We start from the raw sequence: 230,686 nt of genomic DNA on the forward strand, positions 1-230,686 counted from the left end.
CCCATCGAGAATTGCTGGTCAAAAATCAAAGGGATATTGCGGACGATAGGAGCAAGAACTTATCGAGCCTTGGATGAAGCGATTACACTAGCCTACCAACAAGTGTCCTCTCAGGACCTTCTTAATTGGTTTACTCACTGCTGTTACTGTACTTCATCTATTTGAGAAACGCTATAATAACACGAAAAATAATATGTTATTCGACAGCAATTTGAGAGCCTGTGAGACTGATAACGGTAGTATAACAACTTACAAGACACCAGCGTTACAGATTTCGAGCGCTTGGGAAAGGTGTTTCAATCTGTATCGTAAACAGCCGTTTGTGTAACCTGTTTTAATCATTGTCTTAGGATATATAAATTTTAGTTTTGACTAAGATGACGAGACAACATGATTACTGGAAACTCAATCACCAATTATGACCCTTGTAGCTCTGCCTAGAATTACAGTGTAAAAGGCCACCATGCTTCTCAGCCAGAATCTTGTAGGCGTCGCACAATTAAAAATTCCGTTTACAGACAAACTCAAGCTTAAAACTCTTCCCTTTAATCAGTTATTCGGGAATATTAGTTTACTGAATAGTTGTATCAGTTTCAGGTGTTATTTATTTTGGCAAATGTAATGTTAGTGCTTCGCTTCTACCTACCACTGAAAAGCGATCAATATTCCCGATTCTATCCATAATATCGCCAATCAGGTTCACCAGGTTTTTCTCTGTCTAATATAAAACCACCCTTCCTTCCCTTTTAGAGAAGGAGTTGGGGGTTAGGTTATTCCGATATACTTCACGTACTTGAGAAACACAATACTAGTAAAATGATAAAGCGAAGTACCTCAAAGATGCTTCGCTTTTGAGCGCAACTTGGTATTAATTGAAGCATTCAGGAGATATGAAGTCTTCGCGAATCCAGCCACGAGCGCCACTTTCGGGAAAACCAACGTAATACCAAGAAGAACCTTGGCTATCCTCGACGATAAATAAATCTTGAGGGGTACCACGGGGGTATCGTAATATGTGAACGCGATCACCCACAAGTCCATAGCCTTTCTGCTGAGAGTTTGTGCTAGCGTCGGAACGCAAATTGATCCGTGACCCTGGGGTTTCACCAGTCAGTGTTCCCATGCAATAAGACATTTCACTCTCAGGAATTTCTGACTGTGCAGAAGCCGGCGCTACTGACAGCATCAAAGTAGCTAGAAGCCCGGTGAAGGCAACTACTCGAGTATTGACTAAAACATTCTTAACTATTCTCATGTTTTCCTTGAACTAACTATTTAAGACATTTGTATGTTTGTAGCTTCTTCACTATAGCTGTTGCTTTATATAAGTCAATGCATTTTTCTGAAAGTTACTCAGATGAAACAACAGGGTTTTATGCAAAATCCTCAATATTAATTTTTGTAATAAAATACCTGATGATAAATATTTATGAATTGACCTCTTGAACGGAGCGCTAGACAAAGCGTTAAGCTCTTGTTAGGTGAACGTAGCTTGCACGCAATCCTTACAACCCATACTATAAAAGGAATACCAGCGAAAAATTCCCGCTCTAAAAAGGTGGGGTTTCTGTTAGAAATCAGTGCGAGAAATTAATAATAGTGATTACGGTAAGAGGTTGCTATAAGGAACTCCGACACCAACACTTCTGCCAGCAACTCTGGGACAGGGCACCAGATAGCTTCGTCAGGGGCAGCCATCCTCTGAAGCACTTCAAGAGCAGCTAAGCAATCACTCTTTGCTCTGTATCCCCCATTGAGAGGTTGCCATCGGTAACCCTCATAATTTAGGCTCCATTGCCCCACAAACTTTGAATACCACTCTATCAGGCAGGCGCTGTTGCGTTGCTTCAGGTCTAGCGCTGGCAGCCTGTGCAGCTTGTAGTTATGCCTCAATATGTAGTAGTCAAATCCAAAGTCATAAGCTACTAAATACTTACCCCTCAAGGCGTCTGCGATTTGAGGCCAAACTTTAGGCAGTGTTGGTGCATCCTTCACCATCTCATCAGTAATGCCGTGAATGGCTATGACTTCATCAGGGATGAAGATCTTCGGTTTGACGAGGGTATCAACGAGAGGGGTGCCGGCCTTATCAATGATGGCAATCTCCACTATCTCAGCCTTATCCAAATCAAAGCCCGTTGTCTCAGTCTCTAAAATCACGAAATCCTTTTCCAGCATCTTTTTAGCCCAACGGATAGCGACAACTTGGTCTATCTCGATGAAGCCGCCGTTGTCATACCACTCTCTGAATTCTGCTATGCGCTCTGGGTTTTCGAGGGGCTTAGGTGTACACTTGCGTCGAGGCTTCACGCTCTCAGAATTCTCAAGGTCATAAAGATTGAGTATATATTCGGAAGTTTGGATAAACGCAACAGGACTTTTTGCCAATAGTCCCAGCGTAGCCAGTTGTTTCTTGGTTTTAAGATTATCGGGCGGTGAGTTATCTTCATCCCACCAGGAATACTTAGGCAATGTGTCGTTACTACTCTCAACCTGCTGCCGATTCATGACCAATGGCCCCTCGTTGATACTTCTCTTCTTCGGCATCCCGCCGGTGTTGTTACTGAGCTGAAATCGCGCTTATTTGGGCTTAATCAGTGTTTGCGATTTTTCTTGACTTTTGTATATTCTCAGATACTTTCGGATATTCTATCCCTAGACTTTTTGCGGCGATTTGGGGAGACAAACGGCAGAGGTTGTGGTTACTCTTCCAAAAAATCTGTTTTTTGTGGTTGTAAGTTGCGTCGGCACACCCAACCCAAACTTTTCACCCTAAATTGGGATATGCAAAATTTCTGCTGCTTCGATACCTCTGCCGGCACCCCAAATCTATATAAAAAATAAAGGGGTTTGCGTCTTGCGGGATGTATAGGGATAGAGGTAACTATGTCAGAGTAAAAAGATAATTTTATAATTTTTTAATGATTTTCTTTGCTAAATATTTGCTAAACTTACTACAAACTTGATAAATAAAAACTTGCTTTAAATAGGTTTAGATTCTCCCACACGGTAGCAAGAAAATAATATCTAATGAATAAGAAGCCATTTTCTCATAGCAATAATTACAAAAAATTTACAGAGTTTTGGGTAGCTTTCTTTTTGGTAGGCTGTTTGCTCATAGTAGGAAGCTTATTGGCAATTCTACCTACAATCCCTAAAGTAGTCGCTGCACAAGAAGAAGTCATTTGGCATTGTTCTGCATTTGGGCAGGGCCACCATTATATTGTAGATCAACTCGTAAAAAAAGGTGGAGCAAGTTTTGACCTTGCTATTTATCAAGTTGATAAAAGTCGTCCTTTAAATAAAGACTATTTGGGGCCAGCACCGATAGATTATTTAGAAACGGTGACTCTCGTAGCCAGCCTCGATAATAATACTGCACTAGTAGCAACAGGCCAAAATAGTAAAGGAGTTGTACAGGTTGAAGCATTTGGTAGAACACCTGCTTTCCGTGTCAAGAATAGTACGACGGAGGCTCCTGCAATTGGGCGTTGTGATAGATTTTGGGAAATGGCTAGCAGTCAAACAAGGAAAAAAATTAGAGAGTGTTTAGTAGCAGTTGCTCGTGAACAGGAAGGTAATATTGCAGAAGCCCAACGTTCTAAGTGCTTGTTTATTGATCAGTAAAATATCGATTGAAAAAGCAGCTTTCTACTATAAAAGTTTCGAGCTAAAAAACTATTTTAGATAGTTTTTCCATAGGCTGAAATATTATTTGTTATTTACAAATTGTTTTTGCTAGTAGTTTTTTTTTGCAGAGTTAGCCTACAAAATCTTGGTCAGTTAGGACTTGCAAGTGCCGCCTGATAAATCGCCGCTTGCAGAACGTTGACCCGTCTGGCCGGTTCTTAGAAATGTACGGGGGATTGTCCACACTCAGCGGCGGATGGCCGGCCTGTAATGAGGGGTGCCGATTCAGACTGCTGACTGCTCTGATCAGAGCATCGACTCCGGTGGGCTAGTATAGGCACAGGTATTGAGGGATTTCTCGCGGGATGGCTAAGAGCAAGTTCTGCCCCGAAACGGTCGAGGTGATAATTGACGCTATCCGCGCAACAGGTGGCGACAAGGCCGGCTGGGAAGCAGTGGGGATATCCGAGTGGACTTTCTATAATTGGTGCAAAACCCGTCCTCAGTTTTCCCAGGAAGTCACCCGATGCCTCACTGGGTCTGTGATCGGATTCTAGGCAAGAAGCTGGAAGTCTTTGAGGTACTGCAAGTGTTGCTGGCTGAGGGAGTAGCAACGCCGGCACAAGTGGACATTGTCAGGGACGGATTGAGCGAGTTGACTGAGAAGGTGAGAACGAGTGGCCAGCCCTTGACTTAAAGGCATTAAAAAGGGGTACCGGCGAACACCCCGAAATCGCTGAAATGATAGTTTTGAAAATTGTCTTTTTGCCCTTCAAAGCTATGGGCAGTAAAAAGCTATGGGCTGGCTGAAAATCGCTTTCAATCCTTAAAAAAAACTTGGAAGTTGCTACTAATTAAGAAAGACATTTGGTGAGGGGATACTTGTACCCTCCCCTTTAAGAACTTGGATGTCATAGTTAGATAAATATGTGTTTGGAGAAAGAGCGGCAAATTGAACTTGTGCAATTGCCCCAGTACCATCCCGGTCAAAGGAGAGTGCCCCAGTTGATTGGTTGTAGATAATGCGATGACTTGAATTAGTTGCGGCAGTGCCAACGATAAATTGTGAGGGATGCAGAGTTCCAGGGATTACTCCTGATGTAGTGATTAATAATGATGGAGTGAATATGCCGCCACCGAATCCAGTAGATGAAAGCGCAATTTTATCTCCTTCGTACCATTTAAAGTCAGTAATGGTATCCATACCTTGAGTCGCAGAGTCAAAGGAAAAGTAATCTGCCCCGGTTCCGCCAATCAATACATCAATACCAACACCACCTTTTATCCTGTCATTCCCTGCGTTACCCCAAAGGTAGTTGTTGCCGGGAGTACCGACAATATAGTTGTTGAGTTCGTTGCCGTAACCGTAATAAGCACTACCTACAAGGTGAAGGTTTTCGACATTTGCGCTTAGGGTATAGCTGGCATTATAAGAGTAGACAATATCTGTGCCGGCACCAATATCTTCAACAACCACATCAGTAGTATCGTTTACATCGTATCTGTCACTACCTAAGCCGCCTGTCATCGTATCAATGCCGGCAGCGCCCCAAAGGTAGTTATTCTGGGCATTACCCCATATTCTGTTATTCAGTGCATTGCCATAGCCATAGTAAGCACTGCCACCGAGAAACAGGTTTTCGACGTTCGTACCTAAGGTGTAGTTGATAGAGGTGAAAACAGAGTCTATATCGTCACCGACACCTTCAATAACCACATCGTTGATGTTATCTATATAGTATCTATCACTACCGGAGCCACCTTCCATTATGTCAATGCCTGCACCTCCATCGAGGGTATCATTGCCGGCTAATCCATAGATGCTATCGTTGCCGGTATCCCCCAAAAGGTTGTTATTCTGGGCATTTCCCCATATTCTATTATTCAATGTGTTGCCATAGCCCTTGCCAGCGTTGCCTTGAAGATAAAGATTTTCTACATTTTCGTTTAGGGTATGGTCATGATAAGAGTAGACAATATCTGTGCCAGCACCAACCTCTTCAATAATCTTACCGCCGTAACCAAGCATATTGGAGTAATTTGTTACATCGTATCTGTCATTACCTAAGCCGCCTGACATCGTATCGCTGCCCCCCCAGCCGCCCCAAAGGTAATTATCCTGGGCATTACCCCCTATTCTGTTATTAAGTTCGTTGCCATGTCCATAGTATGCACTGCCTAGAATGTAAAGATCTTCTATATTGGCGCTTAGGGTATAGCTAGCATAAGAGTAGACAATATCATCGCCTATAACTCGGTCTTCAATAACTACATCCCTGGTGTTTTCTAAAGAGTAAGTGTCATTACCGAAGTCGCCTACCATCGTATCAATGCCGACACCGCCCCAGAGGTAGTTGCCGTTGTCATCACCGTCAATATAGTTGTTGAGTTCGTTACCATAGCCGTAGCTCCTAACGTAAAGAGAAGTACCAATAAGATCAAGATTTTCTACGTTTGCACCTAAAGTGTAACTTTTAAGACTGTAGACGCTATCTGTGCCGGCACCTACCCCTTCAATAATCACATCACTGGTTATATCGTATAGAAGGTAAAGGTCATTCTGTAATCCGCCTACTAACGTATCAATGCCGATTCCTCCATTGAGGGTGTCATTGCCGGCTAAACCATAGATACTATCGTTGCCGCTTGTATTTGGATCAGTAAGTCTAGGCAGATTGTCATTCCATGATGTCCCAATGATTGTAGCCATATCAATTACTCCAAATTAGTGTTGTCGAGTTAACTAAAAAGCATCCATTACACTGCTCTTTATCTCAATTGAAACTATGGGCTGGTATCCTAGCAATGAATGATAGTAGCTTGTATTTACCTATGCGATATTCGCTTTTTAAATTTCAAAAAATAGAATAATGATGGAAGAGAGGCAATCCTACACTATTCATTTACAGTATTAGAAAACATAGAGGCTTACATCCTCTATTACTTAAGCTAATAAAGCTATGAAAAATTTAGTTTTTTGCCCGGTTAACAGATTTAAAAAAGCTTGTGAAGGAAATTTTTTGCTTTACGGACAGGCTCAGCGATATCATAAACGAAGATTGTCATTTAGTCAATTGGCCCGAGAACCTGGCCAGCACTCGTATTTAGTTGCTGATAGGAATTGTACAAAGTAATGCGATTACACGGCAGATGCAAACCATTGCTAGCAGAGGGATTAGCGTGAAGATACCAGCTCGTCGTCTCAATCGAGCTAGGCCCCAAAGTTGCCTGCACGAGATGAATGGGGCAGCCTTTATTCATTGCGTGGGATGCGTGAGAGTGCCTGAGCCAATGGGCGAGACTTTCCCTTCAATTCCAGGGTGTTTGCCGGCAGCCGAGACAATCTGTGCAAAGGGGCAGTGCGGAGATGGCCTCCCTTCTGAGACAAAAACACCGGCATCTCGGCTCCCCTGCCTGAGCGCTTTAGGCGTTATTAGCTGAGGGAGTTGCCACGTCGGCACAGGTGGACATTGCGAGGGATAGGCTGAACTCGCTTACGGAGAAGATGAGAACGAGCGGCCAACCCTCGATATGAAAGTATAAAAAATAGGGTGCTGATAAAGGTTTAGATAGCAGGTTTATGCTGAGACGCTCCACACTTTTTTGCGATTGTCAAGCTCAGTTTTTACTGGCTGTTTTCTGATTCTAAGCTGAGCTAGTTCAATCTAGGTAAATCAAAAATATTAGACACAAGAAATTTCAATTTGCGTTGACACTTGCAATCTCATTTTTATTTAATTCAAGGAAAAGTATTTATGAAAGAGATTGAAGAAAATAGCCCCAGCTTCTTTTAGCCAACTGCCTACCAAGTCCGCTATCTCTAGCGCTTGTCTTATTGTCATGTAGCTCAGCTCTTTCTCTTCACGGGCGTTAAGTTCTGCCTTTACTTTTGCAGCTATCTCGGATTCTAGAAAGCTGCTTAGGCGCACGGTGGAGCAGTAGTTCCAAACGGTTATGGGTTGCGTGTCATAGCTGAGCCAAAATGCGTAGCGAACAGCCCGCAATCTCTCTCCTTTTACTACCTCAAACCCGTCCGCTTCCAGTTCCTTTCGATGATGCTTGATGGCATTATTTCATCGCGCTCACCGGCACTTCGTAATATCTGGCGACATCTTCCGTTCGCGCCACGCTGCCAATATATTCGCCGGCCTGATACCTATTGACCATTTCCTCATTGCTCATTTTGCCGTTCCAGCCGGCGACAACCATTAAGATTGCCTTTACCTTGTTGAGGGTTTCTTTGGAGATCTGCTCTGTAACGTTTTCCATGCGATGGTTGCGATACGATGGTGACTCAACCAGTACAAGAGGAGTGTTGGTGAACAGTTCTACTCCTTAACTTTGTGAAAGAAAGTAGTGCTGGGTGAATCTTTACAAGTATACGGAGCTGGCATACTATTTTGGGTTGATCGAAACTTTCTTTTCTATTCTATTAGTGTCCTAACCTTAAAACGTAGTGCTATAAAATTGTAGATTTTGAATTGAAGTGAAATAAAAAAAGCCTGTTACTAATTGAAGTAACAAGCTTTTGACTCGTTTTGAGATCTTACGAATTAAGATTGCCTGTTTTTACCAAACTGAAAAGCTCAAAAATTTCGCCTTTACTGGGGGCTTTTGGTCTCAGTGTTTTCAGTTTCTTTGTCAACTTCCTTGTCGGCTTCCGGGGTTGTTGTGTCCGCGCTGCTGGCTCCCGGCGTTGTTGTTTCCGTGTCGCTGGCTGCCGGCTCAGATGTTGCTGAAGCAAGGGTTGCTTTATTGGTAACTGTGTTAACACCTTTGACTTCCTTCGCCAAAGTGTCGATCTGGCTCAATTGCGCTTCAGTCTCAACCGTGCCGGTGATTGTGACAGCACCCTCATCACTAGCAGCAACAGTTAGCTGACTGGAAGGAAGGTTAGTTTCGAGGGTATTGCGAACTTTACTTTCAATGTCGTCTTCGCTGATATCTTGCGGGTTTCCAACCGCTTCATTCCGCTGATCCCGTGCTCGTTCGTCTGAGGATATTTGAGCTTGACGGGTTTCGCTCGCCGCGTCTTTTGTCGTCTCACGAGCGCTTTCTGCATCCGGAGCTATGGTAGCGGTTTCATTCGTGGAATTGGGAGCGTCAGAGCTTGTCTTAGAAGTGTCTTGGCAAGCAGCAGCACCTAGGACTAAAGCACCGCTTAGGAGAAATGGAATAAACTTTTTCATTGTGTACTTTTTTTCTTGGAACTGCCTAAGGCATCTGTGAGTTAAAGAAATCTTACACTTTATTTCTTTTTATGACAAGTAGTTAATAAAATGATGCAATTTCTGGAAATCAAGCAATCTTTATTCCCATGAAAATTTGGAGCTTTTAGAATATTAATTCTAGAAGCTCCAAGATGGGATTTTAAAAATTTGCCCCTCAATTAGCAACAGCCAGTCAGGCTTATCATGATGCTAAATTTAAGGCGATCAATGCCCCAGATTTTTCGCATCGCGGTCATAAACCGTTTCAGGGAAAGGTACGCCAGGAGCGCCGGTTGTGGCGTAGGTCGCATCACCCGTGTTGGTAGGAGTGGGGGCATCGTACACACCCCAATCCTGAATGCCGCGATGGTTGAGAATTGTGTCAGCGTGGCGAACCTCTTCTTCAGATCCATTCACCATCACCAAATAATCACCGCGTGCCACCCGATCGCCATAAACTTTAGCGCGCTCTTCAGGAATGCCTAAACCAACTAAAGCACCAATCAAACTGCCGGCTGTTGCACCCAGGGCAGTACCGGCCAAGGTGGTGGCAATTGCAGTGGCTTCAGCACCGGCTAGCATGATCGGCCCAATGCCGGGAATTGCTAGGGCACCCAAACCGACTAGCAAACCAGTAAGTCCGCCTAGTGCGCCGCCTGTCAGTGCGCCGGTTGTTGCGCCTTCGTCAGCCTTATTGCCTACGCGATCTTTCACATCAACGCCGGCGATATCTCCCTCGCGATCAGCATCTCGTGCGATCACGGAAACTTTATTCATCGCAAAACCAGCATCGCGCAAGTCGTGGAGCGCTCTTTCGGTTTCTGCGCGGCTAGAAAAAACACCGACTGCCCGTTGATGCCGGCCAGCACCTCTGTCGGTGCTACCCGCGGGTGCGTCATAGATGCCCCAATCTTGAATTCCACCACGGCTGAGGATCGTTTCTGCCGCATGGATTTGCTCGTCTGTACCTTCTACGAGCACTAAATAATCGCCCTTAGAGACGCGCTCATTGTAGCCTTTAGCACGATCTTCGGGAACTCCCAACCCGACCAGTGCGCCCACCAGACCGCCGGCAGCAGCACCAATCGCACCGCCGATCAAAGTGTCCCCTAAAATAGAGGCCAGAGCGCCTCCTGCCATAATAGGGCCAATTCCCGGAATCGTCAGCGCAGTCAGACTTCCGATTAAACCGATCAAACCTCCTGTCGCAGCACCGGCTACAGCACCGGCTTTCGCGCCCTCGCCCGCTTCTTTACCCGGACGATCACTCATTCCAACGCCGCCTACGTCCTTGCGTCCGTCACTATCCTGGGCAACGACGGAGACTTTATGCATGGGGAAGCCAGAAGTTCTCAGTTCATTGAGTGCCGCCTCGGCGTCACGGTAGTGGGAAAACACACCCACTGCACGTTTGTGTTGACCTATTGCCATTTTTCCTTCCTCCATTATCTGCAATCTGAGCGGGCAGGCATGACACGGTTTACCAGCCTGTCCCACTTATTTACACACTTTTTGTCTAGCGTATTCATCAGCCGCTAGGGATAACGTCACTCTCTATCAAGAGATAGAGAAGTAATCAGTCAAAGCGGAATTAATTTTCTTTCTCTTTTTCTTTCTCTTCTCCTTTCTCTTCATCTGTATCCTGATCTTTTTCGTTGCTATCTCCAGGAACTGCGGATTTTACAGTGGCTTTAACATCCACAGTTTTAACCCCTTTAATTTCCTTGGCTAAAGGTTCGATTCTAGCTAGCTGTTCTGGTGTGGGAACCACTCCGGATATCACCACCGCTCCCTCATCGGCTTTAACCGCTAGAGAACTTGCCGGTAAATTCACTTCCAATTTGCTGCGAATTTCGCTTTCTAAATCGTCATCTGCTCTTTCTAATGGGTTGCCGGCAACATTGTTGCGTTCCTCTCTGGCACGGATATCAGCATTGGCTTGTGCTCTGCGAACTTCGCTGACGCCATCCTTCTGATTTTCTTTAGCAGTTTCAGCATCTGGAGCTTTGGGGTTCGTCTCTGTAGTGGTATCGGGAGCATTAGAACTTGTTTTAGCTACGTCACTGCAAGCGCCGGCACTTAAAACTAATAGACTGCTGAGTAATAAAGTTGTTAGCTTTTTCATTTTCCTTCTCCTTAATGTATTGGTAAAACTTGTTGGTGACTAAGGTTAGTTACATCCCCATCCAAGCATCTGATGGCACATCACTTATTTGTTTTCTTTGAGCGTCGTAGATGATCAAGTCTTCAATCTGCCGCTGAGTCAGAATTTTTTCAGCGATGGCAATCTCTTTGTCTGAGCCTTCTACCATCACCAAATAGGCTCCGCGTGAGACGCGTTCGTAATAACTTTTTGCTTGAGCTTCGGGAATGCCCAAACCGACAAAAGCCCCCATAAAACTCCCCGCCGCCGTACCAATTGCACTCCCCGCCAGCGTGGTTGCCAGGGCAGTTGCTTCCGCACCCGCTAACATAATCGGCCCAACGCCGGGAATGGCGAGTATGCCCAACCCGACCAGTAAGCCAGCTACTGTTCCCAAAGCCCCACCAGTCAACGCACCTGTCGCAGTGTTTTCTTCCGCTTGATTGCCACTTTCGGCGCTTTTAACCAGGTTGGCAATCTCCCTATCTTCCTCAGTATTTCTGGAAATTACAGAAATCTTTTCTATAGGAAAGCCGGCTGCTTTTAGTTCCGTAAGTGACGCCACAGCATCTTCGATTTTGGCAAATATGCCGACAGCGCGTTTGGTTAGAGAGGAACCCATTTGCTTTTTTAGGTAGTTGAAACAGTGAATAAAAAATCAGTTTTATACATTTATATTAAGCTGAACTTGCTTAAGAGTTCATCACTCTTTAGGTGTAAGTTAAGGCTCTGTCGGTAGAGGGATAAAATAGCAAAAATGACATCTTCATTGCATTGTTACTAGCAGAATGTCATGGGTTATAGGGGGTGACTCAGTTAACCTCTGGCTGTTTAAGCCACGCAAAGCAGCGCGATCTCCTCTCGTGCAGCCGGGTGCGCTTTAGCGGTGTTAGAGACAAGAGTTGAAGGGAATTGAGTGCCGCAGTTGATCCCGGCACGGTATTCAAGTCATTGCCTCTGTTAAAGCCGGCGAAGGGCAAGAAAATCTTACGTTGATTTAAATTCTTAATAATAAATTCTAGATGTTACTGCCAATTGCCTACTAAGATGTCGGGTGCCTATTTCCTTGGTTGAAACGCAGGGTTATCATCCATCAGCTTTAATTGGACTTGGCGGAGTGCTGCTGCTTTGGCAGTTTTAGGATTTCCTTTTAACTGTTTATACAACTCCTCGGCTAACTGAGCAGTGAAATTGTCGTTCACTAGCCATAAGGAAGCAATGATACTGCGTGCGCCGGCTTTCACAGCAACTCCCGCAACTGCCAAAGTCGCTCGTTTATCTCCCTTGGCGGTTTCACAGCCAGAAATAATCAGCAACTCACGTTGGTTAGAAGTTCTTTGCTCGCTTATTCACAAGCTGTTATCTAAATCTTTAACTTTGAGATCTTTGTCCCAAACATCGATAGAGGTTTGATTTGAATCAGAACTAAATTTACCCTGCGTTTCTATATGAAGCACAGAGATAGAACCTGATTGAAATGTGGTTGGTAAAGTGACATCAATAAAATCTCTCTTGAGAAGAATCTGAGTTTAAGTAGGAAATTATTCTTGAATTTTATTAAGTTCACTTTTTACATAGGGAATGGGCGGCGAATCTTTCCCCTCAAATTTTTGTTTTTCACTAATGCCGGCAGCTAAAACCTTTAACTTTTTCGGTAAGAAAGAGCTTCCTAGTTTTGGCAAGCTTTATATCGGCACCCTCTGAGGTTAAGGGTGGGTAACCCCTTATCTCTCCTGAGTAAGCCGACAAAACAGCCGGTGATTGCAACACCCGTGGTGTGATCACCAAAATCTATACAAAATATAAAACACCTTTAGGCTTGAGACTATACAACTTTGCCCACTGGATTTCGTCCACCTGTCGAGATTGACTAAAAATTTCTATCTTAAGGGGGATTCATAAATTTTTCAGAAAGCTCTATGGTTGAGATCGGTTGTTTACGCGTCGATCACCAATCGCACCGCAGTTGCCTGAAGGCTTGAAATGTCTGTGCTGCCGGCAGTTACTTCCGATTGTGATTGCCGGCCAAGCTGTAGCGCATTTCAGGATCTGTTGAGACTTTGCCAGGAAATAAGAAAACAATAGAGGAAAGCGAGTGTTTAGCCCTTTGTCGGTCAGAGTAAAAAATTAGCTGTTAATATGGGGTAAAATTTTGCTCATTCTTGCCTGTCCCTTTTCATTCTCAAATATTTGTGCCGGCCTGACTTGACAAACCTGTGGAGAAAGCTCTCACAAAAAAGTTTAATTCAAATTGTTAATAATCTAAAATCAGATAAAAAACTTGTTAGTCATTAAGTTTGAATTAAAAACTTTCAAGAATAAAAGCATTTTTTATTAGTGCTTATACATTGCATTCAGGCTATTTTGAAGTTTATTGTACTGACAAGTTCGGTTAATCATCCGTGGTTTTTCGTTTCTAATCGTTAGAGAAACAAAAGTCGAAGTAATGTTCTATACCAATACCGTTGATTGGTATATCTTCAGGAATACATTTAAACTTAAGCAATCTTGTTTTAGAAAAAAGTTTAGCTTGTAGACCTTAAAGAATTAGCACAAACGCAATACCTGAAGAGCTGAAACACTTTTTCTGGTTTGGACAAGCCGCATCCAAGCGAGGTTGTATTGTCAATTACAAGCTAACTTTACACAATCTTAATTCTTCAGGTATAAACTGATGCATTTTTTTAGGAATGAATTACATAAAGTGGCGTTTATTTTTGTTCCGTATTTATAGCAACCTCATCCTTTAGGCAGAAGAAGGTCATAAACTAAAATGATATTGTTTTGGTTAATCAGAGCAATCCAAAACAAAAGCTTAAAGTGAAGTTTTCCAGTCTGCAAAAGACAGCAATTTGTACTTCATTATAAGCTAAGCGAACGCTTCCTTCAAACTCATTTTTTTTGTAACGTTCTGGTGAAAACGTTCCCAGTGATGTTTGATAGCTAACTGCTTTTGACACTTCTAAAAAACAGCATCGAACGACTAAATATCTGAGGCTACTTATGTCCCTGTACGAAGGTAAAATAACTAACGATCTCAGCAATGTTGTATCTCTAGCCGAATCTGCTCAAAAACTCGCTTCATCGCCGAGTTCCCAAGCTTCAGACAACGGCGTTCACAGCTCCGAAGACTCCCTTCCACAGGTGCCCGATCTCGTCTGCTTATGTCATTTGCGCTGGGATTTTGTCTACCAACGGCCTCAACATCTGTTGAGCCGGTGTGCAAAAACGCGGCGCGTATTCTTGATCGAAGAGCCAATGTTCGTTTCTGAACCGGAAGGACGGTTGGATGTCAGCCAGCGCGAGAGTGGAGTGTGGGTGATTGTTCCACATTTGCCAGAAGGCATGGGTGAAGAGGCGGTAAATACCCTTCAACAAAAACTCATTGACGAGCTGTTTGCAGAACACAGCATTGATCAGTACATTTTGTGGTACTACACGCCAATGGCGATGGCGTACACGCGGCATCTCAAGCCCTTGGCAGTTGTCTATGATTGCATGGATGAACTTTCGGCCTTCAAAGGAGCGCCACCGGCACTGAAAGAGCGCGAAGCTGAACTGTTCAAACGTGCAGACTTAGTATTCACCGGCGGGCATAGCCTTTACGAAGTGAAGCGCAACCAGCACCCCAACGCCCACCCATTTCCCAGCAGCATCGAAGCAGCGCACTTTGCACAAGCGAGAAACCTATCAGAAGATCCGGCAGATCAGGCAAATATCCCCCACCCGCGCCTCGGTTTCTATGGGGTGATAGATGAACGGATGAATCTTGAACTGCTTGCTGGCATTGCCGAAGCGCGTCCTGACTGGCATCTGGTGATTATTGGGCCGATTGTCAAAATCGATCCCGCCGTCTTGCCGCGTCACGCAAACATTCACTATCTGGGCGGCAAATCTTATCAAGAATTGCCATTGTATCTTGCCGGCTGGGATGTCGCGTTGCTGCCATTTGCGCTCAACGAGTCAACGCGCTTTATTAGCCCCACCAAAACCCCAGAATACCTCGCTGCCGGCAAGCCGGTGGTGTCAACCTCTATCCGTGATGTGGTGCGTCCCTATGGGGAGCAAAACTTGGTGGCGATCGCAGATACCTCTGCCGAGTTTGTTACCGCAGCGGAAGCAGCGCTGAATCAGAATGCCGGTGAATCAGCGCAATGGCTGAGTGAGGTGGATGTCTTCCTCTCTCAAACGTCTTGGGATCGCACTTGGGGGCAGATGTTGCAACTGATTGAGTCTGTCATTAGCGATCGCATGGCATCGGCAGACGGTTTAGTAGGTTCAAAGGAAAATCGCAACACTGCCGCCTCCGTTCATCACGGATAGCAGACAGTCAAGTTTGACCCCTTCGATTTAACGTTCCACCGGCAGCGACTATTCCCGGCTGCGTCGGGAGCGATTTGTTCAACAATTTCCTGCTTTGAAGCGGCCTTTTCATCCTTTGAGAGAAAGTGAGAAAAGTGAGTGACCGCCTGATTAAATACAAAAAGTGAGGTACTTCAATGTTCGATTATTTGATTGTGGGCGCAGGTTTTTCAGGAAGCGTGCTCGCCGACCGGCTAGCGCGTGAATGCAACAAAAAGGTTCTGATCGTTGACACGCGCAACCATATCGGCGGCAATGCCTATGATTGCTATGACGAATCTGGCCTTCTCATCCACAAATACGGCCCGCATATCTTTCACACCAACTCCCGCGAAGTCTTCGAGTACCTCTCGCAATTCACCGAATGGCGGCGCTACGAGCACCGCGTTATTGCCAGCGTTGATGGGCAACTCGTTCCAATCCCGATTAACCTCGACACTATCAATAAACTCTACGGTTTGAAACTGACTTCCTTCGAGGTCGAAGAGTTTTTCAAGTCGGTTGCTGAGCAAAAAGAATACATCCGCACTTCAGAAGATGTCGTTGTCAGCAAAGTCGGACGGGAACTGTACGAGAAGTTTTTCCGCAACTACACCCGCAAACAATGGGGACTCGACCCATCCGAACTCGATAAGTCAGTGACGGCCCGCGTTCCTACCCGCACCAACCGCGATGATCGCTATTTCACAGACACCTATCAAGCGATGCCGCTGCACGGCTATACCCGGATGTTTGAGCGGATGCTGACGCACCCCAACATCAAGATCATGCTCAATACCGACTACCGCGAGATTCAGAACATTATTCCGTATCGGGAAATGATCTATTCCGGGCCGGTCGATGAATTCTTCAATTATCGCTTTGGGAAATTACCCTATCGCTCCTTAGAATTCAAGCACGAAACCCACAATATGCCGAAGTATCAACCCGAGGCAGTGGTTAACTATCCCAACGAACATCTTTACACCCGCATTACCGAGTTCAAGTACCTGACCGGACAAGAACATTCTAAAACAAGCATTGTTTACGAATTTCCCCGTGCAGAAGGCGACCCTTACTACCCCGTGCCGCGCCCAGAGAATGCCGAAGTTTACAAGAAATACAAGGCGCTGGCTGACGCGACCCCAGGCGTGCATTTTGTAGGCCGGCTCGCAACTTACAAGTATTACAACATGGATCAAGTGGTGGCTCAGGCGCTGACGATCTACAAACAAATTAGCACCCAGCCACAAGAAGCCGGTGTCACAGAGGTAGTCCAGAAGAAAATGGCTCCCGACATCACCCTGCCGCCGGCATTAGAAACCCCAGGACTTGCGCTTTCAAAATTAGAATCTCTAGGAGGCAACGGTAATGGTAAAGCCACTTCCTAACCCGCGCCTTGAAATGTGGGGCGGAGTGGAATGCACCGTTAACCGTGTACGCGACCAGTATTTTGACCAGTTGGAGCGAAACGGCCACGCAACGCGCCTAGAAGACCTCGATTTGTTTGCAGAGCTGGGCGTGTCTGCCCTTCGTTACCCGGTGATCTGGGAACGAACAGCCCCTAATAATGTCGAGGATGCCGACTGGTCATGGGCGGATGAGCGACTCGGACGCCTGCGGGAACTGGGCATTCGCCCGATTGTGGGACTGGTTCACCACGGCAGTGGGCCTCCCCATACCAGCCTGATCGATCCGGCGTTTCCGGAGTTGCTGGGCCGGTTCGCCGGCGCAGTGGCAAAGCGCTATCCGTGGGTAGAAAGTTACACGCCGATCAATGAACCCTTGACAACGGCACGTTTCAGCGGACTGTACGGCCATTGGTATCCGCATGGCTGTGATGATGCGACGTTCCTACAGGCTTTGATCGTAGAGTGCCGCGCCACTGTGCTGTCAATGCAGGCAATCCGGCAAGTAAACCCCACGGCACAGCTGGTTCAAACTGAGGACTTATGTAAGGTTTTCAGTACGCCCCTGTTGGCGTATCAGGCGGAGCTGGAAAATCATCGCCGATGGCTGAGCTTCGATCTGCTGTGCGGTCGTGTCAACCGTGACCATCCCCTTTGGAAATATATACTCAAGGCCGGCATCCCTGAGGCTGAACTTGATTTCTTCCTTGAGCAGCCTTGTCCGCCCGATATTTTGGGTATTAACCATTACCTGACGAGCGATCGCTTCCTGGATGAGCGCCTGGAACGCTATCCAACGAGCACGCATGGAGGCAATGGCCGGCACAGGTACGCAGATGTGGAAGCCGTGCGTGTCTGTACCGAAGGGATAGCAGGGCCGCGCCGGCTACTGACAGAGGCGTGGGAGCGCTACCATCTGCCAATGGCTGTAACCGAAGTCCATCACGGCTGCACGCGAGAGGAGCAACTGCGCTGGTTTTATGAAGTCTGGGGGGCTGCAGAAAGTCTGCGGCAGGAGGGAGTAGACGTGCGGGCGATCACAGCTTGGTCGCTCCTCGGTTCCTACGACTGGAATACCCTGGTGACTCGCCTCAGCGGTCACTATGAGCCAGGAGTGTTCGATCTGCGTTCCCCCCATCCCCGCCCAACCGCACTTGCCCGAATGCTGCGCGAGTTCTCTACCGGGGGCAAATATGAACACCCTCTGCTTGAGATACCGGGTTGGTGGCATAGAACCCAGCGGCTGCTCTATCCGGCAGTGAGTTGTGACGTTGAAAGCAAGCCCAATTTTGTGGAAGTTCAACTACCCAGCACAAATTCATCCACGCCGCGCCCCCTAGCGATTATTGGAGCTAGAGGAACCTTAGGAAATGCCTTTGCTCGCCTGTGCGAACTGCGAGGCATTCCCTACCACCTTTTAACTCGTCAGGAAATGGATATTGCTGATCCAGTTTCTGTAGATGGGGCGTTGAGTGAGTTGCAGCCTTGGGCAGTTGTGAATGCTGCCGGTTATGTTCGCGTGGACGATGCGGAACACGAACCTCACAAATGCCTGCGCGAGAACGCTGAAGGGCCGGCAATTTTGGCGGCTGCGGCGCAAAAGCGGGGAGTTGCCTTGCTCACTTTCTCATCGGATCTGGTATTCGATGGAGCCACAATTTCACCATACGTCGAGAGTGATGCGGTTGGCCCGCTCAATGTTTACGGGCGCAGCAAAGCAGAAGCTGAGGTTAGGGTTTTACAGGCGCATCCTTCGTCGCTTGTGATCCGTACCAGTGCCTTCTTTGGGCCGTGGGACGATTATAACTTCGTGACCGTTGCCCTGCGAACGCTCTCTGCTGGGCATCCTTTCATGGCTGCAGAGGATGCGGTGATTTCGCCGACTTACGTCCCAGACTTGGTGAATGCCAGCTTGGATCTGTTAATTGATGGCGAGTATGGGTTGTGGCATTTGGCTAATCCAGATGCGATCGCTTGGGCTGATTTCGCACGGATGGCGGCTAAACTTGGCGGTGTCAGTGCCGGCCACGTTGATGCCCGTCCAGTCCGAGAACTCGGACTTGTCGCGCCCCGCCCCACTTACAGCGCTCTCAGCAGCGAACGCGGCGTGCTGCTTCCGTCTCTGGAAAATGCCTTTTTCCGCTATTTCCACGAGCGCGGGTGATACAAAAATGCAACTCAGCTCAAGAGAATTTCCTAAAACCCATTTTGTAGCGTTCTCTTAGAATAAAGTTCAAAAGATGAAAGTTCAATCAAGTATTTTTATGATTTATAAAAATACTTGGTTAACTCATCTTTGACTTTTTTATTTATATTGAGAAATCAGGCCGGCACTCTGTTTAGTGTGTCTGCTCCTTCGCTCTAACCTAATGGTAGAGCAGAGTTCCATTTAGCTAGTCAGATTACTAAAGGTTACAAAAACACTTTTTATCACAATTTTAAAGCTGATTGCTAGTGATTCACATAGCAGCAGTTTTCTTGTGAAATTTGACCTCTAAAATCAGCCATATTTGATTTTTCTAAAATTGTTCGCTTTTTCTATGGGCGCGTCTTCCATTCACTTTTTTTAATGACTTACCCCCAAAAAACTTATCTCTTTTTAAGAGCAAGCTTTTTAGCCAATACCCCTATCAAATCGTACAAACCTTTAATGAAACAATGTATTCAAAATAACAAATAATTGTAGTATCACATCTTCTTCCTCAAGATAGAGGAGTAACTTTAACAGATCGCTTAAATTATTGGAATGGCAAACCAAATGTATTTTCAGCAAAATCAAGCTTAACCGTACGAGACTTGGCTGTAACCAAACAGAACAGAAGAAACTTAGTTGGTTAGCCTTGCAAGGATAAAACTTAAAAAAGAAGTTTTGACTGTTGGTAATTCTGAGGTTTGCCGACAGCTATGGAGCTTCACAATTTCACTTTAGCCATTCAAAGGAGTCTGTATGAGTCTGGTTATAAAAGCGATCCAATATCCCGAAAAATTGGACAAGAAACGGATCGCCCAGTTTCATCGAGAAATTGAAGCCGTGGTTGCTGCTGGAGGGAATATTATTTTGATCGACTTCAAAAATGTTTCATTTATTAGCAGTCCAGGTTTAATTCCTCTAGTTTCAGCGTTTAGAAAAGTTAAAGTCGCTGGATGCAAATTCTTTGTTTGCTCCATGAACGCCCAAGTCAGAATGTTATTTGAGTTAACGGGTTTGAATCAAGTTTTTGAGACTTTTACTACTAATCGAGATGATTTTTCCAAGCCGGCTTTCTCAAAAAATATCTCATTCAAATCTTCTACGCTCAAAGTGAGTCAGTTAGTCGAAAAATAATCATAGAACCCATTTTGTGAGTTGCTGTCTTTGTACCAATTAAGATAAAGCTTTTAAAAATGAACCTAGAACTGCTCAGGCAAGCTAGGTTTTTATTTGTTAATTGAAACATTTACAGGTTGTCCGGCTATTTCGGGAAGCACCCCACCCATTAAACTGCGGCAAGCCAAGATTCTCTAAAACAATAATCAACGGGGCGGGTTTTCGCATTTATGCTCACAAAGGTTTTTTTGGGGGATATCCATTGCCGGCAGCGTCTCTTCCTTTAGGTGGATTTTTGTCAGCAAGACTACTCATGAAAATCTAAAATATGAGATTCTAGAAGCAGAACAAGCGTTGAAAAATTTATGTAGCTCAACTGACATTCATCAGCAGCCATCTGTCTAAAAAAAAGAACATTACCGAGTATTAAAAATGCCAGAAAGCAAATCAACTATTTTAGTCACCGGCGGTGCCGGCTACATTGGCAGCCATGCGGTACTCGCCCTGCAGCAAGCCGGTTACGATCCGATCGTTCTTGACAATCTGGTGTACGGGCATCGAGAAATTGTTGAAGAGGTATTAAAGGTTAAGTTGATTGTCGGCGATACCAATGATCGTGCTTTACTGGATGACCTTTTTGCGACTCACTCCATTGACGCTGTCATGCATTTCGCCGCCTATATTGCCGTCGGTGAATCCGTTACAGATCCAGGCAAATATTACCGCAATAATGTCAATGGAACGCTGACGCTTTTAGAAGCAATGGTGGCGGCAAATATCAAGCAATTTGTCTTCTCCTCCACTTGTGCGGTTTACGGAATGCCAAAAACTGTTCCGATGGCTGAAGATCACCCTCAAGATCCGATCAGTCCTTACGCAACCAGCAAGCAAATGGTGGAGCGTATCTTAGCAGATTTCGATATAGCTTATGGCTTAAAATCAGTTGCTTTCCGTTATTTTAACGCTGCCGGTGCTGAGGCAAGCGGCTTGCTGGGAGAAGACCACAACCCGGAAACTCATTTAATTCCTTTAGTATTACTAACTGCCTTGGGTAAACGAGAATCTGTCTCCATTTTTGGCACCGACTATCCAACTTCAGACGGCACTTGCATTCGAGATTATATTCATGTGAGTGATTTAGCTCAAGCTCATGTTTTAGGCTTGGAATATTTGCAAAAAGGGGGAGATAGTAACGTATTTAACTTAGGGAATGGCAGCGGGTTTACCGTGAGAGATGTGATAGAATCGGCACGTCTGATAACCGGCAAAGAAATTAAAATCATAGAAAGCGAACGCAGAGCCGGCGATCCTCCTGCCTTGGTGGGAAGTAGCGACAAAGCCCGAAAAACTTTAGGTTGGAATCCCCAATATCCTGACATCAAAGAAATTCTCACTCACGCATGGCAATGGCACCAAAAGCGACATATTAACTAGGGGACAATACTGGGAATTTGGCAATGCAACCTCAAGTTATTTTTGGAAATGCCGGCACGGAAGGTGCCCCTCGCCGGGGTTGGTTTATGGGGCACTTTCTAGACCTTCCTGATGATCCTCGTTCCACTTCCGAACTTGAAGTGAAATGGGCTGTTCATGAAGCGGGAGAAGGGAGAAATCAGTGGGCGACAAATGCTGAAGCAACCACCCTTTCTATCCTAATTCAAGGGCGATTTTCTATTCAATTTCCCGAACAAGAATTTATGCTTTCTCGTGAGGGCGATTATGTTCTGTGGTCTCCTGGAGTGCCTCATACTTGGTTAGCCGAAGAAACTTCGACCATTCTTACCATTAGATGGCCATCAAAGTCAGGGGATAGTGTGGCAACAAGTCGCGCCGGCACAGACCAGTGAATAATGATGAGCTTGGAAATAAAACGGTGGAGCAAAATTATGTATGAGCTTGCTTAATTTTTTCGAGCTATTAAGTTTTACAACAAATTGGCCGGAACCCTAGGCACAAACATGGAATAAAAATCTATTGTCAAGTTAGAGACCGTTATACAAAAACCCGACACGGGAACTCTGACCTAAAGTAGCTAGGATTGATTATCCATGAGTTCGTTTGGTAAATGGCTTGAGAATTGTTACATACAACAGCAGCCTGGTGAAGGCAGTAGCCAGAGTAATTTTGAATTAAGCAAAATGGCCTATCCACGCCCACAGTTACAACGCCCCAATTGGATGTCTCTTAACGGCCCGTGGAAGTTTACTTATGACGACGATGGGCGATTTGTTCAACCTAGTGATATTTCCGAGTGGACGCACACCATTGAGGTGCCGTTTGCGCCGGAAACGACCCGCAGTGGCATCGGCGACACCGGCTTCCACCCAAATTGCTGGTACGAACGCGAATTTGACGTGCCGGCAGGCGGAGGAAGAGTGCTGCTGCAATTTGCCGCAGTAGATTATCGTGCCCGTGTCTGGGTCAACGGTCAATTCATCACAGAACATGAAGGCGGCAACACCCCGTTCACCGCCGACATGACCCACGTTCTGAATGAAAATGGGCCGCAGCGGGTAACAGTCTGGGCGCAAGACGACCCCCAAGACTTAGCCAAACCCCGTGGCAAGCAAGATTGGCAGCTGGAACCCCACAGTATTTGGTATCCGCGTACAACCGGCATCTGGCAAACCGTCTGGGTTGAACGCGTTCCCCCCACGTATATCAGAAACATTCGCTGGACACCGGACTTCGAGCGCTGGGAAATCGGCTTTGAAGCCTTTGTTTCCGGCGAACCGTGCAATGACATCCAACTGAAGGTGAAACTCTCCCTTGGGTGCCAGATGCTCGTTAATGATACCTACGAAGTCATTAACCGGGAAGTTCACCGCCGCATCGCCCTTTCCGACCCAGGCATCGACGACTACCGCAACGAATTGCTTTGGAGTCCGGAAAAGCCTAGCCTGATCGACGCCGAGATTGAGCTTTGGTGTGATGGCCAACTCATGAATGTCGTTAGATCCTATACGGCAATGCGGTGTGTCGCGATCCAGCGTGACCGCTTCATGCTCAACGGGCGTCCCTACTATTTGCGGCTGGTTCTCGACCAAGGCTACTGGCCCGAAAGCTTCATGACCGCGCCCTCAGATGAGGCGTTGCGGCGGGATGTCGAGTTAGTCAAAGCGATGGGATTTAACGGGGTGCGGAAACACCAGAAAATTGAAGACCCCCGCTTTTTATACTGGGCAGACGTGCTCGGTTTGCTCGTTTGGGAAGAAATGCCCAGCGCCTACCGCTTCACCCCGAAAGCCGTGGAACGCATTACGAAGGAATGGGCGGAGGTCATTGAGCGGGATGTCAGCCACCCCTGTATCGTGGTGTGGGTGCCGTTCAATGAATCTTGGGGCGTTCCGAACTTAACAGAAAGTGCAGCGCACCGGAACTATGTGCAAGCGCTGTATCACTTGACCAAAACCCTCGATCCGACGCGCCCGGTAATCGGCAACGATGGCTGGGAAAGTACGGATACAGACATTATTGCGATTCACGATTACGACAACAAACCCCAGCGTTTAGAAAAGCGCTACGGGCCGCAGGTTGACCTGACGAAACTGTTCGACCGGCAGCGTCCCGGCGGGCGCATCCTCACCCTCGACGGCCACCCCCACCAGGGACAGCCGGTGATGCTCACCGAGTTCGGCGGTATTGCCTATGCCGGTCGCGAAGCACCCGAAACCGACAAAGTCTGGGGATATGTACGGGCAGAGGAAATTTCAGAACTGCAATTGCGCTACACAGCGCTGTTGGAAGTGGTGAACAGAATAGAGATGTTCAGCGGATTCTGTTACACGCAGTTAACGGATACGTTTCAGGAAGCCAATGGCTTACTGTATGGCGACCGCACACCCAAATTTCCCATTGAAGCAATCGCAACGGCAACCTTAGGAGGAGAGGAAGAGGACGATGTATTCTGTGGAACGATTAAAGCCGGATGGCCGCAAGCTGACCCTATACAGTCGATTCCCCATTGACCCCGCCATAAAAGCCACCAGCCCCAGCGATGAGCCGGTGCAGGCGAACCCTCACCTGCGCTGGCATCCCTTGCGGGGAGAATGGATAGCCTATGCCAGCCACCGGCAAGGGCGCACGTTTATGCCGCCGCCGGAATACAATCCTTTGGCACCCAGCATCAATCCTGAGTTTCCCACGGAACTACCTCAGGGGAAATATGATGTGGCGGTGTTCGACAACCGCTTTCCCTCTTTGGCGCTGGCGGCGCAAAATCCGCCGGCAAGTATTGTGGAGACGCTGCCGGCAAATGGGGCGTGTGAGGTGGTGGTGTTTACGCAAGATCCGGAAGCCACTTTCGGTTCCCTGCCGCTAGATCACCTGGAACTGCTGTTGCAAGTCTGGGCAGATCGGACACGGGCAATTGGAGAAAATCCTCACATTCAGTATGTGCTGCCCTTCGAGAACCGGGGCGTGGAAATGGGGGTGACGTTGCTGCATCCCCACGGGCAAATCTACGCCTATCCCTTGGTACCGCCGGTGCCGGCAAGGATGCTGGAATGTCAGCAAGCCTATTACCGGCAACACCAACGAGGTGTGCTGGAAGATTTGATTCAAAAGGAAATTGCGGACAAACAGCGGATTATCTATCTGGATGAACACGCCATCGCTTTCGTGCCGGCGTGTGCGCGTTATCCCTATGAAGTGTGGGTTGCCCCGATCAAGCCGGTTGCGACGTTTGGGGATCTGACGCCACAACAGCGTCAAGCACTCGCCAGAGCTTTAAAGACCGTCACCCTCAAATATGATGGGATGTGGCACCGGCCTTTCCCTTACTTGATGGCGTGGTTTCAAGCGCCGACAGATGGGCAGCCGCATCCCGAAGCACATCTGCACGCAGAGTTCTATCCGCCCTACCGCACAAGTGAACGCCTCAAGTATCTGGCGGGAACTGAACTGGCAGCAGGGCTGTTTGCGAACGATGCTTTGCCAGAGGAAAAAGCCAAAGATTTACAGGCAGTTGTCGTGAATATCGAAACGCCAGTGGCTTTATGATCCGCCTTTAAGAATTGGGAAAAGATCCCCCCACGCCACCCTAGTGGGGGCTTTCAATTCCCCTTAATCAGGTGGCTAGAAAAATTGAAAATGCAGCCGTACAATCGAGAAAGCCTATGAATCGATTCACTGAAGAAGTCTCCACGAAGCTAGCGTTAATCCGCAACGCCCTAAGTGAAACCGAGGCGCAAGGTGTGCGACTGCGCGGCACAGATTGGTTTGCTTGGGCAACTGCCGGCGCATCTAACACGGTATTGCTCACTGCAGAAACCGGCGTGGCGGAAGTGTTGGTGACTGCCGGTGATGCCTGGGTTCTAACCGATGAAATTGAAGCGCAGCGCTTTAAGGATGAAGAACTGCCCAATAATTTCAAGGTGCACGTTAATCCTTGGGCGGATGCGGCTGCCCGTGAGTCTTTCGTGCGCGAAGTCACCCATGACGGGAAAGTTTTAAGCGACCGGCCTATTCCTCATGTCGAGAAGCGATTACCTGCGTCTTTACAACTGCAAAAACAAGTGCTTTTGTCAAGTGAATTGGAGCGGTATCGCGAAGTGGGGCGTAAGGCAAGCGAAGCCATGACAGAAGTGCTGTTAGCCGCTAAGCCGACTTGGACAGAATACCAACTAGCTGGTGCCGGTGCTGAGGCGTTGTGGGCGAGAGGGCTGCATCCAGCGTTGACTTTGGTTGCCGGTGACAGGCGGTTGCCGCTTTACCGGCACGCAACAGCCACAGGCGAATCCCTAGGCCGGCAAGCGATGCTGGTGTTTTGCGCCAGGGGATACGGAGTTTTTGCCAATCTCACCCGATTTGTTTCATTTGGAAAACTTCCAGATAAAGACGCCCAATTGCACCAGCACGTTCGCGAAATTGAATCCCTAGCCTTGGCTGTTTGTCAACCAGAAACGCCCCTCAATCAGGTTTACAAAACTCTGGAACAAGCTTATAACGCGCACGGTTATCCCCAAGCAATTTATCAACATCACCAGGGAGGAACGACTGGATATTTGTCACGAGAAATTGTGGCAAATCCTAATACGGACGATCTGTTAAAAGCAAATATGGCGATGGCTTGGAATCCCAGTTTGCCTGGGGCAAAAATTGAAGATACTTTTGTGATTCTTGAAGGTGGGAAGTTAGAAAATTTAACGTTCGATCCCAATTGGCCAAGTGTTGAAGTTGAAGGAAGGCAGCGCCCGGTGCCGGTGGAGGTTACATAATTCCGATTATGTTGCATTCGAGTTTTTTAATAGCACTATCCGGTTGTGGATGGTGCTATTAAAAAACTTTACGTCACCTCCTATTTTGTCCGTATTTCTGCTCTATCTCGTAAAAACAAGAGAAGCAGAGAAGATCAACAGCAAAGGTTCGTAAAATGGATGAAGTCGTCAAAAAAATAGCGGCCTTGGGTTTACCAGGTATCATCCTGGTGGTAACGATGGCTGCGACAGGTTTGACAGGAGCGGCTGCGATAACAGCAGCTTTGGCATTTCTGGGTGGCCCGGCGGGAATGCTAGGCGGCATTGCTATCCTAGGTTTGACGGGATTGATTGCAGATGCTCTAACAAAAATGGGGCTGGAGGACTTGCTGACAGCGATTTATTGCCAAAGGCGTTTATCTGCGCCACACGGGCAACTATTAGATGAGATTGAGACGTTATCCCTGTTTGATGGCGACATAAAACAAAGGCTCAAGCTGACTGTGACAGATGGCTGCGGCTGTTCGGCAGCGAGCAAAGAAGGCATTTCAGAGATTACCAGGGAGGCTGTCGCCATTTTAGAAGCTGTCCCAGGAATAACACCGGCACATCACAGGGATTTTAATAGTTCCAATCCGATTATGAGGCTCAGGGATGGGACAGCGGTTAGGGCTTGGAAAAACCCCCTGGGCGTTGAGCACATTTTTTTAGGCGCACCCGATGGCAGAATGATTTATGGCGGCTACGTTGGCTGGATTCACAGTGAAGGCTTGAATCAGGCGCTCTCGCAAATGAGACGAGACTTGACATAACCATCCCCTACAATAAAGGATTTTCTTTGCATTTAACTGCCGGCCTTATCGCCTCATCAATTTCCTCTAGTAACGCTGTCACAAACCGCGTCGGCAAAGGCACGTTTGTATAGCCCCAAACTTCTGTTTAAAAGGTAATCGTTGCAGTGTTTTTTATTAGCAAAACAGTATTATGAATTTTCAAGAAATATTTGGTCAAGAACCGACAATAGAAGCCAGTGCGCCCGGACGCGTTAATTTACTCGGAGAACATACTGACTACAATGATGGATTCGTCTTGCCAACGACGATTCCTCAACGCACGACGGTACAGTTAGGTTTGAGTGGGGATAAACAGCACCACTTCTACTCGGAAAATTTAGACGAACGGGTAACAATTTCACAAAGTGATCCCACCCCGTCTGGGTTCGCCAGTTATGTATTTGGCTGCATCCGGCTATTAGAAAAAGAAGGCTATACCATCCCGGCTGTGAACGTGTACGTCAATTCATTCGTGCCGATGGGTTGCGGTTTGTCTAGTAGTGCGGCTTTGGAAGTGGCGATGCTGCGAGCACTGCGTGAACTTTTAAATCTGCCTCTCGATGATGTGCGGCTAGCGCAAATCGGACAGCAAGTGGAAATTCAGTATGCCGGTTTAAACTGCGGCATTATGGATCAAATGGCATCAAGTTTAGCCAGCACTGATTCCATGCTATTTTTGGACACGCGCACTTTAGAACGGCGAGTGTTGCCTTTTCCTGCCGGCGCAGAAATCCTCGTCATAGATAGTGGCGTGCATCACGAACTCGCCGCAGGAAGCGGTTACAATCAGCGTCGGGCTGAATGTGAAGAAGCAGCGCACCTGCTAGGCGTAAAAGCCCTTAGAGATATTACCGATCCGCAAGTTACAGAGTCCTTACCCGAATTGCTAGCCCAGCGGGCGCGTCATGTCATTACTGAAGATAACCGTGTGCTAGAGGCTGTGGAAGGGGTATCAGCCCAGCGATTTGGAGAGTTAATGAATGCTTCCCATACCAGCCAGCGCGATGATTACGAAGTTTCAGTGCCGGCAGTCGATAGCCTAGCGGCAATTTTACAAGAAACCCCCGGCGTCTTTGGTGCACGCCTCACAGGTGGCGGTTTTGGGGGTGCCTGCGTCGCTTTAGTGGAGACGGGTAAAGGTGCAGAGATCGCTAAAAATGTGTTGGAACATTATAATAGTGCCGGTCACACAGGACGCGTATTAGTTTGCCCAGAATTGTAACCCCATCAAACCAAAAAAACCCTGGCAAAAACCAACAAACCATCCCAAAACATCCCTAACACCCAACCCCAACTAATCGCCAACATCTGCGTTTATCTGCGGACGTAGGTGGAACTTGAATGACGAACGCAGCACATTCAAGTTTCACCTACGAAATCTGCGGTTAAAAAAAAGATCCCTTGCATCCAGACAAAAAACATCAGGGACACCCACAATGAGTGTCCCTGCATAACTCAAAAAACCTGTCAGATTAATTAATAGCGAAACACTGCCGCTAACGGAGCTTCAGCCGGCACTTTTTCAGGTTCCACTGCATAAACAGTTCCACCGTTCAAGATGGGTTGAATCGCTGCAGAATTCAATAAATCGTCATCGCCGACTTCTGCCTCTTGATGGATCTCAATAATATTCGTATCGGGATTAAACGTTCCCCACTGCTGAACACCCACCGCCACAAATAATTCCTCAACTCGCCCGTAATAAGCAGCCGACACCGCTTCTTCGACATCAGTGGAAGTTTTTTCAGTAATAGCCGCCAGTTCCTGATAGCGTTCCATTGCCTCTTGCTGTGCTTGCAAGAACACGGGTTCTACTATCGGCAAAGCTTGCTCGTGCAACTCTTCTGGTTTCAAGTGTTCAGGATTGCCGGTGATGCCTTCCGCAACGAGATGGGGGTAATTATTCGCCTCACGGTAAATCCGGAATAGATACTCAACGCCGGCTAAGACTAAAGGCGCTTTCTTATTTTTCAAAAATTCGTACAGGGCATGATCAACGATGTGAAAATATTGCAGGATATCCTGTTGGCTCTTATCCTGATCTGGGCTGCCTTGACCGTGAAAACTTCCCGCGTGTTGGAAGGAATTATTCGTGCCGCCTTTAGATGTACTGAGCCGATACTGTCCGTCCTTAGCAGTTGGATCATATTGCAACGCATCATCCATACTCTTCGGTAAGTTTTCTACTTCAACTTCTGTCGCACTGGAGCGCGTGCATTCCAGCAGTCTAACCGCCTGTTGACTCAGCGCTAAGACATAAAATAGTCCATCGCCGGTGAGCAGTGGCATTAAGGGTTTGAGATGGAAATTATCTGCGACAACGACTAATTCGTCAAAACTCAACGGTGAGCGATAGTAGTGGAAAAAATTAGGCCCAATAAAAATTGCCAATCCGTTATTTTGGTTTTCCTAGAAAGTCGCTTCATCAATTTCTTGGAGAGCCGGCTCTAAAACTTTTCTGATTTCTGTTTTCTCAAAGCCATACTCTTCTAATTTATTTTCAGCTTCCCGCACTAAGTTTTTAAAACGTACGGGATTTTGTTGAATTTCTAGCCCAACCCGATAGATGGGCATATAAATTGAAACGCTTACTCCTGTCGGTTGTTCAACTAGACTTTTAAGTTCTTCTACAGACAGTAAAGTCATGGGCTTGACTCCTTTTTAAAGTGCTGTTATCTAATGAAGTGAAATAGATGCAAAAAAGGACTCCAGAGGTATTCAATACGTCTCTTAAGCTTTACTTCGGCAAAAAAAATTGATATTTTCTCTAGTAGCCACTTCTTCGCGTACCGGCACTACCTGATACTATTTTTAAAAGTTTATCTCTGCAATTGAAGCTGCTGCGTCTATCTAAAAAATGACGTTTTATGATAATTCTAATGACTAATAAATATTAAATATTGTAAACTATTCAAACAAAACAAATTTTTACTTTCAATTTTTATTGTATTCATTAATACAACCTAACTTTAATTAATATTATGCCGCTTGGGGGAAGTATCAAGCAGTATAAAGTATTATTTTTTTCCTTAAGCGAAAATCTGCTTTTGCTAGCGCCATGTTTATACATTAAAAGTCAGCTAGGATGCATTATGAGTGAAATAAAAACGATTGTTCTACCCATTGATCGGGAACAGCCGGATGTGGAAAATGGCTCGATCTTCTTTGTGGGAACGGCAACAGTTATCCTTCGTTATGCAGGATTCACAATTCTAACTGACCCGAACTTTCTCCATCAGGGCGACCACATACATTTGGGCTATGGAATTCGCACGACGCGAACCACAAATCCCGCTATAGAAATTGAAGCCTTGCCACCCATCGACTTACTCGTGCTTTCGCATATGCATGAGGATCATTTTGATCGCGTGGCAGAGGAAAAGCTCGATAAAACGATTCCCATTGTTAGCACGCAGCACGCTATCGCTAAGCTGAATAAGAAAGGATTTAATTCAACTTACGCCCTAGAAACTTGGGAAAAAATAACCTTTACAAAAGGTGAAGAAAAACTTTGTATCAGCGCGATGCCGGGTATACATGGCCCGGCTTTTATTTCTGCTGCACTGCCGCCGGTGATGGGGAGTATGCTGGAATTTCAGACATTTGCCGGCAAGACTCGCTTTCGCCTTTACATTACGGGAGATACGCTGATTACGGAACAGTTGAAGGAAATTCCTAAGCGTTACTCTGATATTGATTTGGCCCTACTGCACTTGGGCGGAACAATGGTTTTTGGGGTGTTACTAACGATGGATGGAAAACAAGGCGTAGAAGCGATTCAAATTATCGCACCTCACACTGCTATCCCCATTCACTATAACGATTATACGGTTTTTAAATCGCCCCTTGAGGACTTTATGAAGGCCGTAACTGCAGCCGGCCTTGAAGAACGAGTGAAATACTTAAATCACGGGGACACTTACACATTTAAAGTGCCGACAGCTTAATCGCCACAAAAACAAAAAATACGCTTAAGAGAAAGTATTGTTAACTATCTCTAAGCGCATTAGTGTTTTATGAGACGTCTGGCAAATATCCAGTTATTTTGCCGGCAGAACTGAATTTAAGTATCAAATTCATTTGTGGGGCAAGCATCCTGCCGGCTTTATCTCTGCCACTGCAAGAGGTATATAATGGCGAAAATTATCGGCCTGAGTTTCCACTCACCGCACCACCGGCATTCTCCAAAGCATGCTGTGGCGCTTCAAGGATGTCCTCGGCTTTATCTTTCACCGAACCAAAAAACTCTTTGGTGCTCTCAGGAACCGGCTGATCAAGATTCAACCTTTCACGGAGGGTTTCACCCAAGTTTTTACCGTTAGTATTGGGAGGGAGCGGTTTCTGAGGAATGGAATTTCCCGGACGAGAAGCCTTGTCAATTTCGTAAGCATTCCCTTCTGGGGTCAGCGCGCCGGCAGCCAGGGCTTGACTTGCGTTGCCGGTGATAAATGGTGCGCTAAAAAATAGGACGGTTGCTACCAGGAAGGCACTCAAAACTTGACGCAAGCGAAGATTCTTTAACTGGGAAATAACTTTTTGCATTGAATGACTCCTTTTCAATTTTTATGCTGTTAATACAATTTTAACACAATTGCTTTTCTTGTTTTCTAATATTTTATTTTTAGTAATTTTTAATCTAGACTTAACGGGGACAGAATCCTATAAAAAGCGATTTACTTCACTGTTTTGGATAGAATGAAGCATCATTGACCTTCTGCTTTTTTAACTAACCGTTAATATTAATAATTCCAAAAAATGAAAGCTATGCCGGCAAACAGCTTTTATCGCTTTATTTTTTTGCCGGCAAACTTCAATTGTCCTCCTTACAAGCTTGAATCGCTAACATAGCTGCGGCTACAGCTTCCAAGCAGTGATTGAGAGGAGGTTTCTAAATTTGATTTGGCTTGATGAACGCGGCTGCTGCCAGCAAGGCGGCCACTCCCAAGACGCTGCCGGCAATTGCCACTGCCGGATTCAGCCTTATCCAGTCAGATAAGCTGGGGATTGTCAAGTGACCAAAATCTCCCTGCACTCGGTCATAACCGGCCATTGGCTCAAACAAATTGTCCGGCGCATCCTCAGACTTTGGCTCAGGGGTTCGCTGTGCCGGAAAGGCGATGAGTAGCAACAGCAGATCCACCAGCCCAGGTGAAAGCCGTTGCAGCACATCCAGCACTCGACCGACATCTCCCACAATGTAGTCACGGGTTGGATGCTCAGCCACGTGGAGGATCGCATCCGCAACCAATTTGGGGTCGTAGTAGGGTGGGATTCCTGTGGGTTTTACGCCTAACTTGGTGCGAACGTGATTGTAGTAAGGCGTGTTGATCACCGCGGGTTTGACACTCGTGACACTGATGGGGATTTTTTCGTGTTGGAGTTCCACGCGCAGGGATTCGAGGAAGCCTTCCATGCCGTGCTTTGCTGATGAATAAGGGCTTTGCAGCGGCACGGATCGCCGGCCTTCCATTGAGGAAATGTGAATCAATGCGCCCCGACCTTCTCGCTTGAGATGGGGGAGCGCTGCCATTGCCCCGTATACTTGCCCCATCAAGCTAACATCGATGACGCGCTGAAATTCTTCTGGGGTGATTTGGTCAAAGGTAGCAAGGACGCCGGTGGCTGCGAGGTGAACCCAAGTATCGAGCCGGCCATATACTTCTACCGCTTTGTCGGCAATCGCTTGCACCTGAGCAAAGTCTGCCACATCAGCTGTGATCGCCACAGCCACACCGCCGGCATTTTGGATCTCTCGCACCAAGGACTCTAACCCTGATTGGCTGCGAGCCGAAACCACCACTTTTGCCCCTTGTGCGGCGAACTGTAAGGCAGTTTGACGCCCGATGCCGCTGGAGGCTCCAACGACTGCGACAACCTGCTGGTTTATCGGCTTCAGTTGCATTAAATAGAGAGAGCTCCTTGTCTGTTCTTGAACCTGTTTTTCTCGCTCAGGCGATGAGGCATCCCGTCTCGCCTTTGGCAATGGCTGCCGGCCCGATTTTGATAAACTTGAGCCGGCAGCCTGAAGAAGATGCGACGATTTGGGATTTTCCGAAGGTGTTTTTACCCCTCTGGAGTCATGCTCCGAGCCATTTGTAGATGCTCCTGTAGGAGTGGGAGCTTCTGGGCAGCCCAGGCTTTCAAATCTTGAGCCTGTCCTTGTTGAGTTTGGCTCTGGAACAAGGAGACATCCTCGGTGTGAGCGTTGACCATTTCTTGCATATAAGCTGAGTCAAACTCTCTCCCAGAAAGCTTGGACAATCGCTCCACCTTTGCTCGGTTTTCTTCGCCCATATCTGTTGGCAAAGTCAGACCTTTTTGGCGAGCTAATTGCGTCAGTTCTTGCGTCGCTTGGGTGTGATGCTCTACCATCATTTGCCCAAACTCTTTGACTGCGTCAGATGTGGCTTTTTCTGCTGCCAGTTGACCCAGTTGGATTTCTGCTAGGTTATCTTGGGCAGCTTTCATAACGAAATCCTTGTCTGCGGTGCTCAGAGAACTTTGGGAATTTCCTCTAGCGGGATTGTTAGTCCCCCTTGCCGGCGCATTTCTCGTACCTGGAGTGTTACTGCCTTCACCTTGACGCTGCTGCATGGTGCCGGGAGTATTGCTGCCTTCACCTTGACGCTGCTGCATGGTGCCGGGGGTGTTGCTGCCTTCACCTTGACGCTGCTGCATGGTGCCGGGGGTGTTGCTGCCTTCACCTTGACGCTGCTGCATGGTGCCGGGGGTGTTGCTACCTTCACCTTGACGCTGCTGCATGGTGCCGGGGGTGTTGCTGCCTTCACCTTGACGCTGCTGCATGGTGCCGGGGGTGTTCATCTCTCCTGCCGGCCCGTTGGTGTTACTTGGGGTGTTGCTGCCCCCACCCTGACGCATCCTTTCTGGGGTGTTGGTGCCCCCACCCTGCTGTAGCCTACCTGGGGCGTTTGTTTCCCCTGCCGGTGCGGTGATATTTTCTGGGATATTCGTGTCTGTTGCCGGCCCGCTGCTGTTGTTTGGAGTATTCATAGAACCCCCAGTTTCACCCGTGGTGCCTGGAGTATTCTGAGCAATATCTAAACCTTGAGAGACAGATAGGCTAACAGTGCGAGGTGTTACATTCATCTGTGCCAATACCGGCAGACTGATTAAGGAACTCACACTGGCGATTCCCAGAAACCCTGCTAGTTTCTTGAGGCTATTTTTGCGACTCATTGTTTTATCTACCTTTGATTTTTTCAAGTGCTAAATGGCTATGCACCCTGCCTCCGAAGATCGGAATGTTCGGAGGTTTTGAATCGGTCGTTGATTGAATTTTGTCGCTATGAACAGCGGATCTAGAAGCCAGCAATACCGGCAGCCTATTCGCTAAATCGCTCTAACGGTAATGAACGACTTCTTCACGTTGAACGACTGGTTTTGATTTGCGGAATAAATTGGCTAACCCGCCTAAGCCGAGTAAACCGAGTAAACCCCAATTAGATGCACGACTTTTCCGGCGAGTTGTCGCTGCTTCAGTCGCACCATAAGGAGTTGTGGTGGGACTGGGCGAGACGGTGGTGGTTGTTGTGGTTGTGCTGCGGGTGGTACTTGGCGTTGTGGTTGTGCCTAACCCACTTGGCGTTGTGGTTGTGCTACCCGGCGTTATGGTGGTGGTGGTGCTTCTCGGCGTTGTCGTGGTGGTGCTACTGCCGGGACTTGTTGTGCTGCCGGTGCCGGTGCTTCCCGGAGAGGTGGTGGTGCCTAAGCCGCCGGGAGTTGTGGTGGTATCTGTGCCTAAACCGCTTGGCGTTGTGCTGTTGTCAATGCCGCTGCCCGTGCCTAAACCGCTCGGTGTTGTCGTGTCTATATCTGTATCACCGGGAGAAGTGGTGGTGCCTAAGCCGCCGGGAGTTGTGGTGGTATCTGTGCCTAAACCGCTTGGTGTTGTGCTACCGGCTCCTGTATCATCGGGCGTGTCGGTGCCTAAGCCGCCCGGAGTTGTGGTGGTGTCTGTGCCTAAGCCGCTCGGCGTTGTGGTGCTGCCGGTGCCATCTGGACTGGTGGTGGTATCTGTGCCTAAACCGCTCGGTGTCGTCGTGCTGCCGGTGCCGGTGCCATCGAGAGTGCCGGTGTCGGCTCCTGAACCTGTGGGGCTAGTAGAATTGGTGCCTGTGCTTGCGCCGTCAGTGGTGGTGCCCGCTCCTGAGCGTGTGGGGCTTGTGGTGGTTCCTGTTCCTGAGCCACTGCCGGTTCCTAAACCACTGCCGGTTCCTGAACCACTGCCGGTTCCTAAACCACTGCCGGTTCCTGAACCACTGCCGGCTCCTGAACCACTGCCGGCTCCTGAACCACTGCCGGCACCCCCGGCACCCCCACCGCCTGACTGGGCGGAGGAAGGCAAATCTAAAGGCAGACTAGCTACAGCTATAGTAAAAGCACCCGCACAAACAATTTTCAACAAGTTAGAAGGTTTCATAATCTACATTCCTCTGGGCTTTAACATTTTTGACCGTTCTGTCTTTCTCAATCCGCTTTGCCTGTTGAAGTAGCTGCTGCATTTAAGCCAGCTTTTCCAAACATTTTCGACAAGGCTTTTAGGGTGTCACCGGCTTGTAACGGGCGAACTCACGACGAGCCAGGAGAACCGTTCAATCTACAGCCATTTCACTGGCAGTCTGTACGGCCCTCGCTGCAAGTTTGATTATTCCCCCTTACGCTATGACTAATGCCTTACTTTCGCCTACAGCCTCTAGGAGGATTTTGCTGTTCTCAAAATCCGCCCTCCGGTGTATGTATTTTGGTTTTTCCAAAGAATGCTGAGGCTCAGTTAAATCCCCTTCGGGCTTGAGTTTGATAGCTTTTTGTGAAACTGGATTTCTTGAGGCGCTGTTTGTCTTGAGATTTGCCTCACAAATTACTTTTGTCCTTCATCTTCAGCGTTCAATAAGCACTGATGCTCTCGTCGCACTTCTATCGAAGGAAGGAATCCAAGGTTAAGTTAACCTGTAATCAAGATAACTTTTAGTCAGAAAGTCGGCACGCTTGATTTGATGCCGGCGGCACCTGACTGTTAACCGGCAGTGCTGCCCAACCGATTCGCAACTGTCTTGCAAAACAATGAAAAATAAATATATCAAACGGCCAGATTATTTCTCGGCTGCTTTCACAATACACTCAGAGCGCAAAATTATAAAACCTTCTTGATTAAAAACAGAACAACGCTCGGCGATGCGGGACAAAGCCGGCACTGCTCCTTGCTGCAATCTGTTGCTGGCATCAATTGCTACAGGATACTGCCGTCGCCAGCGATTTGCTGTGATATATTCTGGCGTAAATGCGGAGTTATCGAGCAGCCAAAAATCTACTTTGTACTTTTGAATGAGCTGTTGTGCCGGCGCTAAATTCTGGCTGTACTGAGCCTCAATTAATTCCAGCGTTCGTTCTCGAAATTGGCGATAATAGCCGGCATGGTAGGGAATCGCATATTCCCGCCCGACTAAAATGGAGCGCCCAGCAAAAGAGGGGATGTTACTGGCTTCTTCCGCAATTGATGCGATCAGGGTGTCTTTGGGTTGTTGTTGAAAAAACTGATATAAAGCCCTAGCTTGTCCCACCGTATAATCACTTTTTGGGAAGGTTTTAACCAAGCTGGGATAAATTAAAATTATCACGCTGATTACGCAAGAAATTAAGCCTAATAATAAAGAGACTTTTGATTTTTTGTTATTTAAAATAGAATTTTTGAGGGTTTGTAAAACTGCCTCTAAAAGGATAATTAAGGTAATACCGGCGGCAATTGCTAAGACAATTCGCAGGCTATGTTGAGTGTAACGGCTGGGGAGATGAAGTTTGAATAAAACAGCATGAGCCGCCAAAAACATGGCAAGGGAAGCCAAAAGAATTTGAGGTAAAACGGTGACGCCGGCACGCAATTCTTTGAGTAAAGGAAAGCGAGACGGATAGCGCAGCAAAACTGGCAGCAAAACCGCACTCCAGATGGGAATCGGCAAGCGGGATGGCAAGATGCCGCTACCTCGCCCATCCAGCCAAAAGTTTAAAGGATCGTCGTGAAAAAAAGGTGTGCGCCCTTTGGGTAAGAATTCAGGCAGTATTCTTGCTTCTGCTGGGGTGATTACAGGGCCATATTCACTAGCACTTAAAGCGTAAGGCAACATAATCAAAAAAGCAATGGCTAATCCAACTGCACAAAACCAATATTCTTTGCGATCTTGAAGGAGTTGAATACGTCCTTTTGAAAAGTGAATAAGTTGCAGAATTAAGAGACCTGCACAGATGAATACATACTGGGGATAAAATAATCCTAAAAGGGAAATAGCGATGCCGGTGCCTATGAATGATCGGCGTAGTAAATAATATAAGAATCCTACAAATAGGGGATAAACAAAGGCTCTTGGGGTTGCGGAAATTAAGTCATCTTTCATCCACAAGCTTTGATTGAGCAGCAATGAGGAAAGAAAGCTGGCTGCCGGTATAGGCAAAATTTGCAGGGTACAGGCGAAACAGTAGCCGATGGTGATTAATCCTAGTACCATTGGCAGGAGTTTATGCAGCAGCATGGGTTCGATACCGGCTGCGTTTATCAGTTGATAAAGGGTGGTATATCCCCAAGGTGCAACTGATTGAAAGTAGTTGGCGATTAAATCATTAGGAAATAGTTCTGGATCGCTAAAGCGTTGCATCCAAAATACGTGCTGTCTGGCATCATCTTGCACGACATAATCGCCGCTAAAGGCTTGTTGCAGTGCGAGAAGTGCGTAAATACATGAAAAGGTTAGGCTTAAGCTGAACCAGAATATGAGTTGAGATCGGGAGGTTTTGGTTTGGGTTAGAAGTTTATGGAGGTGGGTGATGAGCATGGGGGGTTTGTATTTTATTTTTTAACCGCAGATAAATGCAGATGATAGCGCAGCGTGCCGGTAGGTATAGAGGAATGTTTTAAGGTGATATGCAAGGGTTAGATAGGGGTTATTTTTTGAGTTTCCACAGCCAGAAATTTTGGTTGTTTAATATTAATTTTGTTTGGCGCTTTTGCTGGGTTTCGATTCCTTTGATTAAGGTTTGGGAAGGACTGAATACAAATGTATCGCTGAAGCCGGCGGGGATTTTAGGAATTTGAGGTTCAAGGACTAATTGAAGTTTGACTTTTGGATCGAGAAGGTAGCTAAGAGATAGCATCCGGCAGGTAAAACAATCGCCCAGAATAGGGGAATTATCGCTAATCAGAAGTGGGTTAGGCGTTAGATTAACTATTTTGGCAATTTGAGGTAGATATTGGTTTTTGGAGGGGCTTTTGTTCCACCAGAATTGAGATTGAGAACTGAGAGTGCAGGAGAGAATTCCGCTTAATGCTAGGGCAATTAGAATCAAGTGCCAAAATTTTTGTTGCCGGGGGTGTCTAGAGGTGGGGAGTTGACTTGCAAGAAGGTAAGCAACGGCGAGTTGAATACCTAAATAATAAGGGATTAGATATCGAGCGGTGGTAGATCGCAGTCCTCCTAAAATTAAATCGGGTAGGATTAAAGCGAGTGCCGGCACTCCCATTAATATTAGAATAAATAACCAGACTTTTTGGGGGGTATGCCGGCATAAAAAATAAATTGAATAGGCAATTATCAATAATATAGCGATACTGGGAGGGTTTAAGGATTTATAGCCGGTATTTAGATCGAAAAAAATATTGCTTGTGTGAACTAGCAACCGTTGTAATAAAAATCCCCAAGCAACTTTTTGATTTGTCCAAGCAGCGCTAGTCTGAAGCCGGTTTAAATTAGCAACTGTTACCCATAGCCAAGGAGAAAAAGCAAGAATGCCGGCAGATAAAGCGATGAGATAAACTTTAACGGTTTTATTCCAGCTAAAATGTTCAGTTTTTAAGAAATAAATGCCTTGGGCAATTGTTACAAACCAAGCAAAGAGAAAGGTATAAAGATTAAGTGCTAGAGTGGCAGCATAAATACCCCAATGTAGTTTAGTTTGACGCCGTATGGCTCGCAATAGTGCGGCACTTGATACTAAAGTGGTAACCGTCCATAAACTGTACTCTCGTGCTTCTTGTGCGTAGAGAACGTGAAAAGGAGAGACAGCCATGAGTGCAATGGCAATCCAGGCAACTAGGGGCGACTCAAATAATTCTAGGCACAGCCAATAAAGAGCAGGAAATACTAACAAGCTAATTAAGGCCGATAAAGTTCTCGGTGTTGCTAAAGAATGACCCAATTGCTGCACCCAATATCGCGCCATTATATAATAAAGGGGTGGGTGTTGGGGAGATTCTATGGCTAAAGAATTTAGAGTGTCGGCTAAGCCTTTTTCTGGATTGGGTTGTTGATATTTCTGTAGGCTTGCAACGCTAATTACTTCGCCGTTGTAGAGTTTTTGGATTGCTTCAGCTTCGGTGTGTCCGGAAATTCGCAAGGATGTGTAAGTTTCATCAATCCAATAAATTTTTTTATCAATATTGAAAAATCTGAAATAAACTCCAAAAATTACCAAACTTGTAATTAAAAATATTAAACAGGTTTGCTGCAAAGCTCGACTTTGCCCCATTTTTCTATTAATTTCTCGCACCCGCTCAAGATAATTCATTCAATTGTTTTTATTTAGGGTTTCCGGCTTCAATTTTTTTTGCCTAGAATTTCTAGCTTTACTTTTATTTAGCTTTTAAAAGACAGTCTGAACTCAGGACAATTAAGTTTTTTCTGTCGAATACAGAACATTGCTGTAGAAGATTTTCTAAAACCGACTTTCTTTTATCCTTCATTTTTTCAATCGCCTCGTCGGCTGCCGGCTGGTATTGCATTACCCATTTATTTTTTGCTACATAATTTGGTTTATAAGCATTTTTATCTAGCAACCAAAAATCTACACCCGATGTCTGAATGAAATTTTTAACCTCTGCTAAATCTAAGCTGTATTGAGCGCGAATCAAATCGAGTACTCTCTGGCGAAATTGCCGATAGTAACCTAAATGATAGGGAATGGCATATTGATTACCGATCCAAATAGATCGCTGAGCAAATGTGGGTATCCTGTCAATTTCGTCGGCTAAAGATGCAATGACAATGTCTTTGGGTTGTTGTTGAAAAAATTCATAGAGTGCCGGCATTTGACCTGTCTTATACGCAGTCCTGGGAAAGTAAGGAACAAAATTAGGATAAAATAGTAAAATTAAAATTACGGAAAGAAACGGAAAAAGAAACAAAGCGTTTTTTTGAGAATTTGAGGGTTTACCTGTCGCCTTTCTCAACAGCGCATCTAATATTACAGTTATAGCGATGCCGGCTGACATTGCCATCACAATTCGCAAGCTATGCTGAGTATATCGGCTGGGAAGATGAAGTTTAAACAAGACAGCATGAGCGGCAATAAACATCGCCAGGGAAGCTAAGCCGACTTGAGGCAGTAAAAAGATGCCTGTTTTTAGCTGTTTAATTAAAGGAAACTGGACGGGAAATTTTGCCAACACCGGCAGCGATAATCCCACCGCAAACATTACGGGAAAATACTTAAATGGCAACCAACTCCACTCTAAGGGAAAGAAGCCGCTGCGCTGTGCATAGAGCCAAAATTTCCAAGAGTTGGAGAGGAAAAAATCACTTCTTCCTTTGGACGAAAATTCTAGCATTTTCATCGCTTCAGCACTTGTAATAATCGGGCCAAATTCTGAAGTTTTTAAGGCATAAGGTAACATCACGAGCAAAGCCACAGCCAAACCAACCCCACAGAATAAATAATCGCCTTGATCTTGAGAAAAATAAGGATGCCAAATACGAAACTTTGCGTCTTTTCTCCATTTCAGCCATTGCAAAATTAGGATGCCGGCGCAGAGAAACACAGACTGCGGGTAAAATAATCCTAATAAGACGATTGTTACACCTGTCGGCAGCAATGAGCGCCGCAACAAATAGTACAAAAAAGCTGTAAATAATGGGTAGAAAAAAGCCCTTGGCGTGGCAGATGCTAAATCATCTTTCATCCAGAGATTTTGATTGAGCAATAGCGAAGCAACAAATCCAGAAAACGGCACCGGCAGGATTTGCAGCACACAGCTAAAGCAGTAGCCGGTGGTGATTAATCCCAGTACAATGGGTAAAAATTTATTCAGCAGTAGCGGATTAATTCCTAACTGTGCAAATAGCTGATACAAAGCTGTGTAGCCGGCAGGCGCAACTGATTGAAAATAATCTGTTATTAGATCGTTGGGAAATAATTGTGGATCTAGAAACCGCTGCATCCAAAATACGTGCTGCCGCGCATCATCTTGCACAACATACTCACTGCTAAACGCTTGCTGTAGCCCTAAAAATCCATAAAACGTTGCAAAAGTCAAGCTTAAAGAAAACCAAAAAATCCACTGAGATTTTGTAGGCTTAGTGTTTGGGGCGGTGAAAAAATTGTGCAGATGCGCGATTAGCATGGCGAAAAAGAAAACCTTAAGAAGTCAAAGTTGTCAAGTTTTAATTCTTAATTGAATTGACAATACATTCTGCCTGGAGAACAACCAATCCTTGAGTTTGCAAAACGCTGCAGCGCTCCGTCACACCGGCTAAAGCTGGAACCGCACCTTGCTGCACTCTCGCTTTTGCTTCTAAATATGCCGGCTCATACTGTTTAATCCAAATACTGGTATGGGAATCATCATCATCTAAAAAAGCAAAATATTCCGGTTTCAGTGCTTTCGCATCTATGAGCCAAAAATCTATCCCATACTTTTCTATAAAGCTTTGCACTTGCTTAAGATCGGGACTATACTGAGCGCGGATTAAATCGCTCGTGCGCTGCCGAATTTCAGCATAGTAACGAGTATGGTAAGGAATTGCGTATTCCCGTGCTGTTAAGACTGAGCGTTTGGTAAATGTGGGAATATTACTGGTTTCTCCTGTTAAAGACGCGATAGTAATATCTTTGGGTTGTTGTTGAAAAAATTGATAGAGTTCGGGAATTTTTCCCACTTCATAACCGGCTCTAGGAAATTTTTTTAAAGAACTTGGGTAGAGAATGAAGGTAGTCCCTAATAGTACAGTTAAACTCAGTGCTAATAGAGGAGGGAGGAATGGGAAACGATGAAGTGAAAATTTACTCTGCTTTTCTCTCTTCCCTTGTGCCCAAGAAAAAAGAGCATCTAATAAAACCGTAACTGCAATGCCGGCTGAAAGTGCCATTAACATTCGCAGGTTATGTTGCGTATACCGGCTAGGAAGATAAAGCTTAAACAGCAAGGCATGGGAAGCAAAAAACCAAAACGTAGAAACCAGTAAGATTTGGGGTAATATTGCAATGCCTTTCGTAATTTGGGTTGTCAGGGGAAAGCGGGAAGGAAATTTTAACAGAACCGACAATAATAACCCCAAACCGCAAAATATCAGAAAATAACTGTGGGGTAATTTCTGCCATTCTCTTGGAAAAAAGCCGCTGCGATCTCCCCATAACCAAAACTTCGAGAAATGCTCACGGAAAAAATCGCTCCGTCCCTCTTTGGAAAACTCTAACATTGTTCGGGCTTGAGCGCCGGTGACGACAGGGCCAAATTCTGAGGCTTCTAAGACGTAAGGTAACATCATCACCAGCGCCACCCCCAAGCCGGCAGCAACCAACCCAAAATCGCGCCGATTTTTACATAGACGGGGACGCCAGCCTTCCCAACGCACTAACTGCAAGATGAGTACACCGGCTGAAATCAGCACGCATTGCGGGTAAAACAACCCTTGCAGGGCGATCACTGCGAGGCAGGGAAAAACTGATCGCCGCATTAAATAGTATAAAAATGCCAGAAATAGCGGATACAGAAACGCCCTGGGGGTGGCTGAGGCGATGTCATCCTTCATCCAGAGATTTTGATTCAGCAGCAGCGTGGCGATAAACCCAGCCGCCGGCACCGGCAAGATTTCCATCACACAGGCAAAACAGTAGCCGGTGGTGAGCAATACCAGCCCGAATGGCAAGATTTTACTGAAAAATAGGGGATCGACGCCGAGGGTGGCAAACAGCCGGTAGAACGCAGTATATCCAGGGGGCGCAGAGGATTGATAGTAATTGGCAATCCAATCATTCGGGAATAACTGTGGATCGATGAAGCGCTGCATCCAAAATACGTGCTGCACAGCATCGTCTTGCACGACGTACTCGCTGCCAAAGGCTTGCTGTAGCCCCAAAAAGCTGTAAATCACCGCAAAAGTTAGGCTTAACGTCAACCAAAACACTAATGGCGATGATGATTTGCCAAGCGGGGCGCTTAAAAATCTGTGCAAATGCGATATCATATCAATTTTGAATTTTGAATGCGTGGATTTGAAATTGATTAATCAAGCTTATTGAGGTATTCTAAGTTATTTAATTCATGCAAATTTATAACAAATTCAGATGAAAGCAGTCAGACAGACGGATGAAAGGCTCAAATCAGAATAGTATATGGGGTGGTGGAATAAATGTAAGCAGGAGTGGAAGATAAGTCATGGCCGAAGGCAAGATATTGGGTGAAGAAGGAAACCCAACCGCTCAAAATTTAGGAGCGATTTGTCCGGCTTTTTCGCTCGTGCTGCCGGTTTATAACGAAGAATTAGGCATTACGACAACGCTGGATCACCTTCAGGAAACGCTTCAGGGTGTCGGTAGCAAATATGAACTCGTTGTCGTAAACGATGGTTCTACAGACAGAAGCGGCGAAATTTTACGCGCTCGTTCAGATATCCGGCTTGTCGAACACCCGCGAAATCGGGGATATGGTGCCGCACTGAAAACGGGAATTCAACACGCTCAGTACCCCTTAATCGTTATTACAGATGCGGATGGCACTTATCCGAATGAGCGAATTCCCGAATTGGTTGCACTGGCAATGCACGCAGATATGGTTGTCGGCGCGAGAATCGGGGCAAACGTTCAGTATTCCAACATCCGGAAAATTCCTAAGTGGTTCCTTGTTCATTTTGCCCAATGGGTGGTAAGACGTCGGATTCCCGATTTGAATAGTGGGTTGCGAGTTTTTCACAAAAGCGTTGTAGAGCGATTTCTGAATATTTTGCCCGACACATTCAGTTTTACAACCACGATCACCCTGGCAATGTTGACAAACCATTATTTGGTTCATTATGAGCCAATTGATTATCGGTTTCGGGTAGGTAAAAGTAAGATTAAACCTATCCGCGATACGTTAGGGTTTATTCAGCTAATTCTCAGAACCGGCGTCTATTTTGCACCGCTGAGAGTGTTTTTGCCCGTAGCAGGTATATTTTTTGCCGGCTTTCTATTCACACTTTTTCAAGATATCTTTGTTCGGGAAGATTTAACCGAGAGAACCCTCATTCTCTTTGTCGCTGCTACGCAGATCGCGATGTTTTCGCTTCTAGCAGACATGATCGATAAACGTAATATGCGGTTGTGAAATAAGATAAGCAATCTTTGCCTTGCCAGTTTAAATTAAACTTTACCGCGCACCGCTGTTAAATATTGCCCTAAAAAAGGCAAGCCGGCAAGGGCAGGAATGACATAACGCGACGTGCAAAGTAATCCCAGCGCCGCAGCAGTTGGCGCATTAAAATAAGGCTGGTAAAACAAAATCAGCGCCGCGTCACGAGTGCCAACACCGGCAAACGTCAAAGGCAATAAACCAGCCAAAATCGCCAGAGGAGAAAGGGCAAGATTTGCCAGAAAAGGCGTCCAGGCATTGAGGGCAAGGATAAAAAACCAAATTTGTAATAGATGGCAAAACCAGATAAAAATAGAAGTGCCGGTGATTATAGCCAGTTGACGCTTATCGCTCCAAAAATAATCGTGCATTTCTGACCAAGAAAAGCGCATTTTGTCAAGTTTAACCTTAAGCTTTTTAGGAGCAAACCCGCTCAAAATCGTAAAAAATAACTGGGCAAGCCGGCGAGAACTTAGCAGTAGTATGCCTGCAAGCAAGCCGGTAGCAACTCCAGCCGTCATCAGCCAAAACAAAATATCTTTGTGCCGGTAAAACATTAACCCAAACACACACCAAAGCAGCAGCGACAACATATCGCAAGCCTTCTCAAACACCACCAACGACAGTGAAAGGGAACCACTCAAATGTCCCTTATCCCGCATAAAATAAGCCTTCGCTATATCACCCATTTTCGAGGGCAGCACCATATTCAACGTGCTTGCAGCTAGAATTAAACCATTCGCCTCACCAAAACCCAATCTGCTGCCGGTGGGCATCAATTGTTGCAAACGCCATGAAGTCAACATCGTCAGGGGCACCACCATACCCAGACTAATTGCTATCCAAATAACATGACAATTTTGAAAAACTTTAATTAGGTTAAGAAAATCAATTTTAGAATAAATAACCGCCAAAATAATCAGGCTGACAGCCAAAGAAATAATTCGTTTCATTTATGTTTTCTTATCACTTATTTATCACTCATCATTTTATAAAATCAACCGTTAACTCATCTGTATATGCCTAATGGCACGCTGCGCTATCATCTGTATTTATCTGTATTCATCTGCGTGCATCTGTGGTTAAAAATTATTACTCCTCCCTCAACTCAAAATCAACCCGCTCATACATCTCACTTAAAGCAATTGTAAAATCTATCGAAGACAAAGTTAAAACAGCATCCGCCGATTCATAGTAACTCAACAGCCATTTGCCCTCAGAAGTTTTAGAAAATTGTTCAACATGAAACCTATATTGATCAATCAGAATATATTCCTTAAATTCAGGAATCGAGCGATAAAAATCAAATTTCTCACCTCTATCGTAAGTTTTTGTTGACTTAGATAAAACCTCAACAATTACCAGCGGATTCATTACAGTATCCGTGCGACTTTCATGGTATGCCGGCTCCCCTTCAATCACCATAATATCTGGATAAGTGTACAATTTATAATGCGTCATCCACAAACGCACATCGTTCATAAAGACGCGATAATTTTGCCGACGAAAAGCAAAATGTAAATGAGCGCTAAGATTAACTACAATTTGGTTATGATTAGTAGTGCCACCTGTCATGGGTACGATTTCTCCATCTCTATACTCATTTTTATATTCAGCCGCTTCCTCCAGCGCCAAATACTCTTCAGGCGTGTAATAGCGTTTTTCCGTTTGCGCCGGCATCACATCTTCCTCCCAATGTAGTGGAACAATCTCACCGTTCCTGTACTAACTTTTGTATTCAGCCACTTCCTCCAGTGCCAAATACTCTTCAGGCGTGTAATGGCGCTTTGGTGGCAGTTCTTTCATCAAACAATGACACAACTTAGCTCAATCTTCATTCAATCCTTGAAACAGCTTTAAGCGAAGTTGCCAAAATTTTACCTTGAATTAACTCAAACCTAATAGTTTCAGCCGAATTGCTACGAATTTTTTGACCTTGAAACGTGACTTCCTCATTCGCATTAAAAGTTGCGGTTGCAGTTTTTCCATCCGGACTAACTTGAACTTTTAAATTTGAATAGGAACCGTTGTAGTTCTGCATCCTCTGAAATCCCTGTTCCAGATATCGGCGATATTCTTCACGGTTCAAACGAAGGGTTTGAGAACCAGACGCGGCTTGCAGAGTTACTTCAATGGCAATCTTAGGAGACATAAATTTAGTAATCGTCTCAGCATTTCTATTTTTTGTAGCAAGCTTCATTTGCTCCATAATATTGCGAACTTGAGTTTCTGTAATTTTCTGCGTTTGTTGAGTTGCTTGGGCTGTGAAATTCGGGATCGCTTCCTTCGCTGATACTGGGCAAACGAGACATAAACTCAGTGCCAAACCGGCCAACATTGCTTTGCTATAACCGCTCAAATACATAACCTGTTCTCCTTTGCCTTGCTCATTCATGGAATCTAATGTTATCAAATGAATTGTAGCGACAATAGCGCCATACACAGCCGGCACTAACATCTGCAGCTACCGGCAGGCAGCGTTTTTCAAGTCTCCCAGCAATATTATGAATATAATCAACAGCTTTTGGTATGAGAATTTTGCCTATTTCGCCGCAGCGAGATAGACAAATATTCGCTAATGTGACTCAAAACCTCACCGAAATAAAGCCGGCACTCACTAGCGCCCCTGCAAACGCGACTGCACAATACGAGCAAATTCTTCACGTCCGTTCTGAAGATTTGCAGGAACACCATTCGGGTATTGCTGGCCAATCACACCCTGTAAGCGTTCAACCCGGTTGCCTGGGTTTGGGTGAGAACTCAAAAACTCTGGCGATGCTCCCCCACTCCTTGCTGCCTCGAATATCTTCATCACCTCGATCAACCCCCTCGGATCGTAACCGGCTTCACTCATAAACCGCACACCTAGCCGATCACTCTCCAACTCATCCTCGCGTCCATAACGCAAACTCACCATTTGGTTAACAGCCTGCGCGAGCACAGCCCCCTGCCTTCCGCCCCCCTGTTCATCCGTCGTTGCCACACCTACAGCCGTTACCAGTGACCCGCCAAGCTGCTGTTTTGCCAAGTGTTCAGCCCCATGCCGACCTATGACGTGACCGACTTCGTGGGCCAGCACACCCGCCAGTTGAGCTTCCGAATTCATCTTTCTTAGCAACGCAACCGTAACAAAAATCTGCCCCCCAGGCAGCGCAAAGGCATTCACAGTTTTCGGATCAGCCAGTAAATGAAATTCAAACGGATAGCCTGAACCAGACGCTACCGAGTTTTGCACAACCTGCTGTCCCACCTGATCGATATAAGCTTGCAGCTGTTCATCTGGGTAAAGACCACCAAACTGTTGGGCGATTCTCCCTCGTCCCTGAAGCCCAAGCGCCACCTCTTCCCTGGGTGAGAGTTTTACCCGCTGCTTTTCCCCAGTGATCGGATTTTCTACCGTACTCGTGAAATAACTAATCAGCCCAAAAAACGCGACTAAAAGCCCCAACCCCATACGGAACAACACTCGGTTCACTGGTTTTCTCCCATTGGTCGCCAAATTCCTGGTCAGGAGATTACCATGCAGTTACCAAATCTAGCATCTGTCTTAAGGTGACTTTTTGCCGCCGGCATTCCTATTTCAGTGAAGATCGCCCTCAATGTTCTGCTAATTTTTCAGCTTGAGAAAACAAGTCAAAATTCAAAATTAACCTCGAATATTTACAACCGGCGCTCCACTTTTAGCGGTTCACCGGGTGCAAGTTTTTTAACCTCATCCGTGAGGTCTAACCAAGGTTGTAATTGACCTAACTGAAATGTGCGACTCATCACCACATAAATTGAAGTTTGGTCGCACCCAATGCCGGCACCCACCACCTTTTGCCAGGAGTCTGCTTGCAGTTCATCGGTGACAACCCACCGGCAATTTTCCCACCGCAATCGGCGCGTGAAACGGAAGGGCGCATCCTGCTTGCCGGTGATTAACATTTTTTGTAATAACTTGCGAATTAAATTCGGGAAAAACCGCCCAAAACCAAGCATCACCACCCGCAATAAAATTAATTTGGCTGGCGTCATTTGTTGCTGTTTCGCCCACCCCAACTGACCTTGAATCGAAATTTCTTCTTTGTCGATCTGGACTTGATAAGGGCCGATTAAATGACCCACTGCATTTTTAACAGAGTTCCCCTCACGTACTAACAGAGAAAACTGCGTATCAGATGCAACCAACTTGCGATCACGAAACAGTTTAAAGACCCCACCTTTATTAACCGCTAAATACAATTCTGTAGAGACGCGAGAAACCTTATCTGTGCGAGTGATATCGTCCTCAAAAGTGCGGTCAATTAAAAGTTGAGCTTCGGGCAACCAAATGCGAGTGCTGGGGGGGAGAATCGGTGTGGGTCTTTCGGGCACAAAATCCCGCCAAGCGAGTAAATAATTCCAGGTATGGTGACCAATGATGTGATCATCTGAGTGAGAAGCCGCCAAACCGGCATCCAATCCTTGCAAAAAATAATCATTAATTCTGAGGGCATCTGGCAGCCAGCGACCGGCTAATTCAAACCCGTGGGGGAAAAAGTTGTAAGTGTTGCGGCTTGCATATTCACCGCCATAAGATCCATCGGGGTGCATAAAATGGCCGGCTAACTCAACCGCTTTCGTAATTGCTTCTTTCAATCTCACATCCGGTTTTAGCTGGTAAATTTTAGCCAGACAGAAAATCGTCAGGGTATGGTAGCCCGGATCGCAACCCTCGTATTCCTGAAACCAGCCTTCCTTACTTTGCCAATCTAGCACCCGTTCTAAACGTATTGCTTTTGCCCGTTTCCACTTCGAGGTTTTTAATAGCTGAGACAGCAATTCTAGGCACAACACAATTAAAGCTTGGTGATTCGTTAGTTGCCCACTTTCATTGTGATTTGCTAACCAGTCTGCCCGTTTTTCAAAAAATCTTACGGCTTCATCACTGTATAGCCCCATTAGCAAATAACTTTCGATACACGCTAGTAGGGAAAATGCTGCAGCCCCACCGGCTCTTTCATAAGGGAAATAATCATCACAAGACCCATCTGCATGGGCGCTGCGGGCTGCGTAAAGTATGCCAGCTTCTACGAAATCTCGAATCACCGGCTGCTGGTAAAAAGGGTTATTTGGCACATTTGTATCGTAAGCCAAAGCCAAGGGCCAAACAAACTCCTGAGACATTCCACTCGGAAAATCAATAATTTTGTAATGCCAGAAGTTGCGGTCAAAACACCCATAGGTCGGACTGTGGCGATTACGATCTAACAGTGTTAAAATTTTCGGAATTTGTGCCAATGCCTCACGGGCAAATAAATCTCTCATAGTAATTTTAGATTTTAGATTTTAGATTTTAAATTAAGCACACCATAAAACCAAGACTTAATACTTGACAACTTTCTTAATTCTTAATTACTTTCACTCTTCGACTCAGAACTCAGCACTCAGCACTCAAGACTCTATCCCCTAAAATCCCTCCGCCGTAGTCGCAGTTGAATTTCTTCCATCAGTTTACGGTTAGCTGCCAGTAAATCAGCAACTAACCCTAAAATCCATAACTGAAAGCCCATCAAAATTAAAATGCTAGCCAGAATTAAACTGGGAATTCGGGTACGTTCAGTGCCGGCAAAAAAATAAATCAGCCAGCGAATGCCAAGAGTTACACCCATACTAAACGGTACGCTCCCTAAGAATAAGAAAAAGCGGAGCGGTTTGTAGACCATGAAAATCCGCAAGATAGTAAACAGGGAACGCACCACATAGGAAGGAATGCTCTTGACCAAGCGGGAGGATCGTAACACGCCATTGGTGCGAACCGGCACAGAGGTGATAGCCATCCCTTTTTGGCCGGCTTGAATAATGGTTTCTAAGGTATAGGTATATTCATTAAAGACATTTAACTGCATCGCCGCCTCCCGGCTAAAGGCGCGAAAGCCGCTAGGCGCATCGGGGATATTGGTATTGCTAGCAAGGCGCACCACCCAACTGCCCAACTTCTGCAAGAATTTTTTAGCCGGCGAAAAGTGTTTGATTTCTGTAATGGGGCGTGCTCCCACCACAATTTCAGCTTGCCCTAACAGAATAGGCCGGATCAGCTGGGGAATATCCTCCGCACAATACTGATTATCTGCATCCGTGTTGACAATGATATCAGCACCGGCTTTCAGCGAAGCTTCTAGCCCTGCCATAAACGCTTTTGCTAAACCCTGGTTGCAGGAAAGACGAATAATATGTTCAACGCCACACTCCTTCGCCACTTCAAGCGTGCGATCTTGGCTGCCATCATCAACCACCAGCCACTCAATCACATCGATCCCAGGCAGTTGGCGCGGTAAGGCTGCTAGCGTGACGCCTAGGGTGTTTTCCTCGTTGTAGCAAGGAATTTGGATAATCAGTTTCGTCATGGGTTGAGAGGTGCTTGCTGCCCAGATTTTAGCCCCTGCCGGTGACTTCCCACACTAGCCGGTTATGAGTTGCGCCAACTTTATTGTGGGCGGCAACCGATCAGACTCCATTTAATCAGTTAACGCTCCTGCATTCACCAAGCCTCTAAAAAATTCACTCTGAGGCGCATTTACAACCGCAGGATCGCTGCTTCACTGACTTTCTCCGCACCTCAAAACGCACTCTAAAAACATCTTGAGTATGCTTAGCATTTTTAGCTGATGTCTGTGGTATGTTGTCGAAAGTCTTGAGAAAGACAATTGGAATGAACTTAAAAGTTAATTCTAGCGTCTGCTTTTATAGAATCAATGGGGTGCAATTCGTCATGTTAATGTCATCAATAATTTTAACTGTTATTTGGCTTTTAAACCGGCTTCTTCAAAACGTAACCGTTAAATTGCAGAGTGTACTGTCTTGCTTTATACAAAGTCCTGAATTCGACGCTTCTGTACAGATTTCCCTCAAAACAGGTATTAAACCACCCGTAAACCTATCAGATCCCTATTTTCTGTACCTCGGAGCAGCTAATTAAGTGTATGATTCAGGAACAGGCTTTAAATATTGAAATCCCCCAATCCTCACTGGTTCCTTTGGCCTCTCTCCCTTCAACTGAACCTTGGCTGATCTACGCCCTTGGCGGCGGCTGGGGTCATTTAGTTCGCTCGCTGAGTTTCGGTCGAATTGCAGCAATTCACAGGCCCGTGATTATCCTCTGCAACAGTCCTTATGCGGCTCAATTATTGCAATATGAAGCCTCTGATCGTCGGCTTTACGCTGATTTATTGCTTGCAAAGGAACCCGTAAAGATACAAAAACAAGAAGTAGACGAGTATTCAGGATTACTTTCTACTCTTTCTATGTTACCTTTCTCGGAAGATTTACGTTTCACCTTTGAAAATTCAGAATTCTTAGAAACAACTGAACCTTTGCCAATTGTGGAGGGATGTTATCTCCAGGTCATTTCACCCATCGCGTCATCTAGCACTATCAAAAATCAGGTGCGTCAAATGCTGGCGGAGGAGCAGTATGAGTGTGTAATTGTAGATACTTTCCCCAGAGGACTTGGCGGAGAGCTTGCAGAGATATTACCGCTATTAAGCGCCCCGAAAGTTCTAATTCATCGAGACATTAATCCGGATTATGTTGTTGCTAAGAATTTGCCGGATTTCGTTGCAGATAACTTTGATTTAGTAATTGTGCCGGGAGAAGGTGAGGAGATGCCTTTGGCAGAACTTCCCCAGGTTCGACATACTGCGCCGTGGTTGATCCGCAGCGCCGGCGAACTGCCAGATGTCACCCGCGCTAGAACTTTATTGGGTTTAAATCCCATTGACACTAACCCGTTGATAGTGATCTGCGCTGCCGGTCGTGCTGAAGAGTTAAGCTTGTATGGCAACTTGACACGAGTGCTGGCTGAATCGCTGCCTGGAGTGACAGTGCGGTGTTTAGCGCCTGAGTGCCCAGAAAATTGTCCGGCTGAATTGTGGGTGTTTCACTGGCCGGGAATTGAATGTTTGCCGGCAGCGGATGTGGTGGTGGGAGGTGCCGGTTATAACACTTTTTATGAATGTCTTTCTGTGGGTGTTCCTTTGGTAGCGTTTGCTTTTAAACGGCAATACGACCGGCAGGAAATGCGTGTGCTACGGTGGATAGAGAATCAAGCAACTGTGCCGGTGAAGTTGGTTGAAAGTGTGGAGGGTGCACTCTCGGCTGTTTGCGATTTCCTCAATCAGGCTAAGAAATCAATATCCTCAGCTGAAATTCCAAAAGCATACATGAATGGTGCTGCCGGCGCTGTCAAACTGATTGAGCAATTTGTCAGCTATGGCTGATGCCGGTGTCTGCGAATTCTTGATTTTTTATCCATTGCGTCGGGTGTTTCTGCAAGCCATTTACCAGATTGCTATCATTAAAACTTAAAGAGTTTTACGATCAGCGAAAAACCAATCACGCATTTAGGGTTTTATGCCGTTGAAATTTTCTCAGGATATCGAGTCCCTTCTCAAACGGTTATCCGAAAAATCTATCACCCTTGCAGATATTATCATAGAAACAAAGGAACGGGGATTTAGCCTAGTTATCGGCTTACTTGCTTTACCTTTTTTGTTTCCCATGCCGCCGGGATTAACCGCTGTTTTAGGAATAGGCAGCTTACTTTTGGCCGCACAGATGGCCCTAGGCCGGCGCACCCCTTGGCTGCCCAAAAAAGTTGCTCAGTTTCAATTTCCCCACGCATTTGTCCTGCTGCTATTAAAAAATCTCAAGAAAATCACCCGCATTTTGGAAAAATTGACCAAGCGCCGGTTGCCGCGAATCGCAGACAATCCCCGCGTTTGGCAAATTAATGGAATTTGCATTGCTTGGCTAACGCTGTTACTTATGTTGCCAATTCCTTTTACAAACCCGATCCCCACGATTGGAATTTTGCTGTTTGTTGTTGCGACTTTAGAATCGGATGGTTTATTAATTTGTATTAGCTATATCTTGACTCTTTTAATTACTTTCTTGTTTGCGTTCATTATTTATACTCTCTGGCATACGCCCGGTTTCTTGCAAAATCTATTTTAATAATAGTCTTGACAGTAGATGATGTTAGTGCTATATTCTTTTGCTATGACATCTGAAGTCAGCACCTAGCTTAATACGTGGGCTGCTGTCTCAGATGCGGTATGAAAACGGCGGTTCTTGCTCTAGTAAGGTACAGACGCAATCGTCAGAAGCATTACTAGCTATAAGCCTCAAACACCCATTAAGAACCGAACAAATAGCAATTTGTGATCTAGCAAAGTACAGAGGCGCTTGTCCAAAGGGTTACTAGATCTAATCGAGGTTATACCTTCGATGACAAAGAATTGCTACCAAGTAATACCGCACCTGAGACATCAGCTCACACCTAGCACCACCTTAAAAGTGTTCGCTTAGTGTGAGTTGTTCTCATTCTATGGACTTCCATTTAGAAAATTATCCCTATATCCTGAGTGATCCAGAAGTAGCATTCTTCGCTACTTGTGAATTGCGGTTATTGGGAAATAGTTCTCTGTGGCAAGTCTTTTGAGCAAAACTCCGTGGGCGCTAGATGCGTAATTTACCGAGGATGTCATGTTAATAAAACGCGAAAAGGAAGCGTAAACATGGCAAGAATCAGTTCCAAACTAAATAAAACCAAAAAAATGAGTTCCAAGCAAAAGAAAAGCAAAAAGCGGCAACTCATAGAAAAATTTGGTTCCTGCTGTTGCTGGTGCCATAAATTTTTCCCAGAAGCTGAGGTAACACTTGATCACCTGCACCCCAGGAGCAAGGGCGGATCTAACTCTCTTGAAAACTTACAGCTTGCTTGTTTCCGGTGCAACAACTCACGGGGAAACAGTCCTTGCCCTCCCGGCTGGAAACCAGTAACCTGTTGATAACCGGCACCCAAAATTTGTAAAAATATTTCTTAGGCGGGTAGTCATCCTACCCGCCCTTTCCGTGCGATGAATGAACTTAATAAGAAAAGAGATAAAAATGCCAAAACTTCCACAATTTAAAGATGAATCTCTTTTGCGCCTAGCACTGACTCATCGTTCTTATGTTAATGAACACCCTGATGAAAGTGAAAACAACGAACGCCTAGAATTCTTAGGTGATGCTGTGCTGGGTTATTTGGTTGGAGAACTGCTCTATAGGTATTATGATAATATGACCGAAGCACAACTCACCCGTTTACGATCTGCTTTGGTAGACGAAAAGCAGTTAGCGAAATTTGCAAGTCAGCTTGGCATTGGTGAGTTAATGCGGCTCGGTAAAGGCGCAGATAAAGATGGAGGCCGGCAAAACCCCTCTTTGCTTAGCGATACCTTTGAAGCGATTATCGGTGCGTACTTTCTCGATTCTACTATTACTCCGGTTCGTGCTTTTGTAAAGAAGCTATTTATTCCGGTAGCAGATAGCATTGTTTGTCCCCCGTGTGATGCTGATCCTAAGAATCTCGTAGACTCGAAAAATCGGTTTCAGCAATGGGCGCTAGCAAAATTCGGACAAAATCCTGAATATGTAATTATAGATGAAGATGGGCCGGCACACGCAAAAGAATTCACGGCTGAAGTGTATGTTAAGGGCAAAATGTACGGACTAGGCAAGGGCCGGCGCAAGCAAGATGCTGAAAAACGTGCTGCTGAAGTTGCATTAAGAAAGGTTGGTTTGGTGTAATTTTAAAGTAGCTGATTATTGCTGAAGGAAAATAGCAGATTCCTATTTTCTTTAAAAAATTGATAGCGGATTTTTCTTCAGTTTTCCATAATCTAATAATTGCATCGGTTACGTTCTGTTTTAAAACAGCAGATAATAGCGCAGCTTGATCTTAGGCATATATAAATAGATAAATGCCGATAAAGTTAATGCTTAAACGTCTTTGATTGTGGGCTTATAAAATTTTTATTTAAACACAACCGACTTTTTTACTAAATCCGCCGAGAGAAAACTTAACTCTGGCAAATGTCATCAAATCTTTAACCTTTAGAAATGCTGAAGATTTAAAAAAGAATGAGGTTTTTTAAGACTTTCGGGGTGATGATCTAGAGTGGGTGTTTAGACAGGAGGTATCACTAACGTGAGCGCAATCCACAATGAAAAATTAGAGCTTGAATCAAATAGCAATAGGGATTTATACCGGGAAGGTAATGCTTTTCTGGATAGAGGCCGCTACGAAGAAGCGATTGCCAGTTATGACGAAGCTTTAGAACAGGAACCGGCAGACTATTGGGTGTGGTATAACCGGGGCATCGCTTTGGATGAATTAAACCGGCACGAAGAAGCAGCCGCCAGCTTTGGGAAAGCCTTGGAATTGCGCCCGGACGACTACTGGGCAACTTACCAGCGCGGCGAGGCTTATCGGCACGCGCGTTGCTACGAAGACGCCTTCGCCAGCTACAATCGAGCGGTGGAACTGCGCCCCAAAGACTACTGGGCGTGGTATAAACGGGGATGTGTGGCGCTGTATGACTTACACCGGCATGAAGACGCCCTCGCCAGCTTTGAGAAAGCCATTGAAAACCGTTGGTGGGACTACTGGGCGTACTACCGGCGCAGCGAAACCCTACACCAGTTGGAACGCTATGAAGACGCTTTGGCAAGCTACAGCGAAGCGCTGGAAATGAGACCCAATGACGCTGCCGGCTGGTACAATCGCGCTCAATTACTCGACGATTTAGGCCGGCATGAAGACGCCCTCGTCAGCTATGACTGCGCCCTCGATATTAACCCCGAACTTACCGAAGCTTGGTATCTGCGAGGCTTAGGGCTGGGAAGTTTAGGAAGTTACGCAAAAGCCATTGCCAGCTTCGAGAAAGTGCTGGAACTACAACCTAACCACCCAGAAGCTTTGCTCAACCGCGCCATTACGCTTGATGAGTTAGAACACTTTGAAGAGTCCCTTGTCGGCTTCGATCAACTTCTCACGATTCAACCCGACAACCCAGAAGCTTGGTTTAATCGGGGCATTGCCTTGGGCCACTTAAGCCGGCATGAAGAGGCCATTGCCAGTTACGAACACGCTTTAAAATGGCAACCTAACTATCCAGAAGCCTGGAATAACCGGGGCATGGCTTTCGATGAGTTAGGCCGTTACGAAGAAGCCATTGCCAGCTACGATCAAGCCTTAGCACGCCGGCCTGATTACGCCAGAGCACTGAATAACCGAGGCATTGCCCTCGCTAAATTAGACCGTGCCGGCGACGCCATTGCCAGCTACGATCAGGCTTTAAAATGCCCCCCAGACTATCCCGAAGCCTGGACTTGGAACAACCGCGCCCAGGCATTACGGCAGTTAGGTCGCATTGAAGACGCCCTTGCCAGTTACGATCAATCAATGGAGATTGAACCGGAAGAACCGGATACTTGGTACGGTCAAGCTTGCTGCTATGCCTTGCAAGGAAATGTGCAACAGGCAATTGAGAAATTAGAACAAGCAATTCTGATCGATCCCGATCAATACCGGCATCTTGCCGGCAATACTTCAGATTTTGACAGCATTCGGTCTTCAGAACAATTTCAAGCTTTGATTGAAGGAAAAAGTCACCATTGAAATGAGAAATTCTGAATGGGTGAGTGCGTGAATTTTAAAATAGATTCTTTCATTCAAAATTCACCCATTCAAAATTATTTTCCCTTCACTTTGAATTGTGCTTGAGGGTAACACTTTCAGAGTTCAGTTCCCCTTATACTCAATTCAAATTGCACTACTGCCGGGGGTTTAGATGAGCCACAATGAAGAATCTCAAGCCAGGGAAATACAGGGTAGCGTCTTAGAAGACCCCACCCCCACGGCAGCGATGAAGGCCGATGAAAAGCAAGCACCGGCAGCCGGTACAAATGAGTATCTGGATTACTACAAACGCGGTAGCGTCCTCCATAACGCAGGCCGGCTTGAAGACGCTTTGGCTAGCTACGACCAAGCCTTAGAATTACGACCGGATGATTACTGGGCTTGGTATCAGCGGGGCAACGTCCTCGACGACTTAGGCCGGCATAAAGATGCTGTCGTCAGCTACAACAAAGCCCTGGAAGTGCGCCCGGATGACTACTGGGCTTGGTATCATCGCGGCATCGCCTTGCAAGACTTAAAATGCTACGAACAATCTCTCGCTAGCTACGAAAAAGCCTTAGAACTACGACCAAATGACTACTGGGCTTGGTATCAGCGCGGCATCGCCCTAGATGATTTAGGCCGGCTAGAAGATGCCCTCACCTCCTTCGACAAAGCCCTCGACATCAAACCCCATGACTACTGGGCGCAGTACCGTCGAGGGGAAGCGCTGCGTCATGCCGGCCACTATGAAGCCGCAGTTACCAGCTACAATCAAGCTTTAGAAATCAAGCAGGATGATTACTGGGCATGGCATCGGCGAGGTCTAGCCCAGGAACGCTTGGGTCTTATTGAAGACGCCCTTAGCAGTTTTGACAAAGCCCTGGAAACGAAACCGAATGACCCGGAAGCGTGTTATGACAAGGCTTGCTGTTATGCCGGTTTGGGCAATGTTGAGCAGGCGATCAAAAACTTGCGATACGCCATCAATCAAAATCCTGATTTATACAGCAAACTCGCTAAAAAAGACGCAAAATTTAATGCGATTCGCACAGATAATCGGTTTTTGACGTTAATTGCAGGTAACGAGGGTAATGATTGATAGGGGCATGGGGCATGGGGCATTGGGCATTGGGCATGGGAAATTTTCACCCCCTCGCCCCTCCCTAGTCCCTAGTCCCTAGCTACTCCCAATTCTCATATACTGAGAATTAGAAGCTATTCCGTGTACCGCTGTCCTTATGAGTCCCTATCAAGCCTTTCACGCGCTACGCATCCCTAGCGGTCATAATGACGTAATGGCGAGTTATAACAAAAATTTGGAATGCCGGCCCGATGGCTACTGGGCTTTGTATCAGCGCGGGAATGCCCTGCGGCAGACTGGTCTTTATGAGGACGCCCTTGATAGTTACGAAGAAGCCTTAGCCTGCCGGTCGGATGACTACCGCGCGTGGCATCAACGTGGAAACGCACTGGCAGAATTAGGCCGGTATGACGATGCCATTGGCAGCTATGACAAAGCGTTGGCCCTCAAACCGGCACACTACTGGAGTTGGTATCAGCGGGGTCATGCGTTGCGTAATGCAGGCCGGTATTACGACGCCGTTGCCAGCTTCAACAAAGCTTTGGAAATTCGACCAGATGACTACTGGACTTTGTATCATCGGGCAAGCATTTTTCTGTATAACCTGAACCGCTCTCAGGAAGCGCTTGCCGGCTACGATCAAGCTTTGGAACTGCGGCCAAACGACTACTGGAGTTGGTACAGGCGGAGTATTGCTCTATTTGGCCTAAGTCACTATCAAGATGCCATTGCCAGCTATGATCAAGCCTTGGAACTGAGGCCGCGCGACTATTGGGCCACTTACCGGCAGGGCGACGCCTTACTGGGGTTAGGCAGATATGAAGATGCCATTGCCGGCTATGATCGCGCCGTCGAAATTCAACCCGACTACCCAGACGCCTGGGTTTATCGGGGTCTAGCGTTGCAGCTTTCAGGCAGAACTTGCGATGCCATTGCCAGCTACGATCAAGCGCTGGAACTCGATTCTTATGTCTCCGATGCCTGGTATGGCAAGGCTTGCTGTTATGCCTCGCAGGGTGATGTGCGGCAAACAATCGAACACCTGCAAAAAGTGTTTGAGCTTAGTCAGGATGAGTACCGACAGCAAGCCACCGCTGAGCCGGCTTTTGATGCGATTCGCGAGTCGGAGGAGTTTCAGGCATTGCTACAAAATTAATTCTTTAGATAAGTCTGTTGGGTAGAGCAAAGCGAAATTTAATACCGGCAAGCATCTTAGACGTTGGGTTGAGAACCGTCCGTTTCATTGCGCCCAACCTACATCTGTCCCACTCTCCCACTCAGCACTCCCCATTAACACCCCCTGCAAAAGCGTTTGCCGGCAAAGTATTAAATAAACTTTTTGTTTAAGGCGATTTTATAAGTTAATCGACTCAATGTTTTTCAATAACAAGTCTCAATTAGATTTTTTACTTCTTGTAAAATGTTGATTAAAAAAACAACATAATGAGCCAATTTGCGCTATAATAAAAGAGGTTGTAAAACCTTACAAAATGCGGAAATTAGAAGCCCATATAAATCAGTAAATTCACTCGTTTGAGTGAGGGGTATTTACCCATAAAATATAGAGAGTTCCGAGCGAAGACTCAAACAAAGCTCGCTCTCCACAAACTGGAAAGCTAAGTTGTTTTACCAACTTATTTAAACAGATATTCGGTTGATTAAATTCGAGTGAGTATCACAGCAGAAATGCAGAGTCAACGCAGGCATGAGTTATGGATAATAAGCGCTTAATAGATATCATCGAACCCCGCACCCTTAATATCACCCTGTCTGATATTGCTCAGGGGGTGAGGAGACCGATTGAGCAACTTTATTTTCCCCGGCCCAAACCGGAAGATGAAACACCCGAAGATGCCTGGAAATGGGCGGCGCTGTTCCTAATTGTCGTGTCAGGTGAAGGAGGCCGGTTTGGCAGTTATCGTTCCTTGCCATGCTGGTTGGAAGCAGTCAAGGAATTGCTTGCTAATTGTGATAATTGGCGAGTTTTAGAAGAGCTGATTTTGCTCGTAGAAAGTGACTTGGAAACCTACCGCTATTCAGAAATACAGCGAGAGCGGTTGCGGGATTTCTTGGATGAGCAAAAGTATAGGCTGAAAGACTTAAGAGAGCAAAATGCCGGATTAGATAATGCTTGGGAGTGGGCGAAAGGTTGGGTGCCGGTGATCAAGTCTTGTCTGAACGAGGAATCACTAAATATTGCCTTGCAACTCTACAAATCCCAGAAAGCTCAATTTGAAGAGTATCCAGAAGTGCTGGACTGGGTGTTAGAAGTCGGGCGAGAACAGCGGGCGTCTTTGCGGACTTTGTAAGCGTTCTAGTGAGATTTCAGAAGTAAATTGCGAGGCGATAAAAATCTAGGCGAGTAGCAAGCCGATTATAAAATTAGTAAAATTTAAAGTCCGCAGTCGCGGACTTTCTTTTTATAGCCGGGCTTTCAATTCAAAAATTTTATTTATGTAAAATTCTCTATTCGCTAAAATAGTGCCGGCATCAGCATCGTTTCTCAGGCAATTCTGTTGATAATAAAGTCAATTAATTGTGTTTTTAAAGCCTCACGCCCTCAGCTTCGTATTTAAAAGTAAAAGGCACAGCAGTTTTTAAGTCATTCATCTGAATGCATAAATAAAACAATAAGTCAAGGTATCAGATTCCTCCAACCGGCCCACTTAACAGATATGCAGTGAGGCAGTAATTACCAGAGTGGGTAGCGAGGGCAGCTTTTTTCTGCTAAATTTGCATCGTTAAGTCGCTGCCACGATTAATCTAGAAGTAGAAAACCTTCTATTTCAGTGGGAAAATCCCAGCAAACCTAAAAAATTGCTAACAACTTACTAGAATGAAAAGCCGCATCCTTCGGGTTTATGCCGATACATCTGTGTTTTGCGGCATCTGCGACGAGGAATTTGAACAAGCGAGTCGAGCCTTTTTCCGTCAAGTTCAGAGTGGGCGCTTCCGCCTCGTCACCTCCGTAGTTGTGCAAAATGAAATAGAGTCGGCACCGGCAGAGGTTCAGGAACTCTTTGAAAAAATTCTTGGGATCGCAGGAATTGTCAACCTGACTGAAAGCGTTCTGCTACTCCAGCAAGCTTACCTAGATGCAGCAATTGTTACCCCAACCCTAGCCATTGATGCCCTTCATGTTGCAATGGCAACCGTTTCCGAGTGTTCTGCCCTTGTGAGTTGGGACTTTAAGCACATCACCCATTTTAAAAAAATTCGCCTTTATAACGCGATTAATTTATTGGAAGGATACTCTCAAATTGCCATTTACTCACCTTTACAAGTCATTCCTTATGAAGACGAACAAGAAATTTGATTGTGTGGAAATGAAACGCCAAGGCACCGAGCGTATTCTAGATAAAATTAAAGACATGAACCCAGAAGAGCAGCTAGCTTACTGGCAGGAACACACAGAAGCTTTGCGGAAGCGCCAGCAAACTAAACGCCGGGATAACTTAAAAGCCGGTTTGATAGCGGTTGATTCCCCCGCCGTTAGCTTTCCAACCCGAACCAAAACATTCGACTGCGTGCGGATGAAAAGAGCAGGAAATCAAAAAATATTTGAAATAATAAAAGATATGACCCTAGAGGAAGAACTCGCCTACTGGCAAGACGCCACGGAAAAACTGCGCCGGCAGCAACAAGCTGTTCGCCGGCACAACCTGGTTTCAGGCAACTCAATCTAGCAATGGAAAACTTACGCTCTCTTGAAGAAGCCCTTATGCAATACGATCAGCAGCTCACCACTCACCCAGACAACTACAAAGCTTGGAACAACCGAGGCGTTGCCCTAGAAAAATTGGGTCGCTATGAAGATGCGATCGCCAGCTACGACAAAGCCTTAGCCCTTCAACCCGATCTCCCGGAAACTTGGAACAATCGAGGTATTGCACTCGCTGAACTCAACCGTCATCAAGACGCACTGAGATGCTACGACCAAGCTTTAACCCTGCAACCGAATCTATCTCAAGCTTGGAACAATCGCGGCATTTCCCTGCGGAAACTTGGTCGCTACCAAGCAGCCGTTGCTAGTCATGATAAAGCCATCGCGATTCAACCCAACGACTGGCAAGCTTGGAACAATCGCGGCATCGCCTTATATGAATCAGGTCGTTACCGAGACGCACTGATCAGCTACGACAAATCTTTAGTCATTAAACCCAACAATTGCGAAACTTGGACAAACCGAGGCAATGCCTTGGGGAAACTTGGCCGCTATGAAAATGCCATCGACAGCTACGGCGAAGCTTTAACAATCCAACCGGATCAAGCGCTAATTTGGTATAACAAAGCTTGCTGTTACGCACTACAGCGTCAAGTAGATCTAGCTATTGAAAACCTACAAACTGCTATTAATTTAAATTCTGAACGATATATAGAAATGGCGAAGACAGATTCGGATTTTGATAAAATTCGCCGAGATGTAAGGTTTCGAGTTTTACTTCGAGGGCCAGTCAGTTAAATGTTTAATGCCGGCAGCAACGACAGATAAAAAAGAAAGTAAAACTTACAACTTTATGAAGCCTGAGCCTACAACTTAGTCTCTTTCAGTTTTAATTAACTCCTCACACTTCAGAGCCGGCAGCAGGAAGAACAGTAACAATCGGGGATGACATTTCGTCTAATTTTGACAGATCACTTCCTCCCAACTGTACAGCTCAATCTACAGTTGCTTATAAGATACGGATATCTGCTGTTTTGAATGGTAAATCATAATGCTTATGTCTTCTGATGCCGCTAGCATGAAAAGCCTCGAAAAGAGCGACCCTAAATTTTTAGAACTGAACACTCGTCTGACAGAGATCGACGACATCGAATCAGCAGCAGCACTGCTGCACTGGGATCAAGCCACTTATATGCCTGCCGGCGGCGCACCGGCACGAGGTCGCCAACTCGCTACCCTAAGACAAATCGCCCACGAAAAATTTACCGATCCCGTTATTGGGCAACTGCTAGAAGATTTAAAACCCTACGAAGACAGCCTCTCCTACGACTCCAACGAAGCCAGTCTCATCCGGATCGCCCGCCTCAGCTACAACCGATCTGTTTGCGTACCGGCATCCTTCATGGCAGAACTTTCTCAACACCGATCGGCATCCTACGAAGCTTGGGCGAAAGCCAGACCGGCCAACGACTTTACCATTGTTCAGCCTTACCTAGAAAAGACCTTGGATTTAAGCCGCGAATTGGCCGGCTTTTTTCCTGGATACGAGCATATCGCCGACCCACTAATTGACTTTTCAGATGCCGACATGAAAGCATCTACCCTGAGACAGATATTTAGCCGGCTGCGCCAAGAACTCGTGCCAATCGTCGAGCAGATCACCTCCCAACCGGCAGCCGATGATGCCTTCCTGCACCAGCATTTTCCCGAAACCAAGCAACTAGAATTTAGCCGCCGGATCATTGAGCGCATCGGCTACGACTTCAAACGAGGCCGGCAAGACAAAACTCTGCATCCCTTCATGACCCGATTTTCCACCGGCGATGTTCGTATCACCACCCGCGTCTACGAAAACGATCTGGGACAAGGACTATTCAGCAGCATCCACGAAGCCGGTCACGCCATGTATGAACAAGGCATCTCCCGTGAATTTGAAGGCACCCCCCTAGCCAGTGGCGTCTCCTCCGGCGTCCACGAAAGCCAATCTCGCCTGTGGGAAAACCTCGTCGGGCGCAGCCGGGGTTTTTGGGAATGCTTCTATCCCCAACTGCAAGGCGTCTTCCTCAGAGAACTTGGCAATATTTCCATTCACAAATTCTACCGGGCAATTAACAAAGTCGCCCGCTCTCTGATCCGCACCGACGCTGACGAAGTCACCTATAACCTGCACGTCACAATTCGCTTCGATCTAGAATTAGCCATGCTCGAAGGTTCCCTGTCGGTGCGCGACCTCCCCGAAGCCTGGAACGAGCGTTACCGCAGCGATCTCGGCCTCGTCCCTGCCACAGACAGCGAAGGCGTCATGCAAGACGTACATTGGTATAGTGGCGTGATTGGCGGGATGTTTCAAGGCTACACCCTCGGCAACCTGATGAGCGCCCAGTTTTATGAAACAGCCCTCAATATCAATCCAGAAATTCCCGTTGATATTGAGCGAGGCAATTTCACCAGCCTGCATCAGTGGCTTCAAGAAAACATCTATCAGCATGGACGCAAGTACACTGCAGATGAATTGCTAGAACGCGTCACCGGCAGTCCTTTAAGCGTCGAACCCTTCATCCGCTACATTCGGGGCAAATACAGCGAATTGTACCCGATGTAACGGCTGCCAGATTTTAACGCTTTTTATACTCCAGAGGGAGTTTCACTCAGGGCAGCATTTTGTAACTTAGTGGTTGTAAAAGCTATTAATTTCTACAAGCGAGGCTTCATGTCTGATTTGTTACAAATTGTTATCGAAAGTAGTGAAAAAAGCGATCTCCGGCAATTTATCAGTGATATCCGACAACAAGAAAAACGATATTTACTGAGAAATGACATCTTGACGGCCTTCGCAAACTTCTGCATCAATTACCAAAAACCCGAAGAGTTTGCTCATTCTTCCCATTTAGGTAAATTTATTTCCGAAACTCAAGAAATTATCATTGAGGAGGGCAGTATCTGTCTGATCGTGCGCCCCAAAATTGCCTCGCAAGAAATTTACCGGCTCACGGAAGACTTGAAAATTGATCGCCTGACTGCCCAAGAGTTACTGGATGTTCGCGATCTCTTCGTCAACCACTTTCACCCCAATGAGGGAGATGTATTTGAGATTGATTTCGGGCCGTTTTACGATTACTCCCCTACAATTCGCGACCCGAAAAACATTGGTAAAGGAGTGCAATTCCTTAACCGATATTTATCCAGCAAACTCTTTCAAGACCCCAAACAATGGCTGGCGGCGCTGTACGATTTTTTGAGCGTGCACCGCTACAATGGCATTCAACTACTGATTAACGAACGCATTAAAAACCAGCAGCAGCTTTCTGATCGGATCAAGCAAGCGATCAAATTTGTCGGTGCTCGTCCAACGGATGAACCCTACGAGAACTTCCGCTTGGATCTGCAAGTCATGGGTTTTGAACCCGGATGGGGTAACACTGCCGGCAGAGTGCGCGAAACGTTGGAAATACTCGATGAACTGATAGACTCGCCTGACGATGCCGTTCTCGAAGCTTTCATCTCCCGCATTCCGATGATCTTCCGCATCGTTTTGGTGTCTGTGCATGGATGGTTTGGCCAAGAAGGAGTTCTAGGCCGGCCTGACACCGGCGGCCAAGTCGTCTACGTCCTCGACCAAGCCAAAAGCTTAGAAACGCAACTACAAGAGGAACTTTCCCTCGCCGGTTTAGATGCTTTGGGTGTGGAACCCAAAGTGATTATTCTCAGCCGGTTGATTCCCAACAGTGATGGCACCCGCTGCAACCAACGCTTGGAAAAAGTTCACGGAACCGATAACGCTTGGATTTTGCGCGTTCCCTTCCGCGACTTTAATTCCAACATCACCCAGCACTGGATTTCCCGGTTTGAGATTTGGCCTTATCTAGAAACCTACGCTATTGATGCCGAAAAAGAACTGCTGGCAGAATTTCAAGGCCGGCCTGACTTCATCATCGGCAACTACTCTGATGGCAACTTAGTCGCCTTCTTACTAGCACGTCGCCTCAAGGTTACTCAGTGCATTGTTGCCCACGCCCTAGAAAAATCGAAATATTTGTTCAGTAACCTTTACTGGCAAGAATCAGAAAATTCCTATCACTTCTCGTTGCAGTTCACCGTCGATTTAATTGCGATGAACGCTGCTAATTTTGTTATCAGCAGCACCTATCAAGAAATTGTGGGAACGCCAGATAGCGTGGGGCAGTATGAGTCTTACAAGCGCTTCACAATGCCGGATTTATATCACGTTGTTAATGGAATTGAGTTATTCAGTCCCAAATTTAACGTCGTGCCGCCTGGAGTGAATGAGAGCGTATATTTTCCCTACAGCCGGCAAGAAGACCGGCTCAGCAGCGTCCGCGAACGTCTTGAAGACTTGCTTTTCCATCAAGAAGACCCCGCTCACATATTTGGCAGACTCGACGATCCCAGCAAGCGCCCGCTGTTTTCAATGGCACGCCTCGACCGAATTAAAAACCTCACCGGCTTGGCAGAATGCTTTGGAAAGAGTCAGGCGTTGCAAGAGAGATGCAACTTAATTTTGGTTGCCGGTAAATTACACGTTAATGAGTCAACCGATCACGAAGAACTCAGCGAAATGGAGAAGCTTTACCGGCTCATTGACGAATACAATTTGCACGGACGTATTCGCTGGTTGGGAGTGCGTTTACCCAAGAGTGACTCCGGCGAAATTTACCGCGTGATTGCCGATCATGAAGGGATTTTTGTCCAGCCGGCCTTATTTGAAGCTTTTGGGTTAACAATTTTGGAAGCCATGATCTGCGGCGTTCCTACCTTTGGTACTCAATTTGGCGGACCGTTGGAAATCATCAAAGATAAAGTCAACGGATTTTACATCAACCCCACAAACTTAGAAGAAACCGCTGAAAGAATCTTGGACTTTATTGCCAAATGTGACCAAAATCCCAACTACTGGCACCAAATCTCCAAAGCCGGTATCGAGCGGGTTTACAGCACCTATACTTGGAAAATCCACACTACGCGGCTGCTATCTTTAGGCAAAATTTACGGTTTCTGGAACCACACTTCCAAAGAAAACCGCGAGGATATGCTGCGCTATATCGAGTCGCTGTTTTATCTACTCTATAAACCACGCGCCAAACAACTTCTCGAACAACATCAGCAACGCTAAGAGAGGGGCATGGGGCAAGGCTGCGCCAACCTAAAGGTAGGGGCACTGGCTATTTCTTCCCGCTCTGCAACTAGCCCCTAGTCCCTAGCCTCCCAAACTGCGTGCCGCGCCATGTAATTCGGGTGCGGGAGTTTCAGACTCTTTAGCATTCAACTTGCGGTTAAATTCACGAATTCGGCGAGATAAAAGACGAATAATATTGACCGCAATTCCTGGGGTTTCCTCAATTGCATCGTAGAGTTGCTGCTGCGTTAGCATCAGACAGTCACAGGGTTCCAAAGTCGTGACAGAAGCCGAACGAGGTTCAGCATCAAACAACGACATCTCACCAAAACAAGCACCTTGGTCAAGTTGTGCCAGATCCTGCTCTGCAAGGTGAACCCGGACTCGCCCAGAAACGACAATGTAGAGGGAACGCCCCTCTTGCCCTTGAGTAAAAATCGTGTGCTGAGCTGGAAATGAAAGCTCATCCATTACAGAAGCCAACCGGACGAGAAAATCATCCCGTAGCTCTTTAAATATCGGGACTCCCCTGACAAATAATAGGCGGTCAACGCTAGTCAGCATTTAAGTTGTTCATCCTCAGGATTCCGGTTGCCTCTAGAGAAACGATTGATCGGGAACGTTGAATGATGAGGGGAAGAACAGTTTAATTCATCATTCATCCTTCATTAAGTTGCCTCAAATCCGGCTATCCCCGGATAATTGGAAGCGCGGTTCATTTCGCCGGCCTGGTCGAAATACCCCCGCCCCGATGCGGCTTCTGCTGAATTGCTAACACCTAATTCAGCCATCATCTGCTTGACTTGGGCAGCAACGAGGCGATCTGGATCGTCTTGCAGCATTGGTAGCAATTCTACCAATGCGCGTGGCGAAGCAACTCCCAGGTAGGCAAGTACCGACTCGCGCACCAAACCTCTGGGATGGCGCAGACAAGCGAGTGTCTGATCCGCCGTCAGACTCCAACGGGCGGATCTAGCCAGATGGAAACAGCAAGCCAGGGGCCAATCGGAGAGGAAGTGACGTAATTCCAGCAGCCGGCGTAAGCGATCACTAGGGTTCATGGGTTGATAAACCAGGAGTTCTGACAGGTTTTGCAGTTTTTCCCGATCCTCACGCCGGTCTAACACACTCAGCAGCGCTCGTTTAGTCGGAATATCCAAAGTATTATCTAAAATTTCCAGCCCCCGCGCCATATTCGACCGCGAACCCGATTTCAAGTTAAATGAGGCGGCCTGAATGCTCGTGTGGGGGTAAAGAAACTTCATCAGCAAAAATAACCGATCTACCGCATCCGCTTGCAGATCCCGCAGCGCCCGTCGCAACAGTTCTGCTTCCTCACCGGCAACTTGTTCTGCCGGCAGATCCACCAGTGCTGCATAAAGTTGACCGAGGAACCTCAATTCCTGGTCAATCAACGTTTCTACGCCACTACGACCCAAACGATCCAACACCCCTTCAATCCCGGCTTCTTGGGGCATTTTTAGCAGAATGCGGAGAATATTTCGCCGGGTTGTACCCCAAGCCGTCATCAAGTGAGAAGCCAGGGCGTCAAGGGCTTCCCGCGTGCCGATTTGGCCCAGCGCACTCCAAGCGTGCATCCGCACTAAATCAGGCTTGTGAGCATCTTCTGCAAGTACCACAAGCGGGTTAATAATTTCGTTGTCTAATCGAACCAAGGCACGCAGGGCAGCTTCGCGGGTGGATTTATAGTAAAGTCCACGCAGCAGAGAAGGATAATATTCCTCTAAGTGTGTGGAGGCGATCACCTCCAGCAGAGCGCAGCGCACCCGCAACGATTCATCCTGTAGGAGGTTGGGGATATAAAGTCGCAAGCCTTGCAAATAATCGGCCTCGCCCAGCGCCCGACAGCCCATTACCCGTTCCCGTTCTTGTTTATGGGTGAGCATCCGCCGCAGGGCGTTAGTGGCTTCGGCTTTTTGCTCCCGGTTGCCCCGGCGCATGATCAGGGAAGCAGCGGTTCCGCGTACCACGGGGTCTACTTGGGGTTGCAAATAAGGTCTTAAAGCTTGAATATCTGGGGCTTTCTCGGTGAGCCAGACGTAGCGCAGGCCCAAGGCTAGGACTTCTGGCGGCAGGGTATGCTCGATCAGTGCCCGAACTTGGGGGAGGTAGGCAGGACTGGGATGATTGAGCATTGTCTCCAGACTTTGGCGCTGCAAAGCCGGCGGCAGCGTTACCAGCAGTGGCGCGAGAACTTCACCAACATTGTTGGGATCGATTTGGGTGAGGAGTTCAATACAAGAGCGTTTATCGGCTTCTGTACCGGGCTTTTCTAAGGTGTCTACCACGGCACGTTTGAGGACACGCAGATCCACGTCTGTCACCCCCAGCCGGCCCCTCTCAGCACTGGAGACGAGCAAGCCGACATAGCGAGATCGCAGCATCCAAACGACGTACATCCAAGCCACGGCTAAGAGTACAATCTGCCCGACGAAAATCCATCCTTCTAATTGCACAACTGCGGCATCTGTCGCTTTGGGCAGTACAAAGCGACAGAACCAAATCGTTGCAAAAATCAACAAGCCTATGACGCCATCGGATAGCGGCTCAGCAATGCCATTGACAACGGCCTGCACGTCATCCCGATTGGCTTCTGGGATGGGTTGGAATAAGACCGGGCTAACGCCTTCAAATAGGGTGTAGTGTAAGAGTTCTTCAAAAAATTTGAGAATCACCAAACCGGAAAATAGGGGCAACAGGTTTGTAACAGAAGTGATGACGGAACCCAGTCCGATCACAGCTAAACCAGCCGGTAAGATGATAGCGGAGCCAAACACGCCCATGCGTTCAACGAGCCGGCTAGAGATAAACCACTGCATCACCAGTTCAAACATACCTAGGACGCCGTTGAAAACGCCGATGAACGCGGCGATGCCGAGACTTTTATCGCCTAAATCTTGCTGTTCTAACTCGCTGAGGAATTGAAAATCTACCAGGATATTCAGCAGTTCAGCAAGGACAAAAAAGGCGATTACGGGGACGACGTAGTGCTGGATGGGACCGCGTAGCCGTTTGTTGGTGAATTCTGCCTGTTCATCCTCTTCTTCTCTGAGGGGAGAGTCGGGAAATGCTTGCTGGTAAGTTTGACTGAGATAGTACAGGATGCCGGCTCCTAGCACCATCATCAAGCAAGCCATGAGAATGACATTATTTAGCCCGACTAAATTGAGAAAGAAGGGCAGGGAAAAACCACTCACGACATCGGCAAGCAAGATGCCGCTACTGATGATCGGGTAGGTGCGTTTAATTTCCCGAATGTTAAAGAGTTGGTTGGCGGTGATGGAGGTGTTGAGATCGTTGAGGACGTAGATTCCATCCAGCCACAGGCGCATCAGAAAGACGGTGATACCTAGTATCACCGGCAGCCCTAATCCAACCCGAAACAGCAGCAGGGGGGCTGCCATGATCAGGGCAATCAACACAATCACTCGGCGCAGGGGCAGGATGCTTTGCAGCCACGTATACAGTGCGCCTAAAGCAGAACCAATTACGGCACCGGAGATATAAATCCACGGCAGCTGTTCTGCGCCATATTCGTCTAAGAACAGTCCAACTGTGCTGGCTTCTAGCCAGAGAACTCCCACAGAAGTTGCTGTGTAGAAGGCGAACATCAGGAAGGTTCGTTCTGCTTCCTCTGGCCGCAAATTCACCCACTGTAGAAGTATCTGCCCCCATCTTCCCCCAAACCGCTGATCTCTCAGTTCCATGCCCCGTTAATTCCTGTGTTGTAGATATCCGAAGATGGCTTTTGTGCTAGCTGTTCGGTCAGTCGGTCGGGGTTGGTTTTGCGGGTAAATTGTCTGCAATTGAGCCAAAATTGCGCTCTCACACTCGCCCGTACCAGTCAGATGTCTATTGTGCTATCAGTTGTTAGTTTTTTGTCACTGAACTCTGAATGCTTCACCAACCACGAACCGATGAGCTAACTTGCCTTTGGAGGATTCACCGGCATTGCTAGCTTCTGAGGAGGACAAACCGCCTTGTCGCGTTCCCCACTCGCCGGTAGGGGTGCGAGTGGCGCATCTATCTTAGGCAGCGCTATCGTCAAGGCGTAGCGCTGCCCACTTGTCCATCCCGCATTTGAGCCGGTGTCAGCTCTTGCTTATGCGACTGATGTTATTACTTTTTGGGGGAGAGCAACATCATCATACTACGCCCCTCTTTTTTGGGCGCTTGCTGAACTTCGGCGACTTCTTGCAAATCTGTTGCCATCCGCTTCAGTAAGTCTTCTGCCAAGTCTGTATGTTGAATTTCTCGGCCCCGGAACATAATGGTTGCTTTAACCTTATCTCCATCGTGCAGAAAGCGCTTTGCTTGATTGATCCGAACTTGGTAGTCGTGATCTTCAATCTTGTAGCGCATTTTCACTTCTTTGACTTCAGCAGTGTGTTGCTTTTTCTTAGCTTCGCGGGCTTTTTTCTCCTGTTCAAACTTAAACTTGCCGTAGTCCATAATCCGGCAAACGGGTGGATCTGCCTTGTCACTCACAAGCACGAGATCCAGTTCCTTTTCATAAGCTTGACGCAAAGCATCTTGCGGCGTCATGATTCCCAACTGTCCTCCGTCGGTATCAATAACGCGTATCTTGGGAAAGCGAATTCTTTCGTTAATTTGGGGTAAATCGCGATTCGGGCGTCTCTTTTCTATCACAGGCGTTATAAGGTATGAGGTGATGGGAGCTGTTAGTTAAGGGTTTGCGTGGGCTATTGGGTGAGTCAGTAAACGGCCTCAAACTTTTATCAAAAAATGTCATGATTGAGGCATTCATGAAGAAGGCGATTATTATACCGTATTCAATCCATGCACAATGTATGTGAACTTGTAATTGCCATTCTACTCAGTCTGACTGAGTTTCTGTAACTGTGTTAATCTATCTTCGGAAATAGCTTGCCTCAAAAAGCTATAGCCATTGGAAATGCAGACCCAAGGCTATGGCCAAAACCATTAAAATTGAGAAGAAAGTTTGTAAAGTAATTTTGAGTTGAGGCAAGTGTGACTGTTTCCGGGCAATGGCAGCAACGGGTTGGAAGTCAGCGGGACTGGATCTGGCGCGGGTGGCAAACTCGCTATACCTACCTGCGCTCTCCAGGGTTCGAGGGGCAGGGTGAACCGCCAGTCGCTTCGCCTCCCTTAATTCTACTGCATGGGTTTGGGGCATCAATTGGCCACTGGCGAAACAATTTGGCTGACTTGGCTCAGCACCACACGGTTTACGCATTAGATATGCTGGGCTTTGGAGCGTCCCAAAAAGCACCGGCTCAGTACAATGTATCACTGTGGGTTGAGCAAGTCTATGACTTCTGGAAGGCGTTTATTAATGAGCCGGTTGTGTTGGTGGGCAACTCGATAGGCTCTTTGGTTTGTTTGGCGGCGGCGGAGGCTCATCCAGAAATGGTGCGGGGCGTTGTGATGCTCAGTCTGCCTGATCCCTCTATACGAGAGGAGACGATCCCAGCCTGGTTGCGACCGATTATTACAACCGTTGAAGGAGTCGTAGCCTCACCGGCATTGCTGAAAACGATATTTTATTTTGTCAGACGCCCCTCAATTGTTCGCCGTTGGGCCAGCATTGCTTATGCGAATCCGACGGCTGTAACGGAAGAATTGGTGGAAATTTTAGCCGGCCCTGCTCAAGATCGCGGTTCCGCCCAAGCTTTTTGCGCCATTCTCAAAGCAATGGCTAGTTCCAAATTTGGGCCAAGCGTTAAGAAAGTTCTGCAAAACCTAAAAATTCCGATGCTCTTGATTTGGGGACGTGAAGATCGCATGATCCCCCCTGGACTCGCCCGCCAGTTTGGCCAGCATAACACCGGCTTGCAGGTCGTTGAGTTAGAAAATGCCGGCCACTGCCTCCATGATGAATGTCCAGAGCAAGTTAACAAAATGATCTTGGAGTGGCTCAACGAGCAGTGTGCCGGTGCGCCGGTTTTGCCTTCCGCCTCAGCATCTTCTGCCATCTTCAGCCCCTAAAAACAGCCTTTTGTTACCTTCGGGGTAATAATCCGGGTAACTCAGGGATTTGAGCAGATCTCATCTGCGCCCCAAAACATCCATCCCGAAAGAAGTTGACACTCACTGCAAAAAAAGCGCAAAGTAAGCCAGTTACCAACATTTGCGGTACAATGTCTGCCCTTGAGGAACTAGAAATCAGACACTAGAGACTAGAAACTAGGGCTTGAAACCTGGCGAAAAGTCAATCAAAGATTTTGTTTTGACTTTTCGCCGCAAACCGCATCAGACTCACCGACTTTTGTTTTGGCATAACTCAGGAATATGAAACTCAGTATTCTAGCGATCTGCACACTGTTAGCTAGCCTCTGTCTACCCAATCCAGCTTTTGCTGAAAATCCCCAACATCTCAGACGCTTGCTTGATACCAATGTATGTCGCGGTTGTAACCTCAAGGGCGCTGACCTGAGCAAGGCCGATCTCAGCAATGCTGACCTTCGGGGTGCTTTACTGACGGATGCGAACCTACAAGGGGCTAATTTGTCTGGTGCGAAACTTCATCGTGCCCACATGAGTAATATCAACTTAAGCGGCGCTTCTCTGGTGAAGGCTGATCTGAACGGAACTTCTTTGGATGACGCTGACTTAACCAATGCAGACCTCAGACAGGCTCAACTGACTTTTGCGACGTTGGTTCGCGCCAACCTGTTTAAAGCAGATTTGAGGGGAGCTTATTTCGTTCGGGCGAATCTGCGAGATGCAAATCTAACTGATGTAGATTTATCAAGTGTGATTTTAACAAGGGCAACGATGCCGGATGGCAAAGTCAACAAAGAATAGATGAACGGAAAAGGTAAAGGGTAGGGGCTAATGGTTTATGGTTGATGCCATAAACTATTCGCAAGCTTGCAATTAGCAATTTCAGTAAAAAGCAATGCAGACAGCAAAACTAGGCCAAAGATTTTCGCTGTGCTGGGGATTGCTAACCGCCCCAGGCTGCCGGCTGTGCCGGCCTTTAACCCTCGGCTTTGCCGGCATGATGATGATGTGGACGCAAGAAATTGTTGTGCTGCCGGCACAAGCAGCGATTCTGTCGAGTTGGAACTTTAACTCAACGAGCAACCAGCTAGAATTTATGGTGCAGCAAGGGACGCAGCCGAGCGTCTCGGTGTTGAGCCAACCCCCACGCATTGTTTTAGATTTGCCTAATACTGAGTTGGGAGTCAATCCCGGCCAAAAGGCTTATTCAGGCACTGTGCGTCAAATTGAGATATCGCAGATCCAGGGCGGAACGAGCAGAATTGTAATGGAGTTCGATCCCGCAGTTGTTTTAGATCCCGACCAAGTGCAGCTGCAACGGGTATCAGTGCCAATTCAAAGCGGCCCATTCCGAGATCGGTGGGTTTTACGTCCCTTCGTTACGGCACCCACTAGCACAGGCGGTTGGCAAGCTGCTTCCCCTCTGCCACCGGCAACTTATAACACCCCTCAGTCTGCGGCTGTGACTGTTCCGCCTTTAGTACAGACCAATTTCCCGCGTCCAACGGCAGTGGGTGAGTTTGGCCAATCTCTGTCTCCTGCAGCCCAACTGCCGCGCTCGAATCCCCTGGGCAGCCTACCTCTGGCACTTCCCACAGAGACTTCTGCAATTCCTGTACCCTCGGCAACGGTGATGGTGCCTTCTCTGGAAAGGCAATCCCCTGTGGGCATAACAAAAGTTGGTGCGGCTAATCCTGTCCCTGCCGGCCTTCCCAAGCAGCGGAGAAATGAGATTTTGCTGCCGGCTGGCGCTCAACTGTTTGTCCGCTATGCCGGTGACAGAATTTTGAAGTTCCACCCCGATTTAGACCGGCAGGAAGTATTGCTTTTAGATGGGGCGATTTTTGATCGGGCCGGCAACCTAATTGCGCCTGAAGGAACGCCGGTGATTGGACGGTTTGAAAGCAATCGCAGGGGCAGCCGGTTTGTCGCTCAAGCCATTACTCTTTTTGGTCGGAATATCCCCCTAGCGGCCCAATCAGAACGCTACAAGAAACCAAACCTTCTGGAACCGGGTGGCATTATGGAAATCCGTCTGAAGGAAGCTCTGCGCTAGGGGAATTAGGGAGTGGGGAATTTTCAACCTCTCTTCTCCCTAGCCCCTAGTCCCTAGTCTCTAATTCAGGTTTTATTCAAAAACCCTTGAATTTGCCGGATGGCTGCCGGCGCAATGTTAAACAATGCCCAGCTTGCGGCCAGAGCGATAGGGCCAACAACGATAAGCACACGCCAATCAAAGTCCATTTGGGTTTCCCTCTTTTAAAAGATTGTTACACCGTTCTCATTTTTAATATTTTGCGGCGAAAGGGGCGAAATTACTAGACCTTTCCCTTAATTGAGCGCTCAGCTTGTTAAGGCTTGGGATCAAGGGTAAATGAGGAATCGGCAACAAACGTTTAAAAATCCACAATCTCACGTCTTAACTCGGATTAGTGGGGAGAGGTGAATCCAAGATTGCTGCCTTTGCCGGCATGAACCAAAGCCAGTTGCTGATAGCGTTGTGCGTGTTCGATGAGTGCAGCGGCTTCTTCTGGCGAAATCTCTCGCAATCGCTTCGCCGGCACCCCAACCACGAGGGAAAATGGGGGCACATCCTTTGTCACAATTGCGCCGGCTCCAATAATACTGCCGGTTCCCACACGCACGCCGTCCATCACGACAGCACCAATCCCGATCAGGCTACCCCGCTCAATGTAAGCACCGTGAACCACGGCTCGATGACCGATGGTTACGCATTCTTCTAGAATCGTGGGCTGGCCCGGATCTCCGTGTAAAATCGCACCATCTTGAATATTGGTGTTCTCTCCGATTTCAATTTTTTCTACATCTGCTCGCACGACTGCGCCATACCAAATACTCGCGCCGGCAGCCACCAACACTTGACCAATAACTGTGGCATTCGGGGCGACAAAAGCAGCGAGGGAAAGGTCAGCAGGGGGCCAATAGGAGGCCGATATCGGTAAAGGTTGGTTAAAATTGCTCACCATTGTTTGCCGGTTAATCAGAGAATCCCCGTAGAATTTGAGCTGAGGGCGGAATACCCACAGCTATAATAAAAGCACTGAAACTGGCGCATAAATAATATGCTGGTATGCACTTCATGATCAATCCAGGCTTGCAGTACCCTATTTTTGGCTCGGAGATTCAATGCCCCCACTGCCGGCAAACGATTCCGGCACTTACACTAACAGATACTTATTTGTGCCAACGTCATGGTGCATTTGAGGCAAATCCGAAGACGGGGGAATTGATCCATCTTCAATCTGGGCGTCACTGGCGTCGGTGGAACAATGAGTGGTATCGGCAACACACCCATCCGGACGGGATTCGATTTGAAATCCATGAGGCACTTGATCGCCTTTACACCCAGGGGTTCCGCGCCACACGGGTGATTATTGCCCAACGCTATAAAGACTTGATTAGCGCTTATTTGGAGCGCAGTACACCTTGGCGGGGCCAATCAGACTCTCCAAAACCCCGACTTTACGGGTTGCCGGTGGAGTTTAGCCCCGATCCCGCAGAAGAACCTTGCTGGGAAGTGATTAATTTTGAGCTTGACAAAGAGCCGGGGGTGCCGGTTCGCTATCCTTATTTCCGGCTGTTTGAGTAGAGTTGGATTTCGCAAACAGTTTTTGCACCGGCTGCTGAGAATCACTCAAAAAAACCCGCTCGTACAGTTGCAGCGGGTTGAAAAGATTATTTTTGTGCCGGCAGTCAAACACTCACTAATAATCGCCCATATTATTGACAATTAAAGTTTATTATGCATCACGCTTCCATTCGCACTGCGAATATTCACCGGGCGATGGCGTTTTACGAACTGTTAGGCTTTAGTGTTTGTGAGCGCTTTACTGCCGGCATCACCCTCGCCTGCTGGATGGAAGGGTTAGATGGGCGCATAGAATTAATTCAAATTCCCCAACCTAAGCCGGCACCGGACGCCTTTGGGGATGAGAACTATACAGGCTATTATCATTTATCGTTTGACCTGACCCACACAACAGCAGATTTACCCAGCTGGTTGAGTGTCCTAAAAGAACGGTTTACCCAAGCTGCCGGTGAGCAACCCGAACAATTCCAACCTTTAAAAATTCTACTAGAACCCACCCAACAGATGATTGGTGATCGCGTTTATGAAGTTGCTTTTATTGCTGATACGGATGGGTTGCCTTTAGAATTCTTGCGCTGTTTAAAAGCGTAAAAAGTGCGGCGCTCAAAGGAAAATAAATCAAAATAACTTATCGGCAAACCAAAACACAAGAATTTGGGGGACGAACATCTTGATGTTTCCCTGTCACCGGCGCTTTTATTTCAATAGCATTTGAGCCATCCCCAGCCGGCACTCTAGAATCAGCCTCTTTAACCGCTGATAAACCAATTGTTAGACAAAGTACAGTGATTGCCAAAATTCCAAATTTCATCTGATTTCCCTCCAATAATTGCCATATTCAGTTTTCAAAAACGCGCTTTTCTGTCAGAAACAGCAAGTTGTATTCAGTTATTTCCTAATGCCGGTTTTTACCAAACTCATAACACCAGGTTATTGATTAGTGGTAACGCTGCTCAATCCATTCGCGCATTTCAGCATCAGAAGCCACACAAATAGATCGTCCTGTTGTTGGATCGTAAGCGTGCCAGCCGGTTTCACCGTTGCGCTCGGATGTTTTCCAAACTCGCAGTTCATCACCGCTTGTTAACCACACAAAAAGGCGCTGCCAAACTGTTTTAAAGATTAAAGGAAAGCGTGTCGAGGCATTTTTCGAGGCGTTTAAAGATGCCTGAGATACCGCTTCTGGAGTCTGAGAGGTTGTCATAACTAGAACCTCATGTTTGCTTTTGAATTTGTTACCTTTACTTTCTCCTAATAGCGATTGACCTGAGAAGGTACAGATTGGTAGAGTTTAGGTAGTACAGTTGCCACAAGTAGAACTGTTCTAGTAAAACTTAGTAAAACTGTACTACCTAAAGCGGTTTTGCATCGCTTATATTGCTTAACATCCCTCTGCTGTCATTCTGAGGAAGAAACGCACCGTGATTATTCCACTGGAGCGACAATCATCTAAAGCCGTCTATCTGCAAATTCGGGATCGCATCAGCCGGCTTATCAAATCAGGAGTTTTAAAACCCGGAGACAAACTCCCCTCAATTCGGGCGTTAGCTTTAAGTACACAAGTCAACAAATTAACCGTTATTGAAGCTTATAGCGTCCTAGAAGCGGATGGATTAATTCACGCTCGTCAAGGCGCTGGTTATTTCGTTAGTAAGCCTACAATCGCCTGTCCCCAGCCGGCTACAACCTTTGCGCCACCCCAAGATGTGATTGTATCGGAACGGCAGGGGGGGTCGTTTTTCAACGTCATCATGAGTTCACTGGATGCGCGGCACCACTCAGGTACGATTGATTTCAGCAGTGGGTTTCCCCTCGACTCAGGATTGGAGGATTTGCAGCGCATTGCTAGACGCGCAGTTAAGCAAATGGCTGAGGCTTTATTTCACTATGATGTGCCGCAAGGACAGTTAACTTTGCGCCAACAAATTAGTCGGATGCTGGTGCAGCGAGGACTGGAAGTGACGCCAGAGAATTTGATCGTCACAAATGGTTCGCAGCAAGGATTATCTTTGGCAATTAATTACTACGTGAATCCCGGAGACTGGGTGATTGTAGAAAGTCCCACTTATCACGGGGCATTGTCAATTTTGTCTTATAGGGGAGCCAGGGTGATTGGCATTCCGATGACAGCAGAAGGAATGAATTTGGAGTTACTGGAACAGTACCTTTATACGCATCACCCAAAGCTGATTTACACAGTTTCAACAATGCATAATCCTACAGGGGTGACAACGCCCCAATCTCACCGTCAACAATTGTTAAGACTAGCTGAACGTTATGGTTGTGCGATTTTGGAAGATAATGCTTATGAAGGTTTGAATTTCCAGCCGGTGCCGGCACCGATTAAAGCCCTAGATCGACATGATTGTGTGACTTACTTGGGCACTTTTTCCAAAACTTTGATGCCTGGTAGTCGCGTGGGTTACATGGTAGTAACGGGAAAAAATTACCAGCCTTTTGTCGAACGTAAATTGCTGGGTGACTTGCACACCTCAACGGTTTCTCAGGCAATTATTAGTGAATATCTCGCTTCGGGACATTATCGCCGCCGGCTAAGTTATTTGCAAAGCCATCTTTTACAAAGCCGGAATGCGATGTTAAGTGCTTTGGAACACTATTTCCCTTTAGAAGCTTCTTGGACTGTTCCAGATGGCGGGCTGTTTTTGTGGGTACATTTGCCCGATAGTTTACCCATAAAGTCTATCTGTCAGAAAGCGTTTTCTCAAAATGTTTTAGCCACTGATGGTAAGGCTTTTTTCCCAGATGAACAGGGATATCCAGCAATGCGGTTGAATTTTTCTCACACACCAGAAGAGATTGAGCGTGGAATTTCGGTTTTGGGTAAATTGCTGAAGGACGCTTTGGCTGGATAAATCTTGTGTCAGGGCGAAGCATTTGGGACTTTAACTTTTGTTGAAAACCGAAATATCTGTAACCGAATGCTATGTGCTTTGGGCACGCTGCGCTAACACCCCAGGGGAAAATTTATACAAATGATCGTAAATCTATATATCCAAATGTTTTGCGCTACTGTTCGGTTAATGGCATTAGCCGGCACCATAAGCGCACCCATCAATGATAGGAGTGGCACAAAAGAGTAAGAACTGACCCCCTGAAAATCACCACAAGCCTATACTTGTAAGTAGTACAGGCAATCATACTTGAGGGAAGGACATGGCTCCAAATCCCATCATCATGCAGGCAGTCGAACAGATGGGCTACCGCGTCACAGTCGGAGACGTAGCCACCAAAGCCGGCTTAAATATCAATCTGGCTGAACGAGGATTATTAGCCCTTGCGTCCGATGCCGGTGGGCATTTACAAGTTGCAGAAACTGGGGATGTTGTTTATCTGTTTCCCCAAAACTTCCGGACAATTATCCGCAATAAGTATTTACAGATACAGCTGAAGGAATGGTGGGAAAAAATCTGGCGGGTATTGTTTTACCTAATCCGGATATCCTTTGGGATTGTTTTGCTGCTTTCAATCGCCCTAATTTTTCTGAGCATTTTTCTGATTATCACCGCCACAAATCAAGACGGTGACAGCAGAAGCGAAGGCAGCCATTCGGGTGGCGGGATGATTTTCATGCCCAGGTTCTGGTTCGGGCCAGATTGGTTCTGGTTTTTATACTGGGATTATGATAACCCCCGCCGGCAGTATGAACGCCGGCAATCCACTGATGAAGGCAACCAGATGCATTTTCTGGAAGTCGTCTTCTCCTTCCTGTTTGGCGATGGCAATCCTAATGCGGATCTGGAAAAGCGCCGGTGGCAAGCAATTGGGACAATCATTCGTAACAACCGAGGTGCGGTGATTGCCGAACAAATTGCCCCTTATCTAGACGACACCGGCACCGGCTATGCCAACGAATATGAAGAATATATGCTGCCGGTGCTTAGCCGCTTTAATGGCCGGCCTGAAGTTAGCCCTGAAGGTCAATTAGTCTATCATTTCCCAGAGTTGCAAACCACAGCCAAAGAACAACAGACACAGCCGGTGCAAGCTTATTTGCGGGAATGGCTGTGGCGTTTCAGTCAGGCAAGTTCTGGCCAATTAATGCTAGCAATTGGGTTGGGTGCAGTAAATTTTGTGGGTGCGCTTGTTCTGGGTTCTCTATTAGCCAGTGGCACAGCCGCAAAATTAGGGGGCTTCGTTGCCTTCGCAGCGTCAATTTACGGCGTTTTACTTGCATACGGAATCGGGTTTTTGGCAGTTCCTTTAGGCCGTTATTTCTGGATTCAGTGGAAAAACCGCAAAATAGAAGCCCGAAATCAAATCAGGCAAGAACGCGTCGGCATTCTAAATCAACCGGATGCTGAATTGCAGAAAAAACTTGCCTTTGCCCAACAATTTGCTGCACAAAGCATTATTGGACATGAAGACCTTGCTTACACAACAGAAACCGATTTAATCGAGCAAGAAATTGAGCAAACATCCAAACTTGATGCCGAGTGGCAGCGCCGGCTTAACAGCGAGGAATAGGGGCGTTAGGGAAATAGGAAGTGGGAAATTTATCTCACTCCCTATTTCCCTACCCTCTAATTTTTAGGACGCTTAAAAACTAAAAAGCCGTACCCATAAGCCGGCGTATAATTCATGCCAACCATTTCCCAACCTTCCTCTCCAACTTGATTGGCGTATTCATGTAGAGGCTTATTGACGGTTGAATCTCGCGTTTCCTGACTATTCACGCTTTGGGCGCGGAGATCCCCAGCAAAATAGTCAAACCGAACGAAAAGATATTCCCATCTCGGCATAATGCCCCTTTCAATTTCAGACAAAATTCCTTCCCATATAAATATTTTCTTAATTTGTCAGAAAAAAACTCCTAATTTGCTAATCGCAGCCTATCCCAAGCCTAATCAATAGGAGACAGACAAAAACAAGCATTCAGAGGTCGCTACTCTACCTGAATTGTAGCCAGGGTTGCGCCTTGGTAATAATGGGCCAAAATCGACTGGTAGGGAACGCCCCGCCTAGCCATGTTGTAAGCCCCCCACTGACTTAGCCCAATTCCATGACCGAAACCGTAGCCTTGAATCACAAAAGCCGTGGGCACCGGCTTAGAATTCCCTTTACTAGGCTGCTGACCGGCCTGCGGGTTCACCTTAAAACGAGAGCTTCTCAGTCCCAGTGTGTCTCTGAGGGCATCCCCACTCATCGACCGCGTGCCGGCATCCCCAACCACTTTCATCGTAATAATCCGACCTGTGGGCGTGGTACGTTCTGGGGTCATTGACACCACATTGCCGACACCAGAAATCAAGCGACTGAGTTCTGCACGGGAAAAAGTTTTTGTCCACTCATAGCCTGGTGTTCCCCGATCATCATCCGGAACGCCGCGTAAGTAAGGGAGGGGTTGTTCCCACACATCCTCAACGTTTTCCGTGTGTCCCCCAGAGGAAGAATGAAAGGCTGCGAGAATAATTTCCCCATTATGGGTGAGCACTTGGCCGGCTGTGGTATCTACGGCTGCATAGGTGCCTGGAGATTCTGTTTCAACGCCTTTGTAAACCTGCCATCCTTGGTTGTCGCCCACATCGTACAAGCCATTTGTGCCGGCCCCGCGTTCGTGAAGGGCGTAAGAACGGGCGGCGACCGCTTGCGCCTTCAGGGCTTCTAGGGGCCAACCGCCGTCCATTTCGGCACCCAGAACACTGTAGAGATATTTTTCGAGATCGACGTAATTAACCGCTGTGATCCCTTTGCCGGTGGGAACCAAGAGCGTGCGGCCCCGATACCAGCGATCATTAATGTAAATATAACCGTCGCCGGTTGGCTCGATCCAAATCTGACCGGCTTGCCAGCGATTGATGGCGACAAACTTGCCTCGCAGTTCCGCAGAAAAGCCATTCATGCCCGCGAGTTCGCCTAAAACTTGACCCGCACCATTGCGAACAATTGCGTTCGTGGAACTGCCGACTTTAACCTTACTGGCTTCCTCTTCAATGGCCACTCGCATTTCTAGCGCTGCCTGTGCCGGTGCCACCACCATCAACCATATCAGAGCCGAAAGCCACCAGTAATGTCTTCCCCATTTCACCGGCTGCTGAATCCGTGAGAACACAGACATGGAGAAAAATCTAGCACTCATCTGGATAAATTCCCTTCACAGTCAAAAAAAGCAGGAATGACAAGCGTTTCCGCTATTAAACTTCGCCGTCAAAATAAAACTTAAAAGCCATTTGCCAATGTGGCACAATATTAAAGCAATTGATTCACCCTTGGGTAGTATTTCTTGCGCCCCTTTTTAGGGCCGGCTACCCGACAACCAGAGACACCGCACCAGTCGTCGGCACAGATCGCACAAAATGCCGGCAGTGTGCAATTGTGGACAGCGCCGCAAAAACCTTTAATAAAGTGTAATTTGCATTCCGAAATTCAAGTGCTGTGGATACAATAAACCCAACACAGATAAACCAGCAAAATCGGCACAGCCTTTAAATGGGGCATCACCGCAGGGGTGACTATTATGTTTCAGACGGCTACACAAAATCGAGGCGCTACGGGAACAGAGACCAGTCTCGACGTTGAACTGCGTAAAGTTTTTAAAGTATTTAACGGCGAAACGGCTGTACGCGGCGTCGATCTCGATATCCATCGGGGAGAGTTCTTCAGTATTCTTGGCCCTTCTGGCTGTGGTAAAACCACCACACTGCGCCTAATGGCCGGATTTGAGACGCCGTCAGCAGGAGAGGTCATGATTCGGGGCCAATCTATGACCCAAGTTCCACCCTACCGGCGTCCCGTCAATACGGTATTTCAAAGCTATGCCTTATTTAACCACCTGAGTGTTTGGGATAACATTGCCTTCGGACTACGGATTAAACGCTTAGGTAAAGCCGAACTCGAAGATCGGGTGAAAGAAGCGCTCAAGCTTGTCAAAATGGAAGCTTACGCCAGCCGGTATCCCGCTCAGTTATCGGGAGGCCAGCAACAGCGGGTAGCTTTGGCGCGAGCACTGGTAAACCGACCGGCAGTGGTGTTGCTTGATGAACCCCTCGGTGCCTTAGATTTGAAACTGAGGAAGGAAATGCAGGTCGAGTTGTCAAATCTGCATCAAGATTTGGGCCTAACTTTTATTATGGTTACGCACGATCAGGAAGAGGCGCTTTCCTTATCTGACCGCATTGCTGTAATGAATCATGGCCGCATTGAGCAAATTGGCTCCCCCAGCGAAATTTATGAGCGACCCCGCACACCTTTCGTTGCAGATTTTATTGGGGAAACCAATTTATTTAACGGCAGGATTGAAAGTCAGGACGGCTCAACTCTCCAGATTTTGACTGAGAAAAAGCTCAAGATCGTTGTGCAGCAGCCAGAACTTTGGACTCAATCAGGGGCGGGAGAGCCAGTGGTTGTCAGCGTACGACCAGAGAAAATTCAATTAAATTTGTATCCACCAAACGTCCCAACTGACTGCTTTGAGGGCCGGCTGAAACACGTTATGTATATGGGTACTCATGTGCATTATGTGGTGCAGTTAGTGTCAGGAGACACCTTAACCGTTATGCAGCCCAACACGGTCGGGAGTTTGCCGGGTGCTGACACTCCCATCTATGTTTCTTGGTCGCCTACAGATTGTATTGCGCTGCCGGCTTAAAACACTGGAAAGGGTTCTGGGGACATGGAACTCCCTAAAGCCGGAGGCTAGAGAAATTCTGAATTTTGAATTTTAATGCTTGAATTAATGGGTTAAACTCAAGCATTAAAAGTTCAAGAAAAAGGATTTTTACCGATTAAAAATGGATGCAAAAATAGGAAAACTGCAGAGGGAACCCTCAATCAGATAGAGCGAGTTCATGAGAGCGACCAGCAGCTAAATGCTGAATGCTTGAATTTTAGATGAGCCATCAGTCATCTAAAATAGAAGATATCCAATCTGCAATTTAAAATTCGCTGACTGTTCATCGCTTACGATCACTAAAAAACAGTGCCTTCAAAAGATCTACACGCATCTGGGTTCTCCACAACACGACGCCGATTCTTACAAGCATCAACTGCGGCGGTCGTGGGATCGACGCTATCGAGCTGTGGGTGGAGGCTGGCCAACGTGCAATCCTCTCCTGGCCCGATTCCGCCCACCAAAATGTACATCTACACTTGGGCGAACTACACCGATGAAGAGTTGCTCAAGAATTTTTCTGAGCAAACCGGCATCGAAGTGATTGCTGATGTGTTTGAGTCCAATGAAGCAATGCTCGCCAAAATCCAGACCGGCGGTGGGGGTGCCTACAGCATCATCTACCCCTCTGAGTACATGGTGAGAAAGATGATTGAGCTGGATATTTTGCGAGAACTCGATCACTCGCGTTTGGTGGGTATGAACCATCTGTTCCCACGATTTCAAAATCCTGACTACGATCCGGCGAACCGCCACAGCGTGCCGATTAGCTGGGGAACCACCGGCCTGATTTACAATCCAAAAAAGTTGCAAAATCCTCCACAGGATTGGAACTACCTTTGGGATAACCAGCAAGATTTGTCGCGCCGGCTCACCTTGCTTAATGATGTGCGCGAGGTTATGGGTTTCGCCTTAAAAAGCTTAGGCTACTCCTACAATTCCACCAATCCAGAACACATTAAACAGGCGTATGAGAAGTTAGTCGCACTCAAGCCGGCAGTGGCATCGTTTAATTCCGATGCATGGCGCGATCAAATATTAGCCGGTGATTTACTGATGGCAATGTGTTTCTCATCAGATGCCAATGAAGTGATCTTAGAAAACCCGGAATTAAAGTATGTATTGCCAACAAGTGGGTCTTCCATGTGGATAGATACCCTCGTCATCCCCAAATTTGCCCCTAATGTAGAGGGCGCTTATGCTTGGATTAACTTCTTGATGCAGCCGGCGGTGGCTGCAAAAATCTGCGAGCGATTGAGCTTTGCCACGCCTAATCAAGCAGCCGTCAATAAGCTGCCTGAAGAAATTCGTAACAATGTCAGCTTGTTTCCGTCAGAATCAGCCTTAGAAAAGTGTGAAGGTCTCGCGCCGGTGGGAGAAGTGACCGAACTTTATGAACGCTACTGGACGAAATTAACCAGTGGCTAAATCGTTCTTGAGAAAATAGCGAATCGTTCATCATTCATGACAGCGAACACGTCACAATTAGCCAATAACAACTAACAATTAATTCCAGAGGAAATCGGTGTCTGTATCTACTAAAACCTCCCCTCCCGTTCCCCCACAGTCTCAGCCCGATGTCCGCCGGCTGGGGTCAAAATTGTTAGGCCCGGCGGTGTTACTTGGCCCCGCCGGCTTGTGGTTGCTCTTGTTGCTAGTGGTGCCCACCCTAGTAATTTTCGAGCTAAGTTTAGTGCCAAATATCAGACCGGGGGATCTGGTAATTCCTTCGGGGTTGGGCAACTATCTGCGAGTGTTTGAATCCCTTAACCTGCAGGTTATGGCCAGATCCCTATTCTTTGCCATCGGCACCACCTTAATTTGTTTGCTCTTAGGCTTTCCTGTTGCTTATTGGATTGCCTTAATGGCACCCCAGCGATGGCGAAATCTGCTGCTGCTGGGCTTTATTTTGCCCCTGTGGACTTCTTCTCTACTGCGTTCTTACGCTTGGGTCACTATTCTGCGACGCACTGGCGTGCTTAATTTATTCCTCACGAGTTTAGGATTGCCGGCTTTGGATTTACTTAACCGCAGCTCAGCCGTTTTAATTGGCATGAGCTACAGTTATTTACCCTACATGGTTTTGATTCTCTACGCTTCCCTAGAAAAACTTGATCGGCGCTTGCTGGAAGCTTCAGCAGATTTGGGAGCTAATCCGATTGAAACCTTCTGGAAAGTAACCGTCCCCCAAACTTTCCCTGGAATTGCCGCCGGCTCACTGTTGGTTTTCATCAGCAGTTTAGGCGATTTTGTTGATCCAGAATTGCTAGGTGGGGCATCTAGCATGACAGTCGCCCGCTTAATTTACAACCAATTTTTAGGAGCGACTCAAAATTGGGGCTTCGGCTCAGCGCTGAGCATGGTTTTAATTTTTCTCGTCAGTATTGCAATTGCGCTTTTGCTGAAATATGGTGATACTAAGCCCCAAGGATAAAAATACCCTGAATAATCCTTGTTTTTTCAGAAAATTTCTTTGCAGTTGAAATCACTTTTTATTAATGATTTCGGCAATTTCACAAAAGCAGAAATCTAAACTCTAAACTCTAAAATCGGTATGACAGAAACGCTAAGCCATCAACAGGAGGATATACCCGTAGATATGGTGCAATCTAAACCTAAATTTCAGGTTTCTTGGCAGGTCGTTTTTACCCTGCTGATGTTTTTTTTCATGTACTTGCCAATTGTGGTGCTGACTATTTATAGCGTTAACCAGTCTCCCTACAGTGCCGGCTGGGAAGGATTTACCTGGGATTGGTATCTCAAACTCTTCAGTGACAAACGAATTTTAACGGCGCTGCAAAATAGTTTGACGGTAGCTTTCAGCGCGGTTGTCATCTCAGCAATATTTGGCACCCTGTTGGCGGTGGGTTTGGCTCGTTATCGATTTCCTGGTAAAAACTTATTTCTAGGAATCTCTTACCTACCATTAATTATCCCAGATATTGCAATTGCGGTGGCGACCTTGGTATTTCTGGCGGCGCTACAATTTCGTTTAAGTTTGTGGACGATTGTAGCAGCTCATATTGTGTTTTGCTTGGCTTATATTGCTCTTGTGGTTTCCACCCGACTTGCTGATTTAAACCCGCACTTAGAGGAAGCTGCCCTTGATTTAGGGGCGACGCCGGCAGAAGCGTTTATCAAAGTTCTGCTGCCTCAACTCATGCCAGGAATCATCTCGGGTTGTCTCTTAGCGTTTGTCCTCAGCATGGACGACTTTTTAATTGCTAGTTTTACGTCCGGTACAGGTGCAACAACGCTGCCAATGGAAATTTTCAGTCGCATCAGAACCGGCGTTAAACCTGATATCAATGCCCTAAGTGTAATTCTAATTCTGGGATCAGGAACGATTGGATTTATCGGTCAGTATTTAAGTAATCAAGGCGAACAAAAGAAACGCTAAAACAGGTTTTCTCCATAAAAATAGCAGGCTAGAAGCCTGCTTGATGGAATTGATTCTTAGATTAGATTAAGTGCAACTAGAGACACTGTCTAACTTTTTTTTGGACTCAGGACTCAGTATTAGACCAATCTCAGGTTAGAATACTCAGCCATGATGTCATCTGAGGTTAATGTGTCACCGGCAGCTTGAGGCGTCCAGAGAATTTCTACGGCCAACAGTTGTTCGCTGGAGATGCCGCCAATTTGACGCAGTGCTTGACGCAACTCATCTGAACTATTGATCGCCGGCAGTTGTAGCTTACCTTGGGTGGCAACGATAATCGAGACAACAATGTATTCTCCCGGCCCTTCATTGTTCGCCAATTCTCCACCCTTTTGATTTGCCGGCAGGTAGTTTTGAGCCTCTGAAGATCCGCGCAGTTGGTTATTGACGTTGGAAAGCGTTTCTGCGGTAAATTTGCTGCGTTCTGCCAAAGACAGTTGATTGAATTTAGCTTCTGCTGCTTCTAAGCGAGCTTGCTGCGATTCGGCGGCACCATAGAATAAGTATTCAGGATGACGCAATAAAGCGAGTGAGGCTTCTTGCAAAACTTGTGCCCGACCGGCAGCTGTGCCAGTGTCTGCGCGTTCAGCCAGTTCGTCTAGTTCACCTTGCAGAGAACGGGCTTCAGCCAACAGTCCCACTTGCACTCGCGCCACAGACACCGTGGGGTTGTTGTAGTCAAGTTCTTCGACTGAAGTGCCGGCGCGACGGAAGCTTTGCACCAAGAAGTTGGCGATCGCGATAAAAATCAAGATCGTAAAGATACCCCCAAATCCACCGCCGACGCCCCAGAAGGGAAGCAGGAAGGGAAAGCCAAATCCACCACCACCGGGGTAATATCCGCCGCCTCTGGGGTAGTATCCGCCGCCGCCCGGTGGTGCGTAAGTGCGGGGAGAGGAGAAGGTGCGACTGGGGGCACTAAATGAGCCACCGCCAATCCGTCCGCCGGTGCGGGCTGCCAAGGCTCCATCCGCATGAGAGAAGGCTAAGCTAATCACCAGCCCGACCACCAGCAGGGATTTTACAAAGGGTTTGATTAAAGAAAGCAGTTTGTTACGCATAAATATTGTCCCTATTTCATCCGACGATCAAAGCTTTTCTGGCTTTGGGGGTTGCCATACTGACGATTGGTTTTGCCGGTTCTCTAGCTCAATCTGCTTAGCTTGGGTCTTGGCTGGGTGTCAGCAATGGCACACTCCTAATCTATCGCTTTCTCTGATCCCTAGGGAGCCATCTCAGGGCAGATTCCTGGGGTAGATATCCGTACTTTAGGAAGAAAAAGAGTATGAGTTAATCCGCTAAGCCGGTTGCGCTTGAATTCACGGGTGCTGCCGGCGCAGTTTTAAAGAATAGGAGAAGCCGCTTAGCAGTTTCTGCCGGCACTTTTATAAATCAGAGGGTCAGAACTTCTGATTTTCTTTATCATAAATGGCCTATCAGCTTTCTCTAAATTCTATTTTTTTCTGTAAAATGCACCCTGCCGGCAATGGGAAGAATTAAAACTAAAAAATCGAGCTAGCCGCCGCCAACAATCGTGACAATTTCCAGGCGATCACCTGACTGCATTTGTGTTTTCTCCCAAAACTGCCGGTGTAAAATTTCACCGTTATACTCCACCGCCACCAAACGAGGATTCAACCCCATTTGTTCCAATAGTGCCGGCAGGGATATTTGGGGTGAGCAAGTACGATTTTCCCCATTCACTTGCAGGCTAATTTGTTGAGTTTCACTCGTCATTTTTCCAGTTTTAAAAAGCGTTGATCTGTTCCTTGCCATTTTTGCCGGTTTATTTGCCATTGCTTAATCGCAGATTAAAACTTACTTTTAATCATTCACTTAAGCAATTGCGATGAATAAACTTATCCCTCCGCACTTTTTAAAGCTCGCATCGTTTGCAGGCGAGTTAATTGGGACATAAAATACTGAGTCACCAGGGTTGGCTGTTCGGCTTGCATAATTGCGCGTACCACTGCAACGCGATCAGCACCGGCATTGAGCACTTCATTGAGATTATTCATATCAATTCCCCCAATGGCAAACCAGGGAATCGGTGAGTGATTAGTGGCGTAGCGGATGTAATCAAAGCCGGCAGCCGCTTTCCCAGCTTTAGTTGGTGTTTCATAAACCGGCCCGACCCCAATATAATCTGCGCCTTCCTGTATCGCTCGTTGCATTTCCTCTGGATTTGTAGTAGAACGACCGATTAAGCGTTGAGGGCCAAGCATTTGCCGCGCCAGGGCGATTGGCACATCTTGCTGTCCTAAATGAACCCCATCGGCGTCAACGGCTAAAGCCAAGTCCACACGATCATTGACCAGAAAAAGCGCACCGTAGCGCCGGCATAACTTGCACAGCTTTTGGGCATTTCTGAGGCGTTCACCGTCGTCAGCTTTTTTATCCCGATATTGAACCAAAGTTAATCCCCCTTGCAGCGCCGCTTCCACAACAGGAAACAGATGTTCTGAAGGAGAAGTCACTAAATAAAGGTGCGTTCGCAGCAGGAGTTGAAGCCGGTGATAAGCGAGTAGGCTGCTTTCCAGGGTGTAAACGCGATAGCGCATCTGCTTAAAAGTCGCACCCATATCCGGGTGATACAATTTGCCATACTCTTCTATCACTCGCAGCGCTTCTTCCACACGGCAAAAGTTGGCTTGCAACAGCTGCTGGAGACTAGATCGGTGTTCTTCTTGAGGATGGCTTAACTCGGTTCCCAAATCGCCTGGAGTATCTCTTGCTGATCGCAACTCCGGCGTATGCCAGCTTGCCAATTCCTGGCGCAAATGTTTGCACTCCCCAGCAAGTTGGGCACTATTAATACCGAACCGGCACCATTCTTCAACAATTCTCAATCCTTCGCGAGCGCGGTCTAAATTTGCATCTAAAATGCGGCAAAGGGCCGGATGTCCCCCTAGAGACACAAAGCCTTGCGCCTTTTCACTCAAGCTATGTCGATCGCCCATCAAAACACCCCCATGAATTTTCAATGCTAAGAATTATCCGCCTCCATTGCAACCATGCGGCTGCCTTTGGAGACTCAACTCAGACCCCATGACCAGTACAGGGACAATCTAAAATTTTGCCATTGCTCCTGGTTATTTTAATTATTTTTAAGCGATGAGCACCGCCTTGGCAGATCCGACAAAATGGGAGGCAATCATTTTCAGCTTTGCTCAGTAGACCAGACGGGATTTATTCCATCTGTAGATTGTTTTAACTGTCTCATTTGAGCGGGTGCACGTCCATCAAGAATCGGTTAAAGTCTAAACCACCGTTGGAGGAGATCCGTGAGTTTGTTATACTCCCGCAACTGTCAAAGTAGCGCAACCGCCAGCCGGCACCACAGCTTGATGCAGCCAGCCGGTAAGGAGTTAGCCCGCACAGGGTTAGGATTGGCGGCCACAGCCTTACTTTGGTTGTCTCACTCAGTCGCTATTGCTCAAACCCCATCATCGGTTGGGGCGATTCCAGAAGCGCCTCAACTCGACCTATTAATGGCCCAAGCACCCTCGCCCAGCACCGTGCTGTATGTCAATCCCACGTCTGGGAAGGACTCAGCCGGCAGTGGGGCTGAAAGTGCGCCGTTCAAAACCGTCACACAGGCTTTGAGCGCTGCTGCGCCAAACACTGTAATTTTATTAGCACCAGGGACGTATAGCGCTCAAACCGGCGAAACTTTTCCACTGATGCTGAAACCGGGTGTCACGGTTCAGGGCGATCCCCGCAGCCGTGGCCAAAACATTACGATCATCGGTGGCGGTGCCTTCCTCAGCCCCTCGGTAGCCACGCAAAACATTACCATTTTGGCTGCTGATAAAGCTGGGCTAACGGGAGTGACGGTCACCAACCCCAACCCGCGCGGTTATGCCTTGTGGGTGGAATCGAGCAGCCCTCTGGTTGCGGATAATACCTTCACCGGCAGCACCCATGACGGCATTTCTGTAGTGGGGACAAGTGCGCCGGTGATTCGTGGCAATTACTTTAAGCAAAATGGGGCGAACGGAATCACGATCTACGGATCTTCCCAGCCTCAAGTGCAGGATAACGTTTTTGAAAATACGGGATTTGGGGTAAATATTGGCCAGAATGCCGCGCCGGTGTTAACTGGCAACCGGATTATTCGCAACCGATCAGGCGTTTTAGTGCAAGCCAACGCGCGGCCCGTATTGCGGAATAATCAAATTGAAGGCAATGTGCAAGATGGCCTTGTTGCCCTGGCCCAAGCTCAGCCAGACTTGGGAAATGGGGGAGAACGGGGTGAGAATGTATTTCGCAACAACGGTCAATTAGATATCAATGCCAAAGCTTCCAATCAAGTGATCCCAGCCTTTGGCAACCAACTGTCGAGTGATCGTACCAGCGGTCGCATCGATGTAGCCGGCAAGGTGGCCTTAGCCCCAAGGCCGGTTCTTCCTCAACCAAACCGGGCAGCGAGTTTATCGGCGAGAACCAATCCGCAGCCGGCAGCGACGACCCCTCAGCCGGCAGCTACCCCCGCACAACCAAGCGTTGCCAGGAATTCCCGACCTGTGAGACCTGCACCCACTGGTGCCCCTGTTGCTGCGTCTTCCTCGCGCCCCTACAAGCCGGTGAGTGCCTCACAAGCCGCAATTGATATCCCCGTTCCTCCGCCCTCATCAGCCAGCGCCAGCCGAGTTCCGCCTTCTGAAAGCCGGTCAACGCTGCCCATTCTCGCCCCACCGCCTCCCGGTACACAAGCTGCCGCCCCGGTCGTCCTGCCGGTTCCTGGGCCTGATATTCCCTTGGGAGATGGTGCCCCCCCAGCGTCGGCTGCCGGTGGGGGTTCTGCAGCACTGCGCTATCGAGTGATCGTTGAAACCAGTGGTGAACGAGAGCAAGCTCGTGTGAGAGCGCTTGTTCCCGAGGCATTTCGCACCTTCCTTAACGGTCGGGTGGTGATGCAAGCCGGCGTCTTTAGCTCACGAGATAACGCCGATGAAATGATGGAAAAGCTCAAAAGGCAGGGGTTTAAAGCCACGATGGATGAACTTGAGTAAGTTAGCCGTTACTAATCCTCAGTCTTTACCTAATTGATAAAGACTGAGGACAAGAAATTAAGGCGAAATGCTCAGTTTTTTACGGAATAATTTGGTCAACGATCCACTCAAAGGTTGCCATAACTTGCTGGAGTGTCATTTCATCTTGCAAAGTAGACAAGCGCAAACTGGGTAATCTTCTTTCAGTGGGATCGGCTGGGAGAGACAGACCGATGGAACTCAGTTGATTTCTGAGTTCCAGCCATTTTACTTCAGAATTAAAAGGCCGTTGCGAGGCATAATTGCTAGAAGAAATTTCTAGTTGGCCAGAAATATCCACCGTGAACAGTTCAGGGAGCAACATTCCTTTATGCTTTAGCTTGGCCGCAAAGCCGCCGTAGGTGTCGCCGGTGCCCCACTGAACATGGACGTCAGGTTCTTGCTCACGCGCCCATTCATAGATTTTTTTGGCAATCTTCGCCTCATCCCTGCCTTGTCTAGCTGCAAATTCTTGGAAGAATGAAACTTCGTCCCACCGCCTTCTCTCACGAGTTGCACTAGATTTTTTGTGTTGAGCTTCTGCTGTTTGCCCGATGATCCTGGGCACTAAAGTTTTCAAACCGTTCTCGCTTACATATTGTTTGATTTCCACAGCCAGCACTTCTGTGGGGTCCATTTGTTCGTTGAGAAACTCCACTACCCGTTGTAATTCAGCAGAAATGTCATCCGTGACAAAAGCCAAACGAACTTTACCGGCTTGCAAATTGGTTTTGACTTTTTGCCAAAACAATTCTTCATCAGCGTCAGATCCTAAAAATTCTTCAAATATCTGTTCGGGATCGCGACCTTGATCTCGACAGTTCGATTCAAACTGGACAACAATTGACTCAACCGGCCAGTAAACGACGACATTCGCCGCATAGTCGAGCATCTGCCCGATCACTTCTCGCCGGCTGCGACTGTCGTTACTGCTTTTGACTTCTACAAGCGTGGGAATTGCATTCTGATCGAGAAACAAATGATCAAGCGACCACTTTCCATTCCCCTCTTCTTCCGGGATTGCCACCTCTCGTGCGATCAATAGCCATCGTCGGGGAGTCGCCCGATCTATCTGGTCTCCAGCTAAAAGATTGGGATATTTTTCTAGCAGTTCTTGCAGCCGATCTTCTGAGTCATAGGCTTGTTCTGTCATTTCAACAAGCCGATCATCATCCTGAATGAGATAAATACCTCCACCCATTGAAATCCCCCTATGGTTGCTGATTAGCCTGATGCACAACTGCTTTCTTTTGTTTTTTTATGTGAAAGTGAATGAAAACACTCCCCATCTATTCTTTTATTTATACAATACTTTTGATAGTAACAAATCCTTCTATTGTAATCTTTTGGAGAGTTTACACAAACTTTAAAAACCTTTTGAATTTTATCTAGAATTTTAATTTGAGATGGCCCTTAAACGAAATAAAAATTCATAAATTATTGATAATAAAAATTAAAATTAATTAACCGAGAAGCTCCTTTGTTTGGCGCTCACACAATACGCGCTCACTCCCTCTGCGTTGCCAAAAAACCTCCTAAACAAGTCACCTATTCATTCATCAGGCATTGGCCCGTAATCCTGTGCCCATTTTAGCTGTAAAAAAAACTTTGAGGGTCTAACTCAAGGAAGAAAGAAATCCAAACTGCCAGCAAAAAACCAAATCGGCGGACTGAAGATTTTAGATTTTGAAGGCGTAAATTATAGGTTGATCGCTCATTCAAAATCTAAAATCCCCCGATTTCTTATAAAGTGCCGGTAAAGACTCGCTCAGTCGGCCCGGTCATGTACAGCCGGTTATCGGTCGCTGACCATTCAATTTGCAAACAGCCACCGGGAAGTTCTACTGTAGCAGCGCGGTCACACCGGCCTGTTAGAACCCCGGCCACCAGTGCCGCACAAGCGCCGGTGCCACAAGCCAGCGTCACACCGGCACCCCGTTCCCACACCCGCATTTTTAAGTAATCTGATCGCACCACTTGAATAAATTCCGTATTTGTGCGCTTCGGAAAGACCGAGTGATGCTCAAATAGCGGCCCGATTGCTTCCAGGGAAATCGCCGCAACATCATCGACAAACGTAATGCAGTGAGGGTTGCCCATGCTCACACAAGTCACCGACCAAGATTGATCGGCCACTTCCAAAGGCTGGTTGACAACTTTCTCATCAGGTGCAGCTAAAGTTGTAGGAATCTCCGCCGCCAAAAGCCTAGGTTCGCCCATATCCACAGTCACCTGACCATCAGGACGGATTTGGGGAGTAATAACACCGGCTCCTGTGTGGATGCGATAGGAACGAGAAGAAGCGACTTCTCCCCCACCCGCATCGGCTTCCAGATCGGCTAAGAACCGAGCCAAACAGCGAATTCCATTGCCGCACATCTCTGGCTCAGAACCGTCAGAATTAAAAATCCGCATCGTGTAGTCAGTGCCGGCACCTCCAGGCAGGGCGAAAATCGCACCATCCGCACCAATGCCGAAATGACGATCACACAGCTTCACCGCATCTGCCGGCGTCAAACACGGTTCTGACGATGTGCGATTGTCAATCAGAATGAAGTCATTGCCAAGTCCGTGATACTTTGTAAATTCGATTGCCATTGAGTTCTCCGCTTTTAGCTAGCCGCTTTCAGCATCCAACTGTTACTGTACGGCTTTCTGGGGGGCATTGAGGCGATTTTGGAAGTCAGTCAGGGAATTATAGATTGCTTGCGCCCAGCGCTTCATTTCTCCAAACTCATCTGTTGCCGGCTTTGACCAAAATCGGAGACAAACCCACTACCACCCATCAGAGCGAGTAACCAACTGAATGTCTGATCGCCAAGTCTTTAAACTTTTTGTAAATTATCCCCCAGGACGGATTTAATTATGGCTGAGTTCAACACCGGATTGCCCAGCATTCGCCAAGTTCAGAATTTAATTAAAGACAAAAAACAGGTCGAAATTAAAGTCACCACCGGCGATTCGCTAACGGGTCAGATTCGCTGGCAAGATGAGAACTGCGTTTGTTTATTCGATCAGCAGGATCAGCCCACCATTGTTTGGCGGCACGCGATTGTTTATATCAAACCCAAATCTTGAATTGATAAAGGAAAGAAATTCGTTTTCCCTTTTCTCTGTCTTTCTGATCCAATGCCGCACTCAACCATCCCGAAAACTATCGCTGGGTAGAAATTCTTTAAGCGTTTCACTCACAGTCGCTCGGACAATCGGCACCTGCAACACCGGCAAGTGGGGAGATGGGGCAATGATACAGCGTACTTGATTGAGCGAATGGAACCCCCCGCACAACAGCAAGCGATCGCCTGCTTGAAAATTGGTTTCACCATTCGGAAAGCGGATAAACTTACCCTCTCGCCGGATCGCTTGCACCTGCACCCCATGCAGCCGGCGCAGCTCCAGTTCAGAAAGCGCTATCCCCACCACAGGACTGCCATCTGGCACCGTCAACCACTGACAGGACATACTTTCACGCGGGACAGCCACCTCACCTTTCACCAATTGGGCAAAAGCAGCCAGTTCTTCTGGTTCTCCCACCACCAAAAGCCGATCATCGGCTAAAAGTGTAGTCTGCGAGTTTGGATAGTCGATTTCCTCTCCTGATGAGCGGCGAATGGCCATCAAACTAATGCCGGTGAGGTGGCGCAGGTCGGTTTCTTCTAGCGTCATCCCAGCCAGGGGAGAGCCTTCTGGCAGCGAGTACCACTTGCTGTTCATATCCTTGGCCGCCACTTGCAAATCCCGCGACACTTGAGATGCTGAGCGTTCTGGTCGCAGATCCAAGTAGTGACGGCTGCGGATTTGCGCCACTTCTCGCTGAATCACCGGCAGCAGCAACCCCATGCCGGTTAGCAAATGAGCTGACAGCTCCAAACTCGCCTCAAACTCCGGCTGCACAACCTCTCGCGCCCCTAACTGGTACAGCAGTTCGATATCTTTATCTCGGTTGGCCCGAACAACAATATCCAGGTCGGGGGCCAGTTCCAAAGCTCGCTTGAGGCATAGCCGGCTGCTCATCGCGTCAGGCAGCGCAATCGCCATTGCCCGCGCCTGTTCTACCCCAGCCGCTTCTAATACGTGTAAACTTGCCGCATTGCCGTAGACATAGCTAACGCCGGCCTCTCGCATCTGCTGAATTTGACTTTCAGACTGATCGATCACCACCACCGGCAGTCCGTGTTCTTGCACCAGTTTCACAAGATTGCGCCCGACTCGCCCATAGCCTACGATCACGACATGATTTTGCACCGACATTTCAGCGGACACTTCTAAGGGCACATCCGCTTGATTGAAATACTTTTTCAGCACGGGCAGTTCTAATAACTTCGGCACCAGTCCCAGTACGAAGGGTGTCAGCACTAGCGTTACTGCCGTTGTGCCCACAATGAGCAAATAAACTTCACGAGAAACCAGACCTAGCAGTTGCCCTTCACTGGCCAGGACAAAGGAGAATTCCCCGATCTGCGCTAAACCCACGCCGGCAATTAAAGCGGTTTTCAGGGGATAGCCAAACGCCCTGACAATCGGCGTGACAATTAAAAACTTGCCGACAAGTACCAGCGCCACCAGTCCCAAGATCAGCTCTAGATTTTTCCACAAGAATAGTGGGTCGATTAGCATCCCCACCGAGACAAAAAATAGTGCGGCAAAGATATCGCGTAAAGGTTCGACATAAGTTAGGGTTTGGTCGGCGTACTCGACTTCTGAAATCATCAGGCCGGCTACAAACGCTCCCATTTCGATGGAAAACCCCAAACGATCCGTGAGCAGGGCAATCCCCAAGCACAGGGCAACGACTCCCAGCAAAAATAGCTCCCGACTCTCGGTTTTCGCCAAAAATTGCAGCAACGGGGGGACAACCCAGATGCCGGCAGCCACTGCGCCGGCGGCAAATAACGCGAGGCGCAGTAGTGAGCTGGCAACGGTCATGCCAAAGGTTTCTGGTGGCTGATCGAGTGCCGGCAAAACGGCCATCATCAGGCCCAAAGCCAAGTCCTGCACAACTAAAATTCCTAGCATCACCTGGCCGTGGGGCGTGGAGGTTTCGTTGCGTTCCATCAGGCACTTGAGCACCACAGCGGTTGAAGATAAAGAGAGGATCGCGCCTAAGAACACACCCTGTGCCGGTGAAGACACCCAGCCCATGCCTACGGATGCTAAAGCCGTGATCGCAATGGTCAGGGCTATTTGTAGCCCGCCACCCCCCAGACTGATGCGCTTGACTTTGTTAAGTTCGGCCAAGGAAAACTCGACTCCCAAGGCAAACAGTAAAAAGGCCACACCGAACTGAGCTAAGGTTTCGACCTGCACGATTTCTTTAATCAGTCCTAATCCTGCTGGGCCGACGACTATACCGCCCAGCAGATAGCCCAGCAAAACAGGCTGCCGCAAGAGTGACGCAAACAGACCCCCTGCAGCGGCGGCGGCTAGAACTGTGACTAAGTCAACGATCAATCTAAAATCTTCTTGCACAGGTTTATGAGAAAAATTATTAAGGTCTATAAACTTCAGAATATAAAGTTTTTTGGGATTCTGGCTAGAAGTTTAAGTAAAGAGTGAAGAGAAGAATGAAGAATGGGGCCTGGAGGATGGGAAGAGGGGGTGGCGATGAGTTGCATTTCTCGCTCATAGCCCCTACACTCTCCCGGCAGAAAGGGCTGGAAACAGAACCCGCAAAACGCTAGTCTAGTTGCCAATGCTGACTGAATCCCAACGAATGATAAGTACCTTGGATCGAACAAATAATTTCTGGAATAATGGCCTGGGTTCATCCCCAAGCCTTGTGCGAGTTGCTGCCGATGCTGTTTCTTGGGTGCGGCGTCTGGGCGTTACGACAGGTTTGACAGTCGGAATCGCTGCCGGTGCTGTCAGCTGGGCGGTGCCGGCCCTTGCCCTACAAGTCCAGCTAAGTCCAAAAAATCCCCAACTGGGCGATACGATGTCGGTGATGATTCGGTTAGACAAGCCGGCAACGAATAACGCCCGTCCAACCGTAAAAATGAACCAGAAGACCTACCAGACGTTTGCGGTAGGCCCAAATCGGTTTCGGGCTTTGTTGCCCTCGACGCCCTTAGATCGCCCTGGAACTTGGAAAATTGAGGTAGCCGGTGAAGGTCAGGTGCGTAACTTGGCTGTGCAGTTGCGAGATCGCGACTTCCCTACCCAGTCCATTTGGTTGCCACCTGGAAAGGATGGGGATGTTAGCGATTATGAGTTTGATCTTGTAGACGCGTTCAAACAATTACAAACTCCGCAAAAGTTTTGGAAGGGGGCATTTCTGCGGCCTAATGCCGGTGAAATTACTACAATTTATGGAGTTCGCCGTTATTATAATGGTAAATTTGCTGAAGATTATTACCATCGGGGTGTAGACTATGCTGGGGCTTACGGTTCATCAGTCGTAGCACCGGCAGCCGGTCGTGTGGCTTTGGTGGGGCGTGAAGCCGACGGATTTGCGATCCACGGAAACTGCATTGGTATTGACCACGGTCAGGGTGTGACAACTATCTATCTTCACTTGAGCCGCATAAATGTTAAGGAAGGAGATATGGTAAAACCCGGTCAAGTGATCGGTGCTGTCGGAAATTCCGGTGCCTCAACCGGCCCTCACTTACACTGGGGTCTGTATGTAAACGGTTTGTCTGTCGATCCAGTACCCTGGCGATATCAAGGATTTGAATAACTCTTCGATTTTTATGGTTTTAGTCGCATTCGTAGCTGAATTTAGCCCAAGATTATTCCAGGGTTGCCCTGTTAATATAGTGCCGGGGAGCGTAAGAATTTATGAGTATTGAAAGAATTGTTGAGCAGGCACTGCAAGATGGCTATCTGACGCCAGCAATGGAAGCCGAGGTAGGCCGGATTTGTAACACGGCCTCTGAATTGTCGATTGAAGAGTATATGGCTCTTGATCGTCTAATGGGGGCACTGTTAACGGGTGAGGTCGTTGTTTTACCTCGCAAACAATTTATCAATGTGATGGAAGAGTTGGTTCTCTCTGAAGCGATTGCACGAGTTGCGGAAATTGAAGCCACTAGCGAGCAAACTCTGGATGTAGGAGACATCGCTGCCTACGCCTTGAACCGGCTCCCCCCCCTCTATGCCACAACGGAGGAAGGAGCGAATTTTCAGCGATCCCGCGCTAAGGAAGAACTACAAACCCTGATCGCGGCTCAAGTTAACGAAGCGATCTCCCGCAACCTCGATCAACCAGAATTCTTCCCGGAACGCCAAGTTATAGGCAAGTCGTCGGGTAATGAAGTGCTCACTCAAGTCAGTGCTTTGCTACAGACATACGCCCACAACTTTGAACCAAAACCTAGAAATTCTCTTTAAATTTTAGGGTTGCTTATTCTGAAGGATTTTGGAGCGGCCAGTTTGGGATCGACTGACAATCTCAAACAAACAGTCTGAAATCCTTCAATGCTTCTTCGGATGACCACCGGCAGGTATAATACAAGATTTGCTACCAAAATCTTGACGCTTGCTGGAAGGAGAAGCCCCTATGGCTCGAATGTACTACGACGCCGACGCCAATTTAGACCTATTAGCCAATAAAACCATTGCGATCATCGGCTATGGTTCCCAAGGTCATGCTCACGCCCTCAATCTTAAAGATAGCGGCTTAAACGTCATTGTCGGGCTGTATCCGGGCAGTAAGTCAGCCCAGAAGGCAGAGAAAGCCGGTTTGACTGTTCATACTGTGGCCGATGCCGCGAAGGCAGCTGACTTCATCATGATCCTGTTACCAGATGAGGTGCAGAAAACTGTCTACACCAATGAAATTGCGCCGAATTTAACCGAGGGTAAGGTTTTAGCCTTTGCCCACGGCTTTAATATTCATTTTGGCCAAGTTGTGCCACCGGAAGATGTAGATGTGGTGATGGTTGCTCCTAAAGGCCCAGGCCATTTAGTGCGCCGCACCTATGAACAGGGACAAGGTGTGCCCAGCTTATTTGCAGTTTATCAAGATGCGACAGGTCAGGCACGCGATCGTGCAATGGCTTACGCGAAAGGCATCGGTGGTACTCGCGCGGGCATCTTAGAAACCAGTTTCCGGGAAGAAACGGAAACCGACTTATTTGGCGAACAAGTCGTGCTGTGTGGCGGATTGAGTGCTCTGATCAAAGCCGGCTTTGAAACCCTTGTGGCTGCCGGTTATCAGCCGGAATTAGCCTATTTTGAATGTCTGCATGAAGTCAAATTAATTGTTGACTTGGTTGTGGAAGGTGGCTTGGCAAAAATGCGCGATAGCATCTCCAACACAGCGGAGTATGGCGACTACACCCGTGGCCCGCGTATCGTCACCGACCAAACTCGCGCCGAGATGCGAAAAGTTCTGCAAGAAATTCAATCTGGCCAATTTGCCCGTGAGTTCGTGCTAGAAAACCAATCCGGTAAACCTGGATTTACTTCCATGCGCCGGCAAGAAGCCGAACATCCGATTGAGGAAGTGGGCAAAGATTTACGGGCCATGTTTAGCTGGTTAAAACAAGACTAAAAGCCAAAGAAGCGTGTTAGGGGCGGTTGACTTTCCGCCCCTAAATCATTGCTTTCGGGTGCAGCCGAAGCTTGCGAACCAGAGTCAATACAGTTTAATTTTCTATTGATAAAAGCCGCTCAATAGTAATTTAATACATTTCTGATTTTTGGTTTTATATTTTATCCAGTGATCATCTCTAAAAAATAAACATGATGTAAATCACCTTCATGAATTCTAAACAAGCAAAGTTTGTTTTAAGTTTCTCTCATATAATGATTTATCTAAAATTTTTGTAAAATTACAGATAATGTTGAACCATTCATACCTTTATTTAGGTCTTTTTAATGCACCTTTATACCTTCTAATTTATTATTCAAAATAGGCGTTGTATAACAATATTATTACGGATGTGCCTTAACATAGATTCTAGACAAAGGGGACATAAAATTCTCTTCCACCCGCCTTTAGTCTTTTGATATAACGCAATTGAGCGGGCGTCTTCCTGGCAGCTTAAATACTTGACAGCCCTGATAAGCCGTGAACATCGATTCTTTTCTCAAGCCGTTTGAACATTTTGGCGTCGATCTCGGCCTAGATCGAATTCAGCAACTGCTAGTCAACTTAGGCAATCCCCATCACCAAGTCCCTGTAATTCATGTAGGGGGAACGAATGGTAAAGGCTCAGTTTGTGCTTATCTATCAGCAATACTGACAGAAGCCGGCTATCGAGTTGGACGTTACACCTCCCCTCATTTAGTAGATTGGGGCGAACGCATTTGCCTAAATGAACAACCCATCACGCCGGAAGCTTTGCAACAGTTGCTGGTACAAGTGCAAAACGCCGTTCAACCCGATCAACCCTCACCTACTCAATTTGAAGTGATAACGGCAGCAGCTTGGCTTTATTTCGCCCAGCAGCAAGTAGATGTAGCCGTGGTAGAAGTCGGTCTGGGAGGGCGTTTGGATGCAACAAACGTCTGTGATCGCCCCCTCGTCAGTATCATTACTTCCATCAGCTGGGAACACTGGCAGCGCCTCGGCCCTACCTTGGCGGATATTGCCTTTGAGAAAGCCGGCATCCTTAAACCGGGGTGTCCGGCGGTCGTGGGATCGCTGCCTCCCGAAGCTAAAGCTGTGGTCGAAAACCGCATTGCTGAACTCGGCTGTGTGGCAGTGTGGCCGGCACCGGCTGTTAGCAAAACAAGAGAGGGGGAAAGTCAATATTTCGCGGATCTTGGCAACCCAGCACCCCAGCAGCCTGAGTGGGCGACATACCAAGGTATTGAGTATCCGTTACCGATTCCGGGAGATGTTCAGTTCGGGAATTCGGCGCTAGCAATGGCAGCGCTGCAAATTTTGCGGCAGCAGGGATGGCAAATTTCAGATGAGGTGATCGCGGCAGGAATGGCCAAAACAAATTGGCCAGGACGCCTACAGTGGTTAACATGGCGAGATTGCCCGTTATTGATTGATGGTGCCCACAACGGCGATGCTGCGGGCGTTCTGCGTCGGTATGTCGAGACTTTGGAGGTTCAATCGATAACTTGGGTAATGGGAATGCTGTCTACCAAAGATCGCACCGGCATCTTTAACGCACTGCTGCGACCTGGGGATCGATTGTATCTCGTGCCGGTGCCCGATCATGCTTCTGCTGAACCTGAAGAACTCGCCCCCCACGCCCAAATGATTTGCCCCCAGTTGCTAGAGTGCCGATGTTTTAGTGGATGGGAAGCCGGTGTAGAGGCAGCCATGAAAAATATTGACAGTTTAACCATTTTATGTGGCTCCCTGTATCTAATTGGCGATTTCTTAAAAAGCCAACCTTCCAGCCCACAATCTCCCAATTAACCTCTCAGTCGGTTCCAACTTTGTGCGGCATCAGCAACCGCCTGATCCACCGGCTTCTCATCCAGCATTGCCGCCTGCAAATTGTCATAAATAATCTTTTGCAGCTGGTTGCTATCCTTCATTGCGGGGACTAAAACCTCGGCATTTTTCAGTTGATTCGCGCTGATCGCCCGTGCTTTATCCACCGCTGTTGCATTTGCCGGCTGAGTTTGGAAGTAGCTATCTTTGAGTGCCTCTTGGTTAGAAGGCAACACATTGGCAGCTTTGGCAAACGCCAACTGGTTGGCACTATTGGTAACAAATAAGGCAAATTTGAGGGCGTCATCAGGCCGGTTGGTGCCTTTTGGGATCGTTAAGTTCATTACCGCCACATTTTTCTTGCCGGTTGGGCCGGTGATCTCTGGGGCGGGGACGGAAACCTGAGCGATAGTCGGTGCATTTTGGGCAATTGTCTTGAAAAACTGAGGCCCAGAAGACAGCAGGGCAGTCTCACCGGCTTGATAAAGTTCGATCGCCCGTCGGTGTCCCTGGGTAAGGGCCTCTTGTGGTATTAGCTTCTGTTTGTAGAGGTTTACCCAATACTGAAACGCCGCTTTCCCTTCAGGCGTGTTAAATGCAGCTTTGCCTTGGTCGTCTACAAGTTTGACGCCCATCTGTACCAAAGATTCCAGCACTTCTCCTGAATCTTCTGGCACAAAGGTTACAAAAAAGGCGTATTGGCCAGTTTTTTCCTTAATTTGTTTGGCAACCTGCGCCAATTCCGCATAAGTTGCTGGGGGTTTAGAGATGCCGGCTTTCTTAAATAACTCGGTGTTGTAAATGGTGATGCGAGTTGTGAGATACCAGGGAATTCCAAAGCTTTGACCGTTGAACGTGTTGGCTTTCCAAATATTTGGTAAGTATTGCTGACGCACATTTTGTGGCACTTTAGAATCAAGATACATCCAAGCATTGCGTCCTGCCAAAAGGGAAGCAAAGTTGGGGTTGAGGTTGACGACATCAGGCGCAGTCTGTGCTGAAACAGCTGCTAAAATTTTGCTTTCCATCGCCGACCAAGCCACATCCACCCAGCGAACTTTGAGGTTTGGGTTTTCGGCTTCAAAGGAGGCGATCAAGTTGTTGAAATAATCTGTAAACTGTGGCTTAAGCTGCATTGTCCAGAATTCTACTTCCTGCTGTCCTGTGGCAGCCGGTTTGATGCCGGTGCCTCCGTCACTCGGAAGGGGACCACAGCTCATCGCCCAGCTAAGCAAAAAGCCTAGCAGCGCAAAAATACTCAAACGTTTCCAGTTAGCGGTTAAATTTAAAACATTCCGCAAACCTCGGTCGATCCGAAAGGTTACCCACTGTGTCAACTTTGACCTCTGAGTTTTAATCCTGCTCATTTTGCTTGCCTTTGATGTCGGTCACTGAACCGATTTTGCCCAATGTACTAGATTATTGAAACGTGATGGGGAGTGCGAGAACGCAGATCCGCTGCTACGCATTTAATTTTTCTAATGAGATAGAAGAAATAAAGGGAGAAAAGTAGATGGGGCGAGGAATTTAATATTTTTACCCGCTCGCGGACGATACAAATTAGATGTACGTTGACTTAAAGATAGCGGTTGATGAATGGTTCAGACGAGGCAAGCCGGCCTGCCCCAGAGACGACTATACCTGAAATAGCAAAAGGCAAATACCAGTAAATCTATTTTGTGCACCTTAATTTAGTGTTTGTGAGCGATAAAATTCTTGTTTGCTGAATGCAAGGTGACTAGGCACTTTAACCGGATCTTCTAAACACATTGGTGAGGGCCAGTGAGCAAATAGGAAGGTGGGCCGCTAAATCGGAAATCCTAGCAGAGGCAGCTTGTTTGTAAAGTTTCTAACGAACGTGGTGATTCTTGATGAAATTGGGTACGATTTGAGTACCATAAATTCGGTATTATCATCTCGCTCTGGCTAATTTTCAATATCCCATCCACCTTGATACGTGAGCGGACAAAGCCGTGGTTAACTCATTCAAACGTCTATTTTCCAAAAGCAAGCAAGGGGTCGGTATAGAATTGGCTCCTGAACGGATCAATATTGTGCAGCTCCGCAAACAGGGTCAGGGTTACAAAGTGGCCACCTTTGTCTCGGTGCCGGTGCCGGAAGATGTCTTTCAAGAAGGCCAAATTGTTGACTCTCCGACCCTAGCTGCCTTGATCACGGAAACGCTGGCAGAACACAAGATTAAAGCAAGGCAGGTCGCTACGGCAATCCCCGGAAAAGAAGCCGTGATCCGGTTGATTCCGGTGCCGGCAGAACTCAATGACTTAGAGTTAAAGGAATACATGAACTCGGAAGCGGGGCTGTATTTGCCATTCCCACGGGAAGAGGCAGATGTAGACTTCCAAAAATTGCAACCGTTTGTGGATGAAGATGGGATTGAAAAATACCAGGTGCTGTTGGTTGCCACCCGCAAAGAAATTACAGATGTCTATATCGATATCTTCAAGCAGGCTGATTTAAAAATTGATGTTATAGAGGTTACGAGTTTTTCCCTGATCCGAACCATTCGAGAGCAATTGCAGCAGTTTACCCCGCAAGAAGCAGCGGTGCTAGCAGATATCGAGTTTGACACGACTGAAATTGCCATTGTCGTAGATGGCATCCCTCAGTTTTCCCGAACCATTCCAATCGGCACCTTCCAAATTCAAAGTGCGCTGTCCAAGGCGATGAACTTACCGCCTTCGAGAAACACCGACCTGCTAGCGGGGATGACCATTCCTGTTACCCCCGTAGACACCTCAGGACTGGGTACAATGGGAGGTACAAACCCCGGAACTGCAGCTATGCTCAAGATTTTAGGAGAACTCGCGGATGAAATCCGTCGCTCCATTGACTTCTATCTCAACCAGAGCGAAAACTTAGAGGTAGCGCAGCTGCTACTGGCAGGGCCAGGTGCTGCGCTCGGTCAACTAGATGAATTTTTCATGCAACGGCTAAGCCTGCCAACTTCTCAGGTAGATCCAGTGGAAAGTTTATCGTTGGAAATGGATGAAGAAATTACCGACGTGCAACGGCCAGGATTGGGAGTTGTACTGGGTTTAGGACTACGGGAGGTGTAATTTTATGTATAGCCTTGATATTAATTTTCTCAATGACCGGCCTGATTATGTCACCCAAAAAACCAAACGCAAGGGTGGCAAAATTCAGGTTGCGGATAGGACTGCGTTAATTGCGGGAGTGGCGACAGGTGTCTTTTTTCCGGCTTTGGTGATGGGTTTTTGGTTCGTTGCCCAATCGAACAATCAAAAACTGCAGGAGCAATTGACAACATTGGAAGGGCAAGCCGGCCAATTGGCTAGCAAAGATAGCGAGTATAGAGCCATTAGAGCGCAAGCCGATCAAGTGAAGGCAGAGACGGATGGATTGGCGCTGCTTTTTAATACTTCGCTCAAGCCTGTGTCAGCGATTTTACAAGATATTCGAGACCGGGTGCCGGCAAACGTTCAAATTGATAACGTTGAGCAAACTGTAGTAGTAGCACCCCCGGTTCCAGGCGCACCCCCGCCAGCAGCAGCACCCCCGCCACCGGCAGCTGGTGCACCTCCAGCAGCCGGTGCGCCTCCAGCAGCCGGTGCCCCCCCAGCAGCACTGCCACCCGCAGTATCCCCGTGGCAACAGTTCACCCAAAAACTCGTGATCGAGGGCACAGCAAAATCGTTTGACGAAGTGAATGATTTTATGCTAGGTCTCCAGGATTCTAAATTCTTGAATGCGTCAGAAGTTAAGCTCGTTGAATCGACCTTGGCAGACAACCCTCTGCAAACAAGAACTGTCCTGCCTCAGAACAAAAATAAGAAGCCAGATGACCCTTCAAATGAAGGACAACCTCCGGAAATACTACTGCCAAAAGTGGTGGATTACAAAATTGAAGCCGGTGTTAGTAACGCAAATGCTTCCGAGGTGGTTCGTGAGCTAAATCGGAAGGGTGCAATTGGACTGGCAACTCGGATCGAACAACTGCAAAACAAGGAGGTCATTAAACCATGACAGTTAGTGAAGAGTGGGGTCCGGGCGAAGAAGAACAGGAAGCTGGTGGCCTATTTGGCATTAAATTTACGCCAACGATTATTGGCGTTTTGGCCGCCGTTGCCGGTGTGGCAGCAGCAGTTGGTCTGTATATGTACGTGCTGCAACCTGAGTGGACAAAGCAGGAAGAACTTAAAGGCAAGATTAGCGCCAAAGAAAGTGAAATTCAACAGTTAAAAGTTGGTGCGGCAAAAATTGAAGAAGCCAAAGTTGAATTACAAAGAGAAAAACAGCTAAAAGCTGAGGTAGAAGCGTTGTTTGGAGATCAAACAAAGCTAGATACTTTACTGTTGGATATCAACAAAATTGTCAAACAGGGCGGAGCCAGGATTCAACTGTTTAAACCAGATGATGAAATAATCACTCAGACCCTGTATCCAAAAGATAAACCACCCCTTCCAAATCTAGCTCAGTTTAAAGCTGTGCCACTGAGATTGGAGCTAGCGGGGACATTTGCTCAAACACAATCAATTATTCGTAACATTGAGCGGTTAGAGCCACTGCTAGTGATGGGAGCATTCAGCTCGAAAATAGATGAACAAACGATGCGACTTGTGGTAGACGAACAAGGCAAAGTGCGCGGCCTAACTGAACCGGCTCTTGACACCACTTTGAAGATGACGGCTATTGTGCCTAAATCAGCGAAAGAAATTGCCGGCGCAACATCGGCAACCCCACCAGCCAAGTAAACAAGACGAAACAAGCGAAGTTTAAAAGCTCTAGCATCTAGGAGCCAAAACCGGCAACAATCATCGGATGCAATTTCAGACCATTTTTGTGAGTTGAGGAGAGAACGGTGAAACAGGATCGGGGAATCGGCGGCCTCTTGCTCGGAGGAGCAGTGGTATTAATGGGACAAGCGCCAGTGTGGGCGCAAGCTACCCAAGTCACAGGTGTGCAGGTTAGGCAAAGCAATCAGGGAATTGAGGTTTTCTTGGAAACTCGGAGCGGCGAACGCCCTCAGATTTTCACGGTAAGCCGGGGTAACGATCTGGTCGCCGATGTCATCAACACACAGCTTCGCTTACCACAAGGCAATGTTTTTCGTCAAGATAACCCCTATCCTGGCATTGCCTCCGTGGTCGTCACTCAGCTTGATGCCAATAGCGTTCGGGTGATTGTCGCCGGCACGACTGGCACTCCCTCTGGGCAAATTGCTGGTAGAGACAGTCAGGGAATTCTCTTTAGCTTCACGCCGGGAGCCGGCGCAGCAGCAGGACGACCTAGCCAAAATGTGCCACCCCCACCACCGGGTCTGCCCTCTATTAACCCAGGGCCAATGGCTCAAACTCCCCCAGGGCCGGCACCTAATGTTTTGGTTCCCAACCCCGAAGTCACCATTAATGGGGTGCCGGCCACTCCTCCGATGACCAACGTGCCGCCCGCTGCTGCCGGTCCCAGCGCGGCTCCGCCTTTCTTGCCACGGGCAGTTGCACCACCTGTGGGCGATATTGCAGCGGCAACCACTGATTCAGCGGCTTCGACTATCGATTTGGGCAGCAATCAGCGTGTGCCTCGCTTAGTTTTGAAAGACGCGCCGGTTCGCGAGGTGTTGTCACTCTTGGCTAGAGAAGCCGGCTTGAACCTCGCCTTTACTGCAGAAGTCCCAGGTGGGCCGGCTACAGGTCAGCCCGCAGGTCAGCCCGCAGCCCCAGGAGGCCAAGCGGCAGCCGGTGCCGGTATACCGACGATTTCACTGGATATTGAAAATGAGTCGGTGCAAGATATCTTTAACTACGTCCTCCGGCTCAGCGGTTTGCAAGCTAACCGAATTGGACGCACAATTTTCGTCGGCAGCCGGTTGCCCAACGAGCTGAGCGATGTGGTGATTCGTACCTACCGGCTCAACCAAGTGACAGCCCGACAGGCATCTGGCTTTTTGGCGAGTATGGGAGCCGAGAGTGCCGTGACCTCCACTCAAGAAGTGACCCAGGTAACGGCTGTTCCCATCCAAGGAACTGATCAGGCAATTACACGAACGAACACCACAACTCAAACCACCATTGATACCCTCCGGTTTAATCCGCAAGATTCTCAAGCTGTGCTGCGAGGCTTGCAAGTGCTGGTTGATACACGGCTCAATTCCGTCACTTTAGTCGGCCCTCGACGTTTAGTGGAAATGGCGTCCTCTCAATTGGTGCAGCTTGACTTGCGCCGGCGTCAAGTGGCGGTCAATGTCAAAATTATTGATGTTAACCTCTCCTCAGTAGAGAACTTCAACAGCAGTTTTTCTTTTGGAATTGGTGACACTTTCTTTGTCAACGATAACGGGGCTGCAGCCGTCAACTTTGGGGGGATCAACCCACCGCGTGGAGCAACTATCACCGACAGCATAACGAATCCGCCTATTGTTCCCAATCCCCTTAGGGAAGAAGCGCCTTTTTTTGATACACGCGGTACGATTAATGTCCCGTTCACCGGCAATCCTAATGGGGTTTCCCTAGACCCCCGTCCGCCTGTATCGCGAGATCCTCTAGACGTAGGTCTTCGAGATTACACGCCTGCTACAAGGGATGCACAGGGAAATGTTACGGCTGCTGGCTCAGCGACTTTTAGCTTATTTCCTTTTATCCAATACCCCAAAAGGTTTCTATCCCTGCTGCAAGCTCAAGTGGTCAGTGGCAATGCGAAGATACTGACTGACCCGACATTAGTAGTTCAAGAAGGGGAAACCGCTACTGTCAACCTCACTCAAGATGTAATCAGCAACATCGAGATCGAGAGAGAAGCCTCTGAAGGTCTAACAACAAGCACAACGACAGCAGAACTTGCGAAGGCCGGTTTAATTCTCGGTATCAGAATTGACCGCATTGACGATAACGGTTTTATCACGTTAAACGTCACGCCCAAGGTAACATCCGTTGGGGCGCAACAAGAGTTTGAAGACACCACCATTTCTTTACTGGCGGAACGCTCTCTTAGTTCGGGAGCGATTCGGTTGCGAGATGGCCAGACTTTAATCCTCTCCGGTATTATTCAAGAACAAGACCGGGTTACCGCTACAAAAATCCCCCTCTTGGGCGATCTGCCAATTATCGGTGCTTTATTTAGAAGTACTGAGAGAGACAATGAACGGGCTGAGGTGATTGTGGTGCTGACACCGCAGATTATGGATGACTCTGAACTCTCGCCGTTTGGCTATGGCTACACTCCAGGCCCAGATGTGCGTCCGCTGATTCAACGGCAGATGCTCCCTGAGGGCAATTCTCGGTAAATACAGGTTCAAGAGAGAAACGTATTCTCTCTTTATAGTTTTGTGCCCCTGTTTCAACTAAAACAGGGGTTTTTGCTTTTTTGAGCAAGACGAGGTTGAGTTTTTGGCCGGCATTAGGGGATTTAGCAATCTTGATCGGGCCACGGCGGAATTTACAAAATGTCTTGTTGGTCAGCTTAATGGTGAAAAGCACGCTTGGCGAGCCAGATTCGTGCAAAATCAGCTTTTTAAGATTTGCTGATTGCCGGCACTCGGTTTCTAGAATTTTAGACAAGGAAGTTTTTTATTTTAAATAATGGAATTGAAATAATTATTTATAACCTGTAAATCTTGATTTATAAGCATTTTATTATTGTTTTTATGATTTTAAACTTTGCAAGACTATAGCAAAATTCTAGAAAAATAAAATAGGTATTTATTCTGGTTTGCCAGAAAAGATCGGGTTCGGTGAAGCGACAAAGCGGCTTGAAATTGGCAAAAAAATACTCAGATCCACATAAATTAAAGGTTTCAGGCTTCCATATCAGGCTTGCACCCTTTAGAATATTGCAGTGAAAACTAGAGTCTGTGGGATTTTCAGCGATTTTTAGCAAGTCCCGCCAAGACTTCTTCTCGGATCTCACTTTTGAGATCGCCCAGTGATGTTTAATACGTTCTACAAACGCTAAGGATCTTTGAAATGAACAAAGGCGAATTAGTTGACGTTGTGGCTGAAAAAGCCAGTGTGACTAAGAAACAGGCCGATGCTGTACTCACAGCAGCCCTGGAAGCGATTATGGAAGCCGTTTCCGAAGGGGACAAAGTGACATTGGTCGGCTTTGGCTCGTTTGAATCTCGCGAACGCAAAGCCCGCGAAGGTCGCAACCCCAAAACCGGCGACAAAATGGAAATCCCGGCAACGAGGGTGCCTGCCTTCTCTGCCGGCAAGTTGTTCAAGGAGAAGGTTGCGCCCGAATAATCGTTTCTCTAAGGCAAGAACCAAACCTTGAAGCAACCGGCACATGGGGGGAATTTAGCTTGGGCAGCGGCAATAGCCGGCTGCCCCCCTTCAGCCATTCTTGATTTTTCTGCCAGTATCAATCCCTTGGGTCCTCCCAGTAGCGCAATATCGGCGATTCAAACCCATATCAGCGAGCTGAGAGCTTATCCTGACCCGGATTATCACGAACTACGGACAGCCTTGGCTCAGATGCACCAGCTTAGCCCTGAGTGGATTCTTCCCGGTAATGGCTCGGCAGAGTTATTAACTCTAGCCGGCAGGGATTTCTCGCAACTGGCAGAGACTTATTTGCTCACACCGGCATTTGGTGACTACAGGCGGGCACTCAACGCATTTGATGTGAATGTGCTTGAGTGTCCTTTGTCATTCGTCAGAGAGCAGTGGTCATTTGTTTTGAGTCAATCCCAAGGGACGCAAAACAAAGGACTTTTACTCAATAACCCGCACAACCCCACCGGCACCCTGTTCCAGAAAGAAACGATTCTGCCCTACTTAGAGCAATTTGCTTTGGTGGTGGTGGATGAAGCTTTTATGGATTTTCTGCCGGCAGACCGGCAGCAGAGTTTAGTGCCGGTGGTGCGGGATTATCCCAACTTAGTGATTCTGCGATCACTGACTAAATTCTATAGCCTGCCCGGACTTCGCTTGGGTTATGCAGTAGCGCATCCAGAGCATTTACGCAAGTGGAAGTTTTGGCGAGATCCGTGGCCGGTCAATGTTTTAGCAGCCGCTGCAGGTATAGCTATGGTCCAAGATACCCACTTTCAGCAAAAAACCTGGGATTGGTTGCCATCGGCACGAACCCAACTATTTGAGGAACTGGCAAAAATACCCGGTTTACAACCTCATGCCGGTGCCGCCAACTTCTTACTCGTAGAGTCCGAGCAGCCAACTTCCTGGCTGCAACAAACATTACTCAAGCGCAAACAAATTCTAATCCGCGACTGCCTCAGCTTTCCCGAATTGGGCGAACGTTACTTTCGGGTTGCCGTTCGCTTAGAATCTGAAAACCAACGTTTACTAGAAGGACTAGCAGAAATCCTGTCAGAAAAAGACAAGCCTGAAGAGTGAGAAGATAGAAAAGACATTCTATACTGTACATTTACTCTATAAAAAAATTTCTATCGTATCCATTCAAATTGAACAGACTTACGACAAAACGAGAGAACCATCTGTGTTTATCTGTGGACGCAGGTGGAACTTGAATGACAAGCAAAGCACATTCCAGTTTCACCTGTGGAATCTGTGGTTAAAAATAAAATTTTTGCATTTTTTACAAATAAAAGATAGAAAACAAAATTTCAAATTATTTTCATAAATTTGTAGGGTTCAAACATGGCAGTTGACTACGACTTAGTAATCATTGGCAACACTCCTGTTGGCTTTTATGCCGCAGCCAAAGCCGCATCCCTTAAAGCGAGAGTTGCCTTAGTCGCACCCGAACCCTTAGTGAATGCCGGCACACATAGCAAAGCATTAACCCAAATCAGCCGCATCGCTCAGCAAATGAAGGGGGCACATCAATTTGGCATCTACTGCGACGCTGATGAACAGACACAGGCATACCCGCAAATTTCAGTAAAATTTAACGAAGCTATGCAATGGTGTGTCGGCGTTGTTTCTAACTTAGAAGCGCAGCAATCGCCCGCAGTCTTGTCTTCTTTAGGCGTTGATTTCATTACCGGTGCCGGTCAATTTTATCCCAAGCCTCACCTCGGTTTTGAAGTTAAAGATCGACGACTCCGCGCCCGTGCTTACCTACTTGCCACCGGCACTCGATCAGCAATTCCAGAAATTGACGGATTGGAAGCAACCGGCTACCTTACTGCCCAGACAATTAGCCAGTTTGCTAACATCAATCCCCAGCCTCAAAGCTTAATGGTAATTGGTGCTAATCCCACTGCAATCGAACTCGCTCAAACATTTGTGCGATTAGGAAAAACTGTCACCTTAGCAGTCAGAAGCCCTTATATTTTACCCCAAGAAGATTCAGAGGCGGCACAGCTGATCGAGGCACAGCTTGAAGCGGAGGGAGTGCGTATCCTCACGAAAACTGAGGTGACTCAAGCCAAATCCATCGACGGTAAAAAATGGGTTCAAGCCGGCAACCAAGCCATTGAAGTGGATGAAATTTTGCTGGCTGCCGGTGAGCAGCCAAATCTGGACTCGTTAAATTTAGAATCAGTTGGGGTAAAATGGCACCTACGGGGCATTGAGCTGAGCGAAAAACTGCAAACGACGAATCCCCGCATCTTTGCCTGTGGGTACAATCTCGCTCATCTGGGGAATTATGAAGCTGATATTGCGCTAAAGAATGCACTATTTTTGCCGGTTTTTAAGGCAGATTATGGCGGGATTTCTAGCGGAATTTTCAGCGATCCCCAACTAGCGCGGGTTGGAATCTCAGAAGCGCAAGCAAGAAGCCTGTATCGGAAGGATGTTTTGGTGTTGCGGCAGTATTTGAAGACGGTTGCCGGAGCGCAGATGCAGGGAGAAACGACAGGATTGTGTAAAATTATTGTTCGGGGCAATGGCGAGATTCTCGGCGCTTCTATTGTCGCGCCCAATGCCGATGAGCTAATTTATACGATTGCGCTAGCGATGCGACAGAAGATTAAGGTGGAAAAGCTAAAACTGCCGGCAATTTGGCCCAGTTTATCAGAAATTACTGGTAATACGGCTGGGGAGTGGAACCGGCAGCGTCTCAGCCGTAATGAGCGTTTGCAAGATTTTCTGGAAGGTTTGTTTAATTGGCGTCGAGGCCGATTTAAATAGATAAGTCTAGACTAAATAGATTGTGGCATTTTCTGAGAAAATATTTTAGAAGGCTCACAAATACCAAAAAATAGTGTGAGCGCGGTTAATTAATTGCGAACGTCTAATGGATCGATTCCGAGTTGAAGTTATTTCTAAAACATTAAATCCCCAACAGGTGGTTTATGGTGCCCTCCATCAAGATTATAGTGAGGGGTTTGTGTTTGACGATCGCGAATCGTGGCCGGCTGAGTCAAAATGTGGCGAACTTATTGTTAAGCGTCTTTTAGCCGGCGAACGTGGGCATTTTGGGCCAATAGAACACGTTCAAATTGTGTTTAATTGTGGCTATTTTCCTCACAGTGTCATGCAGCAGGTACGGACACATCGTGTGGGAATTTCTTTCGATGTTCAATCTAACCGCTACACCGGCAATCGCATTGCTCAAGCTGCTCAAGGTTTAAAAGATATCGAAGATGTGTTTTATTTACGTCCTGTCGGTCATTATCTGGATCGGCAGGGAAAACGTTATGACTACACTCAGGAAATGCGAGAAAAAGACTTATCTTGGTGTATTGAAGCAGCAAAACGCTATCAGCAACTTCTTGAGCAAGGAGTTTCTGAAGAACACGCAAGAGGAATTATTCCTTTTGATGTCCGACAGCATTTTGTGGTATCTTTTAACGCGCGATCTTTAATGCATTTGCTTGACCTAAGAGCTAAACCAGATGCTCAGTTAGAATGTCAAAAACTGTGCGATCTAATTATGCCTCATTTCAAGGAATGGATGCCTGAATTAGCAGAATGGTATGAGAAATCTAGGCTAAAGAAAGCGCGATTAGCTCCTTGACAACTGTCTAATCACGCTCATTCTTAAGGAGTGTTATTCCACTTAAACTCTGGGTAAAGTCACCATCTCGGATTGATCTTGATATTTACCCTGACGAGTTTCATAGCTGATCGAACACGGTTCTCCTTCAAAAAATAGCAATTGCACCACGCCTTCATTGGCATAAATTCGACAATCAGCACTTGAAGAATTAGAAAACTCTAGGGTTAAATGACCCCGCCATGCTGCTTCTGCCGGCGTTATATTTGCGATAATTCCACAACGCGCGTAAGAGCTTTTACCGATACAAACCACTGTAATAGTGTCGGGAATTGCTAGTCTTTCCAGTGCAACTCCCAAACCGTAAGAGTGTGCCGGCAGCACAAAATAGCTGCCGTTTTTATCTGTATAAAGCTTCGTTGGTTCTAAATTTTCAGGATTAAAGTTTTTAGGATCAACAACGGTTCCCGGAATGTGACGAAAAATTCGGAATTCAACGGGAGATAGCCTGATATCATAACCAAAGCTACTCAGACCGAATGAAATAACGGGTAGCTCCTCATTGCGTCGAACTAATTTAGACTCAAAGGGAGAAATCATGCCTTTCTCTGCCATTCGAGCAATCCAAATATCGTTTTTAATCATCTGTATTTGCTTATAACCGGCAACTCCGGCGAATTTCAGTATTTGAACCGCAACTTCTAAAATTGCTTGCGGCATTTATAGCCGGCTCAATATCATAACAATAAATTGGCACTGTTTGTTAATCTTGCTTAACAATCACTGGCAGTTAAGAACCAATAAATATGCGCTGCCGGTGGCAAAGACTAAGTAGAGACATCTACTCACTGTAAACCTTAGGAAGATTGCTATCTTGGACTGAACACGAAGGCAGCCGGAAATGCCATCCCATCCCGTGTTGTAAATCCTGTAGTGCACTTCTATTCAAGAGGATACGATGAAAACACAAATTACCGGCCTAGTGAAACACTCGAAAATCATATTGCTCGCCGGCTGTATTTCTTTCCTGATGTTAGCAGCCTGTGGCCCAATGAGGGAAGGGCCAACCACCTCAAGTGCGCCTGCCGGCAGTGCACCGCCGCCACCACCTCCCGCACAGACGCCGGTAACCGCACAAAAAGCTGCAATCCCAACATCTGGAACCTCTGTAGGAAGGGTAAGGGGGGGAAGCTTTTCCCCAAAACAAAATCAAGCACAACCGGCACTCGTCAACACAGAAAACTACAACCGCATTGAAGATAAACCATTTCAGGTTGTTAATAATAGCCCACTATCCACATTTTCTATCGATGTAGATACGGCATCCTATAGTAATATTCGACGGTTTATTAATCAAGGTCAACTTCCGCCGCCAGACGCCGTCAGAATTGAAGAATTGATTAATTATTTCACCTACGATTATCCTCAACCTAAAAATGAACAACCCTTTTCTATCACGACAGAAATTTCTCAAGCGCCTTGGAACCCTACCCACAAGCTAGTTCAAGTTGGGTTACAAGGAAAACGCATTTCTACTGAAAATTTACCTCCGAGCAATCTTGTCTTTCTTGTAGATGTTTCTGGCTCAATGAATAACCAGAATAAGCTACCGTTGCTAAAATCAGCTTTGCAGTTGCTGGTTAACGAGCTATCTGAAAAAGACCGCGTTTCAATTGTTGTGTATGCTGGAGCTGCCGGCTTAGTTTTACCTCCAACTCCGGGCAACCAAAAAGACAAGATACTACAGGCAATTGACAAGTTAGAGGCAGGCGGTTCGACTGCCGGCGGCGAAGGCATTCAACTTGCCTATCAAGTTGCCCGAAACAGTTTTCTAAAATCTGGCAATAATCGCATCATCATGGCAAGCGATGGGGATTTTAATGTTGGGGTTTCCAGCGATGCCGAATTAGTGCGTCTGATAGAGGATTATCGGAAGCGAGATATATTTCTGACAATTCTTGGATTTGGCATGGGGAATCTAAAAGACTCTAAGATGGAGCAGTTGGCAAATAAAGGCAATGGAAATTACGCTTATATCGATAACCTTTTAGAAGCCAAAAAAGTTCTGGTTACGGAGATGGGCGCAACGCTATTAACAATTGCTAAGGACGTAAAGATTCAAGTCGAATTTAATCCCGCTAAAGTTCAAGCGTACCGTTTAATTGGGTATGAAAACCGGCTGCTACAAAGTCAAGATTTCAATGATGACAAAAAAGATGCGGGAGAGTTGGGCGCAGGGCATTCGGTAACAGCGTTATATGAAATTATTCCGACTGGGGTAAAAAGTGATATCCAATTACCGGCTGTTGATGACTTGCGATATCAACAAAAAAGTAATGTAGAACCGGCTGCTTATAAAAGTGATGAACTGATGCTAGTTAAATTACGTTACAAAGCGCCTAAAGCGGAAACTTCCCAGCTAATCTCACAGCCATTAGTTGACCGAGGCGTCAAATTAGAGAATGCCTCAAATAACTTGAAATTTTCTGCAGCAGTTGCCTCATTTGGTATGGTTTTGCGGGATTCTCAATACAAAGGAACGGCAAATTTTGATCAAGTTTTAAGTCTTGCCAAGCAATCGAAGGGTACAGACTTGGAAGGCTATCGAACCGAATTTATCCGTTTAGTTGAAAAGAGCAAATCTCTAGCTGGAAAATAATAAATCTTTTGCAAAAGTCGAAACTTTTTTACCGAAATCTGCCGGGAGTTTGAGTTCCCGGCTAATCGCAAAAGTTCTCTTTAGAGGACTGACTAAGAGTATTTAGTCAGATTTATCCAACTTGATCACTTAACTACGGTCGGTGACTGCGGCGAATTTCTGTAATTTGATCGGCTACTTCCAAAACGGCCACCGGCATCTCTGGGCCGGTCAAAATAATATCCACATGACGAGGACGTTTGTCAAGAAATGCCAGGACATCCGCCTCTGGAATCAAGCCAAAATTCATCGCCAAACTCAGTTCATCCAGAACCACGAGGTCATAATTGCCGGCCAACACCACTTGCTGGGTATGCAGCCACAGCTTACGCAGCGATTGAGTTTCTGCTTCGTCAAGCTGAGGGGTATCGATGCAGCGTGGCAAATCACAGCGAATCCAGTCTAATTTCTGCCCTAGCCGCATCGGATGTTCGTGACCTTGGCCAATTCCTCCTTTAAGAAATTGCACCACCAACACCGGCGTCCCCTGCCCGGAAATTCTGAGTGCTTGCGCCATGACGCTGGTAAAAAAGCTGCGGTGGCTGCCGGTGAAGACTTGGATCAGTCCTTCCACGGTATAAGGGATGCGACCAGGAGAATTGAGAACTGCGGTTTCTAGCTGTGCGACCATATGGCAAATTTAACAAGTGACGAATTTTGATAGTAAGCTTACTGAGCACTATAGCGGCAGTTTAGTCTATAATTCGCAACCAATATATAGTGTGGTTTATTTGTGTGTTGCCTAATATAACACTAGATGTATCTTTATCTTCCTTCCTCGAGATAGAAAAATTTTCAGCCGCGCAACAGGACATAGCCAAGCTCAACCGAACGCTCATCTAAGCCGATTAATAACTTTTATGGATGACGCGGGTTTACCAAAACCTGGCAGTCTATCCTGTCACAGGTTACACCGGCACCCGTCAAATCCAAAATCAACATGAGGGGTGGAACAATCACCGGCATGAATGCCCGAAGAAGCTTACAATAATGGCGTTTAGCGAACCACAGCCCAGTAAAATTGTGCGGAACGCTACGGAAGTAGGAGCTTATTTGTGAGACTGGTAATTCTCGGAGGGCCAGGAGCCGGTAAAGGAACGCAAGCGCAAAAGCTGTGCGCTCACCTCAACATCCCTTTGATTGGCACCGGCGATATTTTACGACAAGCCATCGCTGCTCAAACTGAACTGGGGCGTCAAGCTGAACCTTATGTTGAAAAAGGCGAACTCGTGCCCGATCCCACCATGATCGAATTCATTCGTAAGCGAGTTTTAGAGTCTGATGCCGCCGGCGGTTGGCTGTTAGATGGCTATCCTCGCACTGCCTTTCAAGCGGAAGAGTTAGACTTTTTGCTGGATGACTTGGGGCAGCAGTTAGATTGGGCCATTTGGTTAGAAGTGCCTGAAAACGTCTTAATGAGCCGGTCAATTTCACGCGCACGCCCAGACGATTTGCCAGAAATTGTACAGCGTCGGATTGATTTATTCTATGAATGTACAATTCCCATCATGGAATACTATGAACACCGGCACCGACTTTTAAAAATCGACGCCTATCAACCGCCGGCACAGATCCAGCAGGATATCTTGAAAGTTCTCAATCCATCTAAAATTTAAAGGTTAAAATCTCCTATGTCTTGGCAGCGTCCTGATGGCCGGCAAGCAGACCAATTACGTCCCCTTTCTTTTGAACGAAACTTTACCCGATTTGCTGCCGGTTCAGTTCTAGCAAAATGCGGGTACACTCAAGTTTTATGTACCGTCACAATTCAGCCTGGAGTCCCTAAATTCTTAAAAGATACAGGTCAAGGCTGGCTAACTGCTGAATATCGAATGCTACCGGGTGCAACACCCCAGCGCCAAGAGCGAGAATTTCTTAAACTCTCCGGGCGCACCCAAGAAATCCAGCGATTAATCGGGCGTAGCTTGCGGGCATCTTTAGATATGCAAGCATTAGGAGAACGTACGGTTATTGTTGATGCAGATGTCTTGCAAGCAGATGCCGGCACCCGCACAACCGCAATCACCGGCGGCTTTGTTGCCCTAGCAGATGCTTTGGAAACACTTATACAAAGCGGAGCGTTAGAGAGTTCGCCCATCCGCCATCAAGTTGCAGCAATTTCAGTCGGACTTTTGCAGGATGAATTTCTTTTGGATCTTAAGTATGAAGAAGATGTCGCAGCCGAAGTCGATCTTAATGTTGTAATGAACGAGCAGTTGAACATTATCGAAGTCCAAGGAACTGCTGAATCCGGTAGTTTTAGCCGGCATCAACTCAATCAAATGATGGATGTCGCAGAAAAAGGAATTCGAGAATTATTAGAAATTCAACGGGAAACGCTGCGAACTGCTATCACTTAAATTACAGTTTTTCCCTCATTCAATATCTTCTTCTTCGTCTTCAACTAAACTATACTCTCCCTCAAACACTTCTTCCCAAGAAAGAGAAGTTAATTGACATTTTCTTCCCATTTCTACAACAGCTTCTTTCATCGCTTTATTGAAGCATTTATCCCAAATTGATGCAATAAAATCACGATTCAAGCTGGGAACTTCTTCTTGACTATCTTCAATTTCAGTTCGGGTAGATAAAATGGTGATAGCCCAACTCGATGATCGACGTTGTGGCTGACATTTCCACTTGATAATGTGGCTCATCAGCCGAATTAACTGGCTTTGAACAGCTCGCTTTTCTGTTCGTCCCATTGCTTCAATCAGCGAATCTAAACCCTCACCGGCTTCCACAGACTTTCCCTCTTGTAAAAATTGCCGCACAGCCACAGCAGTTTGATAATGAGAGCAAACTGCTAACCATTCCCAATCTTGTTTTGTCTGCACTACTTCCTCCAATCTTTCTAAGTAATTGTCAATCTAACGCCGAACCCTTTGCCCCTTATTTACAAAGTGTAGGGAAAGATTAAGAATCATTGCACTTAAACAATGGGATAGTTGTTTTAAGTGCAAGCTATATCCCAATCACAAAGCGCATTTCAGCCATTTGATCAGCATTACATCACCCAGAAGTCACCGCTCCAAATGGCTGCAAGTCTGAGAAAATCAAAAACGATTTCAAAATTCAGCACTCATCACTCACCTATCTCATTTAGGCTGTGTTCAATTAGCACAAGGGAGAACACCTTATGAAATTGGCTTACTGGATGTATGCCGGCCCCGCACACATCGGCACCCTACGTGTCTCCAGTTCCTTCAAAAACGTCCACGCCATCATGCACGCACCCATTGGCGATGACTACTTCAACGTTATGCGCTCAATGCTAGAACGCGACCGCAACTTCACGCCGGTGACGATCAGTTCAGTTGATCGCAACGTGTTGGCACGCGGATCTCAGGAAAAAGTGGTGGACAACATCACCCGCAAGGACGCTGAGGAACACCCGGATCTAATTGTGCTAACTCCCACCTGCACTTCTAGCATTCTGCAGGAAGACTTAGAAAACTTTGTGCAACGCGCTCAGCTAGATGCCAAAGGCGATGTCATGCTGGCAGACGTGAACCACTACCGGGTGAATGAACTGCAAGCAGCCGACAGCACCCTGCGTCAAATTGTCCAGTTCTACATCGAGAAAGCTCGCAAAAAAGGCGACATCCCAGAAGGTAAGACAGAAAAGCCTTCAGTTAACATTCTCGGCATTTCCAGCCTGGGTTTCCATAACCACCACGACTGCACGGAACTGAAGCGGTTAATGGCTGACCTCGGCATTGAAGTGAACGAAGTGATTCCAGAAGGCGCTTCGGTTCATAACCTCAAGAAATTGCCGTGTGCTTGGTTTAACCTGGTGCCTTACCGCGAAATCGGCTTAATGGCAGCGCGTTACCTAGAGCAAGAATTCGGTACGCCTTATGTTGATATCACCCCGATGGGTGTGGTGGAAACAGCACGCTGCATCCGCAAGATTCAGCAAGTCATTAATGCTCAAGGTGCTGAAGTTGATTACGAAGACTTTATCAACGAGCAAACGCTCCATGTGTCTCAAGCAGCTTGGTTTTCCCGCTCAATTGACTGCCAAAACTTAACCGGCAAAAAAGCTGTTGTGTTTGGAGATAATACTCACGCTGCCGCTTTGACAAAGATTCTGGCGCGTGAAATGGGAATTCACGTTGTTTGGGCCGGCACTTATTGCAAATATGATGCTGACTGGTTCCGCGATGAGGTAAGTGAGTATTGCGATGAAGTGATCATCACAGACGATCACGGTCAAATTGGTGATGCAATTGCCCGTGTCGAGCCGTCTGCTATCTTTGGCACCCAAATGGAACGCCACGTTGGCAAGCGTTTGGATATTCCTTGTGGTGTGATTGCGGCACCGATTCACGTTCAAAACTTCCCGATTGGTTACAAACCTTTCTGCGGTTACGAAGGCACGAATCAAATTGCAGATTTGGTCTACAATTCCTTTACTTTAGGAATGGAAGATCACTTGCTAGAAATCTTTGGCGGACATGACACTAAAGAAGTCATCCACAAAGGTATTTCGGCTGATTCAGATCTGGCTTGGACAAAAGAAGCTCAGGGCGAATTAAATAAGGTTCCTGGCTTTGTTCGGGGTAAGGTTAAACGCAATACTGAGAAGTTTGCCCGTGAGCGTGGTTTCAGTCAAATTAATGTTGAAGTGATGTACGCAGCTAAGGAATCTGTCGGCGCATAGTTGGCAGTTTAGTGATTAGTCGCTAACTCGTGAAAATCCTTCCGCTGGTGGTTCAGGGGGAGGATTTTTTCACTGTTTGGGATAAATATTTTTGTTAATTTTAACCACAGATGAGTTGGGATGTGTTTCTCGCTTTTTGCTAAATAATTTGTTATTAGAGTTATGGCTAAAAAATCTAAATCTCAATCAGGTGATGAGCCTAAGCAAGGCAGTTCTAAGGAAAATAAAAAACATAAGCGGGAAACGCTTTTACGTCTAGAAGCGCGGTTAGATGAAATGCAGGCGCAGTTGCAACAGGCAGGGGAAGAAAGAGCGCAGTTGCTATCTCTGTTGCAGCAAGCAGCACAGGAAAGAGTTTATTTGCAATCGCAGTTGGAATGGGTATTATACCGGCTCGAACAAGGAAATGTAGGGCCAACCGAAGAACAAAGCGAAACTTATCAGTATTCAGAAGTTGGAATTGACTACAGCGAATTGCAGAACTTGCTAGAAAGCGGAAAATGGCAAAAAGCTGACCGGCAGACATGGGAAGTGATGCTAAAAGCTGCTGGTAGAGAGAAAGAAGGCTGGCTAACTGTTGAAGATATTCAAAACTTTCCTTGCACAGATTTACGCACGATTGATTGGTTGTGGGAACACTACAGTAATGGTCACTTTGGTTTAAGTGTACAGCAAAGTATCTGGCAGAGCAGTAACACTAGCTACACAGATTTTTGTGATTGCATTGGATGGCGTGTTCGAGGTGGGTGGCTTTACTACAACGAACTCAGGTTTAATTTGAATGCGACGGCAGGACATCTGCCGGTTTTGGCATGGCGGCAACGCGCCTGTTATGGGGTTGGCAAATGTACCGCTTCCGAGAGCATTTCTCATCTGAGCGCAAGACTTTCAACTTGTAACCTTCCCTAAAGTTTTAAATCCCCTAATTCCGGCTAATTTTTAATACTATCGCTCACCGGCTCTCAATGATCTTGTCAAAAAATGTAAAAACAGCCGGCAGTTGTCCCCCCCAGAACTTATAGTCATGTGCCGCACTTTTAACAGGATAATATTCCACCGGAATTTTATTGCCCTGACTTTGTACAAGCGCTTGATAAAATAGCCGGCTTTGTTCTTCGGGTACGATATCATCAGCCGTGCCGTGAGCCAGATATAAAGGCATTTTCCATTCAGAAACTCGCGCCATCGGATTGTCTCGTCCTTTCCATCTTTCAGGAAACTTATTAAACGAGCCATAGACAGCCGTCATCAGCCGATCTTCAGGCGTATTTTCTTGACTAAAATCTCCAGAAAGACTTGCTCCTGCCACAAATAACCCTGGATTTTCCAGAGCAATCAGTGCCACACCCCTGCCGCCGGTGGAAAGTCCCAGCAATGTATTATTGTCCCCTTGCCTTAACAAATTATGTCGTTTTTGAATTTCTGGAATAAAACGCTTTTTAATAAATTCTCCACCCGGCATTTTATTCCATTTCAGGTTAGTTTCTGGATAATAGGAACTTTCATATAAGGTTTGCAACATTTCTGGCAAAATCAGAGCGTATCCATATTTATCAGCATATCGAACAAGGGGAGAATTTTCGACCCAACTAGCGCGTGGAAAGTCCCAGCCTGGAAGCAAAACAATGGAACGGTTGCGATAATTTTGGGGAACGTAAATATCGTAAGCAACATCGTCCACTTTCAGATTTTTACTCCAACCGGCCTTAAGTTTTGCTGCTGCCGGCTGTGGTGAAGGAGAACTTACATTTGGCTTCGTCGTTGGAGTTACATCTTGAGCTTTGATTGTCGAGTTGGAATTGGAACAACTTTCTAAACTAAAAAATAAAAAAGGAATAAATATCAATGATGCCATGAACTTTGACATGAGTATTCAGTAAGATTTCAAAATAAATCAATTTACTATATTAACCCTTTTTACAGCAAATAAAACCCTTCCTAATCTTCCTCCTCTCAAAAGTTTCTAGATAATGGTAAGCTTTAGAATGCTTCAATTCCGCGCGATTTAGACATCAACCGCCCTGCAACCCGAAGCCAGCGTTAGTTTCTCTGAAAAGCGGAGCGATAAATTAATTTTTTTTAAGAAGGTAGCTGCAAAACTGAGTATAAGTCCAGAACCCAATCTTTTTTCTAGCGTTCATGAGGAAAGACCGATGAGTGACTATGATTCCGAAACCGGCATTTATGAGCTGACAAAGAGCAAAGCTGACTCTTACTACAACAAGCCCCATGATCAGAGTATAAAAGCGCAAGGGATAGATTATTATGCAGAGCTGTTAAAACGAGCGGGATTAAAGGTGATCTCCGTGCATGAAGATTCTTTGCGGGTTAAGGCAAATCAAGTGCAATTGTGGGAAGTGCTCAGTGATGAGCCACCGGCATGGCAAATTATGCTGGATGAAGTGCCAAAGAACGAGTAGAAGTCTATTATTCTGTTTTTATAATTCTCCTGATAAAACCCAAAAAAATTGAGAACCCTTTGCAGAGTTCCCAATTTTTAAGCGATTTCAAGCCGCTGAGGCTTTACAGAAATAGACTTAGAATTTAGTACAGACCCAAGAAGTGGAGAACACCTTGGCCGGTGGTTAGCTCAACAATCAGGGCAATCAGGAAGCCCAGCATTGCCAAACGACCGTTCCAAAGTTCGGAAGTCGGGTTAGAACCAAACTCAAACTTGGTTCCAAATTCGCCGTATTTGCGTTGGAATTGACCTTGGTAAGTAGGGTCGGTGTTGGGTGCAGGTGTGTTACTCATGATTAAATCTCCGAGTTCAGTAAGCGTGTTGTGTGCTGTTATTAAGTAATGTAAAGAATCCTTGCGAGAAACGCCATCTTCCTTTAGGTGAGGAAAAGAATAGCCTCAAATGGCCAAAAGTCTGCCTTAAGACGGCGGCCAGATACTTAAAGCCCATTTTGTTAATCCCACACGGCTTGCCAGTAAGCAGGGGGTTCCCTGTGGAAGCTGATCTGAGGAAAATTGACTGGTTGCCTTAGAAAGTATTTCAATAGGTGGATGCCCTGCCACAATGTTGCATAGGCTACGAATTCAAAGAGCCGACTTTATTAACATCCATAGCAAAACTAGCGGTGCGAGGACGCAGCCGCTAGCAAGCTAAGTTGATTAAATTCACCGGCAGTTAATAAAATGATTGCGATCAGGATGCAGCAGGTGCAGCCAGCATTCCCTCACTCAGACCGGCATCGCGTAGCCGGTTGGCACCAATATTGCGGCTGAGTACCGCCAAACCGGCTAGGTGGGCTTGCAAGCCGGCTGTACTGGCGCAGCAGTCGGTGATCACGATCGGTTCAATGCCTATGTCGAACACATCCATTGCAATTTTCAACACACACATATCTGTGTCGATGCCGACAATAAAAATTTTCTCGATCAATTTTTCGCGCAGATAGCCGGTGAGTTCATCCGGCATCCCGCACAGTCCCGACTTAGCAAAGATCAGATCCGGCGAGGCATAGGGTTGCAGTTCTGGGACAATGTAAATTTCAGGATCGCCCACGCACCCATGCCAATTGAGAAAACGACAGTACGGCCCTTCTTGATCGTTAATGAAGCGAGTAAAAATCAGTGGTGCATAGTCGCCGGCTTGGATCAGGCGGGCGATGCGTTGCGGGATATGATGCGTGAAGTCGTTAATAAAGCCGGCTTGCACATCAACGATGAGTAATGCCTCAGACATTTCTAAAAGCTCTCCTCAAGAGGGCACTGAGTTTTTGTTAGCTGCTTTACATCTAATTGACCTGAGACCTGCCCTGAATCTCCCTAACGAAAGATTTTTAGCCAGCTAACTAGAGAACCGAGGGTGAGAGAATTATCTATGATGGCTGGCATCCGATTTCAAAAGTGGAGCGAATTTTGTTTGGCATCACAATAGGTATTCTTTCGTGCTGTATATTAATTCCGTCACCGGCAGGAAATTTCTATATCTCCTAATTTCCTCATGCCGGCTCAAATTCTTAATTCTTAACTGCCATGCCTGAATTCCTCTCCAAAGCCCTCTGCTTATTTTTAGTTGAAACAGCCGATCCTCAGCTATTAGATCCGCGCAGATATGCAGCTGTATTGCAAGCGCTGGAAGTTTGGAGAAAGCTGCTTGAGTTAGGCTTTAAGGTCGTCCCTCAATTTCTCTGGGCACTGGGAATTTTGTTAATCACGCGATTAACCATTGGTGTGCTCAGTCGTTCATTGCGCCGCGTCCTCAATCGCACAGAACCTACATTACGCAAGTTCCTGATTCAAGCCGCTGAAATTTTAACGCTGGTTGTGGGCGTTGTGGGTGCTTTGAATGCAGTGGGAATTCAGGCGACCAGTGTGGTTGCAGTGGTGGGGGCTGCCGGTATTGCGATCGGTTTGGCTTGGCAAAATACGCTCTCTCATTTTGCTGCCGGTGTGATGCTGATTAGTTTGCGTCCGTTTGAGGTGGGGGATACGATTGAAGGTGCCGGTGTTGCCGGTACGGTAGATGGCATCGGCATTTTTTCCACCACCCTTTTAACCGCAGATCGCGTCAAAATTATTGTGCCGAACGGTCAACTTTTTAACGGGACGCTGAAAAATACAACCGCAGTCGGTACACGGCGGGTTGATATCGAAGTTAATATTGGCGAACGTCCTATCGCCCCAACAATGGTTCAGCTAATATCACTGGCTCAAACCCATCCTCTTGTTTTAGAAGAACCGCAGCCAAGTTGTATTGTTGTCTCAATAGCAACCGGAACGGTTTTATCTTTACGTCCTTGGTGTGCCGCCGAAGCTTACGAACAGGTGAAATCACAAGTGCAACAAATCGTTAAAGAAACGCTCAAAGAAACTGAGCCGCCGGCAGATGATTGTTGACAACTTTGATAAGCTGCTTTGCCGGCTTCTGTTTAAAACTCTCAATAAAAACTTTAATTCATGAAAACCGGCACCCAATAACCAAAAAGCAGCTTTAAAAGTTAAAGCTGCTGTATAAAAATATGAATGTGTAAAAGTAAGATAACTTACACGTTTAACCGCTTAAGCTTCATATTACGCGCTGACAGGCCCAACTTCTTGAACCGGCACTTCTTGCAAAAGTTGCGTGTACAGATCGCTCAATTGTGCGGCAACGCCATCCCAGCTGAACTTTGATTCCACCCGCTTTCTGGCGGCTTGACCCATTTGCATTCCCCACTCTGGATTTGCCAGAATACGGTCAATTGCGCCGGCAAAAGCAGCCACATCCTTCGGCGGACACAGTAACCCGGTTTCTTCTGGCACCACTGTGAACTGAAGACCTCCGACATCAGATCCCACCACCGGGGTTCCACACGCCATCGCTTCAATTGTCACCAACCCAAAGGGTTCATAGTGGCTGGGAACCACGCAGACATCCGCTGCCGCATAATAAACCGGCAGATCGCTGGGACCCAAACGTCCAGGGAAAACGGTTACATCACTCAAGCCGAGTTCCTTAACAATTCCTTCAATGCGTTCGCGTTCCTTGCCATCACTTTGGCCGGGACGAGAACCACCGCCGATAATCAGCTTCAAATCGGCATCACCGCGAAGTTGAGACTGCCCCACGGCGCGAACCGCAGTTTCAATGCCCTTACGCGGATCAAAGCGTCCGACATATAAAACCACTTTCGTGTCTGAACCAATTCCCAACTTCTGCCGCGCTTGCTGCTTGGAAATGGAACCAAATCGGCGGATATCTGTACCGCAAGGAATGATGTCAATATTTCCCTTTGCCGAAACCAGTTCTCGCATATGTTTCTTTTCTTGCGGACTGGTGGCGACTACTCGATCTGCTGTTTCTAAAAGTGTCTTTTCAACCGCTAAGCGAGTTGTGGCAATCATTGGAATCGTGGCAATCGATTTATACTTAACCGCCCCCAAAGAATGGTAAGTATGAACTTGTTTGATCGGTTGAACTTTTTTCAGCTCCATCCCGACCCAAGATGAAAGCCAGTAATTCGTATGAACGACCGAATATTCAACGCCAGCTGAAGATTGGAATTTTAAAAATTCTTCCACAAATGCTGGTAAATATCCATAAAGATTGTCGCGGGGGACAAATTCTTCTGGCCCAGCCGTTAACCGAATCGTACGGCAGTTCGGACTGTGTTCGACTACTGTGGCGTCTTGCTTATTGGCTTTACGGGTAAACATATCAACTTCCAAACCCCGCTTTGCCAGCGCCTCACCGACTTGGCGCACATAAACGTTTTGTCCCCCCGCCTCTTCTTTACCAATTTCAATTGCGGGATCGCCGTGGACGGAGATCAGAGCGATACGCTGTTTTTTTGAAGAAATCATAGGTGTTGTTTTCCCCTACTTCTAGAAAATTTGGAGCGATGATTTGCGCTTGCAATCATCTGTTGCTCTTTTAGCTCTGTTAGGGTTTCTACTCATATATGAAACCGCAGCTTCTAATGCTAGTGAATGCTATTCACTGAGCTAAAATCCAGAGAATTCAGGGTTGTGATTACTACGAATGGCCATGACCGATGCCAGATTTACTTCATTGTTGAGTCTGAATTTTTGTTAGAAAAATCCTACTAAAAATTATTTTAGGTTTTTTCTAAAACCAACAGACTCTTCAGTTAGTTAAATCCAGATTTTCTTGAGTTCTAGGATCATTTAAATCTTAATAGCATGGTCTCTCTAGGGTATCCTCCTTAGGCTATATTTCAATCTGCCAAACGTAAGGACGAAGATTTGACCTTTGGATACAGCTGATCGCGCTGATTGAAAATTCCAAGCTAAATAACTCGTTCGGCAGAATAGTTTGCTGGGTTAAAAGTGCCTTAACGAATCTTCATATATTATAATAAGGCTCTCTATTTGTCAAAAACTTAATCTAAATCTCGCGCTGGAGCTTGAAATTTCGACCCTTAGATGGCTAGGAAAGCTCAAGTTTTCAAACATAAAATTTCATTACGTTGTAATAACGAGCTTAGTTGTTGGCTACAGTACGCCTGTTCACTACAGTTTTTTAATCACTCGTTGCTCAGTTGAATCGTAATCGCCCGAACAGTCCTGATGGGCAAGATTTGTGGTGCTTTTGCGCCTTTATTGGGTGCCGGCGGGTTAAGGTGAGTCTAGATTCGCAAAAAAATATGGATCAAGTTGACGCGCTACGAAAAAGGTGTGCTACCATAAGTAATTGTGACCTTGGAGAGGTGGCTGAGCGGTCGAAAGCGGCAGATTGCTAATCTGTTGTACGGCAGGTAACTCCGTACCGAGGGTTCGAATCCCTCCCTCTCCGTTCTTTAAACAGTCTGTAGCACCCATTCCAGCAAGCAAGAGATTTCTGGGATGGTTTAAGTTTTGGCTTTTTCTTTGGCGAGTGTAACGCCTTTATCCTGGCTGCCTAACTTTTATTCAACCGGCTGCATTCAAAGCACTGTAATCGTGCCGATGAAATCAGGGGATAGCCGGATGATGAATCCGGTCAATCACTTTATGCAAAATTTTATAGGCTGCCGGCACTTCCTAGGAAGAGGTAAACAGCCAAAATGTCAATCCGTACAGGGGCGGGTTTTCTCCGGCAGCCCTGTGTAAAATTTTACAAAGAACAAACAGCCGCAGCAATTTGCTCTGAGACAAAAGGCAAAATCGCTTCGTTGTTACTGTGCGCCTTACCTTCTATAAATACAATGAGCAAATACGGGTGCCGGTTGGGTAACTCAATATAGGCAGCATCATGACGGACTTGGCTAGTCCAACCGGCTTTAGACCAAACCTTGGTATCTAACGGCACACCGGCACCAAAAAAACCCGTGACTTGATTTTCAGGATCGGCAGCGAGATCGGTAGGGTTTAAACTGCGCTTCATCAGTTCCATCATCGCTTGGGAACGCACCGAAGAAACCGCCACACCGCCGATGATACTGTGCAACAACCGAGCAGTCGCATTCGTGGTGAGCATATTGCGATTTTCCATCAACTCGCCCAAAAAAGCCCGTTCCCGACCATAAGGGCCATCACACCAAGTTTTTTGGTTAACATTAATACTCTCAAACTCTGGCCACCCGAAAGATTGAAAATAGCGGTTGATCAGGTTGCGTTGCTGTTTCCAAGTTTCAAATGGGCCAGCCGACAGCTCTGGGCCACTGGTCGTGCCGGTTAAAACATCCATCACCAGACTCGTGGCATCATTACTCGAATCGATAATCATATCCCGAATCGCGCGTTCGAGTTCCGCTGAATTCTGGCTCATCCCTTTTTCCAGCCACTCGTGTATCGCCACCAAATAGAACAGCTTCACCACACTTGCCGGGTAAATGCGCTCAACCCCTCGATAGCTGAAGCCTCGCACGGAATGCTGCCAAAACGCATCGGGACTTAGTGCACCGCCGGTATTCACCGGCACTGGCTGATCGTAAACTATCCAAGTAATCGCAACTTGATTTTGAGCTAAGCCGGGAAACTTGGCCCAAGTGGACTCTAGGATGCCGGTGCCTAGCGCTTCTAATTGGTCGTCTTTACGAAAAAACGTCATTAGTTATCCGTTATCAGTTGAAGTGAAAAGAGAAAATTGGCAATGGGGTTCAGAGCAAGCGACTAGAGTTTAAAGGATAAAATTTCCCTAGTGGCCGGTCTTGTATTCCCCTGCTTTCTTTTCCCATGACCACAGACAATTCTACCGATCGCTGAGCGCTGACACAGAATAAAAAATGGTTTCTATTGCCCAACTGCAAGCAACCTTGACTTCTAACCCCGATGAAGCGCTTCTGCGCGAGTATTCCTGTTCGGCAAATCTTAACTTATATGATTCCCCCAACTGCGACGGCTTGGCAACGCAGGCAGCAGTGGGGCGGCATTTGCGAATTGTCTCCCTGCCGGCAGACGAAAACGATAAAAATCCAGCAACCAGCATCAAAGTGCAGCTATGTGAAGATGACTATCCAGGCTGGTTAGCCATTTCAGACCTTGACTGGCTTGAACTCGTCTCTCAGTTATATCAGGCAAATACCCTGTCAGAGGAGGAGATTAAACAGCGCTTGCCGGCAGCCATCGCCTTTACCCACGCTGCCATGCAGATATCGAATGAATACCTCTGGGGCGGCACACTAGGGCCAAATTACGACTGTTCCGGACTAATGCAAGCGGCGTTTAGTTCTGTAGGTGTTTGGTTGCCTAGAGATGCCTATCAACAAGAGGCGTTTACCCAACCGATCGCCATAGATGACTTGCAACCAGGAGATTTAATCTTTTTTGGGCCGGCACATAAAGCTACCCACGTCGCCCTTTATCTGGGAGAGGGAAATTATATCCACAGTTCGGGAAAAAACCAAGGTCGTAATGGCATTGGAATTGATATTCTCTCAGAGAACGGACATGAAGTTTCTCAAGCATACTATCGGCAACTGCGGGGTGCCGGTCGCATCGTCGCCAGTTATCAACCGGGTGCAATTGAGACAGGCAAAGCTTAATTTTTGAGTTGGCTGCCCTTTTCCAACTCTAACCATCGCAAAAATTTAGTTCGGATCAAAAAAATTATTAATCGTATTTTGATAAATATCGGCATCCAAGAAGTTTGGAGAAAAAACCGGCTGGGCGCAAGCAATCCAAAATCCGAAATGGTATAACATTCGAGGTTGACCTCGATGGTTTGAGGCAGGTGTGATGGACGTATTTCTTGAAAAACCGGCAGCGCAGAACAATTCTGCTGACAGGGTGATCCCAGATGTGTCGGTGGTTGTGCCAATTTTTAACGAAGTGGAAAGCCTGCCTCAACTGATTGAGGCAATTGTAACCACGCTTAGGACAAGCGACTTAAACTACGAAATCATCTGTGTAGATGATGGCTCAACCGATGGATCGGGAGAACTGCTTAGGCAACTTGTCCGAACGGGTTTAGAAGATAAATCTGCTGTTGGATCTGAGCATTCTCAGGCAAAATCTAACCCAACCGGCAACCTACGGGCGGTTTTACTGCGTCGCAACTACGGTCAAACTGCCGCGATGGCAGCGGGATTTAATCACGCGCAAGGCCGTACCATCGTTACATTGGATGGCGACTTGCAAAATGATCCTGCGGATATTCCCCTGCTGGTGGCCAAATTAGACGAAGGCTATGACTTAGTAAGCGGCTGGCGCAAAAACCGGCAAGACGCAGCGTTAACACGGTTGCTACCTTCTAAAATCGCCAACTGGCTGATCGCGCGAGTCACCGGCGTGAAATTGAACGATTACGGCTGCTCTCTCAAAGCTTACCGCGCCGAACTGGTGGCAGACTTAAACCTTTATGGAGAGTTACATCGATTTTTGCCGGCACTTGCCTTTATTGAAGGGGCAAGAATCACCCAGATGCCGGTGCGCCATCACGCCCGCCAGTTTGGTCAGAGTAAATACGGGTTAGACCGGACATTCCGTGTGCTAATGGATTTATTCACAATTTTCTTCATGAAAAAATTCCTCACACGCCCTATGCACGTTTTTGGGCTATTTGGCCTAATTTCCATGATTTTCGGGGCAATATTAGGGCTTTATTTAACCTTCGTAAAACTTGGTTTAGGTCAAAGTATTGGCAACCGGCCTTTGCTCATTTTGGCTGTCTTGCTTCTTGTCACCGGCCTCCAGTTGTTTAGCTTTGGTCTAATGGCAGAACTGTTGATGCGTACCTACCACGAATCTCAAGGTCGCCCCATCTACCGCGTGCGAGAAGTCATTTCAAGACCCCCTGCTTCTGGCTCTAAATTGAACGATTGATTCGCAATATTATTTGTTCGACTGAGGTTCGGGTTTATAAACAAGATAGAATTAAGAATTAAGAAATGAAACTTTGACTTAATTCTTAATTCTATCTTTTTTGTGAAAAATTTGAGAGCGTTTCCACTTCAAACTTAATTCTTAATTCTGTAATTTAGGCACTTAAAAACAAGGAAGTTGATCCTGAGTTAGGAGCGGCGAAAAATCGTTACTTTTTCTTCTTCCTCTTGTATGGCAGTCCTCAATGATTCGTGATGGCGAGATCCCCGACTTCTTGGAGAAGTCGGGGATCTGAACTGCCCGCATCTTACAGCTCAAATAGAATTGCTATATAAGTACTTAACACAGAGCTAGGCAACCAAGCTGTCAATTTATTTAAAATCAATTAAATTCATCAAAATAGCCTCTATCTTGAGGAGGATTTACTTAAAAAATAAATCTATTGAAAGAGAGATGAAAAATTCTCAATAATTATAATTTAGGTGGGGTTTGGCTGAAGAGTTTTTAAAACACAAAAATTTCTATAATTTGCTCAAAAAGTTACCATTTTGGCAAACAAATTGTGATAGCTATAGGTAAAATTTTGAAACCTGTTTACGTTGGCTTGGTTGCCGGCAAAATCTGTGGGTCAAAGATAAGCTAAGGCCAAGACTTGCCGTTGCATCGGCCTTTCCTTTAGACAAATAGGTCACACATAGCCGAAAACTAATGGCATTGGTAATCAAAACGGGATACGCATCTACATTGTGAGGCTCCTGCCCATCTATTCGCCACCAAAATCACTGCCTTGAAGCCGGGGTAAACAAAACAGTCATAGGAGCCATGCCACAAGGGACTTTATAAACACTTTTTGAGAGGGTCAATGAGCGGATTAAAAACATTGCTCAGAGCGAGTCTTGGCGACAAAAAGCGTGTCTTTAGCAGTCGTCGATTTTACTCATGGCTAGGCATAACAGTTGCCGTAATGGCGTGCCTGTGGACAGCTTTTGCCAAGCTAATTGTGCGCCCGATTATAGAGAGCGCCTACCGTGGCGAGAGTTTGTTCCCCTTCCTCAATCGCTACTTTACCGGACTGGACAGACCTCTAGAAAGAATTCTGGCACGCTGGGACTTGTACACCCAAGACGGTTTGATGGCTTGCTTGGGATTCGGGTTAATTGCATTGATCGCTACGAACCCAACCTTCTTTCGGAAGTATGTGAAAGAAGCCACACCCGAGTCACTGGGCGCGATCAGAATACTGACGAGCGCAATCTTGCTGGGCAGCACTCTTTGCTCACATCTAGCCAGTTCAGTTCATCTGCCGCCACAGATGCGCGAGTCTATGGGCGTGATGCAGTTTTTCCACGCTCTTCCCATCGGTTTTGAGAGATTCCTCGGCAATGAGATAGCATTGCAAGTTTTCTCAGCACTGACTGCTGTGATTCTGTTCCTAGGAATGGTGGGTTGGCAGACACGGTTCTCGATACCTTTAGGAGCCTTTTGCTTTTTTCTACAAGGCGGCATTCTTCGCGAATACGCCCACTACTGGCACCAAGAATTGCTGCCACTCTACGTGATGGCGGTTCTCTCGTTGACGCCTTGCGGCGATGCACTGTCGGTAGACCGCTTGTGGAAGATTTCTCGGGGTCAAGCTGTACCGGCAGCGGATCGTCCTTTAGCAGTGTATGGCTGGTCGCGGTACGCTTGCTGGGTGGTTATCGCCTTGGTTTATATAACAGCCGGTTTAAGTAAGCTGCGCTTTGGAGGGCTATTTTGGTGGAATGCTACGAATATGAGGGCTATCCTCTACACAGATACCCTTCAGCCTACGAGCTTTGACTGGAATTTATCATTGCATTTAACTCAGGCCCCTGATATTTTCTTTGCGCTCTTAGGCTTAGTCGGCATCTTAAGCGAACTTGGCTATGGGACGGTGTTGTTCTCCTCGACTGCTCGGCTGATTTTACCGTTTTCCATAATGATGCTGCACACCGGCATCTTCTTTTTACAAAATGTTGCCTTCTTTGACCTGATCGTGTTGCAATTGGTATTTTTCGACTTCACGGAGATTCGCAAGGCAATTGGGCGTAGACTGGCGACTCGCTTCGGTTCGATTCACGTCCTTTATGATGGGTTGTGTCCCTTCTGCCGGCGCACAGTTCGGATTCTTGATAGCTTGGACTTGTTCGATTTACTGAAGTTTATCAACTTTCGCCAGATGAACTTGAGTGATTACAACCGCAATAACAAACAGAATCTGAAACTGCGTGCGCTGGAAGAAGAAATGTACGTTGTTTTCCGAGGGCGAGCTTATCGTGGCTTTTACGGTTATCGAGTGATCGCATTGTTCCTCCCCGCATTCTGGCCACTTGCCCCCTGGCTCTTTTTGCCTGGAATTTCATCTGTTGGCGTCTTGGTTTATGGGTATGTTGCCCGCAACCGCTTAAAGCTGATCCAGTGCGATTCCAACTGCACGCTCACTTCATCGCCGGCAGGCGAGTTAACTGCCGCGCCACCGGCTCGGAATCAGGCTCAAGATTGGCGCTATTGTTTGCTCATTCCCAGCTTAATCATCTTAATGCTGCTTGTTTGGGTCTTCCGCATCGAGTTCTATCCGTTCACAGCGTGGCAAATGTACTCGGTTCCTAATAATTCAGGAACGGTAACCTTCCACAAAGTTTTTCTCAAGCGCGAGTCTGGTGAGACTTCCCGTGCATATTTTGAAGATGTCATTGGCGCAACCAAGGCCGGTCGTTACGGAAAGGCTACTCAAGGGTGCTTTGTGCCTGAAAAAGCCGATCTTTGCCAGAAGTTTCTGGCTGCCAGTGCCCAAGCTTACAATCATCAGGCTCGTGCCGGCGAAAAGGTAACGCAATTTGAGGTTCAGCAATGGCTCTGGGATTTCCGCGCTTATCCTTTAGGCCCTCAGCATGGGACTTTAGCGCAGCGGTTTGTATTTGAGGTTAAAAACAGGTGAGAACAGCGAGTCTCGTTCAGCAATCGCTGCTGTGCGGGTTTTCTGTCGGTAGCGACTTGTTGAACGATTCCTGAATTTTTTACATTCCTTAACAAATCAGGCTGAAGCGAACTAGCATGAGAGAAGATGCCGGCGCTCCCGGTTGTCTGATTGCTCAAATCCTTTCAAGGAGAACTCGGTGCTTTGAAAGTTTTCTTCACGCTTGAACCAAAACGGCGCAGCAGTTTGCTGATTTTGTTCTTCGCCGGCTTGTTATTTTGGGCTAGCTTGGCCTCTCTGCTGCCGACGTTGCCACTTTATGTTGAGCATGTCGGTGGCACAAAGCAACAAATTGGTCTGGTCATGGGTGCCTTTGCCCTGGGTTTGCTGCCATCCCGTGCTTGGTTAGGGCCACTGGCAGACCGACGGGGGCGTAAAATTGTTTTGCTTCTGGGTGCGACGGTGGCATCCCTCGCACCGTTTGGCTATTTACTCGTTGATTCGATTCCCTGGCTGTTGGTAATCCGTGCTTTCCACGGGATTAGCATTGCGGCGTTTACCACCGGCTACAGCGCCCTCGTAACCGATTTATCCCCACCAAAACAACGGGGTGAGTTATTGGGGTATATGAGTTTGGTTAACCCGATTGGGATGGCCATAGGGCCGGCAATTGGGGGGTTTTTGCTGGAGTTCACCGGCTACCCTCCGCTGTTTCTCATGTCTGCCGGTTTAGGTGTGCTGAGTCTGCTATTTACTGCACGGGTTACGGAAGCCGATGCTAAACCGGCAAGCCAACCTGGACAGAGTACCACGAAGCCAGCTAAGCAAAAATACTGGCGGCTGTTATTTAGCCCCCGTGTCCGCATTCCCAGTCTCGTACTATTCATGATCGGCTTGGTATTCGGGACGATAAGTACCTTCGTGCCTTTGTTTATGAAGGAGACGGGTGTTGATTTGAATCCCGGTTTGTTCTACAGTGCTGCTGCTGTGGCTAGCTTTAGCATTCGCTTACCCACAGGGCCGGCTTCAGATCGCTATGGTCGTGGACTGTTTATCGCCGGCAGTTTGATTTGCTATACGGTGTCGATGCTAATGCTATGGACTTCTCACAGCCCCAGAGACTTTTTGCTGGCTGCAATTATTGAAGGGGCTGCGTCTGGGACGTTGCTACCTATGATGATCGCGCTGATTGCTGATCGCAGCGAACCGAACGAACGAGGCCGATATTTTTCTTTATCTATCGGTGGCTTTGACTTTGCGCTGGTACTTGCCGGCCCAATTTTAGGTGCGATTGCCGAGTATGTCGGTTATCGAAATATGTTTGCGATGGCTGCAGTGATTGCATTTCTCGCCTTCATCATTTTCATTACCTTATCGAGCAAAAGCTTATCCCATTCCCTCCGATTTGCAGTGGGTCGGGAAAAAGATGTTTATGCTTTAGAAGCCAAAAACTAAAAAGTCAACGATAGAATTTTATCGTTGACCTTTCATTTTTTACGGTTTTAACGGGCTAGGAGGGATTCGAACCCCCGACACCGTGGTCCGTAGCCACGTGCTCTAGTCCACTGAGCTACAAGCCCTTGTTTGCGTTTTCAGCGGTTTGTTTTTCGCTGTCCAACGCTCACGAAATTCTACAATAGCATATCCTTCTGAAATGACACAAGATTTTTTTTCCAATTCCAACTCACCGGCACAAAATCGGCTAACTCACTTGGATGAACAGGGCGAAGCCCGGATGGTGGATGTTTCTGGAAAGCAAGTTACTGTGCGGCAAGCCGTCGCTGCCGGCCAAGTGCGGATGTCACAGGCTACGTTTGAAGTGATTCAAGCCGGCAACGCCCCGAAGGGCGATGTTTTGGGAACGGCCAAAATTGCCGGCATCATGGCTGCCAAGCAAACATCCCAGTTGATCCCCCTGTGCCATCCCCTCCCCCTGCAAAAAATAGATGTCCAGCTGATTCCTGATCCCCAACTGCCGGGATATCAAATTCGCGCCCAAGTCATCACCAAGGCAGAAACCGGCGTGGAAATGGAAGCCCTGACTGCTGTTTCAATTGCCGCACTCACGCTTTACGACATGGCCAAAGCCCTAGAGAAGTCTATTGAGATTGAATCAATTCGCCTGATCAGCAAAGCCGGTGGCAAATCTGGCGATTACCAACGTCAGGAGATTTAAATTTTAGGGGCGGGTGCGGGTGGATTAAATCTAAAACTGTTAGTCTAAAATCTAAAATTGCTTTAACGGGATTTGGGAAGACAATATTGTTTCAAAACGTCCTGTCCCAGACGAACTAGCTTTTCTGGCCCTTCCATCATCAGCAAATAATGTCCCTGACGCAGATGATGCCGGTAGATTCCAGCTGTGCTGCCTTCGCCTAAAAAGCCAAATAAGGCTCCCAAAACTGCACCAAAAAAGCCGGCAACGACGCTGCTGGCGGGGATAAGAAGCATCAAGTTGAGGCTCAGGGGGATCTTGAATCCCAAATTCAAAACAAACAAAGCAACCGCACCCATCACCGCACCGAAAGCCCCTGTAAACATCGACAAACGGCGGGCTTTACGAAGTGCGATCTGCGTAGGCTCTAATAAACCCACTCGCTCAGCAGAACTGTAGCCTTCACCTACAATGGCCAAATGCTCAGGCGAAATGCCGTGATATTGCAGCAGGCGGTAGGCTTGGAAGGCAGAGGCTTCGTCGGGAAGCGCCATGATAGCCAGGTACGTGTGGCGCTTTAAAGAGGCTTTGTGCAGAAATCGCGAGGCAGTCACAAAACTTTTTGGGGTGTAGAGGAGGTATTGAAGTCTTTTTGAATTCTAACGCTAGTCTTTGACTTGTCAGTACGGTTTTAACTTCAAATTAATCAATCTATATCTTAATGTAGAGTTCGTGCGTCGCGGAGATGGCCATTTCCTAAAATCGGCCTCCTTAGAAAGTCGCGGTGCGGGCTTGAGGAAAGCTCTACAATATTTGAAGTAAGCGATCTATTGTTGACTTTAGTTTAAAGATTCCCTATGCCTCCTCGTTGGCCACGCAAACCAGACCGGCAAGACCCCGCCTACCGGCGTTTAGACGACCGGATGAATTTTGCCATCCACGTTGCTGCTTTTGGCGCGTGCAACTCTAGTATTTGGTTTTTCCGCAACTTGCAGTCTTCTGCGTGGGATTGGACACCTTGGCTAACCGGCATTTGGCTGACGGTTTTGCTAGGTCACGCCCTTTACATTTTCGCCATTGCCGATTACTCTGACGCTGCTCCTGCATCTTTGAGCAAAGCCACTTCTGAATCTGGGCCGCCGTCATCATAATCTCAATTCTTATCTGTCGCAAACAGAAGATTGACAGCAAGCGAAGCAGCTAGCCGATAAAGCTGGCTGTTTTCTGCCTATTAGTAACAAATATCAGCAGTATTCGCTTACCTCAGATATAAAGAAGATGAGCCAACGCGCTATGATTAAGTGCAAGGCAACAAGTTCGCTGTTTGGGTGTCATCTGCACTGACTGCTGAAGTAATCGAAGCATAAATATGCAGCCAGACAGACACTCAAAAACGATGATAGGAACAAAGTTAAAGCAACAGAATTGGGAAAAGCATCGCGTCCTGCTGACATCCTTGAGTGTTGCCCTCTGTGTCATTATTTTACGTCTTTCCGGTGTTTTGCAGCCTTTAGAATGGGCGGCATTAGATCAGTTTTTCCGCTCGCGTCCCCTCGAACCCGTCGATAAACGAGTCGTGATTGTGGGGATTGATGAGGAAGACATCAATCAACTTAAACAATGGCCGATTTCAGATGCATTGCTGGCCCAGGTTTTGCAAAAGTTGGATGCTGCGAAGCCTCGCGCCATCGGTCTGGATATTTATCGTAATTTATCGGTTGAACCCGGTCATGCTCAGTTAGTGCAAACTGTCAAGTCAATTCCTAACATTATTGGGATTGAAAGAATTCAAGATGAAAAGTGGCCGGCGGTTGCTCCTCCACCGATGCTGAGTCAGCCCCAGCAGGTGGGTTTTAATAACATGATTATTGACTCAGATCGCAAGGTGCGTCGTGCTGTTCTCTATTGGTGGCCGGGGGATGGCAAAACTCGGAAAAGTTTTGCATTCCAACTGGCATTGAGGTATCTCAAAACAGAAAAAATCAGCCCCAAGGCGCTTGCCAAAGGTTCTGATCGTTTGCAGTTGGGGGGGGGCATCCTGCAGCCCTTGGAAGCCAATGATGGGGCTTATGTGGGGGTAGATGCGAAAGGCTATCAAATTTTGGCAAACTATCGCGGCCCTGCAGGTCGCTTTCGCACGGTATCGATTAGCGATGTTCTCGCCGGCAAGGTGCCGGCTGATGTTTTTCGAGATCGCATTGTCTTAATCGGTTCCACGGCTGTCAGTCTCAAAGATTTTTTAGACACGCCTTACACTGGCGGTCTGATCTCCAGCCGTCAATCGATGTCAGCCGTTGAGATTCACGCCAATTTTATCAGTCAGATTCTCAGTCTGGCCCTGAATGAACGACCCTTAATCCAAGTCTGGCATGAGCCGGTGGAAAAGGTATGGATTGTGGTTTGGTCTTGGATCGGGGCAAGTTTGAGTTGGAGAGTGCGTTCGGCGAGATGGTCTGCCCTCAGTATTTTGCTTGCGGGTGTCGGCTTGACTGGCTTTTGCTACGTGATGTTTTTACTCGGATGGTGGCTGCCGGTGGTGTCACCCCTGCTAACGCTGTGTGGGTCTGCAGTGGCGATTACTGCCTATTTTGCCAATCTTGAGGATGAACTCAAAAAATCTAAAGAATTTTTATATACGGTAATTAATACAATCCCCGATCCCATCTTTGTTAAAAATAAAGAACATCGGTGGGTGGTTTTAAATGAAGCCTATTGCCGATTTATTGGCTATCCTTATGAAAAATTAATTGAGAAGTTAGAGAGCGACTTTTTCCCGGCCCAAGAAGCAGAAGCTTTTAGGGCTCAAGATGAACTGGTCTTTAACAGCGGTGAAGAGCAGGAATCGGAGGAAAAGTTTACAAATGCTAAAGGCTTCACTCATTTGATCGCCACCAAACGTTCGCTGCATAAAGATGCTGCCGGCAATCTGTTCTTAGTGGGTGTGATTCGTGATATTACTGAGCGCAAGCAGATAGAAGAAGAACTAAAACGCACGGCAGCAGAATTAGCGCGATCCAATGAAGAATTAAAACTTTCAGAAGATCGATTGCGTCATTTGGCTTATCACGACACCCTCACCGGCTTGCCCAATCGGAAACTATTTCACGAACGCTTATGTCAGTCCTTAGAACGGGCCGGCATGACTCATCAAATGGTAGCTCTTTTATTTCTAGATTTGGATGGATTCAAATGCGTTAATGACACCCTCGGCCATGAAGTTGGTGATTTACTGCTAAAAGCCGTTTCAGCCCGCTTAACTGGGTGTTTGCGTGGCAGTGATACGGTTTCTCGTTTAGGTGGAGATGAGTTTACAGTAATTTTGCCGGCAATTCCGAGCATACCGGATGCAGAAAAAGTGGCTGACAAAATTTTAACCACTTTAGCCCATCCTTTTATAATTGAGGGAATGACTATTTCGGTAACAACCAGTATTGGCATCAGTTTATATCCTCTGCACGCTGAAGAAATTGATTCTTTAATCAACAAAGCGGACGCAGCCATGTACTGCGCCAAAGACTTGGGTAAGAACCAATATCACGTTGCCTAATTCACAAAGGGTTCCGACGAATCAATTTGCCGATAGTGGGTTAAGGGATTTGCGACCCCTTAACTCCCGCTTTTTTTAACTTAAAACGCCGATCATCATAAGATTTCATTAAAATTTCACATAAATTAGCGGAGCGCTTAATTTTGCTATTGTAAAAAACAGCATCTGATAAGGCTTTGAGTGTGTAGTTGCATCAAGCTAAGTGTAGTTGCGTGAATATACGGGATTTACGGAATGTTTGTAGACAACTCCGTGATTATACCGATATACTAGAATCAGTACGAGGCGCATCTACAGAATTTAAGTGTTTCGGGGCTAAAAGTGTTATGGATCCAGTCATAAAATTCACTTACCGAACCGTTCTGGCAGTTGGCCTGGTGTTAAGTGCATCTGCAAGCGCCTCTGCTAGTATTGGTTTCAATCTACCGGCTGCTGAGAGCCATTCTTATCAAAATCTCTCTGGTAGCACTGTGGTAGCCGAAGATGAGCCTCCCCCACGGGGTGGGCCAAAAGATACTGGCGACGGTGGAAGCCGATATATGGAAACCAGAACCAATCAATAAGCTATAGAACTTTAACCGCTAGCACCTCAGGCAACGATTGAGAGAGAAAAGCTGAGTGGTTGTAAGATTTCTACAAGTCAGCAGTCGTGCGAACCGGCGACTGCCACCAGTGATGATTTTGGATCGAGGTGTGGGCTTGCCAGCTCGGCTCTGGCTGAGGGAAATCTGTCCGATAGTGTCCACCTCGACTTTCCGTGCGAAACTGTGCGCTTGTCAAAATTAAGTACGCCACATCCAGTAAGTTGCGGGTTTCTCCCCAACTCCGTAAGTGCACATCTGCATCTGGGAAATTGACACTAAGAGTTTGGCCGGGTTGTAAGTTAAACAGGAACTTGCTCATGGCAAGTGCGATGAATTCTGCTTGCCAAGTTTCTATCAAAGTAAGGGCGGAGGCTAACGCCGCCTGTCCCCGGCAAATACCGGCACTTTGCCAAACTAAGCGGGGTAAATCTTGCCGCAGTGCTTCTATTTTGGCTTGCCCAGTCGCCCAGTCCTTTGCAGAGAGGGGGTGAGGGGAAGAGGGGGCGAGGGGAAGAGAGGGTGAGGGAGTGAGGGGAAAATCTAGGTGGGCGAGTTGAGCACCGAAGACAATACATTCAAGTAAGGAATTACTCGCAAGGCGATTGCCTCCGTGCACGCCCGTACTGGCGGTTTCCCCGATTGCGTACAAACCCGGAATCGATGTTTGGCTGATTAAATCCGTCATGATGCCACCCATCCAGTAATGAGCTGCCGGTGCCACCGGCACGGGTTGGGAGAAGACATCAATTCCCCACTGCCGGCATACTTGGATAATATTGGGAAATCGGTGACGAATTCGCTGCTCTGGGATCGGGCGTAAATCCAACCAGACGTTGGCATCAGCCGGATCGACGCCCATCCGCTGAAAGTGACTAAAAATCGCGCGGCTGACGATATCTCTGGGGGCAAGTTCACCGGCAGGGTGGTAATCAAACGCAAAGCGATATCCCTGATCATCGACTAAGTGCGCCCCCTCGCCCCGCACTGCTTCACTGATTAAAAATCGTGGGGCACCGGCTTTGGTGAGGGCGGTGGGATGAAATTGGACAAATTCTAAATCTCGCAAAATGGCACCGGCACGCCATGCAATCGCCACGCCATCGCCGGTGCTCACTCCTGGATTGGTTGTCTGAGCAAAAACTTGGCCACCCCCGCCGGTTGCCAACACCACAGCGCCGGCACGCACCCAGCTAATTTGCCCTTGATAAACCAAGCAAATCCCCTGACAGCGTTGCGTGTCGGGATCGATCCAAAGACTCAAGGCAAATGCTTGCTGGATTACCTGAATATTCTTACGGTTTAAGACTTGAGCCGTGAGGGTGCCGACAACCGCACGTCCTGTGGTATCTGCAGCATGGAGAACACGCCGGCGCGAGTGAGCAGCTTCTAGCGTCAGTGCTAAGTCGTCTCCTTGCCGGTCAAACGCTACCCCCAACTTTACCAGCGAGTGTACGCATTCTGGGGCTTTTTCCGCTAGAAATCGCACCGCCTCAAACTCACACAAGCCGGCACCGGCTTTCAACGTATCTTCAATATGGAGTTTAGGTGAATCTTCCGGTGAGATAGCAGCCGCCATCCCGCCTTGCGCCCAATCACTTGCGGATTGCGGCAGCCTATCTTTTGTAATCAAGCCAACCTGGAAGTGTTCTGGCAGGCAAAGCGCCGCATACAGCCCCGCTGCGCCGGTGCCTACTACGAGGACATCAAACTGGCTTGGTAGGTTTAGCTGGGTTGATGAATCAGTATTTGCAGGATTCACTAATGAAAAATCGCCCTCTGTCAATCGGTTGAGCCTTTAATCTGGCTCTACTTTAACCTTAGTTGACAAAAGGCGATAGGAGGACGGATGACTAATCTCTAGTCCTGTGGGTTGCCCTGAATCGGGATTGAGGGGGAGATGGGGAACTTGATATATCACTAGCCCCTCGTCCCTCGCCCCTAGTTCCTAGTAGACGCCGTTATTAATCCGATCATCACCTTCTACTAAGGCTGATTCCACATCAGTCACCGTGAACTTGCCGAGGTTGGCTTTTAGCACTTCTTTTTGGCGTTCGCTCAAATCTGAAATGTTGAGTACATCATCGACCTTTTCATAGGGCGCATTTTCAACAATTATGCCGGCCAGGGTTGGGTACAGCCCTGGATAACGGCGAAATGCCCGTACATTGGTGTTATTTAGATCGATTTTTTGGCCAAACTCGGTGTTTAGCTTGTCGTCTACCCGATTTCGCAAACCTGACTCGGCCAAAACCGGCGTTTGCACAAATGCCACACCGCTCAAGTTAGCAGCGTAAGCATTCTGAGGCAGCCCCAACCATCCCAGGCAGCCCACCAACAGGCCGACAACTGCCAACAGGCGAACCAATCGTCTCATAAAGGAATTCCTCGCTCACTCATACACAGCATTTATATTAAAGAGATTACCATTTCTTTACAGTAGAACTCCGCTCGCATTCCGTTGAAGAGGGTCTCGTCTTTCTGCCATTGTTAAAAGCTGAAATACCCCTACCGGGGTTATTCAAGCGATTTTTGCCGGCCCTAAACCCGAAAAACTCAAATCGAGCCGTGTCATATCTAGCCCAACCGGTATTTCTGCTAAGAATCTTCACGTTTCATGTGCAAAAACTTATACAGCTCATCAAACGTGCTGGCATAAGTCAGGGTTGGGGTATCGTAGCCTTTGAGATTCACTGTATATGCTTGAAACGGGGCTTCAGAAGCGCCTATGACGGAGAGATGTTGGTAAGTAGTTTCGCCCAAAGCGATATCCATGCCAATTTCTTTTGTGGAAGATTCCAGACGAAAAGCAGCGTTTACCGTATCCCCTAGGGCGGTATAGTCGGGGCGATCTCCACTGCCGGTGTTGCCCACCATTGCGTAACCTGTATTCACGCCGGCACCGATGCGTAAGGGAAACGGTAAGGGGTAGCGCTGACTCAGATCCTCGGTGACTTGATGCAGCGCACTCAACGCTTGAAAAATCTGAATGACTTCTTCACGGCTGACTTTTTGGGTGCTGTGAAACCAAACAGCCATCACCGCATCCCCAATATATTTATCAACCCAGCTGCCGTGAGATCGCAGGATATCGCCTGACTGGCGGAACCAGCTACCGATCACCTCAGAAAGGATATGATCCTCAAGCTGACGAGTCAGGACGGTGAAACTACGGATATCAACCACCATCACAGAGATCAGCCGGCGCACGTGCAAAGCGGCTGTCGCTGTAAAATCGTCCGAGTCTTCGTCATCTTTATCGGCATCGAGACTAGATTGACAGGAGAATGCTAACTCTGTTTGGCCAAAGGTAAGGCGATCCCCATTGTGTAGCGTAACGGGAATGCTCACCCGCCGCCCGTTCACAAACGAACCATTGCGGCTGCCCAAATCAATGAGATAAAACTCTCCGTTCTCCATACGCTGCAACATTGCATGGTTGCGAGAGATCCAGCGATCTGGGAGAACAAAATTGTTATCTTCACTGCGCCCAATTGTCCAGCAACTACTACCGGCTAAGGGCAGATAGCGATTACCGGCTTCGGTTTTAAGCACTAAATGAGGAGTGGGTTGCAACTTCAGCACGAGCTAAGTTAACGACCTTAGGTCGTTTCAAAAGTCTAGTTGTCAGACTAGATCCTAGCTCTCGTTAGCACCTATATGGTTGCTTTGTGTAGCAGTTTGAAGTAATTGTTTCATCTGTCTCAGGCAGCAGAAGCGGCAAACCAAAATAGGCTATCTACCAAGATTGTGCTCAAGACTGCCCCACCAAACGCCCACCAATGCAGCTGCTTTGAGCGTAAGGGGGCAACACCAGCAACCAGAAGCACGACGAGCAGAACCAGCGCCCAGCCAATGCCCCAAGGCGTCTGCACTTGTTTGGTGGCACTTTGAAAGATTGGCAGCGCGAGTGCCGGATCGACTTGCATGATCTGCCGCCAATGAGGAATTAAATCGACCAAGTAAAAATATATGTCGGTAATCGCAGTGCCTAATAAAGAACCTAAATAAAACCAACTGCCCACTTGCAGGCGGCGACGGCTGATGCACCACAATGCCACCGGCAGACAAATGGCCTCCACCGGCAAGTGCAACACAGGTTCCCAACGCAACCAGCCCCAATAAATCGAACCGGCTAACCAGCTGCCGGTGAACCCCAGCAATAAGTCTCCCCACAGATGGGTTGAGGAATTTGATAGCAGCCTCCAACCCAGCCAGACCAAGCAGCCGGTCAGTGCTAAGCTCAGCAGCGGAAATTGCCGCACCAGGGGCGCTTGGAAAAATACTGGCACTGAAACTAGGAAGATTGCTGCCGCGAAAAGCCGCCAACTTTCGCTTAACGTAATTTTCCACAAGAAAGCATGGGAAAAATTGCTGGTCGGCTCCGCTGGCTGCGGGTTAGGGGTGTACGTGGACAAAGTTTCGTTAAACAAGGTTCGTTAAGATTCTTTACTTATGTTCATTATTCTTTAAGATATCACAGGCTGCATCCCCCTAGGGGGCATCTTTCCTGATCTGAATTGTACCGGATATCATCAATTTCAACCGAAGGTCTACTTCATTTGCGCTTGGAAATACGACAGACAACAGCATGGCTTTATCACGCAGTCAATTTTTCACACTCTTAAGTGCCGGGGTTGCCGGCGCAATATTGGCATCTCCTTTAAAAGCGTTCACAACCCCGTTACCCGATGCTTCTACACTTTTAGCTCAAACCACCCCTGTCGCAGCCCCCGCCGTGGCGAGTGTTTCTGATATGAATATCTTTCAGGCATTCATATTAGGCTTGGTGCAAGGTTTAACAGAATTTTTGCCCATCAGCAGCACTGCCCATTTAAAAGTCGTGCCGGTGTTATTGGGTTGGGGCGATCCCGGTTCTGCCTTTACAGCGGTGATTCAGCTGGGCAGCATTGCCGCTGTACTTTGGTATTTTTGGAGCGATCTCTCTCAGGTGGTAAACGGTGCTCTCAGAGCAGTGCTGCGGCGTGAATACGATGATCAAGACTTCCGGATTGCTTTGGGGATTGTTTTGGGAACCCTGCCGATTCTCCTGGGTGGTGTTCTAATCAAGGTTTTCATTCCCGACTATGACAACTCTCCTCTGCGGAGTCTGGGGGCGATTGCGATTGCTTCAATTTTCATGGCGCTGCTTTTGGGGGTTGCTGAACGCATTGGCAAGCGCAAGCGCGATTTTAACCAGCTAGGAATGCAAGATGGGATCTTAATGGGTTTGGCTCAAGCAATGGCCTTAATCCCCGGTGTTTCTCGCTCAGGTTCCACACTGACTGCCGGCTTATTCATGGGCTTAGAACGGGCAACAGCCGCCCGATTTTCTTTCTTGCTTGGCATCCCAGCAATTACTTTAGCCGGCCTTGTAGAGCTTAAGGATGTGGTTACAGGAGGCTTTGCCGGTGTGGGTGCGCTGCCCCTGCTAGTGGGTGTGATTTCGGCGGCTGTGTTTTCTTATGTCTCGATTGCTTGGCTACTTCGTTTCCTGCAAACTCAAAGTACCTTGGTATTTATCGTGTACCGGCTGCTGTTTGGCTTAGCAATTTTGGCCTCAATTGCGGCTAAGCTGCCTTGGACGGTTGGACAGTAGTAAATCTTTAAGGGTTAATGGTTAATCAACGATTGGTAATTAGCGATTAACCATTAGCATCTGGCATAATAAAGAAAATAACGTTTCAAATTGGCTGTGCCGGCATTGAGTGAAAAGAATATTTAAACTTTAAATCTAGCGGTTAAATTTTAGATTCGTTAGTGCAATTCCAAAACTTATGAGTGAAACTTCTATTCGTCCCGCTTTAATTACAAACGTACTGCCTGATTCTATCGCGGCTGAGGTGGGATTTGAGGCGGGAGATTGTTTGGTTTCGATCAATGGTCAGCGTCCTCGTGATTTGATTGATTATAAGTTTTTATGTGCGGATGAAATTTTAGAACTGGAAGTTTTAGATACGAAAGGTAAAAGCCATCAATTAGAAATTGAGAAAGACTACGACGATGAGTTAGGGCTGGAATTTGAAACGGCTCTGTTTGATGGCTTAATTCAGTGTAATAATCGCTGTCCGTTTTGCTTTATCGACCAGCAGCCTCCAGGTAAGCGAGAAACGCTTTATTTGAAGGATGATGATTACCGGCTCAGTTTTTTGTATGGCTCATATTTGACGCTAACAAATATTACAGAGCGGGAATGGGAGAGAATTGAAATGATGCGGTTATCGCCGCTTTATGTATCGGTTCACGCAACGGAACCAGAAGTAAGAGTTCGCCTGCTAAAAAATCTTCGTGCCGGCAAAATATTAGAGCAGTTGAAATGGTTTAAAGAGCGCCGGTTGCAAATTCACGCTCAAGTGGTTGTTTGTCCCGGCATTAATGATGGGGAACACTTACAGCAGACTGTGCTAGATTTGGCAAAGTTTCATAGTGGAAAAGTGCCGGCAGTGGCGTCTGTAGCGGTGGTGCCGGTGGGTTTGACGAGGTTTAGACCGGCAGAAGATGAATTAGTGCCGGTGACGCCAGAAAAAGCACGGGAAGTTATTGCTCAAGTGCAAGCTTTGCAAGCGCAATTTCGCCGGCAAAAGAAATCGAATTGTGTTTGGTTAGCCGATGAGTGGTTTTTAATTGCTGGGGAAGAATTGCCTGCGGCATCTCATTACGAAAACTATCCCCAAATTGGGAATGGTGTGGGTTCAATTCGCCAATTTTTAACACAGTTTGAAGAAGCTGCCAAGCGTTTGTTGCTGCCTGCTGTTTCTCCGGCGCGTCGTTTGACTTGGGTTGTAGGAAATGCCGTTGAAAAAGCCTTTGAGCCGGTTGTGCAAAGATTGAATCAAGTTGAAGGTTTAGACGTGCAAATGGCAGCAATGCCAAGTGAGTATTGGGGACAGAAAATTACGGTTACTGGCTTATTAACGGGTCAAGATTTGTTGAAAAACTTACAAGGGAAAGATTTAGGCGATGGAATTTTGCTGCCTTCTGTGATGTTAAAGCATGGGGAGGCTTTATTTTTGGATGATATGCCGGTTGATGAAGTTGCAGAGAAGTTGGGGACAAAGATTGTGCCGGTGACTGGGGTTGATGAGTTAATTCAAGCTTGTCTGGCTTAAATTCAAAAGTTCTGACACTGGCGAAAAAATTTGTTGTAGCTAATTATTATCAACCCTAGTTTTCCAGTAGGCTTTTTCAACCAGAGTGATGCCGGTGCCAGGTATCGGAAAGCAAGAACAGGCAAGGCTTCGTGAGATTTGACCCTGTCAAAAATCTTTAGAATCTTCTAAAAGCTTTATAGGTTACACTTTACAAGTCTCGACGCGAGAGAAGAACCGCCCACCGGCAACTGCGAGGGAAAAAGTTCGAGATGGGAGGTGGCCCTCTGGTGCTTTGAGGGAAAAAGTTAGCTCATCGTAGTTTTCCCATTCTCCATTCACACGCCATCCCACCCAGTCGCCCAGGAGACATTCAGTTTCCCAGTCAATTTTACCACCGACCTTGAGCCACAAGCGCTTTTGTACAGAAAAACCAAAGCGCCCGTTGCTGTATTTTACCCAAAGTTGATCTATGGTACGCAGATCTGTGCAGGGAAAATTATCAATGCTTTTTCTATCTAACCAACGGTCTTCTCGGTTAGCCGCTTTTAGCATCACTCGCTTTGTTTCTTCATCCGCTTCTTTCCAGTTTCCCGCTCTTAAGTAATTCCGCAATTGGCGATAATCAACGCCTTTTTCTGAACGGAGAGCGTCCCTATCTTCTTTCAACAATTCCAGCCAAGCTTTAATGGTTTGCGGACGATCTTTTGCCTCTAATTTCATGCCTTTGAGAATGGCTTCATGTTCCCAGTCTGCTATCTGAAAGTTGTGCTGCTTTGGTGGCTGTAAAGAAATATTGGCTTCTTTCATGAAGCTGGCAGGAAAGGGTTCTTTTCCCGTTCGCAGATAATACAGCGTTGCCGCTAAGGCATAAACATCCGTATAAGTACCCCGTTCCGCTTGAAGTTCATACTGCTCAAGAGGGGCGAAACATTCTCTTAGGGAGTATGTATGCGTTCTTTTTTGTCCTTGCGTAAATTCTCGCCCTAAACCAAAATCCATTAATACTGCATCTAACCCTTGCCGGCGCAGAAGAATATTTAGCGGTTTGACATCCCGGTGTAAAAATCCCTGTTCGTGAACAAATGTCAGTGCCTCACCAATTTGCCGAATAATTCGCAAGGCTTCATTTTGCGACAAAATACCGTTATTTTCCAGATAGTCATGTAAATTATCACCGTCAATATATTCCATCACCATGCACCAGAGTCCCTCCTCTTGGAAGACTCGATGTACTTGCGCGATATGGGGATGGCTGCATTTGGCTAAAGACAGCGCTTCGTTGAGAAAGTCTTCCTGAAGTTTGGCAAAGTTATATCTCTTTTGGCTTTTATAATTTAGTGTTTTGAGAGCAAGAATATGACCTTCTTTCTGCTCTTTAATGCGATAGGTAATGCCGAAACCACCTTCTCCGATAATATCTTCGATAATGTATTTTTCGTTTTGTATAGTTTGGCCGGCTGTCCAGTAGATCATAGGTGAGGAGGATGAAAACCAGATGTACAAAGATTAACACAGATTGATGATGTGTATCTTCAATGTGCGGCAAATTTGCGAACCGACAATTAAGTCAAAAATTGTCCGTTAGTTGGGTTGCAGTTTTTAATCGGCAGCCAACATAAATCGAATTAAAAACTACAAATAAACACAAATCGCTTTACAAGTTCTGACTTTTCGAGAGTGCCGGCATTTGGAGATTTAGAGCCGGCCAATCTTTCTTAAGAGTATCTAAACAACAATCGGTTAATAATCCCGCTTCATCTCACGCGACTGAGCAAAAAAGCGCTAGAGATTTAATATCCCAATCCTCGAAAATTTTCTAAGGTTTGAGCAAAATTTCTAGCGCTTTCTCGCTTAGCATAACCGGCGCTTAATTATCTCTGTTTGACTTCTTCTTTTTTACGGGCCAAAGACTTGGAGAGTTTTTTCCGTGCATTCACCTTCTTATTAAGCCCAAAAGATGAACCAAACCGGAACTTACCAAACCTCGGCAACCGGAACTTGCCAAATTTTGGCAATCGCAAACCGTGCAGCAGTGTATAGAAACAGGGAATAATAAACAGCGTCAAAAGCGTCGCCACAGACATCCCGGAAAACACAACAACACCCAACGGTTGCAGAAACTCCGAACCTTCTCCAATCCCTAATGCCAGCGGCAACAAACCCAAAACAGTGGTGATTGTGGTCATTAGAATCGGACGTAGGCGTTGGGGAGCTGCTTTCAAAATAGCCACCTCACGGCTAACACCTTCCTCTTCCCAGATTTGGTTGGCAAATTCAACCATAATAATCCCGATATTCACCACAATCCCCACCAGCAAAACCGCACCGACAAGCACCGTCGCACCAATCGCAGTTTTAGTGGCGTAAAGCCCTAAAATCCCTCCAGCCAGCGCTAACGGAACCGTCAAGATAATCACAAGCGGGTCGATGATGGAATTGTATTGCACTGCCATCACAACAAAAACTAAGAAAGCTGATAAGCCGCCTAACAATTTCAAAGAGTCTTGAAGCTGTTGGTTCGTCTGTTTAGTAGAACTGGGTAGAACGGTAACGCCTTCAGGCAACTCCACTGTCGCCAGCACTTTATCAACTTCTGCAAAAGCCTCGCTGAGACTGGCTCCCTCACTTAGGGAGCCGGCAATTAAAAATACCTGACGCTGGTTAATTCGCTGCACTTCACCAGGCGCTTGCCCTTCTTCAACTTTGGCAACATCTCCTAAACGAATTTGGCGATTGCTATCAATAAATAGGGGCAACTGTGCAAGCTGTGACGATCTCTGCACCGATTCTTCATCTAGTTGTACCCGCACATCCACCAAACGCTCGCCTCGCTGCAATTGAGTGGCAATAGAACCTTCGATTGCAGTTTGAATGGTGTCGCCAATGTCTTGCGTCGTCAAGCCAAGCTCTTGAACACGTAGCCAATCTGGGCGAATTTGCACTTCTGGCTGCCGGGGGTCGGCATCAGGCCGGAAACGCACGAGTTTCGCTCCCTCGTCTAGTGCCGCCACAACCTGCCGGCCAGCCTGTTGCAGCTTTTGTTCGTCATTTCCCTGAAGGATAATGTCAACATCGGCCCCCCGCACCGGCGAGTTGGTTAAAATAATCCCGCGCACCTGACCTGGAGACAGCCGCAGCCGAATTCCTGCCAAATTTAGCTTTTCAAACTCCTGAGTCATGCGCTGAACGAAAGCTTCTACATCCGTCCCCTGTTTGAGTGTGATTGTGCTGGAAGCACGCAGGGAGTTGGCGGTGGTATTGCTACCAAACAGCGACCCGCCCGACGTGGTAAAGACATACTCAGTTTCTGGCTGTTTGCTGAGGATTTCGTCAGTAATCGCCATCATTTTTAAGTTGGTGGCCAGAGGCGTTCCGGGAGGGAACTGAGCGGACAGGTTGGCTTGGCCGGTGTCCACGCGGGGTAAGATTTCTTGCGGAATCTGGCCGGCCATCCACAGGCTACTCCCACCCATGAGAACGAAGGCGCAGACGATTATAAGCAATGGGTAGCGCAGCACCCAGCGAAGGGTGTAGGTGTAGCTGCGCGTGGCATCCTCAAAACGCCGGTTAAACTGTCGCAGCAGCCAAAACTCACTCACGCGACTCGACCACTTAATCGTTAGCAGGCGAGACATGAGCATTGGGGTCACAGTCAGCGCGACTAAAAGTGAAGCGGCGACGGCAAAGCAAATCGTGAGAATGAGTTCGCTAAACAGTAGTGAGAAAAAGCCGCCGATGAGCAGGAATGGCAGCACAGACACCAAGTTAGCGCCGGTGGAAGCAATCATTGCAGATTCTACTTCCTGACCGCTGGCGATGGACTGATCGAGGATCTGCTGTGAGTTGATCAGACGCTTATTATTCGTACCAGGCGCAGCACCGGCACCGGCGGCAATGTTCTCCAAAATCACCACACTGGTGTCGATCGCCTGTCCAATTCCCAACGCGAGGCCGGCCATACTGAAAAGATTGAGGGACAGGCCAAACAGCTTCATTAATATGATCGCTGAGAGCGTACACAAAGGAATCGTCAGGGAAATAACCAGCGTTTGCCGGATAGAACCCATGAAGAACAGCACTGCGACTGCTGCCAGCAAAGCTCCAGAAATCCCTGAATTCGTGACATCAGCTAGGGAATTGCGAATGAACCGCGATTCATCAAGCGTCGAAATGATCGTCATATCTTCGGGAATTAAACCAGATTTTTGCAACTCTTCGATGCGTTTTTTCAAGCCATTGACAACACTCACAGTGTTGGCATCTGGTTGTTTCTGGATACTGACTTTCACTGCCGGCTGACCGTCCAGGGAAACAAACACCCGTTGCTGTTCCGTACCATCAATCACCTCAGCAAAGTCTCGCAGGTAAACGCGAGCGGAAGAGGCGGCGGGTTGGGGAGTCCCTGAGCCGGTGTTCCTCGCTCCTACCTCAAAGGAGAGATCCCGCAGTTCCCTGGCGTCTTTAAATTTTCCGACCGTGCGGGTTAGGGCTTCCGCTTGTGTTCCTTGAATCCGACCTCCAGAAATATCTGCGTTGCGCGATTCGATGGCATCTAGCACATCTGTGAGGGCAATGTTTTGCGCCTGCAACCGCTTAAGGTCAATATTGACTTGTACTTCTTCCCGCACGCCGCCGGCAACGTCTACGTTTGCCACACCCTCGACAATACTAAGTTCTCGCCCCAGTTCTTCGTCGGCAAACACGCGCAAATCTACATCTTCTAACGAGGGAGATTGCAGGGCGAATTCGTAAATCGGCAACTGAGACGGGTCAACTTTGAACAAGCGCGGATCTTCAACAATATCCGGCAGAGTGCCCCTGGCGCGGTTAAACGCAGCCGTGGCGTCGTTAAGCGCTTGGTCAATATCGCCTCCTGGCTGAAAGTACAAGTCCACACTCACCTGTCCTTCGCGTGTTTGGGAAAACACTTGCACAACGCCTTCTGTGGCGCTCAGGGCTTCTTCGAGGGGCTTTGTGATTTCCTGCACGCCAACTTCTGGCGAGACGCCTGGAGCGCTCAAACGCACGCCAATGCGCGGATAGGTGATGGCCGGCAGCAAATCCACCTGTAGTTGGGTGATGAAGAAAATCCCCACAATAATCACTGTCAGCGTCAGCATCAAAGTGCCGATATGCTGGCGGATGGCAGTAGCGCTGAGGCTAAATCCTGCCGGTTTAACTTCCTGCTTCATAAGTAATGGGTTGTCGGTGGTGGTTTGCCGGTTGAAGGATTAATTGTTAAAGATGATGCACCTGAGATTGAATGACTTTAAGATTAGGGTAATCTTTCTCAGCAGAATTTGCCTCCCTGCTTGGGGTGAAACACCGGCAGCCAGTGCCATTAATAAATTGACTGATCAACAAACCTTGATCAGGCCAGAATTATCCAAAGCCTATCTAAAACTGATTTTTTACTATTATAAAAGATATTTTTAATAACTTGAAAACAAAACCATCTGTTTTGGAGGATTGCAGTTTTTATAAAGCCTTTGGATTAAATTTATTTTTTTAGAAGCGAAGCCCTGATTAAGCAAAGGTTAATTCGTCGCTAATCCTAACTAAATTGGGTATCAGGTTTTTTTAACCGGCTCCAATGAGTTACGTTTGCTGGAGCCGGTTAAAACCCCGAAGTTAACCTTAAATTGAGTTTCCCAAAAAAAGACTAACTCTACACAGATTCGGAATTATTTCTTAATTTTCAAGTCTGCCGGCTGAGGGCTAGTAAAGGGCTGACTTGGTAAAAAGCGCAGTGGCGTATCGACAATAATGTGATTGATTCCAGCCCAGATATTTTCATCCGAGCAATCATCAAGTGTCATCAGCAACTTTAAAATCTTGAAAGAGGGCGTTTTGGTCTCGAAGTAACCGCCGTGGGTATCAACATGACCTACGATGTGAAGCAGGGTATTAATGATGTCAATTAGCAAGCCGGTCGCATAATTGAGCGGCAGATTGATGCCATTAACTTTAACCATTTCTGAGCAATCGATATAGTTAAATTTTTGAAACAGATCAAAAGCTGAGGAGGGTTCGATTGCCGGCTGAGAACGGAACATATTGCGAATAAACGGTCGATAACGGCTTTCTGCTTTAGAAACTCGTGTCATTTCTAGATAGACGTTTCCTAGCCGAAAACCAGACATTTCTAAGCTAGGTTCACTAAACCAATTGCCTAATGTTGACAGATAGCGCAGCACAATATCGCGATCACTTGACATTAGATAAATCTGCCGGCATCGGCGCATGGCTGAGCGCACGTAGTTATTGCGTCCTTCGCATAGAAACTCCACAGGGATATCAGGAGAAGCCAAAATCAACTTATCTAATTGCAAATTATCGCCAATTTTGTCGGCATCAGACACGGGATTAAATTGGGGTCGCAATTCTTTTTTTAGCTCGATTTGCACCGGCACTAAATCGGGTGTCAGCGATCCTTGATCATCCTTCCCGAAACGATCAGACAAAATACGCAGCACATTCACTAGGAGCAATCCTCCCATGCTGTGGCCGATCAAATTCACCATCAGCAGTTGCCGGCTTGGAGTGTTGGAGTTTTCAGCTTTTTGAGAGGACAAAGAGGGATCGGCGGTTAGATTAGTATTCTCTTGCGGCTGTGCTTCTCCGCTTTTTTGTTGCGCTGCTGCCTTCTGCTTGCTCATGGCTTTATCTAAGCGCCAAAAAAACTCTGCTAAGTCGGGTGCGCCGTAGTGAATTGCGCGGTAACGATCTCGTTGGTAGGCGATGACGCGCAAAACTTGCATAAACAGCACCCACAGGAGAAACACAGAGGGGGCAATCCAATACCACGATACGGTTGCCTCAAAGGTGGTGCTAAAGTTTCTCCAAGCCTCAAACTGAGCGATTGCCGGCACTAAACCTAAGACGCGGATTAGGGGAATTACCAACAGTTTCAGTAATGCATAGATTACTGTGCCTACAGTGCCGGCGAGAATGGCGAGGACAAATAAAAATTTGAAGACAATCCTCAAATTGTAGCGGAAATCAGTCCACAAACCGGGGCTAACAAAGGGTTGCTCACTTGGCCAATGGTAGCCAATATAAAAGTGTTTATTTCCTAAATTGTTAGGCGTAGACGCTTCATAAATTCCTCTGCCGGCAGTCTGATCAGAAGGGCGATTAAGGGCATCTGCTTCTGACATAAAAGACTTGTAGAAGCCATGTGCAGCGTTGGCATAGCCGTGAGTTCGCAAGGTCAAACGCTCACAGGATCGCTCCTGCATAATTTGAGCCAGTTCTTCAATATTAAACAGGGGACGATAGCGTACGAGAGGCGGCAATAGCCGGTTTACGCGCAGGGAAATTGTCGCGGTACTGGTTACTAAAAAAACATTATCGTGCAGCCGATCCGCATAAACTTCAAAGTTTCGCCCGATGGCTTGAGCAAATGTTTTTGTTTTCCAACTGTTGAGTGTTCTAATCACATAAGTTTCATCAACAGCGGCTGCCAAGCTAGGATACTGCTTTAAATCGCAGATAGAGCGCAAAGCATTGACGATTTCTGCTTCAGATTTTAAACCGGCATAGGTTGGCAAACTATCTGCTGCCGGTGTTGCACCCGGAGGCATCGGGTAAGCCATCTGAATGATCCGCGCCTTTAACCACCAGTCAGAAAACGGTGCCGCATTGAGAATAATTGATTCCAACCACCGGCAGTCGTTGCGAATGGTTTCCGGGGATTTGGTTTGCCAGGTAAAGGGCAACCCCTGGTAATAACGTTGAATATCCATAAGTGATTAGTCCAGGTTCTCCACACAGCCAAGTCTGCACAGCGATCCGCTCTAACGAATCGCTATGCTCTTATCCATCAAGCCACATTTGCTGCGTTTGCGGGTAGAGGTGCCGGCACCTCTACCTGGAAAATTTAATTCCTCTGTAATATGGGTTGTTCTGTAGCTTTTAGAAAATAGGTGTTATTTTCTTCATCTGTGAGTCTAACAATCACATCTACTAAAGCTCCGATCTCCCAACCAAGGGCAGTTGTGCTAATATTTTCAATTTGATTTGCTGCCGATTGTGTTGCTGTACTGTCTAAGGAAGTTGTCCACATTTCGCCATCAGTTTTTACAAGCCACAACCGATCTACTTTTAGGGAAGCGGGAACTGCTTCTTGATCCTCTGTAGCTACGAGAATTACTGTGCTTGTTAGGCGAGTTTCCGTCATTTCATTGAGCGGATTCTGCAAAATAGAGGTTTCTAAACGGTACTGCTGGCCCTTTATTTCAACCCTTTCTTGGGCCGATGATAAAGTGTTTGCATCGGGAAGGGCAGCGATTTCACCGAGTTGTGATCCCTGAGTTTGCAATTTTCGCAATTCTTGGGTTGCTAGAGAACCGCGTACAGGGCCACAGTAGTACATTTTTAAGACAGTATCATAAGCCCAGTGATCTGGCGCTACATCGACAAATGGCATGGGTAAAGTGCGAATTTGATCGCCGGCGCAAGCTTGCAAAACTTGCTCTCTATTTGGTTGCGTTTGAGCCTGAGCCGATGTGTGCGGCAAGATGGCTAACCCAAGGGGAAGAACAAAGGCAACGGTGAGGAAGAAAGTTGGTTTCATAAATACAGCGCTTGACAAATATTATTGCATTTGTCTCAAATTTTTCCGATACAGTTCCATGATAGAAGGTTTAGTTTTAATCGTGGATTAGATGGCACTGTCAGCCGGCGATGATTGAGGCGGGTTGTTTGCAACTTTCTAAATAGACTTTAACAGAGCTGGCTATAACTCTTGCCAAGATGGGAGGAACTGCATTACCGATTTGGTTGCACTGACTTTCTTCAGAACCTTTGAATTCAAACCAATCAGGAAAACTCTGTAAACGTGCACCTTCACGCACGGTTAATCTTCTTCTGCGCCCATCGGGTAAACGAATCCGCAGCATATCGCCGGTGGGAGCGCTAAGATTACGACAGGTTACAGTTCTAGAAGGAATATTTAGGTGTAAATCTCTAGGTGTAACGCATTTGGAAGCTTTCTCATATTTACTAATATATTGATCCATACCAGCAGTGAGAAATTTTGAGTTGGAAGGAGCAAGGAAAGCCAGTTCTCCTAGTGCTTCGCCGGCAGTGTAGGGCGAATAAAAATGAGTCTTTTTGGGCCAGTTCCAACCGCCTTTATGAGCGACGCAAAAAAGACGCTCTCTTCGTTGAGGAACGCCATAATGGGCGGCATTCAAAATCTCCCATTCAACAATATAATTGAGATTTCTAAGAGCCAAGACAATTTCTTCAAAATAAGTCTTGTTGCGAAAAAGCATTCCCCGCACATTTTCAAAGATAGCAATTTGTGGCCGGCAGCGGTCAACAGCATCAATAAAAATTGGAAATCCATCGCGGCTATCTTTAAGCCCTTTTTGATGTCCGCTGACGCTAAAAGGCTGGCAGGGAGGGCCACCTATTATGACATCTGCTTTCTTGATAAAATCTGTATTTAGGGTAAGGATAACCTGATTGCATGAACCACTAAGATTGTGCCGGTAAGTCGCGCAGGCATCCTCCAGCATTTCATAACCGGCTGTTTGAAAACCGGCTGCTTCAAAACCTAAAGCCATCCCTCCGCAGCCGGCAAACAAATCAATCACCAAAAGATTGTTTTCTAGGTTTTGAGAGACTTGAAGTTGTTGGTTAATAAAATCAAGGTAAGCAGGCTTGGTGCTAGAAATATCAGTTTTCATTGACGCGCAAGCAATTCCATAAATACCTTGATTTCAATCGATTAAATGGTTTTAATTTGAGAATTATACCATTTTAGAGAGAATTCTACCACGGATTTTTATCAGTTTTCAATCCAGAAAATAAACTTTCCCATTCTTCCGAATTCTGCTCATTTTGGCTTTCTTTCACTTCAAATGTAATATTACTCGCCTTTGATTGCTCAAGTGCTTCTACGCATAACTGAGCGATATCTTCCCGGCTGACTTTGCCTCGAATATTATCGCCTTGCTCGAATATTAAGGCTTTACCACCTGGTTCCTCAGTCAGCGCACAAGGTCTAATAATTGTGTAAGGAATTCCACTAAAACGAATACTATCTTCGCCGCGCAACTTCCAAGTTAAAATTCCTCCCAATTGGTCATTCATTCTAACAGCCGGCGGTTCTTCTTCTAAATTAAGTCCGGGACGCCCAGGACGCGTAACGCCGGCAGAACTAATGTGAACAAATTTTGGAAACTTCTCAGCGCCATAAGCTTTGATAGATTCCACTTGCAACTGAAAAATTCCTGCTTCAAATTTGGGATTAAGTTCCCCGTCGTATTCAAACTTGCTCAGCATTAACTGAAACGAGTTGATATTACTGGTGTCAATTGGTTCACCGTCTTTTACAGTTTTCGCGCGAAAAACTGGAATTAACGCAGCGAAGGGAATACGAACAGTAATCCAAATATTGTAAACCGTATCAAAGGAATAGCTATAACCAACGCCATCCCATTTAACTTCGCTGCGAATGATAAATTTGTAGCGTTTGCCATCACCTTTGATGCGTAAATCAATACCGGCATACCCAGCCAAATTTAAAGGAGGCTCAAAGTTTTTGGTGCGAACCGATGCAAAACCACCAGAATTTGCAGTGGAAACATTACCGGAGAAAAAAGCAGTATTATCTACCAATCGAATTGAACTTTCACTCACCCCACCCATGACAATATCATCGAGGGCACCCCAAGTTTCTTTGATATCCTGGGATGGTTTTGTGAAGTCAAAAATCATTTTTTCATCACCGGCACCTTGGAAGTGAGTGCGCGTTGCCCGCACAAGATTCTCAATGCCTTGATATTCCACAACTTCCGGCACATCCACAACTTCAGGCATATAAAATTTGATACCTTGATAGTATTTTTCACGCGTTGGGGTGTCGCCTTCTTTCGGTTGCACACGAGTGCCGGTGCAGCACACCACGGCTGTCACATCCCTGAAGACTGCCGGCGTCAAGCTTTCAGGGATCGTGATATCTCCCTCCACTAACTCAACCGCGTTGCCCAGAATTTCCTTCGCTCTTTTCGCATCTCTCACTAGCGCTCGCACGTTGTAACCCCGTTCTTGGAGTTTTCGCACAACTCGTTTGCCAACACCGCCAGTGGCACCGGCAACCAAGATCACGCCCTGTTTGCGATCGTTTGCTTTGGCTTTTTTACCCATTCCGATCAACGTTTGCAACCAGCTAATGCTACCCACGAAGGGTATCACCCCGAAATAAGCCAGAGTTCGCGCAAACCTGCCGGCATTCCATTTGGAGGTAGTTTTTTCACTCATAACCTTTGCCCCACCCTCTTCTGATGTCTACTTAGCAATATAGTGCAGGTATCAGTTACGCGGGGGCGGGTGCTTGGTTTGATTATAAGTTTAGGATGATAAAAGCTTATAGAGAGAGACTTTACAATTTTACATAAAGTGCAAGTGTAAAACAAAATTATAGGGTACGTGACTCACGCACCCTACGACTTGTCAAGATTGGGCGGTTGATTGTTCTGGGACTTCAAACGGCTGTCCCACCGGCACACGGGGAAGCCGGTGTTTGAAACTGCAAAGAATCTCCCAAGAAATTGTCCCCAGCATTGCCGCCCAATCATCCACGGATATCTGGTGAACACCCTCAGATCCCAGCAGCGTAACCACCTCGCCGGCTTGCAGATCAGGAATCGCACTCACATCCAGCATCAACTGATCCATCGTAATTGCCCCGATTTGCGGCACCCGTTCACCTCGAACTAAAACATTGATTTTATTAGAAAGATTGCGCGGCACACCGTCAGCGTAGCCAATCCCCACAACCGCAACACGCATCGGATCACGGGCAACAAATTGATAACCGTAACTCACGCCGGTTCCCGCTTCAATTGTCTTCACTTGCGTCACCCGCGCCTTCACCTGCAACACGGGCTTCAATTCAACCACCTGCCGCAAATGCTCAGCCGGATAAAGCCCGTAAATTGCCAAGCCCACGCGCACCATGTCATAGTGCAAAGCAGGATCAGTTAACGTTGCCGCCGAATTTGCCAAATGCAGCTTGGGCAACTGAATGCCGGCATTTTGAAGTTCCGCAAGTGCCGCTTGAAACCGGCTGTGCTGCTGCTGCATCACCGTTGGATCAAGACTATCAGCCGTGGCAAAATGGGAATAAATGCTGGCAATCTTCAGATTTGGGCAGCGAGACACCAGCTGGACAAACTCAACTGCCTGCTGCCAAGGTGCTCCCAGTCGTGACATCCCCGTATCCAGCTTTAAATGGACCGGCAGCGATCGTTCACTGGCACTCAACGTCTCAGAAAATACCAGCGCTTGCTTCGGGGTGCACAGAGTCGGTTGCAAGCGCCAGCGCACCAGCGCCCGAATTTGCTCAGGGGTATTGGTTGCCCCTAAAACCAACACCGGCGCTTGTATCCCGTTCTCACGTAGCTCAATTCCCTCCGGGATCGTAGCCACCCCCAGCCAACGCGCACCGGCAGCCAATACCGTCTGCGCCACAACCACCGCCCCATGCCCGTAAGCATCTGCCTTCACCACCGCCATCAAATTTGTTTGGGGAGACAAAAACCGACATAACTGCTGGACATTGTGCGCTAGCGCCGGCAAGTCAATTTCCACCCACGCCCGATCACAACGCATCGACGCAAGACTTGGAGTTTTATCCCAGCTCAGCATTTCACTCACTCCTGGTTTCACACACCACTATGAACTATAGACCTACCCATTCCTCCGGATAGCTACAGTTTTGGATAAGCTATCAAAAAAGAGCCGTTCCTTCCACTGCCGGAGGAAGGGGAGAATGGGAGACGAGGAGAAGAGGAGCGGAGCGGGCGTTCTTTGCATAACACGCCTACAGGGGCATGAAGAATTGAGAGTTGAGAAATTTTTTGACTTCTTTTTTTTTATTCTGTATTTTTAATTCTTCTTTTGGGGCTAAAGGTTAAGTTTTACCAATCGTCCCGACGAGTGTGAGGAATGGGCAATTAAAACAAATGGCTCAGTGGGATCAGAGAATGCCACACAATGGTTAAAGTGATTTTAAAAAAATGGCTTGTAGAAATAGCTGGGTTAAACAGTTGTGTTGTCAGGGCAATAGATGCCATGCGTTTACCCATGATTATCCAGCCCTCAGTAGGTAGCAGCATGACAGGGAGAATGACAAGATGAGCCTGCGTCGAAAGACACTGTCAATCGTTGGTGTGACGATTGTCGGCTTGGTTGGTGTGCTGTATGCCACCTGTTCCACCATCTTGTCGGGCAGCATGAAGCAAGCCGAGGAGGAAAACACCCGCCAAACGGTTAAGGGCGTCCTGAGTGTTTTTGCTCAAACCCAAGATGACTTTAATAGCCGCTTTGCCGATTGGTCGGCGTGGGATGATACTTACAACTTTATGCAGGGCACGAACCCAGAATTTATTGAGGAAAACTTAGACCCAGTAACAGTGGCCAACTTAAACATCAATCTCGCTTTGTTTATCAACACTTCTGGCGAGATAGTCTATTCCACTGGCTTCGATATTAAAAACCAAAAAACCACACCGATTCCAGAAGCATTCCGCACGCGCTTAACTCCCACAGACCAACTTTTAACACACCCTGATCCAGACAGCAGCCTAGCGGGAATTATCATGCTGCCTGAAGGGCCAATGCTAATTATCTCCCGGCCCATTGTCACTACCCAAGGCACCGGCCCGATTGTGGGTAGCCTGATTTTTGGTCGGTATTTAGATGTCTCTCAAGTTAAGAAATTAGAGCGGATCGTGCGATTGCCGCTCATAGTGCGCCGCGTTAGGGACACGAAACTGCCGCAAGACTTTCAGGCAGTGCGAGAAGAATTGTTAGAGGTTAGCGCTTTGAAGGCCGGTTCTGAGCCGGCATCTGCTGTCAATCGCGCCAATTCCCCGACTCAACCTACCCCGACAGCGGAAAAGAACCGAGAAGCAATACCCGTTCATGTCGAGCCGTTGAGCGAAGATACGATTGCCGGTTACACCCTCATCCGCGACATCTATAACCAGCCGGCGCTACTATTGCGGGTGGATATTCCCAGAGAAATCTACAAGCAAGGTCAGAAGAACTTAGAGTATCTGCTGATGGCCCTAACCGTTGTCGGCTTGGGGTTTGGGGGTTGCACCATTCTGCTTCTAGAGGGATTGGTTCTGTCTCGCTTAGGACATCTGACGCAGGATGTCAGCCGCATTGGTGAGTGCAGCGATCTTGCACTGCGGTTGCCGGTGATTGGCAAAGATGAGCTGTCAATCCTGGGACAGACGATTAACAAGATGCTGGCAGCTTTACAACAAGCTCAGAACCAGCAGCAAGAAAGCGAAGAACGCCATCGCGCTGTCGTTGAGCAATCGTCAGAAGGAATTTGCTTAATAGATGTAAATAGCTATCGCATCCTGGAAGCTAATCAAGCGTTTGTCAATCTTCTAGGTTACTCACCGGCAGAGATTCTTAAACTAAGCTTGTACGATATCGGTGTCTCCCATAACAAGAATGTTGATCGCCATGTTGAACGGATTTTGGCAGCGAAAGACCAAACGATTGGTGAACAACTCTACCGCCGGCAGGATGGTTCACTCGTTGAGGTAGAAGTTAGCGCCAACTCGATCTCTTATGGAGGTCGAAAAGTCTTATGTGCAGTTGTGCGGGACATTACAGAGCGAAAACAAGCCGAGAAGGCATTGCAACGAAGCCAGGAACGGCTTCGCAAACAAGATCAAGTGCTGGTAGAACTGGCGAAAAGTCGAAGTCTCATTCAAGGCGATTTGCAATCGGTGTGCTGGCAAGTCACCGAAACTGCCGCGATCACCCTAGAGGTTGATCGGGTGGGTGTGTGGCTGTACAACGAAGATCGTTCCATGCTTCATTGCTTCGATCTTTATGAATTGAAGGCCAACCGACATACTTTAGATGAGGATCTGGCAGCCGTCGATTACCCAATCTACTTTAAAGCTTTAGAACAAGAGCGGACGCTGGTCGTGCGAGATGTGCGAAGCGATGCGAGAACCCTTGAGTTTAACGCTCCCGACATGGACCCCCTGAAGATCGTCGCGCTGATCGATGCGCCGATCCGTGTCGGGGGTCAAATTGTGGGGGTTGTGTGTCACGAACAAACCGACACCCCCCGCGATTGGACACTGGATGAGCAAAACTTTGCCGGCTCAATCGCGGATTTAGTTTCTTTAAGTTTAGAAGCGCGAGATCGCCACCGGGTAGAGGCTGCATTAGGCCAAGCGGAAGAGAAATATCGCATGATCTTTGAGAATGCGATTGAAGGCATTTTCCAGACCACGCCAGAGGGGAAATATCTGAGCGCAAATCCCGCGCTGGCTCGCATTTATGGATATGCTTCCCCGGAAGAACTTATCAATAATGTAACGAATATATCCGAACAACTTTACGTTCACCCTAGCCGGCGTACCGAGTTTATTGAGGCAATGCACAGCAACGATGCGGTGTCAAATTTTGAATCTCAAACTTATCGCAGAGATGGCAGTATTATTTGGGTGTCGGAAAATGCCCGTGTGGTGCGTGACGAGCAAGGTAAACTGCTTTACTATGAAGGCACCGTGGAAGACATTACAAAGCGCAGGGTGGTAGAAGAAGCGCTGCGTTACCAGCAAGAACAATCTGAGCGTCTGCTACTCAATATTTTGCCAGAGTCGATTGCAGAGCGGTTAAAACAGGAAGAAGGCACGATTGCCGACAGTTTCGCTGAGGTGACTGTTTTGTTTGCCGATATTGTTGGCTTTACCGAACTTTCTAGCCATATCTCTCCCACGGAACTGGTCAACTTGCTGAATCAAATCTTCTCAGCCTTTGACCGGCTTGCCCAGACGTACGAGTTGGAGAAGATTAAAACAATTGGCGACGCTTATATGGTTGTCGGTGGACTGCCGGTGCCACGGGTGGATCATGCAGAGGCGATTGCAGAAATGGCCATCGCCATGCAAAAAGCAATTGCTCAGTTTAATGATGCCACCCAACAACCGCTGAGTATCCGGATCGGTATTAATACTGGCCCTGTGGTTGCCGGTGTTATCGGTCTTAAAAAATTCATTTACGATCTATGGGGTGACACGGTTAATGTGGCTAGCCGGATGGAATCTCAAGGTCTTGCAGATACGATTCAAGTGACTTCAACCACTTATGAGCTATTGCGACATAGGTATTCGTTTGAAGAACGGGGTGCAGTCGAAGTCAAAGGCAAGGGAAAGATGACTACTTATCTACTCACCGGCAGGATTAAATAGGGGTGAGTTGTCAGGGTGCCGCTGAAGGAATTTCTGCTTTGATTTGAGCGTGTTTTTAGATGAGATGCGGCTGTGCCGGTGGGCATTAACAACCTAAAAATAACGACTAACTTTTAGTAACCGTTCATTTATTTTCGTTTTATGAAGCAACTTAAATTTGTTAAAAAATTCAAACTTCGCTTTTATATTCTTACGATTACGCTGCTTGTCTTTTTAATTATTTTTCCTTGGCAGCAGCTTTATAAAACAGACGAATCTTCGATTGCTACGGTTGCGGAACAAGTGGTAAAAACCACTGTTGTTGCTGAACCCGTTCAGCCAATCCCACTGCATATCAAACTAAATAACAAAAAAGTTGTTTTGGGAGATAAACTTTTCCATGACCCACGGCTTTCTCACAATAATACGATTTCCTGTGCAAGTTGCCACGGTTTGAACACAGGAGGCGTGGATCGCTCGCCCTTTTCCTTTGGCATCAACGGTACGGTCGGTTTTTTAAATGCTCCTACAGTTTATAACAGCGGATTCAATTTTAAACAAAACTGGGATGGGCGTTCTGATACTTTAGAATCTCAGATTGATAGCACTGTTCAAAATCCAATCAGCATGGGCGAAACTTGGCCAGAAATTGTTAAAAAACTCAAGAAATCTCCAGAGTATGTTAAAGTTTTTAACGCTTTGTACTCGAATGGCATTACCGGCGACAATATCAAAGACGCTATTGCAACTTTCGAGCGATCTTTATATACGCCTAATTCCCGATTTGATAAGTTTTTGAGAGGAGATAAAAATGCTATTACCGAAGAAGAAAAAGAAGGTTATCGCATTTTTAAGGATTATGGCTGTGTGAGCTGCCATCAAGGCGTTAACTTGGGCGGAAATTTATATCAGAAATTTGGCATTATCAGCGATCCCTTTGCCGGTCGCAAGGTTAAGAAAGCCGATTTAGGACGCTATAATATCACCGGCAATGAGGAAGATCGGTACGTTTTCAAGGTGCCGAGTCTGCGAAATATCACTCTGACCCCCCCTTATTTTCACGATGGTTCAATCAAAACCATTGAACAAGCTATTGCTGTGATGGCACAGTATCAATTAGGACGTCAGCTATCACCCGAACAGCTCGATTTGATGAGCAAGTTCCTGAGAACTCTAAATGGTGAATATCAAGGGAAGCCATTATGAAATTGACCAAGCTGCACGTAAAAATTGCGCTTGCTTCAGTTGCGTTAACAATCTTCAGTTTTTTATTGATCAAGTTTTTGTCAGTTGATTTTATCGAACACGACCGATATAACACCTATTTAGGTCAGCTCAACGAAATCGATGCCACACTCAATAAAAATGTCTTTGAATTGAGATATGGAAATTTAACTCATTATGATCCGATTATCACTGGCATTGAAGAACTTAAGTCTCTAGAAAAAAGATTGATAAAATCTCCAAGTTTTATTGATAGAGAAGGACAAAGACAACTCCAGCAAATTCTTAAAGACTACACATCAACTCAACAAAAAAAAGAAGAATTAATCGAACAATTTAAATCAAAGAATGCGGTTCTTAAAAACTCTCTGTATTATTTCCCAATCTTAGCAACTGAGCTAGCCCAGCAAGCTTCGACGGTAGATGATGAGCTGGCTATCCGTCTTAACGATCTACTGCGCGACGTACTCATTTATAACTTGACGGCGAGTGAAGAACTTGCTCCAAAGATAACTCTTCAAATCAACGAATTATTAAACAATCAAGAGCGGTACGCACTGACTGTGAAGGCTGCCGATCTTGAGCTGGCTATTATTCATGTCAATATAATTCTAAAAAATAAACCAGCCGTTGATAAACTGCTAGAGGATTTGGTATCCCTACCAACCACTCAGCGCGGTGATGAGCTGTATAGAACTTACACCCTTCAGTATGAAAACGCTTTAAAAGCTGTTGGGTTTTATCGGGTTTTGTTGTATGTATTTTCAGTTATATTAATTAGCAGCATTTCCAGTTACATTATTCTAAAATTAAGAAAAGCCAGCCAAATAGTTAGTGCGGCTAAAGAAGAACTGCAACAGGCATTAGAAGCAACACAAGAAGCTGAAGAAAAATATCGCAGCATCTTTGAAAATTCAACAGACGGCATCTTTCAAACAACCATTGAGGGAGAATATCTCAGTGCCAATCCTACCTTAGCCTACATTTATGCCTATTCATCGCCGGCAGAACTGATTGCAACTGTTACCAACATTAGTACGCAACTTTACGTTAAACCCAACCGGCGAGCCGAGTTTGTTGCTGCTATGCAGAAAAACGATTCAATCTCGCAATTTGAATCTCAAGTTTATTGCAAAGACGGCAGTATCATTTGGATTTCTGAAAATGCCCGTACCGTTAAAGATAGTGCCGGCAACCTCCTCTACTACGAAGGCACTGTAGAAGACATTACCGAACGTAAGCGAGTGCAAGCCACCCTACAAGAAAGTGAAAAACGCTTGCGAATGCAGCAAACTGCGCTGATGGAACTAGCCATGTGCCAGCCGCTTTACAGCGGCGAATTAAAGGCGGCATTGCGAGAGATTACTGAAACAGCAGCACGCACTTTGAGCGTAGCAAGAACCAGTGTGTGGCTCTACAACTCAGATAAATCAGCACTGCAATGCATTGATCTCTACGAACTTCTTCATTCCTACCATTCATCGGGAACTGAGCTGCAAGCTATTGATTATCCAGCTTATTTCAAAGCATTAGAAACTTACCGCGCCATCGCCGCACATAAAGCCCACACAGACTCCCGCACAAAAGAGTTTTCACAATTCTATTTAACGCCTTTAGGAATTAACTCGATGTTAGATGTACCCATTCGTCTCAGTGGGCAACGCGTAGGGGTGCTGTGTTTAGAACACATCGGGCCGGCTCGAAAATGGGCGCTAGAAGAAGAAAACTTTGCAAGTTACTTAGCTTACATGACTTCTCTGGCAATGGAATCCTGTGATCGCAAACGAGCGCAAGAAGCACTGCGCGAAGAACAAGAAAAGGTTGAGCGTCTACTTCTCAACATTTTGCCCCAACCGATTGCAGAACGCCTCAAACAAGAAACCGGCTCTATTGCCGACAGTTTCGAGGAGGTGACTGTCCTGTTTGCTGATATTGTAGGTTTTACCCAACTTTCTGCCACCATCTCTCCCACCCAACTTGTCGAGTTATTGAATGAAATCTTTTCAACCTTTGACCAGCTAGCAGAACGGCACGATTTAGAAAAAATCAAGACCATAGGGGATGCCTATATGGTGGTCGGCGGTCTTCCCATGCCTCGTTCAGATCATGCACAAGCGATCGCAGAAATGGCAATGGATATGCAACAAGAAGTTGCCAAATTTAGTGTAAAAAATGGCCAACCTTTTAACATTCGCATCGGGATCAATACTGGCCCTGTGGTTGCCGGCGTCATCGGACTCAAAAAATTTATTTACGATCTCTGGGGAGATACGGTCAACACAGCGAGCCGGATGGAATCTCACGGCATTGCCGGTGCTATTCAAGTCACAGCGACGACCTACGAGTTATTACAAAATCAGTATAAATTTGAGAAACGCGGTCTCATTGAGGTAAAAGGCAAAGGCGAAATGGAAGCTTTTCTGCTCACCGGCAGAAAAGTGAGGGGCTAGGGACTAAAATAAGTGATCAATGAAAAATTACAAAGAACAATTAGGGCTTAGCGCTTTATAAAATGTCATTGAGAACTCTCACCAGCCGGATTTCAAAACGTTCTAAACAAATACCACTTCGTCTCGTCCTCGTCGTGCCGTTTGTTATTGAAATTTTTGTGGCTGTGGGGTTAACCGGCTGGCTGTCTTTACGCAACGGGCAAAAAGCCGTGAATGACGTTGCCACCGAATTACGCAACGAAATTACCGCCCGCATCCAACTACAACTTCAAACCTTTTTAACAACTCCCCATCTCGTTAATCAAATCAACGCGGATGCAATTCGTCTGGGTCAATTAAAAATCGATAAGTTGCAGACTTTTGAGCGCCATTTTTGGCAGCAAATGCAGTTATTCGACTCAGTTAGCGCGATTTCTCTGGGCACTGCAACAGGAGAATATATTGGAGTTGAAAGTTCTAATGATGGCACTTTGCGAATTGCCATTACCGACCGCAACACCAACGGAGATGGCTATCAATATGGCACTGACGCATTAGGAAATCGAACTAAATTAGTCAAAATTAATCCAAACTACGATCCGCGAAAACGACCGTGGTATATAGCTGCTCAACAAGCCAGAAAACCCACTTGGAGTAAAATTTACCCAGTTTTTGCTGAGCCGAAGTTGACCATTACCGCCAGCCAACCTATCTATGACAACACTGGCAGCTTGAAAGGCGTTGTGATCACCGATCTAATCGTCTCAGAAATCGATGAATTTCTTCGCAGTTTAAAAATTGGTGAAACAGGAGAAACGTTCATCATAGAACGCTCGGGAATGCTTGTGGCTTCTTCTACGCTTGAGCAGCCATTTTTGGTTAGTAAAAAAGGCACAATCCGGCGGCAAGCTTCAGAAATGAACGACCCCCTGATTCGGGCCACAACAAAACACCTCAAACAATTAACAGAACAGTTAAGCCAAATAGACCGTAACTGTCAAAATATTAATTGCACAATTTCCACAACTTTTAACCTTAAAGGCGAGCGGCACTTCGTGCAAATTACGCCTTTGGAACGGGGAAGATCGGCAGAAGGAGAGAAGGGGAAAAGTTCCAAATTGTTAAATGCCGGCCCAACCAACAAGCTTTTCCAAGATCCTCCCGACTGGCTAATTGTTGTGGTCATTCCCGAAGCCGATTTCATGGCGGAGATCGAAGCCAATACACGCTCAACGATTCTACTGTGCACGGCAGCCTTATTTATCGCGATTTTGCTGGGGTTGCTGACTTCGCGCTGGATTGTTCGGCCCATTCTCCGGTTGAATGCTGCTGCTGTCGCCCTCTCTGAAGGCAACTGGAACCAGATCGTGCCGGTGGAACGCCAAGATGAACTGGGAATGCTGGCGCACACGTTTAACGAGATGACAGGACAATTGCGCCTGCTGTATGCCGATTTAGAAGCAAATGTGGTTGAACTGATGCAGGCGCAGAAATCCCTGCAACGCAACGAAGCGAAGTATCGGGAACTCGTTGAGAACGCCAACAGCATCATTTTGCGCTTAGATACCGAAGGCAATATCACCTTTTTTAACGAATTTGCCCAAAGCTTTTTCGGCTACACAGAAGCGGAAATTATCGGTTGCAAAGCCATGGGGAGGATTATTCCCCAGACTGATTCAGCCGGATCTGATCTCGTTACGATGCTTGGGGATATCCTGCAACACCCAGAACTTTACAAGCTAAATGAAAATGAAAACATCCGGCGCAATGGTGAGCGCGTTTGGGTGGCTTGGACAACTAAAGCGCTGCGGGATGCAAAGGGTAACTTCACCGGCATCCTCTGCATTGGCAGTGATATTAGTGATCGCAAACGTGCAGAAAATGAACTGCACAAGGAAAGACGCTATTTAGCTGCGTTGGTAGAAGTACAAAGCCGGTTGCTGGCGTTTCAGGGCAACGGCAATTGCTATACAGAAATTCTAGAACCTTTAGGACAAGCCTCAAGGGCGAGCCGCGTTTATTTCTTTGAAAATCACCACGATGAAGTTGATGGTTTGCTGATGAGTCAGCGTGCCGAATGGTGCGCGCCGACGATTAAACCAGAAATTGACAACCCCACTTTGCAAAACCTTTCCTATAACGATTTCTTTCCTCGCTGGACGGAAATTTTATCTAGAGGGGAAGCAGTAGCCGGCAATGTCAGTGAATTTCCTGCAAATGAGCGTCAAATTTTAGAATCCCAGGGCATTCTTTCCCTGTTAATTTTGCCTCTAATTGTGAATGGGGAGTTTTTTGGGTTTATTGGCTTTGATAACTGTAAAGAAGCCGTCGTCTGGCAACCGTCAGAAGTGACTTTGCTGCGAGCGGCGGCGGCGGCCATTGCACTGTACAAAGAGCGCCTTCTGGCACAAGATGCCTTGCGAAAAGCGAAGGAAAACTTAGAAATTCGAGTTTTGGAACGTACCTCCCAATTGCGGGAAAGTGAAGACCGATTTCGTAAATTGTCCGAAGCGACCTTTGAAGGAATTGTTGTGGGTGAAGGCGGAAAAATTGCGGATGCGAATGAAGCATTTGCTCGGATGTTTGGCTGCGAATCAAGTGAAAAAATTGGAGCAGATGTCCTAGAATATATCGCACCGGAAACTCGAGCAAATGTGCGGCAGAATATGCTAGCCGGCAATGAAAATCCCTATGAAGCGATTGGCTTGAGAAAGGATGGATCGAGGTTTCCCATTGAAATTCAAGCAAAGGTAATTCCTTACCAGGGAAATCAGGTGAGGGTGGTTGCAATTCGGGATATCACAGAGCGTAAACAAGCTGAAGTTGCGCTGCGGGAATCGGAGGAAAAGTTCTCCACTGCTTTTCGTCAAAGCCCTAATTCAATTACGATTTCTACGTTTCCCGATGGGCATTTGATTGATGTAAGCGATGGTTTTTCAGACATTACGCAGTATAGCCGGCTAGAAGTGATCGGTCGCACGACAGAATCATTGAACTTGTGGGTAAATTCAGAGGATCGTATCCAAGTTCAGCAGCAGATTCAGGTATTGGGAAGTCTTCGCAATCAGGAAGTTTTATTTCGGAAAAAGTCAGGGGAAGTAATTGTTGGGTTATTATCTGCTGAAATTATTTATTTGGGTGGGGTGCGTTGCATTCTGACTGTAACGAGTGATATTACCGAACGCAAGCGGGCGCAGGAGGCACTGGCAAGGGCGCTACAGGAACAGCAGAGCATTTTCGAGGCGCAGTTAGATATTATTTTTGTGTTCGATTTAAATCTGAATCTTGTTAAATGGAACCACCGCACGGAAGTTGTTACGGGACTTTCGCCGGCTGAGCTTCAAAACCGGCCTGCTTTGGCTTTTTTCCCAGAATCAGAACGAGAAATCATTGCGCAAGCCATTCAATTAGCTTTAGAAGAACGATCAGAAGGTTCTTGGACGGAGGGACATTTGATCGGTCAAGATGGGGTTTTGTTAGACTACCAATTTACCGGGGTGCCCCTGAAGGATGAAAAGGGAAATCCCATCGGTTTTACGGGTGCCGGTAGAGATGTTACAGAATCGAACAAAGCGGCAGCAATCTTGCGTGCTGAACAGGAAAATTCCGAGCGTTTGTTGCTGAATATTTTACCCAAAGCTATCGCAGAGCGCTTGAAATTGCAAGTCGGCCCGATTGCAGAAAGTTTTCCAGAAAGCACGGTTCTTTTTGCTGATATTGTTGGGTTTACCGAGCTTTCTTCTCAGATTTCTCCAACGGAATTAGTTAATTTGCTCAATCAGATTTTTTCCAGATTTGATCAACTGGCAGATCGGCACGATTTGGAAAAGATTAAGACAATTGGAGATGCTTATATGGTTGTGGGGGGGTTGCCGATGCCTCGAGTCTCTCACGCTAAAGCGGTTGCGGATATGGCTCTCGATATGCAGCAAGAAATCCGCAATTTTTGCCTGGAAACCAACTTATCGGTTAATATCCGCATTGGCATCAATTCAGGGCCGGTTGTTGCCGGTGTTATCGGTCTGAAAAAGTTTATTTATGACTTATGGGGTGATACGGTAAATACTGCTAGTCGGATGGAATCTCACGGCATTCCCGGTGCAATTCAAGTCACTCAAACAACTTACGAACTATTAAAAATGGAATATCTACTCGAGGAACGGGGAGCCATTCATGTTAAAGGTAAGGGAGATATGACAACTTATCTACTTAAAGGTCGTAAATTTACTAAAATTTCTAAGTTAATGGCATAATAGCGAGGACGAGGACAGTGTATTTCTCACCTAAAAGGTTTTAACATTTTTCCTTCTTGGTGAGGAATCATAGTGTATCTAGGAAAGGGTTAATGTTTTTTGAGCATTAGAAAATTTCTTACAGAAGAAACATTCCCCTGTCTCCGATTTTCCTAGGTTAATCTTATTTCAGTGGTTTTTCTCAAATGTCAAAAATGAATAGTCCGTTTGCTTTGCTCTTGACAACTTTGCTTGAACTGGTTGTTTTACAATTCGTAATCTTAAAACCGGCAGTAGCAGTAGAAATTCACGCCAGCAAGAAAGCGAGTGAAGTGAAAGCAAGCCTAAATTTACCAGCGAGTGAGCCAGTTAAAATTTCAGAAACGCCTGAATTTATTCGGCATTCCAGCACAGAAACGCAAACATTGCCGGCTTCATCGCTTCTAATCAACGCAGAAGGCGAAACGAATTCCTCCGCCCAAAGTGATGAAATGGCGCAAGTCACTTCGGTTTCTCAATTGTCTGATGTGCAACCAACCGACTGGGCTTTTCAGGCTTTGCAATCTCTGGTAGAACGATATGGAGTGATTGCCGGCTACCCAGACGGCACTTTCCGGGGAAATCGAGCGATGACACGCTACGAATTTGCAGCCGCTTTAAATGCTGCGCTTGAGAGTTTAGCACAAGTCATTCCTGCCAATTCCACTGACTTGGTTACTCAAGAAGATTTAGCAAAATTGCAGCAACTACAAGCAGAATTCTCTGCTGAACTCGCAACCATTCGGGGACGTGTGGATGCTTTAGAAACTCGCAGCGCTGAACTCGAAGCCAATCAATTTTCCACCACAACAGTCCTCAATGGTTTTGCTTGGTTTAACTTAACAGGAGCCACAGTTGGCAGTAATGTGAAACGAGAAACCGGCAACCGAATCGACGGTGCGCCAGAAATAGAAACAGTCAGTGAGGCTAACACCACATTTAGCAACTTAATCTGGCTAGAACTTACCACTTCCTTCACCGGCAACGATGCCTTGATCACGCAACTTGCGGTCGGAAACGGGATTTCTCCAGCCAATGAATTTGCCTCTGCCGGCCTTTTTAACACATTTGGGGTGCCTTTTACTGACGCAGTTGCTGGGGTGAATGCTAACGAACTGGTCATTAAAGAATTATCTTATAGCTTTCCTGTCACTGATTCTGTTCAATTAACTGTCGGCCCACAAATTGATTGGTTTCGTTATTTTGATCTCAACAATTTCACCAACTTTTTAACCGGCGCAAGCAGCTTTAACTCGGTTAACAGCACATTGGTTAACGATCCTTTACGAGGTGCCGGTGCTATCCTTCAGTGGAATTTAAATGAGCAATTGCTCCTGCAGGTTGGCTATCTCAGCGAGAATAACGAATTTCTCCCTGGTACTCGTCCCGCAGCCGATCCTAGCAAAGGTTTTTTTAACGGCACAAATACAATTACAGCCGAGTTAACTTATTCTCCCAACGAAAATGCTAATATTCGGTTACTCTACGACCGCTACAATATTGATGCTGATAATGGAATAATTAGCAGTATTAAACCAGTGATCGGGGTACTCGATGATAGCTTTGGCGGTGGTGTTAATGATGCAACTGCCGATGTTTTTGGCCTAAACTTCGATTGGTTAATTACGCCCCGGATCGGTGTTTTTGGGCGCTATAGCTATCTCAGCACTCATGTAGATCCTGTGAGTTCAGAGATTGCCGGCGGAAATCTTAACGCCCAATCTCTACAAGCAGGGCTTGCTTTTCCAAATTTAGGCCGCACCGGCGCACTGGCTACGCTCTCCTATGTCGTCCCCTTTTCTATTTTAGATGGGAGAAAATTTCTTGCATCTGGGGGTGGTGACGGCGGCGTTCAATTCGAGCTTGAAGCAACCTACTATTTCCCAATTACTGATAACTTGGCAATTGTTCCAGCCTTGTATGTGATCGGAAACCCCAACAACTTTAGCGACAATCCTACCATTTTTGTTGGCAATTTTAGAACACAGTTTAGCTTTTAGTTGAGCAGAGTAGGTGTTTAGGAACTGAAACACTACCTGATGAATCTGGCTCGGTATAGGCAAAACTTCAATTTTTCTAAATTCAGAACAGGCGTGACAGTTATGAAATTATCAAGATGGTTTTGGGGTTCATTCCGGGTCGGAAACAGGAGAATCAAAGTTAAAATACTTTCTTTGTTTTTTCTCAGTTTATTGGTGCTAATTTCATGCAAAAACGTAACGCTTACTCCCCCTAAAACAGAATCCCCCCCGCTTAAGGTGGCTTACAATGCGTGGCCTGGATTTTTGCCGGTTGCCCTCGCTCAAGAAAAAGGTTTTTTCGCCCAGCAGGGAGTTAAAGTAGAAACCTTTTATTCTGAAGATACAATGGCGCAAATGGCAGATTTTGGTGCCGGCAATTATGATGGAGTCACCTTGGCAATGGGTAGCATTGGAATTGTCAGCGGTAAAAATCCCGATGTGCAAATTATTTTTGCGACTGACCGCTCGGCTGGTGCTGATGCCATCGTTGCCCAATCTAACATTACAAGTGTCGCTGATTTAAAAGGGAAAACAATCGGAACCGGCTTAGGGGGATTTGGTGAATTATTTGTCGCCACCATGCTAGAAAAAAACGGTCTTACCACCGATGATGTCACACTGATTAATGTAGATGGAGACAAAATTCCAGCCCAAATTAAAAGCGGAGAAATTCAAGCCGGCCAAACTTGGGAACCTTACGTTTCGCAAGTCGTAAAATCAGGTGGGCGCACCCTGTTTACTAGCGATAAAACGCCTGGGTTAATTCCAGATGTCATGGCATTTCGGGGGATTGTGGTGCGTGAGCGGCCCGAAGATGTACGAGCTTTCGCAAGAGCTTGGTTTCAAGCAGTAGATTACTGGAAAGCCAACTTAAAAGAAGGAAATGAACTGATTGCTAAAGTTTTAAAAATTTCCCCCGAAACCATTTCTCTGGAAGGGGTTGAATTGCTCAATTTAAATGATAATTTGAAAACCTTTACACCAGGCAACACCACAGATTCATTATATCACACCGCCCAACTTTACTCTAATTTTTATATCCGTACAGGAGGCATTGCTCGGCCTTTAGAGATTAATAAATTACTCAATGCCGCTTTTTTAAAAGCATTGCAAAAAGGGTAATAAAATAACTCGTAAGTGAATATGAAAAATTTACATTTACGCTTCGTTGCTCTTTTTTTCATAAGTGCATTGTTTCTGACAGCGTGTTTTTTCATCGGTTCACCCACCCCAGAACGACCGCCCTTAAGGCTAATTCACGATTTGTGGCCAGGATATTTACCGATTATACTCGCTCAAGAAAAAGGTTTTTTTGAGCAGCAGGGTGTGAGTGTAGAAACACTCGTTACAGAAAATGCTTCAGAAAGAGTGGTTGATTTTAATGCCGGCAAAGCGGATGGAATTACCTTAGCACTCGGTAACATCATGATCGCCAGTGCTGATAATCCGAACGCACACATTATCTTCGCCATTGATCGCTCAGCCGGTGCGGATGCAGTAGTGGCGCAACCCCAAATCAAAACAGTAATGGAGTTAAAAGGCAAATCAATTGGGACTAGCATCGGTGGATTTAATGAATTGTTTGTCACCCAAATGCTAGAAGCAAATGGTCTTACTCTTGAAGATGTAACACTGCTCAATGCAGAGGGGGAAAGCGTCCCAGAACTGGTAAAAACAGGGAAAATACCAGCCGGCAGCACTTGGGAACCTTTTGTGTCACAAGCCACTGCATTAGGCTTAAATGTACTGTTTACCAGTGCCCAAACACCCGGATTAATTCCAGATGTGATGGTGTTTCAAGGGTCAGTGTTGCGCGAACGTCCCGATGATGTACGGGCATTTGTTCGAGCTTGGTTTCAGGCCGTAGATTTCTGGAAAGCCCATCCAGAAGAAGGAAAAAAAATTATTGCCCAAGCCTTAAAACTTCAACCAGAAACAATTTCTTTAAAGGGCTACGAGTTACTCACATTAAATGATAATTTGAAAACCTTTGTACCGGGAAACACCCTAGAATCTCTACACTATACGGCGCAGCTCTACGCCAATTTCTTTGTAAAAACCGGCAACCTCAGCCGGCATCCTAACATTAATAAGTTGCTAGAACCCTCGTTTCTACAGCCCTAGGAACAAGTGATACCATGTGACTATACAGCCCTGATTATTTCCTACCAATGGAAATGCTACGATCATCGGAAATTTACTCACTCTAGTCTAGTCAAACCAAAGCCCACGCATAAACCCAAAATGGTATGAGGCAGTCCAGGCTGTACACTCTTCGCACCAAGCTGATCGTGTCCTTCTTGGTTGTTGCACTCATCCCCTTGAGCTTGCTGGCTGTTGTCAATAAACACACCACAGAAGCGGCACTAAGGGACAATGCCAACCAAGCCTTATTTGCAGCAGCCTCTCAAACTGCAACCAGCATAGACGCCTTTATCAATAACAATCTCAACGCTGTTCGCGTCGAGGCGATTTTACCCGGATTGGCTACATATTTAAGCCTTCCTGCCTCAGAACGAGCCGGTAGTGCTGAACAGGCAATGGCTAGGGCGACTTTACGCAGTCTCAGCCGTAAAGATACCGTAAATATCTTCTCCTATGCCCTGCTGGATCTACGAGGGCAGAATATACTTGATACCTATACGCCCTATATCGGTCAAGACGAATCCAAGAGCGACTACTTTACTCAACCGCTTAAAACCGGCTTACCCTACGTCTCCACAATGCGGTTTTCCCCAACCGTTGCCGGCTTAGTTAACCTATATTTTAGTAGTCCTGTCCGCAATGCCACCGGAGAAATGATCGGAGTGCTGCGCGTATCCTATAACGCCACAGTTGTGCAGCAATTAGTGAGTTTGCAAACCGGACTGGCAGGGTCGCAATCATTTGCAATTTTACTGGACGAACATTACATTCACCTAGCCCACGGTATCAGACCGGCATCCACTTTTAAATCGGTTGTGCCGTTAAAGCCGGCTTTATTCAAACAATTGCAAGCAGAAAAACGGCTACCCAATTTGTCGTCGGCAGATGAACTATCAACCAACCTACCAGACTTTGAAAAAGGTTTAAAAAACGCCTCCACTCAGCCTTATTTCAAAACTCAACTGACAGGAACTGGCGATCAAATCAACTCAATCGCAGTCACCCCACTCAAAACCCAACCCTGGCTTGCCGTCTTTGCCCAGCCACAGGCCGTCTTTCTTGCCCCTATTCAAGCCCAAACTCGCGTCGCATTACTGTTAGCTACCATCATTGCCGGTGCCGTCACAATTGTTGCATTCAGTATCGCACAACTATTGGCTAAACCGATTATTTACTTAACCAATAAAGTTTCTCAATTCACCGCCGGCAACATGGAAGTGCGGGTTCACATTCAAACAAAAGATGAAATTGGCCTACTTGCCGGTAGCTTTAATACAATGGCCGAGCAAGTTGGTAAACTTCTACGCGGACTAGAACAACGTACAACAGAACTCAAAGAAGCTGTCAACCAATTGCAAGGCGAAATGGGCGAACGAGTTCATGCCCAAGAAGCTCTTCGCAAGGCAAACGAAGAGCTAGAATTTCGAGTAGAAGAACGTACAGCAGAATTAAGAGAAACCAATGATCAATTGCAAGCAGAAATTGCCGAACGCCAACGAGCAGAAGAAGAACTTAGAAAATCTCAGCAAAGACTTTCACTACTTTTTCAGCAAACCCCAGTCGCGGTCATTGAATGGAATACAGATTTTGAAATAACTGCTTGGAACCCAGCCGCAGAATCAATTTTTGGATACAGTAAAAATGAAGTGATGGGTCGTCATGCAGCCGACTTACTCGTTCAAGAAAGCGTTAGAACTCGGGTCAAGAAAATTCAACAAGCCCTTTTAGCCCGAGCCGGCGGCACTCGCAGCACCAACGAAAATATCACCAAAGATGGAAGAATTATTACCTGTGAGTGGTACAATACGCCCCTAATTGACGACAGCGGAAAAACCATCGGAGTCGCTGCTGTTGCTGTAGACATTACCGAGCGAAAACAAGCCGAAGAAGCATTACAGCAAGCCGAAGAAAGATATCGCACTATCTTTGAAAACGCCACAGAAGGCATTTTTCAAACCACATCAGACGGACAATTTTTATCAGCAAATCCAGCCTTGGCTAGAATTTATGGCTACTCCTCTACAGAAGCACTCGTTGAAGATATCCGTGACATCAACCAGCAAATTTATATCGATGCAACCCGGCGTGCCGAATTTATTGCCGCAATTGAAAAAGACAACGCTGTCGCTGAATTTGAATCTCAGATTTATCGCAAAGATGGCAACATTATTTGGATTTCAGAGAACGCACGCACCGTTCGTGATCCCACCGGCAACCTGCTTTACTACGAAGGCACTGTTGTAGACATCACCTATCGCAAAGTAGCGCAAGAAGCCCTGCGTTATCAACAGGAACAATCAGAACTTCTCCTGCTGAATATTTTGCCAGAACCGATCGCTCAGCGCCTAAAACTGCATCCTAGAACCATTGCCGACAGCTTCGAGGAAGTCACCGTTCTATTTGCCGATATTGTAGGCTTCACCCAACTTTCTGCTCGAATTTCTCCCACCGAAATCGTCGAGTTACTTAACCAAATTTTCTCAGCATTTGACCATCTAGCTGAAAAGCACGGGTTAGAGAAAATTAAAACAATTGGGGATGCTTACATGGTCGTCGGTGGTTTGCCGGTGCCCCAAAATGATCATGCTGAAGCGGTTGCCGAAATGGCATTAGATATGATGCAGGCTATTATTAAATTTAACGCCCGCACCGGCGAAGCACTTGAAATCCGGGTTGGCATCAGCACCGGACCCGTAGTTGCCGGCGTCATCGGACTCAAAAAATTCATCTACGACTTGTGGGGAGACACCGTCAATACCGCCAGCCGCATGGAGTCTCAGGGCATTCCCGGTGCCATTCAAGTCACAGCCGGCACCTACGAGCGTTTGCGCGATAAATATCACTTTCAAAAACGAGACCCGATCCAAGTTAAAGGTAAAGGAGAAATGACAACCTATCTGCTCACAGGAAGACATCTAGAATCCTAGGCATTAACCATCATCTCCCCCATGTCCCTACCTTTAGGTTGGCGCAGCTATGCCCCATGCCCCTCTCTCTACAAATCCGCAGACTGAGTGTCAGCTGTGTTACCATCTGTGAAAAATCTTCTCGCTATATCGATATATCAATGGGCAAGGTTCTAGTCCTTAACGCCTCCTACGAACCGCTGAACATCACCAGCTGGCGACGTGCGGTCGTTTTGTTGCTCAAGGGTAAAGCGGAACAAGTCGAACACAACGGCAAGTACCTCTATGCCGAATTCCCGCTGCCAACGGTAATTCGGCTACGTTACTACGTCCGGGTTCCTTACAAGGAAATTCCCCTAACCCGCCGAAATATCCTCCATCGGGACAGTCACTCCTGTCAATACTGCGGTTACACTGGTGATGATTTAACGCTCGACCATGTGATACCGCGTTCACGGGGGGGCGGTGATAGTTGGGAAAACATCGTAACAGCTTGCGTGCGATGTAATGTCAGAAAAGGCAATCGCACCCCAAAAGAAGCCAATATGTTTTTGGAGTATCCGCCGCGTCAACCGTACAGCAGTCTCTACTTCGAGGTCAGCAAATACCTAAAAACCGGCTTGCATGATGAATGGCAAAAATATGTGATTGGTAGCAGCTAAGCCCCCAGCATTGAATGAAATGCGGGGGCTTTTTGCATGGGCTATCGGCGAACTCTGCTGTGCGGCGAGAGTTCGCCGATAATCTATGTGCCGGCATCTGTCGAGTGGCAGCACCAAAGCGCCCTTTGGGGTGTTTTAATCGCCCAGGCACAGTTCGCTATTCTCCATGCCGGCAGACGTATTCCCCCATCCTATTTTTTTTGTCAAGATTAGAAAGTAGCAGATTCAATTGAGCAACGGTCGGCAGCATAGCTTGGAAGCAGTCGAGCCACGACTGGTATAAAATTTTTTTGCTTCGCACAAGCAAATCCTCTTCTTCAGCCTAGAAATTGTCGGCTGCAAACAAAAAACCCGTACCCAAAAGATGCAGACTAAAGTTCTGTGTCAGTTTAATAAAAAAAATTGAGGAGCCAGTGACCTACTCAGGTGGAGAACCCAACAATAATCTGGGTCAGCAAGACGTTGCGGTGATCATACCGCCCGCAGTGTCTAACGGCCTTGCGAAAACGCCGGCTCAGTTCCTAGAAAAGAAAGTGGAAGCCTTTCGCCAAACCCTAGAACGGCATAGAGGCCAGCGCCAGTTGGTGATTTTACAGGATTTCCCTGACCCAGACGCCCTTTCGGGTGCTTGGGCGTACCAGTTAATCGCCCAGCAATATGACATTCACTGTGACATTGTCTACGCCGGCGCTCTCAGCCATCAAGAAAACATCGCCCTAGTCAAACTCACAGGGTTGCCGGTGCAGCGCTTTCCAGTTGAAACCGCTAAAAATAAAAATTTATCGATATATGACGGTTGCGTTTTGATCGATAACCAAGGCACTACCAGCGGATTAACCCAGCTGGTACTGTCAGCCGGCATCCCCATGACCGTCGTTATCGACCATCACAGTTTGCAGGCCGATCTTAAACCAGAATTTCTGGATATTCGCCCTTCCACACGAGCAACCGCAACAATTTTGACCCATTATCTCCAAGCCGGTTTGCTCAAGCTTGATAGCAGCATTGCGGATCATGTCAAGTGTGCCACCGCTTTAATGCACGGGTTGCGGTCTGATACCGGCGGCATGAGACTTGCTCAAGAAGAGGATTTCTTAGCAGCCGCCTACCTCAGCCGCTTTTATGACGCCCAGTTGCTCAGTGCAGTGCTCCAGGCATCTCGCTCTAAACGGGTGATGGATGTCATAGAGCGCTCACTGCACAACCGTATTGTTCAAAATAACTTTTCTATTGCCGGTGTGGGCTACCTACGTTACGACGACAGAGATGCCATCCCCCAAGCTGCCGACTTTTTACTGACCGAAGAAAACGTCCATACTGCGGTCGTTTACGGGATTGTTCACGATGAGGACGAAGAACTCGAAGTCGTCACCGGCTCTCTGCGAACCGATAAAATTACCCTCGATCCTGACGAATTTATTAAAGAAGCTTTTGGCCAAGATGCCCACGGGCGCTTTTTTGGGGGTGGCAGAAGTCAGGCGGGAGGCTTTGAAATTCCGATGGGATTTCTCTCTGGCTGCAACGAAAATAAAGACTATGCCCGGATGAAGTGGGAAGTGTTTGATGCCCAAATCAAGCAAAAGCTGCTCAGGTTGGTCAGTCCCAAGGATGACTTGATCCAAACAGAATAGTTTTTTGTCTGTTGCCGGCTGTTTGGGCTTAGTTACCCCACATTTGAGGCTTCATGCCCCATCCTTAGATAACATCCTCTCTACCCGCGCCCATATCTGACGATCCATGACCGCAAAACTCTACTTTATCCGTCACGGCATTGCAGTAGACCCGCAAGACTGCGATCGCGACGAAGAACGCCCGCTCACAGAAGAAGGCCATCGCAAAACCAAGCAGGTGGCTAAACGGCTACACCAGATGGATATCGCGTTTGATTTAATACTCACCAGTCCCTTGGTGCGAGCTCGCCAAACCGCTGACATCCTGAAAACAGCCGATTTGTCTGGCAAAATCGAAGAATCAGAATTCCTGGCCCCGAATGGTGACATCAGCAGCTGGCTGGGTTGGTTAGACACCTGGCTGCGAGCCGGCGGCACTAGTTTAGCGCTGGTTGGTCATCAGCCGGATCTGGCAAATTGGGCTGAAATCTTGGTTTGGGGGGAAGCGCGAGAGGGACTCGTCCTCAAAAAAGCCGGCATCATCGGTTTAATGCTGCCAGACACTGGGCTGCCGGTGGGCCGGAGTTTGATGTTCTGGCTAACAGCGCCCAAGTTCTTACTGGTGTAGCCGGTGTTCAACAATTTATGTAAAACCAGGAACACCACCAGAGTTTCTGGTAAGTTAGCCTAATGATATTTCACTCAAGTAAAGAGTAGAGCTATGACTGCCGCCGGTGAATTAAAGATAGGGTTAGAATTTAAGCCCGGTTTAGAAGGGGTTCCCGTTACTCTATCCAGCATCAGCTATGTGGATGGACATAAAGGGGTGCTGGAGTATCGGGGTATTCCTATTGAAGAACTTGCAGAAAAAAGCACTTTTCTGGAAACTTCCTATTTATTAATCTGGGGTGAACTTCCTACCCAGGAAGAGTTAGAAGCCTTTGAGCATGAAATTCGCTACCACCGGCGCATCAAATATCGCATCCGGGATATGATGAAATGTTTTCCCGAAAGCGGTCACCCGATGGATGCCTTGCAAGCCTGTGCGGCTGCTCTTGGCTTGTTCTATTCCCGTCGCGCCTTAGATAACCCCGCTTATATCCGCGATGCAGTCGTGCGGCTGCTCGCTAAAATTCCTACGATGGTTGCAGCTTTCCAGCTCATGCGGAATGGGAACGACCCCGTCCAACCCCGCGATGACTTGGACTACTCAGCCAACTTTCTGTATATGCTGACTGAGCAGGAACCCGATCCTCTGGCAGCACGCGTGTTTGATGTTTGCCTCACCCTTCATGCAGAACACACGCTTAATGCTTCCACCTTCTCGGCACGAGTGACCGCATCTACCCTCACCGATCCTTACGCCGTGGTGGCTTCAGCAGTAGGAACCCTAGCAGGACCCTTGCATGGGGGCGCGAATGAAGAAGTGATCACAATGTTGGAAGAGATTGGTTCTGTAGACAATGTCCGTGCCTACGTTGAAGATTGTGTGCAGCGCAAGTCGAAAATTATGGGCTTTGGCCACCGAGTTTACAAAGTCAAAGATCCACGAGCCACAATTCTGCAACACCTCGCCGAACAGCTTTTTGAGAAGTTTGGCCACGACGATTATTATGATATCGCCGTCGCCTTGGAGAAAGCTGTCGAGGAAAAACTAGCCCATAAAGGCATTTATCCCAATGTGGATTTCTACTCTGGCCTGGTTTATCGCAAAATGGGCATTCCCATCGACTTGTTCACCCCGATTTTTGCGATCGCACGGGTTGCCGGCTGGTTAGCTCACTGGAAAGAACAGCTGGCGGAAAACCGGATCTACCGGCCTACCCAAATTTACACCGGCAATCATGCTGCTCCTTACGTTCCCATCGAAGAACGTTAGTTGAAGAAGAGGAAGCTGACTTGCTAAGTCTCACTTCGGGGGGCATTGCCATTTCTTAACAACAAAAGCCTTCAGCCTTTTCAGTCTGAAGGTTTTTTATAACCATTCTCACGACTGTTCAATCTAGGGTTTCAAACCCTAATGGCTCCTTATGACTCCTTGAGAACCACCCTTGCCGGTCTTGACGCTCAACAGATCACCCGTTTTAGAGGGGTTTGGGGGACGCAACCGTCCTCCAAAGGGGGGTTTGGGGGCTTCCCCCTAAGGTATTTCTGACTTTCCCCAATCTTTCATCCAATTGAGACCCGCTCTATATCAATATCAATTTTGGATGGTCGCTGTGATTGAATCAGATGTTTGAACAATGTTGGCCAATTCATAAAATAAATCTCTTAAAATAACCTAATTGCTCCAAAACGATAATCAATTATCTGGGGTATGAATAAGTAAAATGTCTCACTCTGAATTTTCTGGTGTAAACCGTCGAGCGATATACTAAGCAGTGGGGCGGTAAAAAATCTTCATAATCTATCATCTAAACGGGAAACATGAACCCAGGAATTGATCTGCAAGGAACTTTTATTCAGTCCCTCATAGATTTGGGGGTGCAGGCAGAGATCGCCCAAGTCCTTTGGTTGCCCCTGCCGATGGTGCTGATGCTGGTTGGGTCCACTGTAGGCGTGCTAGTGGCAGTCTGGCTAGAGCGAAAAATTTCAGCAGCAGCGCAACAGCGGATAGGCCCAGAATTTGCTGGCCCTCTTGGCGTGCTGCAACCCGTTGCTGATGGTCTAAAGCTGGTTTTCAAAGAGGATATTATTCCCGGCCAAGCTGACCCATTGCTGTTTACCCTAGGACCCATTATTGTCGTCATTCCAGTCTTTCTGTCCTACGTGATCGTACCCTTTGGACAGAATCTGGTAATTACAGATGTGGGAATGGCCGTATTTTTGTGGATTGCCCTGTCTAGCATTCAGCCCATTGGTTTGCTGATGTCAGGCTATGCCTCGAACAACAAATACGCCCTACTAGGTGGACTTCGCGCAGCAGCGCAGTCAATCAGCTATGAAATTCCCCTGGCGCTGTCGGTACTGGCGATCGCCATGATGTCCAATAGCCTCAGCACCATCGACATCGTGCAGCAGCAATCTGGCTATGGAATTATCGGCTGGAATGTCTGGCGTCAGCCGGTGGGTTTGCTGATCTTTTGGATTGCGGTTTTGGCAGAATGCGAACGCCTACCCTTTGACTTGCCAGAAGCCGAAGAAGAGTTGGTGGCGGGATACCAGACTGAGTATGCCGGCATGAAGTTCGCTCTGTATTATCTCGCTTCCTATGTGAACCTCGTGCTTTCTTCCCTGCTGGTGGCAGTGCTTTATTTGGGAGGATGGGATTTTCCGATTCCCCTGGGGATGCTAGCCGGCTGGTTAGGTGTCAGTGAAACAACTCCTTGGGTACAGATGATTACCGCAACCCTGGGAATCACAATGACCCTGCTAAAAGCTTATTTCTTTGTCTTCCTAGCCATCCTGCTGCGCTGGACTGTCCCACGCGTCCGCATTGACCAGCTGCTCGATCTGGGCTGGAAGTTCCTGTTGCCGGTGGCGCTGGTAAACCTGCTGCTCACTGCAGCACTGAAGCTGGCATTTCCCTTTGCTTTCGGCGGTTAACCGGCACTCAGTTTTTTGGGGAGGATTATTGAAGCGGCAATGATCTGCTAAACCCTCCCCAAAATTAAGGCTCAAACAACTGAAAGCTCATCGCTAACCGCTCAGAAAAAGCAAATCGCTTAAAACCTGAAAAGACAGATTGAGAACATCATGCTAAAGTTTCTTAACCAAGTCGGTAACTATACCAAAGAAGCGGTTCAAGCTGCGAAGTATATCGGTCAAGGACTGTCCGTTACCTTTGACCATATGCGCCGGCGTCCGGTTACAGTGCAGTATCCCTACGAAAAGCTCATCCCTTCGGAACGCTTCCGGGGGAGAATTCACTTTGAATTTGATAAGTGTATCTCCTGCGAAGTTTGCGTGCGGGTTTGCCCGATCAACTTGCCGGTGGTGGATTGGACATTTATTAAGGAAAGCAAAAAGAAACAGCTCAAGCACTACAGCATTGACTTCGGCGTTTGTATCTTTTGTGGCAACTGTGTGGAATATTGCCCCACGAACTGTCTGTCTATGACAGAAGAATATGAACTGGCAACCTATGACCGGCACGAGTTGAACTTTGACAACGTCGCCCTCGGACGGCTGCCTTACAAAGTCACAGATGACCCAATGGTGACGCCTCTGCGAGAATTCGCCTACCTGCCCAAAGGGGTAGACAGTGCCCACGACTTGCCGGCAAATGCCCGTCGTGCCGGTAAGCGTCCAGAGGAAATTCTTGAGGAAATGGAAAAATAAGGTCTGGGGGCTAGCGGCTACAGCAACCCTCAACTAGCAACTAGCCACTGGCAACTGACAACTGACAAAGGACAAAACAGTGAATATAGCAGAAGGCGTTCAGATTGTTTCTTTTGGCCTGCTGGCTGTGATGATGATTGGAGCGGCATTAGGTGTGGTGCTACTCTCCAATATTGTTTACTCAGCCTTTTTGTTGGGCGGTGTATTTATCAGCATTGCAGGGTTGTACCTGTTGCTGAACGCCGATTTTGTGGCGGCGGCGCAGGTGCTAATCTACGTGGGTGCGGTTAACGTTTTGATTCTGTTTGCCATCATGTTGGTAAACAAGCGTGAAGATTTTGTCTACCTTCCCAATGCGTGGATACGCCGGGGGGCAACCGCACTCGTATGTGCCGGCCTATTTGCACTCTTGGGTACGATGGTTGTCACCACTCCTTGGGCGATTTCCACGGCAACCGCAGCCGGTGGAACCTCCATTGTGGTCATTGGAGAGCATTTCTTTACCGACTTTTTACTGCCCTTTGAGTTAGCATCCGTATTGCTGCTCATCGCAATGGTCGGCGCGATCATTTTAGCGCGGCGGGAGTTCTTGCCCGATCCAGGGTCCAACCAGTTAGCTAAGCCGCCGGTGTTGACGCTGCCAGAACGTCCTCGTGAACTGGCTTCAACAGCGGGAGATAGCACTCAGGGTTCCCCCACTCCCCTCAGTAAATAAGAGAAACTTAGGCTACAGCAGTTTTGATTGATAGAGAGTAACCGGATTCATGCAACTGCAACTCCAGTATTTCCTATTATTAGCGGCAGCACTTTTCTGCATTGGCATTTTTGGATTAATTACCAGCCGAAATGCAGTACGAGTGCTGATGTCCATTGAGTTGCTGCTTAATGCTGTCAATCTCAATTTAATGGGTTTTTCCAACTTTATAGACCCGCAAGAGATCAAAGGACAAGTGTTTTCCGTGTTTGTGCTGACAGTGGCTGCAGCCGAAGCCGCAGTCGGTCTGGCAATTGTTCTTGCTATCTATCGCAACCGCGATACGGTGGATATGGAACAGTTTAATTTGTTGAAGTGGTGACAAATAAGGTTAGATTTTTAACCGCAAATAAACGCAGATAAATGCAGATAATTATCTTATATATCTGTGTTTATCTGTGTCCATCTGTGGTTAAAAAATCTAAAATTTAAACTTTAAAATCGCAAAACGTGCAACTCAAGCAGGTCATTATCGCACATAAGGCGGGAGACGATGGGAGTCGGCGTGTGGCAGAACAATGCGCCCGACAGCTAGAAAGTCGCGGTTGTCATGTTTTGATGGGTCCCAGTGGGGCAAAGGATAATCCTTACCCGGTTTTTTTAGCCTCTGCCACCTCACCAATTGATTTGGCCCTCGTCTTAGGGGGAGATGGCACTGCATTGGCAGCCGCAAGGCAACTGGCAACCGATGGCATCCCAATTTTGGCCGTAAATGTAGGGGGCCATTTAGGTTTTTTGACCGAACCGACCGAGTTATTTCAACCAAGTGAACAGGTTTGGGATCGCTTGCTTGAGGATCGTTATGCGGTTCAGCGGCGGATGATGCTGCAAGCGATGATATTTGAAGGCAATCGCACAAATCTCGAACCGGCTAGTGAGCGCTTTCTCGCACTCAATGAGATGTGTGTCAAACCGGCTTCCGTTGATCGGATGCCCACCTCTATTCTAGAAATGGAAGTGGATGGGGAAGTGGTGGATCAATACCAGGGAGATGGGTTAATTGTGGCCACTCCCACCGGCTCCACCTGCTACACGGCATCAGCCAATGGCCCGATTATGCACGATGGCATGGAAGCGATTGCAGTGACGCCTATCTGCCCTCTTAGTCTTTCCAGCCGGCCAATTGTTTTGCCTCCGGGTTCTGTCGTTAGCATTTGGCCGCTGCAAGACCGCGATCTGAACACAAAGCTTTGGATGGATGGCGTGCTAGCCACTTCTATTTGGCCTGGACAGCGGGTTGATGTGCGGATGGCTGACTGTCAGGCAAAGTTTATTATTCTTCGGGAAAATTACTCTTACTATCAAACATTGCGGGAAAAACTTCAGTGGGCCGGCGCGCGGATTCGCTATAGTAACAATCACCGCAATTAAAATCTTTGTTATTATTACTACAAAAGTTTTTATTTTGAACAATAAAAAACCCGCTTAAAAAAAACGGGTTGACAATTGAGCCGCAGTGATCTAACTTCAGGAGCTAATATTTTTCACTTGGTAGCCGGCAAGGCTTTCAAACGAAGCGAGCGATCAGAAGTTTGAAAGGTGTACGGAATCCCTAACTCATTGCAGAAATCAGCGATTAAAACGTAGGTAGAATTCTCAATAATGATGCCTTGCATGAATGGCTGAACTGGGAAGTCTTGATCGCTAATCGTTTCACCTTGTGCATCTTGAGGCCGGTTGAGATAAATATCGATAACCGGATAACCCAAGATTAAAGGAGAATTCGCTAAATACTTAGCTTTCAGAGTATTCGCTTGCAAATTAACGTAACGGAATTTTTGATTAAAAGTTATAGAAAAGCCATAAGCTGCGGTAAGTTTTGAAAGTTGCACGTAGCAACGATTGTCTGACAGAAGATAGCCGGTAGCAATTAACTGAGAACCTAAATAAATTGGACATTCATTTTTTTTGTCACTGGTAGGCGGCTTGACAATAACTTCTGGAACCGCCATTTTAACTAAGTAGTTCTTAATTTTATTTCGTAAAATTAATCCTCCCTCCCCTTCTCGATCTGAAGGCTTTAATTGCCACAAATCCCAGCGCTCAACAAATCCCCCCGGCCAGCCATCAAACCAAGAAGAAGGGCCGTAATTTTCGTGAGGCAAACCCAACTGGCGGGCTTTCTCCATATATTCCTCAGCTTGAGGCGTTGAAGTTGGGAAGCGCAACCCGGAAACTTGCTTGGCTTTTTCGATGGGGCAATCTCGATTGGCTGCCGCTTCTGCGTGAGTCATGACGCGATAGATATTGATATCTTCTGGCTGCCAACCAAGTTTAAAAGCGAGTTGGGCAGTTTCTTTGCACATATTTTCGATTTGAATAGCTGTAGGGGGAGAAGTCCAACCGGCTGTGCCCATACAAGATACAGCTAATGCCACAGATTCTAGATTGCGACCGGCTGTATGGTAATTAAGGGCTTGATCGTAGCCAGTTAAATGTTTAACCGTGCCATTTCCTAAAATTACTGTGTGATAGTGACCGGGTTGCGCCCAATCATAAGGGGTGGCTGTCCAGTGTAGGTAAATTTTTTTGATGATTTGAGCCATTGCAGCGTTTGCCTTTGGTTAATTGGGACTTGAACTCTATTAAGCCTAATTTTAGTGAGCAATTTTAGACACCGGCATCCTTCCTAGGATGGCAGATTGCAGGCATCTTCTTGCACCTGTTGCCCAGAAGAGTATAATCCTGACGCATTGCCCAGCCGGCTCACAGCCTCTTGATTTGCTTGGTTATCGGGCTTGCCGGCGCAAAAAATGCCGGTTGCTAACAAGAATCATTAAAAACTAACAAAGCAACAGCCGGCAGCACAGAGGATTCCTACCGTAACAATTACAGAATAATACTTCAGGTAAGATTAAGCGCGGAATGTTGATAAATTTGCCGCTTTTGGCCCTTTTTTCCGCTGTTTTGCACATCTGCCGCTGTGGTTTCCGGGGTTGTGTGGGGAAAACCGGCTGGTATTTAAGACGTCACCATCGGGCTTCTTTGAATGGCCAAATGGCAGAGTTTTAACAACGCATTCGGGTGCCGGTGGGCATTATTGCTCAATTTAGCCGATTGAGTTAATGGGAATGTAAGTATTTCATGTCATAATCTACCAAAAAAGCGCTGGGGTGCTCCGTTATGATCGGACAACTTTTAGATAGACGTTATAGAATCACTGAAGTTATCGGTTCAGCGGAATTTGGACAAACCTATCTGGCAAAAGATACGCGCCGTCCAGGGCACCCAGAATGTTTTGTCAAGCATCTGAAGCCTTCGAGTAATGATCCACAGATGCTCGAAACAACCCGACGCCTATTTGACAAAGAAGCGGAAATTCTTGAAAAATTAGGTCAGCACGACCAAATTCCTCAGTTATTTGCTTATTTTGAGGAAAATAAAGAATTTTATTTGGTAGAAGAATTCGTTCCTGGTCACTCCCTAGGAAATGAAATTTTGACCGGGCAACCACTCACTGAAAACCAAGTTGTCAGCATCTTGACAGAGGTGTTAGAGATTTTGGTCTTTGTGCATGGGCATAGCGTGATTCACCGGGACATTAAACCCAGCAATTTAATCCGCCGGCATCCAGACAATAAGTTAGTTTTGATTGATTTTGGCGCAGTTAAAGAAATCGGCAGTCAATTTTCCCAGCGCCAGATGCCGCCGACGATGCGGATTGGCACTTTAGAATATATGCCGGTGGAACAATTTCAATACAATCCTCAATTGAATAGCGATCTTTATGCGTTGGGAATGATTGCGATTCAAGGACTCACCGGCTTACCAATTTACGACTTACCAAAACTCAGAGATAATCTTAATCCGAATAAAGGAGAACTTTCTTGGCGACACTTGGCGCTAGTCAGTGTGGAACTCGCAGATATTTTAGATAAAATGGTGCGTTATGACTACCGGCAGCGTTACCAGTCAGCAACGGAAGTTTTGGCCGATCTTATCAAAATTACGGATCGGTCGGGAATTCATGTTCCTAAGCTCACAATTTATCGTGAAGAAGTTGAACGCCGTGCTAGCAGTCGCGGTGAAATTTCTGTGGTTGGTCGAAGCATATTAGATGCCCTTCGTAGTAGTTTAGAATTGCCCTCAGAAGACGCTGAAGACATTGAAGAAGAAGTTTTAAAACCTTATCAAGATTATAAGCAGAAATCCCAGAGATATCAGCAAGCATTAACGGAAGCGATGAACCAGGAATATCCCCTCAGCCAGGATACTCGTGATGAGTTAAAACGCTTGCAGCAAGTTTTAGGACTCAGAGATGAAGATATTGCTAAAATTGAAGAGAAAGTTCCGACTAATTTTCCTCGATTTACTCGATTCAAGTTACCCCAGCGTCTGCCGAATTTAGGAAAAAAAGATCCGCGATTAATTGGATCTGTTATCGGGGCAATGCTGGCTTTTTTTGCATTAATTTATGCAGGAGTTAAATTACAACAGTTTTTTCAGCGACAGCAGCAAGAAACCAGCAAGCTGACTGCCTTGAATGCGTTTTATAAAGAAGGTAACTACGACAGTTGTATTAAAGAAGCCAGCAATGTTAGCCAAAGTTCAAATCAGTATCAACCGACTCAAAATCTTCTCAAACAATGTCAGGCCGGTTTAAATTGGAAAAACGTTCAATTTCAGACATTAACCGGGCATTCAGATGCAGTTGGCGTTGTTACCTTTAACCCGAATAGTACGATTCTGGCAAGTGGAAGCAAAGATAAAACCATAAAACTTTGGGATGTGACAGCCGGCAAACTTAATCGCACATTAGAAGGAGATTCATCAGCCGTTTGGGCAATGGCTTTTAGTCCCGACAGCACACAACTCGCAACCGGCAGTTTTTTCTGGAGAGTTTTGCTGTGGAATTTAAATAGCGAGGAATTAATTCGCACTGTTGAGCATGATGCAGCGGTTTGGACGGTTGCGATTAGTCCGAATGGCAAAACTCTTGTAAGTGGCAGTGAAGACAAGAAAATTAAAGTTTGGAACCTGGAAACAGGAAAACGAATTTATACACTCTCAGATCATTCTGATTATGTCTATTCCGTGGTAATCAGCCGCGATGGTAAAACGCTTGTCAGTGGCAGTAAAGACGCAACCGTTAAGATTTGGGAATTAGGGACAGGATCGCTCATTGACACGCTTGCCGGTCATTCTGGAGACGTGAGATCAGTAGCCATTAGCCCAGATAGCCAAACAATTGTGAGCGGCAGTTATGATAATACAATTAAAGTTTGGAAGCAGGAAACTGGAGAATTAATTCGCACGCTAGAGGGGCATTCAGATGATGTGGTTTCTGTGGCAATAAGTCCTGATGGCAAGATAATAGCGAGTGCAAGTAAGGATAAAGCGATTAAACTTTGGAATCTCGCAACAGGAGAAGTTCTTAATACTTTATCCGGGCATTCTGACGAAGTTTATTCAGTTGCCTTCAGTTCTGACGGAAAGATGCTGGCTAGCGCCGGCAAAGATAATATCATTAAACTCTGGCGACGATAAGCGATCTAGGCCGGCAGAAAAACGCAGTTGAGATCAAAGACAGTCCAATATTCATCCATCACAACCGTTAACCGATCTGTATTTATCTGTGGTTAAAGAACCTGTTAACCAAAAGTCTGCCGTAAAAGCCAGACAAACCCCAGCCGGCTCAAGAACTGGCACTCGAAGCCTAGAATCGTTGCCGGCAAGGCGATTGAGACATTTGGAAAAAAACTTTTCAAAGCCGGCGACTTTCATGTATAATAGAAACTCCAAGCGGATGTGGCGGAATTGGTATACGCGCACGTTTGAGGGGCGTGTGGCTTTGCCTTGCGAGTTCGAGTCTCGCCATCCGCATATTAAGCTAAAGGCACTGTGTTCAACGGTGCCTTTACTTTTTGGTAGTCGGTGCTGGCCTATTTTCTAGAGTTTTTGCAAATGGGTCAGTTTAATTAAACACAAGCTCGGATGTTGGTTAGATTCACGGTTGGCTTGTGTTCTACCGATCAGGGTAAGTGATTCACTTGATAGCCTGATGAGTGGCTTGGCTGCTTAAATTAATGTTTGATTAACGACAGATGCACACAGATAATTTATCTCCAGCATCTGAGTTTTACAGGTATCTAAGTGAAAGGATTTATTGGGCGCAACGCAATAAAGGTTCGTTAGAGTTAGCTTGATTTTGAGTTGAAGGCTAATTTTTGTAGCCGGCTTTACTGAGGCGGCACGTTTTCTCTGCCTTATTCTAGCGGATACGGTTCCTGTGTTTCACGACATTCGAGGATCGCTCTTACCTAAGGCAGATGAGCGAATTTTCTATTTCAGCTATTGTGTTAGGCAAAGATACGTTCAAAATTAGCGCGATTCGCTGACTTGACGTTAATTTCTATACCAATCCTAACCAGTCTAAATAATTTAAAAATTGTGTAGGTTGACCAAAAAAGCTTAACCTCATGCAATAACCTGACTCTTGCAAGTTCACGCTCGCAGGTGTTCTCAAAAGAACAGTTGAAAGGAGAAAAACTTTGAAGAGACAGGTTGAATGGAGATATTTGCAGGAAGCACAAAATGGTGATAAACCCACCTCTACAGGGACAATTGCGCCTATCCCAGACCACCCAAACACAGGAAGCATCTCAAATGCTGTTACAAGAAGGTAGGAGAAGAGTTCAAATCGAAGGAATCTCGCCAGAGATTGACTGTGGTCGCTTCCCCATCAAACGGACAATCGGCGAAGGAGTCAACGTTGAGGTAGATATGTTCGGCGATGGTCACGATGCGATCGCCGGACTCATTCTCTACCGAAAGGAAGAGTCTCCCGAATGGTTGGAAGCCCCACTCACCCCTCTAGTTAACGATCGCTGGCAAGGAAGCTTCACCGTTACTGAAATTGGGCGTTACCTTTACACCATCACCGGCTGGGTTGACCATTTTCTTTCCTGGCGAAAAGGCATGGCGAAGAAACTCGAAGCCAAACAAGACGTCGCCGTAGACTTACTAATTGGGGCGGAACTCGTTGAAGAAGCCAGTCTGAGGGCCGGCGGCGATGAGCGATCCCAACTGCAAACCTGGGCGCAAACCCTACGTTCCATTGAAAGAGAAGACTTTCCCATTTTAGAGGAAAAAGTCCTTTCCCAAGACTTGGCCGGCTTAATGACCAAGTATCCAGACCGGAAATTTGCCACCACCTACGAAAAAGAACTCGCTATCGTCGTAGATCGGGAAAAAGCCCGATTCAGCACTTGGTACGAACTGTTTCCGCGTTCCTGCGGCGAACCCGGAAAACATGGCACTTTTAAAGACGTTGAAGCCCGACTTCCCTACATTGCCGAACTGGGTTTTGATGTACTTTACTTGCCACCCATTCATCCCATTGGTGTCACCTTTCGTAAAGGTAAAAATAACACCGTTGTTGCCGAACCTGGAGATGTGGGAGTCCCGTGGGGAATTGGTTCCCTCGAAGGTGGACACAAAGCCATTCATCCCGAATTAGGTACAATGGCAGACTTTCATGAGTTTGTCGCCAAAGCCGGTGAATATGGAATTGAAATAGCATTGGATCTTGCGTATCAATGTTCTCCCGATCACCCCTATGCAAAAGAGAATCCCCAGTGGTTCCGCAGCCGGCCTGATGGCACAATTCAACACGCCGAAAACCCTCCGAAAAAGTATCAAGATATTTATCCCATTGAATTTGAAAGCGAAGACTGGCAAAACCTTTGGGAAGAATTAAAAAGTGTTGTTTTGTTTTGGGTTGATCAGGGAATCAAAATTTTTCGGGTAGATAACCCGCACACCAAAGCCTTTCCCTTTTGGGAGTGGATGATTGGGGAAGTTAAACGAGATTATCCTGATGTTCTATTCTTAGCCGAAGCCTTTACTCGACCCAAGGTCATGTCTCGCTTGGCGAAGTCAGGATTTACCCAGTCTTACACTTATTTCACTTGGCGTAATACCAAGTGGGAACTGACCGAATATTTCAAGGAATTAACCTCCTATCCAGCCCGCGATATTTTTCGACCCAATGTGTGGCCGAATACGCCAGATATTTTACCCGAATATCTTCAGCATGGCGGTAGGCCGGCATTTATGATTCGGTTTGTCTTAGCCGCTACATTAGCTGCAACCTATGGGATTTACGGGCCGTCTTATGAAGTTTGCGACAACCGGCCCTTAAAACCAGGCGGCGAAGAATATCTCCACTCTGAGAAATATCAAATCCGGGAATGGGATTTAAACAGTCCTTACAGCATTAAAGACTTAATCGCACGGGTGAACCGCATCCGCCGAGAACATCCAGCCTTGCAAAGTAACAACAGTCTCAGATTCCATCACGTCGATAACGAAGAGATTATTTGTTATAGCAAACAAGCTGAAGATTCTCACGATTTAATTTTAGTGGTTGTTAACCTCAGTCCCTACCACAAGCAAAGCGGCTGGCTTCAGTTGCCCTTGCAATCTCTAGGGTTACAACCTGATCGGCCTTACCAACTTTATGATCTGCTCAACGATGCCCAGTACACTTGGCGGGGTGAATATAACTATGTTGAAATCAACCCCCATGTAACTCCCGGTCATATTTTCCGCGTTGAACAGAAGTAGGGGCGAGTTTCATGGGTTCAGCCGGCAAAAACCATGAATGCGTTCAATCCCAAGCCCGTCTTCAGGAATGTTGGATTGAGAAAATCTCAAACCAAATAAATATATCTGAACGGAAAATTGAGATATATTTCTTGAGACTAAAATCAGACCAAATGCGTATTTCCCTTGGCGGTTGAACCCACCCCCCAAGCTACTGCAACATATCACCAGAAAGTAAAAAATTAAAACCTACTCCATGCAAAACTCGATTTTGAAAGACGATGCCCTCTGGTTTAAGAACGCCATCATCTACGAAGTGCCGGTTCGTGCCTTTGCGGACAGTAATGGGGACGGGATCGGAGACTTTCGTGGACTCACGGAAAAACTTGATTATCTGCAAGATTTAGGCGTCACAGCCCTGTGGCTGCTGCCCTTCTTTCCTTCTCCCCTCAAAGATGATGGCTACGATATTGCAGACTACACCAGTGTCAACCCGATCTATGGCACCTTAGAAGACTTTAAAGACTTCTTAGAAGCCGCCCATCAGCGGGGTATCCGAGTCATTATCGAGTTAATTGTTAACCATACATCCGACCAGCATCCTTGGTTTCAACGGGCACGGAGATCACCAAAAGGCAGCCCGGAACGAGATTTTTATGTCTGGAGTGATACCCCAGAAAAATACCAAGAAGCGCGGATTATTTTTCAGGATTTTGAGACTTCTAATTGGGCGTGGGACCCACTCGCCAAAGCTTACTTCTGGCATCGCTTTTACTCGCATCAGCCGGATCTAAATTACGACAATCCCGCAGTGCGCCAAGCAGTGATCTCGGTACTTGATTTTTGGTTAGCATTGGGCGTAGATGGACTGCGAATGGATGCGGTGCCTTACCTGTATGAACGGGAGGGAACGAACTGCGAGAACCTGCCAGAAACTCACGTCTTTTTGAAACAGCTACGCAAGCACGTAGACGAGAAGTTTCCTAACCGGATGCTTCTTGCTGAGGCGAACCAGTGGCCTGAAGATGCGGCCCAATATTATGGCGCTGGGGATGAGTGCCATATGAACTTCCATTTTCCCCTGATGCCTCGTTTGTTCATGTCGCTGCGGATGGAGGATAGCTTCCCAATTTCCGATATTTTGCAGCAAACACCGACCATTCCCGATAACTGCCAGTGGGGATTATTTCTTCGCAACCACGACGAACTGACGCTGGAAATGGTTAGCGATGAAGACCGGGATTATATGTATCGGGTTTATGCCCAAGATCCGGAGATGCGGGTTAATTTAGGCATCCGCCGGCGCTTAGCACCGCTATTGGGAAACGATCGCCGGCAGATTGAATTGCTCAACAGTTTGCTACTGTCTCTGCCTGGTACGCCGGTGCTTTACTACGGCGATGAAATTGGCATGGGAGATAACGTTTATGTTGGGGATCGCAATGGCGTTCGCACACCAATGCAGTGGAGTGCAGATCGTAACGCCGGCTTCAGTCGCGGCAATCCCCACAAGCTTTATTTACCCGTGATTGTTGAGTCGGAATACCATTACGAGGCGATTAACGTTGAGGCGCAACGGGCGAACCCTAACTCGTTGTGGTATTCAATGAAACGCCTAATGGCAACCCGTAAGCGCTTCCAGGCATTAGGCAAAGGCACCTTTGAATTACTGCACCCGGAGAACCGCAAAGTTCTTGCCTTTACGCGCACTTACAACGGCGAACACATTTTAGTTGTGGCGAATTTGTCCCGGTTTGTGCAAACGGTGGAATTAGATTTGTCCGCCTTTAGAGGCATGATGCCGGTGGAAATTTTTGGTCGCACTCAGTTCCCCAGTATTGGCGAGTCACCCTATTTCTTGAGTGTTGGGCCATACACGTTCTACTGGTTTACGCTTCAGATGCAACTGAGCGAACTACAGCCGGCAAAACCGACTGCAGAACTGCCGATGTTAGCAGTCAGCGGTCAATGGCAAAACGTGTTTTCCCAAGCCCAGGTTAAAGGAACATTAGAGTCAATTCTGCCTAATTATCTCTTGACTTGTCGCTGGTTTGGCGGCAAAGCCCGGATTGTACAATCGACCCATATCGGTGAAGTGATACCCATATCCTACAAGGATATGGAAGCTCAGCTAGTTTGGTTGCAGGTTGACTACACCCAAGGCGACCCTCAAACCTACCTGCTGCTTCTGGCCTACGCAGAAGGTGAGCAAGCGGCATTGATCCATGCAGAGATGCCTCAAGCCGTTGTAGCCCGTCTTCAGCTTGCCGGCAAAGAGTTACCAGGCATACTCTTCGATGCCGTAGTTGATAAGAGTTTCTTGAGTTTCCCACTGGAGGCAATTGCTCAAAATCAAGCTTACAAAGGCAAGGCAGGGCAATTAGTTGCCACGGCGACAGATATCTTCCAGCAGATCAAAGAAGATGCTTCTAACCTGGAGCCGGCCTTGGTTAAGGGCGAACAGAGCAATACTTCGGTGATTTATGGGGATGGCTTTATCTTGAAACTCTTCCGCAAACTGGAAGAGGGGATCAACCCGGATCTAGAGATTGGCCTATTCCTGGGTGCAAAAAAACGCCTGGAACACTTTGCTTCCATTGCTGGATCGCTAGAGTATCGCCGGCCTAAAGCTGAACCGATGACTGTGGGAATCTTGCAAGAGTTCATTCTCGATACCCGTAGCAGTTGGGAGTACACTCTCGATACTCTGCGCGACTACTTTGATCGCGTTACGGTGCAGCAGACGGAGATCGCCGAGATTCCTATCCCCTCCGAATCTCTGCTAGATTTGCAGGCGCTGGAAATTCCGGAATTGGCGGCTCAAACCATTGGTTCTTACCTGGCAAGCGCTCAGCTTTTAGGGCAGCGCACCGCTGAACTGCATATCGCGCTAGCTTCCGACGCAGAGAATCCCGATTTTGCCCCAGAAGCGTTTTCAACCTTCTACCAGCGCTCGATCTATCAATCTGCACGTAACCTAACCGGCCAAGTTTTGCTGTTGTTGAAAAACCGGCTGAAAACACTTTCACCTGAATCCCAGAAGTTGGGGCACACAGTTCTCGAACGTCAAGAACAGCTAATGGGGCGCTACCAGTTAGTCCTCAACCAAAAAATTACGGCCAAGCGCACCCGCTGTCACGGGGACTATCATTTGGGGCAAGTGCTTTACACCGGCAAGGATTTTATCATCATTGACTTTGAAGGAGAGCCGGCTCGTAGTTTAAGTGAAAGGCGTATGAAGCGATCTCCCCTGCGAGATGTAGCGGGAATGCTGCAATCTTTTAACTACGCTGCCAATATGGGACTCCGCAATGAAGTTGAAAGCGGCATGATCCGTGAAGAAAATCTTCCCGTAATGGAGCAATGGGCGGAGTTTTGGTACACCTGGGTGAGTACGGCTTTCTTAAATAGCTATCTTACCATTGCTGGCAGTGACTCTTTCTTGCCAAAAACAAAAGCCGAGTTGCAAGTGCTTCTAGATGCCTATGTTTTGGAGAAAGTTATCTACGAATTAGGTTACGAACTTAACAATCGTCCTGACTGGGTACACATCCCACTGCGGCGTATTCTCCATCTGCATTAAAGGTACATTCTTCCACGTAGGTTGGGTTGATAACCCTCCATTCCGTTTCACTTCACCCAACATCTCTAATTGTTGTAAATGTTGGGTTGATCAACCCAACCTCCCCGTTTTAAGTGTTGGACGAATTACAAGGACTTATTTCTAGCAAGTTGATGAGCGAATTCACGTTTTGAAACAGTCGTAAATTTTTGAATGAATCATGACCTACCAATTAACAATTAACCAAGAACAACTGAAGGAAACGAACGGAAACGTTAGCCTGATAACCAATGATGACCTCTATCTTTTTAATGAAGGGTCACACTTTCACCTCTACGAAAAATTAGGCTCTCACCCCATCGTTGTTAATGGCGTTAGGGGCACCTATTTTGCCGTTTGGGCACCCAATGCCGGCTACGTTGGTGTTAAAGGCGATTTCAACGGTTGGCAGGATGAGGGTTATGCTCTTTCCCGCAAAGGACAATCAGGAATTTGGGAAGGCTTTATTCCCGGAATGACCAAAGGTAGCCTCTACAAATACCGCATTATCAACCACGATAACGGCTATGCCGTGGACAAAGCCGACCCCTTTGCCAAATCTCAAGAAAGTCCGCCTCGGACAGCTTCTGTTGTTTGGGATACTGAATACAGCTGGCATGACAGCGAGTGGCTGGGTAAACGGGAACGCTTGCAAGCCCTTGATGCGCCCATGTCCATTTATGAAGTCCACTTGGGTTCTTGGATGCGAATCCCGGAAGAGGGAAATCGCTTTCTCACCTACCGGGAACTGGCCTCTAAATTGGCTGACTACGTTAACCGGCTCGGTTTCACCCACGTTGAATTGATGCCAATTACTGAGCATCCATTCTATGGTTCATGGGGATATCAAACCACCGGCTATTTCTCCCCAACGAGCCGGTATGGAACTCCCCAAGACTTCATGTATATGGTGGATTATCTTCACCAGCAAGGCATTGGGGTGATTTTGGATTGGGTGCCTTCCCACTTCCCCACCGATTTGCATGGATTGAATTATTTTGATGGCACCAACCTTTACGAACACTCTGATCCCCGCCAAGGCTTCCATCCCGACTGGCAGAGTAGTATTTTTAACTATGGCCGGCATGAAGTCCGTAGTTTTCTAATCAGCAGTGCTTTCTTCTGGCTAGATAAGTGCCACATTGACGGACTGCGGGTAGATGCGGTGGCATCCATGTTGTATTTAGACTACTCCCGTAAAGACGGGGAATGGATTCCCAATGAACACGGCGGGCGGGAAAATTCACGGGCAATCGATTTCCTGCGCCGGTTTAATGCGGCAATTTATGAACACTTCCCCGGTGTGCAAACCATTGCGGAGGAGTCTACCGCTTGGGCAAAGGTTTCTCGTCCCCTTTATGATGGCGGTTTGGGATTTGGGCTGAAATGGGATATGGGCTGGATGCACGACACGCTCAGCTATATGTCCTGCGATCCGGTTTACCGCAAGCACCATCAGAATCAACTCACCTTCCGAATGGTCTACGCTTTTAATGAGAACTTTGTCTTGCCCCTTTCTCACGATGAAGTGGTTCATGGCAAAGGTTCACTCATCAATAAAATGCCGGGGGATGAATGGCAGAAGTTTGCGAATTTGCGCTTACTTTTTGGCTATATGTACGCCCAGGCAGCGAAGAAACTGATATTTATGGGCGGGGAATTCGGCCAGTGGTCTGAATGGAGTCATGATCGCAGTTTGGATTGGCATCTTTTGGATTCTCCCTCCCATGCCGGTTTGCAAAAGTGGGTAAGTGATTTAAATCATATTTACCGCACTGAGCCGGCGCTGCATGAACTTGATTTTGACTGGCAAGGTTTTGAGTGGATTGATTGCAATGATGCAGATCAAAGCACTATCAGTTTAGTCCGCAAGGGCAAGTCTGCAAATGAAGTGGTGTTAGCTGTCTGTAATTATACGCCGGTGCCTCGCTACAATTACCGCGTTGGTGTGCCGAAAGAGGGGTTCTGGCAGGAGTTACTGAACAGCGATGCTGCTGACTATTTTGGCGGCGGTTTGGGCAATTTTGGCGGCTTAACAGCAGAAGCAATTCCTTGTCACAACCAGCCTTATTCGTTGAATATGACTTTACCTCCGTTGGGGATCGTTTTCTTCAAACTGAAATGATCCGTGATCAGCCGTCATTGCCTGCATCTTGCGTACAGGAGTGCCGGCTATAAATCCTAAATCTCAGTAGGGTGCGTGACTCACGCACTCTACTAACTTGGGTTTTATTCAGGATAAGTTTGCCAACCGAATAACTGAGAACTTGATCAGTTCTTGATGCAAAGTTCTCATTTGTATCATTCTTTACTTTACAAAATATATAAAATTTTTAAGGCTCTAAAAATTTAGTAATTACATCTTTTAGAGAGTCTGTCTGTATACTGATTAACATAAAGACTTAGTTAATAATTATTCCTTAAGGTAGACATTCTTTCTTACTTTAGAAACATTGTATCAAAATTGCATTGCTTTATTATAAAAACTTAATTAAGCTAATTAGTGAATTTTCAGCTACCAGGTTGTTGCAACAAGGTTTGCAGACTATTTGCTGAGCCGGCTTAAATCGGCCTAATATTCCGCAAACATAAAATTGCTAATTGAATCTCTGTTTTTACAGTAGATAAAAGCCGGAATTGGAATCAAAAATTTCGGAAGATAATGGCTTGATTATTAGCCGTGAAGCAGAGAAAGAAACAGTCCTGAAAAAAATTACATTTCTCGTCAGAATAGGAGAATTAAAGGTGAAGATTGGTGCAACTTATTTGGGTAATGGGACTTGTGAATTTACTGTTTGGGCACCGGCTGTAAAAGAAGTAGCCGTAAAAGTTGTTTCTCCAGAGGAACGCGTGCTTCCTATGGAAAAAGATGACTCAGGCTACTGGAAAGTAAAAGCTCAAGATATTAATCCAGAAACACTTTACTTTTATAAACTTGAAGAATCGACAGATAGACCTGATCCAGCCTCACATTTTCAACCGCAGGATGTACACGGCCCTTCTAGTGTGATAGATCACAGCAATTTTAGCTGGAATGACACGAATTGGTCGGGTGTTCCTTTGGAGGAAATGATTATCTATGAATTGCACGTCGGCACTTTCACCACAGAAGGCACCTTTGAGGCAATTATTCCCCGCTTAAAAGAGTTGCAAGAGTTTGGCGTAAATGCGATTGAAATTATGCCAATTGCTCAATTTCCAGGCAATCGTAATTGGGGATATGATGGGGCTTATCCTTATGCCGTGCAGAATTCCTACGGTGGCCCTGAAGGATTGAAAAAACTTGTGGATGCTGCTCATCAGCAGGGAATTTCAATCATTCTGGATGTCGTATATAACCACTTTGGCCCAGAAGGAAACTACACCAACGAATATGGCCCATACTTTACGGAAACGTATCTAACCCCTTGGGGTTGTGCGATGAATTTTGATGACAAACAAAGCGAAGGCGTGCGTAACTATTTTATTGAAAACGCACTATACTGGTTTGAAAATTATCACATTGATGCCCTGCGATTAGATGCCATCCACGCAATTTATGATTTGGGGGCTAAACATTTCTTGGAAGAACTGTCAGAGAAAGTTGAGGCACTTTCTAAAACTGCCGGCAAAAAACTTTATCTGATTGCTGAAAGCGATTTAAACGACGTTCGGGTTATTCGCGAACGCGAGTTGGGAGGGCATGGAATGGATGCCCAGTGGAGTGATGATTTCCATCACGTCCTTCATGGCTTACTCACAGGAGAAACGATTGGTTACTACAGCGATTATGGCAAATGCGAACAGTTAGCAACTGCCTATAAAGAAAGCTTTGTTTACTCTTGGAAATACTCACCTTATCGGCAGCGTTATCACGGCAACGATGCCAGCAGCCGGCCTGGTCATCAATTTGTCATCTGCACTCAAAATCATGACCAAGTTGGTAATCGAATGCTCGGTGAGCGATTATCAACTCTTGTTTCATTTGAGGCTTTAAAACTCGCTGCCGGTGCGCTTCTTCTTGCGCCTAATGTTCCCATGCTATTTATGGGTGAAGAATATGGAGAAGAATCTCCTTTTCTTTACTTTGTCAGCCATACTGACCCAGACTTAGTTAAGGCGGTACGAGAAGGAAGGAAAAAAGAGTTTGCTGAATTTCATTTAGAAGGAGAATACAAAGATCCTGAAAGTGTGGATACCTTCAAAGAATCTCAGCTTAAATGGGAGAAGCGCCAAGAAGGCAAACACAAAGTTCTGCTAGAACTTTACCAGTATTTAATCCAACTGCGTGGCACACTGCCAGCTCTAAAAAACCTCGATAAGCAGAATTTAGAAGCTTCTGCCGTTGAAACCGAGAAACTTTTGTTTCTTCACCGCTGGAGGAACGAAAGCAAAATCTTCTGCATCATGAACTTCAATGATAAAGAGGTGACGTTTAATGCAGCCCTTCCTAACGGCAACTGGCATAAAATTTTAGATTCTTCTGAACCTAAATGGATGGGTTCAGGTTCCACATTGCCAGACGAACTAATGCAAGAGCAAGAATTAAGCATCAAACCGCAAAGTTTTGCGCTGTATCAGCAGTAAAACTGTTTAGATGCTTGATACGAAATAGCGGGGTGGGCATTTTTGCTCGCCCCCTTTTCACACTTCGTTCAATGAGCACGGCAATTGGACACGGAGCGCTATCATTAAATGGATGTTAACTTTTATAAAGACCCTTGACCGCAACTTTTAACCGGCAAGATAGCGAACCAGTACAAGATCCGCCTCTACATAAATCCTGGCACGCTCTCACTCCTCTGTGGCAAGGGGGAGAAAACTCTGTTCAGCAAGGATTACCTCACGCTCAACTCGCGCCGGCATGGCAGATATTGCTCCTGGGGGATGGTTCTCCCACCCGCCACCTGCAACTGCTTACGACTGAACCCACAGAAGTTGATGTCATCGATATGTCACTAATTGGCATGGACAGCGATGGCGCACCCGACCTGATCCAAGCGGTGCCTGGGCCAAGGCTGCGACGCCAAGTCTGGCTGCGTAAAGCTTCTGGCCAACGTTTGGCTTACGCAACGTCTTGGTGGGAAGCTAGTCATGTCGATGAATATTTACAAAACCGCTCATTGCCTATTTGGGCCAGTCTAGCTCGCTTGCGAACTGAGTTGTATCGAGATGTGCAAGGGCTATACTACGGTCACTCTGCCGCATTAGAAACCGCATTTGAGCAAAAAGGGCCATTTTGGGGCCGGCACTATTTATTCTGGCATCACGGCAAGCCCCTGACCCTCATTTATGAGGTATTTTCTCCCTATTTGACTAAATACCTAGGTTCTATGGGGGGTTAGGGGCTAGGGACTAGGGGAGAGAGGGAGAAATGCACTTCATTCCTCTCTCCCTCTCTCAAAAACACTCAGCACTCAGCACTCAGAATTAAACTGTCCCGGCTTTCTCTAAGATCAGCTTAGAACGCTTAACCTGCTCAGGCACTGGCACGGGATAGTCGCCGGTGAAGCAGGCAGAACAGAAGCTGTTGGGATCTTCCTTGGTTGTTTTCAGCATTCCTTCCCAGCTGAGATAGGCAAGGGAATCTACCCCAATTTGCTCGGCAATTTCTGCAACCGTTTTTGTTGCTGCAATCAATTGATCTTGACTGTCAGTATCAATGCCATAGAAGCAAGGGTGAGTCACCGGCGGCGATGAAATTCTCATGTGAACTTCTATTGCCCCAGCATCCCGCAAGGCTTTGACAATTTTGCGGCTGGTGGTGCCCCGGACAATGGAGTCATCGACAATGATCACCCGTTTGCCCTCTAAAACGTCTTTAAGGGGATTGAGCTTCATCTTAATGCCCGACTCTCGCATCATTTGAGTCGGTTGGATAAATGTACGCCCCACGTAGCGATTTTTAATCAAACCTTCGGCGTAGGGAACCCCAGAAGCTTGGGAATAACCAATAGCCGCCGGCACGCCTGAATCAGGCACCGCAATCACAATATCTGCATCTGCCGGTGATTCCATTGCCAATTGCCGGCCTATCCGCATCCGATAGCTATACAGCGTTTCGTCATGCATCAAACTATCTGGACGGGCAAAGTAAATCATCTCAAAAATGCAGAGCTTGCGTTCTGGGCGCTTGCTCCAATGGAAGGAAGCTAACCCTTGCTCAGTAATCCAAACCAACTCTCCCGGTTCAACATCCCGTAGGTATTGGGCACCAATAATGTCTAACCCACAGGTTTCTGAGGCGAGAACGTAACGCTGAGGGCTTGTTTCCATGATGCCGATAACCAAGGGGCGAATGCCATTGGGATCGCGAACGCCCATTAAACCAGCCGGTGTGCCAATCGCCAAACTGAAAGCACCCTCACACAGGTGGAAAGCACTGATCGCGCCCTCTAACCATTCTTTGCCGGAGGTCACTTCATAAGCGATCGCATGAGCGATCATTTCTGAGTCTGTGGTGGTGATTAAGTTACAGTTGCGCTCCAGCAAATGCTCGCGTAGTTTGCCGGTGTTGACAAGGTTACCATTATGTGCTAGGGCAAGAGGGCCAAGGCGAGTTTCCACAACTGCCGGCTGAGCGTTCACTACGCGACTTGAGCCGGTGGTCGAGTAGCGTGTGTGACCCACCGCTAAGTCTCCCGGCATCTCGTTCAAGATGGTTTCGCTAAAAACTTGGGAAACCAACCCCATATCTTTATGTAAATGCACCTTGCCCTTGAATTGGGATGATGAGGTACTTTGCCCCTCATTCAAATTCGTTAAACCCTCAAAGGTAGCAATCCCTGCGGATTCTTGACCTCGGTGCTGTAAGGCATAAAGACCAAAGTAGGTCAGCTTAGCAACATCTTGACCAGGGGCATAGACGCCAAAAACACCACAGGCTTCTTCTGGCTTATCCGGTCGGGGTGAAACTTGCTCGGTTGCATTTGAAGTATTTGCCGGCGAACCATAGGATTCAGCCGACTGTACCTCAGAGGAGAGGGTTCTATTGGGGATCATTCTTCAGCTCCGCTCGTGAACGGGATGGGGGAGAGTGGATGGGGGTGAGATGGAGATAGCATTAGCCGCGCTAAACACCGGCATAAAAGAAACTTAACCGTTTCTTAACATCTCACCATAACGTTAGCGCAATGGGGATTGACAGCACTAGGGATTTTTACCGGCAGATGAAAAATTCATTGCTTCTCGCTCAAAAATACCTGTAGGGAAGAGGGGTAGAAGGGGATAAAACCCCACAGGTATCGGTCATCTTATCCCAGAAAGCAACAAATTAAAGACTGCATGACTACACATTTAAGCGGCGTTTAATGGCCTGGTGCCAACAAGCGCCCATATCTCTAATGCTAACGTCAATTACGGGCCGGTTATCAGCGGTGGAAACCCGTAAATTAGAGTGGGAACTTCCGACCCTTCCAATTTTTTCCCACTCATCCCCTAAATGCTCTTTTAAATAGGATTCCCAAATAACCGCCTGTTTTGCCATAACAGAAACTAAAATTCTCGCCCCACCTTCACCAAACAGCATTTCATCCCACCGGACGCCGTCTAGCTGCGAGAGGTGAGATAAATCAATTTCCGCGCCTAACTCGCTACTGATGCAGCATTCAGCCAGTGCGACTGCCAAACCACCCTCCGCGCAATCATGTGCCGAACGCAGCCATCCCTGGCGAATTCCCTCACGGCAGGCTTTTTGCACCCGGCGTTCTTGGTCAAAATCCACCACTGGCGGCTTTCCGGCAATCGTTCCGTGAATGGTTGCTAAATATTCAGAAGCACCCAGGGTTACGGCTTTATTTGCCGCTTTTCCAAGTAAATAGATAAAATCGCCTTCTTTGCGCCAAGCTTGACCGCAAATGTGGTTTAAATCAGCAATTAAACCTACCATGCCCACAACCGGCGTGGGGTAGATAGGCGTCGGTTGGCCGGCTGAGTCCAGAGTTTCGTTGTAGAGAGAAACATTGCCGCCGGTGACGGGGGTGCTAAACTCCCGGCAAGCTTCTGCAATGCCGCGACAAGCTGAGGCAAGTTGCCAGTAGCCGATCGGCTTTTCTGGGCTGCCGAAATTTAGGTTATCTGTAACTGCCAACGGTTCCGCGCCGACACAACTGAGGTTACGGGCAGCTTCTGCGACTGCTGCTTTTGCCCCTTCGTAGGGATCTAGATAAACGTAACGGGAATTACAATCAACGGTTGCGGCAACTCCCGTGTTGTATGTTGACGGCTGAGGTTTGAGTGGTGGGTTTGCAGAATCGGCATTTTGCCCGCCTGACTCGACCAGTGGGCGCAACCGCACAACGGCTGCATCTGCGCCTCCCGGCATGATTACGGTATTATTTTGCACTTGATGGTCATACTGCCGGTAAACCCACTGTTTAGAGGCGATGGTGGGAGTATCGAGCAGTTGCAGCAAGATATCATTCCAGCTTTTGTGGCTTCCGCCAATTTCGATACCGGCTTCTGTGCAAGACGGCAGCGAGTCGGCTGTCCATTGCCAAGCTTTTACTGCATACTCCGGTGGGTTTGTCAATAATTCGTGGTTATAAATTGGCGTGTTATCTGCCAAAGCAGTCGCCGGCACTTCGGCAGCAACTTTACCTTGAAACAAAATCCGGACAATAGATTCTTCAATGACTTGGCCGGCAACAACTGCTTGCAGCCCCCATTTATGGAAAATATCGATTAATTCTTGCTCTCGCCCTTTGTGCGCCACAAACAGCATCCGTTCCTGGGATTCTGATAACAGGTATTCGTAGGGCACCATGCCGGCTTCCCTGACGGGGATTTTGTCAAGATCGAACTCAATGCCGACACCGCCTTTGGCTGCCATTTCCGAGGTGGAACAGGTAATGCCGGCAGCCCCCATATCTTGGGCTGCGACAACTGCGCCGGTTTTGAAGGCTTCTAAGCAAGCTTCAATTAAGGATTTTTCTAGGAACGGATCGCCAACTTGCACAGCGGGGCGATCATCCATTGAGGCATCACTGAGTTCCGCGCTGGCAAAACTTGCGCCCCCCATACCATCTCTGCCGGTGGTGGAACCAACGTACAAAACCGGGTTTCCCATGCCTGATGCCCCGGATTTGACAATATCAGGGGTTTCCATCAAGCCAAGTGCCATTACATTAACAAGAGGGTTGCCGGTGTAAGCAGGGTCAAAATAAACTTCACCGCCAACTGTTGGAACTCCCACACAATTGCCGTAGTGGGAAATCCCAGAAACAACGCCGGCAAATAAGCGGCGAGTCCGTGCATCTTCCAAGGAACCGAAGCGCAGGGAGTTTAATACAGCAATGGGACGCGCCCCCATTGTGAAGATGTCGCGCAGGATGCCTCCCACGCCGGTTGCTGCGCCTTGGAAGGGTTCTACGGCTGAGGGGTGGTTGTGGGATTCGATTTTAAAAGCGAGTCGCAAACCGTCTCCTAAGTCTACAACGCCGGCATTTTCTCCAGGGCCAACCAGGATGCGGTCGCCCTCTGTAGGAAATTGTTTGAGTAGGGTTCGGGAATTTTTGTAGCAACAATGTTCAGACCACATAACGCCAAACATTCCCAACTCAGCTTTGTTAGGGTGGCGTCCTAGGCGCTTGACAATTTCTTCGTATTCTTCCGGTTTCAGACCTTCAGCGGCAATTTCTTCGGGGGGAAAGGGAGTGGAGGTGGTTGTAGACATGGAACCCTAGCACAAACGGCACAGGGTTCATTGTATCGGGATTTTTGGTTTGCCAAACGCTTTTCTTTTGGAGAGTTGAGGAGAAATGACTTATTTAACCACAGATTCCGCAGATGAAGCCTTGATTTTATCTGTGTTTATCTATAACTAAATCTCTGACACTAACCGATAACCCATCTGCGTTTATCTGCGTATGGCTAACGCCACGCTGCGCTATCATCTGCGGTTAAATAAAAAACCCTCTTACCACCTAGCATCGCCACTTAGTCTGAGGCACTTCTGTTTCGGCCAACAACTTACCTTGAGAAATAACATAACGAACCGTAGCACGCCGGCGGATAGCATCAAACCGATCACCGGCATCTAAAACGATTAAATTTGCCGGCTTGCCAATTTCTATCCCGTAATCATCTAGCTGCAAAGTGCGTGATCCATGCGTCGTCACCATGTCATAACAGGCATCAATTTCTGCCATTCCTGTCATTTGGCAGACATGAACAGCCATATAAGCAACATCTAGCATACTGCCGGTGCCTAAACTATACCAAGGATCTTGAACGCAATCATGTCCTAAAGATACATTGACTCCTTGCTGCCACAATTCTTTGACTCGTGTTACACCCCGGCGTTTGGGATAAGTATCCGTCCGTCCTTGAAGGGTGATATTAATTAGGGGATTGGCAATAAAATTAATTTGGGAACGCTGCAACAATCCCATCAATTTATAAGCGTAAGCATTGTTATACGATCCAAAGGCAGTGGTGTGACTTGCCGTAACTTTTGAATTCATGCCGGCGCGAATTGCACAAGCGGCTACAACTTCTAAAAAGCGCGATTGCTCATCATCGATTTCATCGCAATGAATGTCAATCAGCCGATCATATTTGCTGGCTAATTCAAAAATTCGATGCACAGAACGCACGCCATCTTCACGGGTAAATTCATAATGGGGAATTCCGCCTACTACATCAGCCCCCATTTCTAGAGCTTTTTCTAAAAGTGCTTCATTCTCTGGTTTGCCATAAATTCCATCCTGCGGAAAGGCAACGACTTGCACAGTTATCCAGTCTTTAACTTCTTCTCGCACTTCCAATAAGGCTTGCAAAGCGGTGAGACTGGGTTCACTGACATCCGCATGAGTGCGAACAAATAAAACTCCCTGAGCAGCTTGCTGTTTTAGCGTTTCTATCGCACGTTTTTTAACATCGGTTAAGGTTAGATTTTCTTTGCGTTCCGCCCAAATTTGAATGCCTTCAAACAAGGTTCCGCTTTGATTTGAACGCGGTTCACCGGCACTCAAAGCGGAATCAAGATGAATGTGCGATTCTACAAATGGTGGACTCACCAGCTTCCCATCAATCGGAATCACAATTTCAGCTTCAACGTCTAAATGAGACGCAATAGCCGAAATTTTTCCCTCTCGAATTGCAATATCAATTGTTTCACCAACAAGTGATCGGCACCCTTGCAAAAGTAAATCATTTTTCATCATGGACGCCCCGTTACAACTCCCCAAAAATACTTTTTAAATGAGAGCGCATCAGCTTCTACGTGCATTTTTCTCGCCCACGTATAAATATCAAAACTGATGTTTTCATTGATCGGATTACTTGGCATCGAAATATTACCCACCAATGCTATCCAGTGACTAGGGTAAGGCATCATCGGCTGCTTGTCTGTTAACAAACCATCCGAATTAACTAAAGCAAAGGCTACGCCGCCGGCATCAAGGACTTCTGCTGCCTCGCGCATGGCATCGAAATCTCCCATAACAAAGGCATGGTGATATTTTACCTCGCGATATCCTAATACCTCTGCTACCCATCCTTTCATCTCCCAAGACTTTGTCATGCCGCTAAGATTGCGGATGATGTCAGGTGCATCTGGTTCAACGGCAAACAAAATATTTTCTGATTCTCTTAGGGTGGATAAAACCATCCAATCGGCTTCATCCATTTGCAGTTCCCCTCGATTTTCTCGCAGGCTATCTGATGTCGGTATCCATTTTGATTGAGCGTGAAATCCGCCAATTTGAAATAAATTGCTACAGATTTCAACGTAGCGTGAGGGATGTTTACGAACCAACTCAAATAAAACCGCAGCAGGGCCACAAAACGGCTGCCGGCCTTGATTAATATTAAAGGGATTTGTGATTCGCGCTCGCATCTGCTCAATTACTTTTTGTTGCTCTAATCCTGACCAAACTCCAGCAACTTTTGAGTTCTCAAACTTTGTCAGTGCTTGGAGTGCCGGCTCAACTAAATTGAGATCTGGAACTTGAGAATTGTTTAAGACTGTCGCTGATGCCATGTGTAAAGTGTCTATCGTAAATTTACTATTTTGCTCTTAAAAAGCCAAAACTTGCCGGTGCTTTATCAACCGGCACAAACCGATTTTAGCAGCGACAAGTCATTTTTAAGTGAGATATTTGTAAATACAGTCAGCTAAGTCTCTGTACAGGAAAATGGCCAATAAAACAGCTTTTAAAAAGCCTTAAGTAAAAAGCATTCGGCAAAAACTTTGTCCCCTTTTTCTTTGAAATTATCCTAATCTAGCAGATAATTCTCGAAATACGCCCAATGTTCATCCTGACAATTCGCTCTCAAAACATCTTTCGCTTTATCAGTCAGGATCAATTTACCCTCAGCAGTAGCAGGAAACTCTGGCCATTCTCTTAAGCCGGCCTCAGCCAATACCTGTTTCATTGTGTTGACGGCATCCATCAGGCTGAGTAGTAAGTGATGCTCCTGCATCCATTCGGTAACATCTGGTACTGCAGAAACAGGATTTTCATGATTGGAGAGGTGATTTTCTGAGGATTTGGTAAAAATTTTCATATTTAAGCCTCCCAAGATTCCCTTTCACAAAACGTTTTCATCTTTATAATGAACTCTTGTGAGGACTTTATCTGTGATTTTACTGAACTTCGCTATGTGATAGATTTAAGCGGTTTCAGTGATCGGCATCACTTTATTGTGATCCCTGGCACTCAGTCATTCAATCCCAACTTAATGATGTCACCGGAAATGTTAAGTCTGAGTTTGACAAACTGCCTAGAATCAAATTGTTTTAGGTAGTCTTTAGTGGGGGCACAGCCGAAAGGTTATTAGCGGGAATTCAGCACCGAGTTAAATAAATCTGAGTTTGCCCCCGATGAATGAAGCCTTATATCTGAAAGCTGTGCCACCATCTGTGCACGGGATGAAACCTCAAGCTTACGGAACATTCGTTTTAAAGCTTGCTTCACGGAATTTTCAGTAATCCAAAGTTGATTGCCAATTTCCGCGTTGGTTTGGCCCAACGCCACCAATTGGGCAATTTCCAACTCACGAGGTGTCAAACGTTCGGCTTTGTCGTTTTGCAGGAAACCGCTGTTAAACGTTGGCTGCTGTAACTTTCCTACAAAAATGCCTTCTGAGTCGGCTGTTGCAACCCAACCCGATAAGTGCAGGCAGATAGCACCCAAATCAACTAGATTTTCGCTATCAAAGGCAGGCATTGCCTTTTCACGTGTGCAGCCGACTACGCCCACGATTTGACCGTGATTGATGATAGGTCCCGCCATCACGTGCCAGTGATCGGGACGAGGACAGATTAATTTCCAAGCCTTGGGGGTTGTCACTAATGCTTCGTGAACCGGAGCATAGCGCTCCGCTAAATAACGCGCCACAGGATTATGCTCGATTGAGAGGGCAATCTTCAGAAAATCCTGAAAATTGCGATCATTTAAAGGCAGTTGATCAAAGAAAAAAATCGCCCATCGTTTCGCTGCAAAATATTCACCAATTTTTGGTGCGATTTGCGCTTGCAGGTCGGATTTACTATGGGTTTGGCGAATGGCTTCCAACAGAGGCTCTAAGGAACTTGTCATATTTGAAGGGGGAAGGGGTCTAAAGTGTACCCGTTCGAGGTCTAGAAGCATTAAGGCGCTCAGCCTATATTAGCTTTAATCTCAACAATCGCCTGATATGACTATCAATTCAGAAATTGAGCGCGCGGATAGAAGCGCGATGCAGGTTGGCTTTTATGCGACTTCAGTCGTCTTTAACCTATGCTTGATTACTCAATTGTTAACAGTGGGAATCGCCTACTTTATTAGTCCTGCATGGTGGAATATTCACGTTTGGCTAGTCCGAGGATATGGTGGACTGTCATTAGTATTACTAGGATGGTCATTCTTCACCCCATTTCCACCTCAAATACAACGCCTCACTGCGAGTCTACCCGTGCTGCTGGGACTACAGTTTGTTAGCATTCATCTCAAGAGTCCTTTGCACCTAGAGATACTACACCCTTTGATAGGGTTTTCGTTACTCTACGTTTCTTCAAGCCTTGTCCATCGTGTATGGCGCAGCTTATCGCTCAATCATCAGCATAATCCGCAAGTTTAAGAGGTAGAGATGACACAAGAGGCAATCTTTAGTCCCTTCTTTGCAACAATGTTTTTGACACTCCTAGTCTGGGTGTATATGTACATTCGTCGGCTCAGTTTCATCAAAAGCCAGAAGATCGATCCGCAAGACCTTGTTGCATCTAACGCACCCCTGCAAATCTGGCCGCGAAACGTATCCAATCCATCAGATAACCTAAAAAATCTGTTTGAGATTCCGGTACTTTTCTATGCGCTAGTGCTCTACCTTTTCGTCACAAAACAAGTCGATACAGTGTACCTAACCGCCGCGTGGATCTTCGTTGGGTTCCGTGTATTGCATAGCGCCGTCCACTGTACATTCAATCTCGTTATGCTTCGGTTCTACCTCTACCTGTTCGCTACCCTCGCGGTTTGGTTCATCGCGATCCGCGCAGCCCTTACCCACTTTGGCGCATAGGTATGCTTTCATATTGACGCAGCTAACCATTCAAATCAGCGGAAGCAGACAAGCTACTGGCGTTGAGTTCAAGCTTGTCTGCTTCCGCTGATTTGAGCCATTGTGATAACAGATATGGGGAGTAGTTCGTTGTGAACTGAGGGATGGCGGCTTAACTCGAATTCACGTTACTTCTTTTGATAATTTTTGCGAAATTTAAGATGAACTAGCCAGCCCACGCCATCCAATTTCTAAAAGTTATGCAAGCCCTAAACAAGATGCCAGATAATTGAAAGTTGGAGTTAATTGTAATACCAATTTAAATTGGATATCCGACAGATGTGGTAAAGTGAGAATCGCCGTTTACCTCTGTGTCGAGATGGTTGGAGTCACCTCAATAGACGTGCAGGAAAGTTTAGAGAATCTGGCACAAAGGTTGCGTCAAGCCGAGACAGCAACAATAAAAGAAAGATTGCAAGTGCTCTACTGGCTCAAACAAGATAATCCACCAAGTATCAGTGCAATTGCCAAAGCGCTGGGGAAACATCGCAGCACAATACAAACGTGGTTATCGAAATACCGATACGGGGGAGTGGAAGCGATGCTGGAAATTAAGAAATCCCTTGGGGGCGTGCGAGTGATTCCGCAATGGGCAGAAGCGACGTTGGCCAAGCGCTTACAACAGCCAAATCATGGATTTAGCAGCTATGGAGAAATACAGCAATGGCTTTTGGAAACACTGGGGGTAGAAGCACAGTATCATGCGGTGTACCAGATGACCCGTTATCGACTCAAAGCCAAACTCAAGGTCCCCCGTCCGCAAAATTCCAAGCAAAATAGTCAACAGCGCTCTGCATTTAAAAAAACCTTGCCGATGACCTTGAACTATTAAGTCAGTATGAGCGCCAAGTGGGGCACAACCAGCGACAGATTCGTTACTTTGCACAAGATGAGAGCCGCTTCGGACTTAAAACTCTGTGCGGACGATTAATCACAGCTTGTGGTGTCAAACCCATTGGACAGTGGCAATGGTTGTTCAAGGCATTCTGGCTCTACGGTGCCGTAGAACCGGCAACGGGAGAGTCTTTCTTCCTGCAATTTTCTCATGTTGATACTCAGTGCTATCAACGGTTCTTGGATGAGTTTTCCAAAGCCTATCGAGATAGTCTCAATATTCTTCAAGTTGATCATGGACGGTTTCACACCGGCAAAAACTTGATTCTGCCAGAGAATGTCATTTTGTTGTTTCAACCACCTTATTGTCCAGCGCTAAATCCTATTGAACGGTTATGGGAACATCTCAAGGCTAACCTCAAGTGGGCCTCGTTCCCAACCCTGGCTCAACTGCAAACCAAAGTGGATCAACTCTTAGGGCAGTTAACACCTGAAATGATTGCTTCCATTACCGGTTACTCCTTCATCTTGGATGCCCTATCTGTCGTTAACTCTTTTTAAATTGGTATTAGGACAGGAACACAGTTTTAGAGTTTGTAAAACAGCTATAAAATCACAGTGAATCTATGTCTAACGATAAGCTGCCATCTGCGGTTAAAAAAATAACTTTAAATCTATTACTCAGTTTTTATCCTATGAAGAAGTAGATGCTAAACCTGAAAAAATTGTCCTACTTTTCCGACAAAACACTAAAGCGCACAGAGTCACCATCTTTTAAAGGCTTGCCACTGCGGGTAACATATCGCTCTCCAGGTAGCAATCCTGAGACAATTTCCACCTGTCCATTCGCTCGTTCGCCGGTTTGAACACTGCGAGCTTCTACTTTTGCCTGCTCGCCTTCTCCCTTGACAACAAACACAACCCCCTCACTTGATTTTGCATTTGCGCCTCTACTGGCTTGCTCCCCTCTTCCTGTGCTGGCTCTGTCCCCCTCTCCCTTGCTGGCTTGCCCACCGGCACCTTTGCCCCCCTGCCTTCCACCGGCTTGCAGCGCGGCATCGGGTACGACGACGCGATCAACTTGCCTGATTGCAAAGCTAACTCTCGCTAGCAAACCACTACCAATTCGTCCGTTACTGTTAGGAATCACAATTTCCACCGGCACCAACCGCGCCGTCGGATCGGCGGCAGGAGAAATCAGGCTGATATCGCCGATTAACTCTTCTTTGGGAAAAGCATCTAAGCGAACTTTCACACTTTGCCCAACGCGAATATTTGACAGTTCCAGTTCCGACACCTCAACCGCGATTTTCACGCTGCTAAAGTCTCCAATTTTCACAATTTCCCCTCCAGGCTGAACCAGGTTTCCCGGTTCTGTGATGCGCTGGGTAACAATGCCGCTAATGGGGGCGCTCACGGCTGCGTAGGAAAGTCGCTCTCTTGCTTGATCAACGAGCGCTTGCTGAGCCACGACTTGCCCCTGAGCGGCTGCGACGGCTTGTTGCTGTGTGCTGACTTGGGCTTCGGCAGAGCGCAGAACCTGCTCGGCTGCACGGGCTGAAGTCTGTTCTTGTTGGGCGGATTGCTGCGAGATTGCCCCTTCCCTAGCCAGGGGTGCTAAACGATCCGCATCTGCCTGCGCTTGCTGAAGTAGCAGTCTTGCCTCTTCTACGCGGGTGCGAGCATTGCTCACTTCTGTTTGGGCGCGTGCCACCTCAGATTTGCTGCTTGCCAGTTCTGCTTCTGCCTGGGCAACGGCAGATGCTTGCAGAGCGTTATCCAGTCTGGCAATGGCTTGACCTTGTTCAACCGAATCTCCCACATTGACATTGAGGCTCAGCAACTTGCCTTCAATCTGAGGCCGTAAGGACACTTCCCGGACGGGGGCAGTGGTGCCGGCATATTCCAATTCTTCGGCTAATGAGCCGGTGCGGGCGACTCCCACATCCACCGGCGTTGCGCCTCCACCTTGTTCGGCTTTTGGTGGTTGAGATTGGGCATCCGCCTCTTTCTTGGGCAATAGCCCGCAACCCGTTGAAACGACGAGTATGCCAGCTAAAACTGTCAAGCTGAAAATCCTTAGACTCATAGGAATGGGAGTTACGCGGTTATTGTTAAGTTTAGTCAAGATTTATGTGAAAAGTTATATACTTAGAGGAAGATTTACATATTAGTATACCAGTTTGATATAGATGCTTGAGCTATCAGCATTAGGTTTATTGCAGCGCGAACCTTTGCACGGCTATCGGCTGAAGCAACAGCTAGAGCTATTCATGGGGTGTTGCATCAGTGTCAACTATGGGGCGATTTATCCGCTGCTGAAGCGTTTGGAAGAGCGCGGTGAGATTGAGGCGAGTGCAGAAGAGACATCGGATGCCGGCCCATGCCGCAAAACTTACAGCATCACCGCCAAAGGGCGCGCTAGTTGGCGGCAACAAATGCTGGAGCATCCCCAGGAAAGCTGGGTAAAAAGCCGATCTCGTTTCATGATCAAGTTTTTCTTCTTTAACGATTTAGAACCGGCAGAACGAATCAAATTACTCGAACACCGCTTGATGGTGTGTCGGCTGCGGCAAGAGTATCTAGAAAATCAAGAACGCGAACATAACCCAGCCGATCCTTACCAAGCGGCAGGATGGCAGAGATCGTTGGAGATACATAGCACTGAGATGCAATGGTTAAGCGAGCAACTCACGAAGGAACGTTTAAGCCTGCCGGCGGCAAACTGTGTCGGCGCAAAAAAGGAAACAAAAGCTTTAGTCAAAGGTAAAGGAAACTGAGAGCCGGCTGGACTAAGTGCAGATGGGGAAGCGTTGAAAAATCTACTCACCCTACAGGAGGAAGTGAACTCTCAACAATTGGTAGTAACTTAAACACAATGCAGGAGTGAAGGGTGATGAATTAAGAACTCGCCAACTAATCGAATAAGCAGCGGTATCCATTCATCTTTTTCCCAACTGGCCAGAGGTCAAGTTAGGCAAACAAAGCGGACGCCGGCAAAAAAAATTTAAGGCGCTCAGCAAGCTTGTTCTATGCACCAAGCATTGTTGCAGCAAATCTTTGTCATTGATATCAATGTTGGCCAAAGGTCAGGAGTCCTAGCTGATGACGAAAACAAATGATTCTAAATTCTCTGAAAAAGTAGTGGCAGATGAGACGGAACCGGCCCACTTTTCAGATGATACAGAGACAAAAGAATATCTCGTATCTCTACCTGATGAAGACGAAGATATAGATGAGCTTCCACGCAAATCGGGTAAAAAAAGTGGGCGCATCTGGCTAGGAATTCTGGGAACGATCATCCTTCTAGCTGGGGCAGGTTTTGGCTGGCAGCAATGGCAGTTGCGCAACGGTGCTGCTGGAGCCGGTGGTGCGCCACAGCAGGCAGCCGGTCAACCTCAAGGCGTGCCGGTTAAACTCGCGCCGGTGGCAGCCTCCACCGTCGAAGACAGCACAGAATTTGTCGGAACTTTAGACGCTCAGCAATCAGTTGCGCTCAAGTCTGAAATCGACGGGTTAGTTAAAGAAATTTATGTCGGAGACGGCGACTTAGTCGAAAAAGGAGACGCGATCGCTCGCATTGAAAATGAGGACGCCCAAGCGCAACTTAGACAAGCGAAAGCCAACCAAATGCGTGCCGAAGCTCGCCTGAGAGACTTGCAAGCCGGCAGCCGTCCTGAGGAAATTGCCCAAGGGCAATCCCGTGTCGCTCAAGCCCAAGCCCGTCTCACAGATGCCAGAGGTGGGGCGCGTCCGGAAGAAATCGCTCAGGCAGAAGCTCAAATTCAAGGGGCGAGAGCAGATGCAGAACTCTCCCGGCAGCGGCTGGATCGGTATCGAGATTTAGCGCGAGAGGGGGCGGTTCCACAAGACACCCTCGATCAATACATCCAAGAAGATCGCAGTGCTAGAGCCGAATTGGAAGAAGCCCAACGACGCTTGGAGCAATTGCAAAAAAGCCGAAGTTCCGACATCGAGCGGCTTGAAGCGGAATTAGCTCAACAGCAGCAAGCCTTGAAGCAACTAGAGAATGGCAGCCGGCCCGAAGAGATTGCTCAAGCAGAAGCGGATGTCGCCGCAGCCGTAGCCCAAGTGCGGAATAATGAAGCGGTGCTGGAAAAAGCGCAAATTTTGTCTCCCTTTGCCGGTAAAATTGGCGATTTCTCCATCAAATCGGGAGACTACGTTACAAAAGGCACTCAAATTACCACTGTTACTCAAAATAGTGCCCTGGACTTGCGGATGTCGATTCCTTTAGAACGGGCATCGGACTTGCGCGTGGGGCTGCCGGTGCAATTGTTAAATGCCCAAGGGGAGCCGGCGGCAACGGGTCAAATCAGTTTTATTTCTCCAGAAGTTAATGCAAATTCACAAGCTGTTGTGGCTAAAGCCTCTTTTGGGAATAGCACAGGAGATTTGCTCAGCCGGCAGTTTGTGCGAACCAAAGTGATCTGGGATAAGCGTCCTGGAATTTTAGTGCCGGTTAACGCGATTAGCCGGTTGGGCGGCCAAACCTTTGTGTTTGTGGCTGAAACCAACGAACAATCAAAATTGATCGCTCGGCAAAAGCCAGTCAAGTTGGGATCGATTCAAGGAAATAATTACCAAGTGATTGAAGGATTAAAGGCCGGCGAAAACCTCGTTGTCTCTGGCATTCTAAATCTGACGGATGGCGCACCCATCATCCCCGAAGCCGGAAAATAGTTAGGAGTTAGTAGTTAGGGGAAGTTTGGCAAATAACCTGCAACTAACTACTAACAACTGATTCAGCAAACTAACCCTTACTAAAATTATGTTTGCAGATTTCTTTATTAAGAGACCTGTCTTTGCCACCGTCTGTGCCTTAATTATTATTTTAGTAGGAGCGATTAGTATTCCTACGCTGCCTATTGCACAGTTTCCGGAGATCAGCCCAATTCAAATCAACGTCACTGCTAACTACAGCGGAGCCAGTGCAGAAGTTGTCGAAAACGCGGTTACGAACATCTTAGAAAGGCAAATTAACGGGGTTGAGGGACTGAGGTATTTAACGTCTAGCAGCAGTAACGACGGCACCAGCAGTATTACCGCCACCTTTGACCCCTCACGCAACAAAGATATTGCCGCTGTTGATATTCAAAATCGAATTTCTGTTGCCCAACCGCAACTTCCAGATGTGGTGCAGCGTACAGGTGTTCGGGTGACAAAGCAGTCTAGTAGCCTTCTATTAGCCATTGGTTTATTTACCGAAAATAATGAATACGACAACATATTTTTAAGCAACTACGCTGACCTTTACCTGACAGATGCCTTAAAAAGAGTAAAAGGCGTAGGCGACGTGCGAATTTTTGGAGAACGCCGCTATGCGATGCGCGTCTGGCTAGACCCCAACCGGCTTGCCAGTCGCAGTTTAACCACTCAGGATGTCGTGAGGGCGCTGACTGAACAAAACATCCAGGTTGGCGCAGGAAGAATTGGTCAAGAACCGGCACCAGAAGGGCAAATGTACCAACTGGATTTGCGGGCAGTGAGCCGGTTAACAGACGTCACAGAATTTGAAGAACTTGTTCTCAAAACAGAAGAAAGCGGAGCCTTAACCAAGCTTAAAGATGTAGGACGAGCGGAACTGGGAGCCGAAAATTACAACTCGTTCTTGAGATTTCGCGGCAATGACGCAGTGGGGTTAGGAATTTACCAACTTCCTGGCAGTAATGCTTTGGATGTTGCCAAAGGTGTGAAAGCCGAAATGGTAAAACTGGCCGAACGCTTTCCTCCAGGATTGAAACATCAAGTGGCGCTAGATACCACTTTATTCGTAGAACAATCACTTTCAGAAGTGGTGAAAACACTATTTGAAGCGATTCTGCTAGTCATTATCGTTATTTTTGTCTTTTTGCAAGATTGGAGAACAACTTTAATCCCAACGATTACAATTCCGATTTCTTTAATTGGCACGTTTGCTTTTATCAAGATTTTCGGATTTTCAATTAACAGTTTGTCTCTGTTTGGCCTGACCTTAGCCACGGGGTTGGTGGTGGATGACGCCATCATTGTGGTGGAGGATATTGACCGGCTGATTCAAACTCAGGGGATGAATCCGCGTGCAGCGGCATCTGAGGCAATGCACGAACTGTTCAGCGCGGTCATTGCAACTTCACTGGTGTTAATGGCCGTGTTTATTCCAGTGGCGTTTTTCCCCGGCACCACGGGGGCACTTTACAAACAATTTGCGCTGACAATTGCCTTTTCTGTTCTACTTTCCACCTTTCTAGCGATTACCCTGACGCCGTCGCTTGCAGCTATTTTATTGCGTCCGAGACAGCATCAGGGAGGTCCGATTGGTTGGGTGTTTGACCGAATTAATGGGGGGCTTGACTGGACGCGCCGGCGCTATCGGCAATTCCTGTTATTTTTAACCAAAATTAAACTCTTCGTTGTCGGGCTTTTTGTTGTTTCTATTGCCTTCACGGGTTGGCTTTACCTAGCAGTACCGACCGCATTTATCCCAGAAGAAGACCAAGGCTATTTTCTCACAATTATCCAAGGTCCACAGGGGGTTTCGCTGCAATACACCCGCGAGGTAATGGATCGGGTTGAAAAAGAAATCCTTAAACTTCCTGAAGTCGTAGGGACTTTTTCAGTCGGGGGTTTTGGTTTTAGCGGCAGCACATCTAACAGTGGCATTATCTTTACCACGCTTAAATCTTGGGAGGAACGCCACGGAGCAGATCAATCAGTGCAAGCCATTCTTGGCAAATTGCGGGGAACTTTTTCCCAAATCACAGAAGCCCGAATATTGCCGGTTAATCCGCCGGCAATTCAAGGTTTAGGGCAATTTGGGGGCTTCCAATTTCAACTCCAAGATCAAAGAGGTAATAGCGGTTTAGATTCCCTCGTGCAATCGATGGGTCTTATACTCAAGCAAGCCAACCAGACCCCTGGATTGCAAGCGGTGTTTAGCACATTCGCGGCAAATACGCCTCAACTCCTCGTTGAAGTAGACCGCAACAAAGCCAAAGCACTGGACGTTCCAATCGATAGTATTTTCAGTACCTTGCAAAGCGCTTTGGGTTCGCAATATGTAAACGATTTCAATTTGCAGCAGCGCAATTATCGGGTGTATATCCAAGCAGACAAAGAGTTTCGCGCTAATCCAGAAGATATTGGGAAACTGTACGTTCGCTCTCAAAGAAATCAAATGATTCCTTTGAGCAACTTGGTAAAGATTACTCCCACAGTGGGGGCACAAACGATTAACCACTATAATCTATTCCGCTCAATTGAAATTAATGGTTCCCCTGCGCCTGGATCTAGTTCTGGAGATGCAATTGAGGCAATGGAAAAGGTATCTGCTCAAGTGCTACCGGCAGGTTTTGATTATGAATGGTCGGGGAGTTCATTAGAAGAAATTGAATCGGGCGGTCAAGCCCCAATAATTTTCGGGCTGGGACTTGTCTTTGTGTTTTTGGTTTTAGCTGCTCAGTACGAGAATTATGTTGATCCGCTGATTATTCTGCTTTCGGTTCCTTTGGCTATTTTAGGAGCGCTTTTAGCGCAATCGATGCGGGGTTTATCTAATGATGTTTACTGCCAAATCGGTTTAGTGATGTTGATTGGGTTGGCGAGTAAAAATGCCATTTTAATAGTGGAGTTTGCCAACCAATTGCGGCAGCAAGGACTTTCAATTGCTAAGGCAGCGGTTGAAGCTTCTCAAGAACGCTTGCGACCGATTCTAATGACTTCGTTAGCGTTTATCTTGGGGATTGCGCCCTTAATCAACCCCGAAGGCGCAGGGGCAGCGAGCCGGCGATCTCTGGGTAATGCGATTGCAGGGGGAATGGTTGTTTCTACGTTCTTGAGTTTGTTTGTGGTGCCGATTTTGTATGTGGTGATTATATCGATTCAAGATCGCTTTACTAAAAAGAAGCCGCCGCAGCAACCTCAGCCAGAGAAGGATACAAACTTGGATGGGAAAGCCGGCAGCCTGACGGAGCGACAATCCCGCCAGCTTAGATAGGCGATTGAAAGAGATTTTGAGCCAAATTCCTAACACTGTTTGGGAAGAAGTTAGCTAATTGATATCATAATACTCAAAACGCAGGGAAGTGCAGCCATGCTGGAAGTACAAAAGTCCCATAAGAAAATCGGATTTCGAGTTTCGGGTGAACTCGTTAAACAATTATATGATTGGGAATACTCAATTGATGAAATGGTCTTTAAAGAACAATTAGCAACGGGTTCTTTCAAAGGAAGACTTTCAGTCCAAGGGTTTGTCTTAGAGATGATGCAACAGGCAGAGAAAGAGGGAGATATTTTGCCTTATTACGGGGCTGGTAGTAGTAGTGCCTGTGTCTATAAGTTTCGATTAAAAGGTTCTAAATGTAATTTGAGAGTTGAACAATTATTAACAGGTGATACTTTAGATTTAGAGGTAGATATAAAGAAAGCAAATAGGCTTTTTCAAATAATAAGAGAGCCAGCCCTTCAGTTTTCCTTTTTGTCCCATGTGATGGATAAGAAACTTGACCACCCTTGGTCTGGAAAGCGAAATTCTACGTTGGTATGCCAGATTGCAGAGCAGGAATATCAGACTTTAACACAGTGGAAAAACTGGATGAACGAGCAAGCGCTTACACCCAGATATATTTATCGATTTACTCCAGTGAGCCTAGGTGCTCCCGGCGGGTTTGTCGCTAAAGTTGAAGATACGGAAACAGGTGAGATAATTGATCCTAATAACTACGATGATTGGTAAGTTATCCCTCTTTTTTATTACTCTAGATAGAGCCAGTAACCTGAACTTTCAGCCCTTAGTTAAATCCTATGAACGCACCACATCGCATTATGCGAGGCAAGGCAAAATTAAAGGATTTTAAAGCGATCACAGCGAGGGATGTGTACTCAATTGCGGCAAATCGTTCACAGCCTAAAGGGGATTGATTGCCATGATTAATCCAGAAAAGTTTTAATACTTAAACCGAATCAGGACGGTTTGGTTTCCCTGATAGGCGGTATCACTTCCAGGCTGCGGTGAGAAAAACAACACCGGCACGGCCATGAGCAAAATGACTATGACGAAAATATGTGCTAACAGGTCAAACGTTGTAAAACCTTTGCTACCGGCTTTGCTGAGTTGAGAAAATAGGAATAAATTTAAAAGATAGGTATTCATAAGAAACTTTTCCTTGCTGACAGCGTCCCTGAATGTGGTTACTTATAAATTGACTCTATCTATTAATAAATTCCCTTAGTATTTTTACTACTCTTTAACAGTAGGTGGCTTGAGCGGGCTGCATTTTATCCGTAAAAACTATGCGTTAACTTTGTATCTCTTATTACATTTCCCTACTTAAGCGATTGTACTTATGATCTCAGGAGCCTGCGCTCTGCTATGAGATAAACATTTCATGCTGATTTCATTTTTCTATGCAAGCCTGAAAGAGTGTTTTCCTGATGCCGGCACATCCGCGCCATCAGATTCGGTAGCCCTATCAGCACAACTCACTCAGCCATCGCCCACTCTTCCCCCAACAAAATCAAAAGTGTCAGCAAATCATGGTGAACGTAAAGGATGGAAATTCTTCATGCGTTACTTCGCATCCCCCTCCATTGCTGCCTATTTGCTTTTCAGTTTTTTAACACCGGCATCGGTTCTTTCTCATGCCGGCCACGGGGATGAATTTCACAGTGAATCGGAAGCCGCAACAACTGCTGAAAGCATTCAGGTAGATGCCCAAACCGTTAAACGCATGGGAATTCAGGTCAACCCGATTGTGCGGCAACCCCTGGATGTTGGCATTAAAACCACCGGCCAAATTGAAACCTTTCCCTGCCAACAAGTGGAAGTCACGGCACCGGCTGTAGGTAAGGTGGTGCAGCTATTGGTAGAACCGGGCAACGTGGTAGAAAAGAATCAAACTATTGCGATTTTGTCAAGTCATGAATTAACAGAACTGCGGGTTAATTCCTTGGAAAAACGGGCGGAGGCAGAAGGAAATATCACGGATTGGTAAAAATCACATTCTGAAAATGAAACTCAGTTTAAACATTTATTATTTGGCAGCCGATATATTTAAGGCGATTCGTGACAATAGACACAATTCCCTGGGGTAATTTTCTACCTTTAGAGAAAGAAGATCACGACTTTTTGCATTAATATTTAAGACAGGAGACAGGTTGAGCGTGTAATTCAGCCCAACAACTGTGGCAAGAACATCTTTATCATCCAACGAGTTTTAACAAGTTCGTAAGAACTTAGCTTGAAAACTTTGAACCTATTTAGAAACCTCCTATTGATTTTAGACTTTTATAATCCCTGAGCAGTTAGCTTTAAAATTACAAAAAATTTATAGTAGCCGGCCAAAACTTCACACTCAAACGTGAAATAAAAAACCATGCTTAAAGAAAAAGCAAGAATTATGGGATGGAGACTAGCGGCATGACTGACGCAAGCGTAACCCTGAGAGCCACCGATGATATTCGTCTGGTGGTTCTTTCGATTGCCATTGTCATGCTCGCTTCCTACGCAGCACTGGCTCTGGCGCGAAGAATAACAGCATCCCAAGGGTGTAGCCGGCAACTATGGCTAGTGAGCAGTGCCTTCGCATTAGGAATTAGCCTTGGGTTGATGCCCTTGCTCGCTATGCTGGCGTCTCAACCGGCAATTTCCTTAAGCCATAATTTACCAGATGTCTTAATGCCGGCAGCCATAGCAATGCCGGCAGTGGTGGCGATTGCCAGTACCATCTTCTTCATTCTGGCACCGCTGGCATTCTTATTTAAGCGGCGTTTCAGTATCGAGATTGCCCAAACTCAAGCACTACATCAAAGCGAAAAGCGCTTACGTGCCTTGTTGCAAAATACATCCGCCATTATCGCAACCCTTGCAGCCGATGGCACGATTGACTACATCAGCGCCTCACTTAAACAGATTTTGGGTTATGAACCTGAAGATTGGCTGGGAAAAAAGGCTTTTGCCCTGGTTCATCCTGACGATGTCGGCTTCTGTGAACGTCTTTTAACGGAAGCATTGCTCGCTCCATCTACGAACATTGCGGCTGAGATTCGGTTGCGACACACAGACGGTTCTTGGCGAGATTTTGAAGTAATTGCAAATAACTTACTGGCTGAGCCGAGTGTAGCGGGGATTGTGACAACTTACCGCGAAATCACCTTTGGCAAACAGACAGAGGAAACCGTGACGCGCCTTGCGGCAATCATAGAAGCGACGAGCGACTTCGTAGGCACCGCCAATTCCCAAGGAATTGCATTTTACATCAACCGGGCAGGCCGGCAGTTGGTAGGAATCGGCCAACAAGAAGATACCTCAAAGATCACCGTCGCCACCTATCACCCGCAATGGGCCGGTCAAATTATTTTAGAACAGGGAATTCCCGCTGCTATCCGCGATGGAGTCTGGGCCGGTGAATCAGCGCTACAGAGTCGTGATGGGCGCATCATTCCGGTCAGCCAGTTAATCATCGCCCACAAAAAGCCAGATGGCAGCGTTGACTTTCTCTCTACCATCGCCCGTGACATCAGCCATCACAAGCGGATAGAGGCGGCACTGGCGCAGCGTGAACGATACTTGTGGGCGTTAGTGGAAGTTGAACGCCGGCTGCTGACCTTTAATGGCAGTTCCAGTTGCTACACGGGGCTGCTGACGCCCCTGGGGCTGGCTTCTGGCGCTAGTCGCATTTACGTGTTTGAGAACCATCGCTCTGAAACAGGCGGATTGCTGATGAGCCAGCGTGCAGAATGGTGTGCCGCAGGTATCCAGCCCGAACTTGACAATCCTGAACTGCAAAACCTTTCATACAACGATTTCTTCCCCCGGTGGGCCGAGTTTCTGGCACGGGGCGAAATCATTGCCGGCATCGTCACCGAATTTCCGGAATCAGAGCGTATTGTCTTAGAACCTCAGGGCATTCTTTCAATTCTCGTGTTGCCGATTACAGTTAATGGTGAGTTTTTTGGCATTATCGGGTTTGACAATTGTACTGAAGCGCGTGCGTGGGAGCCGGTGGAAGTGAACCTGCTGGCAGCAGCAGCATCAGCCATCTCCTTGGCGCAAGAGCGCAAACAGACAGAGCAAGAACTGCTCAAGACTCAGGAACGGTTGCAGCATTTGCTCAATACCAGTCCGGCAGTGATTTACAGCTGCAAGGCTGAAGGCAATTTTAGCCCAACGTTTATCAGCGAAAACGTGACGGCACAGATGGGCTTTGAACCTAACGATTTTCTAAATAATTTTAGCTTTTGGGCGAGCCGGCTTCACCCAGAAGATGCCCCCCGTGTGATGGCTGGGATGTCGTTTTTATTTGAAGCCGGTTTCCACTCCCATGAATACCGTTTCCGCTGCAAAGACGGACAGTATCACTGGATGCACGATGAACTGAAGCTAATTGTAGACGAGGCCGGCAATGTGGTGGAAATTGTCGGTTGTTGGCGAGATATCAGTGAGCGCAAACAGGCAGAGTCGGCACTCAAACAAGCCTATGAAGCGCTCGAAATGCGAGTTGAAGAGCGCACAACTGATTTAAGAAATGCCAACCAACAACTACAAAGGGAAATTGTTGAACGTCAGCGTTCCCAAGAAGAGTTACTCCGCACAACTGCTGAGCTGAAAGCTGTTTTTGAGGCGTTTCCCGACATTTACTTCCGGCTGCATTCAGATGGCACAATTATTGACTGCCACACACCGCAAAATGCTGATTGGCCTGAGTCACCCGCGCAATTAATTGGCAAGCGAATCCAAGATGTGATTACACCGAGCGCAGCGCAACAGTGTGCTGAAGCACTTGAGCAAGTTCTGGCAACAAAATCCTTAGTTGATGTCGAGTATTCGCGCCCTATTGAAAATGTAATAACAAGTTTTGAAGCGCGGTTTGTTCCCTTACTAGAAAACCAAATCCTTGTCATTGCTCGGAACATCACAGAACGTAAACAAGCTCAAGAAGAAATTGAAAAATCGCTGTCTCTGCTCCGCGCCACACTGGAATCAACGACAGATGGCATTTTTGTTGTGAATCTAGAAGGAAAAATAGAGAGTTACAATCAGAAGTTTTTAGAAATGTGGCAAGTCCCAACTTCTGTTATTACAGCGCCAGAACACGGCGTTGTCTTGAATTTTGTTCTCAAGCAGCTGGCAGATCCTCAAGGTTTTCTTTGCAGAGTTAAGGAACTGTACGCCACCCCAGAAGCCGAAAGCTATGACATTTTTGAATTCAAAGATGGTCGCATTTTTGAGCGCTATTCGCAACCGCAGCGAATCGCAGAAAATATAGTTGGTAGAGTCTGGAGCTTTCGGGATGTTACTGAGCGCAAGCGAGCAGAGGAAAAAATTCGCTATCAAGCATTGCATGATCTCCTGACTGGCTTACCGAACCGAATGCTATTTAATGACCGGCTTGCCATTGCATTGGCTTCTAGCCAGCGTTCCGGGGGCATACTGGCTGTAATGTTTCTGGATTTAGACCGCTTTAAGGTAATCAACGATACCCTAGGTCATGCTGTTGGTGATCGCTTGTTAGAAGCTGTTGCTCTGCGATTGACAAGTTGTTTGCGTTCTGGCGATACAATTGCTCGTTGGGGAGGGGATGAATTCACTTTGTTATTGCCTCAAGTCAGTTGTGTGCGAGATGCTGTTAAAATTGCCGAAAGAATCTTAGAAGCCTTAAAGCCAATTTTTGATCTAGAAGGCCACCAACTGCACATTACTAGCAGTATTGGACTTGCCTTTTATCCCAATGACGGCGAGGATGCTGAAACACTGCTCAAAAATGCAGATGCGGCGCTATATCGAGCTAAGGAGCAAGGACGAAATGCGTTTCAGCTTTATACGCCGGCTATCAATTCTAAAGGCTCGGAGTTGCTAGTTTTGGAACATAGCTTGCACCATGCTTTAGAGCGAGAAGAGTTTTTAATTTATTACCAACCTCTAGTGAATACGCTAACAGGAGAAATCGCTCAAATGGAAGCCTTGGTGCGCTGGCAGCACCCAACTCAGGGCTTGATTTCTCCGGCAACCTTTATCCCGCTTGCTGAAGAAAATGGATTAATTATCCCCTTGTGCGAGTGGGTATTAAAGACTGCCTGCGCTCAAAATAAAGCTTGGCAGGATGCCGGTTTGCCCCCGATTGGGATTGCAATTAACCTTTCTGCTCGACAGCTTCAGCAACCGGATTTTGTGGAAACGGTTAGGCAAGTTTTATTAGAAACTGGGTTAAATGCTCAGTTTTTGGAGTTGGAAGTTACGGAAACTGTGGCAATGCAAAATATAGACGCGACTCAGTCCATTTTGCGAGAATTATATAAAATGGGGGTTCGCCTTTCTTTAGATGATTTCGGCATCGGTTATTCTTCGCTCAGTTATCTAAAAAAGTTTCCATTCCACACGATCAAAATTGACCAGTCTTTTGTTCGGGATCTGATTGCAAACTGTGATGATGTCGCGATTGTTACGGCAATTATTGCCTTGGGGTATGGACTGAATCTTCGGGTGGTGGCCGAAGGGGTAGAAACAGAACAATTAAAGGATTTACTCCGCAATTTGCAATGCCAATATATGCAGGGCTATTTTTTCAGCCGGCCTTTACCGGCAGAGGAAGCCACTCAACTGCTGCGAAACTTACAAGAGTCAGAATCTTCGCCTTCTTGGCGTGCGGAGGTTTCTAACAGCATTTACAACCCCTTAGGAGCAGTGGACGGGAGTTACCAAAATCTTATCAAGTTTGGTAATTACTCATAATATAAGAGAACTGGGCTTACTTATAGCGATTTCGCTTTTCTTCAGGCTGCCCTCACTTAAACAGCAAAAAAACTTTCAAAAACACTTGTTAGCGCTTCAATTTAAAAACATCTGCAAAAACAGCATCCTTCTCAACTTTTCTTGGGGCATCCGGGGAATCATAAACCACTAAAAGAGAATTTGGTTGCCCCAAACAGGGAAAAAGTGCCAAGCCTTCAGCGTGATCTGCACCCAATATAAAAGGCAAATCGAATAAGACTTCTAAGTGTCCCGAATCTTGGGAAAATAGTGTATTTCCTGAAAGCTCTAAGGCATTTTTTAACCGGAATACTCTCAGATTACCTTCTAGTTCCATAGTGGGGCCGGCAAGAATGATTAAATCTTCGCCATCGATACACAATTCACGGACTCCTAAACCATTCATCTGCACAAAATGTTTTTTATACCGCTCACCTTCTGAGCCGATTGCTTTTAAGGCTAAAATACCGGGGTTGGGTTCTTCAATTTCTATTTCTAAAATGATCGCCCAGCCTCGCAACACTGGCCCACGCAACCCTATGAAAACTTTATCTCCGCGAACGGCTAATCCTTCGATATCAAACCCATTTTCTTTAGAGGGAATACCGGCTGCTATAAATGAACCAAGATGGCTATCATTTTCCAATATAGTGAGCAATGAGTCGGTTTTTTGAAGGCATCCAGCCGTCAGTTTTTGTTCTGGGTTCTCTGGATGCGAACATGATTTAAATAATTGTTTGTCAAAAACCGGAATTCGACCGAGTAAGTAACGGTTTAACTCAGTTTTGACTTCGGCCAATCGCTGAATATCTTGTTCGGGT

At 46.9% G+C, this 230,686-nt stretch carries 182 protein-coding genes, 3 tRNA genes and 2 pseudogenes (1 of these 187 cut by a window edge); 111 read left to right on the forward strand and 76 right to left on the reverse strand.

Annotated features, from left to right (window positions below):
* Positions 1-165: pseudogene (locus H6F56_RS26345) on the forward strand (IS630 family transposase); the annotation flags it as partial.
* A gap of 703 nt (positions 166-868) precedes the next feature.
* On the opposite strand, the gene H6F56_RS13665 reads toward H6F56_RS26345, so the two are convergent.
* Together H6F56_RS13665 and H6F56_RS13670 are read right to left on the reverse strand one after the other, a co-directional pair.
* A complete protein-coding gene (locus H6F56_RS13665; protein ID WP_206753408.1) occupies positions 869-1,186 on the reverse strand; it encodes an SH3 domain-containing protein in 318 nt (105 codons plus the stop codon).
* Positions 1,187-1,590: 404 nt separating this feature from the next.
* Positions 1,591-2,508: a 3'-5' exonuclease gene (locus tag H6F56_RS13670; protein ID WP_190669057.1), complete on the reverse strand. Its 918-nt coding sequence runs from the start codon at positions 2,506-2,508 to the stop codon at positions 1,591-1,593.
* 522 nt (positions 2,509-3,030) lie between these two features.
* Between H6F56_RS13670 and H6F56_RS13675 the strand changes: the two genes are divergently transcribed.
* Positions 3,031-3,627, forward strand: a complete 597-nt coding sequence (locus H6F56_RS13675) for a hypothetical protein (RefSeq protein ID WP_190669060.1) — start codon at positions 3,031-3,033, stop codon at positions 3,625-3,627.
* A gap of 529 nt (positions 3,628-4,156) precedes the next feature.
* Entirely contained in the window at positions 4,157-4,327 is a 171-nt protein-coding gene (locus H6F56_RS13680; RefSeq protein WP_190669061.1) for a hypothetical protein, read from the forward strand.
* Between the two features lie 153 nt (positions 4,328-4,480).
* Here H6F56_RS13680 and H6F56_RS26350 read toward each other — a convergent pair whose 3' ends face one another.
* The 8 genes from H6F56_RS26350 to H6F56_RS13720 all read right to left on the reverse strand — a co-directional run bounded on the left by H6F56_RS26350 (position 4,481) and on the right by H6F56_RS13720 (position 12,299).
* Complete coding sequence (locus H6F56_RS26350) at positions 4,481-6,340, reverse strand: calcium-binding protein (protein WP_190669063.1); 1,860 nt, start codon at positions 6,338-6,340, stop codon at positions 4,481-4,483.
* Positions 6,341-6,696: 356 nt separating this feature from the next.
* Entirely contained in the window at positions 6,697-6,891 is a 195-nt protein-coding gene (locus H6F56_RS27340; RefSeq protein ID WP_199312831.1) for a hypothetical protein, read from the reverse strand.
* Between the two features lie 807 nt (positions 6,892-7,698).
* Positions 7,699-7,899: a hypothetical protein gene (locus H6F56_RS13695; RefSeq protein WP_190669065.1), complete on the reverse strand. Its 201-nt coding sequence runs from the start codon at positions 7,897-7,899 to the stop codon at positions 7,699-7,701.
* A gap of 332 nt (positions 7,900-8,231) precedes the next feature.
* On the reverse strand, positions 8,232-8,819 hold the full coding sequence (locus H6F56_RS13700; RefSeq protein WP_190669067.1) for a BON domain-containing protein: 588 nt from the start codon (positions 8,817-8,819) through the stop codon (positions 8,232-8,234).
* Between the two features lie 246 nt (positions 8,820-9,065).
* Complete coding sequence (locus H6F56_RS13705; protein WP_190669069.1) at positions 9,066-10,271, reverse strand: general stress protein; 1,206 nt, start codon at positions 10,269-10,271, stop codon at positions 9,066-9,068.
* A gap of 160 nt (positions 10,272-10,431) precedes the next feature.
* Entirely contained in the window at positions 10,432-10,965 is a 534-nt protein-coding gene (locus H6F56_RS13710; protein WP_190669071.1) for a BON domain-containing protein, read from the reverse strand.
* Between the two features lie 49 nt (positions 10,966-11,014).
* On the reverse strand, positions 11,015-11,605 hold the full coding sequence (locus H6F56_RS13715) for a hypothetical protein (RefSeq protein ID WP_190669073.1): 591 nt from the start codon (positions 11,603-11,605) through the stop codon (positions 11,015-11,017).
* 436 nt (positions 11,606-12,041) lie between these two features.
* The gene (locus tag H6F56_RS13720; protein ID WP_190669075.1) at positions 12,042-12,299 is read right to left on the reverse strand and encodes a CHAT domain-containing protein; all 258 of its coding nucleotides are present in this window, start codon (positions 12,297-12,299) and stop codon (positions 12,042-12,044) included.
* A gap of 1,687 nt (positions 12,300-13,986) precedes the next feature.
* On the opposite strand from H6F56_RS13720, the gene H6F56_RS13725 reads away from it, so the two are divergent.
* From H6F56_RS13725 to galK, 11 genes are all read left to right on the forward strand, one after another.
* Positions 13,987-15,306 (forward strand): glycosyltransferase family 1 protein, encoded by a 1,320-nt coding sequence (locus H6F56_RS13725; protein ID WP_190669077.1) that lies wholly within the window; start codon positions 13,987-13,989, stop codon positions 15,304-15,306.
* Between the two features lie 176 nt (positions 15,307-15,482).
* Positions 15,483-16,715 carry a UDP-galactopyranose mutase gene (glf, locus tag H6F56_RS13730; RefSeq protein WP_190669079.1) on the forward strand — a complete coding sequence of 411 codons (1,233 nt, stop codon included), beginning with the start codon at positions 15,483-15,485 and terminating at the stop codon, positions 16,713-16,715.
* Positions 16,696-18,897 (forward strand): family 1 glycosylhydrolase, encoded by a 2,202-nt coding sequence (locus H6F56_RS13735; protein WP_190669081.1) that lies wholly within the window; start codon positions 16,696-16,698, stop codon positions 18,895-18,897. Before glf ends, H6F56_RS13735 begins: the two co-directional genes overlap by 20 nt.
* 783 nt (positions 18,898-19,680) lie before the next feature.
* Positions 19,681-20,058 carry an STAS domain-containing protein gene (locus H6F56_RS13740; RefSeq protein WP_190669083.1) on the forward strand — a complete coding sequence of 126 codons (378 nt, stop codon included), beginning with the start codon at positions 19,681-19,683 and terminating at the stop codon, positions 20,056-20,058.
* Positions 20,059-20,472: 414 nt separating this feature from the next.
* On the forward strand, positions 20,473-21,474 hold the full coding sequence (gene galE / locus H6F56_RS13745) for a UDP-glucose 4-epimerase GalE (RefSeq protein WP_190669085.1): 1,002 nt from the start codon (positions 20,473-20,475) through the stop codon (positions 21,472-21,474).
* A 23-nt stretch (positions 21,475-21,497) separates the two neighbouring features.
* On the forward strand, positions 21,498-21,887 hold the full coding sequence (locus H6F56_RS13750; protein ID WP_190669087.1) for a signal peptidase I: 390 nt from the start codon (positions 21,498-21,500) through the stop codon (positions 21,885-21,887).
* Between the two features lie 291 nt (positions 21,888-22,178).
* Positions 22,179-24,008 carry a glycoside hydrolase family 2 protein gene (locus H6F56_RS13755; protein ID WP_242031999.1) on the forward strand — a complete coding sequence of 610 codons (1,830 nt, stop codon included), beginning with the start codon at positions 22,179-22,181 and terminating at the stop codon, positions 24,006-24,008.
* On the forward strand, positions 23,941-25,041 hold the full coding sequence (gene galT / locus H6F56_RS13760; protein ID WP_190669091.1) for a galactose-1-phosphate uridylyltransferase: 1,101 nt from the start codon (positions 23,941-23,943) through the stop codon (positions 25,039-25,041). Before H6F56_RS13755 ends, galT begins: the two co-directional genes overlap by 68 nt.
* A 116-nt stretch (positions 25,042-25,157) precedes the next feature.
* Positions 25,158-26,258: a M24 family metallopeptidase gene (locus H6F56_RS13765; protein ID WP_190669093.1), complete on the forward strand. Its 1,101-nt coding sequence runs from the start codon at positions 25,158-25,160 to the stop codon at positions 26,256-26,258.
* Between the two features lie 155 nt (positions 26,259-26,413).
* A complete protein-coding gene (locus H6F56_RS13770; RefSeq protein ID WP_190669096.1) occupies positions 26,414-27,049 on the forward strand; it encodes a hypothetical protein in 636 nt (211 codons plus the stop codon).
* A gap of 172 nt (positions 27,050-27,221) precedes the next feature.
* Positions 27,222-28,292, forward strand: a complete 1,071-nt coding sequence (gene galK, locus H6F56_RS13775) for a galactokinase (protein WP_190669098.1) — start codon at positions 27,222-27,224, stop codon at positions 28,290-28,292.
* 254 nt (positions 28,293-28,546) lie between these two features.
* Here the strand turns inward: galK and H6F56_RS13780 are convergent, their stop codons facing one another.
* Complete coding sequence (locus tag H6F56_RS13780) at positions 28,547-29,461, reverse strand: hypothetical protein (protein WP_242032000.1); 915 nt, start codon at positions 29,459-29,461, stop codon at positions 28,547-28,549.
* 18 nt (positions 29,462-29,479) lie between these two features.
* Positions 29,480-29,716, reverse strand: coding sequence for a hypothetical protein (locus H6F56_RS26360; protein WP_242032001.1), 237 nt, complete (start codon positions 29,714-29,716; stop codon positions 29,480-29,482).
* Between the two features lie 446 nt (positions 29,717-30,162).
* Between H6F56_RS26360 and H6F56_RS13785 the strand changes: the two genes are divergently transcribed.
* Positions 30,163-31,017: an MBL fold metallo-hydrolase gene (locus H6F56_RS13785; protein WP_190669100.1), complete on the forward strand. Its 855-nt coding sequence runs from the start codon at positions 30,163-30,165 to the stop codon at positions 31,015-31,017.
* A 196-nt stretch (positions 31,018-31,213) separates the two neighbouring features.
* Here H6F56_RS13785 and H6F56_RS13790 read toward each other — a convergent pair whose 3' ends face one another.
* Both H6F56_RS13790 and H6F56_RS13795 read right to left on the reverse strand, forming a co-directional pair.
* Positions 31,214-31,612 carry a hypothetical protein gene (locus tag H6F56_RS13790; RefSeq protein WP_190669102.1) on the reverse strand — a complete coding sequence of 133 codons (399 nt, stop codon included), beginning with the start codon at positions 31,610-31,612 and terminating at the stop codon, positions 31,214-31,216.
* A 346-nt stretch (positions 31,613-31,958) separates the two neighbouring features.
* Positions 31,959-32,972: an SDR family oxidoreductase gene (locus tag H6F56_RS13795; RefSeq protein WP_190669105.1), complete on the reverse strand. Its 1,014-nt coding sequence runs from the start codon at positions 32,970-32,972 to the stop codon at positions 31,959-31,961.
* 17 nt (positions 32,973-32,989) lie between these two features.
* Between H6F56_RS13795 and H6F56_RS13800 the strand changes: the two genes are divergently transcribed.
* Positions 32,990-33,169 (forward strand): hypothetical protein, encoded by a 180-nt coding sequence (locus H6F56_RS13800; protein WP_190669107.1) that lies wholly within the window; start codon positions 32,990-32,992, stop codon positions 33,167-33,169.
* Here the strand turns inward: H6F56_RS13800 and H6F56_RS13805 are convergent.
* The 6 genes from H6F56_RS13805 to H6F56_RS13830 all read right to left on the reverse strand — a co-directional run bounded on the left by H6F56_RS13805 (position 33,134) and on the right by H6F56_RS13830 (position 43,254).
* A complete protein-coding gene (locus H6F56_RS13805; RefSeq protein ID WP_190669108.1) occupies positions 33,134-34,267 on the reverse strand; it encodes a DUF4142 domain-containing protein in 1,134 nt (377 codons plus the stop codon). The two genes, H6F56_RS13800 and H6F56_RS13805, sit on opposite strands and share 36 nt — an antisense overlap.
* Before the next feature lie 163 nt (positions 34,268-34,430).
* Positions 34,431-35,510: a hypothetical protein gene (locus H6F56_RS13810; protein ID WP_190669110.1), complete on the reverse strand. Its 1,080-nt coding sequence runs from the start codon at positions 35,508-35,510 to the stop codon at positions 34,431-34,433.
* Positions 35,511-36,180: 670 nt separating this feature from the next.
* On the reverse strand, positions 36,181-37,911 hold the full coding sequence (locus tag H6F56_RS13815) for a hypothetical protein (RefSeq protein WP_190669112.1): 1,731 nt from the start codon (positions 37,909-37,911) through the stop codon (positions 36,181-36,183).
* A 109-nt stretch (positions 37,912-38,020) separates the two neighbouring features.
* Positions 38,021-39,640: a glycosyltransferase family 39 protein gene (locus H6F56_RS13820; RefSeq protein ID WP_199312833.1), complete on the reverse strand. Its 1,620-nt coding sequence runs from the start codon at positions 39,638-39,640 to the stop codon at positions 38,021-38,023.
* 64 nt (positions 39,641-39,704) lie between these two features.
* Positions 39,705-41,384 (reverse strand): hypothetical protein, encoded by a 1,680-nt coding sequence (locus H6F56_RS13825; protein WP_309236526.1) that lies wholly within the window; start codon positions 41,382-41,384, stop codon positions 39,705-39,707.
* Positions 41,385-41,511: 127 nt separating this feature from the next.
* Positions 41,512-43,254, reverse strand: a complete 1,743-nt coding sequence (locus tag H6F56_RS13830) for a hypothetical protein (RefSeq protein WP_309236527.1) — start codon at positions 43,252-43,254, stop codon at positions 41,512-41,514.
* Between the two features lie 251 nt (positions 43,255-43,505).
* Here H6F56_RS13830 and H6F56_RS13835 point away from each other — a divergent pair, with 251 nt between their 5' ends.
* Complete coding sequence (locus tag H6F56_RS13835) at positions 43,506-44,432, forward strand: glycosyltransferase family 2 protein (protein ID WP_190669119.1); 927 nt, start codon at positions 43,506-43,508, stop codon at positions 44,430-44,432.
* A 35-nt stretch (positions 44,433-44,467) separates the two neighbouring features.
* Here the strand turns inward: H6F56_RS13835 and H6F56_RS13840 are convergent, their stop codons facing one another.
* The 6 genes from H6F56_RS13840 to H6F56_RS13865 form a co-directional block, all read right to left on the reverse strand.
* Positions 44,468-45,409 carry a lysylphosphatidylglycerol synthase transmembrane domain-containing protein gene (locus tag H6F56_RS13840; RefSeq protein ID WP_190669120.1) on the reverse strand — a complete coding sequence of 314 codons (942 nt, stop codon included), beginning with the start codon at positions 45,407-45,409 and terminating at the stop codon, positions 44,468-44,470.
* A 139-nt stretch (positions 45,410-45,548) separates the two neighbouring features.
* Positions 45,549-46,136 (reverse strand): Uma2 family endonuclease, encoded by a 588-nt coding sequence (locus tag H6F56_RS13845; protein ID WP_190669122.1) that lies wholly within the window; start codon positions 46,134-46,136, stop codon positions 45,549-45,551.
* A gap of 154 nt (positions 46,137-46,290) precedes the next feature.
* The gene (locus H6F56_RS13850; RefSeq protein ID WP_190669124.1) at positions 46,291-46,914 is read right to left on the reverse strand and encodes a nuclear transport factor 2 family protein; all 624 of its coding nucleotides are present in this window, start codon (positions 46,912-46,914) and stop codon (positions 46,291-46,293) included.
* Positions 46,915-47,073: 159 nt separating this feature from the next.
* Positions 47,074-47,931, reverse strand: a complete 858-nt coding sequence (locus H6F56_RS13855) for a M48 family metalloprotease (protein ID WP_190669126.1) — start codon at positions 47,929-47,931, stop codon at positions 47,074-47,076.
* 185 nt (positions 47,932-48,116) lie between these two features.
* Positions 48,117-49,745, reverse strand: a complete 1,629-nt coding sequence (locus H6F56_RS13860; protein WP_190669128.1) for a hypothetical protein — start codon at positions 49,743-49,745, stop codon at positions 48,117-48,119.
* A gap of 134 nt (positions 49,746-49,879) precedes the next feature.
* Entirely contained in the window at positions 49,880-50,824 is a 945-nt protein-coding gene (locus tag H6F56_RS13865) for a glycosyltransferase family 2 protein (protein WP_190669130.1), read from the reverse strand.
* A 576-nt stretch (positions 50,825-51,400) separates the two neighbouring features.
* Between H6F56_RS13865 and H6F56_RS13870 the strand changes: the two genes are divergently transcribed.
* From H6F56_RS13870 to H6F56_RS13930, 13 genes are all read left to right on the forward strand, one after another.
* Positions 51,401-52,696, forward strand: a complete 1,296-nt coding sequence (locus H6F56_RS13870; protein WP_190669950.1) for a hypothetical protein — start codon at positions 51,401-51,403, stop codon at positions 52,694-52,696.
* Between the two features lie 133 nt (positions 52,697-52,829).
* Positions 52,830-53,432: an exopolysaccharide biosynthesis protein gene (locus H6F56_RS13875; RefSeq protein WP_190669132.1), complete on the forward strand. Its 603-nt coding sequence runs from the start codon at positions 52,830-52,832 to the stop codon at positions 53,430-53,432.
* A gap of 602 nt (positions 53,433-54,034) precedes the next feature.
* Positions 54,035-54,268, forward strand: a complete 234-nt coding sequence (locus H6F56_RS27345; protein WP_190669134.1) for an HNH endonuclease — start codon at positions 54,035-54,037, stop codon at positions 54,266-54,268.
* A 100-nt stretch (positions 54,269-54,368) separates the two neighbouring features.
* Entirely contained in the window at positions 54,369-55,052 is a 684-nt protein-coding gene (rnc, locus tag H6F56_RS13885; protein WP_190669135.1) for a ribonuclease III, read from the forward strand.
* A gap of 400 nt (positions 55,053-55,452) precedes the next feature.
* The gene (locus H6F56_RS13890) at positions 55,453-56,925 is read left to right on the forward strand and encodes a tetratricopeptide repeat protein (RefSeq protein ID WP_190669136.1); all 1,473 of its coding nucleotides are present in this window, start codon (positions 55,453-55,455) and stop codon (positions 56,923-56,925) included.
* Positions 56,926-57,097: 172 nt separating this feature from the next.
* Entirely contained in the window at positions 57,098-58,027 is a 930-nt protein-coding gene (locus H6F56_RS13895) for a tetratricopeptide repeat protein (RefSeq protein WP_190669138.1), read from the forward strand.
* 139 nt (positions 58,028-58,166) lie between these two features.
* Positions 58,167-59,165: a tetratricopeptide repeat protein gene (locus H6F56_RS13900; protein WP_190669140.1), complete on the forward strand. Its 999-nt coding sequence runs from the start codon at positions 58,167-58,169 to the stop codon at positions 59,163-59,165.
* A 556-nt stretch (positions 59,166-59,721) separates the two neighbouring features.
* Positions 59,722-60,318, forward strand: a complete 597-nt coding sequence (locus H6F56_RS13905; protein ID WP_190669142.1) for a hypothetical protein — start codon at positions 59,722-59,724, stop codon at positions 60,316-60,318.
* A 527-nt stretch (positions 60,319-60,845) separates the two neighbouring features.
* Positions 60,846-61,325 (forward strand): PIN domain-containing protein, encoded by a 480-nt coding sequence (locus H6F56_RS13910; protein WP_190669144.1) that lies wholly within the window; start codon positions 60,846-60,848, stop codon positions 61,323-61,325.
* Positions 61,303-61,695: a hypothetical protein gene (locus tag H6F56_RS13915; RefSeq protein WP_190669952.1), complete on the forward strand. Its 393-nt coding sequence runs from the start codon at positions 61,303-61,305 to the stop codon at positions 61,693-61,695. Before H6F56_RS13910 ends, H6F56_RS13915 begins: the two co-directional genes overlap by 23 nt.
* Positions 61,696-61,697: 2 nt before the next feature.
* On the forward strand, positions 61,698-62,471 hold the full coding sequence (locus tag H6F56_RS13920) for a tetratricopeptide repeat protein (RefSeq protein WP_190669146.1): 774 nt from the start codon (positions 61,698-61,700) through the stop codon (positions 62,469-62,471).
* A gap of 280 nt (positions 62,472-62,751) precedes the next feature.
* A complete protein-coding gene (locus tag H6F56_RS13925) occupies positions 62,752-64,275 on the forward strand; it encodes a carboxypeptidase M32 (protein WP_190669865.1) in 1,524 nt (507 codons plus the stop codon).
* A gap of 108 nt (positions 64,276-64,383) precedes the next feature.
* Entirely contained in the window at positions 64,384-66,804 is a 2,421-nt protein-coding gene (locus tag H6F56_RS13930; protein WP_190669147.1) for a sucrose synthase, read from the forward strand.
* 84 nt (positions 66,805-66,888) lie between these two features.
* Here H6F56_RS13930 and H6F56_RS13935 read toward each other — a convergent pair whose 3' ends face one another.
* From H6F56_RS13935 to infC, 4 genes are all read right to left on the reverse strand, one after another.
* Entirely contained in the window at positions 66,889-67,371 is a 483-nt protein-coding gene (locus tag H6F56_RS13935; RefSeq protein WP_190669149.1) for a Crp/Fnr family transcriptional regulator, read from the reverse strand.
* 104 nt (positions 67,372-67,475) lie between these two features.
* Positions 67,476-70,535 (reverse strand): HEAT repeat domain-containing protein, encoded by a 3,060-nt coding sequence (locus H6F56_RS13940; RefSeq protein ID WP_190669150.1) that lies wholly within the window; start codon positions 70,533-70,535, stop codon positions 67,476-67,478.
* Positions 70,536-70,750: 215 nt separating this feature from the next.
* The gene (locus H6F56_RS26865) at positions 70,751-70,876 is read right to left on the reverse strand and encodes a hypothetical protein (protein WP_255513719.1); all 126 of its coding nucleotides are present in this window, start codon (positions 70,874-70,876) and stop codon (positions 70,751-70,753) included.
* Positions 70,877-70,947: 71 nt separating this feature from the next.
* Positions 70,948-71,487 carry a translation initiation factor IF-3 gene (gene infC / locus H6F56_RS13945; RefSeq protein WP_190669867.1) on the reverse strand — a complete coding sequence of 180 codons (540 nt, stop codon included), beginning with the start codon at positions 71,485-71,487 and terminating at the stop codon, positions 70,948-70,950.
* A 333-nt stretch (positions 71,488-71,820) separates the two neighbouring features.
* Here infC and H6F56_RS13950 point away from each other — a divergent pair, with 333 nt between their 5' ends.
* The 3 genes from H6F56_RS13950 (at position 71,821) to H6F56_RS13960 (ending at position 74,872) form a co-directional block, all read left to right on the forward strand.
* Entirely contained in the window at positions 71,821-72,798 is a 978-nt protein-coding gene (locus H6F56_RS13950) for an alpha/beta fold hydrolase (RefSeq protein WP_190669152.1), read from the forward strand.
* Between the two features lie 303 nt (positions 72,799-73,101).
* Positions 73,102-73,617, forward strand: coding sequence for a pentapeptide repeat-containing protein (locus tag H6F56_RS13955; protein WP_190669155.1), 516 nt, complete (start codon positions 73,102-73,104; stop codon positions 73,615-73,617).
* A gap of 94 nt (positions 73,618-73,711) precedes the next feature.
* Entirely contained in the window at positions 73,712-74,872 is a 1,161-nt protein-coding gene (locus tag H6F56_RS13960; protein ID WP_190669157.1) for an AMIN domain-containing protein, read from the forward strand.
* A 65-nt stretch (positions 74,873-74,937) separates the two neighbouring features.
* Here H6F56_RS13960 and H6F56_RS13965 read toward each other — a convergent pair whose 3' ends face one another.
* Complete coding sequence (locus tag H6F56_RS13965; protein WP_190669159.1) at positions 74,938-75,060, reverse strand: photosystem II protein Y; 123 nt, start codon at positions 75,058-75,060, stop codon at positions 74,938-74,940.
* Positions 75,061-75,245: 185 nt separating this feature from the next.
* Positions 75,246-75,800: a gamma carbonic anhydrase family protein gene (locus H6F56_RS13970; RefSeq protein ID WP_190669869.1), complete on the reverse strand. Its 555-nt coding sequence runs from the start codon at positions 75,798-75,800 to the stop codon at positions 75,246-75,248.
* A gap of 116 nt (positions 75,801-75,916) precedes the next feature.
* Between H6F56_RS13970 and H6F56_RS13975 the strand changes: the two genes are divergently transcribed.
* Together H6F56_RS13975 and H6F56_RS13980 are read left to right on the forward strand one after the other, a co-directional pair.
* On the forward strand, positions 75,917-76,426 hold the full coding sequence (locus H6F56_RS13975; RefSeq protein WP_190669871.1) for a TIGR02652 family protein: 510 nt from the start codon (positions 75,917-75,919) through the stop codon (positions 76,424-76,426).
* 153 nt (positions 76,427-76,579) lie between these two features.
* Positions 76,580-77,017 carry a VOC family protein gene (locus H6F56_RS13980; RefSeq protein ID WP_190669161.1) on the forward strand — a complete coding sequence of 146 codons (438 nt, stop codon included), beginning with the start codon at positions 76,580-76,582 and terminating at the stop codon, positions 77,015-77,017.
* A gap of 37 nt (positions 77,018-77,054) precedes the next feature.
* On the opposite strand, the gene H6F56_RS13985 is transcribed toward H6F56_RS13980, so the two are convergent.
* Together H6F56_RS13985 and H6F56_RS13990 are read right to left on the reverse strand one after the other, a co-directional pair.
* The gene (locus H6F56_RS13985; protein WP_190669163.1) at positions 77,055-77,237 is read right to left on the reverse strand and encodes a hypothetical protein; all 183 of its coding nucleotides are present in this window, start codon (positions 77,235-77,237) and stop codon (positions 77,055-77,057) included.
* A gap of 126 nt (positions 77,238-77,363) precedes the next feature.
* Complete coding sequence (locus H6F56_RS13990) at positions 77,364-77,630, reverse strand: hypothetical protein (RefSeq protein WP_199312837.1); 267 nt, start codon at positions 77,628-77,630, stop codon at positions 77,364-77,366.
* A 217-nt stretch (positions 77,631-77,847) separates the two neighbouring features.
* Here H6F56_RS13990 and H6F56_RS13995 point away from each other — a divergent pair, with 217 nt between their 5' ends.
* Complete coding sequence (locus H6F56_RS13995) at positions 77,848-79,299, forward strand: PLP-dependent aminotransferase family protein (RefSeq protein WP_190669166.1); 1,452 nt, start codon at positions 77,848-77,850, stop codon at positions 79,297-79,299.
* Positions 79,300-79,600: 301 nt separating this feature from the next.
* The gene (locus H6F56_RS14000; protein WP_190669167.1) at positions 79,601-80,911 is read left to right on the forward strand and encodes a hypothetical protein; all 1,311 of its coding nucleotides are present in this window, start codon (positions 79,601-79,603) and stop codon (positions 80,909-80,911) included.
* A gap of 56 nt (positions 80,912-80,967) precedes the next feature.
* Here the strand turns inward: H6F56_RS14000 and H6F56_RS14005 are convergent, their stop codons facing one another.
* A complete protein-coding gene (locus H6F56_RS14005; protein ID WP_190669168.1) occupies positions 80,968-81,186 on the reverse strand; it encodes a hypothetical protein in 219 nt (72 codons plus the stop codon).
* 143 nt (positions 81,187-81,329) lie between these two features.
* Positions 81,330-82,523: a SpoIID/LytB domain-containing protein gene (locus H6F56_RS14010; protein WP_190669169.1), complete on the reverse strand. Its 1,194-nt coding sequence runs from the start codon at positions 82,521-82,523 to the stop codon at positions 81,330-81,332.
* 144 nt (positions 82,524-82,667) lie between these two features.
* Between H6F56_RS14010 and H6F56_RS14015 the strand changes: the two genes are divergently transcribed.
* The 5 genes from H6F56_RS14015 (at position 82,668) to H6F56_RS14035 (ending at position 87,453) form a co-directional block, all read left to right on the forward strand.
* On the forward strand, positions 82,668-82,832 hold the full coding sequence (locus H6F56_RS14015; RefSeq protein WP_190669170.1) for a hypothetical protein: 165 nt from the start codon (positions 82,668-82,670) through the stop codon (positions 82,830-82,832).
* A 69-nt stretch (positions 82,833-82,901) separates the two neighbouring features.
* Positions 82,902-84,032, forward strand: coding sequence for an ABC transporter ATP-binding protein (locus tag H6F56_RS14020; protein WP_190669172.1), 1,131 nt, complete (start codon positions 82,902-82,904; stop codon positions 84,030-84,032).
* A 330-nt stretch (positions 84,033-84,362) separates the two neighbouring features.
* On the forward strand, positions 84,363-85,481 hold the full coding sequence (locus H6F56_RS14025; RefSeq protein ID WP_190669173.1) for an ABC transporter substrate-binding protein: 1,119 nt from the start codon (positions 84,363-84,365) through the stop codon (positions 85,479-85,481).
* A gap of 97 nt (positions 85,482-85,578) precedes the next feature.
* Positions 85,579-86,487 carry an ABC transporter permease gene (locus tag H6F56_RS14030; RefSeq protein WP_190669175.1) on the forward strand — a complete coding sequence of 303 codons (909 nt, stop codon included), beginning with the start codon at positions 85,579-85,581 and terminating at the stop codon, positions 86,485-86,487.
* A gap of 120 nt (positions 86,488-86,607) precedes the next feature.
* On the forward strand, positions 86,608-87,453 hold the full coding sequence (locus H6F56_RS14035; protein ID WP_190669177.1) for an ABC transporter permease: 846 nt from the start codon (positions 86,608-86,610) through the stop codon (positions 87,451-87,453).
* Positions 87,454-87,572: 119 nt separating this feature from the next.
* Here H6F56_RS14035 and H6F56_RS14040 read toward each other — a convergent pair whose 3' ends face one another.
* The 3 genes from H6F56_RS14040 to H6F56_RS14050 all read right to left on the reverse strand — a co-directional run bounded on the left by H6F56_RS14040 (position 87,573) and on the right by H6F56_RS14050 (position 90,455).
* Positions 87,573-88,556 (reverse strand): DUF1517 domain-containing protein, encoded by a 984-nt coding sequence (locus H6F56_RS14040; protein ID WP_190669178.1) that lies wholly within the window; start codon positions 88,554-88,556, stop codon positions 87,573-87,575.
* A 454-nt stretch (positions 88,557-89,010) separates the two neighbouring features.
* Entirely contained in the window at positions 89,011-89,232 is a 222-nt protein-coding gene (thiS, locus tag H6F56_RS14045) for a sulfur carrier protein ThiS (RefSeq protein ID WP_190669179.1), read from the reverse strand.
* 122 nt (positions 89,233-89,354) lie between these two features.
* Positions 89,355-90,455, reverse strand: coding sequence for a thiamine phosphate synthase (locus H6F56_RS14050; protein WP_190669182.1), 1,101 nt, complete (start codon positions 90,453-90,455; stop codon positions 89,355-89,357).
* A 324-nt stretch (positions 90,456-90,779) separates the two neighbouring features.
* On the opposite strand from H6F56_RS14050, the gene H6F56_RS14055 reads away from it, so the two are divergent.
* Positions 90,780-92,510 (forward strand): DUF1565 domain-containing protein, encoded by a 1,731-nt coding sequence (locus tag H6F56_RS14055; RefSeq protein ID WP_199312839.1) that lies wholly within the window; start codon positions 90,780-90,782, stop codon positions 92,508-92,510.
* A gap of 79 nt (positions 92,511-92,589) precedes the next feature.
* Here H6F56_RS14055 and H6F56_RS14060 read toward each other — a convergent pair whose 3' ends face one another.
* Positions 92,590-93,729, reverse strand: coding sequence for a hypothetical protein (locus H6F56_RS14060; protein WP_190669183.1), 1,140 nt, complete (start codon positions 93,727-93,729; stop codon positions 92,590-92,592).
* A 542-nt stretch (positions 93,730-94,271) separates the two neighbouring features.
* A complete protein-coding gene (dapF, locus tag H6F56_RS14065; protein WP_190669184.1) occupies positions 94,272-95,126 on the reverse strand; it encodes a diaminopimelate epimerase in 855 nt (284 codons plus the stop codon).
* 267 nt (positions 95,127-95,393) lie between these two features.
* On the opposite strand from dapF, the gene H6F56_RS14070 reads away from it, so the two are divergent.
* Positions 95,394-95,606, forward strand: a complete 213-nt coding sequence (locus tag H6F56_RS14070) for an Hfq-related RNA-binding protein (protein ID WP_190669185.1) — start codon at positions 95,394-95,396, stop codon at positions 95,604-95,606.
* Between the two features lie 60 nt (positions 95,607-95,666).
* On the opposite strand, the gene H6F56_RS14075 is transcribed toward H6F56_RS14070, so the two are convergent.
* Entirely contained in the window at positions 95,667-97,997 is a 2,331-nt protein-coding gene (locus tag H6F56_RS14075; RefSeq protein WP_190669187.1) for a cation:proton antiporter, read from the reverse strand.
* A 223-nt stretch (positions 97,998-98,220) separates the two neighbouring features.
* Here H6F56_RS14075 and H6F56_RS14080 point away from each other — a divergent pair, with 223 nt between their 5' ends.
* The 4 genes from H6F56_RS14080 (at position 98,221) to H6F56_RS14095 (ending at position 102,855) form a co-directional block, all read left to right on the forward strand.
* Positions 98,221-99,207 (forward strand): M23 family metallopeptidase, encoded by a 987-nt coding sequence (locus H6F56_RS14080; protein ID WP_242032002.1) that lies wholly within the window; start codon positions 98,221-98,223, stop codon positions 99,205-99,207.
* Positions 99,208-99,308: 101 nt separating this feature from the next.
* On the forward strand, positions 99,309-99,860 hold the full coding sequence (locus tag H6F56_RS14085; protein WP_190669188.1) for a late competence development ComFB family protein: 552 nt from the start codon (positions 99,309-99,311) through the stop codon (positions 99,858-99,860).
* Positions 99,861-100,029: 169 nt separating this feature from the next.
* On the forward strand, positions 100,030-101,025 hold the full coding sequence (ilvC, locus tag H6F56_RS14090; RefSeq protein ID WP_190669190.1) for a ketol-acid reductoisomerase: 996 nt from the start codon (positions 100,030-100,032) through the stop codon (positions 101,023-101,025).
* Positions 101,026-101,544: 519 nt separating this feature from the next.
* On the forward strand, positions 101,545-102,855 hold the full coding sequence (locus H6F56_RS14095) for a bifunctional folylpolyglutamate synthase/dihydrofolate synthase (protein ID WP_190669192.1): 1,311 nt from the start codon (positions 101,545-101,547) through the stop codon (positions 102,853-102,855).
* Here the strand turns inward: H6F56_RS14095 and H6F56_RS14100 are convergent.
* Entirely contained in the window at positions 102,852-104,174 is a 1,323-nt protein-coding gene (locus H6F56_RS14100) for an ABC transporter substrate-binding protein (protein WP_416360994.1), read from the reverse strand. The two genes, H6F56_RS14095 and H6F56_RS14100, sit on opposite strands and share 4 nt — an antisense overlap.
* Before the next feature lie 672 nt (positions 104,175-104,846).
* Between H6F56_RS14100 and pilM the strand changes: the two genes are divergently transcribed.
* The 8 genes from pilM to thyX all read left to right on the forward strand — a co-directional run bounded on the left by pilM (position 104,847) and on the right by thyX (position 114,735).
* Positions 104,847-105,950 carry a type IV pilus assembly protein PilM gene (pilM, locus tag H6F56_RS14105; protein ID WP_190669196.1) on the forward strand — a complete coding sequence of 368 codons (1,104 nt, stop codon included), beginning with the start codon at positions 104,847-104,849 and terminating at the stop codon, positions 105,948-105,950.
* A 4-nt stretch (positions 105,951-105,954) separates the two neighbouring features.
* Positions 105,955-106,878 (forward strand): PilN domain-containing protein, encoded by a 924-nt coding sequence (locus tag H6F56_RS14110; RefSeq protein WP_190669198.1) that lies wholly within the window; start codon positions 105,955-105,957, stop codon positions 106,876-106,878.
* A complete protein-coding gene (locus H6F56_RS14115; protein WP_190669200.1) occupies positions 106,875-107,606 on the forward strand; it encodes a type 4a pilus biogenesis protein PilO in 732 nt (243 codons plus the stop codon). Before H6F56_RS14110 ends, H6F56_RS14115 begins: the two co-directional genes overlap by 4 nt.
* 107 nt (positions 107,607-107,713) lie before the next feature.
* Positions 107,714-110,131, forward strand: coding sequence for an AMIN domain-containing protein (locus H6F56_RS14120; protein ID WP_190669216.1), 2,418 nt, complete (start codon positions 107,714-107,716; stop codon positions 110,129-110,131).
* Positions 110,132-110,810: 679 nt separating this feature from the next.
* Positions 110,811-111,089, forward strand: coding sequence for an HU family DNA-binding protein (locus tag H6F56_RS14125; RefSeq protein ID WP_190669218.1), 279 nt, complete (start codon positions 110,811-110,813; stop codon positions 111,087-111,089).
* A gap of 27 nt (positions 111,090-111,116) precedes the next feature.
* Positions 111,117-112,202: a threonine-phosphate decarboxylase CobD gene (gene cobD / locus H6F56_RS14130; protein ID WP_190669220.1), complete on the forward strand. Its 1,086-nt coding sequence runs from the start codon at positions 111,117-111,119 to the stop codon at positions 112,200-112,202.
* Between the two features lie 264 nt (positions 112,203-112,466).
* The gene (locus H6F56_RS14135; RefSeq protein WP_190669222.1) at positions 112,467-113,906 is read left to right on the forward strand and encodes a dihydrolipoyl dehydrogenase family protein; all 1,440 of its coding nucleotides are present in this window, start codon (positions 112,467-112,469) and stop codon (positions 113,904-113,906) included.
* A gap of 106 nt (positions 113,907-114,012) precedes the next feature.
* Positions 114,013-114,735 carry an FAD-dependent thymidylate synthase gene (gene thyX, locus H6F56_RS14140; protein WP_190669224.1) on the forward strand — a complete coding sequence of 241 codons (723 nt, stop codon included), beginning with the start codon at positions 114,013-114,015 and terminating at the stop codon, positions 114,733-114,735.
* 42 nt (positions 114,736-114,777) lie between these two features.
* Here thyX and dcd read toward each other — a convergent pair whose 3' ends face one another.
* Entirely contained in the window at positions 114,778-115,359 is a 582-nt protein-coding gene (gene dcd / locus H6F56_RS14145; RefSeq protein WP_190669879.1) for a dCTP deaminase, read from the reverse strand.
* A gap of 313 nt (positions 115,360-115,672) precedes the next feature.
* Between dcd and H6F56_RS14150 the strand changes: the two genes are divergently transcribed.
* A complete protein-coding gene (locus H6F56_RS14150; protein WP_242032004.1) occupies positions 115,673-117,373 on the forward strand; it encodes a vWA domain-containing protein in 1,701 nt (566 codons plus the stop codon).
* A gap of 133 nt (positions 117,374-117,506) precedes the next feature.
* On the opposite strand, the gene H6F56_RS14155 is transcribed toward H6F56_RS14150, so the two are convergent.
* Complete coding sequence (locus tag H6F56_RS14155) at positions 117,507-118,043, reverse strand: P-loop NTPase family protein (protein WP_190669226.1); 537 nt, start codon at positions 118,041-118,043, stop codon at positions 117,507-117,509.
* Between the two features lie 233 nt (positions 118,044-118,276).
* Here H6F56_RS14155 and H6F56_RS14160 point away from each other — a divergent pair, with 233 nt between their 5' ends.
* The 3 genes from H6F56_RS14160 to rph are packed head-to-tail and all read left to right on the forward strand — an operon-like array spanning position 118,277 to position 119,772.
* On the forward strand, positions 118,277-118,471 hold the full coding sequence (locus tag H6F56_RS14160) for a hypothetical protein (RefSeq protein WP_190669228.1): 195 nt from the start codon (positions 118,277-118,279) through the stop codon (positions 118,469-118,471).
* Positions 118,468-119,028, forward strand: a complete 561-nt coding sequence (locus H6F56_RS14165; protein WP_190669229.1) for an adenylate kinase — start codon at positions 118,468-118,470, stop codon at positions 119,026-119,028. Before H6F56_RS14160 ends, H6F56_RS14165 begins: the two co-directional genes overlap by 4 nt.
* A 15-nt stretch (positions 119,029-119,043) precedes the next feature.
* Positions 119,044-119,772 (forward strand): ribonuclease PH, encoded by a 729-nt coding sequence (rph, locus tag H6F56_RS14170; protein ID WP_190669231.1) that lies wholly within the window; start codon positions 119,044-119,046, stop codon positions 119,770-119,772.
* Positions 119,773-119,787: 15 nt separating this feature from the next.
* Here the strand turns inward: rph and H6F56_RS26365 are convergent, their stop codons facing one another.
* Positions 119,788-120,249: a DUF29 domain-containing protein gene (locus H6F56_RS26365; protein ID WP_190669233.1), complete on the reverse strand. Its 462-nt coding sequence runs from the start codon at positions 120,247-120,249 to the stop codon at positions 119,788-119,790.
* A 302-nt stretch (positions 120,250-120,551) separates the two neighbouring features.
* On the opposite strand from H6F56_RS26365, the gene bchB reads away from it, so the two are divergent.
* Both bchB and H6F56_RS14185 read left to right on the forward strand, forming a co-directional pair.
* Complete coding sequence (gene bchB, locus H6F56_RS14180; RefSeq protein ID WP_190669235.1) at positions 120,552-122,078, forward strand: ferredoxin:protochlorophyllide reductase (ATP-dependent) subunit B; 1,527 nt, start codon at positions 120,552-120,554, stop codon at positions 122,076-122,078.
* A gap of 162 nt (positions 122,079-122,240) precedes the next feature.
* Positions 122,241-122,987, forward strand: coding sequence for a GUN4 domain-containing protein (locus H6F56_RS14185; RefSeq protein WP_190669237.1), 747 nt, complete (start codon positions 122,241-122,243; stop codon positions 122,985-122,987).
* A gap of 43 nt (positions 122,988-123,030) precedes the next feature.
* On the opposite strand, the gene H6F56_RS14190 is transcribed toward H6F56_RS14185, so the two are convergent.
* The gene (locus H6F56_RS14190; protein ID WP_242032005.1) at positions 123,031-123,933 is read right to left on the reverse strand and encodes an alpha/beta hydrolase-fold protein; all 903 of its coding nucleotides are present in this window, start codon (positions 123,931-123,933) and stop codon (positions 123,031-123,033) included.
* Between the two features lie 298 nt (positions 123,934-124,231).
* On the opposite strand from H6F56_RS14190, the gene H6F56_RS14195 reads away from it, so the two are divergent.
* Positions 124,232-124,498: a hypothetical protein gene (locus tag H6F56_RS14195; RefSeq protein WP_190669241.1), complete on the forward strand. Its 267-nt coding sequence runs from the start codon at positions 124,232-124,234 to the stop codon at positions 124,496-124,498.
* Positions 124,499-124,622: 124 nt separating this feature from the next.
* Here the strand turns inward: H6F56_RS14195 and H6F56_RS14200 are convergent, their stop codons facing one another.
* Both H6F56_RS14200 and H6F56_RS14205 read right to left on the reverse strand, forming a co-directional pair.
* Entirely contained in the window at positions 124,623-124,832 is a 210-nt protein-coding gene (locus H6F56_RS14200) for a chlorophyll a/b-binding protein (RefSeq protein WP_190669243.1), read from the reverse strand.
* A gap of 400 nt (positions 124,833-125,232) precedes the next feature.
* Positions 125,233-125,772 (reverse strand): isochorismatase family cysteine hydrolase, encoded by a 540-nt coding sequence (locus tag H6F56_RS14205; RefSeq protein ID WP_190669245.1) that lies wholly within the window; start codon positions 125,770-125,772, stop codon positions 125,233-125,235.
* A gap of 293 nt (positions 125,773-126,065) precedes the next feature.
* Between H6F56_RS14205 and H6F56_RS14210 the strand changes: the two genes are divergently transcribed.
* The gene (locus H6F56_RS14210) at positions 126,066-126,929 is read left to right on the forward strand and encodes a mechanosensitive ion channel family protein (RefSeq protein ID WP_190669247.1); all 864 of its coding nucleotides are present in this window, start codon (positions 126,066-126,068) and stop codon (positions 126,927-126,929) included.
* A gap of 174 nt (positions 126,930-127,103) precedes the next feature.
* Here H6F56_RS14210 and H6F56_RS14215 read toward each other — a convergent pair whose 3' ends face one another.
* Complete coding sequence (locus tag H6F56_RS14215; RefSeq protein ID WP_190669248.1) at positions 127,104-128,375, reverse strand: glycosyltransferase family 4 protein; 1,272 nt, start codon at positions 128,373-128,375, stop codon at positions 127,104-127,106.
* An 860-nt stretch (positions 128,376-129,235) separates the two neighbouring features.
* On the opposite strand from H6F56_RS14215, the gene H6F56_RS14220 reads away from it, so the two are divergent.
* Positions 129,236-129,327 (forward strand) — tRNA-Ser (locus H6F56_RS14220).
* Between the two features lie 300 nt (positions 129,328-129,627).
* On the opposite strand, the gene H6F56_RS14225 is transcribed toward H6F56_RS14220, so the two are convergent.
* Complete coding sequence (locus H6F56_RS14225; RefSeq protein WP_190669250.1) at positions 129,628-130,563, reverse strand: serine hydrolase; 936 nt, start codon at positions 130,561-130,563, stop codon at positions 129,628-129,630.
* A 175-nt stretch (positions 130,564-130,738) separates the two neighbouring features.
* Here H6F56_RS14225 and H6F56_RS14230 point away from each other — a divergent pair, with 175 nt between their 5' ends.
* From H6F56_RS14230 to H6F56_RS14245, 4 genes are all read left to right on the forward strand, one after another.
* Positions 130,739-131,497 carry a C40 family peptidase gene (locus H6F56_RS14230; RefSeq protein ID WP_190669251.1) on the forward strand — a complete coding sequence of 253 codons (759 nt, stop codon included), beginning with the start codon at positions 130,739-130,741 and terminating at the stop codon, positions 131,495-131,497.
* A gap of 193 nt (positions 131,498-131,690) precedes the next feature.
* Positions 131,691-132,776 (forward strand): glycosyltransferase family 2 protein, encoded by a 1,086-nt coding sequence (locus H6F56_RS14235; protein WP_190669254.1) that lies wholly within the window; start codon positions 131,691-131,693, stop codon positions 132,774-132,776.
* Positions 132,777-133,638: 862 nt separating this feature from the next.
* Positions 133,639-135,735: a DCC1-like thiol-disulfide oxidoreductase family protein gene (locus H6F56_RS14240; protein WP_190669256.1), complete on the forward strand. Its 2,097-nt coding sequence runs from the start codon at positions 133,639-133,641 to the stop codon at positions 135,733-135,735.
* 183 nt (positions 135,736-135,918) lie between these two features.
* Entirely contained in the window at positions 135,919-137,169 is a 1,251-nt protein-coding gene (locus H6F56_RS14245) for an MFS transporter (RefSeq protein ID WP_190669883.1), read from the forward strand.
* Positions 137,170-137,220: 51 nt separating this feature from the next.
* Here the strand turns inward: H6F56_RS14245 and H6F56_RS14250 are convergent.
* Positions 137,221-137,294: transfer RNA gene (locus H6F56_RS14250), tRNA-Arg, on the reverse strand.
* Between the two features lie 74 nt (positions 137,295-137,368).
* Between H6F56_RS14250 and moaC the strand changes: the two genes are divergently transcribed.
* A complete protein-coding gene (moaC, locus tag H6F56_RS14255; protein ID WP_190669258.1) occupies positions 137,369-137,890 on the forward strand; it encodes a cyclic pyranopterin monophosphate synthase MoaC in 522 nt (173 codons plus the stop codon).
* 62 nt (positions 137,891-137,952) lie between these two features.
* On the opposite strand, the gene H6F56_RS14260 is transcribed toward moaC, so the two are convergent.
* Positions 137,953-138,483 carry a hypothetical protein gene (locus H6F56_RS14260; RefSeq protein WP_190669260.1) on the reverse strand — a complete coding sequence of 177 codons (531 nt, stop codon included), beginning with the start codon at positions 138,481-138,483 and terminating at the stop codon, positions 137,953-137,955.
* Between the two features lie 243 nt (positions 138,484-138,726).
* Here H6F56_RS14260 and H6F56_RS14265 point away from each other — a divergent pair, with 243 nt between their 5' ends.
* From H6F56_RS14265 to H6F56_RS14275, 3 genes are all read left to right on the forward strand, one after another.
* Complete coding sequence (locus tag H6F56_RS14265) at positions 138,727-139,020, forward strand: 2TM domain-containing protein (protein WP_190669262.1); 294 nt, start codon at positions 138,727-138,729, stop codon at positions 139,018-139,020.
* 245 nt (positions 139,021-139,265) lie between these two features.
* Positions 139,266-141,416, forward strand: coding sequence for a CHASE2 domain-containing protein (locus H6F56_RS14270; protein WP_242032006.1), 2,151 nt, complete (start codon positions 139,266-139,268; stop codon positions 141,414-141,416).
* Between the two features lie 326 nt (positions 141,417-141,742).
* On the forward strand, positions 141,743-141,979 hold the full coding sequence (locus tag H6F56_RS14275; RefSeq protein ID WP_190669267.1) for a hypothetical protein: 237 nt from the start codon (positions 141,743-141,745) through the stop codon (positions 141,977-141,979).
* A gap of 70 nt (positions 141,980-142,049) precedes the next feature.
* Here the strand turns inward: H6F56_RS14275 and nadB are convergent, their stop codons facing one another.
* From nadB to H6F56_RS14295, 4 genes are all read right to left on the reverse strand, one after another.
* Positions 142,050-143,759, reverse strand: a complete 1,710-nt coding sequence (gene nadB, locus H6F56_RS14280) for an L-aspartate oxidase (RefSeq protein ID WP_190669269.1) — start codon at positions 143,757-143,759, stop codon at positions 142,050-142,052.
* A gap of 186 nt (positions 143,760-143,945) precedes the next feature.
* Positions 143,946-144,374, reverse strand: a complete 429-nt coding sequence (psbU, locus tag H6F56_RS14285; RefSeq protein WP_190669271.1) for a photosystem II complex extrinsic protein PsbU — start codon at positions 144,372-144,374, stop codon at positions 143,946-143,948.
* A 221-nt stretch (positions 144,375-144,595) separates the two neighbouring features.
* Positions 144,596-145,582 (reverse strand): adenylate/guanylate cyclase domain-containing protein, encoded by a 987-nt coding sequence (locus H6F56_RS14290; RefSeq protein ID WP_190669273.1) that lies wholly within the window; start codon positions 145,580-145,582, stop codon positions 144,596-144,598.
* A 119-nt stretch (positions 145,583-145,701) separates the two neighbouring features.
* Positions 145,702-146,430, reverse strand: coding sequence for a DUF3120 domain-containing protein (locus H6F56_RS14295; protein ID WP_190669275.1), 729 nt, complete (start codon positions 146,428-146,430; stop codon positions 145,702-145,704).
* Positions 146,431-146,588: 158 nt separating this feature from the next.
* Here H6F56_RS14295 and H6F56_RS14300 point away from each other — a divergent pair, with 158 nt between their 5' ends.
* Entirely contained in the window at positions 146,589-147,596 is a 1,008-nt protein-coding gene (locus H6F56_RS14300) for an undecaprenyl-diphosphate phosphatase (RefSeq protein WP_190669277.1), read from the forward strand.
* A gap of 178 nt (positions 147,597-147,774) precedes the next feature.
* Complete coding sequence (locus H6F56_RS14305; RefSeq protein WP_190669279.1) at positions 147,775-149,106, forward strand: TIGR03279 family radical SAM protein; 1,332 nt, start codon at positions 147,775-147,777, stop codon at positions 149,104-149,106.
* A gap of 183 nt (positions 149,107-149,289) precedes the next feature.
* On the opposite strand, the gene H6F56_RS14310 is transcribed toward H6F56_RS14305, so the two are convergent.
* The 7 genes from H6F56_RS14310 to alr form a co-directional block, all read right to left on the reverse strand.
* The gene (locus tag H6F56_RS14310; protein WP_190669281.1) at positions 149,290-150,561 is read right to left on the reverse strand and encodes a serine/threonine-protein kinase; all 1,272 of its coding nucleotides are present in this window, start codon (positions 150,559-150,561) and stop codon (positions 149,290-149,292) included.
* A 398-nt stretch (positions 150,562-150,959) separates the two neighbouring features.
* The gene (locus tag H6F56_RS14315) at positions 150,960-154,280 is read right to left on the reverse strand and encodes an efflux RND transporter permease subunit (protein ID WP_190669283.1); all 3,321 of its coding nucleotides are present in this window, start codon (positions 154,278-154,280) and stop codon (positions 150,960-150,962) included.
* 492 nt (positions 154,281-154,772) lie between these two features.
* Positions 154,773-156,836 (reverse strand): alpha/beta hydrolase, encoded by a 2,064-nt coding sequence (locus tag H6F56_RS14320; RefSeq protein WP_190669285.1) that lies wholly within the window; start codon positions 156,834-156,836, stop codon positions 154,773-154,775.
* A 134-nt stretch (positions 156,837-156,970) separates the two neighbouring features.
* Entirely contained in the window at positions 156,971-157,666 is a 696-nt protein-coding gene (locus H6F56_RS14325) for a hypothetical protein (RefSeq protein WP_190669287.1), read from the reverse strand.
* A 100-nt stretch (positions 157,667-157,766) separates the two neighbouring features.
* On the reverse strand, positions 157,767-158,786 hold the full coding sequence (locus H6F56_RS14330; RefSeq protein WP_190669289.1) for a DNA cytosine methyltransferase: 1,020 nt from the start codon (positions 158,784-158,786) through the stop codon (positions 157,767-157,769).
* Between the two features lie 85 nt (positions 158,787-158,871).
* The gene (locus tag H6F56_RS14335; protein WP_190669291.1) at positions 158,872-160,362 is read right to left on the reverse strand and encodes a CIA30 family protein; all 1,491 of its coding nucleotides are present in this window, start codon (positions 160,360-160,362) and stop codon (positions 158,872-158,874) included.
* A 192-nt stretch (positions 160,363-160,554) separates the two neighbouring features.
* The gene (gene alr / locus H6F56_RS14340) at positions 160,555-161,751 is read right to left on the reverse strand and encodes an alanine racemase (protein ID WP_190669294.1); all 1,197 of its coding nucleotides are present in this window, start codon (positions 161,749-161,751) and stop codon (positions 160,555-160,557) included.
* A 488-nt stretch (positions 161,752-162,239) separates the two neighbouring features.
* On the opposite strand from alr, the gene H6F56_RS27105 reads away from it, so the two are divergent.
* The 19 genes and pseudogenes from H6F56_RS27105 (at position 162,240) to H6F56_RS14430 (ending at position 188,988) form a co-directional block, all read left to right on the forward strand.
* Complete coding sequence (locus H6F56_RS27105) at positions 162,240-165,335, forward strand: adenylate/guanylate cyclase domain-containing protein (protein WP_190669296.1); 3,096 nt, start codon at positions 162,240-162,242, stop codon at positions 165,333-165,335.
* Between the two features lie 141 nt (positions 165,336-165,476).
* On the forward strand, positions 165,477-166,520 hold the full coding sequence (locus H6F56_RS14350) for a cytochrome-c peroxidase (protein ID WP_190669298.1): 1,044 nt from the start codon (positions 165,477-165,479) through the stop codon (positions 166,518-166,520).
* Positions 166,517-167,782, forward strand: a pseudogene (locus H6F56_RS27210) (DAHL domain-containing protein); the annotation flags it as partial. The gene H6F56_RS14350 and the pseudogene H6F56_RS27210, both read left to right, overlap by 4 nt.
* Before the next feature lie 69 nt (positions 167,783-167,851).
* On the forward strand, positions 167,852-168,988 hold the full coding sequence (locus H6F56_RS27215) for an adenylate/guanylate cyclase domain-containing protein (RefSeq protein ID WP_323798588.1): 1,137 nt from the start codon (positions 167,852-167,854) through the stop codon (positions 168,986-168,988).
* A 62-nt stretch (positions 168,989-169,050) separates the two neighbouring features.
* The gene (locus H6F56_RS26370) at positions 169,051-173,220 is read left to right on the forward strand and encodes a PAS domain S-box protein (RefSeq protein WP_190669302.1); all 4,170 of its coding nucleotides are present in this window, start codon (positions 169,051-169,053) and stop codon (positions 173,218-173,220) included.
* A gap of 194 nt (positions 173,221-173,414) precedes the next feature.
* The gene (locus H6F56_RS14365) at positions 173,415-175,238 is read left to right on the forward strand and encodes an iron uptake porin (RefSeq protein ID WP_242032007.1); all 1,824 of its coding nucleotides are present in this window, start codon (positions 173,415-173,417) and stop codon (positions 175,236-175,238) included.
* Between the two features lie 102 nt (positions 175,239-175,340).
* The gene (locus H6F56_RS14370) at positions 175,341-176,381 is read left to right on the forward strand and encodes an ABC transporter substrate-binding protein (protein WP_242032008.1); all 1,041 of its coding nucleotides are present in this window, start codon (positions 175,341-175,343) and stop codon (positions 176,379-176,381) included.
* A 21-nt stretch (positions 176,382-176,402) separates the two neighbouring features.
* A complete protein-coding gene (locus tag H6F56_RS14375) occupies positions 176,403-177,383 on the forward strand; it encodes an ABC transporter substrate-binding protein (protein WP_190669307.1) in 981 nt (326 codons plus the stop codon).
* Positions 177,384-177,508: 125 nt separating this feature from the next.
* Positions 177,509-180,331 (forward strand): adenylate/guanylate cyclase domain-containing protein, encoded by a 2,823-nt coding sequence (locus tag H6F56_RS14380; RefSeq protein ID WP_190669309.1) that lies wholly within the window; start codon positions 177,509-177,511, stop codon positions 180,329-180,331.
* A 140-nt stretch (positions 180,332-180,471) separates the two neighbouring features.
* On the forward strand, positions 180,472-180,972 hold the full coding sequence (locus tag H6F56_RS14385; RefSeq protein WP_190669885.1) for an HNH endonuclease: 501 nt from the start codon (positions 180,472-180,474) through the stop codon (positions 180,970-180,972).
* Positions 180,973-181,008: 36 nt separating this feature from the next.
* A complete protein-coding gene (locus tag H6F56_RS14390; RefSeq protein WP_190669311.1) occupies positions 181,009-181,185 on the forward strand; it encodes a hypothetical protein in 177 nt (58 codons plus the stop codon).
* 257 nt (positions 181,186-181,442) lie between these two features.
* Complete coding sequence (locus H6F56_RS14395; RefSeq protein WP_323798590.1) at positions 181,443-182,603, forward strand: bifunctional oligoribonuclease/PAP phosphatase NrnA; 1,161 nt, start codon at positions 181,443-181,445, stop codon at positions 182,601-182,603.
* A 106-nt stretch (positions 182,604-182,709) separates the two neighbouring features.
* Entirely contained in the window at positions 182,710-183,210 is a 501-nt protein-coding gene (gene sixA / locus H6F56_RS14400; RefSeq protein WP_190669313.1) for a phosphohistidine phosphatase SixA, read from the forward strand.
* Positions 183,211-183,303: 93 nt separating this feature from the next.
* Positions 183,304-184,461, forward strand: a complete 1,158-nt coding sequence (locus H6F56_RS14405; RefSeq protein WP_190669315.1) for a citrate synthase — start codon at positions 183,304-183,306, stop codon at positions 184,459-184,461.
* Between the two features lie 548 nt (positions 184,462-185,009).
* On the forward strand, positions 185,010-186,128 hold the full coding sequence (gene nuoH, locus H6F56_RS14410; protein ID WP_190669317.1) for an NADH-quinone oxidoreductase subunit NuoH: 1,119 nt from the start codon (positions 185,010-185,012) through the stop codon (positions 186,126-186,128).
* Positions 186,129-186,278: 150 nt separating this feature from the next.
* The gene (gene ndhI, locus H6F56_RS14415) at positions 186,279-186,863 is read left to right on the forward strand and encodes an NAD(P)H-quinone oxidoreductase subunit I (protein WP_190669319.1); all 585 of its coding nucleotides are present in this window, start codon (positions 186,279-186,281) and stop codon (positions 186,861-186,863) included.
* A gap of 79 nt (positions 186,864-186,942) precedes the next feature.
* Positions 186,943-187,578, forward strand: a complete 636-nt coding sequence (locus tag H6F56_RS14420) for an NADH-quinone oxidoreductase subunit J (protein WP_190669321.1) — start codon at positions 186,943-186,945, stop codon at positions 187,576-187,578.
* Positions 187,579-187,633: 55 nt separating this feature from the next.
* The gene (gene nuoK / locus H6F56_RS14425; RefSeq protein WP_199312911.1) at positions 187,634-187,939 is read left to right on the forward strand and encodes an NADH-quinone oxidoreductase subunit NuoK; all 306 of its coding nucleotides are present in this window, start codon (positions 187,634-187,636) and stop codon (positions 187,937-187,939) included.
* 128 nt (positions 187,940-188,067) lie between these two features.
* Entirely contained in the window at positions 188,068-188,988 is a 921-nt protein-coding gene (locus H6F56_RS14430; RefSeq protein ID WP_190669325.1) for an NAD(+) kinase, read from the forward strand.
* 113 nt (positions 188,989-189,101) lie between these two features.
* Here H6F56_RS14430 and H6F56_RS14435 read toward each other — a convergent pair whose 3' ends face one another.
* Together H6F56_RS14435 and H6F56_RS14440 are read right to left on the reverse strand one after the other, a co-directional pair.
* Positions 189,102-190,163: a peptidoglycan recognition family protein gene (locus tag H6F56_RS14435; RefSeq protein WP_190669328.1), complete on the reverse strand. Its 1,062-nt coding sequence runs from the start codon at positions 190,161-190,163 to the stop codon at positions 189,102-189,104.
* Positions 190,164-190,246: 83 nt separating this feature from the next.
* The gene (locus H6F56_RS14440; RefSeq protein WP_190669330.1) at positions 190,247-190,387 is read right to left on the reverse strand and encodes a hypothetical protein; all 141 of its coding nucleotides are present in this window, start codon (positions 190,385-190,387) and stop codon (positions 190,247-190,249) included.
* A gap of 353 nt (positions 190,388-190,740) precedes the next feature.
* Between H6F56_RS14440 and H6F56_RS14445 the strand changes: the two genes are divergently transcribed.
* Positions 190,741-193,104, forward strand: coding sequence for a serine/threonine-protein kinase (locus tag H6F56_RS14445; protein ID WP_190669332.1), 2,364 nt, complete (start codon positions 190,741-190,743; stop codon positions 193,102-193,104).
* Positions 193,105-193,155: 51 nt separating this feature from the next.
* Here H6F56_RS14445 and H6F56_RS14450 read toward each other — a convergent pair whose 3' ends face one another.
* Entirely contained in the window at positions 193,156-193,389 is a 234-nt protein-coding gene (locus H6F56_RS14450) for a hypothetical protein (RefSeq protein WP_190669334.1), read from the reverse strand.
* Here H6F56_RS14450 and H6F56_RS14455 point away from each other — a divergent pair.
* From H6F56_RS14455 to H6F56_RS14480, 6 genes are all read left to right on the forward strand, one after another.
* A tRNA-Leu gene (locus H6F56_RS14455) sits at positions 193,360-193,440 on the forward strand. The genes H6F56_RS14450 and H6F56_RS14455 overlap by 30 nt on opposite strands.
* Before the next feature lie 711 nt (positions 193,441-194,151).
* The gene (locus H6F56_RS14460; RefSeq protein WP_242032009.1) at positions 194,152-196,185 is read left to right on the forward strand and encodes an alpha-1,4-glucan--maltose-1-phosphate maltosyltransferase; all 2,034 of its coding nucleotides are present in this window, start codon (positions 194,152-194,154) and stop codon (positions 196,183-196,185) included.
* Positions 196,186-196,420: 235 nt separating this feature from the next.
* Positions 196,421-199,747 carry a maltose alpha-D-glucosyltransferase gene (treS, locus tag H6F56_RS14465; RefSeq protein WP_190669336.1) on the forward strand — a complete coding sequence of 1,109 codons (3,327 nt, stop codon included), beginning with the start codon at positions 196,421-196,423 and terminating at the stop codon, positions 199,745-199,747.
* Between the two features lie 199 nt (positions 199,748-199,946).
* Entirely contained in the window at positions 199,947-201,890 is a 1,944-nt protein-coding gene (gene glgB, locus H6F56_RS14470; RefSeq protein ID WP_190669338.1) for a 1,4-alpha-glucan branching protein GlgB, read from the forward strand.
* A gap of 620 nt (positions 201,891-202,510) precedes the next feature.
* Complete coding sequence (treZ, locus tag H6F56_RS14475; protein WP_190669891.1) at positions 202,511-204,331, forward strand: malto-oligosyltrehalose trehalohydrolase; 1,821 nt, start codon at positions 202,511-202,513, stop codon at positions 204,329-204,331.
* Positions 204,332-204,465: 134 nt separating this feature from the next.
* Positions 204,466-205,089 (forward strand): chorismate lyase, encoded by a 624-nt coding sequence (locus tag H6F56_RS14480; protein WP_190669340.1) that lies wholly within the window; start codon positions 204,466-204,468, stop codon positions 205,087-205,089.
* Between the two features lie 85 nt (positions 205,090-205,174).
* Here the strand turns inward: H6F56_RS14480 and purF are convergent, their stop codons facing one another.
* The 6 genes from purF to H6F56_RS14510 form a co-directional block, all read right to left on the reverse strand.
* The gene (purF, locus tag H6F56_RS14485; RefSeq protein ID WP_190669342.1) at positions 205,175-206,746 is read right to left on the reverse strand and encodes an amidophosphoribosyltransferase; all 1,572 of its coding nucleotides are present in this window, start codon (positions 206,744-206,746) and stop codon (positions 205,175-205,177) included.
* 286 nt (positions 206,747-207,032) lie between these two features.
* Positions 207,033-209,417, reverse strand: a complete 2,385-nt coding sequence (purL, locus tag H6F56_RS14490) for a phosphoribosylformylglycinamidine synthase subunit PurL (protein WP_190669344.1) — start codon at positions 209,415-209,417, stop codon at positions 207,033-207,035.
* 250 nt (positions 209,418-209,667) lie between these two features.
* Entirely contained in the window at positions 209,668-210,909 is a 1,242-nt protein-coding gene (gene codA / locus H6F56_RS14495; RefSeq protein ID WP_199312845.1) for a cytosine deaminase, read from the reverse strand.
* Positions 210,906-211,727, reverse strand: a complete 822-nt coding sequence (locus tag H6F56_RS14500; RefSeq protein WP_190669346.1) for a hypothetical protein — start codon at positions 211,725-211,727, stop codon at positions 210,906-210,908. The genes codA and H6F56_RS14500 overlap by 4 nt, the downstream gene beginning before the upstream one ends.
* Before the next feature lie 236 nt (positions 211,728-211,963).
* On the reverse strand, positions 211,964-212,254 hold the full coding sequence (locus H6F56_RS14505; RefSeq protein WP_190669348.1) for a hypothetical protein: 291 nt from the start codon (positions 212,252-212,254) through the stop codon (positions 211,964-211,966).
* Between the two features lie 269 nt (positions 212,255-212,523).
* The gene (locus H6F56_RS14510; RefSeq protein WP_190669349.1) at positions 212,524-213,288 is read right to left on the reverse strand and encodes a LuxR C-terminal-related transcriptional regulator; all 765 of its coding nucleotides are present in this window, start codon (positions 213,286-213,288) and stop codon (positions 212,524-212,526) included.
* 97 nt (positions 213,289-213,385) lie between these two features.
* Between H6F56_RS14510 and H6F56_RS14515 the strand changes: the two genes are divergently transcribed.
* The 4 genes from H6F56_RS14515 to H6F56_RS14530 all read left to right on the forward strand — a co-directional run bounded on the left by H6F56_RS14515 (position 213,386) and on the right by H6F56_RS14530 (position 215,680).
* On the forward strand, positions 213,386-213,808 hold the full coding sequence (locus H6F56_RS14515) for a DUF6220 domain-containing protein (protein ID WP_190669351.1): 423 nt from the start codon (positions 213,386-213,388) through the stop codon (positions 213,806-213,808).
* Positions 213,809-213,886: 78 nt separating this feature from the next.
* Positions 213,887-214,246 carry an MAPEG family protein gene (locus H6F56_RS14520; RefSeq protein ID WP_242032028.1) on the forward strand — a complete coding sequence of 120 codons (360 nt, stop codon included), beginning with the start codon at positions 213,887-213,889 and terminating at the stop codon, positions 214,244-214,246.
* Between the two features lie 328 nt (positions 214,247-214,574).
* Positions 214,575-215,117 (forward strand): helix-turn-helix domain-containing protein, encoded by a 543-nt coding sequence (locus tag H6F56_RS14525; RefSeq protein WP_199312847.1) that lies wholly within the window; start codon positions 214,575-214,577, stop codon positions 215,115-215,117.
* A 17-nt stretch (positions 215,118-215,134) separates the two neighbouring features.
* Positions 215,135-215,680 (forward strand): IS630 family transposase, encoded by a 546-nt coding sequence (locus tag H6F56_RS14530; protein ID WP_190669355.1) that lies wholly within the window; start codon positions 215,135-215,137, stop codon positions 215,678-215,680.
* A 169-nt stretch (positions 215,681-215,849) separates the two neighbouring features.
* On the opposite strand, the gene H6F56_RS14535 is transcribed toward H6F56_RS14530, so the two are convergent.
* Positions 215,850-217,208 carry an efflux RND transporter periplasmic adaptor subunit gene (locus H6F56_RS14535; protein WP_190669357.1) on the reverse strand — a complete coding sequence of 453 codons (1,359 nt, stop codon included), beginning with the start codon at positions 217,206-217,208 and terminating at the stop codon, positions 215,850-215,852.
* A gap of 103 nt (positions 217,209-217,311) precedes the next feature.
* Here H6F56_RS14535 and H6F56_RS14540 point away from each other — a divergent pair, with 103 nt between their 5' ends.
* The 4 genes from H6F56_RS14540 to H6F56_RS14555 all read left to right on the forward strand — a co-directional run bounded on the left by H6F56_RS14540 (position 217,312) and on the right by H6F56_RS14555 (position 223,853).
* The gene (locus tag H6F56_RS14540; RefSeq protein WP_190669359.1) at positions 217,312-217,899 is read left to right on the forward strand and encodes a PadR family transcriptional regulator; all 588 of its coding nucleotides are present in this window, start codon (positions 217,312-217,314) and stop codon (positions 217,897-217,899) included.
* Between the two features lie 325 nt (positions 217,900-218,224).
* Positions 218,225-219,823, forward strand: a complete 1,599-nt coding sequence (locus tag H6F56_RS14545; RefSeq protein ID WP_190669360.1) for an efflux RND transporter periplasmic adaptor subunit — start codon at positions 218,225-218,227, stop codon at positions 219,821-219,823.
* Between the two features lie 88 nt (positions 219,824-219,911).
* On the forward strand, positions 219,912-223,115 hold the full coding sequence (locus H6F56_RS14550; RefSeq protein WP_190669363.1) for an efflux RND transporter permease subunit: 3,204 nt from the start codon (positions 219,912-219,914) through the stop codon (positions 223,113-223,115).
* Between the two features lie 96 nt (positions 223,116-223,211).
* Positions 223,212-223,853 (forward strand): hypothetical protein, encoded by a 642-nt coding sequence (locus tag H6F56_RS14555; RefSeq protein ID WP_190669365.1) that lies wholly within the window; start codon positions 223,212-223,214, stop codon positions 223,851-223,853.
* 210 nt (positions 223,854-224,063) lie between these two features.
* Here the strand turns inward: H6F56_RS14555 and H6F56_RS14560 are convergent, their stop codons facing one another.
* Positions 224,064-224,270, reverse strand: coding sequence for a hypothetical protein (locus H6F56_RS14560; RefSeq protein WP_190669366.1), 207 nt, complete (start codon positions 224,268-224,270; stop codon positions 224,064-224,066).
* A gap of 235 nt (positions 224,271-224,505) precedes the next feature.
* On the opposite strand from H6F56_RS14560, the gene H6F56_RS14565 reads away from it, so the two are divergent.
* Complete coding sequence (locus tag H6F56_RS14565; RefSeq protein WP_242032010.1) at positions 224,506-225,111, forward strand: biotin/lipoyl-binding protein; 606 nt, start codon at positions 224,506-224,508, stop codon at positions 225,109-225,111.
* A gap of 425 nt (positions 225,112-225,536) precedes the next feature.
* Positions 225,537-229,847, forward strand: a complete 4,311-nt coding sequence (locus H6F56_RS14570; protein WP_190669368.1) for an EAL domain-containing protein — start codon at positions 225,537-225,539, stop codon at positions 229,845-229,847.
* A gap of 88 nt (positions 229,848-229,935) precedes the next feature.
* Here H6F56_RS14570 and H6F56_RS14575 read toward each other — a convergent pair whose 3' ends face one another.
* Positions 229,936-230,686 carry the 3' portion of a DUF3616 domain-containing protein gene (locus H6F56_RS14575; RefSeq protein WP_190669370.1) on the reverse strand. The gene runs 320 nt beyond the window's last position, so only the last 751 of its 1,071 coding nucleotides appear in the window; its start codon lies beyond the right edge, outside the window — the gene reads right to left on this strand; the stop codon is at positions 229,936-229,938.

Source organism: Microcoleus sp. FACHB-672, from assembly GCF_014695725.1.
Taxonomy (GTDB): domain Bacteria; phylum Cyanobacteriota; class Cyanobacteriia; order Cyanobacteriales; family Oscillatoriaceae; genus FACHB-68.

Bases quoted from the DNA above. Each gene is read 5' to 3' on its own strand.
- H6F56_RS14080 (WP_242032002.1), top strand. From the start codon at position 98,221: ATGCTGACTGAATCCCAACGAATGATAAGTACCTTGGATCGAACAAAT.
- H6F56_RS27105 (WP_190669296.1), top strand. From the start codon at position 162,240: ATGAGCCTGCGTCGAAAGACACTGTCAATCGTTGGTGTGACGATTGTC.
- H6F56_RS14500 (WP_190669346.1), bottom strand. From the start codon at position 211,727: ATGGCATCAGCGACAGTCTTAAACAATTCTCAAGTTCCAGATCTCAAT.
- alr (WP_190669294.1), bottom strand. From the start codon at position 161,751: ATGCTGAGCTGGGATAAAACTCCAAGTCTTGCGTCGATGCGTTGTGAT.
- H6F56_RS13835 (WP_190669119.1), top strand. From the start codon at position 43,506: ATGGCCGAAGGCAAGATATTGGGTGAAGAAGGAAACCCAACCGCTCAA.
- H6F56_RS13905 (WP_190669142.1), top strand. From the start codon at position 59,722: ATGGATAATAAGCGCTTAATAGATATCATCGAACCCCGCACCCTTAAT.
- H6F56_RS14240 (WP_190669256.1), top strand. From the start codon at position 133,639: ATGAGCGGATTAAAAACATTGCTCAGAGCGAGTCTTGGCGACAAAAAG.
- codA (WP_199312845.1), bottom strand. From the start codon at position 210,909: ATGATGAAAAATGATTTACTTTTGCAAGGGTGCCGATCACTTGTTGGT.
- H6F56_RS14110 (WP_190669198.1), top strand. From the start codon at position 105,955: ATGTATAGCCTTGATATTAATTTTCTCAATGACCGGCCTGATTATGTC.
- H6F56_RS14550 (WP_190669363.1), top strand. From the start codon at position 219,912: ATGTTTGCAGATTTCTTTATTAAGAGACCTGTCTTTGCCACCGTCTGT.
- H6F56_RS13810 (WP_190669110.1), bottom strand. From the start codon at position 35,510: ATGAAACCTTCTAACTTGTTGAAAATTGTTTGTGCGGGTGCTTTTACT.
- H6F56_RS14320 (WP_190669285.1), bottom strand. From the start codon at position 156,836: ATGGATATTCAACGTTATTACCAGGGGTTGCCCTTTACCTGGCAAACC.
- H6F56_RS14135 (WP_190669222.1), top strand. From the start codon at position 112,467: ATGGCAGTTGACTACGACTTAGTAATCATTGGCAACACTCCTGTTGGC.
- H6F56_RS14545 (WP_190669360.1), top strand. From the start codon at position 218,225: ATGACGAAAACAAATGATTCTAAATTCTCTGAAAAAGTAGTGGCAGAT.
- H6F56_RS14390 (WP_190669311.1), top strand. From the start codon at position 181,009: ATGGGCTATCGGCGAACTCTGCTGTGCGGCGAGAGTTCGCCGATAATC.
- H6F56_RS14380 (WP_190669309.1), top strand. From the start codon at position 177,509: ATGAGGCAGTCCAGGCTGTACACTCTTCGCACCAAGCTGATCGTGTCC.
- H6F56_RS14210 (WP_190669247.1), top strand. From the start codon at position 126,066: ATGCCTGAATTCCTCTCCAAAGCCCTCTGCTTATTTTTAGTTGAAACA.
- galT (WP_190669091.1), top strand. From the start codon at position 23,941: ATGTATTCTGTGGAACGATTAAAGCCGGATGGCCGCAAGCTGACCCTA.
- H6F56_RS13845 (WP_190669122.1), bottom strand. From the start codon at position 46,136: ATGCCGGCGCAAACGGAAAAACGCTATTACACGCCTGAAGAGTATTTG.
- H6F56_RS14375 (WP_190669307.1), top strand. From the start codon at position 176,403: ATGAAAAATTTACATTTACGCTTCGTTGCTCTTTTTTTCATAAGTGCA.
- H6F56_RS14020 (WP_190669172.1), top strand. From the start codon at position 82,902: ATGTTTCAGACGGCTACACAAAATCGAGGCGCTACGGGAACAGAGACC.
- H6F56_RS13765 (WP_190669093.1), top strand. From the start codon at position 25,158: ATGAATCGATTCACTGAAGAAGTCTCCACGAAGCTAGCGTTAATCCGC.
- H6F56_RS14445 (WP_190669332.1), top strand. From the start codon at position 190,741: ATGATCGGACAACTTTTAGATAGACGTTATAGAATCACTGAAGTTATC.
- H6F56_RS14555 (WP_190669365.1), top strand. From the start codon at position 223,212: ATGCTGGAAGTACAAAAGTCCCATAAGAAAATCGGATTTCGAGTTTCG.
- H6F56_RS26370 (WP_190669302.1), top strand. From the start codon at position 169,051: ATGTCATTGAGAACTCTCACCAGCCGGATTTCAAAACGTTCTAAACAA.
- H6F56_RS14560 (WP_190669366.1), bottom strand. From the start codon at position 224,270: ATGAATACCTATCTTTTAAATTTATTCCTATTTTCTCAACTCAGCAAA.
- H6F56_RS13675 (WP_190669060.1), top strand. From the start codon at position 3,031: ATGAATAAGAAGCCATTTTCTCATAGCAATAATTACAAAAAATTTACA.
- H6F56_RS14310 (WP_190669281.1), bottom strand. From the start codon at position 150,561: ATGATCTACTGGACAGCCGGCCAAACTATACAAAACGAAAAATACATT.
- rph (WP_190669231.1), top strand. From the start codon at position 119,044: ATGTCTTGGCAGCGTCCTGATGGCCGGCAAGCAGACCAATTACGTCCC.
- H6F56_RS14330 (WP_190669289.1), bottom strand. From the start codon at position 158,786: ATGAAAACTGATATTTCTAGCACCAAGCCTGCTTACCTTGATTTTATT.
- H6F56_RS13795 (WP_190669105.1), bottom strand. From the start codon at position 32,972: ATGCAACTGAAGCCGATAAACCAGCAGGTTGTCGCAGTCGTTGGAGCC.
- H6F56_RS14005 (WP_190669168.1), bottom strand. From the start codon at position 81,186: ATGCCGAGATGGGAATATCTTTTCGTTCGGTTTGACTATTTTGCTGGG.
- H6F56_RS14050 (WP_190669182.1), bottom strand. From the start codon at position 90,455: ATGGGCGATCGACATAGCTTGAGTGAAAAGGCGCAAGGCTTTGTGTCT.
- H6F56_RS13975 (WP_190669871.1), top strand. From the start codon at position 75,917: ATGATCAATCCAGGCTTGCAGTACCCTATTTTTGGCTCGGAGATTCAA.
- galE (WP_190669085.1), top strand. From the start codon at position 20,473: ATGCCAGAAAGCAAATCAACTATTTTAGTCACCGGCGGTGCCGGCTAC.
- H6F56_RS27345 (WP_190669134.1), top strand. From the start codon at position 54,035: ATGAGTTCCAAGCAAAAGAAAAGCAAAAAGCGGCAACTCATAGAAAAA.
- H6F56_RS13875 (WP_190669132.1), top strand. From the start codon at position 52,830: ATGCCGTTGAAATTTTCTCAGGATATCGAGTCCCTTCTCAAACGGTTA.
- H6F56_RS13920 (WP_190669146.1), top strand. From the start codon at position 61,698: ATGGAAAACTTACGCTCTCTTGAAGAAGCCCTTATGCAATACGATCAG.
- H6F56_RS14270 (WP_242032006.1), top strand. From the start codon at position 139,266: ATGATAGGAACAAAGTTAAAGCAACAGAATTGGGAAAAGCATCGCGTC.
- H6F56_RS13805 (WP_190669108.1), bottom strand. From the start codon at position 34,267: ATGAGTCGCAAAAATAGCCTCAAGAAACTAGCAGGGTTTCTGGGAATC.
- treS (WP_190669336.1), top strand. From the start codon at position 196,421: ATGCAAAACTCGATTTTGAAAGACGATGCCCTCTGGTTTAAGAACGCC.
- H6F56_RS14185 (WP_190669237.1), top strand. From the start codon at position 122,241: ATGGCTAAAAAATCTAAATCTCAATCAGGTGATGAGCCTAAGCAAGGC.
- H6F56_RS14225 (WP_190669250.1), bottom strand. From the start codon at position 130,563: ATGACGTTTTTTCGTAAAGACGACCAATTAGAAGCGCTAGGCACCGGC.
- H6F56_RS13850 (WP_190669124.1), bottom strand. From the start codon at position 46,914: ATGTTAGTGCCGGCTGTGTATGGCGCTATTGTCGCTACAATTCATTTG.
- H6F56_RS14370 (WP_242032008.1), top strand. From the start codon at position 175,341: ATGAAATTATCAAGATGGTTTTGGGGTTCATTCCGGGTCGGAAACAGG.
- H6F56_RS13695 (WP_190669065.1), bottom strand. From the start codon at position 7,899: ATGGAAAACGTTACAGAGCAGATCTCCAAAGAAACCCTCAACAAGGTA.
- dapF (WP_190669184.1), bottom strand. From the start codon at position 95,126: ATGGCAATCGAATTTACAAAGTATCACGGACTTGGCAATGACTTCATT.
- H6F56_RS14515 (WP_190669351.1), top strand. From the start codon at position 213,386: ATGACTATCAATTCAGAAATTGAGCGCGCGGATAGAAGCGCGATGCAG.
- H6F56_RS27340 (WP_199312831.1), bottom strand. From the start codon at position 6,891: ATGAATAAAGGCTGCCCCATTCATCTCGTGCAGGCAACTTTGGGGCCT.
- H6F56_RS13770 (WP_190669096.1), top strand. From the start codon at position 26,414: ATGGATGAAGTCGTCAAAAAAATAGCGGCCTTGGGTTTACCAGGTATC.
- H6F56_RS13735 (WP_190669081.1), top strand. From the start codon at position 16,696: ATGGTAAAGCCACTTCCTAACCCGCGCCTTGAAATGTGGGGCGGAGTG.
- H6F56_RS13960 (WP_190669157.1), top strand. From the start codon at position 73,712: ATGCAGACAGCAAAACTAGGCCAAAGATTTTCGCTGTGCTGGGGATTG.
- rnc (WP_190669135.1), top strand. From the start codon at position 54,369: ATGCCAAAACTTCCACAATTTAAAGATGAATCTCTTTTGCGCCTAGCA.
- H6F56_RS14325 (WP_190669287.1), bottom strand. From the start codon at position 157,666: ATGAAACCAACTTTCTTCCTCACCGTTGCCTTTGTTCTTCCCCTTGGG.
- H6F56_RS14520 (WP_242032028.1), top strand. From the start codon at position 213,887: ATGTACATTCGTCGGCTCAGTTTCATCAAAAGCCAGAAGATCGATCCG.
- H6F56_RS14060 (WP_190669183.1), bottom strand. From the start codon at position 93,729: ATGGGTGGAGGTATTTATCTCATTCAGGATGATGATCGGCTTGTTGAA.
- H6F56_RS14505 (WP_190669348.1), bottom strand. From the start codon at position 212,254: ATGAAAATTTTTACCAAATCCTCAGAAAATCACCTCTCCAATCATGAA.
- H6F56_RS14195 (WP_190669241.1), top strand. From the start codon at position 124,232: ATGAGTGACTATGATTCCGAAACCGGCATTTATGAGCTGACAAAGAGC.
- galK (WP_190669098.1), top strand. From the start codon at position 27,222: ATGAATTTTCAAGAAATATTTGGTCAAGAACCGACAATAGAAGCCAGT.
- H6F56_RS14510 (WP_190669349.1), bottom strand. From the start codon at position 213,288: ATGACAAGTTCCTTAGAGCCTCTGTTGGAAGCCATTCGCCAAACCCAT.
- H6F56_RS14435 (WP_190669328.1), bottom strand. From the start codon at position 190,163: ATGGCTCAAATCATCAAAAAAATTTACCTACACTGGACAGCCACCCCT.
- nuoH (WP_190669317.1), top strand. From the start codon at position 185,010: ATGAACCCAGGAATTGATCTGCAAGGAACTTTTATTCAGTCCCTCATA.
- H6F56_RS13785 (WP_190669100.1), top strand. From the start codon at position 30,163: ATGAGTGAAATAAAAACGATTGTTCTACCCATTGATCGGGAACAGCCG.
- H6F56_RS14190 (WP_242032005.1), bottom strand. From the start codon at position 123,933: ATGGCATCATTGATATTTATTCCTTTTTTATTTTTTAGTTTAGAAAGT.
- H6F56_RS14160 (WP_190669228.1), top strand. From the start codon at position 118,277: ATGACGCGGGTTTACCAAAACCTGGCAGTCTATCCTGTCACAGGTTAC.
- H6F56_RS14405 (WP_190669315.1), top strand. From the start codon at position 183,304: ATGACTGCCGCCGGTGAATTAAAGATAGGGTTAGAATTTAAGCCCGGT.
- H6F56_RS14200 (WP_190669243.1), bottom strand. From the start codon at position 124,832: ATGAGTAACACACCTGCACCCAACACCGACCCTACTTACCAAGGTCAA.
- H6F56_RS13965 (WP_190669159.1), bottom strand. From the start codon at position 75,060: ATGGACTTTGATTGGCGTGTGCTTATCGTTGTTGGCCCTATCGCTCTG.
- H6F56_RS13815 (WP_190669112.1), bottom strand. From the start codon at position 37,911: ATGCTCATCACCCACCTCCATAAACTTCTAACCCAAACCAAAACCTCC.
- H6F56_RS14230 (WP_190669251.1), top strand. From the start codon at position 130,739: ATGGTTTCTATTGCCCAACTGCAAGCAACCTTGACTTCTAACCCCGAT.
- H6F56_RS14315 (WP_190669283.1), bottom strand. From the start codon at position 154,280: ATGAAGCAGGAAGTTAAACCGGCAGGATTTAGCCTCAGCGCTACTGCC.
- H6F56_RS14365 (WP_242032007.1), top strand. From the start codon at position 173,415: ATGAATAGTCCGTTTGCTTTGCTCTTGACAACTTTGCTTGAACTGGTT.
- H6F56_RS13900 (WP_190669140.1), top strand. From the start codon at position 58,167: ATGAGTCCCTATCAAGCCTTTCACGCGCTACGCATCCCTAGCGGTCAT.
- H6F56_RS14115 (WP_190669200.1), top strand. From the start codon at position 106,875: ATGACAGTTAGTGAAGAGTGGGGTCCGGGCGAAGAAGAACAGGAAGCT.
- purL (WP_190669344.1), bottom strand. From the start codon at position 209,417: ATGTCTACAACCACCTCCACTCCCTTTCCCCCCGAAGAAATTGCCGCT.
- H6F56_RS14565 (WP_242032010.1), top strand. From the start codon at position 224,506: ATGCTGATTTCATTTTTCTATGCAAGCCTGAAAGAGTGTTTTCCTGAT.
- H6F56_RS14000 (WP_190669167.1), top strand. From the start codon at position 79,601: ATGGCTCCAAATCCCATCATCATGCAGGCAGTCGAACAGATGGGCTAC.
- psbU (WP_190669271.1), bottom strand. From the start codon at position 144,374: ATGAGACGATTGGTTCGCCTGTTGGCAGTTGTCGGCCTGTTGGTGGGC.
- H6F56_RS14350 (WP_190669298.1), top strand. From the start codon at position 165,477: ATGAAGCAACTTAAATTTGTTAAAAAATTCAAACTTCGCTTTTATATT.
- H6F56_RS14335 (WP_190669291.1), bottom strand. From the start codon at position 160,362: ATGAGTGAAAAAACTACCTCCAAATGGAATGCCGGCAGGTTTGCGCGA.
- H6F56_RS13930 (WP_190669147.1), top strand. From the start codon at position 64,384: ATGTCTGATTTGTTACAAATTGTTATCGAAAGTAGTGAAAAAAGCGAT.
- H6F56_RS14540 (WP_190669359.1), top strand. From the start codon at position 217,312: ATGCTTGAGCTATCAGCATTAGGTTTATTGCAGCGCGAACCTTTGCAC.
- H6F56_RS14125 (WP_190669218.1), top strand. From the start codon at position 110,811: ATGAACAAAGGCGAATTAGTTGACGTTGTGGCTGAAAAAGCCAGTGTG.
- H6F56_RS13700 (WP_190669067.1), bottom strand. From the start codon at position 8,819: ATGAAAAAGTTTATTCCATTTCTCCTAAGCGGTGCTTTAGTCCTAGGT.
- H6F56_RS14150 (WP_242032004.1), top strand. From the start codon at position 115,673: ATGAAAACACAAATTACCGGCCTAGTGAAACACTCGAAAATCATATTG.
- H6F56_RS13980 (WP_190669161.1), top strand. From the start codon at position 76,580: ATGCATCACGCTTCCATTCGCACTGCGAATATTCACCGGGCGATGGCG.
- H6F56_RS13820 (WP_199312833.1), bottom strand. From the start codon at position 39,640: ATGAATTATCTTGAGCGGGTGCGAGAAATTAATAGAAAAATGGGGCAA.
- H6F56_RS13940 (WP_190669150.1), bottom strand. From the start codon at position 70,535: ATGGAACTGAGAGATCAGCGGTTTGGGGGAAGATGGGGGCAGATACTT.
- H6F56_RS14070 (WP_190669185.1), top strand. From the start codon at position 95,394: ATGGCTGAGTTCAACACCGGATTGCCCAGCATTCGCCAAGTTCAGAAT.
- H6F56_RS14275 (WP_190669267.1), top strand. From the start codon at position 141,743: ATGGATCCAGTCATAAAATTCACTTACCGAACCGTTCTGGCAGTTGGC.
- H6F56_RS13910 (WP_190669144.1), top strand. From the start codon at position 60,846: ATGAAAAGCCGCATCCTTCGGGTTTATGCCGATACATCTGTGTTTTGC.
- H6F56_RS14215 (WP_190669248.1), bottom strand. From the start codon at position 128,375: ATGATTTCTTCAAAAAAACAGCGTATCGCTCTGATCTCCGTCCACGGC.
- H6F56_RS14265 (WP_190669262.1), top strand. From the start codon at position 138,727: ATGCCTCCTCGTTGGCCACGCAAACCAGACCGGCAAGACCCCGCCTAC.
- H6F56_RS13715 (WP_190669073.1), bottom strand. From the start codon at position 11,605: ATGGGTTCCTCTCTAACCAAACGCGCTGTCGGCATATTTGCCAAAATC.
- H6F56_RS14235 (WP_190669254.1), top strand. From the start codon at position 131,691: ATGGACGTATTTCTTGAAAAACCGGCAGCGCAGAACAATTCTGCTGAC.
- H6F56_RS13680 (WP_190669061.1), top strand. From the start codon at position 4,157: ATGCCTCACTGGGTCTGTGATCGGATTCTAGGCAAGAAGCTGGAAGTC.
- dcd (WP_190669879.1), bottom strand. From the start codon at position 115,359: ATGATTAAAAACGATATTTGGATTGCTCGAATGGCAGAGAAAGGCATG.
- moaC (WP_190669258.1), top strand. From the start codon at position 137,369: ATGACACAAGATTTTTTTTCCAATTCCAACTCACCGGCACAAAATCGG.
- H6F56_RS13755 (WP_242031999.1), top strand. From the start codon at position 22,179: ATGGCCTATCCACGCCCACAGTTACAACGCCCCAATTGGATGTCTCTT.
- H6F56_RS14385 (WP_190669885.1), top strand. From the start codon at position 180,472: ATGGGCAAGGTTCTAGTCCTTAACGCCTCCTACGAACCGCTGAACATC.
- H6F56_RS13865 (WP_190669130.1), bottom strand. From the start codon at position 50,824: ATGACGAAACTGATTATCCAAATTCCTTGCTACAACGAGGAAAACACC.
- H6F56_RS14570 (WP_190669368.1), top strand. From the start codon at position 225,537: ATGACTGACGCAAGCGTAACCCTGAGAGCCACCGATGATATTCGTCTG.
- H6F56_RS13725 (WP_190669077.1), top strand. From the start codon at position 13,987: ATGTCCCTGTACGAAGGTAAAATAACTAACGATCTCAGCAATGTTGTA.
- H6F56_RS14085 (WP_190669188.1), top strand. From the start codon at position 99,309: ATGAGTATTGAAAGAATTGTTGAGCAGGCACTGCAAGATGGCTATCTG.
- H6F56_RS14010 (WP_190669169.1), bottom strand. From the start codon at position 82,523: ATGAGTGCTAGATTTTTCTCCATGTCTGTGTTCTCACGGATTCAGCAG.
- H6F56_RS14305 (WP_190669279.1), top strand. From the start codon at position 147,775: ATGAGTGAAACTTCTATTCGTCCCGCTTTAATTACAAACGTACTGCCT.
- H6F56_RS13705 (WP_190669069.1), bottom strand. From the start codon at position 10,271: ATGGCAATAGGTCAACACAAACGTGCAGTGGGTGTGTTTTCCCACTAC.
- ndhI (WP_190669319.1), top strand. From the start codon at position 186,279: ATGCTAAAGTTTCTTAACCAAGTCGGTAACTATACCAAAGAAGCGGTT.
- sixA (WP_190669313.1), top strand. From the start codon at position 182,710: ATGACCGCAAAACTCTACTTTATCCGTCACGGCATTGCAGTAGACCCG.
- H6F56_RS13935 (WP_190669149.1), bottom strand. From the start codon at position 67,371: ATGCTGACTAGCGTTGACCGCCTATTATTTGTCAGGGGAGTCCCGATA.
- thiS (WP_190669179.1), bottom strand. From the start codon at position 89,232: ATGACGAGTGAAACTCAACAAATTAGCCTGCAAGTGAATGGGGAAAAT.
- glgB (WP_190669338.1), top strand. From the start codon at position 199,947: ATGACCTACCAATTAACAATTAACCAAGAACAACTGAAGGAAACGAAC.
- H6F56_RS26350 (WP_190669063.1), bottom strand. From the start codon at position 6,340: ATGGCTACAATCATTGGGACATCATGGAATGACAATCTGCCTAGACTT.
- H6F56_RS13870 (WP_190669950.1), top strand. From the start codon at position 51,401: ATGATTCAGGAACAGGCTTTAAATATTGAAATCCCCCAATCCTCACTG.
- thyX (WP_190669224.1), top strand. From the start codon at position 114,013: ATGGATCGATTCCGAGTTGAAGTTATTTCTAAAACATTAAATCCCCAA.
- H6F56_RS13955 (WP_190669155.1), top strand. From the start codon at position 73,102: ATGAAACTCAGTATTCTAGCGATCTGCACACTGTTAGCTAGCCTCTGT.
- H6F56_RS13840 (WP_190669120.1), bottom strand. From the start codon at position 45,409: ATGAAACGAATTATTTCTTTGGCTGTCAGCCTGATTATTTTGGCGGTT.
- ilvC (WP_190669190.1), top strand. From the start codon at position 100,030: ATGGCTCGAATGTACTACGACGCCGACGCCAATTTAGACCTATTAGCC.
- H6F56_RS13895 (WP_190669138.1), top strand. From the start codon at position 57,098: ATGAGCCACAATGAAGAATCTCAAGCCAGGGAAATACAGGGTAGCGTC.
- glf (WP_190669079.1), top strand. From the start codon at position 15,483: ATGTTCGATTATTTGATTGTGGGCGCAGGTTTTTCAGGAAGCGTGCTC.
- H6F56_RS14300 (WP_190669277.1), top strand. From the start codon at position 146,589: ATGGCTTTATCACGCAGTCAATTTTTCACACTCTTAAGTGCCGGGGTT.
- H6F56_RS13925 (WP_190669865.1), top strand. From the start codon at position 62,752: ATGAAAAGCCTCGAAAAGAGCGACCCTAAATTTTTAGAACTGAACACT.
- H6F56_RS13740 (WP_190669083.1), top strand. From the start codon at position 19,681: ATGAGTCTGGTTATAAAAGCGATCCAATATCCCGAAAAATTGGACAAG.
- H6F56_RS13790 (WP_190669102.1), bottom strand. From the start codon at position 31,612: ATGCAAAAAGTTATTTCCCAGTTAAAGAATCTTCGCTTGCGTCAAGTT.
- H6F56_RS14035 (WP_190669177.1), top strand. From the start codon at position 86,608: ATGACAGAAACGCTAAGCCATCAACAGGAGGATATACCCGTAGATATG.
- H6F56_RS13915 (WP_190669952.1), top strand. From the start codon at position 61,303: ATGAAGACGAACAAGAAATTTGATTGTGTGGAAATGAAACGCCAAGGC.
- H6F56_RS27215 (WP_323798588.1), top strand. From the start codon at position 167,852: ATGTGCCAGCCGCTTTACAGCGGCGAATTAAAGGCGGCATTGCGAGAG.
- H6F56_RS14460 (WP_242032009.1), top strand. From the start codon at position 194,152: ATGGTGATAAACCCACCTCTACAGGGACAATTGCGCCTATCCCAGACC.
- H6F56_RS14155 (WP_190669226.1), bottom strand. From the start codon at position 118,043: ATGGTCGCACAGCTAGAAACCGCAGTTCTCAATTCTCCTGGTCGCATC.
- bchB (WP_190669235.1), top strand. From the start codon at position 120,552: ATGAAATTGGCTTACTGGATGTATGCCGGCCCCGCACACATCGGCACC.
- H6F56_RS13990 (WP_199312837.1), bottom strand. From the start codon at position 77,630: ATGACAACCTCTCAGACTCCAGAAGCGGTATCTCAGGCATCTTTAAAC.
- H6F56_RS13710 (WP_190669071.1), bottom strand. From the start codon at position 10,965: ATGAAAAAGCTAACAACTTTATTACTCAGCAGTCTATTAGTTTTAAGT.
- H6F56_RS13860 (WP_190669128.1), bottom strand. From the start codon at position 49,745: ATGAGAGATTTATTTGCCCGTGAGGCATTGGCACAAATTCCGAAAATT.
- H6F56_RS14535 (WP_190669357.1), bottom strand. From the start codon at position 217,208: ATGAGTCTAAGGATTTTCAGCTTGACAGTTTTAGCTGGCATACTCGTC.
- H6F56_RS13985 (WP_190669163.1), bottom strand. From the start codon at position 77,237: ATGAAATTTGGAATTTTGGCAATCACTGTACTTTGTCTAACAATTGGT.
- H6F56_RS26360 (WP_242032001.1), bottom strand. From the start codon at position 29,716: ATGACTTTACTGTCTGTAGAAGAACTTAAAAGTCTAGTTGAACAACCG.
- H6F56_RS13665 (WP_206753408.1), bottom strand. From the start codon at position 1,186: ATGCTGTCAGTAGCGCCGGCTTCTGCACAGTCAGAAATTCCTGAGAGT.
- H6F56_RS14040 (WP_190669178.1), bottom strand. From the start codon at position 88,556: ATGCGTAACAAACTGCTTTCTTTAATCAAACCCTTTGTAAAATCCCTG.
- purF (WP_190669342.1), bottom strand. From the start codon at position 206,746: ATGATCCCCAATAGAACCCTCTCCTCTGAGGTACAGTCGGCTGAATCC.
- H6F56_RS13670 (WP_190669057.1), bottom strand. From the start codon at position 2,508: ATGAATCGGCAGCAGGTTGAGAGTAGTAACGACACATTGCCTAAGTAT.
- H6F56_RS14205 (WP_190669245.1), bottom strand. From the start codon at position 125,772: ATGTCTGAGGCATTACTCATCGTTGATGTGCAAGCCGGCTTTATTAAC.
- H6F56_RS13750 (WP_190669087.1), top strand. From the start codon at position 21,498: ATGCAACCTCAAGTTATTTTTGGAAATGCCGGCACGGAAGGTGCCCCT.